Consider the following 225707-nt stretch of genomic DNA (forward strand, 5'->3'; position numbering starts at 1 on the left):
CCGCCAGGGTGGTCGACTTGCCCGAACCGGTAGGGCCGGTGACCAGCACCAGGCCGCGCGGCACGTCGGTGATCTTGCGGAACACCTCGCCCATGCCCAGGTCTTCCATGGTCAGCACCTTGGACGGAATGGTACGGAACACCGCACCGGCGCCACGGTTCTGGTTGAAGGCGTTGACCCGGAAACGCGCCACACCCGGCACTTCGAAGGAGAAGTCGGTCTCGAGGAACTCTTCGAAGTCCTTGCGCTGCTTGTCATTCATGATGTCGTAGATCAGCGCGTGTACCTGCTTGTGATCCAGCGGCGGCAGGTTGATGCGGCGTACATCGCCGTCGACGCGGATCATCGGCGGCAGACCCGCCGAGAGGTGCAAATCCGACGCGCCTTGCTTGGCGCTGAAGGCAAGCAGCTCAGTGATATCCATGGGACTCCCCAATTACAAGCAAGCAGGTAGAATGCCGCGAACGCAACGGCCAGGCTTATAGAGCGCAGGTAATGTCCACGATAGCAGAGAATATTGCAAAGGTCGGAGCGCGCATCCGTGAGGCGGCGCAAGCCTCACAGCGTAATTTGACGGATATCGGCCTGCTCGCGGTGAGCAAGACCAAACCGGCAGCGGCCATTCGTGAAGCTCATGCGGCTGGTTTGTGCGATTTTGGCGAGAACTACCTGCAGGAAGCGCTGGAAAAACAGGCCGAACTGAGTGATCTGCCCTTGATCTGGCACTTCATCGGCCCCATTCAGTCGAACAAGACCCGGCCTATCGCCGAGCATTTCGACTGGGTACATTCGGTGGATCGCCTGAAAATCGCCCAACGCCTCTCCGAGCAGCGCCCCGCCCACCTGCCGCCGCTGAATATCTGCCTGCAGGTCAACGTCAGCGGTGAGGACAGCAAATCCGGCTGCAGCCCGGAAGCGCTGCCAGAGCTGGCCAAGGCTGTAACCGCCCTGCCCAACGTGCGACTGCGTGGGCTGATGGCAATTCCCGAACCGACCGACGATATCGCGGCGCAACATGCTGCCTTCGCCCACTTGCGCCAATTGCGTGATGACCTGGCGCTGGACCTCGATACCTTGTCCATGGGCATGAGCCATGACCTGGAGGCCGCCATCGCCGAAGGTGCCACCTGGGTGCGCATCGGCACCGCCCTGTTCGGCGCCCGCGATTACGGCCAGCCCACTCACTGAATGAAGGATTTTCTGCAATGAGCAACCCGACCATCGCCTTCGTCGGCGCCGGCAACATGGCCGCCAGCCTGATTGGCGGCCTGCGCGCCCAGGGCGTGGCAGCCAGCGCCATCCGCGCCAGCGAGCCCGGCAGCGAACAGCGCGCCCGCCTGCAACAGGAACACGGCATCGCCACCTTCGCGGATAACGGTGAAGCCATAAAAGGCGCCGACCTGATCGTGCTGGCGGTCAAACCACAGATCATGAAAGTGGTGTGCCTGGATCTGGCGCCACACCTGGCTCCCAATCAGGTGATCATCTCCATCGCCGCCGGCATCAGCTGCGCCAGCCTGGAAAACTGGCTGGGCCAGCGCCCAGTGGTGCGTTGCATGCCCAACACGCCGGCGCTATTGCGTCAGGGCGTTTCCGGCCTGTTCGCCAACGCCCGCGTCAGCGCCGCACAGAAAGCCCAGGCCGAACAGGTGCTGAGCGCCGTAGGCCTGGCCCTGTGGCTGGACGACGAAGCACAGCTCGATGCGGTGACCGCCGTCTCCGGCAGCGGCCCGGCCTACTTCTTCCTGCTGATCGAGGCCATGACCGCGGCCGGCGAACAACTCGGCCTGCCGCGCGAAACCGCCGCCCGCCTGAGCATTCACACCGCCCTGGGCGCCGCGCGCATGGCCAGCGAGAGCGATGTGGAGGCCGCCGAACTGCGCCGCCGTGTGACCTCGCCGAACGGAACCACCGAAGCGGCGATCAAAACCTTCCAGACCGGCGGCTTCGAAACGCTGGTACAACAGGCACTGAATGCCGCCGCCAATCGCTCGGCCGAACTGGCCGAACAACTGGGTCAATAAAGGAAGCACACATGTCCGGACTCATCGAAGCCCTGATCTACATCATCCAGACCCTCGGCAGCCTGTATCTGCTGATCGTCCTGCTGCGTTTCATCCTGCAACTGGTGCGCGCCGACTTCTACAACCCGTTGAGCCAGTTCATCGTCAAGGCCACGCAACCGCTGCTGACGCCCCTGCGCCGCGTCATTCCGGGATTCGCCGGGCTGGATCTGGCCTCGCTGGTGCTGGCCATCCTGGTGCAGCTGCTGCTGATGGTCATCACCCTGACGCTGATGGGCTACAACGTCGGCGGCTTCATCCTGCAACTGCTGGTGTGGTCACTGATCGGCGTGACCTCGCTGTTTCTCAAGGTGTTCTTCTTCGCCCTGATCATCAGCGTGATCCTGTCGTGGGTCGCCCCGGGCAGCTACAACCCCGGCGCGCAGCTGGTCAATCAGATCTGCGAACCACTGCTGGCGCCGTTCCGCAAGCTGCTGCCAAACCTCGGCGGCCTGGATATCTCGCCGATCTTCGCCTTCATCACCATCAATCTGATCGATCGCTTCGTCATCGGCGGTCTTGCAGCCTCCACCGGCCTGCCACCGATGCTCAGCCCCTTCCTCTGAGAGCCTGTTCAAAGGCTCGCGAGCTAGCGCTATGCAAGGCAAAAACAGGTGAGGAAGCGGAGTTTACGAATGATAAATGAGCATTCCGAGCCTGTTTTTAACGCAGCAAAGCCGACGCGCAGCAGACTTTGAGCAGGTTCTCGGCATGAGTTTCTACCGCTGGGACGGCGAAGACCTGATCCTCGACTGCCACCTGCAGCCCAAGGCGAGCAAGGACGAGTTCGCCGGGCTGCATGGTGATCGGTTGAAGATCCGCCTCACCGCCCCACCGGTCGAGGGCAAGGCCAACGCCCATCTGCTGGCCTTTCTGGCCCAGGCGTTCGGCGTGGCCAAGAGCCAGGTGAGCCTGGAAAGCGGCGAACTCAATCGACACAAGCGCCTGCGCATCCGCACACCACGTAACCTGCCAGCGATTCCCGGCTTGCAGAACCCCTGATGACCATTCAGCCGCCATACCCGACCACAAGGCGGGACTGTATAAGCAGCCAATTGACGGCCGCCTTGTACCTCGCATAATGCAGGTTATTCCCGCGAATGCCGTGCTTCCTGGCGGCAACACCAACTGAACAATCACGCAGCCCCAGCAAGTGGATGAACTTGCCGAGAGGAGAGCCAGGATGAGCATGGAACGTCTCAGCCAGCAGGTTGACGCCTACGTCGCCTGGAAACGCGAACTGATGCGCGAGATCACGCGTTATCGCAGCTGGCTGGAACACAATCGGCTCAACTCCGAGGCCGTTCAGGCAAAACTCGAACGCGCGCTGAAAATCCTGCGTACCGATCACATCACCCTGGCCTTCGTCGGTGAGTTCTCACGCGGCAAGACCGAGCTGATCAACAGCCTGTTCTTCTCCGAATACGGCCAGCGCATGCTGCCTTCGCATGCCGGGCGTACCACCATGTGCCCCACCGAGCTGTTCTTCGACCCGCGCTCGGAACGCCCCTACATTCGTCTGTTGCCCATCGAGACGCGCACGGCCTCGGCCAGCGTCGCACAGTTCAAACGCATCCCGCGGCACTGGGTGAACATCCCGCTGGATACCAGCGACCCGGCCAATATGGCCCTGGCTTTCAGCCAGGTGGCCAAAACCAAATCCATGCCGGTGGAACAGGCGATCCAGCTCGGTTTCCACCCGGACATGCTCGAAGGCACCGGCAAACGTGGCCAGGTACTGGTGCCGGCCTGGCGCCATGCGATGGTCAATTTCGACCACCCGTTGCTGCGCCAGGGCCTGCGCATTCTCGATACCCCCGGGCTCAACGCCCTCGGTAGCGAGCCGGAGCTGACCCTGTCGATGCTGCCCAATGCCCAGGCGATCATCTTCCTGTTGGCCGCCGATACCGGCGTCACCGCCAGCGACATGAGCATCTGGCAGCAGCACATCCGGCAGCTCGACGAAGACGCCCAGACCAGCCTGTTCGCCGTGCTCAACAAGATCGACGTGCTGTGGGACGACCTGGCAGGCGAGACCTTCGTGCAGAACGCCATTGGCCAGATCCAGAGCGCCACCGCCAAGCAATTGGGCATCGCCAAGCAGGACGTACTGCCGCTGTCGGCCAAACAGGCGCTGCTGGCCAAGGTGCGCAGGGACGAAGAACTTCTGGCACGCAGCCAGATGGCTGGTCTGGAAAACCTGCTGTGCGAGCGAATCGTCGCGCAGAAGGAACGCCTGATCGAAGATAACGTGGTGCGTCAGGTGCTGGCGCTGGTGAACAACAGTCAACATGTGCTCAACCTGCGCCTGGAGAAAGTCAGTGAGCAGTTGGCCCTGCTCGGCAACCATCAACAGGACAACGGCCAGCTGCTGTTCGAGCTGACCGCCAAGACCAAGGAAGACCACAGCCTGCACCACAAACGCCTGCTCGGTCTGAAGACCAACCAGCGCCTGCTGCAGCGTCAGGGTCAGCTGCTGCGACACGCCGCACGCGCCGAACGCCTGGAGGAACACCTGAGCGAGGTGCGCCGCAATCTCACCGGCAGCTGGACCACCCTGGGCATCAACCAGGCCATCCTGCATTTCTTCCGCGCCGTCGAACAGGATCTGCACAACCTGCAGCACGAAGCCGACATGGCCAACAAGATGGTTGCAGCCATCTATCGTCGACACAACGAAGACAATCCGCTGGGTGGGGTCGACGCGCCGCAGTTCAAGATCCAGCGTTATCTGCGTGAGCTGAAGAAACTGCAGGAAAAGGGCGACCAGTTCCGCCTGCACCTGAAGACCCTGCTCACCGAGCAGCGCAGCCTGACCCGACGCTTCTTCGCCACCCTGGCCCAGGAAGTGATCGGCCTGCACCAGCGCCTGCGCCTGGACGCCGAGCAATGGGCCGCCGATGCGCTGATGCCGCTGATGCAGCACACCCTGGAACACAAGCAGATGCTGGAAAGCCACATGCTGCGCCTCAAGGCGCTGGCCCAGGAAACCCAGCAGACGCGCAAACGCAGCCTGCAACTGGCGCGCTACCGGGAAGAGCTGGAACAGCAGCTGGCCCTGGCCAGCGACATGCTGCGCGTGCTGCGTCGTCCGGCACCGGTGCAGCGCCAGGGCAAGGTGGTCAGCCTACCGACGGCAGCGCGCCCACAAAGCCTGTAGAGCGGAGCGGGCGCCCAGCTCGCTTGCCGCTCGGGTCGGTGCTCTTTAGACTGGCGCCCTCCTCCGATTCATTAGCAGCGCCTCAATGCCCACTGCATTTCCCGAAGATTCCGTCGGCCTGGTCAGTCCCCAGGTGTTCCGCTTCAGCGAACCCTTGGCGCTGGCCTGCGGTCGCAGCCTGGCCGAGTACGAACTGGTCGTCGAGACCTATGGCGAACTGAACGCCGCGCGCAGCAATGCGGTGCTGATCTGCCACGCCCTGTCCGGCCATCATCACGCCGCCGGCTACCACAGCCCGGATGATCGCAAGCCCGGCTGGTGGGACAGCTGCATCGGCCCCGGCAAGCCCATCGACACCAACAAGTTCTTCGTCGTCAGCCTCAACAACCTCGGCGGCTGCAACGGCTCCACAGGCCCGAGCAGCGCCAACCCGGCCACCGGCAAGCCCTACGGCGCAGACTTTCCGGTAATGACGGTCGAAGACTGGGTGCACAGTCAGGCGCGTCTGGCCGATGTGCTCGGCATCGAGCAATGGGCGGCGGTGATCGGCGGCAGTCTCGGCGGCATGCAGGCCATGCAGTGGACCATCAGCTACCCCGAGCGTGTGCGTCACTGCCTGGCCATCGCCTCGGCGCCCAAGCTGTCGGCGCAGAACATCGCCTTCAACGAGGTGGCGCGCCAGGCGATTCTCACCGATCCGGAATTTCACGGTGGGCATTTCCAGGAACAGGGTGTGATCCCCAAGCGCGGGCTGATGCTGGCGCGCATGGTCGGCCACATCACCTACCTGTCCGACGACGCCATGGGCGAGAAATTCGGTCGCGGTCTGAAGAGCGAGAAGCTCAACTACGACTTCCACAGCGTCGAGTTCCAGGTGGAAAGCTACCTGCGCTATCAGGGCGAGGAATTCTCCGGCCGTTTCGACGCCAACACCTATCTGCTGATGACCAAGGCGCTGGACTACTTCGACCCTGCCGCTGCGCACGATGGTGATCTGGCCAAGACTCTGGCCGTGGCCAAGGCGGACTTCTGCGTGATGTCCTTCACCACTGACTGGCGCTTCTCCCCCACCCGCTCGCGGGAGATTGTCGACGCCCTGACGGCGGCGAAGAAGAACGTCTGCTACCTGGAGATCGATGCGCCGCAGGGCCACGACGCCTTCCTCATGCCGATCCCGCGTTACCTGCAGGCATTCGGCAGTTACATGAAGCGAATCGAGGTATGAGCATGCGAGCGGATCTGGACATCATCCAGGAATGGATAGCCCCGGGCAGCCGTGTGCTCGACCTGGGCTGCGGCGACGGCGAGCTGCTCGCCTGGCTGCGCGACAACAAGCAGGTGGCCGGCTACGGCCTGGAGATCGACCCGGACAAGATCGCCCTGTGCATCGAACGCGGCGTCAACGTCATCGAGCAGAACCTCGACCTGGGCCTGGGCAACTTCGCCAGCAACAGCTTCGACGTGGTGGTCATGACCCAGTCGCTGCAAGCGCTACACTACCCGGACAAGGTGCTGGCCGAAATGCTGCGGGTCGGCAAGACCTGCATCATCACCTTCCCCAACTTCGGCCACTGGCGCTGTCGCTGGTACCTGACGACGAAAGGTCGCATGCCGGTGTCGGACTTCCTGCCCTATACCTGGTACAACACCCCGAATATCCACTTCTGCACTTTCGAAGACTTCGAGCGTCTCTGTCACGCTCAGGGTGCCCGTGTGGAAGAACGCCTGGCGGTGGACCGTGACCACCGCCATGGCCTGGCAAGCCGCATCTGGCCCAACCTGCTGGGCGAGATCGGCATCTACCGCATCAGCGGCGCGGACCTCTCCGCCCACCGCGTCGCGGTCTGAACGAGGAGAACATCATGCGCCGCATCATCCCCTTCCTGATCGCCCTGTGCCTAGCCCTGCCGGCCGCCGCCGAGCGCAAGCAGAGCTTCGGCGAGCTCGACGTGCACTACAGCGTGTTCAACTCCAGCTTCCTGCAACCGGACATCGCCAGCGCCGCCGGCCTGGTACGCAGCAAGACCCAGGGCGTGGTCAATATCGCCGTGCTCAAGGCAGGCAAGGCCAGCACCGCGCAGGTCAGCGGCCAGGTGAAGAACCTGCTGGGGCAGAGCACCGCGCTGACCTTCAGGCAGGTCACCGAGAGCGGCGCCATCTATTACCTGGCACAGTTCCCCTTCTCCAGCCGCGAGATTCTCAGCTTCACCCTCGACGTACGCCAGGGCGACAACACGCACCGCATCACCTTCAATCAGGAAATGTTCCCGGATGACTGACTTCAAGGAACTGGTGCTGGCCAGCCATAACGCCGGCAAGCTCAAGGAACTGCAGGCCATGCTCGGCGATGCGGTGCGCGTGCGTTCCATCGGTGAGTTCAGCCAGGTCGAACCGGAAGAGACCGGCCTGTCGTTCGTCGAGAACGCCATTCTCAAGGCGCGCAACGCCGCGCGCATCTCCGGCCTGCCGGCGCTGGCCGACGACTCCGGCCTGGCGGTGGATTTCCTCGGCGGCGCCCCTGGCATCTACTCGGCGCGCTATGCCGATGGCCAGGGCGATGCGGCGAACAATGCCAAGCTGCTCGCCGCCCTGAAAGACGTGCCGGACGCCGAGCGTGGCGCCCAGTTCGTCTGTGCCCTGGCGCTGGTGCGACATGCCGACGATCCGCTGCCGATCCTCTGTGAAGGCCTGTGGCACGGCAGCATCCTGCACGAAGCCCGTGGCGAGCAGGGTTTCGGCTACGACCCGCTGTTCTGGGTGCCGGAAACCGCCTGTTCCAGTGCCGAACTGCCGGCCGAGCAGAAGAACCGCCTCAGCCACCGTGCCCGCGCCATGGCCCTGCTCAAGCAGCGCCTGGGGCTGGCATGAGCGATACCACTGGCGGGAGTTTCCTGCTCCCGCCCCTCGCGCTCTATATCCATATCCCGTGGTGCGTGCGCAAATGCCCCTACTGCGACTTCAATTCCCATGCTGCCGGGCCGACGCTGCGTGAAGAAGAGTACGTAGACGCGCTGCTCGCCGACCTCGATGCCGACCTGCAGCACGTCCATGGCCGTCCACTGACCTCGATCTTCTTCGGCGGCGGCACCCCCAGCCTGTTTTCCGACCGCGCCCTGGGCCGTCTGCTGGAAGGCGTCGAACGGCGCGTGGCCTTCGCGCCGGATATCGAGATCACCCTGGAAGCCAACCCCGGCACCTTCGAGCAGGCCAAGTTCAAGGGCTACCGGGCATTGGGCATCAATCGCCTGTCCATCGGCGTGCAGAGCTTCCAGCAGGCCAAGCTCAAGGCGCTGGGGCGTATCCACGATGGCGACGAGGCCATTCGCGCCGCCGACATGGCGCGCGCTGCCGGCTTCGACAACTTCAACCTCGACCTGATGCACGGTCTGCCGCAGCAAAGCATCGAAGACGCCCTGTTCGACCTGCGCACCGCCATCGCCCAGGCTCCCACACACCTGTCCTGGTACCAGCTGACGATGGAGCCGAACACGGTGTTCTGGAGCCAGCCGCCCGAGCTGCCCGAGGACGATCTGCTGTGGGACATCCAGGAAGCCGGCCAGGCGCTGCTTGCCGCCGAGGGCTACGCGCAGTACGAGGTGTCCGCCTACGCCCAGCCCGGCAAACAGGCGCGGCACAACCTCAACTACTGGACCTTCGGCGACTTTCTCGGCATCGGCGCTGGCGCTCACGCCAAGCTGAGCACACCCGCAGGGCGCATCCAGCGCACCTGGAAAACCCGTCTGCCGAAGGACTACCTCGACCCGGCCAAGACATTTCAGGCCGGCGACCGCCCGCTGGAAGCCGACGAGTTGCCCTTCGAGTTTCTGATGAACGTGCTGCGCCTGACCGAAGGCGCGCCGGCCGAGCTGTTCAGCCAGCGCACCGGCCTGCCATTGCAGCAACTCGAACAGGCACGCCGCGAAGCCGAACGTCAGGGTCTGCTGCAAGCCGACGAAACTCGGCTGGTCGCAACGGCCAAGGGCCAGCTGTTTCTCAATGATCTGCTGCAGCAATTCCTGGCCTAGGGTCTGTACGAAAAGTCGCCGAGCCAAGGTCAGGCGATACCGATGGCGGCCCCGCAAAAACAGGTGAGGAACGGACTGGGCTCGCACTCGAGTTTACGAGCTGTAAATGAGCATTACTCACTTCGTTCGCCCTCCGGGCCGCGCTGAAGCGCGTTAGCTGCAAGCAGCTTGCCGAACCCGTTTTTAACGAAGCATCACCGAGCACAGGCACTTTTCGGACAGAGCCTAGATCACCCCACAGCGCAACAAGAATCCGTTAGGCTTAGGCGCTTCGCTCGCGCAGCCCTGATGCCGCTGCGCTGACCGTTATGCCTGCCAAGGAGCCTGAATGGATCTGCTACTGGACCTGATCGTCACCCTCTCGCGCTGGAGCCGCAGCCACCTCGGCGATATCTCCCTGGCCATCATGGCCACCCTGCTGGTGCTGTTCGGCCCAGCCATCAACGCCTGGGTTCAACGCACCATCGGCAACCTCAATTTCGTCCTGCGTACTCTGCTGTTCGTGGTGTTCTGCGCGGTCGGCTACGGCCTGGCGATCGTCTTCCTCACACCCTGGCTGGCCAAGGGCCTGGCGCACTTCAACAACTACACACTGGCGCCGGTGCTGATCCTGATCTTCGTGGTGATCGGCATATTGGCCGACAGGAACTAGGGTGACCGCGGAGCGCCATTGCAGTTGCGGCAAGAAGAACTGATTTCCCTTGTAGGAGCGGTGTCAGCCATGGACATTGGCTTTCGCGGCTGAAGCCGCTCCGTATGGCGAGGGGCGAACCGCTGTTTCTACAGCACGAACTTGGACACTTCGCTACCGATCTGCCGGCCTAGCGCCTGCAGGTTGGAGGCAGCTGCCGAGGCGGCATGGCTGCTCTGCGACATCTGATCGCCCATGGCGCGGATGTTCTCGGTGTTGCGGTTGACCTCCACGGTGACACAGGCCTGCTCTTCCGCCGCCGAGGCGATCTGCGCAGCCATGTCGTTGATCTGCCCGACCGCATCGGTGATCTGCTGCAACAGGTCACTGGCCGCCTGGGCATCCGTCACACTTTGCGAAGCCTTGGCTGCGGCGTTGTCCATCACCCCGACTGCCTGGCGGGTGGCGTCCTGCAGTACCTGGATCATCGCCTCGATCTCGCGGGTCGACTCATGGGTGCGCTTGGACAGCACGCGCACCTCGTCGGCCACTACCGAAAAACCGCGACCGTGCTCACCGGCACGCGCCGCCTCGATGGCCGCGTTGAGGGCCAGCAGGTTGGTCTGGTCAGCGATGCTGGCGATGGTAGAGAGAATCGAGCTGATCTCGTTGGAGTGGCGGTGCAATTCATCGATGATGCGCCCGGCCCCTTCGACTTCTTCAGCCAGCAGGGCGATGGACTGCTGGCTGCGCTCCACCTGGCGGCGCCCTTCCACACTCAGGCTGACCGAATCCACGGCCTGACCGGAGGCGGTCTCGGCATTGTGCGAGATTTCCTGTGTGGCGGAAGCCATCTGCGTCACCGCAGTGGCCACCAGGTGCAGCTCGGACTGGTGCTGCTGCACGTGCTGGTTCTGCGCTTCAGCATCCTGCGCGACCTGTCCGGACTCGTTGCTCAGCGCCACGGCAACCTCACGCAGGCGGGAGATGATGCCGTGCAACTGCTCGATGAAGCGGTTGAAGCTGCTCGATAGCTGGCCAATCTCGTCATTGGAGTTGACCGGCAGGCGCTGGGTCAGGTCACCATTGCCTTCGGCGATGGCGTTGAGGTTGTGACGGATCTGCTCGAGATCACGGAACAGCACACGGCCCAGCAGAGCCAGCACCAGAATGGCGACGGCCAGCATGCCGGTACCGATGATCAACTGCACAGCGAGCTGCTCACGCACCGGCGCGAGCACTTTTGCCTCATCCATGACCATCACGAAAGTCCATCGGGTATTGGGGATCTCGACGGCGTACAGCAGGCTATCGGTGCCCGCCACCTCAGCCTCAGTGAGACGACGCTGTTGCACCAGGGCGTTGAGCTGCTCGTCAGCCAGCGCTGGCGAAAAGTCGGCTGCCGACTTGGTGCGCCACTCCTTGTCGGGGTGCGCGATCATCTGCCCGCTTTGATCGATCAACAGCGCGTAGCCTTCGCCAGGGATGCTCAACTTGCCGATGGTCTCGGTCAACGTATCGAGCGTCAGGTTGGCGCCGACCACGCCAATCAGCGTGCCGTTACGACGTGCCGGGTAGGCGATGGTCACCACGTAGGCGCCATCGGTGAGCGATACGTAAGGGTCGCTGATGAACACATCGTTGTTCTTCTCGGCGCCCTGATACCAGCCGCGCTGGCGCGGATCGTAGTTCTGCAGGATCACCGTCGGGTCATTCTGCAGCATCTGTCCATCGACGGTGCCGATGTAGGTGATATTGAAGGCGAAGGTCGCCCAGGTCTGCTGCAGCAGAATGTGCGGGGCGATCTGCGGCTGCTGCACCAGGCTGCCCGCAGTGGTCTTCACGGCGTTGATGCGGTCGTTCATCCAGTTGCCCAGGTTGACCGATATCGACTGGGCGAAGCCGTCGATATCCCGCCGCAGGGTGTCATTGACGGTCCGGTCCAGGGAAGAAACGCTCTGCCAGATCAGCACAATGCTGACCAGCGATAACAGCGCCGCCGCCGTCAGGGTGATTTTCAGGCGCAGCGGCCAATCCTTGATATTCATGCACAGGACTCCATCGATGTCAGGCTCGAGCAGACACCTGTCGTTGAAAGCCAGATCCGTGAGCAAGCGACGCAGCGCGGAAGCGCGAGCCCCTGAGCAGGCTTTCAGCACAGAGCGCTATCACCGGGATCTGGGAAGCGGTTATGGGGTTGCCCGGGAACCTGGCCAGTTCTGACGGGCACACGCAGTTAATAAGCGACCGCACGACGGAAAACGTGAAGCCGAAAGCGTGCAAAACCGCTTAAAAGCACTGAGTTAGAGGGGTCTCTTAACTACGGCACTGGATCTACTGAGCACCTCGCTCAGGACTGCAGCCAGCTCAGCACGCGCTCAGCCAGTTGTTCGGGCGTGTGCCGGGTGGAGTCCAGCCGCAGCAGCGGGCAGCCCAGATGGCGGGCCATCCAGGTTTCGTGCATAAGCAGGCTGCGTGTGTGCAGGTCCCCCTGCTCGTAGCCGGCGGCCCATTGCAGGAAAGCCAGGCTCTGCCCGTGCATGTCACCTCCTGGCAGAATGCGTTCAGCGTAGCGCTGCGCTTCACGCTGCCGCAGTCGGCGCATGCGCTCCCGGTCGTCCAGGCGCAGGAACAGGGCATGGCTGAACGAAGGGATCAGCGCCTCGCCCCAGCTGCACAGCGAACCACTGAGCACCCAGCTGGGCGCCTGTGCGCTACGCTCGCGGATCAGCCTGACGCGCTCCTCGGGCGGCCGCTTGTGCTGATAGGGCGGCTCGCTCGGCAGCCAGTAGAAATCGTCGGTATCCAGGTGCAGCCAGCCATTGCGCTCGGCCAGCGTGCGGGCCAGCGTGGTGGTGCCCGAGCCGGATGCCCCGAAGATATGTAACCGAACCTCCATGGATGTCCCTCTCCTCGAACAGGATTTCATCATGATTCGCCCCTACCATCCCACAGACAGCGACGCGCTACTCGACCTCTGGCTGAGAACTTCCATTCTGGCCCACGACTTCGTGCCGGAGACGTTCTGGTACGAGCAGCTACCCGCCATGCGCGAGCTTTATCTGCCGCAGGCCGAAACCCTGGTGCTGGAGGAACAGGGTCAAGTGCTGGGCTTCGCGTCGCTGCATGAACAGCGCCTGGCTGCGCTGTTCGTCAGCCCGGACGCGCAAGGCCGCGGTCTGGGTAGTCAGCTGCTGGACGAAGCCAAACGCAGGCGCAACCGCCTGGAACTCGGCGTCTACCGGGCAGGCGGGTTCGTGACGCTGTACGAGACGCGCGACCCGCACACCGGCCAGCCGGAGCTGACGATGCGCTGGTCGCGCCAGTGAGGACGGTTCAGTTACCTTCGCGGCGCAGCGCCTGCGGGGTGAAGTCGCGCGGGCTCAGTCGGGCGTTGAAGTCGTACATCTTCTCGTTGTTATCCAGGCCGTCAGCGAAGTAGCGGCCACCCTTGAGGTCGTAAATGGTCTCCAGGGTCGAGCCGAACATCGGCACGTCGTAGTAGCTGATCGGGTGGGCCTCCTGCAGACCGATCAGGTTGCCGTTGCGGTCATACAGATCGACGGCAAGGATCTGCCAGCTGTCCTCATCCAGATAGAAACGGCGTTTGCCATAGGGATGGCTGAAACCGGTACGCAGATCCGCCTCGACCACCCAGACGCGGTGCAGCTCGTAACGCAACAGCTCGGGGTTGATGTGCTTGGCCTGCAGGATATCGGCGTAGGGAATGCCGCGCTGGTGCACGGCATAGCTGTTGTAGGGCACCAGCATCTCGCGCTTGCCCAACAACTGCCACTCGTAGCGATCCGGCGCACCATTGTAGGAATCCACCTGGTCGGCGGTGGCCATGCCATTGGTGTCAGGCTGCAGGGTGTCGTAGGCAAGCATCGGCAGGCGGCGCACACGGCGCTCGCCACGGTTGAAACGCCAGGCCTTGCGAATCGCCAGCACCTGATCGAGGGTCTCCTGCACCACCAGCGCCGAGCCAGCCAGCTTGGCTGGAGCTACCACCTTGTACTTGTAATAGAACAGGGTGTTGTCCAGGTCCTGCGGGGCGACGCCGTCACGACCGTAGACGAAGTAGATGTCGCGTTCGAGCTTGAGCAGGTTGTAACTACCGTTGCTGAGCACCGCCGCCTGATTGGTGGCCATGCTGATCTGGTCGCCGCGATACCGCATGACGTGGTTCCAGATCGCCTCCTGGCCGTTCGCCGGCAGCGGGAACGGCACGCCGGAAGCAGCGCCCTGAACGCCATTGCCACCGGCAATCAGCTCGGCATTGAGGGCGTTGAAGCGAGTGGCGTCGTAGATGCGTTGTGGCGCGGCCGCACTGCGCCGGGTCGGGAATACGCGCAGATAGAAACTGGGGTTCTGCTGCAGCAGGGTCTTGAGGCCGACCGGCAGCTGCTGTTCGTACTGCGCCAGGTTCTGGCTGTCGACCCGGTACAGCAGTTTGTCGTCAGCATAGGGATCAGGGTGATGCATGCCCGGCTGGTAATTGGCCGGCGGCGTGGCCAGGCCGCCCGTCCAGGCAGGGATGGTGCCACTGGCATTACCGGCACGCTCGCCACCAAGCGGTGTCAGCTCCTGCCCCAGACGCGCGGCCTGGCTGGCATCGACCTTGGCCTGGGCCTGAAACGCCAGGGCAGTCAGCAGAAGAAGGGAAACCGATCTCAACACAATGCTCTCCTCGCGGCGCCTGCAAGCGGTGCCGCTATTGTCCGCGCCCCTTGTAGGTGCGCTTGTCTTTGTTGTGTTCTGAGAGCCTGCTCACGGCCTCGCGAGCTAGAGCGATACAAGGCAAAAACAAGCGAGGAACGGCCGGGGTCGCGGGCGACTGTACTTTTGTACATGAGCATGACTCGCTTCGCTCTCCCCTTCGGGGCCGCACCAGAGGCGCGTTAGCCGCAAGCGGCTTTCCGAGCTTGTTTTTAACGCAGTAGCGCCGACGCGCAGCAGATCGTGAGCAGGTTCTGAGGTGAGGCGCCGTCCTGGCCGTCGGGTTATCCCGATCTAATCGTGCATCCTGCCGGTTCTAATCAAACGCTTGTCGCTGGGTGAGTCAGTCACTCCTGACGCTGGAACTTCAGATCCCACACGCCATGGCCGAGACGCTCGCCACGACGTTCGAACTTGGTCACCGGACGCTCTTCGGGACGCGGCACGTAGGTGCCATCGGCCGCCAGGTTGCGATAGCCCGGCGCGGCATTCATCACCTCGAGCATGTGCTCGGCGTAGTTCTCCCAGTCGGTGGCCATGTGCAGTACACCACCGACCTTCAGCTTGCTGCGCACCAGCTCGGCGAAAGCCGGCTGGACGATACGGCGCTTGTGGTGCCGCGATTTGTGCCAGGGGTCGGGGAAGAACAGCAGCACGCGATCGAGGCTGGCATCGGCTACGCAGTCACGCAGCACCTCCAGCGCATCGCAGCTGTACACGCGAATGTTGCTCAGATTCTGCGCCATCGCGCCGCTCAGCAACGCACCGACGCCGGGTTTGTGTACCTCGACGCCAATGAAATCCTGCTCGGGTGCGGCAGCAGCCATCTCCAGGGTGGAGTGGCCCATACCGAAGCCGATCTCGAAGGTGCGCGGCGCGCTGCGGCCGAACACCTGATCGAAGTCGCGCAGGCCATCTTCCAGTTCCAGGCCGAACAGCGGCCAGCCCTTGTCGATGCTGCGCTGCTGACCTTCAGTCATGCGCCCGGCGCGCATCACGAAGCTCTTGATGGTACGGCGCTGACGACCGTCTTCGGTCAGTTCGGGCTGTTGGGTATCGGTCATGCTGGGCTCTTGTCGAGTGTTTTACGACTCTGCGGGCTGAAGCCCTGCATTCAACGCAGCAGGGCCGACGCGCAGCAAATCGTCATCCTTAGTTGATCAGGCCAGTCAGCGGCGACGACGCACTGGCATAAAGTTTCTTCGGCATGCGACCGGCCAGGTAGGCCAGGCGGCCAGCCTCGACGGCATGCTGCATGGCCCGCGCCATCAGCACCGGATTCTGCGCTTCGGCAATGGCGCTGTTCATCAGCACGGCCTCGCAACCCAGCTCCATGGCGATGGTGGCGTCGGAGGCAGTGCCCACACCGGCATCGACCAGCACCGGCACTTTCGATTCCTCGAGAATGATGCGCAGGTTGTACGGGTTGCAGATACCCAGGCCCGAGCCGATCAGGCCGGCCAGCGGCATCACCGCGATGCAGCCGATCTCGGCCAGTTGGCGGGCGATGATCGGATCGTCGCTGGTGTACACCATGACGTCGAAGCCGTCCTTGACCAGCACTTCGGCGGCCTTGATGGTTTCGATGACGTTGGGAAACAAGGTTTTCTGGTCGGCCAGCACTTCCAGCTTGACCAGGTTGTGACCATCGAGCAGCTCACGGGCCAGCCGGCAGGTGCGCACGGCCTCGACGGCGTCATAGCAACCGGCGGTGTTGGGCAGGATGGTGTACTGGTCCGGGCTGATCACGTCGAGCAGGTTCGGCTCACCGGGATTCTGGCCGATATTGGTGCGGCGCACCGCCACAGTGACGATCTCGGCGCCGGAGGCGGCGATGGCGTCACGGGTCTCGTCCATATCCTTGTACTTGCCGGTACCGACCAGCAGGCGCGACTGGAACGTACGACCGGCCAGGGTGAAGGGCTTGTCGCTGCGAACTTGGCTCATGGAATACTCCTCGTGAGGTCAACCGCCGCCGATGGCGTGCACCACTTCCACCTGATCGCCCTCGGCGAGCTGGGTGCTGTCGTGCTGGCTGCGTGGAACGATGTCCTGATTGAGTTCGACCGCCACACGGCGCCCGGTCAGATCGAGGCGAACCAACAGGTCGGCGACGCTCTGGTTATCCGGCAGTTCGAAGGGTTCACCATTCAACTGGATACGCATGACGACTCGGTCACAACTGGAAAGAGGGCCGGCATTCTAGCCCGTTAACTGGCCACGACCAAGGCTAAAAGGCGCCATTCGTCCTCATTTCTGACGCCAGGGTCAGGTCAGCTTCCAGGCGCTCAGACCCAGGCACAGCCAACCAACGAGGAAGGCGACGCCGCCAAAAGGCGTGATCATGCCGAGCTTGCCGATGCCGCTGAGGGTCAGCAGATAGAGGCTGCCTGAAAATAGCAGGATACCCAGGGCGAAGGTGCCACCCGCCAGGTTCACCAGCCGTCCAGGCGCATGCATCGCCAGCAGCCCGACGCCGAACAGGGCCAGCGCGTGAATCAGCTGGTAATGCGTACCAGTCTGGAACACCGCCAGATATTCGGGCGTCAGCCTGTGCTTCAGGCCATGGGCCGCGAACGCGCCCAGAGCGACACCAGTGAAGCCGGTGAATGCGGACAACAGCAGCCAGAGACGGGCCATGGAAACTCCTGAATAAATCGACCTGTGCGCAGTTTAGCCATTGGGCCTGAAGACGAAATGGTCGTTATTGTCACACCTGCGCCCAACCCTGTGGTTCCGCAGGAACTGACTCGGCACTTTTTTGCTGCCCGCCATCCTTGGCGGCAATCCTTCGGGCCGTCGCAAAGCGACGTCAAAAAATTGCTCCCGGCATTTTTTTGTTTTAATAGCGCCTCATTTGATCGTTGCGAGACCCCATGCTCCGAGCCCTGACCCGCCGCCTGCTGAAACTGCTGCTCTGGCTGATCCTGGCCAGCGTGCTGCTGGTGCTTGCTCTGCGCTGGGTACCGCCGCCCGGTACAGCGCTGATGATCGAGCGCAAGATCGAATCCTGGAGCAGCGAACAACCCATTGAACTGAAGCGCCAGTGGCGCCCCTGGAAAGAACTGCCGGATCACCTGAAGATGGCGGTGATCGCCGCTGAAGACCAGAAATTCGCCGAGCATTGGGGCTTCGACGTCGGCGCGATTCAAGCGGCGCTGGCACACAACCAGAGCGGCGGCTCGCTCAGGGGCGCCAGCACCCTCAGCCAGCAGGTGGCGAAGAACCTGTTTCTCTGGTCCGGGCGCAGCTGGCTGCGCAAGGGCTTGGAAGCCTGGTTCACCGCGCTGATCGAGCTGCTTTGGCCGAAGGAGCGCATCCTCGAGGTGTACCTCAATAGCGTCGAGTGGGGTGATGGCATCTTCGGCGCCGAAGCGGCCGCACAGCATCACTTCGGTGTCGGCGCGCCCTACCTCAATCGCCAGCAGGCCAGCCAGTTGGCAGCGGTGCTACCCAACCCGCTGCGCTGGAGCGCCGGCCGACCGGACGCCTACGTCAATCGTCGCGCCGCCTGGATACGTCAGCAGATGACGCAGCTGGGTGGCAGCCACTACCTCAACCAGCTCAAACCGCAGCGCCCCGATTGGTGGCCGCGCTGGCTGTAGAAACCGCTAGCTGACGCTGCCGCAGTCGGTGCGCACGGCGCACCCTACGGTCGGAACGCCGGACGGCGTAGGGTACGCCGTGCGCACCAGGGATATTGATCAACGCGCTAGCGGTGAGGCGAGAACGCACGCTTGGGCACCGCATGCAACAACGCGACGTCGTCACCGCGCAGATGCACAGTGAGCCCCCATTGCGGATAGACCCAGGCCCGGCCTTCGGTCAGCTCCAATGTCAGGCGTGGCTGCCCGAGACTGGCGGCCAGGCGTTCGCTGGCCAGCGAATCGGGCGCTTGCAAACTGAGGCTGGAGATGGCAAACCCAGCCATCTGCTCGGCTAGCGACTCGCTCAGCGGCAAATCGGCATCACCCGCCTTCACCCCCTGCGCCGCCATCAGACTGTCGCGCTGCTCAAGGCTTAACCTCACCTCCGCCTCGAGCAACCACTCGCCCTCTTCCCCGTCGAGCGACGCACGATAGAAAAGCCGTGCGCCGTCCAGGCGCGGCGCCAGCCACAGCTCGCCTGGCGCCAACGCCCGTACCTCACGTAGCGTCAGCTCGTCTTCGGCCAACGGCTGCAGCAGCGCATCGCGCCACTGCTGCAGATTGGCCAGTGGATGCACCTCACCGCTGCGCATCAACCAGGCGCCCCAGGCGAAGAACAACACGGCCACAGCCACGAATACCAGCAAGTGCTGCGCTTTCAGAGGGGGTTTGTTCAAGGCTATTGCTCCAGACAGCAAAAAGCCGCACCAGGGTGCGGCTTTTCGGGGTAACGGCAGGCTCAGGCAGCAATACAGCCCTTGAGCTTGTTCATCGCGTTCTTCTCGAGCTGACGAATACGCTCGGCCGACACATTGTACTTGGCGGCCAGGTCGTGCAGCGTTGCCTTCTCCTCGGCCAGCCAGCGCTGGTAGAGGATGTCGCGGCTGCGCTCGTCCAGGCTTTCCAGCGCTTCGTGCAGGTTGCTGCTGGAACTGTCGCTCCAATCGGCATCCTCGAGCTGACGGGCCGGGTCGTAGCGGTGGTCTTCCAGGTAATGTGCAGGCGACTGGAAGGCGCTGTCGTCGTCAGCATCGGCTGCCGGGTCAAAGGCCATGTCCTGGCCGGTCAGACGACTTTCCATCTCGCGCACTTCGTGCGGCTCGACGCCCAGGCTTGCGGCCACAGCGGTGACTTCATCGTTGTTCAGCCAGGCCAGACGCTTCTTCTGGCTGCGCAGGTTGAAGAACAGTTTGCGCTGGGCCTTGGTGGTGGCCACTTTGACGATGCGCCAGTTCTTCAGGATGAACTCGTGGATCTCGGCACGGATCCAGTGCACGGCGAAGGACACCAGACGCACGCCCATTTCCGGGTTGAAGCGCTTGACTGCCTTCATCAGGCCGACGTTGCCTTCCTGGATCAGGTCGGCCTGGGCCAGACCATAACCGGAGTAGCTGCGCGCGATATGCACCACGAAACGCAGGTGAGCCAACACCATCTGGCGGGCGGCCTCGAGATCCTGCTGGTAGTAGAGATTTTCGGCCAGTTCACGCTCCTGCTCGGGCGTCAGCAGCGGAATGCTGTTGACCGCATGCACGTACGCTTCCAGGTTGGCGCCTGGAACCAGAGCATGAACAGGTTGCAAGGAAGTGGACATTCGAATCCTCCGATTCACGAAACTCGTGCAGTGTAGCACTGCGCTATCTGATGCAGGGCCTGTGGATAAGTTCCCTGAGAGATAGTCAATATCAACCAAAACAATGACTTGTCAGCTTGCGTTCAGCCTTGCCGAACAGCGCCCTAACGGGGTGCAAGTTCGTTCAGATGACGCGCCACTGCCAGCCAGGCGCCAATATAGCCCAACAGCACGGCGCCAAGCAGCAGCGAAAAACCGTCGGAAGAAGGTACGCCACCCAGCGCGAAATCGCTACCGTAAAGGCCGGCCAAACGTACTACAGCATCGTTCAACCAATCCAGCCCGAAGGCCAGCAGCAACCAGGCGAAGATGCCTGCGCCAAAACCGTACAACGCGCCCATATAAAGGAAGGGACGGCGTACATAGCCATCGGTTCCACCTACCAGCTTGATCACCTCGATCTCGGCACGGCGATTCTCGATGTGCAGGCGGATGGTATTCCCGATCACCAGCAGCAGCGCCAGGATCAGCAGCAGGCTGAGGCCGAAGACGAAACGATCGCCCAGTTTGAGGATGGCGGTCAGACGCTCGACCCAGACCAGATCGAGCTGCGCCTGCTCCACCTTGGGCAGCTCCGCCAGGCGCTGGCGCAGGGCCTCGAGCTTGGCCTTGTCGACTTCCTTCGGCGTCACCAGAACCACACCCGGCAGCGGATTCTCCGGCAGTTCCTTGAGCGCCTGACCCAGACCCGACAGCTGCTGAAACTCTTCCAGTGCCTGTTCGCGGCTGATCCACTCGGCATCGGAGACATCATCCATCGCTGCGATCTGCTCGCGCAGCGCCTGGCCATCACGCTCGCCGGCGGACATGTCGAGGAACAGGGAGATCTGCGCCGCACGCTGCCAGGAACCGCCGAGCTTCTCGACGTTGTCCAGGAGCAGCGACAGGCCCATGGGCAGGCTCAGCGCCACGGCCATCACCAGGCAGGTGAAGAAGCTGCCGATGGGCTGGCGCGCCAGGCGGCGCAGGCTATCGACCAGACTGGCACGATGGCTTTCCAGCCAGGCATGGAACAGCGTGCGGAAATCCGGTTCGTCGGCCGGGCCGTCGACCACCTTGTTGCGCGGCGCCGCGCCGACACGTTCGGCCGGTTGCGGCGTGGGCATCTTCGATGCGCTCATCAGGCAGCCTCCCCATCACCGATCAGGCGACCGCGTTGCAGGGTGAGCATGCGCTGGCGCATGCGCGCGATCAGCGCCAGGTCGTGGCTGGCGATCAGCACCGTGGTGCCCAGCTGGTTGATGTCTTCGAACACCCCCATGATCTCGGCGGCCAGCCGCGGGTCGAGGTTACCGGTGGGCTCGTCTGCCAGCAGCAGGGCCGGCCGGTGAACGATGGCGCGGGCGATGCCGACGCGCTGTTGCTGACCGGTGGACAGATCGCCGGGCGACTGCGCCGCCTTGTCGCTGAGGCTGACGCGCTCCAGTGCGGCACCGACGCGCTTGCCGATTTCCGGCTTGGACAGGCCGAGAATCTGCAGCGGCAGCGCGACGTTGTCGTACACGGTGCGGTCGAACAGCAACTGGTGGTTCTGGAACACCACGCCGATCTGCCGGCGCAGGAAAGGAATCTGCGCATTGGTGATGGTCGACAGGTCCTGCCCGGCCAGCAATAGCTTGCCGCTGGTGGGCCGCTCCATCGCCAGCAGCAGACGCAGCAGCGTGCTCTTGCCGGCTCCGGAGTGACCAGTGACGAAGAGAAATTCGCCAGGGCGAACGCGGAAACTCAGTTCGTGCAGCCCGACATGGCCATTGGGGTATCGCTTGGCGACCTGCTCGAATCGGATCATCCGCGCTCACGCTCCTCGAAGAGTGCCTGGACGAAGGCTTGCGCCTCGAACGGGCGCAGGTCATCGATACCCTCACCCACGCCGATATAGCGAATCGGCAAGCCGAACTGCTTGGCCAGGGCGAAGATGACGCCGCCTTTGGCGGTGCCATCGAGTTTGGTCAGTGCCAGACCGGTGAGGTTCACGGTCTGGTTGAACTGCTTGGCCTGGTTGATGGCGTTCTGCCCGGTGCCGGCATCGAGTACCAGCAGTACTTCATGCGGCGCGGTTTCGTCCAGCTTGCCAATCACCCGACGGACCTTCTTCAGCTCTTCCATCAGATTGTCTTTGGTGTGCAGGCGTCCGGCGGTGTCGGCGATCAGCACGTCGATGCCACGCGACTTGGCGGCCTGCACTGCATCGAAGATCACCGAGGCCGAATCGGCACCGGTGTGCTGAGCGATGACCGCGATGTTGTTGCGCTCACCCCAGACCTGCAGCTGCTCCACCGCAGCGGCGCGGAAGGTGTCGCCAGCGGCGAGCATGACCTTCTTGCCTTCGAGCTGCAGCTTCTTGGCCAGCTTGCCGATGGTGGTGGTCTTGCCCACGCCATTCACGCCTACGACGAGAATCACGTAAGGCTGTTTGGCAGTGTCGATGACCAGCGACTGCTCGACCGGCTTGAGCAGGGTCACCAGTTCTTCCTGCAGCGCCTTGTACAGGGCACCGCTGTCGGCCAGTTCCTTGCGCGCGACGCGCTTGGTCAGGTTGCCGATGATCGCGGTGGTCGCCTCGACGCCAACGTCGGCGGTCAGCAGGCGGGTTTCCAGATCGTCGAGCAGGTCATCGTCGATGGCCTTCTTGCCGAGGAACAGGCTGGCCATGCCTTCGCCGAGGCTGGCGCTGGTCTTCGATAGGCCTTGCTTGAGGCGGGCTAAGAAGCTCGGATTTTCCTGAGTGGCTGGAGCAGCAACAGGAGCTGACGCAGCAACCTCGGGCAGTGCTTCGACGACAGGTTCAGGCACCAGAGTCGGCTGTTCAACGACAACTGGGGCGGCAACCAGCGGCTCAGGCTGTGGTGCTGGAGCAGGCGCGACCTCGGCCACCTCCGGCTCGACTACCGGCAAGGCTTCCGGCGCAGGCTCAGGCGTCGAAGGCTCGGCAGGCGCCTGAGTAGCAGGTTGCTCAACGGGCGCGGGCTGAGCCGGCTCGGCAGCGGTCTCTGCCGGTTTCTTGCGCCACCAGCTGAACAGGGATTTCTTTTCTTCGGTCACAGGCGGGGTCTGCGCGCCAGCCTCGGCCGGCGACTTCTTGTCGTCATTGGAACCAAACATGGGTCGCTTGCATCTCAGGGGAGCGAACGCTAACAGGCTGTAAAGCCTTGCCGCGCCGCCCCGGAAAAGGATGGGGTATCCTAGCACCTCTTCGCCCGTCGGCGGTACGACCGCCCAGGCTATCCGACAGGTCAGACTTTCGATGAATGCCATTGCCCGCCGTTCCCTCGGCCTGCTGTTCGGCGCACTCTGCGTGCCACTCGCAGCCTTTGCTTCCCCCGCTCAACCCACCCACGAATTCAAACTGGACAACGGCCTCAAGGTCATCGTCCGTGAGGATCACCGCGCTCCGGTGGTAGTTTCGCAGATCTGGTACAAGGTCGGCTCCAGCTATGAGACGCCCGGTTCCACCGGCCTGTCCCACGCGCTGGAACACATGATGTTCAAGGGCAGCGGCAAGTTCGGCCCCGGCGAAGCCTCGCGCATCCTGCGCGAACTGGGCGCCGAGGAAAATGCCTTCACCAGCGACGACTACACCGCCTATTACCAGGTGCTGGCCAGCGACCGCCTGGGCGTGGCGCTGGAGCTGGAGGCCGACCGCCTGGCCAGCCTGAAGCTGCCAGCAGACGAGTTCGCCAAGGAAATCGAAGTGATCAAGGAAGAGCGCCGTCTGCGTACCGACGACCGCCCCTCTTCGCTGGCTTACGAGCGTTTCAAGGCCATGGCTTACCCTGCCAGCGGCTACAGCATCCCCACCATCGGCTGGATGGCCGACCTCGACCGCATGCACATCGACGAACTGCGTGCCTGGCACCAGAAGTGGTACGCACCGAACAATGCCACCCTGGTGGTGGTCGGTGACGTAACCGTGGATGAGGTCAAGAACCAGGTACAGCGTTACTTCGGCGACATCCCGCGCGGTGAGGTGCCCACTGCCAAACTGCCGCTGGAACTGGCTGCGCCGGGCGAACGCCGCACCACGCTGCACCTCAAGACACAGTTGCCGAGCCTGATCATGGGCTTCAACGTGCCGGGCCTGGCCACCGCCGAAACACCACGCCAGGTCTATGCCCTGCGCCTGGCCGCCGCGCTGCTCGACGGCGGCTACAGCGCTCGCCTGTCCACCCGCCTGGAACGTGGCGAAGAGCTCGTCTCCGGCGCCAGCGCCTGGTACAACGCCTTCACCCGTGGCGACAGCCTGTTCATCCTCTCGGCCACGCCCAACGTGCAGAAAGGCAAGACCCTGGAGCAGGCCGAAGCCGGTCTGTGGCGTGAGCTGGAAGAGCTGAAGAAAGCCCCGCCGTCCGCCGCCGAACTGGCCCGCGTACGCGCCCAGGTCATCGCCGGCCTGGTGTTCGAGCGCGACTCGATCACCAGCCAGGCCACCAGCATCGGCCAACTGGAAACCGTCGGCCTGTCCTGGCAACTGACCGATCAGGAGCTGGCCGAGCTGGAGGCCGTGACCCCAGCCGACATCCAGCAGGCTGCCCGTACTTTCTTCGTTCGCGACCGTCTGAGCGTCGCCCACGTACTGCCCGAAGAGTCCCGCAATGAGGAGTCCCGCCCATGAAGACTGAGCAACGCCGCCTGGGACTGCTCGGCCTGATCCTGTCCAGCGCCCTGGCACTGGGCGCCTGCGCCAACCTGTCCGACAGCACCCTGACTGGCGATGCCGCCAAGCTGCAGTCGCTGGCTGCACTCGACGGCAAGGCGCCAACGCGCCGCACCTTGGATATCCAGACCTGGCAGACCGCGCAAGGCGCCAAGGTGCTGTTCGTCGAAGCCCATGAGCTGCCGATGTTCGACCTGCGCCTGACCTTCGCCGCCGGCAGCAGCCAGGACGGCGGCGTGCCAGGCCTGGCCACCCTGACCAACGCCATGCTCAACGAAGGCGTACCGGGCAAGGACGTTGGCGCCATCGCCGCCGGATTCGAGGGGCTCGGTGCCGAGTTCGGCAACGGCGCCTACCGCGACATGGCGGTGGCCAGCCTGCGCAGCCTGAGCGCGCAGGAGCAACGTGAGCCGGCACTGGCGCTGTTCGCCGAGGTGCTGGGCAGACCCACCTTCCCCGCCGACTCACTGGCACGGATCAAGAACCAGCTGCTGGCCGGCTTCGAGTTCCAGAAGCAGAACCCGGGCAAGCTGGCTAGCCTCGAGTTGTTCGAGCGCCTTTATGGTCAGCATCCTTACGCTCACCCGAGCGACGGCACGGCGCAGTCGATCCCGGCCATCACCCGCCAGCAGTTGCAGGCTTTCCATGCCCGCGCCTATGCCGCCGGCAATGCGGTGATCGCGCTGGTTGGTGATCTGTCGCGCAGCGAAGCCGAGGCCATCGCCAATCAGGTATCCGCCGCCCTGCCGCAAGGTCCGGCCCTGGCCAAGATCGCCCAGCCGCAAGCGCCCAAGCCGGGCATCAGCCATATCGAGTATCCGTCCAACCAGACCCACCTGATGATCGCCCAGCTCGGCATCGATAGGCGCGACCCGGACTATGCCGCGCTGTACCTGGGCAACCAGATCTTCGGCGGCGGCGGTTTCGGCACGCGCCTGATGAGCGAAGTGCGCGAGAAGCGCGGCCTGACCTATGGCGTCTACTCCGGCTTCAGCGCCATGCAGGCGCGTGGCCCATTCATGATCAACCTGCAGACCCGCGCCGAACTGAGCGAAGGCACCCTGGCGCTGGTCAAGCAGCTGCTCGCCGACTACCTGCGTGACGGCCCCACCCAGCAGGAACTGGACAACGCCAAGCGCGAGCTGGCCGGTAGCTTCCCACTGTCCACCGCAAGCAATGCCGCCATCGTCGGCCAACTTGCCTCGATGGGCTTCTACGATCTGCCGCTGAGCTATCTGGACGACTTCATGCGTGACGTCCAGAGCCTGAGCACCGAGCAGGTCAAGGCGGCGATGGCCAAACACCTCGACCCTGAGGCGCTGGTAGTGGTCACCGCCGGCCCGACGGTAGCGCAGAAGGAGCTGCCGCCGCCCACCGACCGCCCGGCCGAACTGCCCAGCGCGGTGCCGCACTGATGCGTGGTCGCACACCACCAAAACCGGCCGCCAAGGCTCACGGCGGCCAGGGTCAATTGCGCATCATCGGCGGCGAGTGGCGGTCGCGGCGCTTTGCCTTCCCCGACGGGCCGGGCCTGCGCCCGACCCCGGACCGGGTGCGCGAGACGCTGTTCAACTGGTTGGCACCCTATGTCGAGGGCGCCCATGTGCTCGACCCTTTCGCCGGTAGCGGCGCGCTGCTGCTCGAAGCGCTGTCGCGTGGTGCTGCAAGCGGCCTGGCCTGCGACCTCAACCCCGCGTCGGTGGCCGCGCTGCGCGGGCATCTGACGACGCTGCAGTGCAGCGCCGGCGAGATTCAACTGGGCGACGCCCTGCAACTGCTGGCACGCCCGGCGCCGCGGCGCTTCGATATCGCCTTGCTCGACCCGCCGTTCCATAAGAATCTGCTGCAGGACGCCTGCAATCTACTGGAAGCGCAGGGTTGGCTGAGCGACGACGCCTGGATCTATACCGAAAGCGAAACCGCGCCTTCGACGCTGGGTCTGCCCGGCTACTGGCGTCTGCACCGTGAAAAACATACCGGCCAGGTGCATTACGCGCTGTGGCAAAGAAGTTCATCGCAGGAGCCAGCGTAGTCCGGATGCAATTGGGAGCGCTGTCCCTGAATTTCATCCAGGCTACGTTTTGGATAGACCATACCCATGACGCCATTCCAACCCGCCTGGTGGCTCCCCGGCCCACATCTACAGACGCTGTGGAACCCCTTCTGCCGCAAGCCGCCGCAACTCGAACGGCAGCGCGAGCGGCTGTGGCTGGACGATGGCGATTTCCTTGACCTCGACTGGCATGGCCCGCATGACGCCCATGCGCCGCTGGTGCTGGTGCTGCATGGCCTGACCGGCAGCTCCAGCTCGCTCTACGTGCTCGGCCTGCAACAGGCGCTGGCTGCACGCGGCTGGGCCAGCGTGGCGTTGAACTGGCGCGGCTGCTCCGGTGAACCCAACCTGCTGCCGCGTGGCTACCATTCCGGCGCCAGCGAAGATCTGGCATCGACCGTGGCGCATCTGCGCGCGCAACGACCGATGGCGCCGCTGTATGCCGTCGGCTATTCGCTGGGCGGCAATGTGCTGCTCAAGTACCTGGGTGAAAGCGGCGCGCAGAGCCAACTGCAAGGCGCAGTGGCGGTCTCGGTGCCCTTTCGTCTGGATCAGTGCGCCGACCGTATCGGCCTGGGATTCTCGCGGGTGTATCAAGCGCACTTCATGCGCGAGATGGTCGCCTACGTGAACAACAAGCAGCGCCTGTTCAGCGAACAGGGCCAGAGCGAGCGCCTGTCGGTGCTGGAGCGCCTCGGCCCGCTGGATGGCATGCGCACCTTCTGGGACTTCGACGGGCGCATCACTGCGCCGCTGCACGGTTTCGCCGATGCCCACGACTACTACCGGCGCGCCTCCAGCCGCTTCTACCTGGGCGATATTCGCACGCGCACGCTGATCATCCAGGCCGAGGACGATCCCTTCATCTTCCGCCACAGCCTACCCGACGCCAGCGAACTGGCCCCCGGCACCGAGTTCGAGCTGCATGCCAAGGGCGGGCATGTCGGCTTCGTCGAGGGTACTCCGCGCCGGCCAGGTTATTACCTGGAACGGCGTATTCCGCAGTGGTTGGCAAGCCTCGGATAATCGCGGCTAAAGCCGCTCCTACAAGGACTGCAAGAACCGTAGCCCAGAGAAATCCGAGAAGACGCGACAAAGGCCTTTCCGGATTGCAACCGGGCACGGCAGTCGCGGCGGATTGTGGGAGGCGCTTCAGCGGCGAGAAGCTCGCGGCTAAAGCCCCTCCCACGAATGCCGTGCGTGTGAGGTAATCAGCCCAGCACCTGCTTCACTGGCACGTGCAGGCGGTCGTACAGCGCCTCGACCGCCGCGCGCGCCGAAGGCGCGATATAGCCGCCCTCCAACGCCAGCACCTGGTAGATGCCACGGCGCAGCATGTCCTGGCTGAGGTTGTCCGGGCTGGCGCCAGCCGTGCAGAGAAAGCGCACCCAGGAGGTCATGATGATCCAGGCGTTGAGCGTCAGCGCCTCGATCTGTGCCGGTGTCATCAACAGGATGCCGGCCTCGACGAAGCCTTGGTAGATCGACTGCGCCCCCACCAGGCAGCGCTGGGCGAAGGCGCGGTAACGCTCGGCCAGCTCGGCGTCCGACTCCAGCAGGTGCTCCAGGTCGCGGTGCAGGAAACGGTAATGCCACATCGCCGCCAGCAGCGCCTCCAGATAGAAGGTCTTGTCCTCCACCGTCAGCGCGCGGCCCTCGGGCCGGCGCAGAAAGCTGTCGACCTGTGCTTCGTACTGGGCGAACAGCTCGGCGATGATCATCTGCTTGTTGCGGAAGTGGTAATACAGATTGCCCGGCGAAATGCCCAGGTGCGCGGCGATATGGTTGGTAGTGACGTTGCGCTCGCCCTGGCCGTTGAACAGGGCCAGGCTCTCGGCAACGATGCGGTCGCGGGTCTTGGGTGGCGCCATGACGCAGCTCGATCTCGACTTCAAAATTGGCAAAGGTACAGGCGAAACAGCCGAAGTGTTACCCCCCGATGCATCCCCCAGGCCCTGGCAGGCCTTTGGTTAGGGTGCGCCGGGGACGGCGTCGCGGCATCCTATTTGACACATTAGAGTAATTGCTCTAAAAATCCAGTTCAGCCCATGCAGCCCGCTGGAACGTCGAGGAGAAACCAATGGTCGCCGACATCGCCTACCTGCAGCAAAACCAACAGCAGATCAACCAGCTGGACGCCACCTTCGCCCTGCAGCGCACGGCCTTCGCCGCCAACCCGATGCCCTCGGCCGAACAACGCATCCAGTGGCTGAAATCCCTCAGCGAGCTGCTGACCGAGCAACAGGATGCGTTGATCACAGCGATCTCCGCCGACTTCAGCAATCGCTCGGCCGACGAGACCCTACTCGCCGAGCTGATGCCCAGCCTGCATGGCATCCATTACGCCAGCAAACGCATCAGAAAGTGGATGAAGCCTTCGCGGCGCAGCGTCGGCCTGCAGTTCATGCCCGCCGCAGCCAAGGTCATCTACCAGCCGCTGGGCGTGGTCGGCATCATCGTGCCGTGGAACTACCCGCTGTTTCTCGCCATCGGTCCTCTGACCGGCGCGCTGGCGGCCGGCAACCGGGTGATGATCAAGATGAGCGAGTCCACCCCGGCCACCTCGCAACTGATCAAGGATCTGCTGACCCGCGTATTCCCCGAAGATCTGGTCAGCGTCGCCCTGGGCGAGGCGGAAGTCGGCATGGCCTTCTCCAAGCTGCCGTTCGACCACCTGCTGTTCACCGGCGCCACCAGCATCGGTAAGCATGTGATGCGCGCCGCCGCGGAAAACCTCACCCCGGTGACCCTAGAACTGGGCGGCAAGTCGCCAGCCATCGTTGCCGCCGACGTGCCGCTGGAGCACGCCGCCGAGCGCATCGCCTTCGGCAAGACCCTCAACGCCGGGCAGACCTGCGTGGCACCGGACTATGTGCTGGTGCCGAGGGATCGGGTGGAGGGTTTCGTCGCCGCCTACCGCGAGGTGGTGCAGCGCTTCTACCCGCAGCTCAAGGACAACCCCGACTACACCGCGATCATCAACGAGCGCCAGCTGGCACGCCTCAATGGCTACCTGCAGGACGCCCAGGCCAAGGGCGCGCGTATCGTCCCGCTCTACCCTGAGGCCCAGGGCCGCCGCCTGCCGCAGAGCCTGGTGCTGGACGTCAACGACGACATGAAGTTGATGCAGGACGAAATCTTCGGCCCGCTGCTGCCGGTGGTGCCCTACGACCGCATCGAGGATGCCTTCGCCTACGTCAACGCGCGGCCCCGGCCGCTGGCGCTGTACTACTTCGGCTACGACAAGCGCGAGCAACAGCGCGTGCTGCACGAAACCCACTCCGGCGGCGTGTGCCTGAACGACACCCTGCTGCACGTGGCGCAGGACGACATGCCGTTCGGCGGCATCGGCCCCTCCGGCATGGGTCATTACCACGGCCACGAAGGCTTCCTGACCTTCAGCAAGGCCAAGGGCGTGTTCATCAAGCAGCGCTTCAACGCCGCGCGGCTGATATACCCGCCCTATGGCAAGGCGATCCAGAAGCTGGTCTACAAGCTGTTCGTACGCTGAACAACGCGGGCAGCGCCCGTTCTACGCCTGGTGATAAAAACAATGAACGACACCACCCTCAACGCGCCGCAGCTGTCGCGGCGCAACCTGCTCAAGGTCGGCCTGCTGGGCACGGCGCTGCTCGGCACCGCCGGGCTGACCGCCACCCTCAGCGGTTGCTCGGCCAGCACGCCGACCAACGGCTACCTGATCCTGCGCAGCAGTGACCTGCCCTTCCTGCGCGCACTGATCCCGGTGATGCTCGACGGCGCCGTCAGTGCCGAGCAGATGCCGCAGGCCATCGACGGCACGCTGAAGAGCCTCGACACCAGCCTGGCGCATCTGTCGCCGGAGATGCTGAAACTCACCGTGCAGCTGTTCGACGTCCTCGCCCTGCCCATCACCCGCGGCCCGCTGACCGGGGTTTGGGGCAGCTGGGACAACGCCAGCGCCGACGACGTGCGCAACTTCCTCACACGCTGGCAGCACAGCAGCCTGAGCCTGCTGCGCATGGGCCACGCCTCGTTACTGCAGTTGGTGATGATGGCCTGGTACAGCCGCCAGGAGGCCTGGGCCCATTGCGGCTATCCGGGGCCGCCTACGGTCTGAAGACGTGTCGCGGATCCCGTAGGGTGCGCCGTGCGCACCATAAAACAGGGTTGAGCCTCGGTGCGCGCAGCGCACCCTACCCACCCTGCCTCGCTCGCGGTGAATGACAAGAAGAGAGTCTGAAATGCCTGTACCCGATTTGTTCAAACAAGGCCTGGCCAGGGGCTGGAAGACATACGACGGTTCGCGTCTGGAAAACGACCTGACCCTGGAAGCCGATGTCGCCATCGTCGGCAGCGGCGCCGGTGGCGGCACCACGGCGGAAATCCTCAGCGCCGCCGGTTACAAGGTGCTGCTGATCGAGGAAGGTCCGCTCAAGACCAGTGACGACTTCAAGATGCGCGAGGCCGATGCCTACCCGACCCTCTATCAGGAAGGCATCGGCCGCATGAGCAAGGACGGCGCCATCACCATCCTGCAGGGCCGCGCCGTTGGTGGCACCACGCTGATCAACTGGACCAGCAGCTTCCGCACGCCACCACAGACCCTGGCACACTGGGCCGAGGTGCACAGGGTGAAAGGCCACGACGTCGAGTCCATGGCGCCCTGGTTCGAGAAGATGGAGCAGCGCCTGGGCGTGGCGCCCTGGGCGGTGCCACCGAATGCCAACAACGAGGTGCTGCGCAGCGGTTGCGACAAGCTCGGCTATCACTGGGCGCCGATCCCGCGCAACGTGCGCGGCTGCTGGAACCTCGGTTATTGCGGCATGGGCTGTCCGACCAACGCCAAGCAATCGATGCTGGTCACCACCATCCCCGCCACCCTCGACGCTGGCGGCGAGCTGCTCTACCTGGCGCGCGCCGACAAACTGCTGATCGAGGGCGACAAGGTGGTCGGCATCGACTGCCTGGGCATGGATGCACGCTGCGTAGCGCCCAATGGCCGGCGCATCCGGGCCAAGGCGCGGCATTATGTGCTGGCCGGCGGCGGCATCAATACGCCCGGCATCCTGCTGCGCTCCAATGCGCCAGACCCGCACCAGCGTGTCGGCCGGCGCACCTACCTGCACCTGGTGAACTTCTCCGCGGCGCAGTTCGAGCAGGTCATCAACCCCTTCTACGGCGCGCCGCAGTCGGTCTACTCGGATCATTTCCAGTGGGACGACGGCGCCAGCGGGCGCCTCTCCTACAAGCTGGAAGTGCCGCCGCTGCAACCAGCGATGACCGCCACTCTGCTCGGTGATTTCGGCCGCGAGAATGCCTTGCGCATGGAACAGTTACCGCACACCAACGTGATGCTTGCCCTGCTGCGCGACGGCTTCCATGAAGACAGCGCCGAAGGCTGCGTCGAGCTGCGCGGCGACGGCAGCCCGGTGCTCGACTACCAGATGACCGACTACACCTGGGACGGCGTGCGCCGCGCCTACCTGACCATGGCGGAAATCCAGTTCGCCGCCGGCGCCAAAGCGGTGATGCCAACCCATGCCGATGCACGTTATGTCGGCAGTTGGAAGGAGGCCCGGGACATGATCGAGAACCTCGACCTGGCGCTCTATCGCACACGTCTGGGCAGTGCTCACGTGATGGGCGGCTGCGCCATGGGCGAGGATACGCAGCAGGCGGTGGTCGACAGCCTGGGCCAGCACCATCACCTGGCCAACCTGTCGATCCATGACGGTTCGCTGTTCCCCACCAGCATCGGCGCCAACCCCCAACTGTCGATCTACGGCCTGACCGCCAAGCTTGCGACGCTGCTGGCCGAGCGCCTGAAAAGCCCGAGCTAGACGCCACTGTCCTGGCATGGCAGAACGCAACGCAGGCCGTGGCTTGGCCGCTGGCATGCGCTGCGCTACCATCCGACTCCTTTTCGACCCGCCAGGACGTCCCGATGAATCGAGTGTTATACCCCGGCACCTTCGACCCCATCACCAAGGGCCACGGTGATCTGGTCGAACGCGCCGCGCGCCTGTTCGATCACGTTATCATCGCCGTCGCCGCCAGCCCCAAGAAGAACCCTCTGTTTTCCCTGGAGCAACGCGTCGAGCTGGCCCGCGAGGTGACCAAGCACCTGCCCAACGTCGAAGTGGTGGGTTTTTCGTCGCTGCTGGCGCACTTCGTCAAGGAGCAGAACGCCAATGTCTTCCTGCGCGGACTGCGCGCAGTATCCGACTTCGAATATGAATTCCAGCTGGCCAACATGAACCGCCAACTGGCGCCGGATGTGGAAAGCCTGTTCCTCACGCCGTCGGAAAAGTATTCCTTCATTTCTTCGACCCTGGTGCGCGAGATTGCAGCCCTGGGCGGCGATATCACCAAGTTCGTCCACCCCGCCGTTGCCGACGCGCTGAACGAGCGCTTCCGCAAAAGCTGAGCAAGATCGACTTTTAGCAGGAGCCCCGCCCCGGGGCGAAGCTAGTCTGACGCGCCCAAGATACGCGGCGGGGCGCCGCTCCTACAGAGAGCGGCGCCTAACTGACCAGCCTCATGGCACAAGCCGCACCAATCCGGCACAATTTGCAGCATCAAAGCCCGTAAAGTGTCGAAGCCTGCGCTTCGACAGGAGTTGCCCATGTCCCTGATCATCACCGACGATTGCATCAACTGCGACGTCTGCGAACCCGAGTGCCCCAACGGCGCCATTTCCCAGGGTGAGGAGATCTACGTGATCGACCCCAACCTGTGCACCGAATGCGTTGGCCACTACGATGAGCCGCAATGCCAGCAGGTGTGCCCGGTGGACTGCATCCCGCTCGACGAGAACAACGTCGAGAGCAAGGATGAGCTGATGCAGAAGTACCGCATCATCACCGGCAAGGCCTGACGCTTCCGAGGGGGCCAGCGGCCTCCCGCTTTCTCCGCGCCCGTTGTGCCCCCCTCGCCCGAGCGAGGCTGTTAAGCTTCCAGCTTCCTTCAGCCGCCTCTGGTAGATCGCATGTTGCGCAAACTCCTGCTATCGACCCTGCTGCTCGGCGCCAGCCTGCTGGCCCATGCCGCCCCGCAACAACCCGCCATTGCCACCGCTCACCCCGCCGCCACAGCCGCTGCGCAGCAGATGCTCGACGCCGGCGGCAATGCCTTTGACGCCGCCGTCGCCGCCAGTGCGGCCCTGGCCGTGGTCGAGCCCTACGGCTCGGGCCTTGGCGGCGGCGGCTTCTTCCTGTTGCGCACTGCCGGCGATACACCAGGCTATGACTTCCTCGATGCCCGCGAACGCGCACCGCTGGAAGCCAAACCGAATCTCTATGTCCGCGATGGCAAGGTGCAGCGCGAGCTGTCGCTCAATGGCGCGCTGGCTGCCGCCATTCCGGGGTTGCCGGCAGCGTTGGTCGAGCTGGCCGAGAAGCACGGCCGCTTGCCGCTGAAAACCAGCCTGGCACCGGCGATTCGCCTGGCCAACGAGGGCTTCGCGGTCGATCGCGTCTACCGCGAGCGGGCGACCTGGCGCCTGGCTGCGCTGCGTGACGACGCCGAAAGCGCCAAGCTCTTTCTCGACCAGGGCGAAATCCCCGCCGAAGGCCATATGCTGCGCCAGCCCGACCTCGCCACCACCCTGCGGGCGCTGGCCGAACATGGCCGCGCGGGCTTCTATACCGGCCCGGTGGCCGAACGTCTGGTCACGGGAGTACGTCACGCCGGTGGCATCTGGACGCTCGATGATCTGCGCGAATACCGTATCGCCCGCCGTGAGCCGCTGCGCTTCGCCCTCGAAGACGGCCGCGAGCTGATCAGTGCCCCACCACCCTCGGCCGGTGGCATCGCGCTGGCGCAGAGCCTGGCGATGTTGCAGCAACTGCCTTGGCGCGAGGCCGAGCCGGTGCAGCGTGTGCACTATGTGGTCGAGGCGCTGCGCCGTGCCTACCGTGACCGTGGCCTGCTCGGCGACCCGGACTTCGTCAAAAATCCAGTAGAGCAACTACTCTCGCCTGGACACCTGGCTGTACTGGCCGGCAGCATCGACCCCGAACGCGCCACACCCAGCACCAGCCTGCCGCCGGCCGGCACCTGGCACGAGGGCGACCACACCACCCACTTTGCCGTGCTCGATGCCGAGGGCAACGCGGTGGCCGCCACCCTGTCGATCAACCTGCCGTTTGGAGCGGCTTTCACCGTGCCCGGCACCGGCGTACTGCTCAATGACGAGATGGACGACTTCGCCGCCGACGTACAGGGCGCCAACGCCTACGGTCTGACCGGCAGCCAGGCCAATTCGATTGCCGGAGGCAAGCGGCCGCTGTCGTCGATGAGCCCCAGCTTTATCGAGAGCAGCGACGAATTCACCGCCTTCGGCACTCCCGGCGGTAGCCGTATCCCCAGCATGGTGTTGCTGTCGATGCTCGAGTACCTGGACGATCAGCCCATCGCGCGCTGGCCGGCGGTGGCGCGCTACCACCACCAGTTCCTGCCCGACGTGATCGAGCATGAGCCGGATACCTTCAACGATGAGCAGATCGCCGAGCTGCAACGGCGCGGCCATGAACTCAAGCGCCTGGACCGGCAGTACGGCAATCAGCAGGTACTGTTCTGGGACAAGGTCAGCGGCGAGGTGAAGGCCGCAAGCGATCCTCGCGGGATTGGTACGGCGACGCCTTGAAGCGCAGCGCCCAAATGTGGCCATAGCCCGTCAGAAGAAAGCCGGGGGTATCGAGGCCCACAAGCCCCGGATTTCATCCGGGCTACGTCTTGTGTCAGGAGAGCCGGATCAGGCTCTCCTGCTCCTCACCGAACTTGCGCAATTCGCGGAACAGCGCCTGCTCGCTCCCCAGCATCAGCACGTTGCGCAGGCTCTGGAAGATGCGGCTGACATAGCCCAGGTCGTTCATCAGCGAGCTGGTCTGCAGGCCATCAAGGTGGCCGTCGCGTACCTCGGCGAACAGACGCTGACGAAACCGCGCATCGAAGCTCGCCGCCTGCTCATCCAACCAACGCAGGCGTGACTGCCACATTTCGTCAGGCATGTCCGAGCGTGCCAGCTCACGCACCTCATGCAAGGTGGCGAGCAAATGGCGACGCAGTTCCACATAGGCATCGCGCACCGCCGAGGGTGGTGCGTCCAGATAATGGCCAAGGTTCTTCTGCAGGTGCTTGGCGTCCTTGACCGCATCCACCAGTTGCAGCGCCGCCAACTGGCAACTGACCCAGAACTGCTGATGCGCTTCATCCATAGGCAGCTCCATGCGCCCCATGAAGCTCAGCAGATCGCCATACACCCCCTTGATATGGAATTGGTACAAGTGCTCCGCGTCGAAGCCGCCCTGCGTGGGCTTGGCCTGCAGCAGTTGCTCATCCGCGTGAGCGCGCGCCAACTGATCAACCGGCAGATAGAGTGCATGGCAGATCACCTCCAAGCTCAAGCGACCAAGGTGCCCCAACTCCTGCACCACCGCGCCGGAAGCGGCATCCACCGAATCCAAGGCGCGCTCATTGAGGTAGCGCGCACGAGTTCGCTCGGGCTCGGCGACTTTCTCGCTCGCCAGTTCGGTGATCAGTACCTGTGGCTCGCTACGTTCCGGCAGCCAGCGGATCAACAACAACGCCAGGCGCCCCTGCAGCGGCCAGAACAGCGCGACGCCCATGGCATTGAACAGGGTGTGGAACATCGCCAGCTGAATAAGGCTGTTCTCACCCAGGCCCATCGGTTCGGCCAAGGTGTGAACCAACCATGTCAGTGGGCCGAGCAGACAGAAGGCGAGCGTGCCGGTGGTGATATTGAACAGCACATGGGCCAGAGCCAGACGCTGACCGCTACGATTGCCGCCCAGCGAGCCGACGAAAGCGGTGGTCACGCTGCTGCCGATGTTTGAGCCAATGGCGATGGCCAGACTCTGACTCAGCTCCAACTGGCCGCCCGCCAGCGCCGCCAGGGTCAGCATCAGCGTGGCGTGGCTGGACTGCAACACTACGGTGATCGCCATGCCGATGGCGGTGAACAGCAGCGCCCCGCGCCAGCCGCCCTCCTGATAGCCGGTCATGTCCAAGCCGTCGCCGAAGCTGGCGAAGCCGTCCTTGATCTGATCGATGCCGAGGAAGATGAAGGCGATGCCCAGCACGATGCGTCCGGCCGCCTTGCTCCTGGGGCCGAAAAAGCCGGCCAGCACACCGAACACCAGCAATGGCAAGGCCAACGGGCTGAGGCTGAGATTCTGCCCCGCCAGCGCCAGCAACCAGATACCGCTGGTGGCGCCGAGGTTGGCGCCGAACAGAATGGCGATGCCGCCCGCCAGCTGAATCAGCCCGGTGCTGATGAAGGCGATGGTCAGCAGCGACACCAGGGTGCTGGACTGCAACAGCAAGGTGCCGCCAACGCCGAACAACAGACTCTTGAAGGCAGTGGACGTGCTGCGCCCGAGTATCTGCTCCAGCTTGCTGCCAGCCAGTTGGCGCAAGCCCTCTTCCAGGCACTGCATGCCGAACAGGAAGATCGCCAGCCCGGCGCAGAGTTGCAGCCAGCCCTGGCTGAACCAGAACGAGGCGATCAGCCCCATTACCACCAGCAGCACCATCACCCAGCGCAGGGACTTCATCACCACCGCTTCTTCCTTTTCTCGGCGTTCAAACGCAAACGGCCCCTCGCCTTCATGGAGAGGCGAGAGGCCGCGACAAACGGATTACAGCGAATCAGTCTTGCTTGTAGCCGCTGCTGGTGCAGCCCAGGCAGCGTACGAAGGCTTCTTTGCCCGGCGCTACCACGAGGGACTGCGCTGCCTCGCCGACGTTGCCACCCAGCGCGGTGAATGGCAGGCTGACGATGAAGGCTGCAGCACCGATCGCAGTGGCGCCGATCAGCAGGGGGCGGGCGATGACCAGATCACCAATCATGGCATAGCCCTTGGGCGCCTCGACGGTGTACAACGGATCACCGCTGGCGTTCTGCTGAACCACTTCCGCTTGCGCCGATAGCGCCAGCAGGCCAGAGGTCAGCGCCAGGACAACGGCGGAAGTGCGGAACGCTTTCATGGATCGATCCTTCAGATTATTCGGGAAAGTGCCAGTAACTATAACAGCGCATTGATAATTGTCAGCGTGACGGACGTCAATCGCCGTGAAAGGCATATTCCGGCTTTTTCGGCACGTATGGACGAAAGAATGCCAGCATGGCCGCCAGGTCGGCTTGCTCGTCACCAGTTGGCTGGAAGGTCGGACCGATCACCACCCGTCGATTCTGGTAATCCAGCGCACCCAGCACTATGGGTACACCCGCGCCCAGCGCGATATGGTAGAAGCCCATCTTCCAGCGCTCGACCTTCTTGCGCGTGCCTTCGGGCGACAGCACCAGAATGAACTCGTCATGCTCGCGAAAGGCCTGAATGGCCTGTTCGACGGTGTTCAACTTGCGGTCCCGGCGAATCGCGATGCCGCCCCAACTGCGCATGAGGCCGCCGAAGGGCCAGCGAAAGATGCTGTGCTTGCCGAACCAGCGGGCGTTGAGGCGCAGTACGAACTTCAGCGCAATGAAGATCACGAAGTCCCAATTGGACGTGTGGTGGGCGCCGATGGCGACGAACTTGTCGAGCTTGGGCAACTCGCCCTCGATACGCCAGCCCATGAGCTTCAGCACGCTGCGCCCCAGCCATTCGGCGGCCGGATTGCGTGGCAGGTAGTTACCGGACATCGATCAACCTCGGTGTTTCTTATTCTTTTGGCAGTGTGGTCTTGCTCAACGCTGGCACTTGGGACAGTAGACACTCGCGCGCTGTCCCAACTTCACCTCACGCAACGTAGTGCCGCAGACCTTGCAGAACTCGCCGCCGCGACCATAGGCGAACAGTTCCTGCTGGAAGTAGCCGGGCTGGCCATCCCCGCCGACGAAGTCGCGCAAGGTGGTGCCGCCACGCTCGATGGCATGAGCGAGGATGCGTTTGATCTCCTCGGCCAGGCGCAGGTAGCGCGCCCGCGAGATCGAACCGGCCTCACGGCGCGGATCGATACCGGCGGCGAACAGCGCTTCGGTGGCGTAGATATTGCCCACGCCGACGACCACGGCGTTATCCATGATGAAGGGTTTGACCGCCATGCTGCGCCCGCGCGACATCTGGAACAGGCGCTCACCCTCGAACAATCCGCCCAACGGCTCAGGGCCGAGCTTGCTGAGCAGTTCGTGGCGCAGCGGGTCTTCGCTCCATAGCAGCGCGCCGAAACGCCGAGGATCGGTGTAACGCAGGGCCAGGCCCGATTCCAGCTCGATATCCACATGCTCATGCTTGGCTGCGGCCAGGCCACACTCGACCAGACGCAGGCTGCCAGACATACCCAGATGACTGATCAGACTGCCGACTTCGGCCTTGATCAGCAGGTACTTGGCGCGGCGCTCGACGCACTCGATTCGCTGGCCGGACAGGCGCACGTCCAGGTCTTCTGGGATGGGCCAGCGCAGACGGCGCTCACGCACGATCACGCGGCTGACGCGCTGACCTTCAAGATAGGGGGCAATACCACGGCGGGTAGTTTCGACTTCGGGTAATTCAGGCATGGCAATACGACAGGAAAACGGCGGTGCGCCACCTTAGCAGGAGCTACGCAACAAGCGGTAGGGTAAGCCGCCTGCCCGCTCAGTTGCACGGCGGCGCATCCCCACGAAGACTCAAAGCACCGCTAGATCGCGGATGCTTTCGCGCAGGTTCTCGAAGTCATACTCCGACAACCCCAGATACTCGAGAATCGGCTGCGCGATGTGCTGCCACTCCATGTCGATGGCCTGCCCGCCCTGCACGCGATGCGTCTCGCAGATATGCTCGGCCATCTTGAGAATGCCCAGCAGCGTCTTCAACTGAGCGTCACGCCCCGAGTCATCGCTGAAGATCGACAAGGCGTTGTGGTGGTTGGCGATGACCTCGCAGAGGTGCTCCGGCAGGCGCCAGGAGCGCGCGGTGAAATAGCCGACCACGGCATGATTGGTGGTCAGCAGACGGTTCTCGGTATCGACCACGCGGCGCTCGTCACTGGCACTGGCATAGGCTTCCTCCAGCACCTGCATGTAGTTGGGAAAGCGCTTGAGCATCAGCGGAATGCCGCAGTCGTGGAACAGCCCAAGGCTGTAGGCTTCGTCGGGCGAGTGATAACCGAGGCGCTTGGCCAGGGTCAGGCAGGTCATCGCCACGTCCTGGGCACTGTCCCAGAAGCGGTTGAGCACCAGAATCGCTTCGTCGGTCAGTTCGCCTTTGATCGACTGCGCATTGATCAGGTTGATCACGGTGTTGCAGCCCATCAGATTGACCGCCTGCTGGATCGAAGCAATGCGGTTGACCAGGCCGAAGTGTGGCGAGTTGACGATCTTCAGCAGCGCGCCGGACAGCCCCGGGTCCTGACTGATCAGCTTGGCGATGCTGCGCAGATCGGGGTTGGGCATGATCTGTTCCATCTGCAGATCGACCATGATCTGTGGTTGCGGCGGTACGCTGATCCCCTGCAGGACTTGCTGGATCTGTTCGGCGGTAAGTTCGTAGGTCATGAAAGAGGGATCGTGCAGGGTGAGAAGTAGCGCACAGTCTAGCCAAAGCACAGGCCAGCCCGCAGTCGACTTTTGTAACCGCCGGCCCCGCGTGCAAACCGCTATAATCCCGCTCTTTTCCCCGCGGAGCCCGAACTCATGTCTTCCCTGCCCAGTCTGCGCCTGAAAGCCAACGCCGACCGACGCCTGCGCGCCGGCCACCTGTGGGTGTACAGCAACGAGATCGATGTCGCCGCCACCCCGCTGCATGGTTTTGCCGCCGGTGACCAGGCTGTTCTCGAAGCCGCCGGCGGCAAGCCGCTGGGCATCGTCGCCATGAGTCCGAACAACCTGATCTGCGCGCGCCTGCTGTCACGCGACGTCAAGCACGTGCTGGACAAATCCCTGCTGGTGCACCGCCTCAACGTCTGCCTGTCGTTGCGCGAACGCCTGTTCGACAAGTCCTGCTACCGCCTGGTGTATGGCGACTCCGATCTGCTGCCGGGGCTGGTGGTCGACCGCTTCTTCGACATTCTGGTGGTGCAGCTGGCTTCGGCCACCATGGAGGCGCACAAGGACGACGTGCTCGCCGCGCTGATCCAGGTGTGCAAGCCCAGCGGCATCCTGTTCAAGAACGACTCCAGCGCGCGCGACGCCGAAGGCCTCGAGCGCTATGTGGCGACCGCCTACGGCGAGGTGCCGGAGTGGGTAGCACTGGAAGAGAACGGGGTGAAATTCGAAGCCCCGGTGATCGAGGGGCAGAAGACCGGCTGGTTCTACGACCACCGCATGAACCGCGCACGCCTGGCGCCCTACGTCAAAGGCAAACGCGTGCTCGACCTGTTCAGCTACATCGGCGGCTGGGGTGTGCAGGCTGCAGCGTTCGGCGCCAGCGAAGTGTTTTGCGTGGACGCCTCCGGCTTCGCCCTCGACGGCGTGGAGCGCAACGCCACGCTCAACGGTTTCGCCGAAAAGGTCACCTGCGTGGAAGGTGACGTGTTCGCCGCCCTGCGCGAACTGAAGTCCGCCGAAGAGCGCTTTGACGTGGTGATCGCCGACCCACCCGCCTTCATCAAGCGCAAGAAGGACATCAAGAACGGCGAAGCGGCCTACCGACGCCTTAACGAAACCGCCATGCGCCTGCTGAACAAGGACGGCATCCTGGTCAGCGCCAGCTGCTCCATGCACCTGGAAGAGGACAACCTGCAGAACATTCTGCTGACCAGCGCCCGCCATCTGGATCGCAACATTCAACTACTCGAGCGCGGCGCCCAGGGCCCGGATCACCCGGTGCACCCGGCGATCAACGAGACCCGCTACATCAAAAGCCTGACCATGCGTCTGCTGCCCAACAGTTGAGCAACCTGCACCTGCCGAGTGCGTTTCGGCAGGTGCCTCTTTCCCCCTCTCGCTGTTACCTCCCCCCACACCCGCCTCGCATCTCGCCCAGCATCGACTAGGCTTCAACCTGCATAGCTGAGCGCTATCAGCCGACCACCGGTTAACTGGCTTGCTTATTGCTTTTGGCTATCAACATAACGAACGCTCCCCACGAAGGGGGCGAATCGACTCAGAAGTTGGAGCCTTGGCCACGAGCTGACTCCATATTGCCGATAGCGGGGAGGACTATGACTGCGCAAGCTGGGAACGACGCGTTCCTGCGATTCACCAACGTCAAGAAGACCTACGATCACAAGACCCTGGTGGTCAAGGACTTCAACCTCAACGTGGCCAAGGGCGAATTCATCACCCTGCTCGGCCCCTCAGGCTCAGGCAAGACCACCTGCCTGATGATGCTCGCCGGCTTCGAGGACGTGACCAGCGGCGAGATCCTGATCAACGGCCGCAACGTCACCAGCATCGCCCCCTACGCTCGCAACATCGGCATGGTCTTCCAGCAGTACGCGCTGTTCCCGCACATGACCATCCGCGAGAACCTGGCCTACCCACTGAAAATCCGCAAATTGCCCAAGGACGAGATTCGCGCCAAGGTCGAGGAGTATCTCGCCCTGGTCGAACTGCAGGCCTTCGGCGGCCGTTACCCCGCCCAGCTTTCCGGCGGCCAGCGCCAGCGCGTGGCCCTGGCCCGCGCGCTGATCTTCGCCCCGGACATCGTGCTGATGGACGAGCCGCTCGGCGCACTGGACAAGAAACTGCGCGAGCAGATGCAGTTCGAGATCAAGCGCCTGCACGAGCAGCTCGGCTTCACCGTGATCTACGTGACCCACGACCAGACTGAAGCGCTGACCATGAGCGACCGCATCGCCGTGTTCAACAACGGCGTGGTGCAGCAATGCGCCGCGCCGCACGTGCTCTACGAACGCCCAGCCAACATGTTCGTCGCCGACTTCATCGGCGAGAGCAACAAGCTGCCCGGCGTGATCGAGGCGGTCGAGGCTGATCGCGTCCAGGTGCGCCTCGACGATGGCGGCCTGGTCAGCACGCTGAAAGCCAATTGCACCGAAGTCGGCCAGGCCACCACGGTGTCGGTACGCCCGGAAAAGCTCAACTTCACCGACCGCCTTGGCGACGCCGGCAACCAGGTCAAGGCCCGCTTCGTCACCCGCCACTACGTCGGAGAATACATTCGCTACCACTTCGAAACCGCCAGCGGCAGCGAGCTGGTGGTGAAGAATCTGAACGACAGTTCAGCCCCGCAACTCAGCGCTCAGGAAGAGATCGCCCTCGCCTGGCTGCCGGAAGACAGCCAGGCCCTGGACCGATCAGAAGTGCCGAAGACGCTCTGACCCCACAACTAGTAGAAGCAAATGGAGCACAGCAATGGCTAGATCACTGACTACCAGCTTTTCCACCTTCGCCCTGGTGGCGGCATTGGGACTCACAGCGGGCAACGCCACAGCCCAGGACAGCCTCACCGTGGTGTCCTGGGGCGGCGCCTATGGCGCGGCGCAGAAAAAACACGTCATCGACCCCTACCAGGCAGAGTCCGGCGTCAAGGTATTGTTCGAGGATTACTCGGGCGGCGTCGCCGAGATCAAGGCCCAGGTCGAATCTGGCAACATTCAGTGGGACGTGGTCGACTTCGAAGTGATCGACCTCGAGCGCGCCTGCTCCGAAGGCCTGCTGGAAACCCTCGACCACAGCGTGCTGCCGGCCGGCATCGACGGCACCCCGGCCACCCAGGACTTCATCCCCGAAGCCCTGGCCAGCGAGTGCGCGGTGGGCAATATCGTCTGGTCGGTAGTATTCGCCTACAACCAGAACACCATCGGCGGTACCAAGGCTGCCAGCATTGGCGACTTTTTCGACACCGCCAAGATCCCTGGCAAGCGCGCCATGCGCAAACGCCCACAGGTGAACATGGAATGGGCACTGATGGCCGACGGCGTCGCGCCTGAGGAAGTCTACGAAGTACTGGCCACCCCGGAAGGCCAGCAACGCGCCTTCGACAAGCTGGCCAGCATCAAGAAGGACATCGTCTGGTTCGACTCCTGGTCGCAGGCGCCACAACTGCTCAATGACGGCGGCGCGGTGCTGGTGCAATCGGCCAACGGCCGCTTCTACGACGCCATCGTGCAGGAGAAGAAACCCTTCGAAATCGTCTGGGACGGCCACGTCTACGACCTCGACGCCTGGGCCATCGTCAAGGGCACCAAGAAGAAGGACCTGGCCATGGAGTTCATCAAGTACGCCACCGGCTCCAAGCCCCTGGCCGGCATGCCGGACGTGGCCTACGGCCCGACCCGCAAGTCGTCCATGCCGCTGGCTGACCAGAGCGCGACGCCGCACCTGCCGACCGCTCACCTGGACAAAGGCATCCAGGCCGGCTCCGAGTTCTGGGCTGACTATGGCGAGTCGCTGGGCGAGAAATTCAACGAGTGGCTGTTGAAGTAAACGCCATCAGCTCCCCTCTCCCACTTGTGGGAGAGGGGTTGGGGGAGAGGGTATCGGCCTCACCAGATCCCCTTGATTGCGCTCGGCGGGTTACGCCGCGCCCATCACTCGCATCGCCTATCTGGCCAGGCGTCATGCGCGGCTAACCCGCCTTACAACGGATCGGAGTCATACCTTGTCATCCCTGACCACCAGCGAAGCCGGCCAAGCCGCCAGCGCCCGTCGCAAGAAACGCCTCGCCGCCTTTCTCTTCGTGGTGCCGCTGCTGCTGTTCATCATCGTCACCTTCGTCGCCCCGATTGGCAGCATGCTGTGGCGCAGCGTGTATCACCCGACCGTGGCCGAGCTGATTCCGCAAACCCTGGCCGAGCTCGAACGCTGGGAAGATCACAAACAACTGCCGGACGAAAAGACCCTGCAGGTATTCGTCAGCGAACTGCACGCGCTCAACGAGCAGCGCCTGTCCGGCAAGCTGTCCGAAGAGTTCAACCGCGCCTATACCGGCATGTCCAGTGTGGTCAAAGCCACCGCGCGGCGCATCGGCCGGATGGATGCCGAAGCGCTGTCCTCCGAGGGGGTCGAAGCCCTGCTCGCCAGCCATCGCAACTGGAGCAAGCCCGAGCTGTGGTACGCCATCGAGCGCGCCGGCAAGGTCTACACCTACGACTACTACCTGACGGCCCTGGACCTGGAGATGCACCCCGACGATGGCATCCAGGTGCGCCAGGACACGCAGATCTACCTGCAGCTGTATTCCAAGACCCTGAACATGGCGCTGGTCATCACCCTGCTCTGCGCCCTGCTCGGCTACCCGCTGGCCTACTACCTCGCCGGCCTGCCATCGAACCGCGCCAACCTGCTGCTGGTGCTGGTGCTGCTGCCGTTCTGGACCTCGCTGCTGGTGCGCACCACCTCATGGATCGCGCTGCTGCAGACCAATGGCGTGATCAATTCCACGCTCATGGGCATCGGCCTGATCAGTCAGCCCTTCGAGATGCTCTACACCTCGTTCGCCACCGTGGTGGCGATGACCCACATCCTGCTGCCGTTCATGATTCTGCCGCTGTACAGCGTGATGCGCGGCATCGACCCCAGCTACATGCGTGCAGCACTCAGCCTCGGCGACAAACCGATCCCGGCGTTCGCCCGTATCTACTTCCCGATGACGTTGCCCGGGCTCAGCGCCGGGGCGCTGCTGGTGTTCATCATCTCCGTGGGCTACTACATCACCCCGGCACTGGTCGGAGGTACCGACGGACAGATGATCAGCAACATCATCGCCTTCCACATGCAGCGCTCGAACAACTGGGAGCTGGCCGCCGCGCTGGGCTCGCTGCTGCTCGGGCTGATCCTGTTGCTGTACTGGGTGTACGACCGCTTCGTCGGCGCCAGCAACATCAAGTTGGGATGACGAGACAATGAAGATCCCTGCCTACTACGGTTTCTGGCACCATCTCGGCAACTGGCTGCTCAAGGTCAGCTCCTGGCTGGTGCTGCTGTTCCTGATCCTGCCGATCCTGGTGATCGTACCGCTGTCGTTCAACGCCGAGCCCTTCTTCAGCTTCACCGAGGGCATGCTCACGCTGGACCCCGAGGCCTACTCGCTGCGCTGGTACCGGGAGATCTTCAACGATCCGAAGTGGATACTGGCGATCAAGAACAGCTTCTTCATCGGCATCCTCTCCACCATTCTGGCCACGATTCTGGGCACCTGCGCAGCCGTAGGCCTGGCGCGCGACGAGATGCCGCTTCGCCGCTTCATCACCGCCCTGCTGCTATCACCGATGATCGTGCCGCTGATCATCACCGCCGCTGGCATGTTCTTCTTCTACTCCAACCTCGGCCTGGCCGGCGGCTATCTGGGTGTGATCCTGGCCCACGCGGCGCTCGGTACGCCCTTCGTCATCATCACCGTCACCGCCACGCTCACCGGCTTCGACTACAGCCTGGCACGCGCAGCGCTGAATCTCGGCGCCACGCCAGTACGCGTATTCTTCGACGTGATCATGCCGCTGATCCGCCCCGGGGTGATTTCCGGCGCGCTGTTCGCCTTCATCACCTCCTTCGATGAGGTGGTGGTCATCCTGTTCATGGCTGGCCCACAGCAACGCACCATTCCGCGGCAGATGTTCTCGGGCCTGCGCGAGCAGATCAACCCGAGCATCCTGGCCATCGCCACCCTGCTGATTCTGGTGTCCATCGCTTTGCTGGTAACCATCGAACTGCTGCGCCGCCGCGCCGAGCGGATGCGAGGGATCGAGATACCGGACTGATACCCGCCCCGAAGGGCGAACATGACGCAGAACGCTTCCCCTGTTCGTCCGAAGCCCATCACCTTTATTATCGGCGGCCTGCCCTGCCTATCCACCAGCTTCGAGCACGACACGCCCTGACCATGGATGCAACCCGAGACGTACATGAGCAGCGCCTGGTGGAGCAGGAGCATGCTCTGCTGTTCGAACGCCCGCATGCGGGGTCGCGCAAACCCTACGAACGGGACAAGCCACCGCCCCATGTGCTGGAAGACCGGCGCATCCTGCGCGCCATTCGCTACATTGAAGCCCACTTGGACCGGCCGCTCTCGCTTGATCGTCTGGCGGCTCGCGCCAGCCTGAGCACCTTCCACTTTCAGCGCCATTTCCGCGAGGTAATGGGCGAAAGCCCAAGCGAATACATTCGTCGCACCCGCCTCGACCGCGCGGCGATTCACCTGTTGATCTACCCGGAGTCGGTGCTTTCCATCGCGCTGTCCGTTGGCTACTCCAGTCATGAGGCCTTCATCCGTGCCTTCCATCGCCAGTTCGCCCTGACGCCCACCCAGTACCGTCAGTTCGCGCGCCAGGCCAGCATCCCCGCCACAGCTGAGGAACATCGTCGGGCAAGCGAAGTACAGATCACTCACCTTCCCGATCTGGCGCTGCTGAGCATGCGTTTCTACGGCAGCTATGCACGAGTTGCGGAGCACTGGCGACACTTTGCCGAAGAACTGCAACGTATCGGCTATCCATTGGATAACGCCAGGGCCATCGGAGCCATCACCGACAACCCGGAGATCACCCCCAACGACCTGGTGCGCTACGACTGCGCTGTGGTCGATCTCGGACTCCCCATCGGTGACGCCCCACTGAGCCGAATGAGGCTGCCAGCCGGACGTTACGCCTGCCTTCAACACCGAGCACCCTACAACCAGGTATTCGCGGCCTATCGCACCCTCGCCGTGGCCTGGCCGGAAAGCTCCGGTGAGCGTTTTGTCCCCCAGGGCGGCTATGAACTCTATCGCCAGCCCCCCTGGTCAGGTGATGCCACGCAATGTCTGGATATCGCCATCGGCCTGGAGAGCTGAGGCAAACACCGCAAGTTCTATCAAGCTAAATCCAGGTCACACGACCTAGGCTTCCTCTTTGTCTTCGGCCTGATGCAGATCACTCAGGCCTGGGCAGCCGTCTCCCAGAAGGAAGCTGATCGCCATGCGTGTTGCCACGAGCCTGTTGTCCGTCGCCTTGCTGGCCGCCGGGAATATCCTCACCAACTCGGCTCTGGCAGCCGTAGCGCCGGATGCTGGTCAGACCCAACAAAGTCTCGACCAGAAGCCTCTGCAGTTACCCAAGCGTCAATCCATAGACATCAATCTGCCCGACTCACCCGGTGATCAGGAGCAAAGCGCTGGGCCGAGCCTGCAAGTCACAGGTTTCGTCCTCGAGGGCAACAGCGCCATCCCCAATGAGCAACTGCTGACGCTGCTCGATGACCTGAACAATCGCACCCTCACACTTGGCGATCTGCAGGGCGCCGCCAATCGCATCACCCGCTTCTACCGCGAACGCGGTTACCCGCTGGCACGCGCCTATCTGCCCGCCCAGGAGATCGATGGCGGCATGGTTCGGATCGCCGTGCTCGAAGGCCGCTACGGCCAGGTGCAGATCAACGACCAGGCCGGCCTGGGTGGCAGCGCCCTCGCGCCCCTGGCGGCACTGCAAGCCGGCGATGCGGTGCAGGCCAGGCCGCTCGAACGCAGCCTGTTGCTGCTGCAGGACACTCCCGGCGTCGAGGTGAAGTCCACCCTGCGCCCCGGCACCAGCACCGGCAGCACCGACCTGCTGGTGAATATCGAGCGCGCACCGCTGCTGTCCGGCTCCATCGACGCCGACAACTACGGCAACCGCTTCACCGGTCAGTACCGCCTTGGCGGCACACTCAACATCAACAGTCCACTGGGACTGGGTGACCGTTTGACCCTGCGCGCCATGGGTTCGGACGAAGAACAGAATTACGGCCGCATCGCCTATCAGCTACCTGTCGGCCCCTGGTCGACTCAGCTCGGCGTGGCCTATTCGGACATGGACTATGAGCTGGCCAAGGACTTCGAAGACCTCGATGCCCATGGCAATGCACGCATCGCCAGCGTCTTCGCCCTGCAACCACTGATGCGCTCGAGGGATTTCAACCTCTATGTGCAGGCCCAATTCGACGACAAGCGCCTGCAGGACGACATCGACCTGTTCGACCAGCAGAGCGAGAAACGCTCGCGCGTGGTCATCCTGACGCTCAACGGCAACAGCCGTGACACCCTGCTCGGCGGTGGCATCAACAGCTTCGCCCTGGCCTGGAGCCAGGGCAGCCTGAACCTCGACGATGCCACTGCGCAGCGTATCGACGACCTCACTGCCGGCACGGCCGGCCGCTTCCACAAGCTCAACCCCAGCCTGGTTCGCCTGCAACGCCTGAGCGAGCGCTTCAGCCTCTACACCCAGCTGCAAGGCCAATGGGCCGACGGCAACCTCGACAGTTCGGAAAAGCTCTACCTGGGCGGCGCCTACGGTGTACGCGCCTACCCGCAGGGCGAAGCCTCCGGCGACCAAGGCTGGCTGGCCAATCTCGAGCTGCGCTATGCGCTGACCGATGCCTGGCAGCTCAGCACCTTCGTCGACCATGGCCAGGTGCGCCTGAACAAGGACAGCTGGGCCTCCGGCGAGAACCATCGCAGCCTTTCCGGTGCCGGCCTGGGCGCACGCTGGGCGGCCCACGGCTGGCAGGTCAGCGCCGTGACCGCGTGGAAACTGGGCAACAGCGAGCCGCAGAGCGATGTCGACCGCAGCCCGCGCGTATGGGCACAGGTGGTGCGCTTCTTCTAACGCTGCAAACCCTTGATGGTTACACCGCAGGCCGAAACGCAGCACTCCGCAGCCAGACGATTGATAAGGGGACATCCATGAACCGCAGCTACGCTCTAATCTGGAACCACGCCCTGGGCGCCTGGGCCGTCGCCCATGAACACGCCCGCAAACGTGGCAAGGGCGCCGGTGCGGTATTGGCGACAAGCCTCGTACTGGCCGGCTCGACCTTCGCCGCCGACCTGCCCACTGGCGGTCAGGTGGTCTCCGGCAGCGGCAGCATCAGCCAGCCCAACGGCCAGCAGATGGTCATCGATCAAGCCAGCAACAAGCTGGCCATCGACTGGCAGAGCTTCGACATCGGCAGCGGTAACAAGGTGACCTTCAACCAGCCCGGAACCGACTCGATCGCCCTGAACCGGGTGCTCGGCGCCGACGGCTCGAAGATTATGGGCCAGCTCGATGCCAATGGCCGGGTGTTCATCATCAATCCCAACGGCGTGCTCTTCGGCGCCGGGGCGCAGGTCAACGTCGGCGGTCTGGTGGCTTCCACCCTGGATCTGTCAGTGAGCGATTTCGAAGCGGGCAACTACGCCTTCAAGGGCAACGGCAGCAACGCTTCGGTCATCAACAATGGGCGCATCAGCGCCGCCGATGGCGGCAGCGTCGCCCTGCTCGGCGGCACGGTCAGCAACAACGGCGTGATCGTCGCCAACCAGGGCACGGTGGCCCTGGCCGCTGGTAATTCGGTCACCCTCGACTTCGCGGGTGACGGCTTGCTCAGCGTACAGGTCGACGAGGCGGTGAAGGACGCGCTGGTGGAAAACCGTCAGTTGATCCAGGCCGACGGCGGCAACGTCATCCTCACCGCCAGCGCAGCCGATGCGCTGCTGCAGACGGTGGTCAACAACGAGGGCGTGATCCAGGCCCGCACCCTCGGCGAGAAGGAAGGCAGGATCGTCCTGCTCGGCGACTTCGACGGCGGCACAGTGCAGGTCGCCGGCACCCTGGATGCCAGCGCGGCGGATGGCGGCAATGGCGGTTTTATCGACACCAGCGGCGCCCATGTGCAGATCGCCGCGGGCACGACCGTCACCACCAAGGCCACGACCGGGCAAACCGGCACCTGGCTGATCGACCCGACCGACTTTACCGTCAGCGCCGGCAGTGCCAGCCAGACCCCCAGCGGCATCGGTGCCAGCACCCTCAGCGCCAACCTGCAGAACACCAGCATCACGCTACAGACCGTGGCGGGAGGCAGCGAAAACGGCGACATCAACGTCAATGCTGCCGTGAGCTGGAGCGCAGATACCACGCTGACGCTCGATGCCCACGGCCGCATAAACGTCAACAAGGACATCACCGCCAGCGGCGACAATGCAGCGCTGGTGCTGGCCTACGGCAACGGTTACAGCCTGAACCAGGGCGCCCGCGTCACCCTCTCAGGAGGCAATGCCGGACTGAGTCTCGGCGGCGTCGACTACACCCTGATTCGCGACCTCAGCGCCCTGCAAGGCATTTCGGGAAACGGTCACTACGCGCTCGCCATCGACCTCGATGCCGCTGCGACCAGTACCTGGAACGCAGGAGCCGGCTTCGCTCCCATCGATGGCTTCAACGGCACCTTTGCCGGCCTCGGGCACACGGTTGACGGTCTCTTCATCTATCGCCCCAATAACGGGGTTATCGGTATGTTCGGCCTCACGGCAGCCACCATCCGCGACCTGACCCTCTCCAATGTTTCCATCACTGGCATTGGCACGGTAGGAGGCCTAGTGGCAAGGCTGAGCGGTGGCACCATGACCAATACCCATGTCACCGGCCAGGTATCCTCGCTGGGTGATCAGGTCGGCGGCCTGGTGGGCCTGAACGATCAAGGCTTTGTTAGCCAGTCCTCCTCCACAGCGACGGTCAGCGGGGCGAGTGAGGTAGGCGGCTTGATCGGCCGTAATCGTGCGGCCTCGGTCACGGACGCCTATGCAACGGGAGCGGTAACCGGTACGGGTGATGCTATCGGCGGGCTGATCGGCAGCACCGTGCAGGGCACCACATTGACCAATACTTACGCCAGCGGCCGAGTGACCGGCACTGGCGGGCTGGTGGGGAACGTTGACGGCTCCGGCGCCACGGTCACCAACAGCTACTGGGACATGGACTCCACCGGCCAAGCAAGCAGTGCAGCCGGCACTGGTATCGACTCCACCAACGCCCGCACCCAAGCCACCTACGCCGGCTTCGACTTCACCAACACCTGGGTGATGTTCGAAGGCGATACACGACCCATGCTGCGCGGCGAGTACTCGACGACCCTGTTCACGCCCCACGCCCTGCAACTGATGGCGCTGGATCTGTCAGCCGACTATCGCCTGGGCACCGACCTGGATCTCGGTGCCGCGCTTGCAGCAGGCGGTAATGGCTACTACGGCGATGTCTGGGGAGTGGCTGGGTTCAAACCAGTGGGCAACTCCAGCACCCCCTTTACCGGCTCGCTGGATGGTCAAGGCCACCTGATTCGCGACCTCAGGATAAATCGCGCAAACGAAAGCGAAGTGGCATTGATCGGGCAGACAGCCGCCGGGGCGCAGATTCACGACCTGGGACTGGTCGGTGGCAGCGTTCATGGCGGATTCAATGCTGCCAGCCTGGTAGGCATCAACTACGGCGGCATACTGAGCGACCTTCATACCAACGTCACCGTCAGCTCCACTGCACGCGGTGCTGGTGGCTTGGTGGCACGCAACCGGGACAACGGCATCATTCGCAACAGCTATGCCACTGGCGATGTAAGCGGCGCGGAGAACGTCGTAGGTGGGCTGACCGGAGAAAACTGGGGCCTGGTAGAAAATTCCTACGCCACGGGAAACATCAGCGGTGTCGTAATGACCGGCGGCCTGGTGGGTGCCAACACCGGCACCATCCGCAATGCCTATGCCACCGGTCAGGTACAAGGCACAGAGTATGTAGGTGGTTTGGCCGGTTATAACGGCAGCCTGATCGAATACACCTACGCCACTGGCAGCGTGACCGGGGTGACGTCCGTAGGGGGGTTGGTAGGCAATATAGCAACCGGACGCGTAGCGGACTCGTTCTGGAACACCGACACCTTCACCGGTCCCGGCGCGGGCAGCATTGGTGGTGTTGCGACTGTGGAAAATCTACTCGGCCTGGACAGCACAGCGTTACGCGACGCCTCCAACTATGCCACCTGGAACCTGGCCACCAACGGCGGCAGTAATGCAGTCTGGAGGATCTATGAGGGGCATACTGCGCCACTGCTGCGCAGCTTCATGCAGAGCGTGACCGTCACGGCGACGGACATTGGCAATAAAACCTACGATGGCCAGAACAGCGGCACCAGCGGATACACAACGGACCTTGGCGATACCCTGAATGATGATCTACTGCTTGGTAGCCTGACCTACTCCAGCGCCTCGCAGAACGCTGGCAGCTACAGCACCACCGATGGTGGTCTCAGCCTGGACGGGCTGTATTCGGGTCAGCAGGGCTACGACATCAGCTACGCCGATACCACCCTGACCATCGACAAGGCCGCGCTCACCGTCACCGCCGCTGATGCCAGCAAGACTTACGATGGCCTCGCCTTCAGCGGCGGCAATGGCGTCAGCTACAGCGGCTTCGTCAATGGCGAGGATGCCAGCGTGCTCGGCGGCAATCTTACCTATGGTGGCAGTGCTCAGGGTGCAGTCAATAACGGCAGTTATGCTATCAGCGCCCATGGTCTGACCTCTGGTAACTACGCCCTTACTTTCGTAGACGGCACCCTGACCATCAGCGGCCAATCCCAGGGCCAGCCGAGCAACCCGGCGGTAGAAATACCTCAGGCCTATAGCGATATTCTCGCCGCCACTCAAAGCGACCCGGATAGCGAGGCGAGTGCTCCGTCATTCAGCCCAGACGAACTCTATCGAATCGCCGATAGCGGCATCCGGCTACCGGAGGGCCTTGACGGCGCGTCGCGAGGCAATTGATCACTGCATCACCCCACCACCCCGAATCTGACGGATCACCAGCGATGGTGACCGTCAGCAGCCTTTCCCCTGGCGCCTACTGCGGCGTAGAATCGAGGTATTTCCCGCCAGGCATCCTCCGGCGGGCCTGTGAGCCCTGGCCGCGCGAACGGTGATCCCGTCTCGTCATGCAGCCCACGACACGCGGTGACCTGCCGCCCACGACGCTCACCGCCTATATAACCGAATTAGCCGCAGGATCATCGTCATGCCTGACTACCGCTCGAAGACCTCTACCCACGGCCGCAACATGGCCGGCGCCCGCGCCCTGTGGCGCGCCACCGGGATGAAGGACGAAGACTTCAAGAAACCGATCATCGCCATCGCCAACTCCTTCACCCAGTTCGTGCCCGGCCACGTGCACCTGAAGGATCTGGGTCAACTGGTCGCCCGCGAGATCGAGAAGCACGGCGGCGTGGCCAAGGAATTCAACACCATCGCCGTCGACGACGGCATCGCCATGGGCCACGACGGCATGCTCTATTCGCTGCCGAGCCGCGAGATCATCGCCGACTCCGTGGAGTACATGGTCAACGCCCACTGCGCCGATGCCATCGTCTGCATCAGCAACTGCGACAAGATCACCCCCGGCATGCTGATGGCCGCCCTGCGCCTGAACATCCCGGTGGTGTTCGTTTCCGGCGGGCCGATGGAAGCCGGCAAGACCAAGCTGGCCAATCACGGCCTGGATCTGGTCGATGCCATGGTCATCGCTGCCGACTCCAGCGCCTCCGACGAGAAGGTCGCCGAGTACGAGCGCAGCGCCTGCCCGACCTGCGGCAGCTGCTCCGGCATGTTCACCGCCAACTCGATGAACTGCCTGGTCGAAGCCCTGGGTCTGGCACTGCCAGGCAACGGTTCGACCCTGGCCACCCACAGCGATCGTGAACAACTGTTCCTGCGCGCCGGTCGCCTGGCCGTCGAACTCTGCCAACGCTACTACGGCGAAGGCGACGAGTCGGTACTGCCACGCAACGTCGCCAGCTTCAAGGCGTTCGAAAACGCCATGACGCTGGACATCGCCATGGGCGGTTCGACCAACACCATCCTGCACCTGCTGGCTGCAGCCCAGGAAGCGGAGATCGCCTTCGACCTGCGCGACATCGATCGACTGTCGCGCAAGGTGCCGCAGCTGTGCAAAGTCGCGCCGAACATCCAGAAGTACCACATGGAAGACGTGCATCGCGCTGGCGGCATCTTCTCCATCCTCGGCGAGCTGGCGCGTGGCGGCCTGCTGCACACCGAAGTGCCCACCGTGCACACGCCGAACATGGCCGAAGCCATCGCCCAGTGGGACATCACCCAGACCCAGGACGAAGCGGTTCATCACTTCTTCAAGGCAGGCCCTGCTGGCATCCCCACCCAGACCGCGTTCAGTCAGAGCACCCGCTGGCCGAGTCTGGATGATGACCGCGAGAATGGTTGTATTCGTAGCGTCGAGCACGCTTATTCCCAAGAGGGTGGACTTGCGGTGCTGTACGGCAACATCGCCCTCGATGGCTGTGTGGTGAAGACGGCCGGCGTCGATGAGTCGATCCACGTCTTCGAAGGCAACGCCAAGGTCTTCGAAAGCCAGGACAGCGCGGTCAAGGGCATCCTCGCCGACGAAGTGAAGGAAGGTGACATCGTCATCATCCGCTACGAAGGCCCGAAAGGCGGCCCGGGCATGCAGGAAATGCTCTATCCGACCAGCTACCTGAAGTCCAAGGGGCTGGGCAAGGCCTGCGCCCTGCTCACCGACGGTCGTTTCTCCGGTGGTACCAGCGGTCTGTCCATCGGTCACGCCTCGCCGGAAGCTGCAGCAGGCGGTGCCATCGGCCTGGTCAACGATGGCGACAAAATCCTCATCGACATCCCCAACCGCAGCATCAACCTGCTGGTGAGCGATGAAGAACTGGCCGCCCGCCGCGCCGAGCAGGACAAGAAAGGCTGGAAGCCTGCCGCACCGCGCACCCGCAAGGTGACCACGGCACTCAAGGCCTATGCCCTGCTGGCCACCAGCGCCGACAAGGGCGCGGTGCGCAACAAGGCGATGCTGGACGGCTGATTCGTCAGCCCACACCAGAGAAAAGCCCGGCCTGGTTTGCCGGGCTTTTTGTTGACGGAAGGTTTTGCATCCGACGCTGATCGCCAGCAAGCTGGCTCTTACATCCATGCTCAGGAGCCCATCATGCGTATCGGCCTGATCGCTGACACCCACAATCTGCTGCGCCCCGAGGCGCTGGCAGCGCTGCAAGGCGTCGATCATCTGATCCATGCCGGTGATATCGGCGGGCCGCACATCCTGACCGAACTTGAGCGCGTCGCGCCGCTGTCGGTGGTACGCGGCAACAATGATCAGGACAGCTGGGCCGACGCCATCCCCGAGCGCCAGACGCTACGCTTCGGCGCCATCGCCCTGCATGTGCTGCACGACCTCAAGCAGCTGGATATCGACCCGGCAGCTCAGGGCATCGACGTGGTCATCGCCGGGCATTCACACAAGCCGTTGCACGAGGAACGCAACGGAGTGCTCTATCTCAATCCCGGCAGCGCCGGGCCGCGGCGCTTCAAGCTACCCATCGGCGTTGGCATTCTGCATATCGAGGATGACCAGACACGGGCCGAGCTGATCAGGCTGGAGGTCTAATGCGGGTGCTGGGATTGGTGGGCTGAAGCGGATCGCCGCCCCGCCCACCCTGCTCGATTGGGCATGGCTGTAGGGTGGGCTTCAGCCCACCATTCAAGACACCACGCCAGCAAGGCAGATGAAAGAGTCCCATCCACCCTGCTGTGACATTCGACCTTGAAAAACACCATGGGCGAAGCCATCTAGGCAGATACGGCCGCTCAGCGCCGACCCCATTCCGTACCTGATGGAGAACCCCATGACCCTCGACGAGCTCAACGCCATTGCTGGCGTGACCGCCAAGCCTGACGTCGCTACCGCCGACTTCGTCTACAACCACACGATGATCCGCGTGAAGGATCTGCAGAAATCCCTCGATTTCTACACCCGTGTGCTGGGCTTCACCCTGCTGGAGAAGAAGGACTTCCCCGATGCCGAGTTCAGCCTGTACTTCCTCGCGCTGATCAACGACAAGTCGCAGATCCCGGCTGACCCGGCAGCTCGCCATCAGTGGCGCAAGTCGATCCCAGGCGTGTTGGAGCTGACCTACAACTACGGCACCGAGAAAGACCCGGAATTCTCCTACCACAGCGGCAACAGCGACCCACGTGGCTTCGGTCACCTGTGCGTGTCGGTGCCGGACATCAAGGCGGCCTGCCAGCGCTTCGAAGACCTCGGTGTGGACTTCCAGAAACGCCTGACCGACGGCCGCATGCGCGACATCGCCTTCATCAAGGACCCGGACGGCTACTGGGTCGAGATCATCCAGTTCACCGAAGTGATCTGATTCTCGCGTCCGCGACAAACGAAACAACGAGGGGCTGCCTCCAGCGAGGCAGCCCCTCGTTCGTTGCGGGGTTCAGCTGACGCCAACGTAACGGTCCGCCCGGTGATTGATCGCCAGCACCAGATTGAGCATCACCGCCCCCAGCACCGAGAGCAGCACCTTGTCTGGCGACACGACGAAGATCGCCGCCAGCACGATGCTCGCATCGATGGCCATCTGCACGGTCCCCGCACGGAAACCGAAGCGCTCCTGCATGTACAGCGCGAGAATGTTCACCCCGCCCAGGCTGGCGCGGTGGCGGAACAGCATAAGCAAACCCAGCCCCATCGCAGCGCCACCGAACAGCGCGGCATACACGGCGCTTAGATGGGCGAAGGCGACCCACTGCGGCGTCAGCTCGGCCAGTAGCGAAACCAGCATCACCGCGCAGCCCGTGCGCAAGGTGAAAGCCCAGCCCATGCGCCAGATGCCCAGCAGGTAGAACGGCAGGTTGACCAGGCAGAACACCAGACCGAACGACCAACCAGCCTGGTAGTTGGCCAGAAAGGCGATGCCGACGGTTCCCCCCGTCAACAACCCCGCATGGGCGTAGAAGGCGATGCCCAATGCCACCAGAGCGGTACCGAACAGCAGGGCCAGCGCATCTTCCCAGAGTGGATGGCGCACGAAGAGTGCAGCGACGGCGCTCGGGCGCTCGTCGACGGGTGATTGCTCAGTCATGACAGAACCTGCATCAGGATGCACGAAAGAAAATTACGGCAGAGGCAAGGCAAGGCAAGGCAGTGGCCATCACGGCGCGCCAGGGAATCTGTCTGGCGGCAGAGATGGCCGGAAAGCTCGGTGAGGTTATGCGCCGCGGCGCTCCCACACTTCGAAGGCGTAGAACGGTGTCTCGGCCGAAGCCGGGTGCTCGAGGCTGGAGGTCATGCGCCAGGTAGCCTCGTCGACCTCAGGGAAGAAAGCATCGCCTTCAGGGTCGAGGCCGACACGCGTCAGGTACAGGCGATCAGCCTGGGCCAGGCCCAGCTCATAGAGCTGCGCGCCGCCGATCAGCATCAGTTCCTCGGCATTCTCTTCACGTGCCCAGGCGTCGGCTCGTTCGATGGCCTCTTCCAGCGTCGCGAATACCTCGGCACCTTCCAGGGTCAGGCCCGCCTGGCGACTGACCACGATGTTGAGCCTGCCCGGCAATGGCCGACCGAGTGAATCCCAGGTCTTGCGCCCCATGATGATCGGCTTGCCGAGCGTCAGCGCCTTGAAATGCTTGAGGTCCGCCGGCAGGTGCCAGGGCAGTTGGTTGTCGCGACCGATCACGCGGTTGTGCGCGAGCGCGGCGATCAGGGAAAGGGGTAGAGTCATTTTCATGAACGCGAGCATAGCAGAGCGTCCTGCGCACCCGCAGCCCACCTTTGGCTTGCCGAGTGGCGCACAGAACCGTCTAGGCTTGGACCTCTGTAGCAGAATCGTCACCCTTGTCGGTGCAGGCTTGGGTTTCCATCCCCGTGCAAGGAGGTACCACCATGTTGACCACACCGCTTCGCAGCTGGCTGCTCTGCGCCGGCCTGTTGCTACCGGCCCTCGGCCTCGCCGCGCCAGCCAAGCCCGACAGCGTGCAGGCCGCCATCGACTGGGCGCAACAACAGCCTTTGGCGCAGAAGGGCAAGCCCCATGCCGACGCCAGGCCACTGATCATCGCCCACCGTGGCGCCAGCGGCTACGCCCCCGAACACACCCTGGCCGCCTATGCCCTGGCGGTTCTGCAGGGCGCCGACTATGTCGAGCCGGACCTGGTGATGACCCGCGACGGGCAACTGGTGGCCCGCCACGACAATGAACTGGGCCTGACCACCGACGTGGCGCAGCGTCCGGAGTTCGCCAACCGCAAGCGCACCCAGACGGTGGATGGCGTCAGCCTGGAAGGTTGGTTCAGCGAGGACTTCAGCCTGGCCGAACTCAAGACCCTGCGCGCCATCGAGCGCATCCCGCAGGTGCGCCCGGCCAATACCCGTTTCGATGGCCAGTTCGAGATCCCAACCCTGCAGGAGATCATCGACCTGGTGAAAAGTCTGCAGCTCAGCCAGCAGCGGGTCATCGGCCTGTATCCGGAAACCAAGCACCCGACCCACTTCCAGCAGATCGGCCTGGCCATGGAGCAGCCACTGGTCAAGATCCTCAAGCGCAACGGCTACAACAGCGCCAAGGCGCCGGTTTACATCCAGTCCTTCGAAGTGGAGAACCTCAAGACCCTGAGCCGTCTGACCCAGGTACGACTGGTGCAACTGCTGTGGACCGAGGGCCAGCCCTATGACCAGCAGGTGCTCGGCACCGGCCTGGGCTACGCCCAGATGATCACGCCCAAGGGCCTGAAGGCCATCGCCCGCTACGCCAGCGGCATCGGCCCGGAGAAAGGCATGATCATCCCGCGCGACGCCGCCGGCAACCTGACCACGCCCACCAGCCTGGTGCGTGACGCCCATGCGGCCAAGCTCAAGGTCCATCCCTACACCTTCCGCGCCGAGAACGCCTTCCTGCCCACCAGCCTGCGCAACGGCAGCGAGCCGGCCGAACGTGGCGACATTGAGGCCGAACTGCGCGCCTTCCTCGCCACCGGCGTCGACGGCCTGTTCATCGACCAACCGGACATCGCCGTGCGCTTGCGCGAACAGCGCTGATTCGCACCGGGGCGGATCAGGGGTTATTCTCAACCCCTGATCCGAACGACGAGACGCCGCGTGACAGACGCCTCCTCCCCTACGCCCCTGCAACGCCTCTGGCTCAGCGAGACCATTCGCCTGCGTGAGGAACACGCCGGCCCGCTCGAAGATGCCGAGGCCAATCGCCTGGCCCGCGCCGAGCACGGTGACCTGGCCCAACGCATCCAGCATCGCGCCCTGCACCTGGCCCGTCGAGATGGTCAGTGGCAGGCGCTGTTGCACTGGCTGCAGGGCGCACGCCTGGCCGGTGGGCTGCTGGCACTGCTGGCCCTGCTCAGCGGCTTCGGTCTGGCTCTGGCCGCGTTGGGTGACGGGCGCCAACCCGTCAATGTGTTCTGGGCGCTGGGCAGCCTGCTCGGGCTCAACCTGCTGATGCTGCTTGGCTGGCTGCTGGGTCTGCTGCTGACCCGAGACCGCCCTGGCGCGCTCGGTCGCCTGTGGCTGTGGCTCAGCGAAAAGCTTGCGCGCGACGCCAGCGCCGCGCAGTTGGCCCCGGCCCTGCTGCTGATGCTGCAACGCCAACGCCTGACCCGCTGGGGCCTGGGTCTGATGGTCAACGGCCTGTGGACCCTGGCCATGCTCGCCGCGCTGACCACCCTGTTGCTGCTGCTCGCCACCCGCCGCTACGGTTTCGTCTGGGAAACCACCATCCTCGGCGGCGACACCTTCATCGCCCTAACCCAAGCCATAGGCGCCCTGCCTGCGCTGCTCGGCTTCAGCCTGCCGGATATCGACGTCATTCGTGCCAGCGGCGACGCCGCCATCGCCAGCGAAGCCGCCCGGCAGAGCTGGGCCGGCTGGCTGGTTGGCGTAGCGCTGGTCTATGGCCTGCTGCCACGCCTGCTGCTGGCGCTGCTGTGCCTGTGGCGCTGGCAGTCAGGCACGCGCAGGCTGCGTCTGGACCTCGACCTACCGGGCTACAGCCTGCTGCGCCAGCGCCTGCAACCGGACAGCGAACGCCTTGGCGTCTGCGACCTGGCGCCAGCCGCTCTGCACCAGCCGCAAGGCGGCGCCAGTGCCCAACCTGGTAGTGGCGCACTGCTGCTCGGCCTGGAACTAGACGAGCGCCGCCCCTGGCCACCGCTGCCGTTACCAAAGGGCGTGGCCGATGCCGGGGTGATCGACAGCCGCGAGCAGCGCCGCCAGTTGCTCGAACAACTGACCCGCTTCCCGCCCGAACGCCTGGCCATCGCCTGTGACCCACGCCGCTCGCCGGATCGCGGCACCCTGGCGCTGCTCGGCGAACTGGCGCGCTCGGCCTCTGCTACACGTATCTGGCTGCTGCCGCCTGCGCCCGGCGAATGCCTGGACAGCGCCCGCCTGGCGGACTGGCATCAAGCCCTCGGCACGCTGGGACTGCCCCATGGCGATACGGCGCCTCTAAGCTGGCTGGAGACAGGGCATGACTAGAAAGCCGCAGACACATGACCTTCATGTAGGAGCGAGCTCTGCTCGCGAACCATGGCAAGCGGCAAAAGCTTCGCGAGCAGAGCTCGCTCCTACCCCAATGCCCGCTCTGTTGCCTCCGAGCTACCCGACCGAGCCCGCGCCATGAACCAGCCGCTGAAACTCGCCCTGGTCGGCCATACCAACGTCGGCAAAACCTCGCTGCTGCGCACCCTGACCCGCGACGTGGAGTTCGGCGAAGTCTCGCCGCGCGCCAGCACTACTCGCCATGTCGAGGGTGCGCGACTGTCGGTAGACGGCCAGGCGTTGCTAGAGCTGTACGACACCCCCGGCCTGGAGGACGCCATTGCCCTGCTCGATTACCTGGAACGCCTCGACCGCCCCGGTGAACGCCTGGACGGCCCGGCGCGCCTGGCCCGCTTCCTCGACGGCAGCGAGGCGCGCCAGCGCTACGAACAGGAGGCCAAGGTGCTGCGCCAGCTGCTGGCCTCCGACGCCGGCCTGTATGTGATCGACGTGCGTGAGCCGGTGCTGGCCAAGTACCGCGACGAACTGGCGGTGCTGACCATGTGTGGCCGGCCGCTGCTGCCGGTGCTCAACTTCGTCGCCAGCGTCAGCCACCGCGAAGGTGAATGGCGCGAAGCCCTGGCTCGCCTCGGCCTGCATGCCCTGGTGGCGTTCGACAGCGTGGCACCACCGGAAGATGGCGAACGACGCCTGTACGAAAGCCTCGCCCTACTGCTGGAGCGTTCGCGCCCGCAGTTACAACGCCTGATCGAGGATCATGAAGCGCAGCGCCAAGCCCGTCGCCAGGCCGGCAACCGCCTGATCGCCGAGCTGCTGATCGACTGCGCCGCCTGCCGCCGCAGCGTCGCCGCTCAACCGGTGCTGGAACAGGGCGCCATTTCTGAGCTGCGTGATGCGATTCGTCAGCGCGAGCAGCGTTGCGTCGAGGCCCTGCTGCGCCTGTATGCCTTCCGTAGCAGCGATGCCAAGGCGGCCGACCTGCCTCTGCTCGATGGCCGCTGGGGCGACGACCTGTTCAATCCGGAAACGCTGAAGCAACTGGGCATCAAGGTCGGCGGCGGCATGGCAGCGGGCGCGGCCACCGGCGTTGGTGTCGACCTGCTGGTCGGCGGCCTCACCATGGGCGCAGCTGCCGCATTGGGCGCAGTGATCGGCGGCAGCGCGCAGACTCTGCGCAACTACGGGGAAAGGTTGAAGGGAAAGCTCAAAGGTCAGCGCGAACTGACCGTCGACGACGCCGTGCTGCGCTTGCTCGCCCTGCGTCAGCAGCAACTGCTGGCGGCACTGGATAAACGAGGCCACGCCGCCATGGACGCCATCACCCTCAGCGCCCCGCAGGATACCCTGTGGCGCCACGGCAAGCTGCCCGCCCCGCTGAACGTGGCACGCGCCCATCCCGAATGGTCGTCGCTCAACCCCAGCGCACGTCTGGAAGAGGCCGAGCGCGCCGAACAGGTGGAGCGTTTGTGCAGTGAAATCGCCATGCAAGCGGTGGGCTGAAGCCCACCCTACGTTTGGCGGCGATACACACCTGTAGGGTGGGCCGGGCGGCGCTCCGCTTCAGCCCACCAAAGCCCACCTTACGACCGCTCGCACTCGCCCGGTCTCAAACCGCCACCGGCGCCTTGATATGCGGGTGCGCTTCGTAGCCGACCAGTTCGAAGTCCTCGAATTTGAAGGCCAGCAGATCCTTCACCTCGGGGTTGAGCTTCATGGTCGGCAGCGGCAGTGGCTGGCGGGTCAGTTGCAGGTCGGTTTGTTCGATATGGTTGGCGTACAGGTGGCAGTCGCCGCCGGTCCAGATGAACTCGCCCGGCTGCAGGTTACACACCTGCGCCACCATCAGCGTCAGCAGCGCGTAGCTGGCGATGTTGAAAGGCACGCCGAGGAAGATGTCTGCCGAACGCTGATAGAGCTGGCAGGAGAGCTTGCCGTCAGCGACGTAGAACTGGAACAGCGCGTGACATGGCGGCAGCGCCATCTGCTCGACCAGCGCGGGGTTCCAGGCCGAGACGATCAGGCGACGGGAGTCCGGGTTCTTCTTGATCATCTCGATCAACTTGGCGATCTGGTCGATGGACTCGCCATTGGGCGCCGGCCAGCTGCGCCACTGGTAGCCGTAGACCGGGCCGAGGTCGCCGTTCTCGTCGGCCCACTCGTCCCAGATGCTGACGCCGTTTTCCTTCAGGTAACGGATGTTGGTGTCGCCCTGCAGAAACCACAGCAACTCGTGGATGATCGAGCGCAGGTGACACTTCTTGGTGGTGACGATGGGGAAGCCATCGGCCAGGTCGAAGCGCATCTGGTAGCCGAACACGCTGTAGGTGCCGGTACCGGTGCGGTCTTCCTTGAAGGTGCCGTGCTCGCGCACGTGGCGCATCAGGTCGAGGTACTGTTTCATCAGGCGGCTCCTTGTACGGGCTGGCGCTTGTAGGCGTAGGCGATCAGGCCGATGCCACCGAGGATCATCGGCAGGCAGAGGATCTGCCCCATGGTCAGCCAGCCCCAGGCCAGGTAGCCCAGCTGGGCATCCGGCACGCGGACGAACTCGACGATGAAGCGGAACACGCCGTAGCAGGCGGCGAACATGCCGGACACGGCCATGGTCGGCCGCGGTTTGCGCGAATAGAACCAGAGGATGGTGAACAGCGCCGCGCCCTCCAGGGCGAACTGGTACAGCTGCGACGGATGGCGCGCCAGTTGCTCAGGGTCGGTGGGGAAGACCATCGACCAGGGCACATCGGTGGCCTTGCCCCACAGCTCGGCGTTGATGAAGTTGCCGATGCGTCCGGCGCCGAGGCCGATGGGTACCAACGGGGCGATAAAGTCCATCAGCTCGAAGAAGCTCTTGCCGTTGCGCTTGCCGAACCACCAGGTCGCCAGCATCACCCCGATCAGGCCGCCATGGAAGGACATGCCGCCCTCCCAAACCCGCAGGATCTTCGCCGGTTCGGCGATATAGGCGGCAAAGTCATAGAAGAACACGTAGCCCAGACGGCCACCGAGAATCACCCCCATGGCCACCCAGAACACCAGGTCGGACAGCTTGTCCTTGGTCCAGGTCGCATCGAAACGCTCCAGACGGCGCGATGCCAGTAGCCATGCACCACCGATGCCGACCAGATACATCAGGCCGTACCAATGGATTTTCAGGGGACCAAGGGCGATGGCCACCGGGTCGATCTGCGGATAAGGCAGCATCCAGGACTCCTTAAATGAAAAAACTCAGACCCACGCTGAACAGCAGCAGGGCGAACAGACGCTTGAGTAACAGTGGCGACAGGCGATGAGCCAGACGCGCACCAAAACGGGCAAAGAACATGCTGGTCACGGCGATGCCCAGCAATGCCGGGAGATACACGAAACCGACGCTCCATGGCGGCAGATTCGGATTCCCCCAGCCGGTAAACATGAAACTCAGCGCGCCGGCGATGGCGATCGGCAAACCACAGGCCGCCGAGGTTGCCACCGCCTGCTGGATCGGCACGCTGCGCCAGACCAGAAAGGGCACGGTAAGCGAACCACCGCCAATGCCGAAAATCGCCGAGGCCCAACCGATCACCCCGCCGGCTACCGTCAGCGTCGGCTTGCCTGGGACACCGAGACTGGCCTTGGGTTTCAGGTCCAGCGCCATCTGCGCGGCAACGATGATGGCGAAGGTACCGATGATCTTCTGCAGCAACGGCCCCTGGATCAACGCCGCCGTCATGGCCCCCAGCGCAGCACCCAGTAGGATGCCAATGGTCAACCAGCGAAACAGCGGCCAGCGCACCGCGCCCTTGCGATGGTGCTCGAGCAGCGAATTGATCGAGGTAAAGACGATGGTCGCCAGGGACGTTCCCACTGCCAGGTGAGTGAGGATTTCCGTTGCCATACCCTGGGCGGTGAAGCTCAGCACCAGCACCGGCACGATGATCAGACCGCCGCCCACGCCGAACAGGCCAGCCAGCACACCGGCAGCCGAGCCCAGCACCAGGTAGAGCAGCAGCTCCATCGACACCCCCAAAAACAAAGCGGCATGGTAGCGGAAATGCCTCCTCAACGGCACACGGATCGACGGAACGGTTGCCGCCCTTGGCTGAGCTCGCTAGCCTGCCAGACTCCGCCATAGGAGGAATGCGCATGTGCCTGATCGTCTTCGCCTGGCAGCCCGAAAGCCCGACGGTGCTGCGCATGGCGGCCAATCGCGACGAGTTCTACGCGCGCCCCAGCGCCGCATTGAGTGAATGGCCGGATGCACCTGGCGTATTCGCCGGTCGCGATCTGCAAGCTGGGGGTACCTGGCTCGGCGTTACCGCGCAAGGCCGCTTCGCGGCGCTGACCAATATCCGCGACCCCAGGCAGAAAGCCGGCCCCCGTTCACGCGGCGTGCTGACAGCCGACTACCTGCTGGGTCAGGAGTCCGCGCCTGCCTATCTCGACAGGATCATGCGCGACGCACAAGAGCATGCCGGCTTCAACCTGCTGTTGGGCGACCGCCATCAGCTCTGGCATTTCAATTCTCAGGAAGGCCTGCCTCGGCAATTGCAGAGCGGCATTTATGGTATGTCCAACGCCGACCTAGACACGCCGTGGCCGAAGCTGCTGCGTGCCAGAAATGCCCTGAGCGATAGACTCGAAAGCGAGGATGAAGCGCTACTGGAGCTGCTGACCGATCGCAGCCAGCCGGCCGACCACCTGTTACCGGACACCGGCGTCGGGCTGGCGACGGAGCGCGTGCTGTCGAGTGTCTTCATTACCACGGCCACCTATGGCACCCGCGCCAGCACGGTGCTGAACGTCTGCCGAGACGGGCGTTGGAATATCACCGAGCGCAGCTTCGGCCCGCATGGTGCCTTGGTGGGCGAGGTCGCGTTACGCGGATAGCTCGGATGCGATCCGCGGCAACGCCGCTGATGGGATATATCCCCTGAGGTAGGAGCGAGCTCTGCTCGCGAATCAGGCCTGGATATTCGACGCCGGGTTGATCACCCGACCGAGCCCCAGATTGCGCAGCGCCAGGTGCAGGGTACTGTAGATCAGATGCGGGTTGTCCATGGTCATCACCTGGCCGAGCAGCTCCTTGGCCTTGCTCTGGGTCACCTGACGCAGCAGCCATTTCACCTTGGGCAGGTTGGTGGCGTTCATCGACAGCGAATCGAAGCCCATCGCCAGCAGCAACACGGCCGCCGCCGGGTCACCCGCCATCTCACCGCAGATGCTCACCGGCTTGCCTTCGAGGTGCGCGTCGTTGACCACTTTCTGCAAGGCCTGCAGCACCGCCGGGTGGAGGAAATCGTAGAGATCGGCCACACGCGGGTTGTTGCGGTCGACCGCCAGCAGGTACTGGGTCAGGTCGTTGGAGCCGACCGAAAGGAAATCCACCTGGCGCGCCAGTTCGCGGGTCTGATAAACGGCGGCCGGGATCTCGATCATCACGCCGATAGGCGGCAGTGGCACATCGGTACCCTCGTCACGCACCTCGCCCCAGGCGCGGTGGATCAGGTGCAGCGCCTCTTCCAGCTCCTGCGTGCCGGAAATCATCGGCAACAGGATGCGCAGGTTGTTCAGCCCCTCGCTGGCCTTGAGCATGGCGCGGGTCTGCACCAGGAAGATTTCCGGGTGATCGAGGGTAACGCGAATGCCGCGCCAACCCAGGAAGGGGTTCTCTTCCTTGATCGGGAAGTAAGACAGCGCCTTGTCGCCGCCGATATCCAGGGTGCGCATGGTCACCGGCAACGGGTGGAAGGCCTGCAACTGCTCGCGGTAGGTGGCGAGCTGCTCCTTCTCGCTGGGGAAGCGCTCGTTGATCATGAACGGCACTTCGGTGCGGTACAGACCGACACCCTCGGCGCCGCGCTGCTGGGCACGGGCAACATCGGCGAGCAGACCGGTGTTGACCCAAAGCGGCATGCGATGGCCGTCGAGGGTTTCGCAGGGCAGCGCGCGCAGAGCGTCGAGCCCTTCGGTGAGCTGGCGCTCCTCCTCGACCACATCGGCGTACTGCTTGCTCAGCAGCTCACTGGGGTTGGTGAAGACTTCGCCGTGATAGCCATCGACGATCAGCTTGATGCCGTCGATCTTCGAGTACGGCAGGTCGACCACACCCATGACCGTGGGAATACCCATGGCGCGGGCGAAAATCGCCACGTGGGAGTTGCCCGAGCCGGTCACCGAGATCAGACCGACCAGCTTGCCTTCCGGCACCTCGCCGAGCATCGCCGGCGACAGTTCCTCGCTGACCAGGATGGTGTTGTCCGGGTAGACCAGCGTGGTCTTGCGCTCTTCCTGCAGATAGGCGAGCAAGCGGCGGCCGAGGTCGCGCACATCGGAGGCACGCTCGCGCAGGTAAGCGTCATCCATCAGCTCGAAACGATTGACGTGGTCGAGCACCACCTGGCGCAAGGCGCCTTGCGCCCACTGGCCGGTACGAATGACCTTGCGCACCTCGTTACCCAGTGCGGCGTCCTCGAGCATCATCAGGTAGACGTCGAACAGCGCACGCTCTTCCTTGCGTAGCTGAGTGGCGAGTTTCTCGGACAGCTCCTGCATGTCCTCGCGCACCCAACCCAGCGCTTTGTCGAACAGCTCCAGCTCGGCAGCGATGTCATCGACACTGCGGTCTGGAACCACATTCAGATCAGCCGGGGGCAGCACCACGACAGCAGTACCGACCGCTGCCCCCGGCGCACCCGGCACGCCGACGAACTTGGCCTCCTGCACGCCCTTGCCCTGGCGCCCCAGGCCGCGAATCGAGCCGGTCGCCTCGGCATGGGCGATAACGCCGGCGAGCTGCGCGCTCATGGTGACCAGGAAAGCTTCCTCGCCTTCGTCGAACTGGCGGCGCTCCTTCTGCTGCACCACCAGCACGCCCATCACCCGGCGATGGTGGATGATCGGTGCACCGAGGAAGGAGGCATAACGCTCCTCGCCAGTTTCGGCGAAGTAGCGATAGCGCGGGTGGCTGGCGGCGTCTTCAAGGTTCAGCGGCTCTTCGCGGCTACCGACCAGGCCGACGAGGCCTTCGCTGGGCGCCATGCTGACCTTGCCGATGGAGCGCTTGTTGAGGCCGTCGGTGGCCATCAACACGAAGCGGTTGGTTTCCGGGTCGAGCAGGTAGACCGAGCAAACCTGGCTGCCCATCGCTTCCTTGACCCGCTGCACGATGATCGACAGCGCCGCCTTGAGATCCTTGGCAGCGTTTACTTCCTGGACGATCTTGCGCAGCGTATTGAGCATGCTCGATTGGGGTCCGTATCAGTCGCGCACTATCAGGCGCGGGGCGAGTTCCTTGAGCGCGCGGCGGTAGACCTCGCGCTTGAATGTGACCACCTGGCCCAGCGGGTACCAGTAGCTGACCCAGCGCCAGCCATCGAACTCGGGCTTGCCGGTCAGGTCCATGCGTACGCGGTCTTCAGCCCCCGTCAGGCGCAGCAGAAACCACTTTTGCTTCTGCCCGATGCACAGCGGCTGACTGTGCGTGCGCACCAGACGCTGCGGCAAACGATAACGCAACCAGCCGCGGGTGCAGGCGAGGATCTTCACATCCTGCTCTTCGAGCCCGACCTCTTCATTCAGTTCACGGTAAAGCGCCTCTTCCGGCGATTCACGATCATTGATGCCGCCCTGGGGAAACTGCCACGCATCCTGGTTGATACGCCTGGCCCAGAGCACCTGGCCGACATCATTGGTCAGGATGATGCCGACATTCGGGCGGAAACCATCAGAATCGATCACGGCAAGCAACCTCGTACACGCAAGTTCCGGCATTGTTCCACAAAGCCGGCGACAGCAGCAACGCGGGTTTAGGCGCTGTTTGAAAGCCCCGGCAAAGCGGCTATTCTGGCGCGCCTTCCCTTTCTACAGAACAGGTAACGAACCGTGCGCTTGGCCCTTTTCGATCTCGACAACACCCTGCTGGCTGGCGACAGCGATCACAGCTGGGGCGAATTCGTCTGCCAGCGCGGCCTGGTCGACGCGGCCGAGTACCTGGCGCGCAACGATGCCTTCTATGCCGATTACTGCGCCGGCAAGCTGGACGTGGTGGCTTATCAGAATTTCAGCCAGGCCATTCTCGGCCGCCACGACATGGCGCAACTGGCGCAGTGGCATCGCGAGTTCATGGCCGAGGTGATCGAGCCGATCATCCTGGCCAAGGGCGAGGCACTGCTGGCCGAACACCGCGCTGCGGGCGACAAACTGGTGATCATCACCGCCACTAACCGCTTCGTCACCGCGCCCATCGCCGAGCGCCTGGGTGTGGAGACGTTGATCGCCACCGAATGCGGTATGCAGGACGGCCGCTATACCGGGCAGATCACCGGCATGCCGTGCTACCAGGGCGGCAAAGTGACCCGCTTGAACGAATGGCTGGCGGAGACGGGGTACAACCTCGACGACGCTTACTTCTACAGCGACTCGCGCAATGACCTGCCGCTGCTTGAGGCCGTGGCCAACCCGGTGGCGGTCGACCCGGACGACGTGCTGCGCGCCACAGCTCTCGAACGCGGCTGGCCGGTGATTTCGCTGCGTTGAGAGGGATCGGCATACTGCTTCGCGACGACTGCATGGATGCAGGAGGTAGAGCGACGCAGGAAGCCAAAGCCGAGTACGCCCTACGCTGAGGCCGTGTACCAGAACCACGTGCGGTCGCCGGACGTAGGGCGGCCTCGCGAGCGAAGCGAGCAGCCCGCCGATCTGCTTAGACCGGCTTGGCGCCCATCAGCGCCATGATGGCGATCAAGAGCAGCAGAATCAGCCCGGCATAGATCAGGCACAGACGCTTGAGCGAAGTCGGCGCCGGTGTATCACCCAGCGCACGCCAGACCGCCAGGCGACCAGCCAGCAACAAACCGAGCAGCATCATCAGCACATAGAGGATGCTGCCCAGCAGCAGCCAGGTCTGTCCCAGCGGCCAGCCGGCGGTGTCCACCAGCCAGTAGCCGGTAACCGGCAGGCTCAGCGCCAGCACGGCGAATGCCGGGAAGCTGAACAGCAGGGTCACGCGCAGCTTGCGCGCCAGCACGGCTGCATCGCCACCGCGCTGCGCTTTGAGCAGCATGACGCCATGGGCGATCAGGCCGAGCAGCAGCAACACGCCTGGGGCGCTGTGGAGGATGCGAACCAGCAGGTAGTGTTCCATCAGGGGCTTCCTTGATTATCAGGCGATTACGCAGGGCGGCGTACACCCGCCCTAGGGTTCGAAGGTCGTGTTCAGCCCAGAAACAGGCGATAAGCCGGGTTGTCGCTTTCATCCCAGTAGGGATAACCGATGGCATCCAGCGCCGCCGGCACCAGATGACGTTCGTTCGCCGGCACCTGTAGCGCTGCCAGTACGCGACCATCGGCAGCGCCGTGATTGCGGTAATGGAACATCGAGATGTTCCAGCGCCCGCCCAGTTTCTGCAGGAAATTGAACAGCGCACCCGGCCGCTCGGGGAATTCGAAGCGCAGCACCATCTCGTCACCGACACCGGCGGCATGGCCACCTACCATATGGCGGATATGCAGCTTGGCCAGTTCGTTATCGGTCAGGTCCAGCACCGGAAAGCCCTGCGCGCGCAGGCCCTCGACCAACGCTTGGCGCGGGTCATTCTCCGGATGGGTCTGCACACCGACGAAGATGTGCGCTTCGCGGTCGGTGTGATAGCGATAGTTGAATTCGGTGATCTGACGCTTGCCCACCGCCTCGCAGAAGGCCTTGAAGCTGCCCGGCTGCTCGGGGATGGTCACGGCGATGATCGCTTCGCGCTTCTCGCCCAGCTCGGCGCGCTCGGCCACATGGCGCAGGCGGTCGAAGTTGACGTTGGCGCCGGAGTCGATGCCCACCAGCACTTCGCCATTGGCGCCCTGGCGCTCGACGTACTTCTTGATCCCGGCCACGGCCAGGGCGCCGGCCGGCTCGGTGATCGAGCGGGTATCGTCGTAGATATCCTTGATCGCCGCGCAGATTTCGTCGGTGCTGACGGTGATCACCTCATCGACGTGATGCTTGCAGAGATCGAAGGTGTGCTGGCCGATTTGCGCCACTGCCACGCCATCGGCGAACAACCCGACCGTCGGCAGCACCACACGCTCGCCAGCCGCCATCGCCTGCTGCAGGCAGTTGGAGTCGTCCGGCTCGACGCCGATCACCTTGATTTCCGGGCGCAGGTACTTCACATAGGCCGCGATGCCGGCGATCAGGCCGCCGCCACCGACCGGCACGAAGATGGCATCGATATGCCCCTGGTGCTGGCGCAGCACTTCCATGGCCACGGTGCCTTGGCCGGCGATCACCAGTGGGTCGTCGTAAGGGTGGATATAGGTGTAGCCCTTCTCTTCCACCAGCTTCAGCGAATGCGCCAACGCCTCGGGGAAGGCGTCGCCGTGCAGCACCACCTTGCCGCCCCGCGAACGCACGCCCTGCACTTTCAGCTCCGGCGTGGTGCGCGGCATGACGATGGTCGCTTTCACCCCCAGGTGCTTGGCGGCGAGAGCCAGGCCCTGTGCATGGTTGCCAGCCGAGGCGGTGACCACGCCGCGCGCCAGTTCTTCAGGGGACAGTTGCGCCAGCTTGTTGTAGGCGCCACGAATCTTGAACGAGTACACCGGCTGCAGATCTTCGCGCTTGAGCAAAATCTGGCTGCCCAGCCGCTCACTGAGCTGGCGGGCGGGTTGCAGCGGGGTTTCCACCGCGACGTCATAGACGCGCGAGGTGAGGATCTTCTTCACGTACTGTTCGAGCATGGCGATTTCGCAGGCGGTCGGGCTTTGAGAGGACTGCCGAGTCTACCCCAGCGCCGCGCCGGGCGACCATACGAAACGCACGGGTTTTAGGGGCAGACACCTCCCGTCAGCAAGCCATTTACGGCTATAGCAAGTCACTTGCGGCTATAATTCGCGCCTTGTCCTCCCACCTTCCCAGGCATTCCCCCGCGATGAACCAGGATCAGCTGAAACAGGCCGTGGCCCAGGCCGCCGTCGACCACATTCTCCCGCGCCTCGACAGCAAGAGCATCGTTGGCGTCGGTACCGGCTCCACCGCCAACTTCTTCATCGACGCACTGGCCAAGCACAAGATGGACTTCGATGGCGCCGTCGCCAGCTCCGAAGCCACCGCAGCCCGCCTGAAGGGCCATGGCATCCCGGTCTACGACCTCAACAGCACCGCCGAGCTGGAGTTCTACGTCGATGGCACCGACGAAAGCGACGAACACCTGCACCTGATCAAAGGCGGCGGCGCGGCGCTGACCCGCGAGAAGATCGTCGCCGCCGTGGCCAAGACCTTCATCTGCATCGCCGACGCCAGCAAGCTGGTGCCGGTGCTGGGCGCCTTCCCGCTGCCGGTGGAAGTCATTCCGATGGCGCGCAGCCATGTGGCGCGCGAGCTGGTGAAGCTGGGCGGTGACCCGGTGTACCGCGAAGGCGTGCTGACCGATAACGGCAACGTCATCCTCGATGTACATAACCTGTCGATCACCGACCCGGTGAAGCTGGAAGCGGACATCAACGCCATCGTCGGTGTGGTCACCAATGGCCTGTTCGCCGCCCGCCCGGCCGACCTGCTGCTGCTCGGCACCGCCGACGGCGTGAAAACGCTCAAGCGTTAAACCGTAGCCCGGATGAAATCCGGGGCAGACTCAGCGGAATGTCCCGGATTTCATCCGGGCTACGGAGCCTGTCAATGCACCGCCTACTCGAGCAGGCGGCGCAGTTCCTCGCTGATCGGCATGGGTTGAAAGGCACTGACCCGTGCCCGCCCGGTGTTGCCGATGGGCACCCAGATGCGCGAGAACAGCAGCGCCGCCAGGATGCGCGGCATTTGCCCAAGCACCTCACGCATATCCCCTTGTTGCCAGCCGGCCCACAGCATCAAGTAATGTGAACGTGCATGTAGCCATGGGCGACGCTGGGTAAGGATGTGCGCCCGCTCCAGCCAGACCAATGCTTCGGCGCTGCGGCGAGCACGCAGTTCTTGTTGCGCCTGAGCGAAAGCCTCGTCGATGGCGGCTTGCAGTTTCATGTTCATATCGCCCTCCTTCATTTGCGCAGCAGGCGCAGGCCGTTGAACACCACCATCAGGCTCACGCCCATATCGGCGAACACCGCCATCCACATGGTCGCCTCGCCCGCCAGGGTCAGGGCCAGGAAGGTCGCCTTGATGCCCAGGGCCAGGACGATGTTCTGTACCAGGATGGCGTGGGTCTGCCGCGACAGGCGAACGAAGGCCGGAATCTTGCGCAAATCGTCGTCCATCAGTGCGACATCTGCCGTCTCGATGGCCGTGTCGGTGCCGGCGGCGCCCATGGCAAAGCCGATCTCGGCCTTGGCCAGGGCTGGCGCATCGTTGATGCCGTCGCCGACCATGCCGACCACCCTGCCCTGTGCCTGACGCGCCTCGACCCAGGCCAGCTTGTCGGCTGGCAACAGGTCGCCGCGTGCCTCGTCGACACCGACCTGTTCGGCAATGGCCGCGGCGGTATGGGCGTTGTCACCGCTGAGCATGCAGGTGCGTACACCCAGTTCGTGAAGTTCGGCGACCGCCTCGCGACTGCTCTGGCGCACCGTGTCGGCCACGGCGAAGAGCATCAGCGCGCGCTGTTCGTCGCACAGCACCACCACGCTCTTGCCCTGGCGCTCCAGTGCCTCGAGGCGCTCTTCCAACTGCGCAGAGCACAGTCCGAGGTCTTCGACCAGGCGGTGGTTACCTATATAGAGAAGCGTGCCCTCGATCCGACCTTTGCTACCCCGCCCTGGCAGTGCCTCGAAATCCTCGACATCGTGCAACGCCTGCCCCTGCTCTTCGCCACGCTGGGCCAACGCCCTGGAAACCGGGTGATCCGAGCGCGCGGCCAGGCTCGCCGCCCAGGCGACGTGCAGCGGTTCATCCACTTCCAGCAAGTGAAGGCTGTCGGTCTGCACCGGTTTGCCATGGGTCAGCGTGCCGGTTTTGTCCAGCGCCAGCAGAGCCAGGTGCCGGCCGTTCTCCAGATAGACGCCGCCCTTGATCAGGATGCCCTTGCGTGCGGCGGCCGCCAGGCCGCTGACGATGGTCACCGGCGTGGAAATCACCAGCGCGCAGGGGCAGGCCACCACCAGCAGCACCAGGGCGCGGTAGACCCAGTCGAGCCAGGCGCCACCGATGACCAGCGGCGGCAGCACGGCGACCGCCAGGGCGAAGGCGAAGACCACCGGGGTATAGATGCGCGAGAACCGGTCGACGAAGCGCTGAGTCGGCGCGCGCGAGCCCTGCGCCTCCTCCACCGCATGGATGATGCGCGCCAGCGTGGTGTCACGTGCTGCCGCGCTTACGCGAAACTCCAGCGAGCCCGCCTCGTTGATAGTGCCAGCGAACACCGCGTCGCCCACACGTTTTTCCACCGGCAGGCTTTCCCCGGTGATCGGCGCCTGATTGACCGTCGAGCTGCCGCCGACCACCTCACCATCGAGGCTGATGCGCTCGCCAGGACGCACCCGCACCACCGCGCCCAGCCCGATAGCCTGCACGTCCAACTCCCGCCAACTGCCATCGACCTGCTGCACGGTGGCGCGCGGCGGCGCCAGATCCATCAGGCTGCGGATGGCATTGCGCGCCCGATCCAGCGAACGCGCCTCGATCAATTCGGCCAGGGTGAACAGGACCATCACCATCGCCGCTTCCGGCCACTGGCCGATCAGCACCGCGCCGGTCACGGCGATGCTCATCAGGGCATTGATATTGAGGTTGCGGTTCTTCAGGGCGATCCAGCCCTTCTTGTAGGTGTTCAGCCCGCACATCAGAATGGCGGCAACGGCGAGCAGTGCCACCAGCCAGTCGGGGCCAAGCCCGGCGAAATGCACGACTTCCGAAGCGGTTGCCACCCCACCAGCCAGTACCAGTGGCCACCAGGGCTTTTTCGCCGGTGCAGCAGCCGGCTGCTGCGCAGTGCGATCATCTTCGACCTGCGGGGTGAACCCCAGCGCGCGGATGGCCGGCAGCACCTGCGCCAGCATGCCTTCGTCATGGCTGACGGTGAGCACGCGCTGCAGCAGATTGAAATGCAGACCGGCCACGCCAGGCAGGCGACCCAGCGCGTCGCGAATCAGGCGCTCTTCCGTGGGGCAATCCATCTGCTCGATGCGTATACGGGTATTGCACGCGCCCGTCAGCGCAGCGTCCGCTGGCTGCGGCACGGCCTCGTGATTGTGTCCAGTGTGATCGTGGGCATGCTCAGGGTGAGCAGGTGGCTGTTGGTGCGAGTGATCGCAGCAGCGGCTCATGGCAAATCTCCGTCAGGTCTCTGTTGCCGAGTACACACCCTGTAGTCACTATAGGGTCAAGCACTCACGGAGCGATCCCATGAAAATCGGAGAATTGGCGAAAAAGGCCGGCTGCCAGGTAGAGACCGTACGCTACTACGAACGCGAAGGTCTGCTGCCGGCGCCCGCACGTAGCGAAGGCAACTACCGCCTGTACGGCGCCCAGCATCTGGAACGTCTGGTGTTCATCCGCAATTGCCGGACGCTGGACATGACCCTGGAAGAGATTCAACGACTGCTGGCCCTGCGCGACCTGCCCCACGAGAGCTGCGCCGGCATCAACAGCCTGGTGGACGAACATATCGAGCATGTTCAGGCGCGCATCGACAGTCTGCAGGCGCTACGTGATCAACTCACCGAGTTGCGCGACCGTTGCAACGGCCCCAAGGAGGCGGAAGACTGCGGCATCCTGCGCCAGCTCAACGTCAGCGGCGGTGTGCAACCGCTACCGGACGATGGCCATACCCATGTCGGCAAGAGCCACTCGCATTGATGAACTACGCTTGCTGAACATCGCTGCGGCATACCGCCGAGTGCTCGGGGAGAAATGAACATGTCTGGAAAGTTCGAGCTGAAGAAGGCCAAAGACGGCCAGTTCCACTTCAACCTGCTGGCGACCAATGGCCAGGTCATCCTCAGCAGTGAGATGTACAAAGCCAAGGACTCGGCGCTTAACGGCATCGAGTCGGTGAGGAAGAACTCACAACGCGAGGGCGCCTTCGAGACCAAGACCTCGAGCAACGACAAACACTACTTCCTGCTCATGGCCACCAACGGCCAGGTGGTCGGGCAAAGCCAGATGTATGCCAGCGCCGCCAGCTGCAAGAGCGGCATCGAGTCGGTGCAAAAAAATGCACCGAGCGCGGTGATCGACGACCAGACGAGTTAGTCGCCCTGCTTCCTGAACACATAGAACAGGTTCGGCTCACTGATCAGGTACAGGTTGCCGTCGTCATCCGTCGCCACCCCCTCGGCCTGCGGCACGCTGCGCTGCAGGCCATGCTGGCCACGTAACAGCGACAATGTACTGATCGGTTTGCCTTCGGCATTGAGTTCGATCACCAGGCGCGACTCATCCGACAACGCCAACAGATGGCCGGTCGCCGTATCGAAGTCGAGACTGGAAAGGTCGCGCACGAACAAGCGCGCATCGCGCTTTGGATCGGTATTGACCTGCAGCGCCAGTGGCTTGCTTTCGTCGACATGAGGGAAGCCGAGCACCTCGAAGATGCGCACCGGATCGCGCTCCTTGGCCACCAGCAGACGCTGATTCTTCGCATCGTAGGCCAAACCCTCAAAGCCCTTGTTACCGTTGCGCCCGATACCCAGGGAAAGTTGCTGGAAGTCGGCTGCATCAAGCGCGCGCGTGGCATCGTCGATGCGCACCTTGACCAGGCGCTGCTCGCGCTCATCGGCAATCACATAGGTGCCGGGCGCCACATATTCGATGGCCTCGGGATCACCAAAACCTTCGAGATCGATGGTGCGCTTGAGTTCGCCCTGCAGGCTGATCTCGATCACCTTGGCCGGCTTGTTGGTGACGCTGAACAGGCTGCGGCGATCCGGATCATAGGTCAGCGCCGACACATCGCTGATATCGGCAATGGGCTTGGCTTCGATCACCACGCGGTAGTCGCCCAGCCACAGCGACTGATCGCGCCACTGCGCACCATGCTGCCACTCCTGCACGGAGAACCAGGCTCGCTCGAACAGCCGATACTGCTGGCCCAACACGGCGCCAAGCAACAAGACGAAGAACAGCAGATAGAGCCAGGGGTTTATGGAGAGCAAACGACGCATGATGAATTTCTCTGACTACCACAGAAAAGCCCGCCACGGGCTTAGCGTGGCGGGCAGCGGTGAAATCGCGATCAGTTGATCAGCTCGACGCGATCGACATCGATCTCGCGGCTGTTGAAGTCCTTGTCGACTTCACCGGTCAGGCGCACCTTGGCGGTTTCAGAGACTTTCTGGCCCGGCCAGTCTTCGTCGTCGATTTCGACCTGGATGGTGCCGGTGGCGTCCTTGAACTCGTAGAGTTCGTCCTGCAGGCGCTTGACGATCTGACCTTCCAGAACAACATGGGTGTCGTCAGCAGCCTCCAGTGCAGCAGCCACGGTGGTGACCTGCGGGGTGGCGCCAGGGCCGGTGTAACCGGTGGCGAAAGCAGCGGAGCTGAGCAGCGGCAGAACCATCAGAGCGAGAGCGGTACGTTTCATGGTGTGAACCTCGTTGTTCGTAAGTGACGGGCTCAGATTAGTGCCGCTAGCTGAAGCCAGACTGAATCGCGGCTTAAGCCAAACTGAATCCGCCACTCCACTCAACTGGGATCCGGCTGCGCCTTGCTGAATACGTAAAAAAGATTGGGCTCGGCGACGATATAGATATTGCCTTCTTCGTCCATGGTCACGCCCTCGGCCTGCTTGATGCCTTGTTCCAGACCGTTGAGACCGCCGGTAAGGCTGAGAAAGCTGACCGGGTGACCGCTACGATCCAGCTCCAGCAGCATGCGCGACTCATCCGACAGCACCAGTGCGTGACCGGTACGCGAATCGATACTCAGCGAAGAAATATCGCGCATTCCCAGATTGCCGTAGTTGAAAGGCTGCATCACGCCAGCAGCACCATCCTCGCCAGGAAAAGGCAGGCTGAACAAGCCCATCGGGCTACGCTCCTTGCCTAGCATCAGGCTGCTGCTGCGCGCATCCCAGGCAACGGCTTCGAAGCCCTTGTTACCCGATTCGGCAAAGCCCAAGTCGAAGCCGGGGAAATCGGCCGCATCCAGCTCCAGGTCATCGTCATGCAGGGTAAAGGTGGTGAGCTGACGCCGACGCTCATCGACGATGGCCATGCGCCCGTTGTCCATCATCTCCACCGCTTCCGGATCAGAGAAGCCCTTCAACTGAATACGCCGCAACACCTCACCCTCACGCGAGAGTTCCACCAGCAGGGGATTCTTGCCCGTGACGGTGAAGAGAGTGCCGGTTACCGGGTTGTAGGTCAGCCCCGAGGTTTCATCTCGTTCCAGACCAGACAACGCCTTGGCCTGAATCACCGCACGGTAGCCAGGCAGCCAGACGCTGGACAGGCGCTCGACCAACGGCGTACGCCCCTCCTGCCACCAGAGCAGGGCGCGATCATCCAAATGCTGGGTTTTTACGACCGTGATCACGGCCAGCACGGCTATGCCGGACAACCAGTAACGGGGGCGAGAAAGGCGGGAACGGAGGGAGGGCATCGGCGACGGCTCGGCTGCTTGATGGCGATCCGACATCCGATGTCTGGAGGAGTTCCGCCGCCTGATGAGAGGCGGCGGTCAGAGCTTATAGCACGGTACTGGTGAAACTACTGTGACCGACCAACTCCAGCACCAACTCATCGCCCTTGCTCAGCGCACCAACACCGACGGGCGTGCCGGTGAGGATCACGTCCCCCGGCTGCAAGGCGAAGTGCCCGGCCATGTGCTGGATCATGCTGACGATGGGGTTGAGCATGTCGCGGCTGTTGCCGTCCTGGCGGGTTTCACCGTTGATCACCAGGCGAATGCCGATATCGGCCAGGTCCTCGATGGCATCGCCGGGCACGAAGGGCGCCAGCACGCAGGCGCCGTCGAAACTCTTGGCGATTTCCCAGGGATAGCCCTTCTCCTTGAGCTTGGCCTGCACGTCGCGCAGGGTCAGATCCAGCGCCGGGGCGAAGCCGCTGATGGCGTCACGCACTTCCTCAGCGTCCGGTTTCTTCGACAGCGGCTTGCCGATCAGCACGGCGATCTCCGCCTCGTAATGCACCGAGCCACGCTCTTCAGGAATGGCAAAACCGCCATCGAGCGGCACCACACAGGAACCCGGTTTGATGAACAGCAAGGGTTCGCTGGGCACCGGGTTATTCAGTTCCTTGGCATGCTCGGCGTAGTTGCGGCCAATGCAAACGACCTTGCCGAGGGGGAAGTGGACGGTGGTTCCGTCGACGTACTGGTGCTGATAGCTCATCGTTGCCTCTCCAAATCAGATTCACATTCGAAAGCGTCACGAGCGTAGGTCAGGCAAGGCGGCGGGGTCGGGAAAAAGCGGAGTTGGCTGGTGCCAATGAGCATTTTTCCCGACTTCGCCAACGCAGCATGGCCGAGCGCAGTAGCTTTCAGGCGAAGATCTTGCCGGGGTTCATGATGCCATTGGGATCGAACACCGCCTTGACCGCTTTCATGCAGGCGATCTCCGCCTCGCTGCGGCTGTAGTGCAGGTAGTCGCGCTTGGTCATGCCCACGCCATGCTCGGCGCTGATCGAGCCGTTGTACTTCTGCACGGTCTCGAACACCCACTGGTTGACCACCGCGCACTTGGCGAAGAACTCGTCCTTGGACAGGTTCTCGGGCTTCAAGATATTCAGATGCAGGTTGCCGTCACCGATATGGCCGAACCATACCACCTCGAAATCCGGGTAATTGGCTTCGACGATGGCATCGATATCCTTGAGGAAGGCCGGCACCTGGCTGACGGTGACCGAGATGTCGTTCTTGTACGGCGTCCAGTGGCTGATGGTTTCGGAGATGTATTCGCGCAGCTTCCACAGGTTCTGCAGCTGCTGCTCGCTCTGACTCATCACGCCGTCGACCACCCAGCCCTGCTCGACGCAGTACTCGAAGGTTTCCAGCGCCAAGTTGGCCACTTCCTCGGTACTGGCTTCGAATTCCAACAGAGCATAGAAGGGGCATTCGCTTTCGAACGGCGCCGGCACGTCGCCACGACCGAGCACCTTGGCCAGTGCCTTGTCGGAGAAGAACTCGAACGCGGTCAGGTCAAGCTTGCTCTGGAAGGCGTGCAACACCGGCATGATCGAGTCGAAATCAGCGGTGCCGAGCACCATCGCGGTGAGGTTCTTCGGCGCGCGATCCAGGCGCATGGTCGCTTCGACCACAAAGCCCAGGGTGCCTTCGGCGCCGATGAACAGCTGGCGCAGGTCGTAACCGGTGGCGTTCTTGATCAGGTCCTTGTTCAGCTCCAGCAATTCACCGGTACCGGTCACGACCTTCAGTCCGGCCACCCAGTTGCGGGTCATGCCGTAGCGAATCACCTTGATCCCGCCGGCATTGGTGCCGATGTTGCCGCCAATCTGGCTGGAGCCCGAGGAAGCGAAGTCAACCGGGTAATACAGGCCTTTCTCCTCGGCGAACAGCTGCAGCTGCTTGGTCACCACGCCGGGCTGGCATACCGCTGCACGGTCGTATTCGTTGAACGAGAGAATCTGGTTCATGTAGTCGAACGCCACCACCACTTCGCCGTTGGCCGCTACCGCTGCGGCCGAGAGGCCGGTACGGCCGCCGGACGGCACCAGGGCAATCTTGTGCGCGTTGGCCCAACGCACGATGGCCTGCACCTGCTCGATGCTCTTGGGGAAGACGATGGCCGAAGGCGCCGGGGCGAAATGCTTGGTCCAGTCCTTGCCATAGGCCTCGAGGGAATCGGCGTCGGTCAGTACCTTGCCGGGTTCAACCAGGGTCTTCAGCTCTTCGATCTGGGCAGGGGTGGTCATCTACGGAACTCTCAAAGGATTCATGGTCGCCCTGAGAACCATTCAGGTCGCAACCGAGCATTGAAAAAGGCGAACATGCTAGCATACGCACCCCGTGAATCGAGCCATGCAGCGATCTACGGGCGCTGGCTGAGTTTCTCGGCCCTTCCCTGCCAACATCCCTGGGACAACAGGTACTCCGATGAGCAAGACCTCTCTCGACAAGAGCAAGATCAAGTTCCTTCTTCTCGAAGGCGTCCACCAGAATGCCGTGGACACTCTGAAGGCCGCCGGCTACAGCAACATCGAGTACCTCAAGGGCGCGCTGTCAGGCGAAGAGCTGAAAGAAAAGATCGCCGATGCGCACTTCATCGGTATTCGCTCGCGCACCCAGCTGACCGCTGACGTGTTCGACTGCGCGAAGAAACTGGTCGCCGTCGGCTGCTTCTGCATCGGCACCAACCAGGTCGACCTGGACGCCGCCCGCGAGCGCGGTATCGCCGTGTTCAACGCGCCCTATTCCAATACCCGCTCGGTGGCCGAGCTGGTGCTGGCCCAGGCCATCCTGCTGCTGCGCGGCATCCCCGAGAAGAACGCCTCCTGCCACCGTGGCGGCTGGATCAAGTCGGCGGCCAACTCCTTCGAGATCCGCGGCAAGAAGCTGGGCATCGTCGGCTACGGCTCCATCGGCACCCAGCTCTCGGTACTGGCCGAGGCCCTCGGCATGCAGGTGTTCTTCTACGACACCGTGACCAAGCTGCCACTGGGCAACGCCACGCAGATCGGTGACCTCTACGAGCTGCTGGGCCTGTGCGACATCGTCTCCCTGCACGTGCCGGAGCTGCCGTCCACCCAGTGGATGATCGGTGAGAAGGAAATCCGCGCCATGAAGAAGGGCGGCATCCTGATTAACGCCGCGCGCGGTACCGTGGTCGAGCTGGATCACCTGGCCCAGGCGATCAAGGACGAGCACCTGATCGGCGCGGCCATCGACGTGTTTCCGGTCGAACCCAAGTCCAACGACGAAGAGTTCGAGAGCCCGCTGCGCGGCCTGGATCGCGTGATCCTGACCCCGCACATCGGTGGCTCCACCGCCGAAGCGCAGGCCAACATCGGCCTGGAAGTGGCCGAGAAGCTGGTCAAGTACAGCGACAACGGCACCTCGGTGTCCTCGGTCAACTTCCCTGAAGTGGCCCTGCCGGCGCATCCGGGCAAACACCGCCTGCTGCACATCCACGAGAACATTCCGGGCGTGATGAGCGAAATCAACAAGGTGTTCGCCGACAACGGCATTAACATCTCCGGCCAGTTCCTGCAGACCAACGACAAGGTCGGCTACGTGGTGATCGACGTCGACGCCGAGTACTCCGACCTGGCGCTGGAGAAGCTGCAGCACGTCAACGGCACCATTCGCAGCCGCGTCCTGTTCTAACGCAGCGCAGCAGCAAAAAAAGGGAGGCTTCGGCCTCCCTTTCTCATTCCGTAGGGTACACCGCGCGCACCACCGTGCCCCGGATTGCATCCGGGCTACCTCAATCCTGCTCCAAGCGCGCCAATTCGGCTGCTGCTTCGTCCAACTGCATTTCGTTGAACACCTTCACCCCGGCTCGTTTCAGCAGGGCAGCAGTGACCCCTTCGCCCGGCACTCGCACGCCACTGAAACTGCCGTCGTAGTTTTCCAGATTGCCACACGAAGGGCTGCGCGCCTTCAGCAGTGCCAGGCGGATGTCGTGCTCGCGCACCAGCGCCAGCGCCTGTTCGGCGCCTTCGACGAACGCAGCCGTGACATCCTCGCCCTCGATCGTCAGTACTGGCAGCCGACCATCCAACACCGCACCACCCTGTCCATCGCGAATTTCCGCAGGCGGACGTGGCGTCGGCAGGCCACCGGCCACCTCCGGGCACAGCGCCACCACTCGTCCTTCATCCAGCCACCTCTGCAGTTGATCGAAAGGGTCGTGAGCACCGCCGTCATAACGCACCCGATGCCCGAGCAGGCAGCGGCTGACCAATATCTTCTGCATCGTCCTCTCCATGACTGTCGCCAGACAGCCCGCAGGCCTCAGAGTACCGCGCCACCTCGACGCCTGAACCAGCCGGTCAATGACAGTCGCTCGCGGGTGGCCGGCAGCACTTCGTGAGGCATCTCGGAAGATAGAAACAGCGCCAGTGTGCCCGCCTGGGGCAGTACGTCATGCTCCCGGCCATCGGCCAGATACAGGCGCAACGCCCCGCCCTGCTCGGCCTTCCAGTCCTCGTTCAGATAGAACACCGCCGACACCGTGCGGCGGTCGTCATCGCGAAAGCGATCAAGATGACGCTGATAGAAGGCCCCCGGTGCATAGCAGGCGAAGTGGCATTCATAGTCTTCGAGCCCCAGATAGAGCGACTGGTTGAGCGCCTGACGCAAACCGTCCATCAATTGCAGATACTGGTCACAGGCTTGGCTCTGCCCAGGTTCCAGCCATTGGATGCGATCGCCGCGAATCCCTTCCTGCACCTGCTGCATGCCCCCACGACCAACGCTGGCGGCATTGAGTTCGCCGTTCTGTGCACGCATACGGCACTCGGCGGCCAGTTCGCGGGTCAGAACCTCTGGGGCGAACAACGCCCGTTGCGACCAGCCCTGGCTGGCAAGGTCGTCGATAAGGCCGGAAAAGAGGTCTTGCAGGCTGGATTCGGTCATGGCGGCGATTGTATCAGTGGCATGTCGTGACTCGACAAGCCTCCACCAGCCACCGAAAATAACCGGCCGCAGCACCCTGCGGCCGGCCAGGAAAGTTTGCCAAGGAGTTCTCGATGCGCGTTCTGTTTGCCCTGTTGCTGATTGGCCTGACCTTGCCGGCCCTGGCAGACGACCACCTGCGCCTGTATCAGGCTGCCGGCTGGCCGCAACAGCGCGAACATTTCAACCAGGCGCTCGACGCTGCTCAGCAACGCTACCGCAGCAGCCTGCCACCGGCGGTGTTTCAGGCTCTGGTGGATAACAGCAATCGCCGCTTCGCCGCTGCCGCCATCGACCAGCGCGCGCAGCACAGCCTGGGCATGGAGCTGGCCAACCCGCAGCCGGCGCTGGCCTTCTTCGAGTCCGCGCTGGGCCGCAAGATCGTCGCCGCCGAGACGCTGGCCACCCGTAGCGACCAATTGGCCAAATACGCCAACGGCCTGCCTCGCACCGATGCCGATGCCACTCGCCGCCTGCTGATTCGTCACCTGGCCCAGGCCATTCCGGCCAAGGAAGCGGGGGCTGAAGTCAGCCTGGCGCTGGCCGGCGTGGCGGCCGACAGCCTCAGCCAGATGATTCCCGGCCTGCTCGGCGGCAGCCAGGCTCAAGGGCTGCTCAATGGCCAGCGTGAGCGTCTGATGGCGCAGATCGAACAGGATCTCGACAACACCCTGCTGCACGTCTATCGCGAGCTGAGCGACCCCGAGCTGGAGCAATTCGTCGAATTCGCCCAGTCGGAGGCGGGTAAAGCCTATTACCAGGCCGCCCTGCAGGCGCTACGCGCAGGCCTTGCAGTAGGCATGAGCAGCAACGAGCTGGCGCCGGCACCGCAGGGCATCTGAGGCACCTACCGAGTCCTGGCACAAACCTGCGCGTAGGGCGGTGCTCAGGAGCGAAGCGAAAAGCCCGCCTAACGTTCAACGTCCCGGCGTACTGCTTCGCGACGACTGCATGGATGCAGGAAGTAGAGCGACGCAGGAGGCCAAAGCCGAGTACGCCCTATGCCAATCGCTCGCGCAGAAAGTCGAAATAGTGCTTACGCAACGTCTCGTTCTCGTTCGCCAGGTGATGGCGGGCGTCTGCCAATCGCAGAATCTGCGGCTGATGGAACTTGTCCTGCAGCACCTCGAGGTTGTAGCGCCAGTCCACGGTCATGTCCGCCTCACCCTGAATGATCAGCGGGCTGTGCGTGCTGCGCCCGGCCGCTTCGATATGCGGCACCCATTTGGCCAATGCCCCCACCCAGGCAGTCGGCAAGCTGCGCGGCTGCAGGGGATCGAGGTTGTGCACGAAATCGATGAAGGTGGCGTCGCTGGAGTTCTCGCTGAAGCGCCGCGGAATTTCCCGAACGAAGGGGCTGAGCATTCGATAGCTGAGCTTCGACCAGGCCCAGGCGCGCGGCCGCACCAGTGGCGCCAGGAGAATGCTCTGCCCGAGCTCCGGGCGCTTGCCGTCGGCGAGCAGATAATCCAGCAGAATCGCCCCCCCCGTACTCTGCCCACAGAGATGCCAGGGCTGCGGCAGCCCCAGCTCGCTGGCCTGCTCGAACAACCCAGCCAGCACCTGCTGATACTCGGCAAAATCACCGATGCTGGCGCGCGCACCGCTGGACAGGCCGTGCCCCGGCAGGTCGCAGGCGAGCACGGCAAAATTCATGCTCAGTGCCCAGTCGACCACATGTCGGTACAGGCCCATATGGTCGTAATAGCCGTGCAGCAACAGCAGGGTGCCCTGCGGCTCGGCCGGCGCCCACAGCTGCACGGCGATCTGGTAGCCGGCGGCATTGAAGCTGCCGAGGCGGTTGTCCAGCCCGGCGAAACGCGCTGCCTGATCGAAGCCGTAGAAGCTTCGATAGGCCTGCAGCGCCGGCAATTCCAGGTGCGCTGCGGCCAAGGGTCGCAGCAGCGGGCGCAAGTGATCGGGCTGAAACGGCTCTGACATAGGGCTTTCCATAGGTTGCAGGATGCGCGCGGACGATCCCGACGACATCTCCTCGAATGCTGCGATATTCAGCTGCCCGGCGCATCGTGGCAAGCTACACGCCCTTTTTCGCCCGGCCCTCCCCATGCTCCGCCTGTCCCGCAAGAACCTGCTCATCGCCCTGCTCGCCCTGTCCTGGCTGGCCGGCATGGCGCTGGCCTACCGCTGGTTCGAAACACGCTACCTGCGCACCTTCGACGAGCGCGCAGCGGTGTTCTCCGGCGCCGAACTGCAGCTACCCACTGAACTGAGCGGCCCCGGCGCGATCCGCCTGGTGCATTTCTGGGACCCGGCCTGCCCATGCAATGTCGGCAACCAGCAGCACCTTGCCGAACTGATCGAACACTACACGCCACAAGGTGTGCAATTTCACGTCGTGCAGAAGCCCGGCAGCCAGGGCCGCCTGCCCGCCGAACTGGCCGCACTGCAACCCATCGATGAGCTGCCCGGCAGCACCAACCTGCCAGCCAGCCCCGCGGTGGCAATCTGGGACAAACAGGGCCAGCTGGCCTACTTCGGGCCTTACAGCGAAGGCCTGGTCTGCAACTCGAGCAACAGCTTCATCGAGCCGATTCTCGAAGCCCTGGCCGCAGGGCGCCGGGTCGACGCCAGCAACACCCTGGCGGTGGGCTGCTTCTGTGAATGGTCCGCGCCGACCAGCAACTGACGAGGCCCGAGCAACCCTAGGGTGGGTTAGCCGCCTGTCGCGCTTACCGGTCGATTAGCCCTGTTTGACGCGGCGTAACCCACCATCGGCGCAATACGAGCCACCGCCTGGTGGGTTACGCGACGCACCACCTCCGCGGCGTTTGTCGATCCTCCTCCAGCGTCGCTAACCCACCCTACGAACGCTCTTCAATCGCCAGTCGATCCGTGGCGCGATACCAGACCGCGCGGCGTCCCGCCCTGCCAGCGACGAAAGGCGCGGTAGAACGGTGACAGCTCGGCGAAACCGCAGGCCCGCGCCACCTCGCGTACGCCCACGCCCTGATCCAGCAGGCGTAGCGCGCGCAGGCGCCGCACCTCGTCGTGCAGTGCGCGAAAGCTGCTGCCCTGCTCGCTCAGCGAACGCTGCAAGGCACCGCGATTGCTGCCCAGCGCCAGTGCGCAGGCCTCCAGACTGCAGGTCGTACCCCCCAGGTTGACCTCCAGCCAGTAGCGCACCCGCGCCAGCAACTGGTTCTCCACCAACCCTGCCAACTGCTTCTCGGCTTCTTCGCTGAGCACCTCGAACAATCGCGGGCTGGCGCTGCGCGAAGGCCGCGAGAGCAGCGCACGCGGCAGGATCAGCACGTCGTGGGGGCGCGAGAAGCGCGGCTCGACGCCGAGCAGGCGGCGATGCTCGGCAAGCTTGCGCGGCGCTCGGTGGCGAAACTCGACGCCTATCAATGGCAACTCGCCGCCAGCGGCCGACGCCAGCATCTTGCTCAGCAGCACGGCCAGGCACTCCATCTGCTGACGTAGCGAGCCAACCTGGCGATAGTTGAGATCGATCACCAGGTGCGCCTCGTCTCCCTGCTCCTGCAGTCGCGCGGCAAAACCGCCGGAGAGGATGTGCTGGAAGCGCACGAAGGCTTGCAAGCCCTGACGCAGATCCCGAGCCGCCAGCAGCAGGTAGCTGACTACATCCATCGGCCGTGGCTGCATGACCTCGCCCAGGTGCAGGCCGATATCGGCGTCACCGCTGATGCCCTCCAGCGCCTGCCAGAAGCGCGGGGCGTTGTCGTGTTCCTCACGTGCTTCCAGCAGCGGCGCAGCCAGCGGTACGCCGGCGTAGGCGCGGCGATAGGTGTCGGTAGGATCGAGCCCCAGCGCCGCCAGGGCCTCGTAGAGCAGCCGACGCAGGGTCGAGGAGTGAGTGAGGGCGACGAAGGCGTTATCGACCATGGCGATTTCTGGCAACTATTGACCATAGACTTTCAGTATTGAGGCATATGGTCAATGCCGCCACCCACGCGTCTGAGCAAAATGCGCGCACGCTTGCCCCACAACAATAAGGATCGCTGGATGAAACGTTCCCTGACCGCCCTTGCGCTGGTGATTGCAGCCGCTGCTGGCGGCCTGACCTGGTATCTGCATGACAAGCAACCGCAACGCGATGGCGAGTTGGTACTCGGCGCGCTGCAGGCGCCGGTCACGGTCGATTACGACGAACGCGGCGTGCCGCACATCCGCGCCGAGAATGAAGCGGACATGTACCGCGCCCTCGGTTTCGTCTACGCCCAGGATCGCCTGTTCCAGATGGAGCTGCTGCGGCGCCTGGCGCGCGGCGAACTGGCCGAAGTGCTCGGAGAAAAGCTGGTGCCCACCGACCGCCTGTTCCGCACCCTGGAAATAGGCCGCCACGCCGATGCCTACGCCGCCAGCCTGGAAGCCAACAGTCCGTCCACCCAGGCGCTGCAGCACTATCTCGAGGGGGTCAACCAGTACCAGGCCAGCCGCCCAGGTCCGCTGGAGTTCGACCTGCTGGGCATCGAGCCACGCCCTTTCACCATGGCCGATACGCTCAGCATCGCTGGCTACATGGCCTACAGCTTCGCCGCGGCCCTGCGCACCGAACCGGTGATGACCCATATCCGTGACGCCCTGGGTGCGGACTATCTCGAGTTGTTCGATCTCGACTGGCATCCGCAGGGCGTGCTCGGCACCTCCCTGGCCGCAGGCGACTGGCAGGATCTTTCCGCCCTCGCTCAACTCAGCAACAACGCCCTGGAGGGCACCGGCCTGCCACAGTTCGAGGGCAGCAACGCCTGGGCTGTTTCCGGCAGCCGCACCGCCAGCGGCAAGCCACTGCTGGCCGGTGACCCGCATATTCGCTTCTCGCTGCCGGCGGTCTGGTACGAGGCGCACCTGCAGGCGCCCGGCTATGAACTGTATGGCTACCACCACGCGTTGATCCCCAGCGCCATGCTCGGCCACAATCGCGACTTCGCCTGGAGCCTGACCATGTTCCAGAACGACGACCTCGACCTGATCGCCGAGCGCGTCAATCCGGATAACGCCAACCAGGTCTGGTACCAGGGCAACTGGGTCGACCTCGAACAGCGTACGGAAACCATCCGGGTCAAAGGTGCCAAGCCGGTGCAGATTACCCTGCGCCGCTCGCCGCACGGGCCGATCATCAACGATGCCCTGGGCCAGACCAGCGGCAACACGCCGATCGCCATGTGGTGGGCCTTCCTCGAAACCGACAACCCGATGCTCGACGCCTTCTACCAACTGGGCCGCGCCGACAGCCTGGACAAGGCCCGCGCCGCCGTCGAGAAGATCGAAGCGCCCGGCCTCAATGTGCTCTGGGCCAGTGCCAGCGGCGATATTGGCTGGTGGGCCGCCGCCAAGCTGCCGCTGCGCCCGGCCGGGGTCAATCCGACCTTCATTCTCGATGGCGCCAGCGATGAAGCGGACAAGCTCGGCTATCACCCCTTCAGCGCCAACCCGCAGGAAGAGAACCCGGAGCGCGGCTACATCCTCTCGGCCAACTACCAGCCCGTGCCGGCCAGCGGCATCGAAATTCCCGGTTACTACAACCTGCCTGATCGCGGTCAGCGCCTGAACCAGCGCCTGAGCGACGCCTCGGTGAAGTGGGATACGCAGAACAGCCAGGCGCTGCAGCTCGACCCCGGTACTGGCTATGGCCCGCGCCTGCTGGCGCCGATCCTCGACGAGCTGCGAGCGGCGGCGACGACCGATGAGGAGCGCGCACTGGCGGAACAACTGGCCAAGTGGAATGGCGACCACACACTCGATTCCGTGGCCGCCACCCTGTTCAATCAGCTGACCTATCAGCTTGCCCGCGAAGCCATGGCCGACGAGCTGGGTGAGGTGTTCTTCGACAGCCTGCTGCAAACCCGCGTGCTCGACACTGCCCTGCCACGCCTGACCGCCAATGCCGACTCGCCTTGGTGGAATCGCCAGGGCAGCGAGCAACGCGAAAGCCGCGCACAGATCGTCGCCGACGCCTGGCGCGCCAGCCTGACGCATCTACTCAGCGTGCTCGGCAATGATGTCGATGCCTGGAACTGGGGCCGCGGTCATACCCTCACGCATCAGCACGCACTTGGTCAGCAGCAGCCGCTGACCTGGCTGCTGAACGTCGGCCCGTTTGCCGCACCAGGCGGCCATGAAACACCGAACAACCTCTCGCACAAGGTTGGCCCGGCGCCCTGGCCCGTGGTCTATGGCCCATCGACCCGACGACTGGTCGATCTGGCCGATGCCGACAAGGCGCTGGGCGGCATTCCCGTCGGCCAGAGCGGCGTGCCGTTCGACGCGCATTACGGCGATCAGGCGGCGCCCCATGTGGCCGGCAAGTATCAGCCACAGCACCTGAGCGATGCCGACGTCAAAGCCAACAGCCAGGGCACGCTGAAACTGCTGCCACGCTGAGCAACCATCCAGCGTCCTAGAACAGCGTGGTGCGTCATCGGTGCATCACGCTGCACGCTGGTGCACCGTGGCGCCGCAACTGGCGCCGCAGCCCTCGCCCACGGGCCTCAAACCCAGCGAAATAGCGCCTTCCCGCTCCGGTAATAAAATTGGCACACGCCCTGCATATGCTAAGGCAATCCCAGTTTCGGGGACCTTGGTACAGGCAGGCCGGGGAATCCCCTTCTTTATTCGACGCCACCGCGCGTCATGTGTAACGCGCCGCTGCTCTGCCAATGAGCACGGCGCCACCCGTTTCGGGGACCTTGGTACAGGCAGGCCGGGGAATCCCCTTCTTTATTTGGGACGCAGCGTCAGGCGCGCCCGCCAACGTCCATCCTCTTGCGCACCGCGCCACTCCCCGTCCAGCGGGCGGGGTGACACCAGCACCAGCAGCAGATCCCGTCCGTCGCGCTCCACGCGCCAGTTCACCAGCCCCAGCGGCAGTTTCAATTGTCCCTCACGCACACGCCCGTAGGCATCCTCGTAGCGATACACCAGGGCGCCGTCGATATGTTCGGCCTGCGCCTGTGGCTCGCGGTTGAACCAGAGCTGCACCCCCTGTTCCCAGGCCTCGGCATCCTCGATACGCAGACGTGGTGGATCGAACACCCGGCCGATCATCATGCCGACGAGAAAGGCGATCAGCATCACCGATGCCACGAAACGCCAGCGCAAACGCGGCCGCGGATCTTCTGGCGGCGTAGAATGGCGCTCGTCCCAGCGCTCGGAGTGTTGCATGTTCCACGTCATCCTCTTTCAACCGGAAATTCCGCCCAATACCGGCAACATTATCAGGCTGTGCGCCAACAGCGGCTGCCAGCTGCACCTGATCGAGCCGCTGGGCTTCGAACTGGACGACAAGCGCCTGCGCCGGGCCGGCCTGGATTATCACGAATACGCCACCCTCAAGCGCCACCCAGACCTGCAGAGCTGCCTCGACAGCCTTGGCCAGCCGCGCCTGTTCGCCTTCACCACCAAGGGCTCGCAGCCGTTCCACGAGATCGCCTACCAGCCCGGCGACGCGTTTCTGTTCGGCCCGGAAAGCCGTGGCCTGCCCGAGGACGTACGTAACGCGCTGCCGCCGGAGCAGCGCGTACGCCTGCCGATGCGCGCCGGTTGCCGCAGCCTGAACCTGTCCAATACCGTGGCCGTCACCGTGTACGAGGCCTGGCGGCAGAACGGCTTCGCTGGCGCCGACTAAGGCCGCGAGCGGACACAAAAAAGCGCCCCTTGGGGCGCTTTTTCATGCAACCGAGCCGCTCTTAATGAGCAGTGGTTTCGCCAGACTGCTGCATGCGCTGTAGCTCCTGGGCGTACAGCGCGTCGAAGTTCACCGGCGACAGCATCAGGGCCGGGAACGAGCCACGGATCACCAGGCTGTCCAGCGCTTCACGGGCGTACGGGAACAGGATGTTCGGGCAGAAGGCACCGAGGGTGTGGCTCATCGAGGCAGCGTCCAGGCCCTTGATCAGGAAGATGCCGGCCTGCTGCACTTCAGCGATGAAGGCGACTTCTTCGCCGTTCTTCACTGTCACCGACAGGGTCAGCACCACCTCGTGGAAGTCACCTTCCAGGGCCTTCTGGCGGGTGTTCAGATCCAGACCGACGCTCGGCGTCCACTCCTGACGGAAGATTTCCGGGCTCTTCGGCGCTTCGAAGGACAGGTCCTTGACGTAGATGCGCTGCAGGGAAAATTGCGGATTCTGCGAATCGGCAGCGGCTGCGCCGCTGTTGGCTTGCTCGGTCATGGCGTTTGCCTTCCTTAACGTTGAGGTTTCAAGCGGGGCTCTGCAGCAGGGCGTCGAGCTTGCCGGCGCGCTCCAGGGCATAGAGGTCGTCACAGCCACCCACATGGGTGCTGCCGATCCAGATTTGCGGCACCGAGGTGCGGCCGGCCTTGCGGGTCATCTCCGCGCGGATGGCCGGCTGACCGTCAACGCGAATTTCCTCGAAGTCCACCCCTTTGCTGGCCAGCAGTTGCTTGGCGCGCATACAGTAGGGGCACCAGTCGCTGGAGTAGACGACCACACTGGTCATGTCACTTCACCAGCGGCAGGTTGTCGCCGCGCCAGGTGGCGATGCCACCGGACAGCTTGGCGGCGGTAAAACCGGCTTTCTTCAGCTCGCGGGCGACGCTGCCGGCATGCTGACCCATGGCGTCGACGACGACGATGGTCTTGGCCTTGTGCTTTTCCAGCTCGGCGACACGTGCCACCACCTTGTCGTAAGGGATGTGCAGCGAATCGACGATATGTCCGGCGGAGAAGTCCTTCTGCGCGCGCACGTCGAGCACAACGCCCTTGTCGCTGTTGACCAGCGCGGTGAGCTCGCGGCTCGACAGGCTCTGCCCGCCCTTGCGCATTTCGGTGACGATCAGCAACACCAGCAGAACGGCGAACATTCCACTCAGTACGTAGTGGTTGATGATGAATTCAATCAGGTTGGCGAACATCTATATGGCCCAGGACGGTAAAATGCCGGCCAGTATACACAGCCCCACAGGTCGGCCAAACCCCGTCTGGCAGTGACGCGCCAGGCGCTTGGCCCTAAAATGCCGGGCTGTTTCATTGCCCCCTCAGACGCAGAGCGAGCCAGTTCAATGAGTGCCACGCCAAAACCCTTGGTTCTGATCATCCTCGACGGCTTCGGTCACAGCGACAACCCCGAGTACAACGCCATCCACGCCGCCAGCACGCCGGTCTACGACCGCCTGCGTGCCACCTACCCGCACGGCCTGATCTCCGGCAGCGGCATGGACGTCGGCCTGCCGGACGGGCAGATGGGCAACTCCGAAGTCGGCCATATGAACCTCGGTGCCGGCCGCGTGGTGTACCAGGACTTCACCCGCGTGACCAAGGCGATTCGCGACGGCGAATTCTTCGATAACGCCACCATCAACCAGGCCGTCGACAAGGCCGTGGCCGCCGGCAAGGCCGTGCACATCCTCGGTCTGCTCTCCGATGGTGGCGTACACAGCCACCAGGATCACATCGTCGCCATGGCCGAACTGGCCGCCAAACGCGGCGCCGAGAAGATCTACCTGCACGCCTTCCTCGACGGTCGCGACACACCGCCGAAAAGCGCGCAGCCGTCCATCGAACTGCTCGACGCCGCCTTCGCCCGCCTTGGCAAGGGCCGCATCGCCAGCCTCACCGGCCGCTACTTCGCCATGGACCGCGACAACCGCTGGGACCGCGTCGAGCAGGCCTATAACCTGATCGTCGACGGAGCCGGCCAGTTCAACGCCGCCAGCGCCGTGGAAGGCCTGCAGGCCGCCTACGAACGCGGCGAGAGCGACGAATTCGTCAAGGCCACCACCATCGGTACGCCGGTGCAGGTCGAGGACGGTGACGCCGTGGTGTTCATGAACTTCCGCGCCGACCGCGCCCGCGAACTGACCCGCGCCTTCGTCGAGCCTGGTTTCAAGGAATTCGAGCGCAAGCGTGCACCGCAGGTCGGCTTCGTCATGCTCACCCAGTACGCGGCGAGCATCCCGGCCCCCAGTGCCTTCGCTCCGGAAGCTCTGACCAACGTGCTCGGCGAATACCTGGCGAAGAACGGCAAGACCCAGCTGCGCATCGCCGAAACCGAGAAATATGCTCACGTCACCTTCTTCTTCTCCGGCGGCCGCGAAGAGCCGTTCGAGGGCGAAGAACGCATCCTCATCCCCTCGCCGAACGTCGCCACCTACGACCTCAAGCCGGAAATGAGCGCGCCAGAGGTGACCGACAAGATCGTCGATGCCATCGAGAACCAGCGCTATGACGTGATCATCGTCAACTACGCCAACGGCGACATGGTTGGCCATACCGGCGTGTTCGAGGCAGCAGTCAAGGCCGTGGAAACCCTCGACAGCTGCGTCGGTCGCATCACCGAGGCGCTTGAGAAGGTCGGCGGCGAAGCGCTGATCACCGCCGACCACGGCAACGTCGAGCAGATGGAAGACGAGTGCACCGGCCAGGCGCACACTGCCCACACCTGCGAGCCGGTGCCGTTCATCTATGTCGGCAAACGCCCAGCGCGCATTCGCGAAGGTGGCGTGCTGGCCGACGTGGCACCGACCCTGCTCAAGCTGATGGGCCTGGAACAGCCGGCCGAGATGACCGGCAAGACCATCGTCGAGCTGCAGTAATCGGCAGAAAACAAGAAACGCCCCGCGCCGTGAGGCCCGGGGCGTTTTTTTTGCCCGGCGGCGCGGGCATACTAGGCCTCAATTCGCCCTCCGGTGTCGCCTCGCCCATGCTTCGCATCCTTGCCCTGATTCTGCTCAGCAGCCTGATCGCTCCGGCCATCGCCGATCAGCGCGCCGATACCCAGCGCCAGCTGGAAGCCGCGCGCCAGGACGTCGCCGAGCTGAAGAAGCTGCTGGAGAAACTGCAGCAGGAGAAATCCGGCGTGCAGCAGCAGCTGAAGAAGACCGAGACCGAGATGGGCGACCTGGAAAACCAGGTCAAGGAACTGCAGCGCGAGCTCAAGGGCAGCGAGCAGGAAATCCAGCGCCTGGATCAGGAGAAAAAAAAACTCCAGGGCGCACGCGCTGAACAGCAAAGGCTGATCGCAATCCAGGCCCGCGCCGCCTATCAGAGCGGCCGCCAGGAATACGTCAAGCTGCTGCTCAACCAGCAGAACCCGGAAAAATTCTCACGCACCCTCACCTACTACGATTACCTCAGCCAGGCGCGTCTCGAACAACTCGCCGCGTTCAACGAGACCCTGCGCCAATTGGCCAATGTCGAGCAGGAAATCAACAGCCACCAGGCCCAGTTACAGGCGCAGAAAGCGGGCCTGGATGAGCGCCACGCCCGGCTCGCCGAAGCGCGCAAGGAACGCCAGCAGGCACTGGCCAAGCTCAACCGCGACTTCGCCACCCGTGATCAGCGGCTCAAGGCGCGCCAGCAGGAACAGGCCGAGCTGGGTCGTGTACTGAAGACCATCGAAGAAACCCTGGCCCGCCAGGCGCGCGAGGCCGAAGAGGCGCGCAAGCGCGCCCTGGCCGCGCAGCAGGCAGAGCAGGCTCGGCCAGGCCAGCAGCCCAGCCAGCCAAGCGGCCCGTTGGTGACATCCGGAGCCGTCTACGGCGGGCCTTTCGCAAGCGCACGCGGCAAGTTGCCGTGGCCGGTCGATGGCCGATTGGTAGCACGCTACGGAACCCCTCGCGGCGGCGACGCTCGTACTAAGTGGGATGGCGTACTGATTGGTGCGCCCGCTGGCAGTCAGGTACGCGCCGTGCATGGTGGTCGCGTGGTATTCGCCGACTGGTTGCGTGGCGCCGGTCTGTTGGTCATTCTCGACCATGGCAACGGTTATCTGAGCCTGTATGGCCACAATCAGAACCTGCTCAAGAGTGCCGGAGACGTGGTAAAGGCCGGCGATCCCATCGCCACCGTAGGTAGCAGCGGTGGCCAGGAAACATCGGCACTGTACTTCGCCATTCGCCAGAACGGTCGCCCGAGTGATCCGGCACAGTGGTGCCGCGCGCAGGGATAACCAAGTTTTTGAAAAACGTAAGCGAGGCCGGCAAGACAAGGCAAAAACGGTCGAAGAAGCGGAATTTACGAGCTGTAAATGAGCATTCTGAGGCCGTTTTTAACGCAGTATTGCCAACGCAGGTAGTTTTTCAGCAGCCTGGTGGCGCCTAATTTAACTAGGAGTTGTCTTCATGTCTCATCGCTTCCGCCCCACCTGCCTGGCCCTGGCCCTCGGGCTGCTGCTCGGCGCTCCAGCCCTGCATGCCGCCGAGCCTGCCCCCGCGCCAGTAGCAGCGGCGAGCGGCAAGGCTCCACTGCCGTTGGATGATCTGCGCACCTTCGCCGAGGTGATGGACCGCATCAAGGCAGCCTACGTCGAGCCGGTAAGCGACAAGACCCTGCTGGAGAATGCCATCAAGGGCATGCTCAGCAACCTCGATCCGCACTCGGCTTACCTCGAACCGGAAGCCTTCGCCGAGCTGCAGGAAAGCACCAGCGGCGAGTTCGGCGGTCTGGGCATCGAGGTCGGCATGGAGGATGGCTTCGTCAAGGTGGTCTCGCCCATCGACGACACTCCAGCATCGAAGGCCGGCATCCAGCCCGGCGACCTGATCGTCAAGATCGACGGCCAGCCGACCAAAGGCCTGTCGATGATGGAAGCCGTGGACAAGATGCGCGGCAAGGCTGGTAGCAAGATCGAGCTGACACTGGTGCGTGATGGCGGTCGCCCGTTCGACCTGACCCTGACCCGCGCGGTGATCAAGGTGCGCAGCGTCAAGAGCCAGATGCTCGAAGACGGCTACGGCTATCTGCGTATCTCGCAATTCCAGGTCAATACCGGCGAAGAGGTCGGCAAGGCGCTGACCAAACTGCGCCAGGACAACGGCAACAAGAAACTGCGCGGCCTGGTCATGGACCTGCGCAACAACCCGGGCGGCGTGCTGCAGGCAGCCGTGGAAGTCACCGACCACTTCCTCAAGAGCGGCCTGATCGTCTACACCGAAGGCCGCCTGGCCAATTCCGAACTGCGTTTCAACGCCGACCCGGCCGACGCCAGCGAAGGCGTACCGCTGGTGGTGCTGATCAATGGCGGCAGCGCCTCTGCTTCGGAGATCGTCGCCGGTGCGCTGCAGGATCACAAACGCGCGGTACTGATGGGCACTGACAGCTTCGGCAAGGGCTCGGTACAGACCGTGCTGCCGCTGAACAACGACCGCGCGCTGAAGCTGACCACCGCCCTGTATTTCACGCCCAACGGCCGCTCGATCCAAGCTCAGGGCATCGTTCCCGACATCGAAGTGGCGCGTGCCAAGCTCACCCGCGAGCAGGACAGTGAAGGCATCAAGGAAGCCGACCTGCAGGGCCACCTGGGCAATGGCAACGGCGGTGCTGATCGCCCGAGCAAGGCTGCCCAGGCAGCACGCGCCGAACGCCCGCAGGACGACGACTACCAGCTAAGCCAGGCCCTCAACCTGCTCAAGGGCCTGAGCGTCACGCGCGGCAACTGAGCCAGCAGGCCATACGAAAAGCCCGGACAAATGTCCGGGCTTTTTCATATCAACGCGCTTTGCGGTGACTTACACACCTCGTAGGGTGCGCCATGCGCACCGAGCCCGACACTCGCGCCAGGGTCGGAGCTCAAGGCCCCGAGAGCCACAGAGGTTACAGATAGTTCTCGGTAATGTCGTCGATGAAGCCTTCGCTGCGCAGCTCATCCAGCGCCTTCTGCAGACGCTGCACCACCTCGTCCGGGGTATCCTTGTTCAGCGCCAGGTACAGCTCGGCTTCCCTGAAACGCAGCACGGTGTTGAGACCGGTAACGTCTTCCTGCTTGGCCAGATAACGACCCACCGGGTCGGTGGTGGCCCACAGGTCGATTTGCCCGCGCACCAGCTTCTTCACGTTCTCCTGATCGCGCAGGGCGTTGATCGGCTCCAGGCCCTGGCTCTCCAGATTCTGGCTGACCGCATCGTTCTTGTAGGCACCGATACGATATTTGGCAGCATCCTGCAGACTCGACACCTTGATGTCGTTACCCGGCGCGGCGAGCAACACCCAGCCGGTCTTGGCGATCGGGCCAACCCATTTGAACAGCGGCTTGCGCTCCTCGGTATAGGTGGTGGAGAACAGCCCGTAGTTGGGTTTGTCCAGTGTCAGGCGATAGAGGCGATCCCATGGAAAACGCAGGGTCAGGGTGTAGTCGATGCCGGCACGCTTGAACATCTCGCGCACGATGTCGGCACTGATGCCATCGATACCGTCGTCACGGGCGAAGTTCTTGTCGTCCACCGCCATGTTGAAGGGCGGGAAATTCTCGGTCAGCAGCACCACCTTGTAATCCTGCGGCAACTCCGCGTACGCGGAACCGCAGAGCATGAACAAGGTGACAAACAGGCTTTTCTTCAGAGTATTCAGCATAAGACGTACCGCTCGCATGATTTTGGTTATGGCTAGCGACATCCTTGCATGGGCCTGAGCCCGGTCATTGGCACTCAGTGGCTTTGCCATCCATGGCAAGCGACCGGCTCGTGGCCGGTCGCGTGTTCGGTGCTTACAGGTAGTTGTTCAGCGTCTCGTCGACAAAGCCTTCGGCGCGCATCTGATCCAGCGCGGCCTGCAGCTTGGCGACGATCTCGTCAGGCATTTCCTTGTTCAGTGCCAGGTAAAGCTCGGCACTGTCGAAGCGCAACACGGTGCGCAGACCGGAGATCCCCTCCTGCTTGGCCAGGTAGCGGCCGGCAGGATCACCGGTGGCCCATAGATCGATCTGCCCGGCCATCAGCTTGCGGGCATTTTCCTGGTCACGCAACGAGGTGCTGTGCTCCACCCCCTTGTCGACCAGATATTCGGAGATGGCGTCGCCCTTGTAGGCACCAATGCGATACTGCTTGGCCTCATCCAGATTGGCCAGGTTGATCGAACTGTCGCCCTTGGCCAGCAGTACCCAGTCATCAGGACCGATCGGGCCAACCCACTTGAACAGTTGCTCACGCTCCGGCAGGCGCGCGGTGACGAAAACACCGTAGCTCGGTTTTTCCAGCGCCAGCTTGTAGATACGATCCCAGGGGAAACGCAGGGTCAGGCTGTACTTGACCCCGGCACGCTTGAACATCTCTCTGACCACATCGACGGCGATGCCATCGATATTGTCTTCCTGAGCGAAGTTCTTGCCGTTGATCGCCATGTTGTAGGGCGGGAAATTCTCGGTCAGCAGGACCACGCTGTAGTTCGGGTCCACTTCGGCGCGCACCGCGCCAGCGAGCACCACAAGGGTGCCAGCGAACGCGATTAGCAGACGTTTGAACATGACATTTCTCTTTCTATGAAAAGGCAGACCACCTCAGGATAACCGCCACGCCCTCCCCGGCCCAGCGATTACTGGCAGTGTGCCTCAGTAGCGCGCCTCGATACTCCTCAACGCCCCCTCGGCCCGCAGCGAGTCCAGTGCACTTTGCAACTTCTGCACCAGCTCGTCAGGAGTCTGCAGGTTGAGCGCCAGGTAGAGATCAGCGGTGTGCAGATTCTGCACCACCTTGAGGTTATCCAGGCCCTCCTGGCGCGCGACGAAACGCCCCGCCTGATTGGAGGTAACCCACAAGTCGATCTGGCCCCTTTCCAGCTTCTTGACGTTCTCGCTGTCACGCAACGCCGTCTGCACTTCCAACCCGCGATCGAGCAGGAACTGGGTCTTGGCGTCACCTCTATAGCCGCCGATACGGTAACGCCGTGCGTCGTCGAGACTGTTCAACTGGATCGAACTGTCACCCTTGCTGAACAGCACCCATTCGTTCCTGGCGATCGGCCCCACCCACTTGAACAGCCCTTCGCGCTCTGCGGTACGCGCGGTGGAAAACAGCCCGTAGCCCGCATCGTCCAGCGTCTGCTGGTAAACACGCTGCCAGGGGAAGCGCAAGATCTGCTGGCACTGGACCTGAGCACGCTCGCACACCGCACGCAGGATGTCCGAGCTGATGCCGGTCACGCCATCGTCACGGGCATAGTTGGTGCCGGCGACCGACATGTTGAAGGGAGGCAGATTCTCCGTGAGCAGCACCAGTGGTTCGGCGCGCGCGAGGCTGAGGCCACACGCCAGGGCCAGTATGGTCACGAATCGAAGAAGGAACATGGGGACTCCGTGTCGGAAAGTTCGGCAAGGGAATGCCATCCGCCAGAAGCAGAGGCATAGGATTCAGGAATGGTGGGAGATTTTAGCCGCATCGCTGGCACTTTGCCGTCGACTCGCCCGCAGCTTTCGTTACCGGCTCTGTCGAGCTATCAACGGGCCACGAGCGTGACCCGAACAGGCCGGAGCCTTAGCGCACCACGATACCGCGACTGGCCAGGTAGGCCTTGGCTTCCGGCACGGTGTACTCGCCGAAGTGGAAGATGCTCGCGGCCAGCACGGCATCAGCCTTGCCTTCGAGGATGCCGTCGGCCAGGTGCTGCAGGTTGCCGACGCCACCGGAGGCGATCACCGGCACGCGCACGGCCTCGCTGATGGCGCGAGTCACACCGAGGTCGTAGCCACTCTTCACCCCGTCCTGATCCATGCTGGTCAGCAGGATCTCACCGGCGCCCAGCTCTTCCATCTTGCGCGCCCACGCCACGGCATCCAGGCCGGTCGGCTTGCGCCCGCCATGGGTGAAGATCTCCCAGCGGCCCGGCTCACCCGGCGCAGACACACGCTTGGCGTCGATGGCGACGACGATGCATTGCGAGCCGAAACGCGCGGCAGCTTCGCCGACGAACTCAGGGTTGAACACCGCGGCGGTGTTGATCGACACCTTGTCGGCACCAGCATTGAGCAGGTTGCGAATGTCCTGCACGGTACGCACGCCGCCACCGACGGTGAGCGGGATGAACACCTGGCTGGCCATGCGCTCGACGGTGTGCAGGGTGGTGTCGCGGCCGTCGACGCTGGCGGTGATGTCGAGAAAGGTGATCTCGTCGGCGCCCTGCTCATCGTAGCGGCGAGCGATCTCCACCGGATCACCGGCGTCGCGGATGTTCTCGAACTTGACGCCCTTGACCACGCGGCCGTTGTCCACGTCGAGGCAAGGAATGATGCGTTTGGCCAGTGCCATGTCGACTTCTCTCGTAGGGTGCGCCGCGCGCACCAATAAACCGTCAGCGGTGCGCACCGCGCACCCTACCCATTAACCCTTGAAGCTGTCGCAGAAGGCCTGCGCCTCGGCCACATCCAGGGTGCCTTCGTAGATGGCGCGGCCGGTGATGGCGCCGATGATGCCGGGCGAACGCGCCAGCAGCAGCTTCTCGATATCACCCAGGTTGTGGATGCCGCCGGAGGCGATCACCGGAATGCGGCTGGCGGCAGCCAGCGCAGCGGTGGCTTCGACGTTGCAGCCCTGCATCATGCCGTCTTTGGCAATGTCGGTATAAACGATGGCCGAGACGCCGTCAGCCTCGAAGCGCTTGGCCAGATCGGTAGCCTGCACACTGGACACTTCCGCCCAGCCGTCGGTGGCGACGAAGCCGTCCTTGGCGTCCAGGCCGACGATGACCTTGCCGGGGAAGGCCTTGCACGCCTCGGTGACGAACTCGGGCTCTTTCACGGCCTTGGTGCCGATGATCACGTAGCTGACGCCAGCGCGAACGTAGTGCTCGATGGTCTCCAGAGTACGGATACCGCCGCCGATCTGGATCGGCAGGGTCGGGTAGCGCTTGGCGATGGCGGTGACCACTTCACCATTGACCGGCTGCCCTTCGAAGGCGCCGTTCAGGTCGACCAGATGCAGACGACGGCAGCCACCCTCGACCCACTTGGCAGCCATGCTCACCGGGTCATCGGAGAACACCGTGGAGTCTTCCATGCGGCCCTGACGCAGACGCACGCAGGCGCCGTCCTTCAGATCGATAGCGGGGATAATCAGCATCGGTTGAACCTGCTCAAGTTTGAATTCGGTAAGGCGCTCAGCTCTTTTCGAGCGCCCAGAGGTCGCTCTCGATGCTTTCGAACCTGTCTTTCAGGTGTGCCTGCACATCGAGAATCGCCTTGTTGTAGTAGTGCGGCGCCAGCTCGCGGGTGATCTGGTCGAGGACTTCCTGCACTTCGAAGGTGCCCAGCTGCAGCTCGAAACGCTCATCGAGAAAGCGCTTCAGCATCAGCAGCGCGGCCTGCTCCTGGGCAGGCTCGAGCGCCAGACTGGGGACCTTGCTGCGGGCCATTACCAGCGACCATCCCAGGCGGCGAAGTTCTGCAGCAACTGCAGGCCGTGGGTATGGCTCTTCTCCGGGTGGAACTGCACGGCGAAGCGCGAGCCTTCGGCCAATGCCGCAGCGAAGTCCTTGCCGTAGTGGCCACGACCGACCACCTGCTGCGGCTTGCCGGCCTCGATGTAATAGCTGTGCACGAAGTAGAAGCGTGCGCTGTCCGGGATGTCGTGCCACAGCGGGTGCTTGACCGCCTGCGCCACTTCGTTCCAGCCCATGTGCGGCACCTTGAGGCGCTCGCCATCCTCACTCAGGTCCTTGCCGAAGAAGCGCACCTGACCGGGGAACAGGCCGATGCAGTCGACGCCATCGTTCTCCTCGCTGCGCTCGAGCAGCGCCTGCATGCCGACGCAGATGCCGAGGAACGGACGATCGGCGCTGACTTCACGCACCAGCTCGTCGAAACCCAGACGCCTGATCTCGGCCATGCAGTCGCGGATCGCGCCGACACCGGGGAACACCACACGATCAGCCTCGCGAATCACCTTGGCGTCCGAGGTCACCAGCACGCGGCCAGCGCCAACATGCTCCAGCGCCTTGGCCACTGAGTGCAGGTTGCCCATGCCATAGTCGATTACGGCTACCGTCTGCATTTACAGGCAGCCCTTGGTCGACGGCATCTGCCCGGCCATGCGCGGGTCCAGTTCCACGGCCATGCGCAGCGCGCGGCCGAAGGCCTTGAACACGGTCTCGATCTGGTGGTGGGTGTTGTGCCCACGCAGGTTGTCGATGTGCAGGCTGACCAGTGCATGGTTGACGAAGCCCTGGAAGAATTCCTGGAACAGGTCAACGTCGAAGTTGCCAACCACCGCGCGGGTGAACGGCACGTGCATCTGCAGGCCGGGACGGCCGGAGAAGTCGATCACCACGCGCGACAGCGCTTCGTCCAGCGGCACGTAGGAATGGCCGTAACGAGTCATGCCCTTCTTGTCGCCAATGGCCTTGGTAAAGGCCTGGCCGAGAGTAATGCCGACGTCCTCGACGGTATGGTGGTCGTCGATATGCAGATCGCCCTTGCACTCGATATCGAGGTCGATCAGACCATGACGGGCGATCTGGTCGAGCATGTGCTCGAGAAAGGGCACACCGATATCGAAGCGCGCCTTACCGGTGCCATCCAGGTTGATCGAGACCTTGACCTGGGTCTCCAGGGTGTTGCGCTCGACGAATGCCGTACGTTCGGCCATCACCAGCTCCACGAATTACTAACGGAAAAAGGCCAGCATTATAGGCGTGCCGGGGCGGCAACGGCTACCGGCGATGGTCGGACGGGCAGAAACGAAAAAGCCCGCGCAGGCGCGAGGCCTGAGCGGGCTTTTCCACAAGCACGGCGTTACTGGAACAGCACGACGGTCTTCTGCAGGGTGATCCACACACCCCAGGCCAGCGGGATACCCACCACCAGCCAGGCGGCGACTGCCACCGGCTTGCTCGACGGATCAGCCGACCACTCCAGCTCGCTCGCTGCCGGCGCCGACTTCTCGCCATGGGCGCGCTCGGCGGCCAGCTCGGCCTCGGTCATGAAGTACTTCGGCGCCACCGGACGCACCAGGGAGTTGCAGATGAAGCCCAGCACCAGCAGACCGGCAAGGATGTACAGAGTGATGTCGTAGGCCGCAGCCTTCTCCACTCCGATGCTCAACTGGTACTCGCGCAGGTAGTTGACCAGCACCGGGCCAAGCACACCAGCCACCGCCCAGGCAGTCAGCAGGCGACCGTGGATCGCGCCGACCATCTGCGTGCCGAACAAATCGGCCAGGTAGGCGGGCACGGTGGCGAAGCCGCCGCCGTACATCGACAGGATGATGCAGAACGCCAGCACGAACAGCGCCAGGCTGCCCAGGTGACCGAGCATCGGCACCGAAGCGTAGAGCGCGAAGCCCAGCCCGAAGAACACGAAGTAGGTGCCCTTGCGACCGATGAAGTCCGAGCAGGAGGCCCAGAAGAAGCGGCCACCGATGTTGAACAGGCTGAGCAGACCGGTGAAGCCCGCAGCGATGGCGGCGATCTCGACCAGTTGCGCGGAGCTGAGCTCGTTGAAGGCCAGGTCGACACCGATCAGCTTGCCGGCGAAGACTTCCTGCAGCAGCGGCGAAGCCATGCCGATGATGCCGATACCCGCCGACACATTCAGGCACAGCACGGCCCAGACCAGCCAGAACTGCGGGGTCTTCCACGCGGTGTTCACGTGTACGTGACCCTTGGTGATCATCGCGTTGTTGGCCTTGGCTGTCGGCGCGGTCCAGCCTGCCGGTTTCCAGCCGGTCGGCGGTACGCGGTAGGACAGCGCACCACCCATCATGAAGATGAAGTAGATCACCGCCATGACCACGAAGCTCTGCCACACGCCCACGCCTTCAGCCGACGCGAAGTGATTCATCAGGATTGCCGCCAGCGGCGCACCGACCATCGCACCACCGCCGAAGCCCATGATCGCCATGCCGGTGGCCATGCCGCGCTTGTCCGGGAACCACTTGATCAAGGTCGAAACCGGCGAGATGTAACCCAGGCCGAGACCGATACCACCGATGACCCCCGAGCCCAGCCATAGCAGCCAGATCTGGTGGGTATAGATACCCAGCGCGGAAATCAGCAGACCGCCGCACCAGCACAGCGCGGAGACCACGCCCGCCTTACGCGGGCCAGCATGTTCCAACCAGCCACCCCAGATGGCAGCCGAGCAGCCGAGGAAAACGAAGAACAGGGTATAGATCCAGCCGAGCATGGAGATCTGCCAGTCGCAGTTGCTGGCGAAGATCTGCTCGAAGAAGCCCATTTCCGGGGCACAGGCCGTGGCAGCGGTGATACCGACCGCCTTCGACAGCGGCAACCAGAATACCGAGAAGCCGTAGGCCATGCCGATACACAGGTGAATGGCGAGAGCGGCTGGCGGAACCAACCAACGGTTGAAACCGGGGCGCGCGATGATGCGCTCCTTGGACAGAAATGCAGGCTTCGCCACATCGCCGTCCAATACAAAGGCGTCAGTCATAGAGTAGGTCTCTTCTTATGGTTACGAGCAAGCAAGGGCAATCGCATAGACTCGCCGAGGTAAAAGCTTGCGGAGAGTAGCACCAGGGCGCGACAAATCGCCGCGCAAGAAGTCAATTTTTATCAATTTATGCAGATTTTTTGCTTTTTACGCAAAAACCCAAAAGACCTCATCTATTGCGTGATAGACGGCGTCGATACAACTGCCAATCCACTGCCCGGCGCAGCTGCGGGGAACCGCTCGAACCTATTCCGATCCAAGCTCGAGCCGATCACCTGCTCAGCGCCTCAAGCGGGCGCCTGGACATGGCGCCATGACGCTATAATCGGCAGTCTTCTGCACACCGCCATTCCAGCTCTCGAAACCAAGGACCCGTTCATGAAAGCGTTAGGCAAGATCCTGGGCCTTTTCTTTCTCGGCTTGCTGCTGATCGTAGTGGCGCTGCTGTTCGCCCTGACTCATCTGTTCGACCCCAACGATTACAAGGACGAGATCCGCCAGATCGCCCGCGACAAGGCCAACCTCGAGCTGCAGCTCAGGGGCGACATCGGCTGGAGCCTGTTCCCCTGGCTGGGTCTGGAGCTGACCGACGCCACCCTGGCCAGCGCCGATACCCCGGACAAACCTTTCGCCGACCTGCGCATGATCGGCCTTTCCGTCCGCGTGATGCCGCTGCTGCGTAAGGAAGTGCAGATGAGCGACATCCGCGTTGACGGACTCAACCTCAACCTCCAGCGTGACGACAAAGGCCATGGCAACTGGGAAGGCGTTGGCCGCCCGGCCCAGGCCAGTGCGCCACAGCAAACACCCAGCGAGCCGGCGCCGAGCGAAGAAACGCCGCCGAGCCAGCCGAGTGACAAACCGGCCGGCCAGCCGGTCAAACTGGATATCGACAGCCTGACCCTGAGCAACTCGCGCATCGACTACAGCGATGCGCAGAAAGGTCAACAACTCACCGTCGAGAATATCGAGCTGAAAACCGGCGCCATCCGCGAGGGTGCCAGTATCCCGGTCAAGCTCAGCGCCTTCTTCGGCACCAATCAGCCAGTGCTGCGTGCACGCAGCGAGATTGAAGGCCAGCTACGCTTCGACCGCGCGCTCAAGCGCTATCAGTTCGAAGACCTGAAACTGGCCGGTGAAGCCTCGGGCGAGCCACTTAAGGGCAAGACCCTCAACTTCTCTGCCCAAGGCCAACTGCTGGTGGACCTGGCTGCCAACGTAGCCGAGTGGAATGGCCTCAAGCTATCGGCCAACCAATTGCGCGCCCTCGGCGAGATCAAGGCGCGCGAACTGGGCGAGGACGCCAAGATCTCCGGCGGGCTGTCCATCGCCTCGCTCAACCTGCGCGAGTTCCTCGACGGCATCGGCGTCGAATTGCCGGCCATGCAGGCTGGCGATGCGCTTAACCAGTTCGAGCTGGTCAGCCGCCTGAACGGTTCGAGCAAGGGCATGATGTTCGAAGAGCTCAACCTCAAACTCGACGGCAGCACCTTCACCGGTAAGCTGGGCGTGGCCGATGTCAGCAAGCAGGAACTGCGCGTCGACCTCAAGGGCGACAAGCTCGACCTGAACCGCTACCTGCCGCCCAAAACCCAGGATAGCGCCGCTGCCGCGCGCAAGGCGGAGGTCAAGGACAGTATCGCCGGCGCCGGCAAGGACGGCTCCACCCCACTGCCTAACAAACCCACCCAGCAGGCCTGGAGTGATGAGAAAGTGCTGCCGGTGGACCAATTGCGCAAACTCGACCTGCAACTGGCGCTGAGCCTCGGCCAGCTCACCTACGACAAGCAGCCCTTCACCGACGTCAATCTCAAGGCCAATGGCCGGGGCGGTCTGATCACGGTGGAAGAGGCGCGCGGCAAACTGCAGGGCGGCAGCTTCGTCGGTAGCGGGCGCATCGACATGCGCCAGGCCGAGCCGATGCTCAGCGTGGAAAAGCGCGTCAGCCGTATGCCACTGGAACCGCTGCTGAAGAAGGACGATCAGCCGTCGCCGATCAAGGGCCTGCTCGACCTGGATGCCAAATTCAACACCCGCGGCAACAGCCAGAAGGCCTGGATCGAAGCGCTCAACGGCAACGCCAGCTTCGTGCTCAACGACGGCGTGCTGGTCGACGCCAACCTCGAACAGCAACTGTGCCGCGGCATCGCCACCCTCAACCGCAAGGCGCTGAGTAACCCGCCAACCGGCAAGGACACCCCCTTCCGCGAACTAAAGGGCAGCCTCAGCGTGCGCGATGGCGTCGCCCATAACCCGGACCTCAAGGCCCAGGTGCCGGGCCTGGCAGTCAGCGGCAACGGCGACCTCGACCTGCGCGTGCTCGGCCTCGACTACAAGGTCGGTATCACCCTGGAAGGCGACCAGCGCGAAATGCCGGACCCGGCCTGCCAGGTCAACGAGCGCTACGTCGGCATCGAATGGCCGCTGCGCTGTCGCGGCCCGCTGGAGCTCGGCGCCAAGGCCTGCCGCCTGGATCAGGACGGCCTGGGCAAGATCGCTGCGCGCCTGGCCGGCAACAAACTGACCGAGAAGCTGGAAGAGAAGCTCGGCGACAAGGTCAGCCCGGATCTGAAAGACGCACTCAAGGGCCTGTTCAATCGATGAGCCCCGAGCAGTTCAACAGCGCCGTGCTGGCCTGGTACGACCAGCACGGACGCAAGGATCTGCCCTGGCAGCAGAACATCACGCCGTATCGTGTCTGGGTTTCGGAAATCATGCTGCAGCAGACCCAGGTCAGCACCGTGCTCGGCTACTTCGACCGTTTTATGGCCGCATTACCCACGGTACGCGACCTAGCCGAAGCTCCCGAGGATGAAGTACTGCACCTGTGGACCGGCCTGGGTTACTACACCCGCGCGCGCAACCTGCAGAAGACCGCACAGATCGTCATGCGTGAGCACGGTGGCGAGTTCCCGCGCAGCGTCGAGGCGCTGGCCGAACTGCCCGGCATTGGTCGCTCCACCGCCGGCGCCATCGCCAGTCTGAGCATGGGCGTACGAGCGCCGATCCTCGACGGCAACGTCAAGCGTGTGCTGGCGCGCTACGTGGCGCAGGAGGGCTACCCAGGCGAGCCGAAAGTGGCCAAACAGCTGTGGGACGTGGCCGAGCGCTTCACCCCGCATGAACGCGTCAACCACTACACCCAGGCGATGATGGACCTCGGCGCCACCCTCTGCACACGAAGCAAACCCACCTGCCTGCTGTGCCCGGTGCGCAGCGGCTGCCAGGCGCATCTGCTCGGCCTGGAAATCCGCTACCCGGCGCCCAAGCCGCGCAAGACACTGCCGCAGAAACGCACGCTGATGCCGCTGCTGGTCAATCACGCCGGTGACATCCTGCTCTATCGCCGCCCCTCAACCGGGCTATGGGGCGGACTGTGGAGCCTGCCGGAGCTGGACGACCTCTCCCAGCTCGATGATCTCGGCAGACAAAAACAGCTCCAACTCGGCGAGCGCCGCGAGCTGGAAGGCCTGACCCACACCTTCAGCCACTTCCAGCTAGCCATCGAACCCTGGCTGATCGAGGTAACCGAACAGCCAGGTCGCGTGGCCGAGGCCGACTGGCTCTGGTATAACCTCGCCACCCCGCCGCGCCTGGGCCTCGCCGCCCCGGTGAAGAAGCTGCTCAAACGCGCGGCGCAAGCCATTACCGCTGGAGAACCGACATGACCCGCACCGTACAGTGCCGCAAATACAAACAGGAACTGCCCGGCCTGGATCGCGCGCCCTACCCCGGCCCCAAGGGCGAAGACATCTTCGCCAACGTTTCCAAGCAAGCCTGGGACGAGTGGCAGAAACACCAGACCATGCTGATCAACGAGCGTCGCCTGAACATGATGAACGCCGAAGACCGCAAGTTCCTGCAAGCCGAGATGGACAAGTTCCTCTCCGGCGAGGAATACGCCCAGGCCGAAGGCTATGTACCGCCAAGCGAATAAGACGTAGGGTGCGCCGCGCGCACCAGGGCATCTACAGGGCGGTGCGCACGACGCACCCTACCCTCACGAACCTAAGCGCCCGAAATAATTAAATATTTTTCAAACCCGCGCTTGACACTGATCCTTCAAATCCGTCTAATAGCGCCCCGTTGGCCCAGGTAGCTCAGTTGGTAGAGCAGGGGATTGAAAATCCCCGTGTCGGCGGTTCGATTCCGTCCCTGGGCACCATGAATAGCAAACGAAGAGCCTCAGCCATGTGCTGGGGCTTTTTGCTTTCTGTCTCCGGCAATTTTCGTGTGCCATTGTTTCGCCTGCGCGACAAGCAACTGTAACCAGGCGACACCTGCAACCCGGCGACCCTCTATCGCCCAGCAAACGGCTTGGCGGTCACGGAAACGCTATGCTAGCTTGGCCGCCAGCCAGGACGGCCCGCCGTACGCCGGAGTGCATTCGAAGAAGAAGAGGACACCACCCCATGGCCGAGGCGACGCCCGCGCTGGAAATCCGCAACCTGCACAAACGCTACGGCGATCTCGAAGTGCTCAAGGGTATTTCACTGACGGCCAAAGACGGCGACGTCATCTCCATTCTCGGCTCTTCCGGCTCCGGCAAGTCCACTTTTCTGCGCTGCATCAATCTGCTGGAAAACCCGCATCAGGGTCAGATTTTCGTCGCTGGCGAGGAGCTCAAGCTCAAGGCCGCGAAGAATGGCGATCTGGTTGCTGCCGACAACAGGCAGATCAATCGCCTGCGCAGCGAGATCGGTTTCGTCTTCCAGAACTTCAACCTGTGGCCGCACATGAGCGTGCTTGACAACATCATCGAGGCGCCGCGCCGCGTGCTTGGCCAGAGCAAGGCCGAAGCCATCGAGGTGGCCGAGGCGCTGCTGGCCAAGGTCGGCATCGCCGACAAGCGTCATGTGTATCCCAACCAGCTTTCCGGCGGCCAGCAGCAACGCGCAGCCATCGCCCGCACCCTGGCCATGCAGCCGAAGGTGATCCTGTTCGACGAGCCGACTTCGGCGCTCGACCCGGAGATGGTACAAGAAGTGCTTAATGTGATTCGCGCGCTTGCCGATGAGGGTCGCACCATGCTGCTGGTGACCCATGAAATGAGTTTCGCTCGCCAGGTTTCCAGTGAGGTGGTGTTCCTCCACCAAGGCCTGGTCGAGGAACAGGGGCCACCCGCCCAGGTGTTTGACAACCCCAACTCGGCACGCTGTAAACAATTCATGTCCAGCAATCGCTAACACGGAGCAACATGCATGCAGAACTATAAGAAGATCCTGCTGGCCGCAGCCGCTACCCTGGCTTTCGGCACCAGCGCTGTCGCAGCTGACAAACTGAAACTCGGCACCGAAGGCGCCTACCCACCCTTCAACCTGATCGACGCCAGTGGCAAGGTCACCGGCTTCGACGTGGAAATCGGCCAGGCGCTGTGCGCCAAGATGCAGGCCGAGTGCGAAGTGGTCACCTCTGACTGGGATGGCATTATCCCGGCCCTAAACGCCAAGAAATTCGACTTCCTGATCGCTTCGATGTCGATCACCGAAGAGCGTCAGGCAGCGGTCGACTTTACCGAGCCCTACTACACCAACAAGCTACAGTTCATCGCACCGAAATCGGCCGACTTCAAGACCGATGCCGGCAGCCTCAAAGGCAAGGTGATCGGTGCGCAGCGCGCCACCATTGCCGGCACCTGGCTGGAAGACAACCTGGACAAGGTGGTCGACATCAAGCTGTATGACACCCAGGAAAACGCCTACCTCGACCTGGCTTCCGGTCGTCTCGACGGCGTACTGGCTGACACCTTCGTCAACTGGGAATGGCTCAAGAGCGACGCTGGCAAGGACTTCGAGTTCAAGGGCGACCCGGTATTCGACAACGACAAGATCGGCATCGCCGTGCGCAAGGGCGACCCGCTGCGCGAGAAGCTGAACACCGCTCTGCAGGCCATCATCGAAGACGGCACCTACAAGCAGATCAACGACAAGTACTTCCCGTTCAGCATCTATTGATGACCTGAAGGCATTGCGCCGCCCAATGGGCGGCGCAGTTGCCCGAGCCCTCCGATGATTTTCGAACTCCACGGATTCGGCCCCGCCCTGGCCGCCGGCACCCTGATGACCATCCAACTGGCGCTGTCCGCGCTGGCAGTGGGTCTGGTGCTTGGCCTGCTCGGTGCGCTGGCCAAGACTTCGCCGTACAAGCCGCTGCAGTGGCTCGGCGGCAGCTATTCCACCATCGTGCGCGGCGTACCCGAATTGCTCTGGGTGCTGCTGATCTATTTCGGCACGGTTGGCCTGATGCGCAGCCTGGCCGACCTGCTTGGCGTCGAGAGCCTCGAACTCTCCGCCTTCGCCGCGGGCACCATTGCTCTCGGCCTGTGTTTCGGCGCGTATGCCACCGAAGTGTTCCGTGGCGCCATCCTGGCGATCCCCAAGGGCCACCGCGAAGCCGGCATGGCACTGGGTATGTCCAAGGCGCGCATTCTCTGGAAGTTGATCCTGCCGCAGATGTGGCGCATCGCCCTGCCCGGCCTGGGCAACCTGTTCATGATTCTGATGAAGGACACCGCACTGGTGTCGGTGATCGGCCTGGAAGAGATCATGCGCCGTTCGCAGATCGCCGTGACCGCCAGCAAGGAGCCCTTCACCTTCTACATGGTCGCCGCCTTCATTTATCTGGGCCTGACCGTTCTCGCCATGATCGGCCTGCATTTCCTCGAGAAGCGCGCTAGCCGCGGCTTCGTCCGGAGCGCCTCATGAACTGGGAAGTCATCATCAAGTGGCTGCCGCGCCTGTCCGAAGGTGCGCTGCTGACCCTGGAGCTGGTGGCCATCGCGGTCGTCGCCGGCCTGATCCTCGCACTGCCGATGGGCATCGCCCGCGCGTCCAAACACTGGTACGTGCGCGCCCTGCCCTATGGCTACATCTTCTTCTTCCGCGGCACGCCGCTGCTGGTACAGCTGTTTTTGGTCTACTACGGCCTGGCGCAATTCGACGCCGTGCGCCAGGGCCCACTCTGGCCCTACCTGCGCTCGCCTTACTGGTGCGCGATCATCACCATGACCCTGCACACCGCCGCCTATATCGCCGAGATCCTGCGCGGTGCCATTCAGGCCGTGCCGCCTGGTGAAGTGGAAGCGGCGCGCGCACTGGGCATGTCGCGGGCCAAGACCATGTTCTACATCGTTCTGCCGCGCGCTGCGCGCATCGGCCTGCCGGCCTACAGCAACGAGGTGATCCTGATGCTCAAGGCCAGCGCCCTGGCCAGCACCGTGACGCTGCTGGAGCTGACCGGCATGGCGCGCACCATCATCGCGCGCACCTATTTGCCGGTGGAGATATTCTTTGCCGCAGGCCTGTTCTACCTGGTCATCGCCTTCGTTCTGGTGCGCGCCTTCCGCCTGCTGGAGCGCTGGCTGCGCGTCGACGCCTGCCAGGGTCGCTAAGCCAATCGGGCGGCCTACTTGGCAGCCCGGTTCAACCAGACGCATGAGCGCCATGTCCGAGCCCATCCTTACCTCTGGCGATCTGCTCGCTCGCTTCCAGGCCTTGGACAGCTTTCTTCTGCAACATCAGGCGCTCTGGCGACCTCGGCCGTTTCATCACCTGCAACTGCCTTGGGAAACGGAGCTGGCGGAACTCGCTACCTGGCTGCGCGGCCGCTCCCTGGAACAGGCTGAGGCCAGCGACAACAGCCCCTTCGCCCTCTCTGCACCAGCCCCCTTTCCTGAGCTGGCCCACCAAGCGCAAGCACTTAGCCAGCTGGGCGAGATTCCATACCTGGACAGTCCTCCGCGTGCGCACACCTTCAGCGTCGATGTACCTGGCAGAAAGCTGGCGCAGATCCAGGCCTTCGCAAACCATCTGCAGTTTCGCCAGCGCCCCACGCACTGGCTCGACTGGTGCTCCGGCAAAGGCCACCTCGGTCGCTGGCTGACTCAGGATGACCAGCACCTGACCTGCCTGGAGTACGACCCGGCGCTGATCGAGTCCGGCAGCGCACTGAGCAAACGCCTGGGACTGGACGCCGCACACCTACAGCAGGATGTGCTTGCCGATGATTGCGATGAGCGCCTGACGCAAGAACATACCCCGGTGGCCCTGCACGCCTGTGGCGACCTGCATGTCCGCCTGCTGCAACTGGCCAGCCGCAACGGATGCCCACAACTGGCGGTTGCGCCCTGCTGCTACAACCGCATCGCCGGCCTGCAATACCAAGCGCTCTCGAATGCCGCACAAGCCTCCGCCTTGCGGCTTTCACGCGACGACCTCGGCCTGCCGCTGAGCGAGACCGTTACCGCTGGCGCGCGCGTGCGCAGACAACGCAATCAGTCGATGGCCTGGCGCCTGGCTTTCGATCTGCTGCAACGCCAGCTACGCGGCATCGATGAATACCTGCCAACGCCATCGCTGCCCAGCGACTGGTTGAGCAAACCGTTCCCCAGCTTCTGTCATGACCTCACCGAACTGCGTGAAGTGCCAGCGCCTGGCGAGCAGGACTGGCCGGCACTGGAAGCTCGCGGCTGGCAACGCCTGGCCGAAGTGCGCAATCTGGAGTTGCTGCGCAACCTGTTCCGCCGGCCATTGGAACTCTGGCTGCTGCTCGACCGCGCCCTGTATCTGCAGGACCAGGGCTACGAAGTGAAGCTGGGCACCTTCTGCGATTACCAGCTGAGCCCGCGCAACCTGCTACTACTGGCCGAACGCGCCTGAGTTGCACACAGAAGCTGTGGATAACTCTGTTGATCCTTTCTGGGCAAATGCGCCAAAGCCACTTGGGAATTGCCTCGTAGACGTCTGATCATTTTTCGAACAGTCCTCGAAGCCCTAGCAAAAACAACAACTTGCGAAAAATCGTGATCGAATGCACAGAGCCGGTGCGCCACCATCGCACGCGCCTTCTCTTTGTGCATAAGCCAGATGCTGCTGATAGCCGAGCCCGGAAAAACCTGGCTCGAAGGTGGCTTTACTCAGGCTTACGAATGGATATAATGGCGCCCCCACAATGCCGGTATAGCTCAGCTGGTAGAGCAACTGACTTGTAATCAGTAGGTCCCGGGTTCGACTCCTGGTGCCGGCACCATATTTCAAAGCCTCGCTCAAGCGGGGCTTTGTCTTTTCTGCTTCATCGCCCCGTACGGGTGTAGTTGGCGTCCCGGTCATAGACCTGGGTCACCTCACAGATCACCCCAGACCGGAACACCAACTTGTTCTCCAAGCCATAGGGTTCGAAAACCAGCAGCGCGCTGTCCGCGTAGGCGATCTCATCGCAATAGCGGGTATGGATGTGCATGCTTTCTTCGATGGTTTGGTAGTGATTTCTTTCGACGCTTTTTATATTGATGGGAATTCGTTCCACCGCGTCGACACTCGCAGCCGAAATAGCAGTAACGACCGTCAGGGCACAGATAAACACTCGCACTTACCACCTCCGTGGACCAGCGCCACTTTCAAGAAACGCAGACATTACCCCAGACCTCTTGGCATTAACCATCCCCTTGCATTGAACCACCCATAAAGGCATGCTGCCATCATCGCCAGTTCACCAGCCCTTGCGCGGATAGACCGTCATCCTGTGATGAAATAAATCCGGCTAGACATTCATGCTGCTTATACCACCCACGCCAGCATGCCGGCGCCAATATTACAGCGAAACCACGAGACTCAGCCGGCAATGGGAAAACTGCACTCACTTCAAGCTCTCCGTGGAATAGCCGTACTAGCGGTTCTGCTCTTTCATATGATTGCGGTGGAAGGCAAATACAGCGCTGGAGCCACATTGCTCGCGCATGAGGCGCTCTGGCTGCAACTTGGAGTCGACCTGTTCTTCGTTATAAGCGGCTTCGTCATGGTGCTGGTAACCCGCAATCGCTTTCAACAGCCAAGAGAACTGGGGCGCTTTCTTTTTCATCGCTTGGCGCGCATCTATCCCAATTACTGGATCTATTTTCTGCTCACCCTATCCGTGCTGCTGTTCCAGCCTCGCTTGGTCAATTCATCGCATGGCGGCTCTAATATCTGGCTGTCTCTTTTTCTTATACCCAACGAGCAAGTGCAACTGGTCATGGTTGCATGGTCACTGATATTTGAACTCTGGTTCTATCTCGTTTTCAGTGCCTTTCTCTTGTGTCGCGAAAAATGGTTACCTACTCTGCTCGCAAGTTGGGCCCTGGGGCTGATCATATTCAACGTATCTGCCGATCTCGAAGCGTTCTCTCCCCTGATGAAAATAGTGCTACACCCCTACGCCCTCGAGTTCATTTTAGGCAGCACGACAGCCCTGATATTTTTCAGCCGCCACGCCAGTCGTATACCTCTGGCTCCGGTGTGCCTGCTCGCCGCGCTGACCATGATTGCGCTGCCCTGGTTTTTCAGCGCACAAGTTTCAGGCACCCAGGGCGTACTGCGCATGCTGCTGTGCGGTGGCAGCTTCGCTCTGCTACTGCTTGCTCTGGCGTTACTGGAACAGCGCCAACACTGGGCGCCACCGGCCATGCTCAGTGCAATAGGTGACATGTCTTACACCGTCTATCTCTCACACATACTGGTGTTGGGTGTAATCGGGAAGCTCTGGCAATGGTATGGGCCTGACCCGAGCACTCTGCTCGATAACGCCCTGTTTGTTTCGCTCATGTTCGGCGCCGCACTCAGTTATGGCTGGCTCGCCTACAGAACACTGGAAAAGCCCTTGGTGAATTTGCTGAATCAGTATGGAAATCGCTGGTTCAGGCAGAAGGATCCGACGATTCTGGACTCCGCCCCCCGCTAAGGAAAGTCGAGCATGGCCAAGGTTATCAATGGCGGGCTGGATGCCCTGAAAGTTGCACTTTCCTGCATGGTACTGGCGGTACATTGCGGTTTTCTCGGTGGCAATGGCACCCTACTGGGCTACCAGTTGAACAGTGGTATTTTCAGAATTACCGTGCCGGTCTTCTTCCTAATAAGTGGCTACTACCTGTACCACAGCCTGCAGCGCGACCCACACAGCATCAAGTTGTGGTTGCGCCGAGCCGTTACACTCTATGTTTTCTGGATGATACTTTACGCGCCCTTCTATGTAACACCTGCCACATTCGAGGATTTAAGAGGCGTCATAGCGCTCATCAAACATTGGCTGATCGGCTTTTTCCATTTGTGGTATGTCATCGCCATGATTGGCGGTGGCGTCATGATCTACCTTCTTCGCCACAAGAGTAACCGCACGCTCCTGTGCCTGACCCTTCTGCTCTACTGCACCGGAGCGGTCCTTCAGTACATGCGCGCTTATTATGAAATCCCAAACCCCTTACTTCAGCACATCAACAATAACGATTATGTAGGCAGAAACTTCCTGTTTGTCGCCTTTCCGTTGATGACTCTGGGTTTTTTGATTGCCCGCAACCGGCTTCCGGAAAAAATAACCACCAGCCAAACCCTGGCACTCTTACTGCTTGGCTGCGCGCTGGTTCTGGCAGAGGCAACGCTGCACTATCAGTTGCAACAGGACTCGCTACGCAAGCTGAACTTCGATTGCATGTTGTCGATTCTGATCGCAGCGCCAGCACTGTTTTTGCTGCCTCTGCGCCACATCATCGAAGGACGCAGCTTGATACCCGCCAAGCTATCTGCGGCAATCTACTATCTTCACCCGTTGCTGCTGATATTGCTGGTGGGCGTCGGGCTCGAAGAGAGCACGTCAACCACTTTGATCGTATTGGCGCTTTCTCTGCCGGCCTCGGCGTTGCTGATACTTGCCAGTCGCCGATTGCGTTTCGTGCTCTGAGAAGGCTATTCCTGCCAGGGCTTCAATCTCACCGCCAGAAACAGCATCAGAATCAGGGCCGCAGCCGCACTGCTGAACAACTGCGCCAGGTGCCCGCGGCCCAGCGGCAGCAGGTAAGCGGCCAGGGCCATTGCGAGCAGCGCCACGCTTGCCTGACTACGCCAGGCAAGCGTGGTCCACAACCCCTGTCGCCGTAGCAGCAGCAAGCCTGTCAGCGTCACTCCGGCACAGGCAGCCAAGGAGATACCCGGCAGACCTAGATAGAAAGGAATGACACCGAGCAGGCAGGCGTTGAGCAGGCTTCCGCTGAGCTCACAGCGCAGCGGCAATACGGTGTTGCCACCTGCGTAGGCATAGCGTGCAAACAGTGCATTCCAGGCGCTGAACAACAGCGGAACAGCGAACCACGCAACCAGTTCGACCAAGGCGGAATCATGGGCCTGCGACGGCATCAGCAAGGCAACCAGCACAGCTGCTCCGCCGATCAGCCCGACGACGGCAGGCAAGCTGAGCAAAGTGGTGCAGGCCAGACCACGACGCAGCAAGGCCAATCGCTCTTCTCCATGGCGCCCGCTCATCAGACCGAGCAATACCTGGTTGAGACTCATCAGAGCCACTAGCGGCAGATTGATCAACTTACGCGCCAGGTTCAGCCAGGTAACCGCGCCTTCGCCAAGCAGCGACGCAACCATCCGCTCCAGCAACGCCAGGCCATGGCTGGCCAGATTGCTGCCGAACAGCGGCGCCATGCGCGCCAGCAGCTCACGCCCTGCGCCGGAGTCCCGCCCCAGCTTCCACGGGCGCCAGCCCAGGCTCCAGGTTGACCGCAATAGCAGCAGCGGCATGCACAGGCTGCCAACCAGGCAGGCCAACGCCAATCCAGCCGAGCTGCTGTCAGCCCCCCAGGTCAGCAGATACAGCACCGGCGGAAGGTTGAAGGTCAGCGAGCCAAGGCCGGCCAAGACGAAGCGCGACTGCGCCTGCAGCGGCACACAAAGCAAGGCGTGCAGAAGGATTCCCGGCGCGCTCCAGGCAAGCAGCATCAGACTCTCGCGCGCCGTTGCCGCTGCCTCGCCTGAAAGCCCCGGCCCGACCACAGCCACCCAGAGCGGCGCACCGACACTCATCAGCAACGCCAGCACCAAGCCCACCAGCACTGTCCTGGGTAACAGGCCGCAGAGCCAGGCTTCGCGCTGTTCGGCATCACGCTGTTGAAACAAAGGCAAAGCCGCTGCGCTGAGCAGGCCGGCAGCGAAGGCCATGCGCAGAGCCTCGGGCAGAAACAGAGCGACGATGAAAGCGTCACTGCGCGAGCCGACACCCCAAGCCGCCACCAGCAACCACTCACGGGCAAAGCCTGCCACCAGGCCGAGCAGGGTGGCCAGGGTCAACCAGAGCGTCGAGCCGAGCACGAAGCGTCAGTGCAGCAGGGTGAAGAGGCCCTTGCCCCCCACCTTGTAATTGAGGTTGCGGCAACGCTCGCCCATGGGTTTGGCGGGGCTTCCGCCCACGATCTTGTAGGGCTCGACCCGCTTGGCGACCACCGCCTGGCCGGTAACCACCGCCCCTTCGCCAATGTCCGCGCCGAAGGAAAGCAGTGCCCGACTGCAGATCCAGGCATAGTTGCCGATCTTCACCGGCCCGCCGACGGCCCAGAACTCGGGGGCCTCCAGATCGTGCCCGCCGGCAATCAGCAGAACGTAGGAAGCGATGGTCACATGGTCGCCAATGGTCAGGCCGCCCCGTGCATCCAGCAGACAGTGCCAACCCACCACGCTGTCTTCACCTATGACCAGGCTGTCCATCCCCAGCACTTCCGTATTGCGCCAGACACTCGAGCCCTTGCCGATCTTCGCGCCGCCCAGACGTAACCAGAACAAACGCAGAGTGTGGCTGGGAATCTTGCAGATGAAGATGTTGTAGATCTGCTCCCAGGTGCGCAGCATGCGATCACGCAACGTTGGCCAGTTGAGCCCGTAGAGCGGCACCAGCGCACCCTGCAGTTCTTTGCCCAGCATGGCGTAGAAACGCCTTGCCAGAGGATGCTCGATACGCGACTCGATGTTCACGTAGGAAATCGAGCAAAGCATGTCATCCTTGATCTGGCGCTCAAAGCAGACGTCGTTCTGCAGCATCCAGTCGTAGGCGCTTTCCAGCTCCTCGACGCTACAACCCAGGCGCTGAGCATACTCGGGCAAGGCCTGGCGCAGATTGTTCGAGTGGTACATGCGATGTTTCATCGCCGCCTCCATTGCTTATCCGGGGAATCCTGATTCGGCCCTGCCTCATCCACGTCAGCCCCCCGCGCCTCGGCCCCGTACAAGCGCCGGGCTTCATGCAGATTGAGCCCCATGAACAACCAGAACAGCGCGACCAGCACCATGGTGAAACTGAAATAGTGGTCAAACAAACCGCTCAACAGCGCCGCCAGCAGGCCGCCCAGCGTACCCAGCCAAATGGCGTTGTCGGCCGTCAGCGGGATGACTCTGGAGCGCGGCCGGACAACCCGCCACCAGCTCCAGGTCACCGCGATGAACAGCAGCATGCCGGGCAGGCCGATCTTGTAGATGTAGTTGAGCCAGAGATTGGAGATACCCCATAGACCGCTGCCCGGGACCGGGGGATCGACCTTGAACCCCACACCGAAGGGGTAAGCCGCCATGGCAGCAGGGAAGTTGGCGTATTCGTCGAATCGTACCGAGGTGCTCTCGTTGCTGGTCAGGAACATGGTCAGCAGACGCTCCTGCAATGGCGGGTACGCCAAGGTCAGCAGCACGCCCAGGAAGCTGCCGATCAACAGCAGGCGACCGGCATAGGGCACGCGTCGCCCCGCCATCCAGACCAGTATCAGCACCAGGCTCAGCAAGGCGCCTCGCGATCCGGTGAGCAGCAAACCCATGCTGCCGAGCAGGGTGACGGCCAAACCGAGCGCTCGCGGCCAGCCACGACGAGCCAGGCCGTAACAGAGCGCCAGCGGGAGCAGGAGAGCCAGTGCCCCGCCCGTGGCGTTGGGATGCATCCAGGGCGAGCCCATTCTCGGTGCGAGGGCCATCAGGCTGTCACCGAGAACCTCCAGCGAACCGTAACCAAGGGCCGCCAGGATGGGCGTCATGCTGGTCGCCGAGCGCTCACGCAGAAAGGTCGGGATCGACAACAAGAGCATGAACAGGGTGCCCAGTAAGAGCGCTATCACCACCTGCTCTCGGGCCTTCTGCTCGGCCAACAGCCGCCCCACCAGAAACAGCGCGGACAGGTTGAACAGCCAGCGTATCCAGTTGATCGGCCCATTGCCTTCGGCATCCACCATGACCTGCCCGATGGCCAACGGAAACAGGCTATACACGGCAAGGGCCACGGCCAGGCGCTCTGGAAGCCCGGTGGACTCGGGGGCACGCGGCAGGCTACCCAGCAGGGTCTGGAACCAGATGCCGACCCAGACCAGCATCAGCAGTGCCTCGGACACCGTGGTGCGAATGCCCAGACTGACCGTCGAATATGGCAGAAAGGTGCCCACAACAGCGAACAGCAACAAGCCCAGCAAAGGTTTACGCAAAATGGTCAGCCCCAGCGCGGCGCCGGCCAGCAGCACCAGCAGTTTGCCGGCCGGCAGCACCCAGAGCAGCGCGCCGAAAAGGCCGCCACAGAGCAATGCCAGAGGGACGCCAAGCGGCATGCTCATGGCCTCAGCTCCTCCAGCAGCCGCGCCACATTGGCCCGGTACGGTGCTTCAGCGAAACGTGCGGCCCACTCCTTCGATGCGCTCCCCGGTCCCTTTGCGTCCTGAGCCAGGTTTTCCATCAGACGACTCAGAGCCGCGCCATCGCGCGGATCAAAACGCGGCGCCTCAGGGGGGGCGACTTCGTCCAGCGCCGACCCACGCGCAACGGCCACCGGCGTGCCCTGGCCAAGCGCTTCCACCACGGGCAGACCAAAGCCCTCGGCATATGCCGGCTGCCAGAGACGCTCGGCACGCTGGTACAGAGCCCGCAGCTGTCCATCACTCAAGCCGTGCACGACATGCAGCCCGGCCAGTTGTCGCTGCTCCTGGGGAAGCTCCTCGCGCGCGCCCACCAGCACCAGCTCGGGCACGGCCGCGCATTGCTGGCGGGCCGCCTGCCAGGCCTCGATGAACCAGGGAATGTTCTTGCGCGGCTCGCGAATGCCTACGGCCAACCAGTACCGCAGCGGCAGACCGAGAGCCTCGATGGACTCCAGCGAGTCCGCCAGATCGGAAACCAGATTCGGCAGAACCCGAACCTTGTCGCGCACAGCGGGGAAATAGCGCGCCACCTCGTCGGCGGTGAACTGCGAAGGTGTCCAGATGCGGTCCGCGACCCTTACGGAATAGCCAATCGACAGACGATCGCTCACCCCATAGACCATGGCCCTGAGTGATGAGGCGTGACGGTTACGATGGGTCAGCTGAAACAGGTCGTGCAGTTGCAATACATAGCGCACGCCAGGCGGGCGCGGCGGCAACGGCAAGCCCATGTTGAAATTGCAGACATGCACGTCGGTGCGTTGCTCACGCAGCGCGCGCGGCAGGAACCCCGCCTCGAAGCGCAGGCGCAAGGGCAACCGGTGCACCCCCTGCAAAGGGCTTGCCCAATCGGGACAGCGGGCCCGCTGACGCAGTGGGTGGTCGGCGGGCGCGGTGGAGAACAACTGCAGCTCCACGCCGGGCAGCGCCGCGATGGCGGCTTCCAGCGCCAGCGTCTGGCGGCCTATGCCGCTATGGGGAAAGCTGATCGCCGGGCGATAATCCAGAGCTACACGCATGCCGCTATGCCGTCCTTTTCCTGCTTGATGGTGGTGTAGACCTGTTCCAGCTGGCGAGCTGCCTTGGACCAGTCGTGCTCGGCGACGACATAGCCGCGTCCGGCCTCGCCGACGGCCCGCGCTTCGCTCGGCGAATTCAACAGCGCAACCAGCGCCGCCGTCAGGCTTTGCGGATCCTCGCCCCTGCGGTAATGCACGCCGTCGCGTACCGCCAGGCCGGACACCCCCTGCGTCGTGGTCACCACGGGCAAAGCCGCGGCCATCGCCTCGAGGACCTTGAGCTTGGAACCGCCGCCCTGCCGCAAGGGCGCGAAGAAGATGCTGGCGCTGCGCTGCAGCTCTCGCAGATCGGGGACGAAACCATGCCACTCGATCCGCGGATCGTTCCAGCGCTCGGGCCAATGTGCGGGCATGGCGAAACCCGCGATCACGAAGCGGACGTCGGGGCATTGCTGCCAAAGCAGCGGCATTACCGCGTCGAGCGCCCATTCAACGGCATCCACGTTAGGCGGATACTCGTAGTTGCCGACGAAGAGCAAGCGCCGGGAATGGTAGTCCGAGCTGACCGAGGCGTAGTGACCACAGTCGACACCATTGACCACCACCTGGCTCGGGTGACGTGACAATGCTGACAGCACTTGCGCGTCGGCCTCGGTCACGCTGACCACCTGTTCGGCCTGCGCAAGCACGCGGCGCTCCCATCTGCGGTAACGCCATTGGTCCAGACGAACGAACCACCTCAACCACGACGGGAAACGGTCGTAGGTGGCGGCGCCAAGCTCCGACTCGACATTGTGCTCCGTCAGGATGAATGGCTGGCCCGACTGCCGTAGCAGACGTTCGTACGGCTGGAAGCTGTAGCTGTGCTCGATCTGAATGACATCCCAGCGCTCCTGCAGCAAGTCGCTGAAAACCGCCTGCAAACGGGGCGCCAGGCCATTGATGCTGACCAATAGCGGATAAGGCGCGAACAGGGCAGCCAGTAGCGTCACCGGGCTGCGCAACGGGCGGCGCGGCAGCACGACAAGGCGCTCCAACCAGGGCGACAGCGCCTCGCGCTGCTGATCATCGATCGGGGTCTTGCTCTGTACCAGCAGCGTAATTCGATGGCCGGCCTGTGCCAGGCTGCGGATCAGCTGATATTGACGCGTCTTGCCGCCACTGCTGGTCGGCCAGGGCATGTAAGGCAATATCCAGAGGATGCGCATGCTCGCTCCTACCGCCAGACCAGCAGTTGCAGGCTGGACTTGAGCGGCACGACCACGCCCTCGTCACCTTGCAGCTCGAGTTGCTTACCGGTGAGCGGATCATGCAGGGTGGCACGCTGTACCGACGGAAGGCGGAGCTGCTTGCCGCTGGCGCTCCAGAACATCCAGACGTGGCTGCCGTCCTGGCGAGTCCAGGTGACGTTGTACAGGCCCTTTGGCGCCTGCTCGAAACGCGGGGCGTCGCTCGGCTCCAGACGCGGACCGGTAACCTTGAGCAGGTTCGCCAGGGCGTCGTACACCGGCTTGGGGCGAGCCTGCAGATCCAGCAGGCCGTAGCCCTGATCACGCGGGCCGGCGCGGCTATCGAGATCGCTGAGATTGAACAGGAATATGCGGTCGAAATCCTGCGCGCTCATCAGTGCCAACCGACGCAAGGTATAGTCCGCCTGCCCGTCGACCCCGATGATGGCCTGCATCTCCTTGGGCCCGCTATAGCTGGACCAGCCCCACTCGGTCGCCCAAATCTGCTTCACCCCATGGGCACGCAGGGCGCCGTTGATGAAGTTGGAGTGCTGCAGATAATCCTGTTGCTTGGGCGAGGCGCCCTCGGGTTGCTCGGTGTAGGGGTGGTAGGCCATCACCAGATTCTTCTGCGCCACCCCCATCTGCAACAGGGACTGCAGCATGAGCGCGCCGCCATGCGAGGGCATGTTGCTGTAGTAGGCCATGCCACCCGCCACCACCGTCTTGCCGGGAACTTGGGCGCGCAGGGCATCGGCGCTCTGGTACAGCAGCTTGGCGTAGGCCTGCGGGTCTTCCTTGGGACGCCAGAAAGGAAAGATGTTCGGTTCGTTCCAGATCTGCCAGGCCTCGAAAGAGTCGTAGTGCTTGGCCAAGCGCACCAGGCTCTCGCCGTACAGGGCATTGTCCTTGGGCGGGAAGGAATCCTGATAGGGGGAATCGGCCGGAGCGGTGGTGGCGAAAGGCGCCGACCCGACCAGAAATCCAACCGCTTTGAGCTGATGCTGCTGCATGGCCTCGACCATGGGGTCGAAGGCGGTCAGGTTGAACTGCCCGCGCTGCGGCTCCAGGTACGCCCAGTGCATGGCGATTCGCACCCACTCCAGGCCCAGCTCGTTCAACTGCTGCATCTGCGCCTGATAGATGGCGGGCTCGAAGAAGTGGAACTGCGCGTTAACGCCAAGGAAGTCGCGCCATACCAGCGGCCCCGGCGCCTTCAGCGTGGTCACCTCGGCCTCGGCCTGGCGGCTCCAGGGCAGGATCAGAAGGACGACGCCAAGCACGAGCACCGCGGGGAGCAGGAAAACAGTTCTACGCCACATGCGGCATCACCTCGCGCAGGGTTTCAAAGTGCCGGACGAAGCGTTCGGCGGTGATGTCCCAGGCCCGCTCGGCGGCAATCAGCCGGGCGCGCTCGGCCCACTGCGCGGCCAAACCCGGCTCGGCCAGAAGGCGCGCCAGCTGCTCGGCCAGGGCGTCGGCTCGCCCCTGCGGATACATCGCGCCATTGCCGCTGGCTACTTCTTCGGCGAAGGATCGCGCATCCGAGGTGATCACCCCGCGCCCACAGGCCACCGCCCACGACAGGGCGCCGCTGGTCCCGCGCATGGAGCCGAGAAGCCGCAGCTTCTTCGACTCACGATACGGCAGAACCATGACGTGATGACGCTGAATCAAGGCCGGTATGGCGGCCGCCGGCACGTCGAGATCCCACTCGATGACCGCCTCCAGCCCCTCGAGCCGGATACGCCTGCGCAGTTCATCGAGATAGGAAGCGCCGGGCGCAAAGGCGGTCTCCGGCTCACTGCCGCCCGCCAGCGTCAGACGCAGACGTTCACGCAGAGAGGGCTGCCGATGTAGCAGCAACGCCAGGGCGTCGAGCAGATCTTCGATGCCCTTGCCGCGGTAGATGAAACCGAAGTAGAGCAGACGCAGGGGCTCTGTGGGCGGCAGCGGTACCTCAGCGATACGCTGATTGCCATGGGCGATGACCCGCACCTGCTCTGCCGGCAAGCGCATGCGACGGCGCAGGTAGCCGGCCCCGGTCTGGGTCAGCGTCACCAGACGATCGATGCTTTGCGCCAGCTTGCGCTCTTCGCTCAGGCACAGCGGATCCGCCATCACCGTCGCCATCTGCGGCAGCGGCGATGGCATGCCCTGCACCAGAGACAGCGGCCAGGGTAGCTGTGCACGTCGCCACACCAGGCGCTCGGGATCATGCACCGTCGCGCTCAGGGGCAGCTCCGGCCGCAACTGACGCAGCGTGCGCAGGGCATGAAACTCGGCCAGGCGCCCGCCACCCAGCTCACCGTGCGCCAGGTCGATACCCTGCCAATCGAAGGCCGCGATACGTGCCTCGGCATCTCGCGGCTCGTTGCCACAGCCTGCCAGGGGCGTCATCACCTCGACCCCCTTGGCCTCCAGCGCCTGCTTGAGATGCGCGGCATAGTCGGCTATGCCGGTCTGCTCGGGCGGCAGCGGTGCAAGCAGGGCGATGCGCATCAAACGGCGCCTCTGGCTGTGGCGATCAGTTGCAGCACCCGCGTCGGTACTTCGAAGCGGCGGCGATTGATGATCACGCCATCGACCTTTCCAAACGCCGTGGAGAGCACACCCAGCGCATGCTCGACGGTCGGAACCGTGCTCTTCTGCGCTTCCACCACCAGGGCAATCAGGTCGGCGCGGCGCAACTGCACGAAGGCTTGCGGGTTGGACAGCAGGCCGGAGGCATCGAGCAGCACGACTTCGCCAGCCTGGCATGGCTGCTCACCGTCGACGCGCACCGTCAGCCCGCGCTCGGCCAGCAGCTTGGCCAGATGCTCGACGATGAAGCTGACGCCTTCGCCGCGGCGAGCGGACGTCAGACCAAAGGTCAGCCCCTGCTGCTCGATACGCTCCAGCGGCAACTGACCATACAAACGATACAGGGCCGCAAGGAAGGCGGTGTTCTGCCCCGGCTTGCCCTCTTCTATCTCGGGCAGGGTGGTCCACAACGGGACGGAGAAGCGCTCTTCGATGCGCCCCCCATCATGAATGCGCTGATCGAGCAGGTAGCAGAGATAGAGCGCCAGCAAGCCGACCAGCACACTCAGCGGCAAGGCCAGGAAAATCATCAACAGGCTCTTGGGGAAAACCCGGCTCGGGTTGAGCGTCGCATGCTCGATGATGGCGATGTTGCTGATGCGGCTGTCGTCCAGTTCCCGATCGATGCGGGCTTTCTCCAGGCTCTCGTTGTAGAGCGCGAAGTTTCGCTCCGCGGCGGTCAGTACGCGCTGCAAGCGCGCCAGCTCGGGTTCGGCCGCCAGCGCCCTGGCACGGTCCTGCTCGAGCTTTTGCAGATGACCGTCCTGGCGCAGCAGCTGCGCCTTGAGACGGGCGAGGTCGGCCTGTTGATCCATGAGATTGCTGCGCAGACGCTCGGCGATGGGGTTCGGAGCGAGGTTCTGCGAAGCCTGCACGGTCGCGGCCTCGGCCTTGACCATCTGCTCCAGGTAGAGAATGTTCTCGTCGATGCTCTTCACCGGCGGCGCATTCTCGGTGAAGGTGCGAAGCAGGTCCTGACGCTCGGCACGCTTGTCGTTGAGCATGCGCACCAGGTTCTGGTGCACGGGGTTGAGCGACAGTTCGCGAACCGTACTGACTTCCTTTGGCAGCCCCTGGATCTGCTGGGCGAGGGTGGCGAGGCTGCCCTCGGTGGAGGAGATCAGGCGCGATGTGTAGAAGCGGTCGCTGCGCAGCTGGTTGATGCGTTCGGCCAGGTCCTGCAGGTGTTCGTCGATGCTCACCGCCCCCAGCTCGTTGAGCTTGTCGGCCAGTTGCTGCTTGTAGCCGAGAATCTCCTTCTCGCTGGCCTGGCTCTGGGTCAGATAGAAGTCATACAGGCTCTTGCGGCCCAGGGCTCGGGTACGCTCCTGCATGTACAGCTCGATCCAGCTCTGCACCACCGCCTGCGCCACGACCGGATCGCTCCAGCGAAAGCTGATCTCCATCACCGAAGAGCCACTGGCGTGCGTCACGCTGAAGTTCTTTTCCAGCTTGGTGGCCAGACGATCGACCGGAGTCTGCTTCTCCGCCAGTCCGATCAGCTGCAGGAAACTGCGCACCAGCTCCACCGCGCCATTGGCCACCTGACCCACGCCGTACTTGATGGCGGCAAAGAAACCCTCGGGTCTCGGTGCGTTGGCCAACTGTTCGAGGTAGCGCTCGGCCACCTGCCGACTGATCGGTCGGCCGGTCAGCATGCGCTCTTCATCGAGAATGGGATCTCTCATGGCTCCGGGCATGACGATCGCCTGGCGGTCGGCCATCTCGATGGGCAGGGTGCTGGTTTCCCGTCCCGGCTTGATCAACAGGCGCGCACTGGATTCATAGGAGGTGGGCAGCAGAAAAGCGCCCAGGAGAACCACCACCAGGGTTGCGATCACCGCCAGCTTGAACTCCCGAAAGAAGATAAAGAACAGGCGCAACAGATCACGGAATGTACGAATTTCGATCATGAGAAGCTGTTCCCTAGCGACTAGTTGCGGCGGATATCGTAATTGGCACCGATGCCAATGGATTTCACGAAGGGGATTAACTGATTGAGATAGAGGTCGACGCCCTCGATGCGATTGCCCACACCGGACTTGGGTACGAACACCACGTCACCGCGCTGCAAGGCCACGGCCTGACGCCCCTGCGCGCCGCCTTGCAGCAACTGGCTGTAATCCACGAAATAGGCCTTATAACGGCCGTCCGGGTCGGATCGCAGCAGGGCGACGTGCCGGCTGTCGGCGTTGGGTTCCACTCCGCCGGCTGCGACGATCGCCTGCTCCAGCGTGGTGACGACATTGGTGGAATAGGATTGAGGGTTGCGCACGGAGCCGCCCACGAACACGGTATTGCCGGGCGCCTGGTTGATGTTCACGGTTACGCCGGGCTCGCGGTAAAAGGGTGTCAGCCGCTCCTTGAGCTCGGCCGACAATTGCTCCGGCGTTTTGCCACCGGCCTGCACCTTGCCGATGAATGGGTAGGAAAAGGTGCCGTCATTGAGCACGGTATACAGTGTCAGCTCGTAGATGGAGTTGGCGGTAAAGGCTGAGATAGTCGGGGTTTCCCCGCTGTCGCGCACGATACGCAAGGTATCGCCAGGGTAAATGCGCTCCTGCACCGGCGGCAGATCGGCCAGCGTCAACGCGGCGCGGTGCCCGGCGTCGAGCGTATCGGAGTCGGGTAGGCCGATCCGGGCCGGAGTGGTGCAGGCCGTGAGGCCCAGCGTCACGATGAGCGGCAACAACGCTTTCATAAGGGAATTTTCCTTGCAGACCCCAATATTCACTTCCAGTACCCCGGAAACATGCTAAGGCGGCGTTTCAAGCCAACATCAAGATAGCGCTCGCCCTGTCCAATCCTGTAGCCAAGCAGTTTCGCCGCGCTGCGCAGCAGCACTTCCGGCACGCGCCAGAGTGCGCCCGCAGCCAGCACAGCCTGCAGCTCGGCCTTGACGTAGCGAAGGCCCTCGCCGCTGGCCGCGCCGAACGCCTCGCCAATCCAGCGTTCACGCCCGTAGAACACGCCGATATCGAAATAGCGGCGAAACTCTTCGAGCAGACGGTAATCATGCGAGTGATGCACCTCGGCGTCCGCCGCATAGCGCACCGCATAACCGGCCAGCAGCATGCGCGCCGCCACGTAGGCGTCCTCGCTGCCGATCACGTCCTCGGGAAAACCGCCGACCGCCTCCAGCGCATCACGTCGGTAGGCCGAGAAGGAGTCGGAACTGAAGCAGGTCTTGATGCCCAGTTCGCCTGCATCGGCAAGGCGCTTGGTCCGGCTGACCGGCGGATAATTGAAACGACGCGCCTGCGCGCCCAGCAAACCGGCGTCCGCATGGGGCAACTGACGGCCATAGGCAACGCCGATATCCGGTTCGCCATGCAGGGCGCCGACAATGCGGGCAAAGGTGTCCGGCGTTGCCGGAATGGCATCCTGGGTCAGGTAGATCAGCACATCCGCTGCAACCTGCTGGCTGGCCCAGCGCCGCGTACCGCCATGGTTGAACTGGCCCGGTTCGATCACTTCGACCCGCGCACCGGCGTCGCGCAGACGCGCCACGCTGTCGTCGCGCGAACTGCTGTCGACCACCAGGAATTCGTCGGGCTGCAAGGTCTGACGGGCGAGCGCAGGCAGCAGGCGCTCGAGGTGAGCACCGGCATTGCGCGTGGGAATGATCAGGGCAACGGACATCAGTTGAACGTCTCGGCCACCGGCACACGGCCATAGATATCGGTGAAGCGCACGATGTCATCTTCGCCGAGGTACTCGCCGCTCTGCACTTCGATCATCACCAGGTCGATCACCCCAGGATTGACCAGGCGGTGACTGTGGCCAGCGGGAATGAAGGTCGACTCATTGGTGTTGAGCAAAAAGTCGCGCTCGCCGTTCATCACCCGGGCCATACCGCTGACCACTACCCAGTGCTCGCTGCGATGGTGATGCATCTGCAGCGACAGGGATTCGCCGGGCCGGACCATGATGCGCTTGATCTTGAAGCGCGCACCCTCCTCCAGCACGGTGTAGGTGCCCCACGGGCGAGTCACCGTACGGTGCAGGCGATAGGCCTCGTGGCCACGCTTCTTCAACTCCTGGGCGATGAACTTGACGTCCTGGGTGCTGCGCGCGTCGGCGATCAACAGAGCATCCGGCGTGTCCACCACCACCAGATCACGCACACCCACGGCGCCCACCAGCCGCTTGGGCGAATCGATGTAACAGTTCTGTACGTTGTGCAGCACCGCCTCACCTATGATCTGGTTGCCATTGGCATCCGTCGGCGTCAGCTCGCGCAGCGCCTGCCACGAGCCGATGTCGCTCCAGCCCAGGTCGCAAGGCACGACAGCCACCTTCGAGGAACGCTCCATGAGGGCATAGTCGATGGAGATATCCGTTACCTCGGCGAAACTGGCCGCATCCAGCTCACACTGCTTGCCCTGCTTGCCTTCGACGGCTCCACTCAGCGCCAGGCATCTCTCCACGCCCTCGACGACCTGCGGCGCATGTTCGCGAAGTTCGCGCAGCAGCACGTCGGCGCGGAAACAGAACATGCCGGCGTTCCACAGATGTTCGCCGCCCTCCAGGTAAGTCTGCGCGGTCTGCAGGTCGGGCTTCTCGACGAAACTGGCTACGCGATACCCACCGGCCTCCAGCGCTTCACCCTGCTGGATATAGCCATAACCGGTCTCCGCATGGCCGGGGCGGATGCCGAAAGTGACCAGCCAGCCCGCCTCGGCCAGAGCACGCGCCCGCGCCACCGCGGCAACGAAAGCCGCCTGATCACGGATCAGGTGATCGGCCGGCAGCACCAGCAGCTGCGCATCCTCGCCGTAGTGACGCACGGCGTGCAGCGCTGCCGCGGCAATCGCCGGTGCCGTGTTGCGCCCCATCGGTTCGAGAAGAAAATCCAGCCCCAGGCGCCCACGATTCAGCGGCCGGTAGTCGTCCAGGGTACGAAACAGCAGCTCCCGATTGATCACGGTCAGTAGCCTGATCACATCATCGAGACCCGCTACACGCTCGAAGGTCTTCTGCAGCAGGCTGAAGCCGTCGCTCAGCCGCATGAAGGGCTTGGGCATGGCCTCGCGCGATACCGGCCACAGACGGGTGCCGGCACCACCGGCAACGATGCAGGGAATCAGCGTGCTCATCAGTAGGCCTCGCGGGTGAAGATGACCGCAGGCAAGGTGCGGAAGAGGATGTACAGGTCGAACCAGACCGACCAGTTCTCGATGTACTGCAGGTCGTACTCGACACGTTTCTCGATCTTTTCCAGCGTGTCGGTTTCGCCGCGATAGCCATTGATCTGCGCCCAACCGGTGATACCGGGCTTCACACGATGCCGCGCGGTGTACTCCTTGACCGCCTCCTCGAAGAGGATTCCGGCCGCCTTGGTCGCCGTGGCATGGGGGCGCGGCCCGACCATGGACATGCTGCCGAGCAGCACGTTGAACAGTTGCGGCAGCTCGTCGAGGCTGGTCTTGCGAATGAAGCGGCCGACCCGGGTGATGCGATCATCGCCACGGGTGGTCTGCCGCTCGGCGTTGGCATCGGCACGGTCGCAGTACATCGAGCGGAACTTGAACACCTCGATCAGGCGATTGTTGTAGCCGTAGCGCTTCTGCCGGAACAGGACCGGGCCGGGTGAATCGAGCTTGATGGCCAATGCCACCAGCAGCATCACCGGCAATGCCGGTATCAGCGCCAGGCTCGCCAGCACCAGATCCTCGAGGCGCTTGATCAGAGGCGACCAGCCATCCAGCGGACGCTCCGACACATTGAACATGGGCAGCCCGCCCACCTCGGTGATGCGGTTGCGTGCATGGCGAAAGGCAAGCATGTCCGGTACCAGCAAAACGTTGACTGGCAGCTTGCGCAGCTCGCGCACGATCTGGCCGATGCGGTTCTCGGCCGACCAGGGCAGCGCCACCAGCACCTGAGTGACCCGCTCGCGACGGATCAGACTCTCCAGATCCCGGCTGTCACCCAGCAGCGGCAAGCCTGCCAAGTTGTCTGGCATTCGGCCGATGCGATCATCGATGAAACCGATCAAGCCGGAGCGGATATCGCAATGACGGGACATGTGCTCGGCCAAACGCACACCGTTTTCGGTGCCGCCGAGAATGACGGCGCTCTGCAGGAACTGCCCAGCACCTATCCATCGCCTGAATAACGACAGGATCAGCAGACGCTCCACCCCGAACGCCAACAAACTGACGCAAAACCAGAGCGCAAGCAGATGGGTTTCCATGAAACCGAAGATTTCCAGCGCCTGATGCATGAACAACAACAGGCAGAACGCCGCCGACCAGGCGAAGAACATGACACGAAAACGCAGCAGATTGCTGAAGATGTCCTCCGAATAGACATCCAGAGCCTGAAACATGAGCACCGTCAGCACCGCGAAAAATAGCAACACGGCGCTGTAGCTCTGCGTCAGACCGCGCTCTTCCGACAACCACAGCAGAAGCAACAAGCCCGGCAGCGCGGCGGTAAAGCCGTGCACAACGCGCATTGCCGCCAGGAAGTACTGAACAAAGCCAGGACGTGCCAGCAATGAGCTACCTTGCAAAAGCTGACGCATATCTGTTTACCCCCGCCAATTCTTCTGAGCAGGCTCCGCCTAGTGGCGACAGAAAAAAGGCAGTAGAAATAATTTCTTACGCGGCGCGACAGAATGTCGTCGCTTTGTTATGGTGCGACTTAACCACTTTTATGGTGGCATTTCAACATCTATCCGATATTAGGATGCAGTTAAAAATTGGCGTCACATATACGTCGCAAGCGCGCGAAATAGGTGGCGTCAGGGCAAATGCCTGGCAGGTGGATGGCAGGAAAGGCATGGCAGCTTTCCTCCCCTATTTTTACGTGACTGCCTTATCATCCGCCGCCGACGACCAGCGTTCATGTTCCATAGGAAAAGGGCATCATCCATGCGCATCCTGATCACCGGCGGTGCCGGCTTCATCGGTTCGGCTCTGATCCGTCATCTGATCCGTCACACCGAGCATGAAGTGCTCAACCTCGACAAACTGACCTATGCCGGCAACCTGGAATCGCTCGCCGAAGTAGCGGGCAACCACCGTTACCGCTTCGTCCATGCCGATATCGCCGACAGCGCGTTGGTGGCACGGACACTGGCCGAGTTTCAGCCCGACGCCATCATGCACCTGGCCGCCGAATCCCACGTCGACCGCTCCATCGATGGCCCAGCCGCCTTTATCCAGACCAACATCGTCGGCACCTACGCCCTGCTGGAAAGCACACGCGCCTACTGGCAGCAGCTGGACGCCGAACGCAAGGCGGCCTTCCGCTTCCACCATATCTCCACCGACGAGGTCTACGGCGACCTGCACGGGGTAGATGACCTCTTCACCGAAACCACTCCCTACGCGCCCAGCTCGCCCTATTCGGCGAGCAAGGCGGCGTCCGACCATCTGGTGCGAGCCTGGCAGCGTACGTACGGCCTGCCGGTGCTGATCACCAACTGCTCGAACAATTACGGTCCGTACCATTTCCCCGAGAAGCTGATCCCGCTGATGATCCTCAACGCCCTGGCGGGCAAGCCGCTGCCGGTGTATGGCAACGGCCAGCAGGTACGCGACTGGCTCTATGTCGAGGATCACGCGCGGGCGCTGCTCAAGGTGGTCTGCGAAGGCAAGGTGGGCGAGACCTACAATATCGGCGGGCACAACGAGCAGAAGAATCTCGATGTGGTACGCGCCATCTGCGCACTGCTGGAGGAACTGGCGCCGCACAAGCCGTCCGGCGTGGCGCGCTATGAAGACCTGATCACCTATGTGCAGGATCGCCCGGGCCATGACCTGCGCTATGCCATCGACGCCGGCAAGATCGAACGCGAGCTGGGCTGGGTACCACAGGAAACCTTCGACAGCGGGCTGCGCAAGACGGTGCAGTGGTACCTGGACAACCTCGACTGGTGCCGCCGCGTGCAGGATGGCAGTTATCAGGGCGAGCGGCTCGGCGCACTCTAGAGCTCAAGACGTAGGGCGGGTGCAACCCGCCAGCCAGGCAGCGGCGGGTTGCACCCGCCCTACGCATCGACTAAACAGGCTCCAAGGAGCAGGAACAATGAAAGGCATCATCCTTGCCGGCGGCTCCGGCACCCGGCTGCACCCCATCACCCTCGGCGTGTCCAAGCAATTGCTGCCGATCTACGACAAGCCGATGATCTATTACCCGCTATCGGTGCTGATGCTGGCCGGCATTCGCGAGATCCTGATCATCTCCACACCGCAGGACCTGCCCAACTTCCAGAAGATGCTCGGCAATGGCAGCCAGTTCGGCATCGAACTGCAGTATGCCGAGCAACCTTCTCCCGATGGCCTGGCTCAGGCCTTCCTGATCGGCGAGTCGTTCATCGGCGACGACTCGGTATGCCTGATCCTCGGCGACAACATCTTCCACGGCCAGCACTTCACCGAGAAGCTGCTGCGCGCTGCCAGCCAGCCGAGCGGCGCCACGGTATTCGGTTACTGGGTGAGCGATCCCGAGCGCTTCGGCGTGGTGGAGTTCGACGCCGCCGGCAACGCCTTGTCGATCGAGGAGAAGCCGGCCAATCCCAAATCCAGCTTTGCCGTGACCGGCCTGTACTTCTACGACAACGACGTGGTGCAGATCGCCAAGGCTGTGAAACCGTCCGCCCGCGGCGAACTGGAAATCACCGACGTCAACAATGCCTACCTGGCGCGTGGCGACCTGCGCGTGGAGCGCTTCGGCCGCGGCTTCGCCTGGCTCGACACCGGCACTCACGACAGCCTGCTCGAGGCCTCGCACTACGTGCAGACGGTGGAAAAGCGCCAGGGCCTGAAGGTCGCCTGCCTGGAGGAAATCGCCTACCAGCAGGGCTGGATCGATCGCGAAAAGCTGCTGTCGTGCGCCAAGGCGCTGGGCAAGACCGGCTATGGTCAGTACCTGTACAAACTGGCGGAGGAGTCGTTGTGAAAGTCATCGCAACCGCACTACCGGAAGTGCTGATTCTCGAACCCCAGGTATTCGGCGATGAACGCGGCTTCTTCTACGAAAGCTTCAACGCGCGGCGCTTTGCCGAGGCCACCGGGGTGAGCCGCGAATTCGTTCAGGACAACCACTCGCGCTCGGCGCGCGGCGTACTGCGCGGCCTGCACTATCAGCTGCAGCAGGCCCAGGGCAAGCTGGTGCGGGTCAGTGCCGGCGAGGTCTACGACGTGGCGGTGGATGTACGCCGCAGCTCGCCGAACTTCGGCAAATGGGTCGGCGTGCATCTGTCGGCCGAGAACAAGCGCCAGCTGTGGGTGCCGGAAGGTTTCGCCCATGGTTTCCTGGTGCTCAGCGAGTATGCCGAGTTCCTCTACAAGACCACCGACTACTACGCCCCCGCCCATGAGCGCTGCATCCGCTGGGACGATGCGAGCCTGGCCATCGACTGGCCGCTGCACGGGCTGACACCGCAACTGTCGGCCAAGGACCAGCAGGGCCTGAGCCTGCAGGACGCCGAGACATTCGCATGAAGATCCTTATCAGCGGCCATACCGGCCAGGTCGCCCGCGAACTGCAACTGGCCCTGCACCAGCACGAACTGATCAGTCTCGGCAGGCAGGCATTCGACCTGTCCCGCCCGGACAGCCTGCGCGAAATCATCCTGCGCGAGCGGCCGGCGCTAGTGATCAATGCCGCCGCGTACACCGCCGTCGATCAGGCCGAACAGGAGCGCGAACTCGCCTTCGCCATCAATGCCGAAGCGCCGGGCGCCATGGCCGATGCCTGCTTCGAGCTGGACATCCCGCTGATCCACTACTCCACCGACTACGTCTTCGACGGCAGCAAGGCCACCCCCTACCGTGAGGCCGATACGCCACACCCCTTGAGCATCTACGGTGCCAGCAAGGCGGCCGGCGAACAGGCGCTGCGCATCAGCGGCTGCGACCACCTGATCCTGCGCACCAGTTGGGTCTACTCGCAGCACGGGCGCAACTTCCTGCTGACCATGCAGCGCCTGCTGCAGGAGCGCGAAGAGCTCAGCGTGGTCAACGACCAGATCGGCGCGCCGACCTGGGCCGGCAGCATCGCCAGCGCCACCGCCGAGCTGATCGACAAGTGGCAGCAGGGGCGCCATCACTGGGGCACCTACCACCTGACCTGTCAGGGCGAGACCAGTTGGTTCGGCTTCGCCAGCGCCATCGCCGAGCGCCTGCGTGCAGCCGGCAAACCCTGCGCCAGGCTACGCCCCATTCCCAGCAGCGAGTACCCGACACCGGCGCAGCGCCCACTCAATTCGCGCCTGGATGGCGAGCGCCTGGAGCAAGACTGGCAGGTTCGCATGCCGGACTGGCGCACAGCACTGGATGCCTGCCTGCAACGCATGAACTGAAGGCCCTGCGTTTCATCCGCGCGGCCAGTGCGCATCACCGGCCACGCGCTTAACGTGCATAATGCGCCGATCATTTCTGCACGGTTTGCCATGAGCACGAACACTGCCACTCCCCGTCGCCTGCGCTGGCGCAGCCTCGTGCTGTTGGCGCTGCTGCTTGCGCCACTGCTATGGCCCGTTCACTTCCTGGCCGAGCGCTACTACCGCGAAGTGCTGATCGAACAGAACCGGCAAACCCTCGATCTGTATGTGGCCAACCTGCTCGGCACGCTGCGCCGCTACGAAGTACTGCCGCAGATTCTTGGCGATCTGCCGGGCCTGCGCGCGGCCCTGCATGCGCCTGAAGATCCGACCGCGCTGGACAACGCCAACCGACTGCTGGCCCGCGTGAAGAGCCAGACCGGCGCCGACGTGATCTACCTGATGAACCCGCGCGGCGTCACCCTGGCTGCCTCCAACTGGGACAAGCCCGACAGCTTCGTCGCCGGCAATTTCGCCTTTCGCCCGTATTTTCGTGAAGCATTGGCCGGGCGCCTGGGGCGCTTCTTCGGCCTGGGTACAACGTCCGGCAAGCGCGGTTACTACTTCGCCTATCCGGTGCGCGAGGACGACCACAATATCGGCGCACTGGTGGTCAAGGTCGACCTCGATCACACCGAAACCCTATGGGGCAACACCCCGGAGCAACTGCTGGTCACCGACACCAATGGCGTCGTCATTCTCACTTCACGCCCGGACTGGCGCTTCCACGCCAGCCGTCCGCTGGACCGGGTCGAGCAATCGGCCATCGCCGCCAACCAGCCCTACCCGACCCAGGCGCCGCCCCTGCTCGATATCGATCCCAACGCCTGGCTGACACAAAGCCGCTCCCTGGAAGAAACCGGCTGGACGGTGAGCATTCTCGCCCCACGCATCCTCCTCGACCGCCCCGTGCGCAGCGCCGTGGCCGTCGGGGCAGCCGCCCTGCTGGCACTGCTGTTGCTGCTCGGCCTGCTGATCCTCCGTCGCCGTCATTACTTGGAACGCATTGCCCTCGACGCACGCGCCAAAGCCGAACTGGAGCAACGCGTGACTGAACGCACGCAGGACCTGGAACTGCTCAACAGCCGCCTCAAGCAGGAAGTGCTCGAGCGTGAACAGGCTCAGCAGGAGCTGGTGCGCGCTCAGGACGAGCTGGTCCAGGCCGGTAAACTGTCGGCGCTCGGCACCATGAGTGCCAGCATCAGCCACGAACTCAACCAGCCGCTGGGGGCGATCCGCAGTTATGCGGAGAACGCCAGTACCCTGCTCGATCACCAGCGCAGCGACGATGCCCGCGCCAACCTCAAGCTGATCAGCGAGCTGACCGAGCGCATGGCCTCGATCATCACCCATTTGCGCGCCTTTGCCCGCCGCGACCGCCACGCGCCGGAGCGGGTTGCCCTGCAGCCAGCGCTGGACGATGCCCTGGCGCTGTTGGCCAAGCGCCGCCGGGCCATGGACGTGGAACTGATTCGCGATCTGCCGGACGCCACCCTCTGGGTCCAAGCTGGCGAGACGCGGTTGCGTCAGGTGCTGGGCAATCTGCTCGGCAATGCGCTCGATGCGTTGATCGATAAAGCACCGCCACGGCGCATCTGGATCAGCATCGAGCATCAAGCCGAGCACCTTCACCTGCTGCTGCGTGACAATGGCCCCGGCTTCTCCGCCGAATCGCTCGCCCGTGCGCGCGAACCCTTCTTCACCACCAAGACCAGCGCCCAGGGCCTGGGGCTAGGGCTGGCCATCTGCGACAGCCTGGTTCGCGCGCTGGACGGCGAACTGCTGCTGGCCAATCATCCATCCGGTGGTGCGCTGATCACCCTGCGCCTGCGCCTGGCCACCCCCGGCGTCAACCTGCAACCCTCAGAGGACCCTTCGCCATGACCAGCGACAGCGCCATCGACAGCCACATTCAGGTACTGCTGATCGACGACGACGCCCATCTGCGCCAGGCACTCAGCCAGACGCTCGACCTGGCCGGGCTCAAGGTCCTCAGCCTGGGCAATGCGCAGGGTCTGGCCGCGCGCATTCCCGCTGGCTGGCCAGGCGTGGTGGTCAGCGATATCCGCATGCCCGGCATCGATGGCCTGCAACTGCTGCAGCAATTGCGCGAGCGTGATGCCGAGCTACCCGTGCTGCTGATCACTGGCCATGGTGACGTGCCGCTGGCCGTACAGGCGATGCGCGCCGGCGCCTACGACTTTCTGGAAAAACCCTTCGCCAATGATGATCTGCTCGACAGCGTACGCCGCGCGCTGGAACTGCGCCGCCTGGTGCTGGACAACCGCAGCCTGCGTACGGCGCTCAACGACCGCCAGCAACTGTCCAGCCGCCTGGTTGGCCAGTCACCGGCCATGCAACGCCTGCGCGAACAGATCGGTGCGCTTGCCAGCATCGCCACCGATGTACTGATTCTCGGCGAGACCGGCGCCGGTAAAGAGGTGGTCGCACGCGCCCTGCACGATCTGTCCAACCGCCGCGAAGGGCCCTTCGTCGCCATCAACGCCGGCGCACTGGCCGAGTCGGTGGTGGAAAGCGAGCTGTTCGGCCACGAGGCCGGCGCCTTTACCGGCGCGCAGAAACGGCGCATCGGCAAGTTCGAGTTCGCCAACGGCGGCACCCTGTTCCTCGACGAGATCGAGAGCATGAGCATGGATGTGCAGGTCAAGCTGCTGCGCCTGCTGCAGGAACGCGTGGTCGAGCGCCTCGGTGGTAATCAGCTGATCCCACTGGATATCCGCGTGATCGCCGCGACCAAGGAAGACCTGCGCCAGGCCGCCGATGCCGGGCGCTTCCGCGCCGACCTTTACTACCGCCTCAACGTTGCGCCGCTGTCCATCCCGCCGCTGCGCGAGCGCGGCGAGGACGCCCTGCTGCTGTTCCAGCATTTCGCCGAAGGGGCGGCCGCCCGCCACGCCCTGGCGCCACGTGAACTGCAACCGGGGCAGCGTGCGCTGCTGCTGCGTCATCCCTGGCCAGGCAACGTACGTGAGCTGCAGAACGCCGCCGAGCGCTTCGCGCTGGGCCTGGAGCTGGCGCTCGACAGTAATGCGCCGAACCTGCCACCCGTCAATGGCGGCCTCAGCGAACAGGTCGAAGCCTTCGAGCGCGCCCTCATCGCCGCCGAGCTGAGCCGCCCGCACGGCTCGCTACGCAGCCTGGCCGAAGCCCTGGGCGTGCCGCGCAAGACCCTGCACGACAAACTGCGTAAGCATGGGCTGAATTTCTCCGGCGCTGGCGGAAGCTCGCCAGAGGACTTCGACTGACTGGCGGCAAACCGCCAAATCCGAACGTAACGATAGGCCGGGGAGCGCTTCGAAAGGCCCGCGCCGCGATTGGCCAGAAGCCATCAAGACCTCTGGCCAAGGGCTTTTGCGCACTTGTCATGCGCATGCCACAGAGGTCTGGCACAAGGGTTGCTCTAGATTTGCCCCAAGCGAACCCACAAGTACAAGTCCAGGCCTCGCTAATGCCTTCGGCGTTTTTCTCCAAGCCGCCTAGACTTGCTCTTGTCCGTTCGTCAGCTGCGCCCCGGCGCAAATGCGATAAACACAACAAGAGGAAGCATCCGCATGTTCAAACTGACTGCCAAGGCGCTGGCTTGCGCCCTGTCCCTGTCCATCGCTGGCGTGGTTCACGCTGCCGACCCGATCGTCATCAAGTTCTCCCACGTGGTTGCCGAGCACACCCCGAAAGGTCAGGGTGCCGTGCTGTTCAAGCAACTGGCTGAAGAGCGTCTGGGCGACAAGGTCAAGGTCGAGGTCTACCCGAACTCCTCGCTGTTCGGTGACGGCAAGGAAATGGAAGCGCTGCTGCTCGGCGACGTCCAGATCATCGCCCCGTCCCTGGCCAAGTTCGAGCATTACACCAAGCAGCTGCAGGTATTCGACCTGCCGTTCCTGTTCGACGACATGGCTGCAGTCGATCGCTTCCAGAAAGGTCCGGAAGGCCAGAAACTGCTGACCTCCATGACCGACAAGGGCATCACCGGTCTGGCCTACTGGCACAACGGTCTGAAGCAGCTGTCGGCCAACAAGGCGCTGCTGGAGCCGAAAGACGCCCGTGGCCTGAAGTTCCGCGTACAGGCTTCCGCCGTACTGGAAGAGCAGTTCAAGGCCGTGCGCGCCAACCCGCGCAAGATGAGCTTCGCCGAGGTATATCAGGGCCTGCAGACTGGTGTAGTCAACGGTGCCGAGAACCCCTACTCGAACATCTACAGCCAGAAGATGCACGAAGTTCAGAAGTACATCACCGAGTCCAACCATGGTCTGCTGGACTACATGCTGATCACCAACACCAAGTTCTGGGAAGGTCTGCCGGCTGACGTACGCGACGAGCTGAACAAGATCATCGCCGAGGTCACCGTCGAGGTGAACAAGCAGGCTGACGCCCTCAACGAAGGCGACAAGCAGCGCATCGTCGAAGCAGGCACCACCGAGATCCTGACCCTGACTCCTGAGCAGCGCGGCCAATGGCGCGATGCCATGCAGCCGGTATGGAAGAAGTTCGAAGGCGAGATCGGCGCTGACCTGATCAAGGCCGCGCAAGCTGCCAACCAGTAATAAGGCCGGAGAGCCGTAGGGTGGGCAGAGCGTCGATGCTCTGACCCACCACGACGCCCGCGACGGGCGTCGATCAACGCTGTAACCGGTGGGCCGGCTACCGTCCCACCCTACGCCCTTTCCATTCGGGAGAACCGACCATGAACGCCTTGCGGCGCGTCTGGGAGCACTTCGAGGAAGGCTTCATTGCTTTCCTCCTGGCGGCCATGACGCTGATCACTTTCGTCTACGTGATCCTCAACAACTTCTACACCCTGTTCTATTGGCTGGGTGATGCCTTCGGCGGCAACGAGTTTCTGCTCGCTATCGGCGACTCCATTCTCGACATGGCCCAGGCGATGACCTGGAGCAATGCCCTGACCAAGGCCCTGTTCGGCTGGCTGATCTTCTTCGGCCTGGCCTACGGCGTGCGTACTGCCGGCCACATCGGTGTCGATGCCCTGGTCAAACTCGCCCCGCGCGGCGTGCAGCGCGTGATCGGTGTGATCGCCTGCTCGGCCTGCCTGGGCTATGCCGGCCTGATCGCGGTCGGCAGCTTCGACTGGGTACGCACCCTGTTCATCGCCGGTATTGGTGCCGAAGACCTCGGCCACTACGGCGTGCAGCAATGGCATATCGGCATGATCGTGCCGTTCGGCTACGCCATGGTGTTCATCCGCTTCCTGGAAATCCTCGTCCGTATCCTGCGCAACGAGCAGACCGGCCTCGGCCTGGCTGACGAAGCCGCCGATGCGCTGAAAATCAATGAGCACGAGGAGCCCAAGCAATGACCGTTCTGTTCCTCTTCCTGCTGCTGTTCTTGCTGATGTTCATCGGCGTACCGATCGCCGCGTCGCTCGGCCTGGCCGGTTCGATCACCATCATGCTGTTCAGCCCCGACTCGGTGCGCTCGCTGGCGATCAAGCTGTTCGAGACTTCCGAGCACTACACCCTGCTGGCCATTCCGTTCTTCCTGCTCTCCGGTGCCTTCATGACCACCGGTGGCGTGGCGCGTCGCCTGATCGACTTCGCCAACGCCTGCGTCGGCCACATTCGTGGCGGCCTGGCCATCGGTGCGGTGCTCGCGTGCATGCTGTTCGCCGCGCTGTCCGGCTCCTCGCCCGCGACCGTAGCCGCAGTGGGCTCCATCGCCATCGCCGGCATGGTGCGCTCCGGTTACCCGCAGGCGTTCGGCGCCGGCATCGTGTGTAACGCCGGTACCCTGGGCATCCTGATTCCGCCGTCGATCGTGATGGTGGTGTACGCCGCCGCCACCGAGCAGTCGGTGGGCAAGCTGTTCATGGCCGGGGTGATCCCGGGCGTGATGCTCGGCCTGGTGCTGATGACCGCGATCTACATCGTCGCGCGCATCAAGAAGCTGCCGGCCCTGCCGCGTGCCAGCTTCCGCGAGTGGCTGCGTGCTGCACGTGAGGCGTTCTGGGGCCTGCTGCTGATGGTGATCATCCTCGGCGGTATCTACACCGGCATGTTCACCCCGACCGAGGCTGCGGCCGTGGCAGCGGTGTACGCCGGCTTCGTCGCCCTGTTCGTGTACAAGGACCTGACCATTCGCGAGTGCCCGAAGGTGCTGCTGGAGTCCGGCAAGCTGACCATCATGCTGATGTTCATCATTGCCAACGCCATGCTCTTCGCCCACGTGCTGACCACCGAGCAGATCCCGCAACAGATCACCGCCTGGGTGGTGGATCTGGGCCTGCAGCCGTGGCAGTTCCTGCTGGTGGTGAACATCGTGCTGCTGGTGGCCGGTGCCTTCATGGAGCCGTCGGCGATCATCCTGATCCTGGCGCCGATCCTCTTCCCGATCGCCATGCAACTGGGCATCGACCCGATCCACCTGGGCATCATCATGGTGGTGAACATGGAGATCGGTCTGATCACGCCACCGGTGGGGCTGAACCTGTTCGTCACCTCGGCGGTGACGGGCATGCCACTGACGGCCGTGATCCGCGCCGCGCTGCCATGGCTGATGCTGCTGATCAGCTTCCTGATGGTGATTACCTACATCCCGGCCGTTTCCATGGCGCTGCCGAACATGCTCGGCATGTAAGGGTTCAACCGAACGATGCTACTTCGGTACCTCGTGTACCCACTCCGCCCGGCCTTAGTGCCGGGCTTTTTTTGCACGAAACAATCTGACGAAAAGTGCTGTAGCCATTTCGCCAACCCAGCACACACATGGCTGCGCAGAATTGCCGGGCCTGGCGTAAAGTCACCGCCACGATCGTCAAGGAAATCGTTACATGCTCAGACGCAGCCTGAAATCCGTCGTTACCACCTGGCTGACTGGTCTACTCGCGCTACTACCGCTGGCGCTGACCCTGGCACTGCTCGCCTGGATATTCAGCCTGCTCAATCGCCTGGTCGGCCCCTCGACCCTCATCGGCCAGGTGTTCGCCGCCCTCGGCCAACCTTTCTCCAGCAACGGCTACATGGCCTATCTGCTGGGCAGTCTGGTGCTGCTGGCCAGCCTCTACCCACTGGGTCTGGCCGTGCAACTGGGCCTGCGTCGTCCGCTGTCCTGGCTGATCGATCGCACCCTGCGGCGCACCCCGCTGATCGGTAATTTCTACAACCTGGCCGATCGCTTCGTTGGCCTGCTGGACAAGAACAAGAACCCGGATATCACCACCATGGCCCCGGTCTGGTGCTTCTTCGGCGGCGACGGCGCAGCGGTGCTAGCCTTGCGCCCGAGTTCCGAAACAGTCGAGCTGGAAGGCCGCGCCTACTGCGCCATCCTCATTCCCACCGCGCCGATTCCAGTCGGTGGCGGCCTGCTCTACGTACCGGAGACATGGATACGCCCGGCCGACATGGGCGTGGATCAACTGACCAGCATCTACGTCTCCATGGGCCTCACGCCACCCGACAAACGCAACGTGGAGCAGACCAAACCCGTGGTGATCAAGCCTTAGCAGGTCGTTGAAAAACTACCTGCGTTGCCATTGCTGCGGCTGTTCTTGCCTTGCACTGGCTGCCTCGCCTACGTTTTTCAACGGCCTGCTAGGCGAGCGGCAAGCTGGTGGTGGACTTGATCTCCGATAACGCAACGATCGAGTTCACCTCCTGGATACCGGGCACCAGTGACAGCTTCTCGAAAAAGAAGCGCTCATAGGCTTCGATATCGCGGGTGACGATGCGCAGCATGAAATCCACCGCGCCCATCAGCACATGACACTCCAGCACCTCGGGAAACTCGCGCATGGCTTCGGCGAACTCGGTCAGGTTGGAGCGACCATGGGCGTTGAGTTTGACCTGAGCGAATACCTGCGTATGCAGGCCGATGCGCTTGCGATCGAGCAGGGTAACCTGCTTGCGAATCACCCCCTCCTCCTTCAGACGCTGGATACGTCGCCAGCACGGCGACTGCGACAGACCTATACGCTCGGCGATCTCCGCCGTGGAGAGACCCGCATCCTCCTGTAGCAGAGCAAGAATGCGTTGATCGTAGGCATCCAGGGAAACTGACATAAAAAATCCCTACTAACGACGAAATTGGGAAATTCTATCCATCAAACACCCATAAACACAGAAAAACAGGCAGAACTTTTGCCGATAGAAGGCGGAAACTTAGGCAAAACCTGCCCGAGCTGCCGCCATGCCTGATACCACTCCGTTCCCCGCCGCCCACAACCGCCGCGATCCCTGGCAGGATCGTCCCGATGCCTACGTCGAATACCAACTGCGCACCGACGCCGAAGCCGACGTGCTGTGCCGACTGCTCGGTCTGTTCGCCCAATTGCAGCTGCTACCCGAAGCCTTGCACATGGAACGCCTGCACGATGACCTGCACATCAGCCTGCACTTGCCCGGCATCTCGCTGCATCGAGCCGGGGTGCTGGCGCAGAAACTGCGAGGCCTGGTCTGCGTATGGGAGGTGACCTGGCAACACCTGGATCACGGCCTGGTGACGGAGGTGGCCTGAAGCGGCTACTCGGTCACGTATGAGCCTTCGCCCTTGTGCCGCTTTTCGGGCATCCTAGCCAGGCTGAAAGGTCGTTGAAAAACGGCCTGCTAACCTTGTTCAGGCCGACCCCGAGGAGCCCGCATGTCCGCCTTCACCGCTACCGCCCCTGACCGTGTACTGGATCTTGGCGATCTGCTGCGTGAGCTGGTGGCCCAGGGCCGGGTCGATCAGGATGTGGCTGAGCAGTGCCTGGCGATCCGTCGCAGCTCGCTGAACAATAGCCAGCACCCGCTGGAGTTTCTCGCCGCACAGCAGGTGGACGATCAGAAAAGGCCGGGCAAGAAACTCGACCTAGAAACCCTCACCACCTGGCTGGCCAACTTCGCCGGGCAACCTTACTTGCGCATCGACCCGCTGAAGATCGACGTGCCGTCCATCACCCCGCTGATGTCCTACGCCTTCGCCCAGCGTCACAAGATTCTCGCCGTGGCCGTGGACAGCGAGAGCGTGACCATCGCCAGCAGCCAGCCACTGGTGCACAGCTGGGAAGCCAACCTGATCCACGTGCTCAAGCGTCCGATCAAGCGCGTGGTAGCCAACCCCAGCGATATTCAGCGCTTCACCACCGAGTTCTATCGACTGGCCCGCTCGGTCAGCGGCGCCAATGCCACCGACCAGAAGATCAGCGGTGTCGGCAACTTCGAACAACTGCTCAGCCTCGGCGCCCAGGATCAGGAACCGGACGCCAACGATGCGCACATCGTCAATATCGTCGACTGGCTGTTCCAGTACGCCTTCCAGCAACGCGCCAGCGATATTCATATCGAGCCACGCCGCGAGCAGGGCACGGTGCGCTTTCGCATCGACGGCGTGCTGCACACCGTCTACCAGTTCCCTGCCCAGGTCACCATGGCGGTGGTCAGCCGCCTGAAGAACCTCGGCCGCATGAACATCGCCGAGAAGCGCAAGCCGCAAGATGGCCGGGTCAAGACCAAGACTCCGGATGGCAACGAAGTGGAGTTGCGCCTGTCCACCCTGCCGACCGCCTTCGGCGAGAAGATGGTGATGCGTATCTTCGACCCGGAAGTGCTGCTGAAAAGCCCGGATCAGCTTGGCTTCTCTCCTGACGACCTGCGCCGCTGGGAGAGCATGACCTGCCAACCCAACGGCATCATCCTGGTTACCGGCCCTACCGGCTCGGGCAAGACCACCACGCTCTACACCACGCTCAAACAGCTGGCGACCGAGGAGGTGAACGTCTGCACCATCGAAGACCCCATCGAGATGATCGAAGGAGCCTTCAACCAGATGCAGGTGCAACACAACATCGACCTGAACTTCGCCAGCGGCATACGCGCACTGATGCGCCAGGACCCGGACATCATCATGATCGGTGAGATCCGCGACCTGGAAACCGCCGAAATGGCCATCCAGGCGGCGCTGACCGGCCACCTGGTGCTGTCCACCCTGCATACCAACGACGCCCCCAGCGCCATCACCCGCCTGCTCGAACTGGGCGTGCCGCACTACCTGCTCAAGGCCACTATCCTCGGCGTCATGGCGCAACGCCTGGTGCGTACCCTGTGCCCACACTGCAAGGCACCGGTGCAACTGGACGAAGACACCTGGAACGGCCTGACCCGGCCCTGGAGCTCACCATTGCCGACCCAGGCGCACCATGCCGTCGGCTGCCTCGAATGCCGTGAAACCGGCTACCGAGGCCGTGCCGGCGTCTACGAGATCATGCTGATCAACGATGCCATCAAGCCGCTGATCAACGCCGACACCGACCTTACCGCCCTGCGCCGCGCAGCCTTCAAGGACGGCATGCGCAGCCTGCGCTTGTCCGGCGCGCAGAAAGTCGCAGCTGGGCTGACCACCATCGAGGAAGTGTTGCGCGTCACTCCGCAGAGCGAGCAACGCTGATGCTCGCGCAGTCGCGATAGCGGTCGTCGGCCAACTGTGGGTGCCAGGCAAACAGGTACTGGCCATCCCTGAGTTGATCCACCAGCACCCGGATCACCTCCTGCTGCACAGCCGGACAGCCCAGGCTGCGCCCCATGCGGCCATATTTCTGCGCCCATATCGGCGCAACGTAATCAGCCCCATGGATTACCAGCGCCCGAGCACGCGCCTGGTCATTGAAGCCGGGCTCCAGACCATCGAGGCGCAGCGAATGCCCATGCCGGCCGCTGTAGCTTTCACCACCGCGAAACAGACCCAGGCTGGACTGATGGCTACCGGGCAGATTGGAAAAGCGCTCGGCGAACAGCTCACCGGACTGGCGACCATGAGCCACGAACTCGCGCTGCAACAGACGCCTGTGCGTCAGATCGAAAACCCATAGGCGCCGCTCCAGCGAGGAATACGAGTAATCGATCACCGCCAACCGCCTGGCCCCACCCGCGCCTTCACGCTCGGCACATCGCAGCGCCTGTAGCGCACCTTGCAACGCTCGCATTTCCAACTGCGGCGCTGCACGGTGCAGGGCATTCAGCAGCTCATCGGCCACGGTGCCCTGCCCTGCCAGCAACAGGGCGGTAAGCAAAAACGCCATCAACGAACGCGCAAACATGCCCTGGCTCCCACGGATGGCCCGGCATCTGCCCGCCTTGCGAAGGGGTCGGCGGCAGAGCCCAGGCGACTGTGCTTAGATTGATTGATCTGGCAATGGAGTCTATGCGATGTACAGCGAAGGGCGATCAGCTAACAGTCTGAGTATGGGTAGCCGCGTCTTCCCATGATCACCTACCTGCAAAACTTGTCGTTCTGGGATTGGTTGGCCCTGGCCACCCTGCTGCTGATTCTCGAGGTATTCGGCGCCGGAGGCTACCTGCTGTGGATCGGCCTGGTGGCCGTCGCCGTCGGTGCACTGACCTACCTGTTCCCGGACCTGCCCTGGGTCTGGCAATTCCTGCTGTTCGGCGCCCTGGCAATGCTCTCGGCACTGCTTTGGTGGCGTCATCAGCAGAGGGCGCGCAAGCTCAGCAACTGACCGGCCTGGCAACCGGCCATCGCCCGCAAGGAACCACCAGCAGTTTGCGCGACTCCTAGGAGAGGAACCACCCTAAAGGAGTTTCATCATGCGTGTAACGAGCCGTGCCGCACTGGCGTTCAGTGCCTGCCTGATCGCCCAGACTGCAGCAGCCGATGGCCTGCTGCGCGACATTCTTTCCTCGGGCGCAACCACCGCCTCGACCTATCTGACCTTCAAGGATCGCAAGCTGGTTGCGGCGGCAGAAGAGGATGCCAGCAGCTTCGTCGCCAGTAATGGCGAAATCCGCGGCCCGCATCTGGAAGCGGCAATGCAGCAACTGCGTAGCGCCAACCCGCAACTGCAGGACGCCGACGATATGGCACTGGCCAGCGCCATTCTTGCCACCTCGGCAGCGCCAGCTGACAACTTACGCTGAGCCGCCACCAGTCGCCCATAAAAAATGCCCGCATCCAAAGGGAGCGGGCATTTTCAGTCAGTTTTTCGAGACATCAGGCCTTGGCAAGCCTCCCGAAAACCTTTGGTCTTACATCAGCGGCAGGGTGTAGCTGACGATCAGACGGTTCTGGTCGGTATCGGCCTGACCAGGAGCGTTACCGCGCAGAACACCGTAGCGCCAGCCAAGGCCCAGACCTTTGAGAGCGCCATCTTGGAATGCATAGTCCAGAGCGATGTCACGCTCCCACTCTTTGGCATCATTGCCACCGGCAACCTTGATGTTGGTGCCCTTCAGGTAAGCAACCGAAGCTTTCAGACCCGGAACCCCGAGAGTCGCGAAGTCATAGCTGTATTGGCCGAAGGTAGTACGCTCACCGGCACGGGTGAAGCTGGTCACCAAGCGGTCAGTCAGCAGGTAGACGCTGGCGCCCGAAGAGCCTTCGATGCCGCCCTGGTTCAGCTGGACGAAGTTGCTGTCTTCGGAAACACGCTGATGGCCGAGCATTACGGCATGACTACCCAGGCTGTAAGTGAAGGCGGCGCTCCAGGTGTTGTTGTCGATCTCGCCGTCACCGTTGCGGGTGTAACCACCTACGGAGTAACCCGCTTCCTTGCCGTTCTTGCCATCGGAACTGGTACGGAAATAACGCAGGTCGGTCTTCAGGCTACCCTCGCCCAGTGCCAGATTGTGGCCCAGACCAGCGAAATGCTGCTTGTAGTAGTCTTCGAGGTTGGCGTAGTAGTACTGAGCAGTCAGGTCGCTGTTGACCTTCCAGTCACCGCCAGCGAAGTAGAACTTGTTGGAGGCTTCGCTACCGCCAGCGACGGACAGGCCGGTGCTGTTGCTCGAAGCACGGCTTACAGCGTGCTCGATCTGGCCAGCGGTCAGGGTCAGGTTGTCGATTTCGTTGGAGGTGATCATGCCACCTTCGAACATCTGCGGCAGCAGACGGCCGTCGTTCGAAACCAGGATCGGCAGTTTCGGCATCAGGGTACCGACACGACCCTCGGTCTTGGAGATGCGGACCTTGGCGGTCGCGCCAGCCTTGCTGAAATCATCCACGGCACTACCATCGCTTTCCAGCGGGAACAGCTGGCCCGGAGTACGGTCACGGCCAGCCTTGGTGTTGCGACCACCACCATCCAGACGCACGCCCAGCATGCCAACAGCATCGACACCAAAGCCAACGGTGCCTTCAGTGAAACCGGACTGATAGTTCAGAATGAAGCCCTGGCCCCACTCGCTGGCCTCACCATTGTTGTTGGTGGTGTTCACGGTGTTCTGATCAAAGTAGAAGTTGCGCATGGTCAGGCTGGCTTTGCTGTCACCGATGAAATCGGCGAAGGCGACTTGGCTCATGCCCAGGGTGCTGGCGGCTACGGCCAGTGCCAGGGAGGTCTTTCTCATTATGTTTCTCTCCAGTGTGTTTAAGGTGACGCATCGTCCGGCGCAGACTTCGGCACGAAGAGGCTGGCCGGCACGAATGGGGCATACGCACCCACAAGCCGGGACAGGGTATGAACCAGGCTCGAATGGATGTGTGAAAAACTCAGGAAGAACAGAACAACGGCGAACGCAGGGCGGTGACCGAAATAAGGCGGGCAGAGTGGTGCATGGTGAATACTCTCTCGTCGTTGTTATTGTGCGCCGACATCCTGACCGGCATCTGCCGGATGCCTATGCAGATAACGCGCCAGTTCCTTATAGCAGGCCTGCGGGGCCTCTAGAACAACAGGTTACATTTTTCCTGCAGCGCAGTGACCATGTAGTGACAATCAAGATAGGCAAATTTCCGCTTATGAGAACCTGTTCCCAGGCGGAAAATCGCCAGGACCTCAGCCCAGGACGATCTGATTCTTGCCTTGGCGCTTAGCCATGTACATCGCTGCATCGGCACGTGCATAGAGCGCATCGAGGCTTACATCAGTGGCCAGCAGACTGGTCAGCCCCTGACTGACGGTGATGCCGAAGCTGGTGCCCTCGTGGCGAAAGCTGAGGCGTTGCACCTCACGCTGCAGTCGTTCAGCCACCTGCAAAGCCACATCCTGCTCACAGCCCGGGAACAGCGCCGCGAACTCCTCACCACCTATACGCCCGAACAGATCGCCGCGCCTGAGGGCATTGCTGCCGCAATGCGCCAGACGCCGCAACACTTCATCGCCGACCTGGTGGCCGTACTGGTCATTGATCTTCTTGAAGTCATCGAGATCGAGCAACAGGAAGGCCAGCGGGCTGCCAAACTTGCGCGCATGTTCGAACTCGCGACGGGCACACTCGAAGAAGTGCCGCCGGTTGCTGCTCTGAGTCAGTACATCGGTGGTAGCCAGGCGATGCAGCTCGCCCTCCAGGCGCTTCTTCTCGGTGATGTCTTCAGCGATACCGACGATCACACTGCCGGGCTCAGTGCCCAGCCGTGGGCTGACGAAACACTTGTCGCTGAGCCAGCGCAATTGGCCATCAGCGCGAATAATGCGGTACTCGCGAGACTCCACCGCGCCGGTTTCCAGCACCTTGGCCAGGCTTTCGGCGGCGTAGTCGATATCGTCCGGATAGATGCTGTTGCGCCACTCGCCATAATCGGCCAAAAGCAGCGCGGCGGAACGACCGAAGATGCGCTCATAGGCAGGGCTGACATAAATCATCCGCTGCTCGTTCCAATCGAAAGCCCAGAGCACGGCATTGACGCTACCAAGCAGGCTACTGAACAGTTGTTCGCGCGCACCCAGGCGCTCTACTTCGGCACGGCTGTGCAGTAGAGCCAAGGTCAGTTCTTCCAACTCGGAAACAGCGTTGCCTTGATCGTCCATTACAGCAGCCATCCGTCCTTCGCCTCGCATTGAAATGAGCATAGTGCGAGCTGTTGGACAAATACAAAGGCCCGCCAGTTCGGCGGGCCTTTGCTTGTAACGAGCGGCGGTCAGGCAGTCGCGCTGGATGGTCGCAGCGAATAGGTCTTGAGCTGCTCGGCAAACTCACGCAGCGACTGGATACCGCTGGCCTCGGCCTCGTGTACCCACTGCTTCATGGCTTCGAGCATGTCGTGGCCGTTGCTGCTGGTCTTGACCCAGATCTGCTGCAACGCCAGGCGCTTCTCGTAGATCACCTTGAGTGCCTGACTTTGCGCCAACATGTCGGCGATGTGCGCGTGATGCTGCTCTTCCAGCAGGCTCGGTTCACGTGACAGCAGGCGTTTTGCACGGCGGAAAAGGTGACGAACGGACTCGTCGGCCTTGGCCACTTCCTGCTTGACCAACGGCACGATCACCAACTTGCGGTACTGCGCCATGATCTGGAAACGGTTGTTGAGGATGGCCATGGCAGTGTCCATATCCAGGCTGGCTTTGCCCTCGACCCGATGGGCGATGGGGGCGACACGCTGCACCTGAGCCAGACCGAAGAAGCTGAACAGCTTGATCCAGGCCCAGCCCATGTCGAACTCCCACTTCTTCACCGACAGCTTGGCGCTGTTGGGATAGGTGTGGTGGTTGTTGTGCAGCTCCTCACCGCCGATCAGGATACCCCAGGGCACCAGGTTGGTGGCGGCGTCGCGGCATTCGAAGTTGCGATAGCCGACAGCGTGGCCAAGACCGTTGATGACACCTGCGGCCCATACCGGAATCCACATCATCTGGATCGCCCAGACGGTCATGCCAAGCACGCCGAACAGCGCCAGATCGATGATCGCCATCAGCGTCACGCCGCCAATCGGGTAGCGGCTGTAGACATTGCGCTCGATCCAGTCATCCGGGCAGTTCTTGCCGTAGATACGCAGGGTTTCCTGGTTCTTCGCCTCTTCCTGATAGAGTTCGGCACCTTTGCGCAGCACGGTGCTCAGCCCCTTGATGACCGGACTGTGCGGGTCATCCACGGTTTCGCACTTGGCGTGATGCTTGCGGTGAATCGCGGTCCACTCGCGAGTGTTCTGACCCGTGGTCAACCACAGCCAGAAACGGAAGAAATGCTTGAGCGCGGGGTGCAGTTCCAGTGCACGGTGCGCAGAGTAGCGGTGCAGATAGACAGTCACGCTGACGATGGTCACGTGTGTCATCAGCAAGGTCGCAGCCACCAGCTGCCAGACCGACAGGTCGAGTAAACCGTTGTACCACATGGGCGCTGTTGCCTCTTGAAGGGGGAACGCGGCTTGTCCTACAAGGACGAACCTGATCACATTATCCCTGACCCATGCCAGAAAACCAGTTGGTCTTTTAGATGAGAATGTTTCAGCAGTGAAGCATCTATACTGGCCAGCATTTACAGGGAGCGCTGCCGCTTGCCCATGCGTATCGACATCGCCGCCTTGCGTCTGACCCTGGTCTACCTCCTGCTCGCCGCTCTGTGGATACTTCTCAGCGACCATCTGTTGACCGCCCTGGGCCTGTCCGTGGCGCAGCAGGAGCGCGTGCAGTCCCTCAAGGGCCTGCTCTTCGTCGTGCTTACCAGCTCACTGCTCTACTTGGTGCTGCACCGCCATGCCCTGCTGTACCGCCGCGCCCGCCTGGAACTGGCCGGTAACGAGGAGCGTCTGCGCCTGGCGCTGGATGCCACGCGCGATGGCCTGTGGGACTGGGACGTGTCCAGACGCCGCGTGTTCTTCTCCGAAGGCTACGCCAGGCTCCTCGGCCTCACGCCACAAACCCTGGGCGATACCCGCGAAGACTGGGCCGCGCGCCTGCATCCGGATGACATGGAGCGCGCGCTGCATGCACTCAACGCCGAGCTGAGCGAACAGCACTACGAAAACATCTATCGCCTGCGCCATGCCGATGGCAGCTATCGCTGGATTCACTCGCGCGGCCGCCTGCTGCGTGACGAAAACGGCCAACCGCAGCGCTTCATCGGCATCGCCAGCGACATCACCCAGCAACGCGCCACCGACGACAGCCTGCGCCAGGCCGCAGCGGTGTTCGATGCCACCCAGGAAGGGGTACTGGTTACCGATGCCGAGCAAAGCATCGTGCACGTCAACCCTGCCTTCAGCCGCATCACCGGTTACAGCAGCGAGGAAATCCTCGGCCAGCACCCCAACCTGCTCAAATCCGGCCGCCATGACACCGCTTTCTACCAGAGCCTGTGGCACGCCCTGCAGAACCGTGGCGCATGGAGCGGTGAAGTGTGGAACCGGCGCAAGAGCGGCGAAATCTACCCGCAATGGCAATGCATCCGCGTCATCCACGACGAGCAGGGGCGCGTCAGCCATTACGTGGCGGTGTTCTCCGACATCACTGCGCTCAAGCGTTCGCAGCGTGAGCTGGATTACCTGGCCCACCACGACCCGCTGAGCAACCTGCCCAATCGCCTGCTGTTCACCGAGCGCGTCGCCCATGCACTGGAGCGCAGCAAGATCGAGGAACTGCGCGGCGCAGTGCTGCTGATCGACCTGGACCATTTCAAGCACATCAACGAGAGCCTCGGCCACAACGTCGGCGACCTGCTGCTCAAGGGTGTTGGTGAGCGCCTGCAGCAGGGCCTGCCCAGTGGCTGCACGCTGGCCCGGCTGGGCGGCGATGAGTTCGGTCTGCTCAGCGAAAACTGCGCCGACGCTGCTCAGGCAGCCGAGCTTGCACAACGCCTGCTGCGCAGCCTGGAAACGTTCTTTCGCCTTGACGACCACGAGCTCTACATCGGCGCCAGCATCGGCATCAGCCTGTTCCCCGAAGATGCCGATAGCGTCGAACAGATCCTGCGCAACGCCGACTCGGCGCTGTTCAAGGCCAAGAGCAGCGGCCGCGAGGGCTACGCCTTCTATGTGCAGGAGCTGACCGACTACGCCCGCCAGCGCGTGGAACTGGCCAGCAGCCTGCGCCATGCCCTGGACAACCATGAGCTGCGCGTCTACTACCAGCCGCTGCATGACCTAGGTGACGGTAGCCAGGTGGGCATGGAGGCACTGGTGCGCTGGCAGCACCCGCAACGTGGGCTGATTGCGCCTGGCGAATTCATTCCGATTGCCGAGGACAACGGCATGATCGGCGCCATCGATACCTGGGTACTGGAACAGGCCTGCCGCCAGATGGTGCGCTGGAACGCCGAAGGTTGTGGGTTGAGTTTCGTTGCGGTGAACGTCTCCAGCCGCCTGTTCAGCCGCGGTGAACTCGATATGAAAGTGGCGCAGGTACTGGCAGAAACAGGCCTGCCGCCCGAGCAGCTGGAGCTGGAAGTTACCGAGAGCGCGATCATGGAAGACCCGGATGCAGCGCAGAAACTGCTCATCAGCCTGCGCGCCCTGGGCGTGCGCCTGGCCATTGACGACTTCGGCACCGGCTACAGCTCCCTGGCGCGCCTCAAGCGTCTACCAGTGGACAAGCTCAAGCTCGACCAGAGCTTCGTGCGCGGCCTGCCTGACGACCCGGAGGATGCCGCCATCGCCCGCGCAGTGATCGCCCTGGGCAAGAGCCTGGGCCTCAAGGTTCTCGCCGAAGGTATCGAACAACCCGCTCAAGCCGCCTTTCTGCGCGAGCTAGGCTGCAATTATGGCCAGGGCTACCACTTCGGCCGTCCGCAACCTGTAACCAGAGCCGTCGACGCCACTGCACTGAGCGAAGCGAAGGATAGTCAGTCAAGCACCAGGAGCTGAACATGCGCGTGCTGATTCTCGAAGACGATCCCTGGATCGCCGATCTGCTCAAGCAGATCGTACTGAGCCTGCGCCCCGGTGCTCGCGTCGACTGCCAGGTGCGCGTGGCAGACGCCATCTCGGCCTGGCAGCGCGAACCGGCGCAATTGGTGATCGCCGACTGGAACCTGCCGGACGGCAGCGGCACTCTTCTATTGCAGGCGGTACGCAGCCAGGACCGTGACGTGGCGCTGGTGATGATCACCGCGCGCGCCGATCGCAACAGCGTACTCGAGGTGCGCCCCCTGGGCATCAACGCTTTTATCAGCAAACCCTTCCAGGTGCCCAAGGTTCTGGACTGCCTGCGCAGCCTGTTACCCGAATATGATGAGCCTCACGTGGCGGCAGCCAACGACGAGAATTTTCTTCACCATCTCGGCGCCTTGCCCGACGAGGAGATCGATCTGCCACTGCGCGACGAACTCTTTCAGCAACTGCGCGACACCACGGCAGCACCCAGCACCTTGGAGCAACTCGGCGAACACTGGCAGCAGGACCCAGCCGTACAGGCGCGACTGATCGCTGCGGCCAACAGCAGCCTCTACAACAGCACTGGACAGCCTTGCGTCAGCCTACCCGATGCCGTGCGCCGACTGGGCTCGGCCACCGCTCTGAATCTGATTCAGGGCCTGGCGCTACGCCCGGCAGCCAGCCTGCAGGACGCCGACCTGAGAACCCTGGGCCAGAACCTGCTACAGGCGCAGTTGGACCTGCAGCACAGGGTCGATGCACTGGCCAAAGCCTGCCAGCTGGACCCGCCCCCCCTGCACAGCGCCGCCCTGCTGCAACGCATGGGCGAGCTGGCCGTGCTGCAACAGGCGCAGATCTGGCGCAACCGCGGTCTGCCGTTGAGCGAGGAACAAGTGCAACAAGCGCTGCGCCAATACAGCGGCGAACTGGCCAGCCGCCTCAAGGCAGATTGGCGTTTGCCCATCGGGCTACGTGAACTGATCGGCGCCTGTTACGGCCTGGCTCCCGGCAACACGCGCCGCGAGCCGATTCTCATGCGCCTTGCCAGCGCTGAACTGCAGAGCGCCGACAGCCAGGAAGTACAACGCCTGCGCCGCCTGGCCGGGCTCAGCTGAGGCGCGCCGAATGAGTAAACCGAGGCTGGGTAATCGCTGGTTCGGTCAATTCAACGCCAGTGGCCGGGACGCCGGTGACCGCGACGCCGGCCGCCGGGACGCCGGCCGCTGGATAGTCATCGGTGGCAGCCTGTGCCTGGCGCTGTTCTTCGCCTTTCTCGGGAACCAGGCGCTGAACGAGCGCGAAGCGCTCTGGCAACTGCAGATCAGCAAACAGGCAGACATCCAGCGCATGGCCCTGAACAGCACCCAGCATGGGCTGCAGGAACGCACACAACTGCTGGCGGAAGCCATCGCAGCCGACGCCTGGGTGACAGAGTTGGTGCGCCAGGCTCACGCCCTGCCGGCGAGCGATCTACAAAGCCTGGCCAGCATCCGCAGCCAGCTCTACACCCGCCTGGCGCCGCGCTGGCGCAGCCTGCAAGCGCACCAGCCGTTTCGGCTGTACGTGCACCTGGCGCCAGACGTGAAGGTGCTGCTGCGCGTGCACGAACCCGAGCACTTTGGCGATCTACAGATTGGCTGGCGTCCGATGGTGCTGGAAGCGCTGCGCAGCGCCAGGAGCCAGGCCGGTCTGGGCCTGACCCGCGGCAGCGTCGGCATGCGCGCCATCGCCCCGTTGCTGGCCGAAGGCAACAACGGGCCCCAACAGGTCGGCGCCATCGAAGTGGCCATGGGCGTGCTCGAGGATCTCGCCCAACTGGACCGTGAGTTCGACAGCGGTGTGGCCCTGCTGCTGCGCGAAGACCTGCTGCTGAGTTCGGACAGCGGCGAAGAACTTCGCGGCCTGGCCGGCGATGCCCAGCGCTGGCAGTTGATGGATCATTCGCGGCCCCAGGTCCTGGCCTGGCAACAGCAACAGCGACTGCCCGCCCCGAGCGAGGGCGATAGCGTGCGCCTGCTGGACGATGGCGAACGCCATTATCTGGTCAATCAGGTGGCACTGAGCAGCTACCGGCAACGTCACGACCCCAGCGCAGCGCCTCTGGCGGTCGCACTGATCTGGCACGACGTCAGCGATCAGTTCAACCTGCACCGCAGCGACAAGCGCTGGCTGGTGATCAAATGGCTGCTCGCCTGGTGCGGCGCCGAGGCCCTGCTGCTGGTTCTGCTACGCAGCACCCGGCGCAGCACGCAGCGCCTGATGCAGCGCCAGCAGGCGGCGCTGCGTGCGCTCAACGAAATCGCCGCGCTGCCCAACCTGAGCCGCACCGAGCAACTGCGCCAGGCGCTGCGCCTGGGCGCGGAGCATTTCGGCATGCCGCTGGGCATCATCAGCCGTATCGAAGGCGAGCAGTACCAGGTGCTGGTGCAGGTATCTCCCGACGGCGCCCTCGCCGACGGCCAGCAGTTCGAACTGGGTGACACCTATTGCAGCCTGGCCTTGCAGCAGAACGATGTACTGGCCATCCCCCATATGGCCAACTCGCCGCACAGGCGCCACCCCTGTTATCGCCAATTCGCCCTGGAAAGCTATATCGGCACCGCCGTGCGCGTGGGCGGCAAGCCTTTCGGTACCCTGGCCTTCGCCAACCCCGAGCGACGCAGGCAGCCATTCGATGACGCCGACCGCGACTTCCTCGGTCTGTTCGCCCGCTGGGTTGGCGCCATTCTGGAACGCCAGCAGCAGGAACGCGCCGTGCGCGCGGCACGCGCCTATCTGCAAGCGGTGCTGGACTCGGCCACCGGGGTATCGATCATCGCCACCGATACCAGCGGCACCATCAGCCTGTTCAATTCCGGCGCCGAACGCCTGCTAGGATTCAGCGCCGAGGAGATGATCGGACACCAGACTCCGGCGATGTTTCATCTCGCGGACGAAATCCAGACCCGCGCCGCCGAGCTGAGCGAGACGGCAGGTCAGCCTATTCAAGGCTTCGAAGTCTTAGTACACAACGCCCGCGGCGGCGACCCGGAAACCCGCCAGTGGACCTACCGCCACAAGGACGGCAGCCTGCGCCAGGTCAACCTCACGGTCAGCGCCATGTTCGACGAGAACGGGCAGATCACCGGTTTTCTCGGCATCGCCAGCGATATCAGCGAGTTGCAACAGGCCACCCGCGCCTTGCAGAAGAGCGAGAGCCGCTTCCGCGGCCTGGTGGCCAACCTGCCTGGCGTGGTGTATCGCTGCGCCAACGACGCCGACTGGAGCATGCGCTATGTCAGCGATGAAATTGCCAACCTCAGCGGCTATCCAGCCAGCGACTTCATCGACAACCAGGTGCGCAGCTTTTCCAGCATCGTGCACCCCGACGACCTGGCCATCACCTACCGCGCCGGCGAAGCCATCGAACGCCAGGAAAGCTTCGAGCTCACCTACCGCCTGCGCCATGCCGATGGCCATAACGTCTGGGTGCGCGAGAAGGGCCGTGGCGAATACGACAGCCACGGCAGGCTGCTGTGGATCGACGGCTTCATCTGGGACATCAGCGAGCGCCAGGCCATGGAGGACGAACTGCGCCTGAGCCAGCAACGTTTTCTCAATGCCTTCAATACCGCACCACAGGGCATGGCCCTGGTCGGCCCCGACGGCCGCTGGCTGGAGGCCAACGACGAGCTGTGCCGCATGCTCGGCTACGAACGCGAGGAGCTGCTGGCATGCACCTACCAACAGCTCACCCATCCGGACGATCTCGATGCCGATCGGCAGAACGTCGCCGATCTGCTGGCCGGGCGGATCAACGCCTATCAGATGGAGAAACGCTACCTGGACAAGCAGGGACGCACGCTCTGGGTACTGCTCAGCGTGTCGCTGGTGCGTGACGGCGAGGGGCAGCCCGTGCATTTCGTCTCGCAGATCCAGGACTTCAGTGACCGCGTCGCTGCCGAGCGCGCGGTGCGTGAGCGCGAGCACTACCTGCGCACCCTGCTCGACAACGTGGTCGACGCCATCGTCACCATCGATGAGCAGGGCCGTATCGAGACCTTCAACCATGCGGCCGAAGCGATATTCGGCTACAGGCAAAGCGAAGTGGCCGGGCGCAACGTCAGCATGCTGATGCCCGCCCCCTACCGCGATGCCCATGACGGCTACATCCAACGCTACCTGCGCACCGGCGAAGCATGGGTAGTGGGCAAGGTCCGCGAGCTGGAGGGCCTGCGCCAGAGCGGCGAGCGCTTCGCCATGGAGCTGGCGGTGTCGCAGATCAGCCACCAGGGGCAGCGCCGCTTTATCGCGGTGATCCGCGACATCGCCGAGCGCAAGCGCACCGAACAGATGAAGAACGAATTCGTATCCACCGTCAGCCACGAGCTGCGCACCCCGCTCACCGCCATCGCCGGCTCGCTCGGCCTGATCAATGGCGGCGCCCTCGGCACCGTACCGGAGAGCATGCGCCAGATGCTGAGCATCGCCCACAGCAACAGCCAGCGCCTCAGCGCCCTGATCAACGACCTGCTGGACATGGATAAACTGGTGGCCGGCAAGATGCATTTCGACCTGCAGGCACGCACACTGCAGCCACTGCTGGAACAGGCGCTGCTGCACAACCAGCCCTATGCCGAGCAGCACCAGGTAGCGTTGCGCCTGCAGGTCGAGGGCGATGCCCAGGTGCGGGTCGACGCTCAGCGCCTGGCCCAGGTGATGGCCAACCTGCTGTCCAATGCCGCCAAGTTCTCGCCAGCGGGTGCCAGCGTCGAGGTGCGTCTGCAGCACTGCGGCGAGGTCCTGCACGTCAGCGTGTCGGACAGCGGTCCCGGCATACCGGAAGCCTTCAGATCGCGCATCTTCAGCAAGTTCTCCCAGGCCGACTCCGGTGACACCCGGCAACAGGGCGGCACCGGGCTCGGGCTGGCCATCTGCAAGGAAATCATCGAACGCATGGGCGGCCATATCGGCTTCGACTCGCCCCCAGGCCAAGGTGCTACCTTCTGGTTCGAACTACCGATCACAGGGAACGCGTCATGAGCCAAGCCCCGATCCCCGCCAACGAGCAGGAACGCCTGGCCGCCCTGCACGCCCTGGAACTGCTCGACAGCCCGGCCGAAGCGATGTTCGACCACATCACCGCGCTGGCAGCGCAGATCTGCGACACCCCTATCGCCCTGATTTCGCTGGTCGATGCCCAGCGCCAGTGGTTCAAGAGTCGGGTTGGCCTGGATGCCGAGCAAACCGCGCGCGAGCTGGCCTTCTGCGCCCATGCGGTGGCCGCCGACGCGCCACTGGAAGTGGACAATGCCCTGGATGACGCCCGTTTTCGCGACAACCCGCTGGTCACTTCCGACCCGCACATCCGCTTCTACGCCGGCATGCCGCTGCGCGACGGCCGGGGCCTGGCGCTCGGCACCCTGTGCGTGATCGACCGCCAGCCGCGCCACCTCGACAACCACCAACGCGCTCAGTTGCAGCACCTGGCACAACTGACCGCCGAGTTGTTCGAGCTGCGCCTGCAGGCGCGTCGCCAGGCCGAACAGAGCGCCATGCACCAGGCCATGCTGGACAACGCCGGCAGCGCAGTGCTGGTGCTTGACCCACAGGGCCGTGTACTGCGCAGCAACCACGAAGCGCAGCAGCTACTGGGCTATTCGCCCGCTGAGCTGGAGAACAAGTACCTGCCGCAGCTGCTGCTCGAACCAGGCCAGTACGAGCGCCTGTGCATTGCCTGCAGCAGCGGGCCGCAGAGCACCGAGGGGCAGCTGCGCGCACGCAACGGACAGCACCTGCCGGTGCGCCTGAATCTCTCGCCGGTCCGCGCTGAAGGCCAGCCGCTCCAAGGCTACCTGCTGGTGGCCAACGATCTCAGCCAGCGCGAAGAGGCACGCCTGCGCCTGCAGCGCATCGCCGCACAGCTGCCGGGCATGGTCTACCAGTATCTGCTGCGCGCCGATGGCAGCAGTTGCTTCCCCTATGCCAGCGCCGGTATCCGCGACGTTTACGGCTGCACGCCTGAAGAAGTCAGCGAGGATGCCGGCCCACTCCTCGCCCGCCTGCATCCGGATGACGCGCCACAGGTGCAAGCCGCCATAGCCCGCTCGGCCGCAAACCTGAGCACCTGGCATCAGGAATACCGTGTCCTGCATCCGCTGCACGGTCCGCTCTGGGTCGAGGGGCGTGCCGCACCGCAGCGCCTGCCCGGCGGCGAAACGCTCTGGCACGGCTTCATCAGCGATATCAGCGAACGCAAGCGCGGCGAGCAATTGCAGAACGAGTTCGTCTCCACCGTCAGCCATGAACTGCGCACGCCGCTGACCGCCATCGCCGGCTCACTCGGCCTGATCAACGGCGGCGCCCTGGGCGCGGTGCCGGAGCAGATGCAGCAGATGCTGGAAATCGCCCAGAGCAACAGCCAGCGCCTGCGCAAGCTGATCGACGACCTGCTGGACATCGACAAGCTGGTCGCCGGCAAGATGCGCTTCGATCTGCAGCCGCTGGCCCTGCGCCCGCTGCTGGAGCAGGCGCTGCGCAGCAACCAGCCCTATGCCGAGCACCACCGGGTGCAACTGCTGCTACTGCCGGGCATCGACTGCCAGGTAAACGCCGATGCCCAGCGCCTGGAGCAGGTGCTGGCCAACCTGCTGGCCAATGCCGCCAAGTTTTCCGCCGCCGGGCAGAGTGTGGAGCTGGCGGCCGTGCCCACGGACGGCTGGGTACGCATCAGCGTACGTGACCAGGGCCTGGGTATCGCGCAGGACTTCAAGCCGCGCATCTTCAGCAAATTTGCCCAGGCCGATGCCGGCGACACCCGCCGCCAGGGCGGCACAGGCCTGGGCCTGGCGATCAGCAAGGAGATCATCGAACACATGGGTGGACGCATCGGCTTCGACTCCGTAGAGGGACAAGGCAGCACCTTCTGGCTGGACCTGCCGCAGGTCGGAGGGTAACCATGAGAACTACTCGCGCATTACTGACTTCACTGTTCAGCCGCATCAATCTGCTGGCCTGGGCCGTGCTGGCACTCGCTCTGGGGGCTACGCTGCTGGTCTGGCACAATCTGCGCCAGAGCCAGACGGAGTCTGCCACCCGCCAGTTCCAGCTGCTCACCGAAGAGCTGAGCCGGGCCATCATCAAGCGCATGGAAGAGCATGAGAGCATTCTGCTCGGCGCCGCCGGCCTGTTCGATGCCAGCGAAGAGGTCAGCCGTGCCGACTGGCGCACCTATGCCGAACGCCTGCGCCTGGACGAACGCTACCCCGGCATCCAGGGCATCGGCTTTACCCAGATGCTCGAGGCGCAGGAGCTACCGGCCTTCGAAAGCGAAATACGCGCGGAGGGTTTTCCCGAGTTTCGCACGCACCCGCCCGGCCAGCGCGAACGCTACGGCGTGACCCGCCTCATCGAACCTTTCGCCGGGCGCAACCTTGCCGCCTTTGGCTTCGACATGCTGTCGGAACCGGTGCGCCGCGCCGCCATGCTGGACGCTGCACGCAGCGGCCAAAGCCGCCTGTCCGGCCGCGTCAAACTGCTTCAGGAAACCCACGGCAAGGTGCAACCCGGCCTGCTACTGTACGTCCCGGTGTACTGGCCGCAGCGACCGCTGGATACCCCAGAACAGCGCCTGGCGGCGCTGCGCGGCTTCGTCTACAGCCCGTTCCGGGTGCACGATCTGGTGCATGGCATCCTTGGCGAACGCAAGCGCGAGCTGGACTTCGAGTTGTACGCAGGCGCCATCGCCGACACCTCGGAAAAGCTATACAGTAGCCGCGGCGAAGCACCGATCAATGTTCCAGCCGACAGCCAGCACCAGCTCGAACTGTTTGGCCAGACCTGGCACCTGGACTTTCACTACGCGCCAGGCTACCTCGCACGCGAACACCGCGGCGAAATGGCGCTGCTGATACTTGGCGGCTGTATCAGCTTGTTGCTGTTCTGCCTGGTCAGCAGTCTCAGCCTGCGCCGCGCCCAGGTACAGGAACTGGCTGCTGGCATCACCGAACAGTTGCACCGCAGCGAGCAACGCCTGGCCCTGGCGCTGAGGGGCAGCAACGACGGTTGGTGGGATATCGACGTCAAGGCCGGCAGCTTCTTCGCCTCGGCCAACGGCTGGCAAATGCTCGGCTACCCGGAACAGGGGCCACCGGGCTTTACCGACGATCCACGGGCCTGGGAAAGTCTGGTGCACCCGGACGACCTGCCCACGGCACACAATCGCCTGAAACAGGCCCTAAAAGAGGGCGAGAGCAACTTCACCATCGACTGTCGTCTGCTGCGTGTCGACGGCAGCGAATTGCCGGTGCTGCTGCGCGGTTACATCCAGCGTGACGACAACGGCTACCCGCTGCGCATCACCGGCACCACCATGGACCAGAGCGAGGCCAAGCGTATCGAGCGCCTCAAGAGCGAGTTCGTCTCCACCGTCAGCCACGAGTTGCGCACCCCGCTGACCGCCATCGCCGGCTCCCTGGGACTGATCAATGGCGGCGCACTGGGCACGGTACCGGAAAGCATGCGCACCATGCTGAGCATCGCCCAAGCCAACAGCCAGCGCCTCAGCCACCTGATCAACGATCTGCTGGACATGGACAAGCTGGAGGCCGGCAAGATGCAGTTCGACCTGCAACCCTACACGCTTGCCGCCCAGCTCCAGGAAGCGCTGGACAGCAACCAGGCCTATGCCGACCGCCACCAGGTCAAGCTGCGCCTGCTCGACTGCGTGCCGGCCCGCGTACGGGTCGACGCCATGCGTCTGCAACAGGTGCTGGCCAACTTCATCTCCAACGCCGTGAAGTACTCACCGCCCGGCGCCGAGGTGTGTCTGCGCGCCGAAGACCGTGGTGCTCGCGTGCGCGTCGAGGTCAGCGACCAGGGCCCAGGTATCGCCGCCGAATTTCGCCAGCGCATCTTCAGCAAGTTCTCCCAGGCCGACGCCAGTGACAGCCGCAGCAAGGGCGGCACCGGCCTGGGCCTGGCGATCAGCAAGGAGCTGATCGAACGCATGGGCGGGCAGATCGGCTTCGACTCGGTAGAGGGCCAGGGCACCTGCTTCTGGTTCGAGCTGCCCGCCTTGGCCGAAGCCGCCCTGCCCGCGGCCAGCGACGGCCGACGCGGCCTGCTGGTGGTCGAGGACGAACCGGACATCGCCAACCTGCTGCGCCAGTTGCTGGAAAACGCCGGTTATCGCGTACGTCTGGCTCACAGCCTGGATGAAGCACGCGCCCGCCTGCGCGAGGAAATACCCGCCGCCATCAGCCTCGACCTGCGCCTGCCGGACGGTGACGGCATGCAACTGGTACAAGAACTGCGCGCCGACGCGCGCTATCGCGAGCTGCCGATCCTGGTGGTATCGGCCGCCTGCGAAGAAGGCCGTCTGGCCCTCGATGGGGTGCCCGCGCTGGACTGGCTGAGCAAGCCGATCGACCCGCAGCGCCTGCTCGGCAGCCTCGCCCAGGCCCTGCAGCACTTGCCGCAGAGTCCGCGCGTGCTACACGTGGAGGACGATCACGATCTGCGTCTGGTGGTCGCTGAACAGGGCCGTGAGCTGGCCGAATTCGTTCCTGCCGACAGCCTCGCCGAAGCGCGTCGCCTGCTCGCCGAGCAGCCTTTCGATCTGGTTCTGCTCGATCTCGGCCTGCCCGACGGCAACGGCCTGGAGCTGCTCGACGAACTGCAGAACCAGCGGCCGGGGCTACCGGTGGCCGTGCTCTCGGCCAGCGAGATGGATGGCCATGAATTGGCTGGGGTGAGCGCGGCACTGGCCAAATCGCGCAATGATGGACAACACTTCCTGCACATGCTCAACCGCCTGTTACCCGCCAAGGAGACCCGCCATGACTGAGCTCAAGCGCATCCTTCACGTCGAGGACGACCCCTCGATCCAGGCCGTGGCCAAGGTCGCTCTGGAAGCCGTCGGCGGCTTCCAGGTGCTGAGCTGCGCCAGCGGCCAGGAAGCGCTCGATCAGGTACAAGGCTTCGCGCCCGACTTCATCCTGCTCGACGTGATGATGCCCGGCATGGACGGCCCGCAAACGCTGGAGAGGCTGCGCGAACTGGTGGATATCGGTGAGGTGCCGGTAGCCTTCATGACGGCCAAGGTCCAGCCCGGCGAAGTGGCCCATTACCGCAGTCTGGGCGCGCTCGACGTGATCGTGAAACCCTTCGATCCCATGCAACTCGCCGCCCAGATCCGGCAGATCTGGAGCCAACGCCATGGATAAACACGACGGCAACGCCATTCCTCAGACTTTGCAAGAGCGCCTGCAGCAGCTCGGCCAGCAATTCGCCGAACGCCTGCGCCAGGAGCTGCCGCAACTGACGCAACAGGGCGAACAATTGCTCGAGGCCGGCGACGAGCAGCGCAGGCATCTTTTGCAGGCGCTACGCGACCAGTTGCATCGCCTGGCCGGCAGTGCCGGCACCTTCGGTTTCGAACAGCTCGGCCAGCAAGCCCGGGAGCTGGAACAACAGGCCGAACGCTGGCTGGAACACCAGCAACGTCTGCAGCACGAACTCGGCGAATTCATCGTGGCGCTGCAACGCCTGGGCAACCAGACCTCCAGCAACGAGGCACCCGGCGCAGTGCAGCAGCAGATACCACAGGCGCTACGTGGAGACACCGAGTCCCGGCTCATCTATATCCTCGAGGATGAAATAGCCGTAGGCGAAAACATGCGCCTGACGCTGAACAACTTCGGCTATCAGGCCGAGCACTTCAACTCCATCGCCGGTCTCGATGCGGCCCTGGAGCAGCAGATACCGGACGCGCTGATCGTCGACGTCAACCTGGCCAACGAAGACTGCAGCGGCCTGGACTACGCTGCACGCTTGCAGCAGCGCCTTGAGGTGCCCCTGCCGCTGCTGGTGCTGACCCACCAGGATGACTTCGCCACCCAGTTGCAGGCAGTGCGGGCCGGGGCATTGGGTTTCTTCGCCAAACCGGTGGACATTCCGCAACTGGAAAGCCGCCTGGAACGCTGCTTCGCCCAGCAAAGCGGCGAGCCCTACCGGGTGCTGATCGTCGACGACGACCGCGATCTGGCCAGCCGCTACAGCCTGGTGCTGCGCGATGCCGGCATGCTGGTGGAATTTCTTCAGGACCCGGCGCAGATCTTCGAGCACCTGCGCGACTTCAATCCCGAGGTGGTGCTGCTCGACGTCAACATGCCGGACTGCACTGGCCCTGAGCTGGCGCAGATCATCCGCTGCAACGACGACTGGCTGCGCATCCCGATCATCTACCTGTCGGCGGAAACCGATATCGGCAAGCAGATGAATGCGCTGATCAAGGCCGGCGACGACTTCGTCACCAAACCGATTTCCGACAACGCCCTGGTCGCCACCGTGTTCTCCCGCGCTCAGCGCGCCCGTCTGCTGTCCAATGCCCTGGCGCGCGACAGCCTCACCGGCCTGCTCAAGCATGGCGATATCAAGGAGCAGGTGGCGATCGAACTGGAGCGCGCGCTACGCAGCGGCGACCGCGCCAGTGTGGTGATGCTGGATATCGATCACTTCAAACGGGTCAACGACGAACATGGTCACGCCGCCGGCGACAACGTCATCCGCGCCCTGGCCAACCTGCTGCGCCAGCGCTTGCGTCGGGTCGACAGTCTGGGGCGCTATGGCGGCGAGGAGTTTCTCGCGGTGCTGCCGGACTGCACCCCGCAACAGGCCAAGCAGATCGTCGACGAGATTCGCGAACGCTTCGCCGAGTTGCGCTTCATCGCCGATGGCGGCGAATTCTCCTGCACCCTGAGTGCCGGTATCGCCGGCACCGATGTGCACAGTGAAGCCGAGCAACTGCGCGAGCGCGCCGACAAGGCACTGTATGCGGCCAAGCATGGTGGTCGCAATCAGGTGCAGGTCGCAGACGACTGAACGCGACAGACATCGTAGGAGCCCGCTTGCGGACGATTAACCAGGGACGTTGAGCGCCCGCAAGCGGACTCCTACATAACGGCGATCAGGCCTCGGCGCGTTGCATCAGCTGGCGCTGACGCCACTCCATGAAGGTTTTCAGGAACAAGGTGAGCAGCGCCATGCATGCCAGTAGGCCAGCGGCGGTGAAGGCAGCCGCAGGCTTGTAGTCGTTGTTGAGCTGGTCAACCAACAGCGGCAGGGTCAGGGTCTGGTTGATGATGCTGCCGGACACCACCGACACCGCGCCGAACTCACCAACCGCACGGGCGTTGGTCACCACCACGCCATACAGCAGCGCCCATTTGATCTTCGGCAGGCTGATACGGCGGAAGATCTGCCAGCCGCTGGCGCCCAGGCACATGGCGGCGGTTTCTTCGTCCTGCCCCTGGGTCTGCATCACCGGAATCAGGATGCGCGCCACATAGGGCGCGGTGACGAACACGGTGACCATGACGATGCCCGGCCAGGCAAACATCAGTTGCATGCCGTTATCGTAGAACCAGCGGCCGATGAAGCTTTCCAGGCCGTAGACCACCAGGTAACAGAGGCCAGCGACCACCGGTGAAACCGCATAGGGAATGTCGATCAGGGTGGTCAGCAGCTTGCGTCCGCGAAAGTCGTAATGGGTCACGCACCAGGCCAGGCAGATGCCGAAGCACAGATTCAGCGGCACAGTGAGCACCGCCACCAGCAAGGTCAGGCCGATGGCGTGGAGCATGTAGTCTTCGTTCAGATTGCTCCACAGCAGGTCGAGCCCGCCGGCCAGCGCCTTGCTGAAAATCAATGCCAGCGGCACCAGCAGGATCAGCGCCACCACCAACAGACCGAGGGTTACCAGCGCCCACTGGCGCCAATCCTGAGGTTTTTTCATCGACCTTGCCGTTGCCATGCGAACAGACGCCCCTGCACGACCTGCAGGAGGAACAGAAGAGTCAGCGAGGCAAGCAGGATCACCGAAGCAATGGCCGCCGCCGCCGGGTAATTGAATTCCTGCAGACGGACGAAAATCATCAGCGAGCTGACCTCCGTCTGGTAGGGAATGTTGCCGGCGATCATGATCACCGCGCCGAACTCACCGAGGCTGCGAATGAATGCCTGCGAACCACCGGTGACCAGGGCTGGTGCCAGGGTCGGCAGGATCACCTTGCGGAAAGTCTGCACGCGGCTGGCGCCAAGGGTGCGCGCGGCCTCCTCGTATTCCGAGCCGAGATCCTGCAGCACCGGCTGCACGGTACGCACCACGAAGGGAATGCTGGTGAACACCATCGCCACCACGATACCGGCATAGGCGTAGGCCACCTTGAAGCCCAGCCACTGGCCGATCCAGCCGTTGGGCACCAGCAGCGCGGCGAGGGTCAGGCCGGCAACCGAGGTTGGCAGGGCGAACGGCAGGTCGACCAGCGCATCGACGATGCGCCGGCCGGGGAAGTCGTAGCGGGTGATGATCCAGGCCAGCAGCAGGCCCAGTACCAGCACCGCCAGGGTCGAGTAGAACGCCGCCGAGATGGTCACCTTGTAGGTCTGCACCACGCGCGGATCGCTGATGGCGAACCAGTACTGCGCCCAGGTCATGTCGCTGACGTACAGCAGCAGCGCCGACAGCGGCAGCAGGATCACCAGGGACAGGTACAGCACACTGACGCCGAAGCTCAGGCCGAAACCAGGCAGCAGCGGGGTCTGCAGGAAGAACAGCGTCGGTTTACTCACGAAAAAGCTCGGCTCTACAAATGCAGTTGGCCGCCAATAAGGCGGCCAACGGACCATTACGATGCTCGCGTAGGACGCGATCAGCGCCCAGTCGCAAGAAGCTGGTCGAGGATACCACCGTTGTCGAAATGCTTGGCGGTGATCTCGTCCCAGCTGCCCAGCACCTCGGTCGGGTTGATCAGGCGTACCTGAGCGAACTGCGCCTTGGTCGCCTCGACCACTTCCGGGTTGTGCACGCGATAGTTGTAGCGGGTCAGCAGCTGCTGGATGTCCTTGCTGTACTGGAAGTCGAGGAAGGCCTTGGCCTGCTCGCGGGTGCCGCGCTCGTCAGCCACCTTGTCTACGATGGCTACCGGGAATTCGGCCAGCACGCTGACTTCAGGCACCACGATTTCCAGGTTGGCAGACTTGAATTCATCACCCTTGGCGATGTTGATCACTTCCGATTCGAAGGTCAGCAGCACGTCGCCCTGGCCGTTCTGGGCGAAGGCCACGGTGGCGCCACGGCCGCCGGTGGGGAAGTTCTCGACGTTCTTCAGCAGCTTGCCGACGAAGGCCTTTACCTTCTCCTGGTCGCCGTTGAATTTCTCGTTGGCGAACAGCCAGGCGCCCAGGTAGCTGTAGCGGGCGTTGCCGGAAGTCTTGGGGTTAGGGAATACCAGTTTCACGTCATCGCGAATCAGGTCGTCCCAGCTCTTGATGTTCTTCGGGTTGCCTTCGCGCACCAGGAAGGCGGTGGTGCTGTAATACGGCGAGCTGTTGTTGGGGAACTGCTGAGCCCAGTCCTCGCGCAGCAGCTTGCGCTTGGCCAGGATGTCCACATCGGTCACCTGGTTGAAGGTCACCACGTCGACCTTCTTGCCCTGGATGATGTCCTGCGCCTGACGCGAGGTGCCGGCGAACGACTGGATGATCTTCACTTCCTTGCCGCTCTGCTGCTTCCAGTGCTCGACGAACAGCGGATTGATCTCGCCGAACAGCTCGCGGGCGATGTCGTAGGAGGCATTATGGAATGGGGTATCGGCGGCGGCATGACTCAGCGAGCCAGTCAGCAGGGTGGCGCTGGCCACGGTGGCCAGAACGATCTTCTTCAGCATCTAAGGCATCCTTATCGACAGAGAAACCTGCACGCAGGCGTTTTGATGGCTCGATTCTGCAGAAAAGATATATAGCCGAAAAATATCTTTTTCTTATCTGCTTATAACGGATATCGCAGACGCTGATCGGCCGTGGGGCCGCAAGGATAAGGCATGTCGCCCGGCCAGGCGAACCGAAAGGCGCAAGGCAGCTTGCCCCGGCCATTGCGGCCGGGGCCATGCGAGAGCGTCAGAGCTTGGCGATGGACACCTCGGTGGATTTGACGAAGGCGATCACCTCGCTGCCGACCTGCAGTTCCAGCTCGCGCACGGAGCGGGTGGTGATCACCGACGTGACGATGCCGGCGGCAGTCTGCACATCGATTTCCGACAGCACGTCGCCGATGACGATCTCCTTGATGCTGCCCTTGAACTGGTTACGCACGTTGATGGCTTTGATGGTCATGGTGTTTCTCCTGATGGTCCACTGATGTAGCCCGGATGCAATCCGGGGAATTCTTGAGCCGCCCCGGATTACATCCGGGCTACGGCCTCACAGCGCCCAACGCAATTGCGTGGGCAGAGGTGATACGGGCTCCGGTGGCGTCGGCAATTCCGGCTGCGCCAGCACCCGGTCGAGCACCCGCGCTTCCAACGCAGCCAGCAGCGGCGAGCCATGCGGACGCGGGCGCAGCAGTTGCACATCGAGGTCGAGGCCGATCTGACCGTCCTCGATGAGGATTACCCGATCCGCCACGGCCACCGCCTCGGCCACGTCGTGGGTGACCAGCAGCACGGTGAAGCCATGCTGCTGCCACAGGCGTTCGATCAGCTGCTGCATCTCGATGCGGGTCAGCGCATCCAGCGCACCCAGCGGCTCGTCGAGCAGCAGCAGGCGCGGCCGATGGATCAATGCACGGGCCAACGCCACACGCTGCTTCTGCCCGCCGGAAAGGGCCGCCGGCCACTCATTGGCACGATCCGCCAGGCCGACCGCCGCCAGGGCGTCCTCGGCCTGCTTGCGCCAGTCGCCGGAAAGACCCAGGCCGACGTTGTCGATCACTCGCTTCCAAGGCAGCAGGCGTGAGTCCTGGAACATCAGGCGAATGTCTTCGCGCACGGCATTGAGCGAGCCGCTGCCGGCCAGCAGTTGACCGCCGGTGGGTTGATCCAGACCGGCCAGCAGGCGCAGCAAGGTGCTCTTGCCGCAGCCGCTGCGGCCGACCACGGCGACAAACTGGCCGGCCGGGATATGCAGGTCGATGCCCTTGAGCACTTGACGCTCACCGAAGGATTTCTCGATCTTCTCGATCGCCAGGGGCACGCCCTGGCGAATGCTGTGCAATGCGGTCATTGGCCACCTGCCTTGGTCTGATAGGCCGGATGCCAGCGCAGCCACACGCGCTCAAGACCTCTGGCTGCGACGTCGGCCAGCTTGCCGAGCACCGCATAGAGCAGGATCGCCAGCACCACAACATCGGTCTGCAGGAACTCGCGGGCGTTCATCGCCAGGTAGCCAATGCCGGCGCTCGCCGAGATGGTTTCCGCCACGATCAAGGTCAGCCACATGAAGCCGAGGGCGAAACGTACGCCAACCAGGATCGACGGCAGCGCGCCGGGCAGGATCACCTGACGGAACAGCGAGAAACCAGACAGGCCATAGCTGCGCGCCATCTCCACCAACGCCGGGTCGACGTTGCGGATGCCGTGGTAGGTGTTGAGGTAGATCGGGAACAGCGTGCCGAGCGCGACCAGGAACACCTTGGCCGCCTCGTCGATGCCGAACCAGAGGATCACCAGCGGGATCAGCGCCAGGTGCGGCACGTTGCGGATCATCTGCACCGAACTGTCGAGAAAGCGCTCGCCCCATTTCGACAGGCCGGTGATGAAGCCCAGCAGCAGGCCGATACCGCCGCCGATGGCGAAGCCGATGCCGGCGCGCTGGCCGCTGATCGCCAGGTGCTGCCAGATTTCGCCGGAGGCCAGCAGCGCCCAGCCGGCGGCGAGCACCGCACTGGGCGCCGGCAGAATGCGGCTGGACAACCAGCCGCTGGCCACCGCCAGCCGCCAGGCGGCCAGCAGCCCCAACGGCAAAGCCCAGGGCGCCGCGCGCAAGGCCAGTTTGTGAAGGGTCGTGTTGCTCATGGTTGCCTCGAAACCTTGTGTAGCGTCTGTGTTCCCCCGGATTGCATCCGGGCTACATATGCCCTCTCCCCAACCCTCTCCCATAAATGGGAGAGGGGGCTGATCGGCGCCGCTGGTTCGTCCGGAGTCCGGTTCGGCTCCCCTCTCCCGCTTGCGGGAGAGGGGCTGGGGGAGAGGGCGCTTTTCAACTCGCCGAAGCCGCCTTCGGTAAAATATCGCTGGAGATCATTTCGCCGAACGGGCTGACATAGCCACGACTCTCCGGGCGCTGCGGCTGGGCCACGTCCAGATGCGGGAACAGCAGTTCGGCAACCCGGTATGACTCCTCCAGGTGCGGGTAGCCGGAGAAGATGAAGGTGTCGATGCCCAGCTCCGCATACTCCTTGACCCGCGCCGCCACGGTCGGGCCATCGCCGACCAGTGCGGTGCCAGCGCCGCCGCGCACCAGGCCGACACCAGCCCAGAGGTTCGGCGACACTTCCAGGTTGTCGGTCTTGCCGCCGTGCAGGGCGGCCATGCGCTGTTGGCCGACGGAGTCGAAACGCGCCAGCGACGCCTGGGCGCGGTCGATGGTGTCCTGATCCAGGTGGCTGATCAGGCGATCTGCCGCCGCCCAGGCTTCCTCATTGGTCTCGCGTACGATCACGTGCAGGCGAATGCCGAAGCGCACTTCACGGCCCTGCGCAGCAGCCTTCGCGCGCACCTGAGCGATCTTCTCGGCCACAGCAGCAGGCGGCTCGCCCCAGGTCAGGTACAGCTCGACCTGCTCGGCGGCCAAGTCCTGCGCCGCGTCGGATGAGCCACCGAAATACAGCGGCGGACGCGGCTGCTGGATCGGCGGGTAGAGCAACTTGGCGCCCTTCACCTGGATGTGCTTGCCGGCATAGTCGACAGTTTCGCCTTCCAGCACACGGCGCCAGATACGGGTGAATTCGACGGACGCCTCGTAGCGTTCGGCATGGGATAGATGCAGGCCATCGCCGGCCAGCTCGTCCGGGTCGCCGCCGGTCACCAGGTTGAACAGCGCACGGCCGTTGGACAGGCGATCCAGGGTCGCCGCCTGGCGCGCGGCCACGGTCGGCGAAATGATCCCCGGACGCAGCGCGACCAGGAACTTCAGGTTTTGCGTGACCGGGATCAGCGAAGCGGCCACCAGCCAGGAATCCTCGCAGGAACGTCCTGTTGGAATCAGCACGCCGCCGAAACCGAGGCGATCAGCCGCCTGGGCAATCTGCGCCAGATAACCATGGTCGACGGCACGTGCGCCTTCGGCGGTGCCCAGGTATTTGCCATCGCCATGGGTAGGCAGGAACCAGAAGATATTGAGGCTCATGGAGTTGTCTCCTTTCAGGAAATCGTCGGCATGGCCCGGACGCATCCGGGCCTGGGAACTACTGGGCCTGGGCCACCTTGGCCAGCGGTGTCCAGATCACATCCTTGATGTTCAGCTGCTTGGGGATCAGCTTCAGCTCGGTAAAGGTGTCGGCGATCTTCTGCTGCGCCGCGACCACCTCCGGGCTGATGAACTGCGCGCCGTAACCCTGGCGCTCGACGGCCTGACGGGTGATCTCCGGGGACAGGCCGATCAGCGGCGCGACCTGGCTTGTAGCCTCGTCGAGGTTGCCCTTGACCCACTCGCCGACGCCGCGGATTTCCTCGACCAGCGCGCCGATCACCTCTGGGTGCTGCTCGGCATAGGTGCGGGTTGCCAGGTAGAACTGGTGGTTGTCCACCAGGCCACTGCCATCACGCAGGCTGCGGGCCTGCAGTTGTTTCTCGGCGGCGGACTGGAAGGGATCCCAGATCACCCAGGCATCGACGCTGCCACGCTCGAAGGCGGCGCGGGCATCGGCCGGCGGCAGGTAGACCGGGGTGATGTCGCTGTACTTGAGACCGGCGTCTTCCAGCGCGCGCACCAGCAGGTAATGCACGTTGGAACCCTTGTTAAGGACGACCTTCTTGCCCTTGAGCTCGGCCACCGATTTGATCGGCGAATCCTTGGGTACAAGGATCGCCTCACCACTCGGTGCCGGCGGCTCATGGGCAACGTAGAGCAGGTCGGCGCCAGCCGCCTGAGCGAATACCGGCGGGGTTTCACCGGTGACGCCAAAATCCACGGAACCAACGTTGAGGCCTTCGAGCAACTGCGGGCCACCCGGGAACTCCGTCCACTTGACCTCCACGCCCTGCTCGGCCAGGCGTTTTTCCAGGGTGCCCTTGGCCTTCAGCAGTACCAGGGTGCCGTATTTCTGATAGCCGATACGCAATGTCTCGGCTTGAGCGTGAGTGATGGCGCCGAAAGAAATGGCCGCGGCAAACAGGGCGACCAGGCTTCGACGCAAAGTAATGGTGCGCATGGCGCTCTCCCTTTGCGGTGATGTCTTGGTTGGCTACCTGCTTGCCCGTTGGCGGGCGAGTAAGGCGGGGTATTACGGGGCTTACAGTCGGGCAAAGCCCGTGTCAGATACTCCAGCGGGCGTTCACCAGCCGGTCATTGAGCAGGTTCGGGTCGATCGGCTTCGGCCGTCGCGCCAGGGCTGCGTCCAGTTGTTCCAGTGCCTCGTCGAGGCGTTCGCGCAACTCGTCGTCGATCTGCGCGGGCCTGTCGCCTTCCGGGTAGGCGATCTGCTTGTCCACGGCGAACACGCCGGAGAGCATTTCCTGCGCCTTCAGCGCGGCCAGCACCGGCTTGAGGGCGTAGTCCACCGCCAGCAGATGCGCCGGGCTGCCGCCACTGGCCAGGGGCAGTACCACCTTGTGCGCCAGGGCACGTTCGGGCAGCAGGTCCAGCAGCACTTTCAGCGCGCCAGTGAACGACGCCTTGTACACCGGCGTACCGACCACCAGGCCATCGGCGCTGGCCACCACGGCCTGCAGCTGCTGCACTGCCGGGCTGTCGAAGTGCGCATGTAGCAGATCCTCGGCCGGGAAGTCGCGCACCTTGAGCAGGCTCACTTCCACCTGCTGCGCCTCGAGGCGCTGGCGGACGTAATCCAGCAGCACCTCGGTGCGCGAACGCGCCGCAGGGCTGCCGGACAGCAACACGACATGCATGCTGGTTCCTTATTTATTCGGCTGCGGGGTCAGGCGCAGATAGGGTTTGACGGCGCGATAGCCTTTCGGGAAGCGCTGGGCGATTTCAGCTTCGTCCTTCAGCGACGGCACGATCACCACTTCTTCACCGTCCTGCCAGTTGGCCGGCGTGGCCACCTTGTAGTTGTCGGTCAGTTGCAGCGAGTCGACGACGCGCAGGATTTCGTTGAAGTTGCGCCCGGTACTGGCCGGATAGGTGATGGTCAGGCGCACCTTCTTGTTCGGGTCGATGACGAACAGCGAACGCACGGTCAGGGTGTCGTTGGCATTCGGGTGGATCAAATCGTAGAGGTCGGACACCTTGCGGTCGGCATCGGCGATGATCGGGAAGTTGACCGCCGTGTTCTGCGTCTCGTTGATGTCATCGATCCATTTGATGTGCGAATCCACCGGGTCGACCGACAGGGCGATGGCCTTGACGCCGCGCTTGGTGAATTCGTCCTTGAGCTTGGCGGTAAAACCCAGTTCGGTGGTGCACACCGGCGTGAAGTCAGCCGGGTGGGAGAAGAGGATGCCCCAGCTGTCGCCCAGCCACTCGTGGAAGCGAATGCGGCCTTCACTGGAATCCTGTTCGAAGTCAGGGGCGATGTCGCCCAGACGGATGCTCATGATCGTGCTCCTTGGCAGTAGCTTGCGTGGCGCTCACTATGCTCAGGAACCAATCGAAATAAAAAGAATAAATAATGATTTATTTATAACCAAAAGTTATTAACGGAAGGTTCGTCATGTCCACCCCAAACCTGCACAAGGTTCCCAGCGAACAGGTACCGATGGCGCTGCTGCTGGAGGCCGACCCCAGCCCCAGCGTCATCGCCCGCTATCTGCAGGAGGGTCATTGCGTGGTCGCATGCCTGGATGACGCGATCATAGGCGTCTACGTGATCAAGGCCCTGACCGCCGCTGCCTGGGAACTGATGAACATCGCCGTGGCGCCCGAATGCCAGGGTCAGGGTATCGGCGCCCTGCTGCTGCACCACGCCATCGACCAGGCCCGACAACTAGGGGCGAAGCGCCTGGAACTGGGCACCGGCAGCTTCGGCCACCAGCTGACGTTCTACCAGCGCGCTGGCTTTCGCGTGGTAGCAGTCGAGCCGGACTACTTCCTGCAGCATTACCCCGAGCCGCTGTTCGAGAATGGCTTGCAGCATCGGGATCGCTTGCGTCTGGCGCTGGAGCTTTAGACAGGCTCGCGCAGGCGATAGCCAACACCGGCCTCGGTAATCAGGTAGCGCGGCGCAGCCGGGTCATCGCCGAGCTTCTGCCGCAGGTGGCCGACCACCACACGCAGGTAGTGGCTGTCGCCGACGTGGCTGGGGCCCCAGATATCGCGCAGCAGTTGCTGCTGGGTCACCACCCGCCCGAGATGCTGGGCGAGCAGCGCCAGCACCGCGAATTCCTTGGGTGTCAGGGCGATTTCGGTGCCGTCGAGGCTGACCCGACGGTAGGCCAGATCGATGCTCAGTGCGCCACAGGCGATGCTCGCCGGCAACGCTTCGCGACCCTGGCCCTGGCGCAGCAGCACGCGCACGCGGGCGAGAAATTCCTGGATACCGAACGGCTTGGTCACGTAGTCGTTGGCGCCGCCGTCCAGCGCCAGCACCTTCTCGCCCTCGCTGGCACGCACCGAGAGCACCAGCACCGGCACCTGGCTCCATTCGCGCAGGCCGCGCAGCACCTGCTGGCCATCGAGGTCGGGCAGGCCGAGGTCGAGCACCACCACATCCGGGTTGTGCAGCGCCGCCTGGGCCAGGCCGTCTTCACCGTTGACCGCCTCCAGCACCCGGTAGTCCTGGGCGCTGAGGGCGATGCGCAGGAACTTGCGGATCTGCGCCTCATCGTCGATCAGCAGAATGCTCGGCCCCTGGCTCATCAGTCTTCCTCGGCGGCTTGCGGTTGCGTGGTCAACGGCAGATGCAGGGTCAGGCTGGCGCCACGGCCATCGAGGCCCTCGCCGACCGTGACGCGGCCACCATGGGCGCCGACCATGCCCTGGCAGATCGCCAGGCCCAGGCCGGTGCCCTGGCCGCCGCGATCCCCGCGCGCTGCGGTGTAGAACATGTCGAAGATCTTCGCCCGTTCCGCCTCGGGAATGCCAGGGCCCTGATCGGCGACGACGAAGCGCAGTTCCTGTTCGTCGTACTCCAGCGCCACCCGCAGACGCCCGCCGGGCGGCGAGAAGCGCGCGGCATTCTCCAACACGTTGACCAACGCCTGCTCGATCAACGCCGCATGCACACGCAGCAGCGGTGGCTCCGGCGGTAGCAGGCACTCGACCTGCAGCGGCGCGAGCACCGCGCGCAGGCGTTGCAGGGCGCTGGCGACGATGTCGCTGGGTGCCACCCAGTCGCGCGCCAGCTTGAGTCCGCCGTGGCCGAGGCGGGTCATGTCGAGCAGGTTCTGGATATAGCGATCGAGGCGCTCGGCCTCGTCGCGGGTGCCCTCCAGCAGCTCGGTACGATCCGCCGCGGGGATCGCATCACCCAACGCCAACAGGCTGTCGATGGAGCCGCGCATGGCGGTCAGCGGCGTGCGCAGGTCGTGCGACACCGAAGCCAGCAACGCGCTGCGCAGCTCCTCGGTCTGCCCGTGCAGGCGCGCCGCCTCCAGCTCCTCGGCCAGTTGCGCACGGGCCAGCGCCTGCGCCAGCGGCTGGCCTAGAGCAGCGATCAGGCGTCGGCGCCCATCCGCCAGCGGCGCGCCGTCGACGCGCTGCAAGCCGATCAGCAGTAGCGGCCCCTCCTCGCCGCACAGCGGCCACCACCACCAGCGGCTGCTGGGCAGGGTGTCGGTGCCAAGTCCCGCTGGCTGCTCGTGCTGCCAGGCCCAGTCGGCGGCGGCACGCTCAGCATCGGGCAACTCGGCGTGCAGCCCGCCCTCATGCTGCCACTGGCCATCCGCCGAACGCGACAACAGGGTCAGCTGCATCTCGGCCCAGCCGCCCAGTTGTTGCTCGGCCACCACCAGCACGGCCTGGCGGTCGGCAGCGACGGTGAGCTTGCGCGACAGCTCCAGCAGCGCCGTGGTTTCACTCTGCGCCTGACGCAGCGCCTGCACCTGGCGCCGCTGGAGGCTGGCCAGGTTGCCGGTCAGCCCGGCCATGAGCAGGAAGAACAGCAGGGTCAGCACGTCCTCCTGACGCTGGATCTGCATGGTCAGGGTCGGCGGAATGAACAGGAAGTTGTAGGCCAGGAACGACAATCCCGAGCACGCCAGTGCCGGTCCCAGGCTGCTGCGCACCGCCACCAGCAGTACGGCGGCGAGAAACACCAGGGAGATGTTCGGCAACTCCAGCACCCGCGCCAGGCCGAGGGAGATCAGCGTGGCGCAGGCAGTCGCCAGTGCGGCCAGCAGGTAGTCGCGCCAGCGCGGGGCGATGCGCGCACGGCGGCCAGCCCGTGGCTGATCACCCGCCGCATCCAGCACGCTCACTTCCAGCCCGGCACCGGCGGCCAACAGACGCTCGCCGAGGCCACGCCCGAACCAGCGCCGACGCAGGCGCCGTGTGCTGCTGCCGACCAGGATCAGGCTGGCGCGGCGCTCGCGGGCGTGGTCGAGCAGCGTGCGTGCCACCGAGTCGCCGTGCAGCGTCACCACCTCGCCACCGAGGCGCTCGGCCAGGCGCAGCGCGGCTTGCAGACGGCCGCGCTGGTCCTCGTCCATGGCGTGGCGGCCGTCCACATGCACCACCGACCAGGGCAGATGACGCCGCTCGGCCACCCGGCAGGCATGGCGCACCAGGCGCTCGGCCTCGCCGTCGCCATCCACTCCCACCAGCAGGCGCCCGAGCACGCTGGGCGCGGCCTGGCCGAGCTGGCGGTAGCGTTGGTCGAGGTCGGCATCGACCCGCGCGGCAGCAGTCTGCATGGCCAGCTCGCGCAGCGCGGTGAGGTTGGTCGGCGAGAAGAAGGCGTCGATGGCCGCCCGCGCCTGCTCGGGCATGTACACCTTGCCGTCACGTAGACGCTCGAGCAGCTCGCGCGGCGGCAGATCGACCAGCTGGATCTCGTCGGCTTCCTGCAGCACCCAGTCCGGCACGGTTTCGCGCACCTGCACGCCGGTGATATCGCGGACGCGGTCGTTGAGGCTTTCCAGGTGCTGGACGTTGACCGTGGTGTAGACGTCGATGCCGGCTGCAAGCAGCTCCTGCACGTCCTGCCAGCGCTTGGCGTGGCGGCTGCCGGGCGCGTTGCTGTGTGCCAGCTCATCCACCAGCGCCAGCTTGGGTGGGTCGGCCAGCAGGCCGTCGAGATCCATCTCGCTCAGCTCCAGGCCGCGATACGGCAGGCGCAATGGCGGCTGTTGCGGCAGGCCCAGCAGCAGCGCCTCGGTCTCGCTGCGGCCGTGGCTTTCCACCACCCCGGCGCGCAGCGCCACGCCCTGGCGCAGTTGCGCATGGGCGGCCTGGAGCATGGCGTAGGTCTTGCCCACGCCCGGCGCCGCGCCGAGAAACACCTTGAGCCGGCCACGGCCTTCGCGGGGCAGGTCGGCGAGCAGCGCTTCGGCGCGCAGGCTGTCGTTCATCGAGCACTCGTCACTGGGAAGAAGTGGATGGATTGTCGACCAGCGCCAGGTTCAGAGCCAGCACATTGACCACAGCCGGGCCGAACAGCGGGCGCTCGGTGTATGCCTCGACCAGGCGCAGCAGCTCGGCCTCGGCCAGGCCACGGGCCTGGGCGATGCGCGGAATCTGCCAGGCGGCGGCCTCGGGCGACAGCTGTGGGTCGAGGCCGCTGCCCGAGGTGGTCACCAGTTGCATCGGCACTGGCGTGTCACCTGCAAGGCCGGCACTGGCCTGCTCGATGCGGGCAAACAGCTTCGGATTGCCGGCCGACAGGTTGCTGGCGCCGCTGGCCACGGTGGCGTAGCTACCTGCCGAGGGGCGCGGCTGGAACCATTGATCGCCGTCGAAGGACTGGGCGATCAGGCGGCTGCCGCGTACCTGGCCGGCGTCGTCACGCACCAGACTGCCGGCGGCCTGATCGGGGAAGGCCAGGTGCGCCACGCCGGTGACGGTCAAGGGATAGGCAACCCCGACCAGCAAGGTCATGAAAGCCAGTGTGGTGATGGCGGGACGAAAATGTTCGAGCATGATGAATCTCCGATATCGATTCGTTGCTTGTAGGAGCGAATTCATTCGCGATTGTCTTGGCATCATGCCCGGCCATTTCGCGGATGAATCCGCTCCTACAGCACCTTCAAACAACACTGTTAAACCCAGCCCAACCCCGCCAGCAGCAGGTCGAGCAGCTTGATGCCGACGAAGGGCGCGATCAGCCCGCCGAGGCCGTAGATCAGCAGGTTGCGCCGCAGCAGTTGGCCGGCATCCAGCGCGGGGATACGCACGCCGCGCAGCGCCAGCGGGATCAGCGCGACGATGATCAGCGCGTTGAACACGATGGCCGAGAGGATCGCGCTCTGCGGGCTGTGCAACTGCATCAGGTTGAGCGCGCCAAGCTGCGGGTAGATGCCGGCGAACAGCGCCGGGAGGATGGCGAAGTACTTGGCCACGTCGTTGGCCACCGAGAAGGTGGTCAGCGCACCACGCGTCACCAGCAGCTCCTTGCCCACCTGCACGACGTCGATCAGCTTGGTCGGGTCGCTGTCCAGATCCACCAGGTTGGCGGCCTCACGAGCGGCCTGGGTGCCGTCGTTCATGGCCAGGCCGACGTCGGCCTGGGCCAATGCCGGGGCGTCGTTGGCGCCGTCGCCACACATCGCCACCAGCTTGCCTTCGGCCTGCTCGGCGCGGATACGCGACAGTTTCTTCTCCGGCGTGGCCTCGGCGATCACGTCGTCGACACCGGCCTCGGCAGCGATGGCGGCGGCGGTCAGCGGGTTGTCGCCCGTCACCATGACGGTGCGGATGCCCATGGCGCGCAGCTCGGCGAAACGCTCGCGGATGCCTGGCTTGACCACGTCCTTGAGGTGGATGGCGCCGAGCAGGCGCCCAGCCCCGGCAACCAGCAGCGGTGTACCACCACTCTGGGCGATCTTCTCCACCTCGCGCGCCAGCGGCGCCGGCAGTTCGTCACGGCCCAGACCGAGGTAGGCCAGCACGGCGTCCACCGCCCCCTTGCGATAAGCCACGCCACCCACGTCAGCACCGGACAGGCGCGTCTCGGCGCTGAAAGCGATCAGTGCCATGCCGCTACGGTCGGGCATGTCCATCGGGTGCAGTGTCGTCAGGTACTCGACGATGGACTTGCCCTCCGGGGTGTCGTCGCCCTGCGAGGCCAGCAGCGCCGCCTCGGCCAGCTCCGGCGTGGCGACGCCTGGCGCCTTGACCATGGCGCTGCAACGGCGGTTGCCGAAGGTGATGGTGCCGGTCTTGTCCAGCAGCAGGGTGTGCACGTCGCCGGCGGCCTCTACGGCGCGGCCGGACTTGGCAATGACGTTGAGGCGCACCAGGCGATCCATGCCGGCGATGCCAATGGCCGAGAGCAGGCCGCCGATGGTGGTGGGGATCAGCGTCACCAGCAGCGCCGCCAGGTATATGAGCGGCAGGTCGCCGTCGGCGAAACGGGCGAACGGCTGCAGCGTGGCCACCACCAGCAGGAAGATCAGGGTCAGGCCGATCAGCAGGATATCCAGCGCCACCTCGTTGGGCGTCTTCTGCCGGCGTGCGCCTTCGACCAGAGCGATCATGCGGTCGAGGGTGGACTCGCCGGGGTTGGCGCTGATTTTCACCAGCAACCAGTCCGACACCAGCCGGGTGTTACCCGTTACCGCCGAGCGGTCGCCACCGGATTCGCGGATCACCGGCGCGGATTCGCCGGTAATCGCCGCTTCGTTGACTGCCGCGACACCTTCGATCACCTCGCCGTCGCCGGGGATCAGCTCACCGGCCTCGACTCGCACCACATCGCCCTTGCGCAGGCTGCTGGCCGGTACGGACTGGAACTGCCCGCCGATTTGCTTGTTGGCCATAAGGCCCTGGCTGCCGGACTTGAGGCTGTCGGCGCGCGCCTTGCCACGGCCCTCGGCCAAGGCCTCGGCGAAGTTGGCGAAGAGCACGGTGAACCACAGCCACAGAGCGATCTGCACGCCCAGGGCAGTGCTTACCGCAGGGTTGGGAACGAAGCACAGCACGCTGGTGACCAGCGCGGTCAGCTCCACCACCAGCATCACTGGCGAACGCACCAGTTGGCGCGGGTCGAGCTTGACGAAGGCCTGCTTGAGGGCCGGGCGCCACAGCGCGCCAAGGCCGGTCTGCGGCTGACTGCTGGACGATTTGACGCTGCGTTGCGCCGTTACGGGGGCATTCATCACGGTTTCTCCTTCAGAACGCCAGGTGTTCGGCCAGCGGGCCCAGGGCCAGCGCCGGCATGAAGGTCAAGCCACCCACCAGGAGGATGGTCAACGACAGCAGCACGACGAACAGCGGCCCATGGGTGGGGAAGCTGTTCTGCCCCTGCGGCGCAGCGCGCTTGGCCGCCAGACTGCCGGCAATCGCCAGCACCGGCAGGATGTAGCCGAAGCGCCCGAGCAGCATGGCCAGGCCGAGCATCAGGTTGTGGTAGGGGGTGTCGGCGGTGAAGCCGGCGAAAGCCGAGCCGTTGTTGCCGGTGGCCGAGCCGTAGGCATACAGCGCCTGACTGAAGCCATGCGGGCCGGGGTTGCCGATGGAGGCTGCCGGGCCGGCGAAACTGACCGCCAGGGCGCCGAATATCAGCACGCCGACCGGCATCACCAGCAGCGTGGCGACCATCAGGCGCACTTCACGTGCTTCCAGCTTCTTGCCCAGGTAGGCCGGAGTTCGACCGATCATCAGGCCGGCGAGGAACACCGCGATCAACACGAACAACAACATACCGTAAAGGCCCGCGCCGACACCGCCAAAGACGATCTCGCCCAGCAGCATGTTCACTAGCGGCACCAGCCCGCCGAGGGCGCTGAAGCTGTCGTGCATCGCGTTCACCGAACCGTTGGACGCTGCCGTGGTGGTGGTCGCCCAGAGCGCCGAGGCGAAGCTGCCGAAGCGCGCCTCCTTGCCCTCCAGCGAGCCGACCTGTTCGATGGGCAGCCCCGCCAGCGCCGGGTTCGGCTGCAACTCCGCCCAGGCGCAAACAGCCAGGCCAATGACGAACAGCACCAGCATGCTGGCCAGGATCGCCCGGCTCTGGCGCAGGTCACGCACGTAATGGCCGAAGGTGAACACCAGCGCCGCCGGGATCAGCAGGATCGACGCCAGCTCCAGCAGGTTGCTCAGCGCCGTGGGATTCTCGAACGGATGCGCCGAGTTGACGCCGAAGAAGCCGCCGCCGTTGGTACCCAATTGCTTGATGGCAATCTGGCTGGCCGCCGGTCCCATCGGCAGGGTCTGCTCGCTACCTTGCAGGGTAGTGGCCGAGACGTAGTCGCTGAAGTTTTGCGGCACGCCCTGCCACACCAGCAGCACCGCCAGCACCAGGCACAGCGGCAGCAGGCCGTAGAGCACCGCGCGAGTGATATCGACCCAGAAATTGCCCAGGCGGTCGCTGGACTGCCGCGCCAGGCCCCGGCACAGCACCACCAGCACCGCCAGGCCCACCGCCGGGCTGACGAAGTTCTGCACGCCGAGGCCGAGCATCTGGCTGAAATAGCTCAGCTGCGCCTCGCCGCTGTAGGCCTGCCAGTTGGTGTTGGTGACGAAGCTCACCGCCGTGTTGAACGCCAGTGGCAGGCTCAGTCCGGCGAGCTGCTGCGGGTTGAACGGCAGAGCGCCCTGCAACAGCAGAATGCTCATCAGCACCAGCAGGCAGACCAGGGTAAAGGCCAGCAGCGCCAGGGCGTAGCCGCGCCAGCTTTGCTCACGCTCCGGGTCAACGCCGGCCACGCGGTAGCACAGGCGCTCCACCGGCTGCAGCACCGGGCTGAGCCAGGTGCGCTGGCCCTCCATCACGCGGTAGAAGTAGCGTCCGAGAAAAGGTGCCGGCGCCAGCACCAGCAGGAAGAAGGCCGCCAGCAGCAGCCAGTCGTAGTCGTGCATGGCCGTCTCCTCAGCCACGCCCGGCGGTCAGCAGGGCCGACAGCAGGTAGGCGAAGAGGCCGACCACCAGGATCAGCGACACACCATCGATTGCGTTCATGTCCAAAGCTCCACGATGCGGGGAATCCGCTCGCGAGCATTGTCGAAAGGCTGGCCGTAAAAATTCGATTGGCGCCCCGCCGCCGGGGCGTAAAGAAATCGTATTGATGCGGTGGGATCAGCCCTGTGGGAGGCGCTTCAGCGGCGACTTATCCAGGCCTCACGGCTGCGACTGCATGGATGCAGGAGGTAGAGCGAAGCAGGATGCCCGAGCCGAAAGCCCCTCCCACAAGAGCACCGGCAGCGCTCCCGTAGGGTGGTTTAGCGGCGCAGAACACCGCTACCACAGCCACGTACCCACTCCACGCGCCGCGTAACCCACCAAGCGATGCCAAACCCACCCATCAAACCAACAAATGCGCCACCAGCCCGACTACAGCGCAACCAGCAATGGTCTCGATCACCCCGCGCTTGAAAGCGAACAGAGCCAACGCCGCGCCAAGGGTAATCAACGCCGACACCCAGTCGAACGCCCCGGCAAAGCCCTGCGGCCAGAGCACGTGATAACCGAAGAACAGCGCCAGATTGAGGATCACACCAACCACCGCAGCGGTGATCCCGGTCAGCGGCGCGGTGAACTTCAACTGCCCGTGGGTCGATTCCACCAGCGGCCCGCCGGCAAGGATGAACAAAAACGACGGCAGGAAGGTGAACCAGGTGACCAGCACCGCCGCCAGCGCACCGCTGGCAAAGGTCGAATCGCCACCGAACACCGGCTGGCCAAAGGCACCAACGAACGCGACGAAAGCCACCACCATGATCAGCGGCCCCGGCGTGGTTTCACCCAGCGCCAGGCCATCGATCATCTGCGTCGGCGTCAGCCAGCCGTAGTGACCCACCGCGCCCTGATACACATAAGGCAGCACGGCGTAGGCGCCGCCGAAGGTGAGCAACGCCGCCTTGGTGAAAAACCAGCCCATCTGCGTCAACGTGCCCTGCCAGCCGAACGCCAGGGTCAGCAGGCCCATCGGCAGCAACCACAGCACAACGCCGACCAGCAGGATCAGCGCCAGGCGGCTGGAACGAAAGTGTGTGTGCGCCAGGCGCGTATCGTCATCGATCAAGGCTGGCGCATGCGCGCCGCCCTTTTCGCCATGGCCACCGCCGACCGCGAAGTGCTGCGGCGCCAGGCGCCCTCCGATGTAACCAACCAACGCGGCGCCCAGCACGATCAGCGGGAACGGCAGGTGCAGCACGAAGATGGCGACGAAAGCCGCCGCGGCGATCGCCCACAGCCAGCGATTCTTCAGCGCCCGACCGCCAATGCGCCAGGCCGCCTGCACGACGATGGCCGTCACCGCCGGCTTGATACCGTAGAAGATTCCGGCCACCAGCGGCACGTCGCCGAACGCCAGATAGACCCAGGACAGCGCGACCAGAATCAGCAGCGACGGCAGCACGAACAGCGCCCCGGCGATCACCCCGCCCCAGGTGCGGTGCATCAGCCAACCGATATAAGTCGCCAACTGCTGCGCCTCCGGCCCGGGCAGCAACATGCAGTAGTTCAGCGCATGCAGAAAGCGTCGCTCGGACAACCAGCGGCGCTTCTCCACCAACTCCTGATGCATGATCGAAATCTGCCCCGCCGGCCCGCCGAAACTGATCAACCCCAGCTTTAGCCAGAACCAGAAAGCCTGCAGCAGACTGACCGGGGCGAGACGCTCAGGGGACTCGGACATCGAAGGGCTCCATGGTGGACAAAATCGACCGGCCACTATAGCCGCAGAACATGACCGCCGCGCGACAGCGCACGAAAAATCACCATCGCCGCGCAGCCCTTGTCCCACCTGGCCTGGGCGAGTTTTCCCGCATCTTATCCACAGCACTTTCCCCAGATTCTGTGCACGACGCCCGGTAACCCGCCCCCACCCTGCCCTGCTGTTGAAAACCCCAGCCAAGTGATTGATTAAAAGCGATATTCCGCCTGGCGATAACGCCAGCAAAGCGTCATTGGGCAAAAACTGAACGGCCTGCTACGGCCCGCTTGAATGCTAGGCGCGGAGGGCTTTTGCAAAGGTTATCCACAGCGCTGTTCACAGAAATTGTGGGTGGGTTTGGGAGGGTCTGGATCACCGTCTCTCCAACGGCAAATCACATACATGGCATTTTGCCCACGAAGCATGGACAGCCTCACGGTGGATGGACTAGGTTCTGGGTTGGTTCTGCTGGTGCAGTGATCCAACAGATTGGGCTTGCCATTATCTATGTCGCGTTTCTCCCCGGAGACTGTCGCGTTTCACGCGACCGCCCTCAATCGAAACAAAGACTTGCAGGACGACAAGGAAGGTTGTGCGACAGGTGTCGTGGGTAAACGCGACAGCTATGTCGTCTAGTTAATATTTATGCGCAAGGTCAATCACAGTGTAGTAACTCAAAAACAGGGAGAGTCAAATGAGAGAAATACTAGCTCAAGCAATTAATGAGCGCAGGTATATTGCCTTCACATACAGTGGATTGCAGCGCGAAGCACAACCAGCAGCTGTTGGTATTTCACACGCAGGAAATCCAGTTCTTCGTTGTTATCAAACCGCTGGTGGCCACATCACACCAGGGCATGAATGGGATTTTTGCGAATTAAGCAAAATTGTAGGCCTGAAGGTTCTAGATAAGACATTTTCATCAAACCCTCCCAGCTACAAAAAAGGTGACAAAGGCATGTCTCAAATATTCGCCGAGCTTTAATCGAGTGCATCTTCGTATAACAAGTCGATCTAGCCTACCCGCCAAAGCGGGCGGCTAATCTCCAACGTTACGGTTCAATCAAAGACAGACTCTCCAATACCAATGAATGCTGAAAACGCCATAGAGAGCCACTACAGAAAGCTCTCTGATATTTTGAATAATGAATTCGAAGATCTTTACGAACCAATAAATAATGACAAGTTAAGAATTTTATTCTCTACTCTTCACTCTAGCATAACTAGTCTTTTTGATTCGATGAACAATAGACTTCCAACAGATGAAGATTCGGCTCACTTCTGGGCAGAACCGAGTAGAGAGCTCATTAGATCCATAGAAACGATTGAAGCTTTAGAGAGATCTTTGAAAAACTCTGAATATGCATTCTATATTGAGGAGTATCATCGAGATAAACTTAACTTTTGCAAGAGTTTTCTAAGCAAGAGTGGCGGAAGTGCAATCCCCCCTTATACTGAAAAGCTGGAGCTTTATTACACCATCCCAATATTTTTTCCGCAAAGCTCAATAAAAATTGAAAATAAAAATAATACCGCTGACCTAAAGGCACTCGGCAGCGGATCTTATGCAAACGTCTATAAATATTTCGACAGCTTTTATCTTAAAAACTTTGCTTTAAAACGAGCAAAGAAAGATCTAAATGCAAAGGAGATTCAAAGGTTTAGGCGAGAGTATGAACAGATGAGCATGCTAAGCTCACCATACGTCCTCGAAGTTTATGGCTACAATGAAAAAAACAATGAATATATCATGGAATTTATGGACAACTCTTTGGATAAATACATATTAAAAAATAATTCCAAGCTGTCATTTCATGATCGCGTTAAATTGGGACTACAAATCCTCAAAGCTTTCTCGTACATACACTCCAAAAATATTTTACATAGAGATATTAGCCCCAAGAATATCCTGCTCAAAGAATATGACGACGTAGTGGTAGTCAAAGTAGCAGATTTTGGACTGGTAAAAATCGTTGATAGCGAATTAACTTCGTGCAATACAAACTTTAAGGGCTACTACAATGACCCAAGCCTAGTTACTGAAGGCTTTGATAACTACAGTATCCTGCATGAAACATACGCTTTGACTCGCATTTTATATTACGTGCTAACCGGAAAGAGCAAGACTGAAAAACCACCAGAGAATGTGAGTGCCTTTATTTACAAAGGTCTTAGTAGCGATAAGACTGTTAGGTTTAAGAATATTGATGAGTTACGCAAAGCTTTTCAAGCTATCGCGCCAATTTGATTTGGCCGAAACAACCGGGGGACAGACCACGATTAATTAATCGCTTAAATTTTTGTCTATCCCCAGCAAGTAGCACAGACAACCTCACCCAACGGCGGATGAAAAAAGCGTCATCCACCCTACACTGAAATACCCGCCGCGTAGGGTGGACAACGCGGAGCTTGTCCACCATGCCAAGGGTAGGAACAGCGCGTAGGGCGTACCGGGACGCCGGCCGCTCGGAAGCAGTACGCCGATGATGTGTTGGACGCAGGCTACTGTCCCCGTACGGCCTGGCGGGCTGCTCGCTTCGCGAGCGAGGCCGCCCTACGTCAGCAAGTAGTCTGGGTAGAGCGTCTTCATGCGAATGAACCGCTCGGTTTCATACCCGCAATAACCTCTGAGCCTCGCCCTGACAAAGCCCCCGGATTTCATCCGGGCTACAAAAGCATGCGCGGGCGACACGGGCAAAAAAATCGGGCCTTACGGCCCGAAAAAGTACTCCACCTTGAAGAGTTCGTTTACAGCACCTGCGACTGGTACAGCTCGGTCAGGGCCTCGCCGCGCAGATAGGCCAGTTCGGCCGAGCGGCGGTCGCGCGGGCGGGCCAGGGGCACGGCCAGTTCGCGTTGCAGGCGGCTGGGCGTGCCGCCAAGGATCAGCACGCGGTCGCTGAGGTAGAAGGCTTCGTCGAGGTCATGGGTGACCAGCAGCACGGCAATCTCGTAGCGGGCGGCCAGCTCTACCACCAGATCCTGCAGTTTCATGCGGGTGAAGGCGTCCACCGCGCTGAAGGGTTCATCGAGCAGCAGCACCTGCGGTTTGCCGTACAGGGCGCGGGCGATGGCCACGCGCTGGGCCTGGCCGCCGGAGAGGTGTTTGGGTAGCGCCTCGCCACGCCCATGCAGGCCGACGTCACGCAGCAGTTGTTCAACCCACTGGTCGTCGGCCACCCAACCATCGGCGAGGCCGACGTTCTGCGCCACGCTCAGCCAGGGCATCAGCCGGGGTTCCTGGAACACGACGCCGATGCCGCTGCCACGACCGAAGTTGAGGAGCGGGTTGAGTTCCAGCCCGCCTTGGTAGTCCTGATCCAGCCCGGCGGCGATGCGCAGCAGGGTGCTTTTGCCGCAGCCGGAGGGGCCGAGCAGGCTGACCACTTCGCCAGCGGCCAGGCTCAGGCTGACGTCTTCGAGCACACGCACGTCAGCGAAGGCCTTGTGGATATTCTGCAGTTTCAGCAGCGCACTCATGCTCCGTCCTCCCCGCCCTGATAACTGTCGCGCCAGCGCAGGGCGCGGGTTTCCCAGGCCTTGAGCAGGCTGTCGCTGAGTTTGCCGAGCAGCGCCAGCAGCAGGATCGCGGCGATCACCAGATCCGGCCGCGAGGTTTCCCGGCCATCGCTGAGCAGGTAGCCAAGGCCACGGGTGGCGGCGATCAGTTCGGCGGCGACGAGGAACATCCAGCTCAGGCTGAGCGCGCCGCGCAAGCCGGTGAACAGACTCGGCAGCGCAGCGGGCAGGAGGATACGGCGCACCAGCGCCAGCGGCGACAGGCCATAGAGCCGGCCCACTTCCACAAGTTTGCGGTCGATGTTGCGGATACCGGCGAGCAGCGCCAGGTACACCGGGAAGAAGGCGCCGAGGGCGATCAGCACGATCTTCGGCGTTTCGTCGATGCCTAACCAGAGCAGCAGCAAAGGCACCCAGGCCAGACTGGGAATCGCCCGCAACGCCTGGAAGGTCGGCTCCAGATAGGCTTCGGCGCGGCGGCTGAGGCCCACCCAGGTGCCGATGACGATGGCCAGCGCGGCGCCGATGGCAAAACCGGCGCCGACGCGCAGCAGGCTGGCGTTCAGGTGCCGCCACAGCTCGCCGCTCTGCGCCAGCAGGTACAGCGTTTGCGCCACCTGGCTCGGCGCAGGCATCTGGTGCGTGGGCAATAAGCCGCTGCGCACCAGGGTTTCCAGCAGAGCCAGAATCAGCAGGGGCACCACCCAACCGCGCAGGTCGGTCAGTGCCGGCCGCCAGCCTGGAAGCCGTTCAGTCCAGCGACCGATGACGAGATTGAGCGCGCCCATCGGTCAGTTCCCCGCCTTGGCCACGTTGCTGCCGATCACCTGAGCGGCCAGTTGCGGCTGGATCAGTTGGTCGACCACCTGAGCGACGTCGGTACCCGGACGCACCAGTTGCTCGTCGAGCAGGATGGGCGCGGCGGCTTTCAGCGCCTTGATGTGTTCGGCGCCCGGCTGCGGGTTGCTGAAGTCGGTGCGCGACAGTTGCAGCTTGGCCACTTCCAGCGGCAGCTTGGCTTCGTCGGTGAGCAACTGGGCCAGGGCATCGGGGTTGGCGATGGCCCACTGACGCGCCTGCTCGTAGGCGGCGATCACCTGCTGGATCAGCTCGGGCTGCTCCTTGGCGAACTTCTCGGTGACGCTGAGCACGCTGTAGCTGTTGAAATCACGGTTGCGGTACAGCAGGCGCGAGCCGGCCTGCAGCTCGCTGGCCGCCATCAGCGGGTCGAGCCCGGCCCAGGCCTGCACGTCGCCGCGCTCCAGAGCGACGCGACCGTCGGGGTGTTGCAGGTGGACGATTTCCACGTCGTTCTTGTCCAGCCCGGCCTTCTGCAGGCTTTGCAGGAGGAACAGGAAAGGGTCGGTGCCCTTGGTGGCGGCGACCTTCTTGCCCTTGAGGTCGGCCAGCGACTGGACGGGCGAGTCCTTGGGCACCACCAGCGCTGTCCATTCCGGTCGGCTGGCGACGTAGACGGTGTTGATCGGCGCGCCGTTGGCGCGGCTGAGCACGGCAGCCAATCCGGCGGTGGAGGCGAAATCGGTGCTGCCGCCGTTGAGGTATTCCAGCGAGCGGTTGCTGCCCTGGCTGAACACCCATTTGACAGCGATGCCCTGCGGCGCGAGGGCTTTTTCCAGCAAGCCCTGCTGCTTGAGCACCAGGCTGGTGGGGGCGTAGTAGGCGTAGTCCAGGCGGACTTCTTTCGGTGGCGCGGCATGTACGGCGGCTGGCAACCAGGCGGCGAACAGCGCCGCCAGGCCAACGCGCAAAGCATTCTTCTTCATGGTCATCTCCTCACTTGGATGAAATACCTTCCGGCCCGTTGGCGGGCCGGTCAGGAGATGTCACAACTGGGTTAGTGGATCAGAGCAACGTCAGGGTGTAGCTCAGGATCAAACGGTTCTCGTCGGAGTCGGTGGTGAAATTGCCGCGCTGGGTCGCATTGCGCCAGGACACGCCCAGGCCTTTCAGCGGGCCGCCCTGCAGGGTGTAGTCGAGGCGGAAATCACGTTCCCATTCCTTCAGATCACCATTGGCGGAATCGATATTGTCGCCCTTGAGGTAAGCAACGCTGGCCTTCAGGCCCGGTACACCGAGCTTGGCGAAGTCATAGCCGTACTCGGCCAGCCAGGTGCGCTCACCAGCGTTCTGGAACTTGCCGATCTGGCGGTCGGTGATCAGGTAGGACGAGCTGCCGCCGCCCTGGTTGAGGAACGGGAAGGCGCTGTCGCCTTCGACCTGCTGGTAGCCCAGGCTGGCGAAGTGGCTGCCCAGGGTGTAGGTGAACAGCGCGCTCCAGGTCTGGTTGTCGACCTCGCCAGTGCTGCTGTCGCCGGCACGCCAGTAGCCCGCGCTGCGGTAGCCATCGGCACGGCCGGAGGCGCTGCCATTCTTGCCGTCGGAGTTGCTGTCGAAGTAACGCAGGTCGGTCTTCAGCGAGCCCGGACCGATCGCCCAGTTGTGCACCAGGCCGAGGAAGTGCTGTTTGTAGAAGTCTTCCAGATTGCCGTAGTAGTACTGCAGCGTCAGATCCTTGGTCAGCTTGTAGTCGCCGCCGGCGAAGTAGAACTTGTTGGTGTCGGCGTCACCGCTGGCGCCGGCGATACGCAGGGCGATGTCGTCGGTGGAACTGCGGGTCTTGGTGCTTTCCAGCTGGCCGGCAGTCAGGGTCAGGTCGTCGATCTCGTTGGAGGTGATCTGCCCGCCCTCGAAGGTCTGCGGCAGCAGGCGGCCGTCGTTGAAGGTCACCACCGGCAGCTTCGGCAGCAGGGTGCCGATGCGCGCCTCGGTCTTGGACAGGCGTACCTTGGCGGTCACACCGGCCTTGCTGTAGTCGTCCACGGCGCTGCCGTCGCTATCGAGCGGGAACAGCTGGCCGGGAGTGCGATCACGGCCGGCCTTGCTCGCGGTGCCGCCGGAGTCCAGTTTGACGCCAAGCAGGCCGATAGCGTCGAGGCCGAAACCGACGGTGCCCTGGGTGAAACCGGAGCTGTAATTGAAGATGAAGCCCTGCCCCCACTCCTGCGCCTCGCCGTTGTTGTTGGCGGTGTTCTTGTTGTTGAGGTCGTAATAGAAATTGCGCAGGCCGATGCTGGCCTTGCTGTCTTCGATGAAACCAGCGGCGGTCGCTTCGGTGGCCAGTGCGGCCAGGGCGACGGCCAGCGCCAGATTGGACTTGTTCATGCTCGATGCTCCAGGTGCTGTATGTGCTGTTTTAGGTTTTGGCACTGCACAGGGGCTCGGCAGGACAGCGGACATGGCGCTGGTCTCGGCGGATTGGCATAAGAGCCCCTGATTCGGGCCCGATGCGGTGGTCCGCTGTCGGCTGGTGACTAATCTACGAGACGAGCGTTAATCCCTAAAAAGAATTATTTTTCACTTTGTAGTAACAAAAAAGAATATATGGAAATGGATTGAGGCTCGTAGGGCGTACCGGGCCGCCCTACACAATAACGAGCAGCCGACGTCCCGGGCTTCACTACGTTCGCTCGAATGGCCGATGTTTCGGGCCGATATGCGCCTAAGCTAATTCCCAAAAATTATTTGTTGGCTATTTTTTAGATCGTCTAGCTTCTCTCCACCGGATCACCGGACTTCTTTCCCTCAACACTGAAGTACGCGTGATCCGCCGCAATCTCATGGCCGGCACGTGTTCGTATCGAGAGCCGCCATGTCCAAGACCCATTCCAAACGCAGCACACTGATCGCCGCCTCTCTTGCCATCGGCCTGCTCGTCGCCCCGCTCACCGAGGCCGCCGAGCAACTGCGCATCGGCTACCAGAAATCCTCCACGCTGATCAGCCTGCTGAAGAGCCAGGGCACCCTGGAGAAGGCACTGTCCGACCAGGACATCACCATCAGTTGGCACGAATTCCCCAACGGTCAGCCGCTGCTAGAAGCGCTCAACGTCGGCAACATCGACCTGTCTGCCGACGTCGCCGACACCGTGCCTGTGTTCGCCCAGGCCGCCGGCGCCGACCTCGCCTACTTCGCCCAGGAAGCGCCCTCGCCCAGCGCGCAGGCGATCATCGTGCGCGAGGATTCACCGATCAAAACCCTGGCCGACCTCAAGGGCAAAAAGGTTGCTGTGACCAAGGCGGCCGGCGTGCACTACCTGTTGATCGCTGCGCTGCAGCAGGCCGGCCTGAAGTTCAGCGATATCGAACCGGCCTACCTGACCCCGGCCGACGGCCGCGCCGCCTTCGAGAACCGCAAGGTGGACGCCTGGGTCACTTGGGAACCCTTCCTCAGCGGCGCCCAGCAACAGTTGCCGACGCGCATCCTTGCCGACGGCAAGGGACTGGCCGACTACCAGCGCTATTACCTGACCAGCGCCAAGTTTGCCAAGAGCCACCCGCAGGTGCTGCAGACCGTGTTCGCCGAGCTGGTGAAGACCGGCGACTGGCTGCGCGCCAACCCGCGCCAGGCGGCTGAAATCCTCGGCCCGCTGTGGGGCAACCTCGACCCGGCCATCGTCGAGAAAGCCAACGCCAAGCGCAGCTACCAGGTGCGCCTGGTGCAGCCGGACAGCCTCGCCGAGCAGCAGAAGATCGCCGATGCCTTCTACGGCGCCAGCCTGTTGCCGACCTCGGTGGATGCCCGCGAAGTCAGCATCTGGAGCCCGCAATGAGTGCCGAAGCCCGTCTGCACCCCAGCCTGCGCGACGAACCATTGTTCGCCGCGCACCTGTTCCCCGTGGACTTCGGCAGCCGCACGGCCAAGGTCGAACGCCTGGCCCGGCGCCTGGCAGCCAGCGCGGTGGAACGTGATCGTGCTGGGGGCAGCGCCCAGGCCGAACGCGAACTGCTGCGCGACAGTGGCCTGCTGACCCTGGCCGTGCCGCAGCAGTACGGTGGCCAGGGCGTGGCCTGGCCGGAGATCTATCGCATCACCCGTTACCTGGCGGCAGTGGACAGCTCGCTGGCCCACCTGTTCGCCTTCCAGCACCTGCAGGTGGCGACCATCCTGCTGTTCGGCAACCCCGATCAGCAGCGCCACTGGCTGAGCCGCACAGTGCAGGAGCGCTGGTTCTGGGGCAACGCCACCAACGGCCGCGACACCGGCCTCAAACTCAGCCCACGCGAGGAACATTACGAGCTCAATGGCAGCAAGTCGTTCTGCTCCGGCGCACTCGGCGCCGACGCGCTGGTGATCAGCGCACCGCGCGGCAAGAACCCGGAAGATCGGGTGTTCATCGTCCTGCCCAGCCAGCGCGAGGGCCTGGCGGTGAACAGCGACTGGGACGGCTTCGGCCAACGCCAAACCGACAGCGGCACGGTGCAGTTCGAGCAGGTGTTCGTCGACGCCAGCGAGCTACTCGGCCCGGTCGGCCCCAGCCCGCGTACCACCCTGCGTGCCTGCCTATCTCAGCTGATCCTCACCCAGCTCTACCTGGGCAATGCCCAGGGCGCGCTGGACGCAGCGCTGCGCTACACCCGCGAGCAGAGTCGTGCCTGGCCGGCATCAGGCGTGGCCACTGCCAGTGACGATCCGTTTATCCAGCAACGTTACGGCGAGCTTTGGCTGCGCTACCGCAGCGCCCTGCCCCTGGCCGAGCACGCCGCCCAGCGCCTGCAGAGCGCCTGGGAAAAACCGGCGCTGACCGCCGCCGAACGCGCCGAGGTGGCGCTGGCCATCAGCGAGGCCAAGGTGGTGGCGGTACGTGCCGCGCTGGAGATCACCAGCCAGATCTTCGAAGCCATGGGCGCCCGCGCCACCAGCTCGCGTTACGGCTTCGACCGCTTCTGGCGCAACGTGCGGGTGCACAGCCTGCACGACCCCATCGACTACAAGGTGCGCGACCTCGGTCACTGGCTGCTCAGCGGCCAGGGGCCGCAGCCGTCGCTGTATGGCTGAGGGAGGTGCGTTCAACCGGGAATATGCATAGAAAAAAGCGGTATCTCGCTTCGATAAAGGCTGACTAGCCTGAAATCTGCCAACCTTCGAGAGGTCGTCGACAATGACTATCAAGACCCTGTTCGGCGGCGGCCTGCTGGCCGCCGCCACCCTGCTGCACACGCTGACGGCGCAGGCCGCCAGCGACTATCTGGTCAGTACCGAGTGGCTGGAAAAGAACCTGAAAGATCCCAAGGTACGCATCATCGAAGTCAGCGTGGTGCCCGGCGTCTACGAGCGCGGGCATATCCCCGGCGCGGTGAACTTCGCCTGGCACAGCGACCTGGTCGACCCGGTACGCCGCGACATCGCCAGCCAGGAAGCCTTCCAGCAACTGCTGCGCAAGGCCGGGGTGAATGACGACAGCACCACCATCCTCTACGGCGACAACAACAACTGGTTCGCCGCCTGGGGCGCCTGGGTGTTCGACGTGTACGGCGTGGATAACGTCAAGCTGCTCGACGGCGGCCGCGCCAAGTGGGAGGCCGAAGGCCGTCAGCTGGACAGCCGCGCTAGCACGCCGAAGGCCGGCAACGTCACGGTTAAGGCCGCCAACAAGGAGCTGCGCGCCTTCCTGCCGGACGTGCTGGCCGCCGCCGAGAAGCGCAGCGACGTGCAGCTGGTGGATATCCGCTCGCCAGACGAATACAACGGCAAGGTCTTCGCCCCGCAGGGCGTGCAGGAACTGGCCGTGCGCGCCGGCCATGTACCGGGTGCAGTGAACGTGCCCTGGGGCCAGGCGGTCGCTGCTGACGGCACCTTCAAATCGGCCGAGGAACTGAAGAAGGTCTACGGCGCAGTTGGCATCGACGGCAGCAAGCCGATCATCACCTACTGCCGCATCGGCGAGCGCTCCAGCCACACCTGGTTCGCCCTGAAGAAGATCCTCGGCTACGACGTGCGCAACTACGACGGTTCCTGGACCGAATACGGCAATGCCGTGGGCGTACCGGTGGTGAACGTGGCGGGCACCGTCTGGGGCGGCAAGTAGGCTTGAACCGATCCAGGCGTAGGGTGGATCACGCCTCACCGATCCATCGCTATGAAGGCTGATGCCTCCTGTAGGAGCGGATTTATCCGCGAGTTTCGCGGCCGCAGCCGCTCCTGCAAAACAAACGTCAGTCACGCAAAACACAGCCCCGGCCTAAACACCGGGGGCGCTTTCGTCGGGCAAGGACAACCCATGACCGCCAGCATTGCCTCCCCTCGCGCAACGCTACCCATCGCCACAGCTGGCGTGATCGCCATAGCCCTGCTCGCCTTCATCTGGCAGCTGGCCGACGGCAGCAACGAAGGCCGCGCCTTCAGCTACTCGCTGGCCAGCGGCGCGCTGTTCGGCCTGCTGCTGCAGCGTTCGCGCTTCTGCTTCTTCTGCGTGACCCGCGACTTCGTCGAACGCCGCATACCGGACGGCCTGCTCGGCCTGCTCGCCGCCCTGGCGGTGGGCACCCTCGGCTATCACGCGGTGTTCGGCGCCTTCCTGCCCGACCCCAGCGGCGGGCGCCTGCCCCCGGATGCCCATATCGGTCCGCTGAGCTGGGTGCTGGCTCTGGCCGCCACGGTGTTCGGCCTCGGCATGGCGATTTCCGGCTCGTGCATCAGCGCGCACCTGTATCGCCTCGGCGAGGGCAATTTCGCCTCGCTGGCCGCGCTGGGCGGCGCGCTGCTCGGCTTCGCCCTGGGCTTTTTAAGCTGGAACCCGCTGTATCTGGCCGCCCTGCAGGAAGCACCGGTGCTCTGGCTGCCCGGCCGGCTCGGTTACGGCGGCTCGCTGCTGCTGCAACTGGCGCTGCTGGGGGCGCTGGCCGCCTGGCTGCTGCGTTATCGCCAGGCGGGCACACCTTCCGAAACACAGAGGCTATGGTCGCTGCTGTTCGGCGCACGCTGGCCGGCCTGGGTCGGCGGCGTGCTGATCGGTGGGCTGGCGGTGCTGGCCTACTTTCGCATCGCACCGCTGGGGGTGACCGCCGAACTGGGCAGCCTGGCGCGCACCGGCGCGGACAGCCTGGGCTGGCTGCCACAGCGCCTGGAGGGACTGGACGGCTTTTCCGGCTGCGCCACGGCGGTCAAGGAGGCGCTGCTGTCGAACAACGGCCTGTTCGTCATCGGCCTGGTGATCGCGGCCTGGGCCAGCGCCCTGGCCGCCGGCGACTTCCGTCCCAGCAGCGGCGCACCCCGCGACTGGCTGCGCGGCCTGCTCGGCGGCGTGCTGCTGGGGTGGGGCAGCCTGCTGGCGTTGGGCTGCACCGTGGGCACGCTGCTGTCCGGCGTGATGGCCGGCGCGGCGTCGGGCTGGGTGTTCGGGCTGTTCTGCCTACTCGGCATAGTGCTTGGGCTGAAGCTGCGGCCGCTGTTGCGCTTGGGCTGATGCACCTTCGTAGCCCGGATGAAATCCGGGGTCTTCTGCTGCAGGTTTCCCCGGATTTCATCCGGGCTACGGTTGCATCCGATCTGGCGCTGGGTGGGGGCGGTGCGCGCGGCGCACCCTACACGATTACCCCGTAGGGTGCGCTGTGCGCACCACGTCAAGCTGCGACACCAGCGCTCAGGCCGCCTTGCTCGGCGACGCATCCTCGAAGCGGTCGACCCTGCGCAGGCTCTTGAAGCCGAGCATCCAGCCGCCGGTCACGGTCAGGGTGCAGGCGCAGCCGATCAGCGCCGCCGGCACCACGCCGAACCAGGCGGCACTCGTGCCGGCGCGGAATTCGCCCAGTTCGTTGGAAGAGCCGATGAACAGCATGTTCACCGCATTGACCCGGCCGCGCATGGCGTCCGGGGTGGAGAACTGCACCAGCGAGGAGCGGATGTACATGCTCACCATGTCCGCGCCGCCGGCCACCACCAGCGCGGCGAAGGACAGCCAGAACAGGCTGGACAGCGCGAACACCAAGTTGGCCACACCGAACAGCGCCACCGCACCGAACATCACCAGGCCGACATGGCGGTTGAACGGCTTCATGCTCAGATACAGACCGACCGACACTTCGCCGATGGCCATGGCGCTGCGCAGCAGGCCGAGCCCCGTCGGCCCGACTTCCAGCACTTCCTGGGCGTAGATCGGCAGCAGCGCGATCACGCCGCCGAGCAGCACGGCGAACAGGTCCAGCGAGATGGTGCCGAGGATGATCGGCCGCGTGCGAATGAAGTGGATGCCCGCGGTAAAACGCGCCCACGCGGTGGCTTCCAGCGCCTGCATCTTTTCCGCGTAGCGCACCGGCACCAGCGGCAGCAGTGCGGAGCCAGCGAGGAAGCAGACCAGGCAGACCGAATAGGTCAGCCCGCCACCGCCGATGGCGTACAGGCCGCCGCCGATCACCGGGCCGGAAATGGTCGCGCCACGCATGATCATGCTGTTGGCGGCGATGGCCGCGGCCAGGCGCTCGCGCGGCACGATCTGCGGCAGCAGACTGGACAACGCCGGCCCGGTGAAGGCGCGGCCACAGCCGTAGAGCACCAGCACCGCGTAATACCAACTGACGGCCGCTTCGCTCAGCGACAACCACAGCAGCGCCGCCGCACACAGGCCTTCGACCAGCCAGCTGAGCATGAGGATCAGCTTGCGGTCGTAGCGGTCGATGAGGTCGCCGGCCGGCATCAGCAGCACCAGCATGGGGATGAACTGGGCTAGGCCGACATAGGCCAGCGACAGCGGGTCGCGCGTCAGGTCGTAGACCTGCCAGGCCACCACGATAGCCTGGATCTGAACGGCGAACACCACCACGATGCGGGCGATGAGAAACGGCAGGAAACCGGGAAGTCGGTAAACGGAAACGGGAGCAGCGGACACGGCGAAAATCTCGAGGCAGAACCGGCCAGTGCCGGACGAGGTAAGCCGGCCAATCTACGGGAAAGCTCCGCCACGGGGCAAACCCGGGAACAGGCTGTTGCGCAGATCGCGCCCTAGACCGTGCCAGGCGTCAGACGCACACGAGCGCCTTACTGGACAACGCTGGGTGCCGCGCCTGGTTCGGTCACTGTAGAAGCGCCGCCCCGGCGCGAAGACGGATGCGGCCGTATCGCAATATAGAGTTGCCGGTTCCATTCGCCGCGGTGCGCGGCTCCTACAGGTCTTGGCAGAGCGGGCGGATGCGGGAGGTCGTTCCTCCCGCCAATATCCAGGCTAGACGAATGCCTGGTCGCCGAAACCACGCGGCAGACGCTGCGGGCCTGGCAAGGCAGCCAGACGCGCCTCCCAGGAAGTGCGCCAGTCGTTGACGGCGCGGGCAGCCTTTTCGCGGCGGGCGGCACGGCGCGCGGCATTGCGTGCGTTACGTCGAGCTTCGGTGAACACTTCGGTCTTGCGGCAATTGCGGCATTTGACCTTGGCCAACTCGGTGGTGGCGGGCAGCTTTTCACCATGAGAGCCACAGGCGAGGTGGCCAGAGACTTTGTAGTGCGTAACCATCGCGTTATCTCCTTGATTGTGGGCGCCCGGCTGCTGACAGCCGGTCTACACCCCTCAGGAAATGGGACTGTGCAAGCGGTACGCAGGTTCATTGGCTACCGACCAAGGACCACGCCGCCTCTGGCCGTGCGCCCCGCCAAACGGTTTTAATGCGCTCTTTTGCCGGAACCTCACCATGCCCCTGAGCCCCGATGAACTCGCGCAGATCAGCGCCCTCACCCTGGCCCATTACCAGAGCAGCGCCGAGGATTTTCGCGAGGGCACACGCGACCATGACGTGAGCCAGAATATCGCCGCGCTGCTGCGCCATATCGAGGGCGAGAAGCCCTGGCGCATCCTCGATTTCGGCTGCGGGCCGGGGCGGGATCTACGTACGTTCAGCAGCCTCGGCCATACCGCCGTCGGCCTCGATGGCTGCGCCGAGTTCGTCGCCATGGCGCGTGCCGATAGCGGCTGCGAGGTGTGGCAGCAGAGCTTTCTCGAACTGGACCTGCCGGCCGGACATTTCGACGGCATCTTCGCCAACGCCAGCCTGTTCCATGTGCCCGATCAGGAGCTGCCGCGCGTGCTCGGCGAGCTGCATGCGGCGCTCAAGACCGGTGGCGTACTGTTCAGCTCCAACCCGCGCGGCGAGAACCAGGAAGGCTGGAACGGCCCGCGCTACGGCAGCTACCACGACCTCGAACGCTGGCGCGCGCGGCTCACGGCGGCCGGTTTCGTCGAGCTGGAGCACTACTACCGCCCCGCCGGCCTACCACGCGACCAGCAACCCTGGCTGGCCAGCGTATGGCGGCGAGTCGCTTAGCTCACCACCACAGGCATGCGTAGCCCTAGTCGAATACGGGCCGGAAAAAGCTGCGCTCGTAGCTGAGGATGCAACGTGTCTCTTCGGCGTAGCGAAAGGCCGCCTGACACTCGGCGTCGGCGAAGGAATCCTGACGATAGCGTTCGTATTCGGCGAGGCTGGGGAAGCTGAACAGCGCCAACGCCACGTTATTGGCCCCCTCGGACGGCAGGAAGTAACCGTGGTGCGTGCCGCCGAAGCGCTCTACCAACGGAATCCACAGCTTCGCGTAGTGCTCGAAATCCTTGAGTTTGTAGGGGTCGACGATATAGCGCAGGTAGCAGGTGATCATGGCTGTCCTTCCTTGCGAGTGGTAAGCGGCTAATGTTTTTTGAGCGACGGCAACAGCGCGGTGAGGATACCCAGCAACGGCAAGAAGGAGCAGATCAGGAACACTTCCTCGATGCCGTGGATGTCCGCCAGATAACCGAGCAGCGCCCCGCCGATGCCACCGAAGCCAAACATCAGGCCGAAGAACAGCCCGGCGATCATGCCGACGTTGCCCGGCATCAGCTCCTGGGCGAAGACCACGATGGCGGAGAATGCCGAGGCCAGGATGAAGCCGATCACCATGCTCAGCACGCCCGTCCAGAACAGGCCGACGTGCGGCAGCAGCAGGGAGAACGGCGCCACGCCGAGGATGGAGAACCAGATCACCTGCTTGCGCCCGATACGGTCGCCGATCGGCCCGCCGAAGAAGGTGCCGGCCGCCACCGCGCCGAGAAACAGGAACAGGTAGAGCTGCGAGCTGGCCACCGACAGGTCGAACTTCTCGATCAGGAAGAAGGTGAAGTAGCTGGTGAAGCTGGCCATATAGAAGTACTTGGAGAACACCAACAGAGCCAGGATCAGCAGGGCGAACTTCACCCGACAGGCCGACAGGCCGTGGGTGGCCACGCCGCCCTGCTTGAGCTTGAACAGCGTCAGGTGGTGGCGGTACCAGCGGCTCAAGCCGTACAGCACGACGATGGCGAAGGCGGCGAACAGGCCGAACCAGGCGACGTTGCCCTGGCCGTAGGGAATGATGATGGCCGCCGCCAGCAGCGGGCCGAAGGCGGTGCCGGCATTGCCGCCGACCTGGAAGGTGGACTGTGCCAGGCCGTAGCGCCCACCCGAGGCCAGGCGGGCGATGCGCGACGCCTCGGGGTGAAAGGTCGAGGAGCCGATACCCACCAGCGCCGAGGCCAGCAGGATCGCCGAGAAGCTGCCGACGAAGGCCAGCATGAGGATGCCGACCAGGGTGCACAACGAGCCGGCGGGCAGCAGCCAGGGCTTGGGATGGCGGTCCGTGTGGTAGCCCACCCAGGGCTGCAGCAGCGAGGCGGTGAGCTGGAAGGTCAGGGTGATCAGACCGATCTGGGCGAAGCTCAGGCCGTAGTTGAGCTTGAGCATCGGGTAGATGGCGGGCAACACCGCCTGGATCAGGTCGTTGATCAGGTGCGCCAGGGCGCAGGCGCCGATCACGCGCATCACCAGAGGGCTGGCCTGACTGATGGGCGAGGCGCCGGCCAGGGTCGTAGCGGCAGGACTGCTGGACATGCTTGAAGCTTCCGGACGAGGTGAGGGACGGCGCTATGCTAGGCTGCGCCCAATCGCCTGTCTCACGAAGACAGGGCAGCAACCCTCGCAAAAAAGGCACATTCATGCGCTTAGCTGACAAGCTGCTGGCCGAGATCGACGCTTCCCCTTGGCTGGTCAGCAGCAGCGCCACCGATTACCCGATCAACGCCATCATCGAGCCGCACTCGCACCGCAACAAGCACCAGCTGATCTACGCCATTTCCGGGGTGATGGTGGTGACCTCGGCGCTGAACCAGTGGACGGTGCCACCGAGCCGCGGTATCTGGATGCCTTGCGGCCAGGTGCACGCGATCCGCTGCATCGGCAGCGTGCGAATGCGCAGCGTCTTCGTGCGCCCCGACAGCCTGGCGGACATGCCCGCCGAGTGCCGCGCCGTGGCCATCTCGCCGCTGCTCAGTGAACTGATCCGCGCCGCCGTGGCGATCACCCAGCCCTATGCCGACGACTCGCGCGAGGCACGGGTGATGCGCCTGATCCTCGATGAACTGCGCATCCTGCCGACCCTGCCGCTGCACCTGCCGCAGCCGGCCGACCCGCGCCTGCAGCCGATTTGCACCACGCTACAGAACGACCCTGGCGACGCCTCCACGCTGGCCGACTGGAGCATCCGCCTGGGCCTGGACGAGAAGACCATCCAGCGCCTGTTTCAGAAAGGCACCGGCATGACCTTCGGCCAGTGGCGCCAGCAGGCGCGCCTGCTGCTGGCGCTGGAGCGTATCGCCCTGGGCGAGAAGATCATCGACATCGCCGGAGAGCTGGGCTACGACAGCCCCAGCGCCTTCGCCACCATGTTCAAGAAGCAGTTCGGCACCACGCCCAGCCAGTTCTTCAAGTGATGCCCGGTGGAGGTGCTTGCGCGGCAACTGTCGCGGCTACGACTGCATGGATGCAGGAGGTAGAGCGAAGCAGGATGCCAGAGCCGAAAGCCCCTCCCACCTCGTCACGCACCCATGCTGTCGCCAGCTGGCCGCTCGGGCGAGAGATAGCTGACCAGCTGCCGTGCATGGGACGACAGCGACTCCCAACTGCGCACGCACAGGCGCAGTTCGCGGGTGGCCCAGACATCTTCCAGCATCACCACCGCCACCGGCAGTTCCTGGGCGAAGCGGGTCGCGGCTACCTCGGGCAGCATGGACACGCCAACGCCCTGCGCCACCAGTTGGGCGATGGCATCGAAGCTCGGCGCGCGTACTCGCACCTTGAGCGGCAAGGCATTGCGCACCGCCATGTATTCGATGAAACGCTGCATCGCGCGCTCGGCCGGCAGGCAGACGAAGGGGTAGTTGAGTGCATTGCGCAGCGAGGCCGGGCGTTGCTCAATCAGCGCATGGCCATGGGGCACCAACAGCACCAGGCGGTCGTTGCGAAACGGCAGCGACAGCAGGTCATCGGTGGCCAGGTTGCCGTCGTAAACGCCGATGTCGATGCTGCCTTCCCTGACGATTTTCAGCACGTCCTTGCTGTTGTACTCGGCCAGTTGCAGATCCACCTCGGGGTAGTCGGCCAGGAACGGCCCGAGCGCCGCCGGCAGGAAGGTGCTGTTGGCCACCGTGGAGGCCGCCAGGCGCAGGGTGATGCGCCGCTCGCCGTTGAGTTCCTGCAGGGTGTCGCTGAGCTGGCGGGCCTCCTTCAGCACGCCCTGGCAGGCCTCCAGTACCAAGCGGCCGGCGGGGGTCAGGCTCATGCCGTCACTGCTGCGCACGAACAGCGTCAGCCCGCAGCGCTCCTCGAACAGACGCAGGCGGGTGCTGGCCGCCGACACGGCGACGGGGAAGGTCGCCGCCGCCTTGCTCAGGCTGCCGGTGGCGGCAATCGCCGCGATCAGGCGCAGGTCGGGCAGGTCGAAATGCATAAAGCCTTCTCCAAATCAGAAAGCCATCTTCGTGAAATTGCGATTCTGGCCGTGTAGCTTTCCGCTCAGAATAACAGCTCACTCCCCTGCCGCAGCCCCGCTCATGAATGCTCTGACCGCCTCGTACCGGCGCAGCCTGGACAACGGCGTGCTGTTCGCCGTGCTCTCGGCCACCGGTTTCAGCCTGAAAGCCATCTTCGTCAAACTCAGCTATGCCGCCGCGCCGGTGGATGCCATCACCGTGCTGAGCCTGCGCATGGGCCTGGCCCTGCCGCTGTTCGCCTGGCTGCTGTGGCTGAGCCGGGGCATCGGGCAAGCGCGCTTGTCGGCGAAGGACTGGGCGCACGTCCTGCTGCTGGGGATGCTCGGCTACTACCTGTCGAGCCTGTTCGACTTCTACGGCTTGCAGTACATCAGCGCCGGGCTGGAACGGCTGATCCTGTTCACCTACCCGACGCTGGTGCTGCTGTTGCAGATGCTGGCGCTGGGCGAGCGGCCGGGCCCGCGCACCTTCCTCGCCCTGGGCCTGTGCTACCTGGGCCTGAGCATCGCCCTAGTACATGACATCCGCGTGGAGGGCGACAGCGAGCAGATCCTGCTGGGTGCCGCCTGGGTGTTCGCCAGCGCGGTGACCTACGCCCTGTACTACCTGGGCACCGGCGTGGTGATTCGCCGGGTCGGCTCGATGCGCCTGGCGGGACTGGCCGGCGGTTCCTCGGCGATCATGGTGTTGATCCACTACGCCATTAGCGGTGACCCGACGCAACTGGCGAACCTGCCGAGCGAGGTATGGCTGTACGGCGCACTGATGGCGCTGCTGTCGACGGTGCTGCCGATCTACTGGCTGGCCCTGGCCGTGCAGCGCATGGGCGCCAGCCATGCCGCCATGTTCGGCAACCTGGGCCCGGTGCTGACACTGTTTGCCGCCTGGGTGCTGCTCGGCGAGGCCATCACCCTGTACCAGATCGCCGGCCTGGCACTGGTCCTGCTGGGTGTCTCGCGCCTGTCTTCAGGCAAGCGCAAGACGAGCTGAGCCGGGCTCAGCCCTGGCGAATCAGATCGGCCGCCTTCTCGCCAATCATGATGCACGGCACGCCGGCATAGAGGATGGTCTCGCGAGTGCACCGCTAGGTGCGCCACTGGCCGTTCTGACGCAGCTCCAGACCAGTGACGCGCTAGCCATCGAGCAGCAGGCGCTCAACTTCGCAGATGGTGCGCACGAAGATCGTGCATGGAAACAGTCCGCAATAGCGCTATATACAAAAAAACATAACGAGGTAGGATTGCCCAACCCACACTGGCCCTACACCTGCACTCGACAGGAATCTCCATGCTCAAGCCTCTCAAGCACAGCTTGCTCGCCCTCAGCCTGATCTTCACCAGCGGCGCCATCGCCGACGAGGTCAAGGTCGCCGTAGCCGCCAACTTCACCGCACCGATGCAGGCCATCGCGCCCGCGTTCGAGAAGGCCACCGGGCACAAGCTGGTGGCGTCCTTCGGCGCCACCGGGCAGTTCTATGCGCAGATCAGCAATGGCGCGCCCTTCGATGTGCTGCTCGCCGCCGACGACACGACGCCGGCCAGACTGGAGCGCGAGGTCGCGACCGTGCCCGGCTCGCGCTTCACCTACGCCATCGGCAGCCTGGTGCTGTGGTCAGCCGATGCCAGCTACCTCGACGGCACGGACGCGGTGCTGAAAGCCGGCCAGTTCAGGCACCTGTCCATCGCCAATCCCAAGGCCGCGCCCTACGGCCTGGCCGCTATGCAGGTGCTGGACAAGCTGGGCCTGAGCGAGGCGGTGAAAGCCAAGCTGGTGGAGGGACAGAACATCACCCAGGCGCACCAGTTTGTCTCAACCGGCAATGCCGAGCTGGGTTTCGTCGCGCTGTCGCAGGTGTACAAGGACGGCAAGCTCGGCAGCGGCTCGGCCTGGATCGTGCCGGACACCATGTACGACCCGATCAAGCAGGACGCGGTGATCCTCAAGCAGGGCGCGGACAATCCGGCCGCTGCGGCACTGGTCGAGTACCTGCAGAGCGCGGAAGCGACCAGGGTGATCGAATCGTTCGGCTATAAACTGCCGTAGTCGGATTGCATCCGGGCTACGTTCGCCACTTCCGGAATCCCTGCATGCCGCTGTCCAAGAATGACCTCGACGCCATCCTCCTGACCCTGGAGCTGGCCACGCTGACCACCGTGCTGCTGCTGATCATCGGCACCCCCATCGCGCTGTGGCTGGCGCGCACCGAGTCCTGGCTCAAGCGCCCGGTCGGTGCCATTGTCGCGCTGCCGCTGGTGCTGCCGCCGACGGTGATCGGCTTCTACCTGCTGGTGAGCATGGGGCCCAATGGGTTCTTCGGCCAACTGACGCAGAGCCTTGGTCTCGGTACCTTCACTTTCACCTTTACCGGTCTGGTGATCGGTTCGATCTTCTATTCCCTGCCCTTCGTCGTGCAGCCGCTGCAGAACGCCTTCGAGGCCATCGGTCGCGGCCCGCTGGAGGCCGCCGCCACCCTGCGCGCCAATCCCTGGGATACCTTCTTCAGCGTGGTGCTGCCGCTGGCCCGCCCTGGTTTCATCACCGCCGCCATTCTCAGCTTCGCCCATACCATCGGTGAGTTCGGCGTGGTGCTGATGATCGGCGGCAATATCCCCGGCAAGACCCAGGTGGTGTCGGTACAGATCTACAACCACGTGGAAACCATGAACTACACCCAGGCGCACTGGCTGGCCGGCGGCATGGTGGCGTTCTCCTTCATCGTTCTGCTGGCGTTGTACGGCGGGCGCAATGCTCGGATGAGGGCGCTGTGAGGTTCGGTTTCGGCAAGGCGCCGATACCTGCCATCCACGACGATGGACGCATTCGCGCGCGCTTTCTGGTCAAGCATCCGGGCTTCACCCTGGATGTCGACCTCGACCTGCCCGGACGCGGCGTCAGTGCGCTGTTCGGCCATTCCGGTTCAGGCAAGACCAGTTGCCTGCGCTGCTTCGCCGGGCTGGATCGCCCGCAGCAGGGCTACCTGCAGGTCGCTGGAGAGCTCTGGCAAGACAGTGAGCGCGGTGTCTTCCTGCCGGCGCACAAGCGCGCCATCGGCTACGTGTTCCAGGACGCCAACCTGTTCCCGCACCTGAGCGTGCGCAAGAATCTGGAGTACGGCCAGCGGCGCATCCCCGCGTCGCAACGCAAGGTGGCGCTGGATCAGGCGCTGGAGCTACTGGGCATCGCTCATCTGCTCGAACGCATGCCCTCGGCGCTGTCCGGCGGCGAACGCCAGCGCGTCGGTATTGCCCGCGCGCTGGTGACCAGCCCGCGCCTGCTGCTGATGGACGAACCGCTGGCTTCGCTGGACCTCAAGCGCAAACAGGAAGTGCTGCCGTATCTACAGCGTCTGCACGAGGAGCTGGACATCCCCATGCTCTACGTCAGCCATGCGCCGGACGAGGTGGCGCGCCTGGCCGATCATCTGGTGCTGCTCGACGAAGGCCAGGTACGCGCCAGCGGCCCGCTCAAGGAAATCCTGCTGCGCGCAGACCTGCCCTTTGCCAGCGACGAGGATGCCGAGGCGGTGATTGACGGCCAGGTCTGCGGTCACGATACCGCCTACGATCTGCTGGAGCTTCAGCTGCCCGGCAGCGAAGCGCGCCTGCGCCTGCCTCACGCAGCATTGCCCGACGGCCACTCGGTGCGAGTGAAGATCAAGGCGCGCGATGTCAGCCTGGCGCTCAAGCGCGCCGAGGATTGCAGCCTGCTCAACCTACTGCCGGCACGGGTAGAAAGCTGGCAGGAGCTGGACGCACAGATGCTGCTGACCCTGCGCATCGGTGATCAACGCCTACTAGCGCGAATCACCCGCTACTCCTTCGATCAGTTGAGCATTCATGCCGGCCAGGCGCTCTGGGCGCAGATCAAGTCGGTGTCGCTGCTCGCGCCGTAGGGTGCGCCGCGCGCACCGAGCACACGCAGATGCCGCAGGTTCGTAGCCCGGATGCAATCCGGGGCGATCAAACGCCCCCGGGCAACTCCAGATGCTCCGGCCCGATCTCGGCGTTGCCGGCCAGCAGCAGGGCGAAGTGGATGACGTTCTCCAGCTCGCGGGTGTTGCCCGGCCAACGGTGCGCCTCCAGCACGGCCTGCGCCGCCGGGCTGATCGGCGGGATGGCCAGGCCCAGACGCGAGGCGTGGATGCCGAGGAAGTATTCGGCCAGCGGCAGAATATCGCCGACCCGCTGACGCAGTGCCGGGAACAGCAACTGGCCGTCGCACAGGTAGACGTACAAGCGCTCATCGAAAGTGCCGGCGGCCACCGCACGAGCCAGGTCGATGCTGCTCGCCGCCACCAGACGCACATCCACCGGCAGCGCCTGGCTGGCGCCGACGCGATACACCTCGCGGGTTTCCAGCGCGGCCAGCAGCTTGCTCTGCAGAGGCCGCGAGAGATTGGCGATTTCATCCAGGTAGAGCGTGCCGCCATTGGCCGAACCGAACCAGCCGGCGCGGCTGCTGCCGGTGCCAACATGGGCACCGGCGGCATGGCCGAACAACTCGGCCTCGCCCCACTGCGGGCTTATCGCTGCGCAGCTTACCGCCACGAACAGGCCAGCGCGCTCACTGTGGCGATGGATATAGCGCGCCAGCAATTCCTTGCCGGTGCCGGTTTCACCGAGGATCAGCAGCGGCTGGCCATTGCCCGCCAGGGCCTCAGCACGCTCGCGCAGCTGGCGTGAACGCGCGTCGACGAATACCAGCGCCTTGGCCCGAATGCTCAGCGGGCTCTTGTCCGAATCAGCGAAGGTCAGCGGCGCCGGGAAGTCGGGTGGAAAACTCATGACGTGCAGCTCCATGGCTGCCCCTCACTGGGCGTAGCCTGTACGTGAACAAAAAAGAGCGGGCGGCTGCCTGGCCCGACCCCGCTCCGAAAAGGTTGTCCCGCAATGACGGGCTCAGGCGCGCAAGCGCGACTGCTGTTCGATGCGGCTCTGCAGGCGATAGAGATAGCCGAAGCCCTGCTCCCAATAGCGATGCCCGGACTTCACGTTGATATGCCCGGCACCGCTCAGAATCGCCGCCTCGCTACCCCAAACTCGCGCCAGCTCCAAGGCGCGCAGGGCACTAGCCGCTGCGTCGTTGTCGGAACCCACCAGCAGGCTAGGAAAGGGCAGCAGATCACGCGGCATCGGTGCGAAATTCTGCAGCGGTTCGGGGCAGCCCGGCCGCTCGACATCGGCCGGCGCCACCAGCAGCGCGCCGCGCACACGGCGCAGCAGTTCGACCGGTGCCTGCGCGGCCCAATGCGCCACCGTCACGCAGCCCAGGCTATGGGCGATGAGGATGAGCGGACGCGGATCGTCGGCGACTGCCTGGTTCAACGCGGTGACCCAGTCGCTACGTTGCGGGTTGAGCCAGTCCTTCTGCTCCACACGCGCACTGTTCGGCAGGCTGCGCTGCCAATGGCTTTGCCAGTGCTCTTCGGGGGAGCCCTGCCAACCCGGCAGGATCAGATAACGGATTGCTTCGCTGCCCATCACGGCGCCTCCTTCAATCGAATGGCGTCAGTCTAGGCAACACGAATTAATTACAAAAAGAATAAGAGCTTATTTGCTTATTCCAAAAATTCAAGGCAAACACACGACGCCTTATATTTCCAAAAAGCATATAAATGTTCTTAAACAATATTTTTAAGAATATTTCCGCCTCTCTACTATCCGCTTCACGCCAGCGTCGGTACTCCATACCGCCGCCGTGGCGACCTATTCACAAGGAGCCTGGAAATGACCGCGACGCTGAGAAACCTCGAAGGCCAGGATGAAGCCAGCATCCTGCGCGAGATTCAGACCGCCCTGCATGGCCTGAAATTCGGCTCGGTAGAAATCACCGTGCACAACGGCCAGGTCGTGCAGATCGAGCGCAAGGAAAAGATTCGCCTGCAACAACCGAGCACCAAGAACAGCTGAAACATGATGCGGCCCGACTGGACCACCAGAGGGCTCGAGAAAGATCGCCCCGCCTGACACCCCATACGCCAACACAAGAATTTCACAGTTAGGAGCTGCACCATGTCCCTTCGTCGTTTTGCCCTGGCCGCGCTGGCCAGCAGTCTGATCGCCGGCCCGGTGGCCGCCGCACAAACCCTGCTCAACGTGTCGTACGACCCGACCCGTGAGCTGTACACCGAATTCAACGCCGCCTTCAACAAGCACTGGCAGGCCCAGGGCAACGAAGCGGTGACCATCCAGCAATCCCACGGTGGTTCGGGCAAGCAGGCCCGCGCGGTTATCGACGGCCTGCGCGCCGACGTGGTGACCCTGGCTCTGGCCGGCGATATCGACGAGCTGTACAAGCTCGGTAAGCTGATCCCGGAAAACTGGCAGGAGCGTCTGCCGGACGCCAGCACCCCCTACACCTCGACCATCGTGTTCCTGGTGCGCAAGGGCAACCCGAAAGGCCTGAAGGACTGGGATGACCTGGTCAAACCGGGCGTGGAAGTGATCACCCCGAACCCGAAAACCTCCGGTGGTGCACGCTGGAACTTCCTCGCTGCCTGGGCCTATGCCCAGCAGAAGTACGGCAGCGAAGCCGAGGCCAAGGCCTTCACCGAGAAGCTCTACAAGAACGTCCCGGTGCTCGATACCGGCGCCCGCGGCTCGACCATCACCTTCGTCAACAACGGCATCGGCGACGTGCTGCTGGCCTGGGAGAACGAGGCCTTCCTGGCGCTCAAGGAAGAAGGCGGAGAGAACTTCGAGATCGTCGCGCCTTCGCTGTCGATCCTCGCCGAACCGCCGGTGAGCGTGGTCGATCAGAACGTCGACAAGAAAGGCACCCGCAAGGTCGCCGAGGCCTACCTCAACTACCTGTACAGCGAGGAAGGCCAGCGTATCGCCGCCAAGCACTTCTACCGCCCACGCAACCAGGCGGTGGCGGCCGAGTTCGCCAAGCAGTTCCCGCAGCTCAAGCTGGTAACCATCGACGCTGACTTCGACGGCTGGAAGAGCGCGCAACCGAAGTTTTTCAACGATGGCGGCATCTTCGACCAGATCTACCAGGCGCAGTAGCCCTTAGGGTGCGCCGTGCGCACCAGTGCACGGCCCACCAGATCGTCGCAGCCAGTGGCGGGTTCCACCCGCCCTACCAAGGAGCTTGCATGTCTCGCCGCACTTCCCCCGTCATACCCGGCTTCGGGCTGACGCTGGGTTACACCCTGGTGTACCTCAGCCTGTTGGTGCTGATTCCCCTGGGTGCCATGTTCGTCCACGCTGCCCAGCTCACCTGGGATCAGTTCTGGGCAATCATTTCCTCACCGCGCGTGCTGGCCGCCCTGAAGCTGAGCTTCGGCACCGCCTTTCTCGCTGCCATCATCAACGGCGTGATCGGCACGCTGCTGGCCTGGGTGCTGGTGCGCTACACCTTCCCCGGTCGCAAGGTCATCGAAGCGATGATCGACCTGCCGTTCGCCCTGCCCACAGCCGTTGCCGGTATCGCCCTGACCGCGCTCTACGCGCCCAACGGTTTGATCGGCCAGTTCGCCACGGCCCTGGGCTTCAAGATCGCCTACACCCCGCTGGGCATCACCCTGGCGCTGACCTTCGTCACCCTGCCCTTCGTCGTGCGCACCCTGCAGCCGGTGCTGGCCGACATCCCCCGCGAGGTCGAGGAAGCCGCCGCCTGCCTCGGTGCCAAGCCGTTGCAGGTGGCTCGCCATGTGCTGCTGCCGGCGTTACTGCCGGCCTGGCTGACCGGCTTTGCCCTGGCTTTCGCCCGTGGCGTTGGCGAATACGGCTCGGTGATCTTCATCGCCGGCAACATGCCGATGAAGACCGAGATCCTGCCGCTGCTGATCATGGTGCAGCTGGACCAGTACAACTATGCCGGCGCCACCGCCATCGGTGTGCTGATGCTGGTGGTGTCGTTCATTCTGCTGCTGCTGATCAACCTGCTGCAGCGTCGCATCAGCCGTTCTTGAGGAGCCAGGCATGTCATCTGCAACCCTGACGGCCAGTGCCGCCAACAATGCCGCACGCCGTGGCAACGCCCTGGGCCGCCGCCTGCTGATCGTTTCGGCCTGGCTGGTGTTCGCCTTCTTCCTGCTGCTGCCCTTGTTCGTGGTGGCGACCGAGGCGCTCAAACAGGGCGTCGGCGTGTTCGTCACTTCGATCCTCGAACCTGACGCCATCAGCGCGCTGAAACTGACCCTGCTCGCCGTGGGCATCGCCGTGCCGCTCAACCTGGTGTTCGGCGTGGCCGCCGCCTGGTGCGTGAGCAAGTACGAGTTTCGCGGCAAGAGCATTCTGGTGACCCTGATCGACCTGCCGTTCTCGGTGTCACCGGTAATCGCCGGTCTGATCTATGTGCTGCTGTTCGGCGCCCAGGGCTTCTTCGGCCCCTGGTTGCGCGAGCACGACATCCAGATCATCTTCGCCCTGCCCGGCATCGTCCTGGCCACCGTGTTCGTCACCGTGCCCTTCGTCGCCCGCGAGCTGATCCCACTGATGCAGGAGCAGGGCACGCAGGAGGAAGAGGCCGCGCGCCTGCTCGGTGCCAACGGCTGGCAGATGTTCTGGCACGTGACCCTGCCCAATATCAAATGGGGCCTGATCTACGGCGTGGTGCTGTGTACCGCGCGGGCGATGGGCGAGTTTGGCGCGGTATCGGTGGTCTCCGGGCACATCCGCGGCTACACCAACACGCTGCCGCTGCATGTCGAGATTCTCTATAACGAATACAATCACGTCGCCGCCTTCAGCGTTGCCAGCCTGCTGCTGCTTCTGGCGCTGTTCATCCTGCTGCTCAAGCAGTGGAGCGAATCCCGTATCAACCGCCGCAAAGCCAGTGCTGGCGAGGAATAAACATGAGTATCGAAATCCGTAACGTCAGCAAGAACTTCAACGCGTTCAAGGCGCTGAACGAGATCAACCTGAACATCCAGAGCGGCGAACTGGTCGCCCTGCTCGGCCCATCCGGCTGCGGCAAGACCACCCTGCTGCGCATCATCGCCGGCCTGGAAACCCCGGACAGCGGCACCATCGAGTTCCACGGCGAGGACGTCTCCAACCACGACGTGCGTGATCGCAACGTCGGCTTCGTGTTCCAGCACTACGCGCTGTTCCGCCACATGACGGTGTTCGACAATGTCGCCTTCGGCCTGCGAATGAAGCCCAAGGGCCAGCGCCCGAGTGAAGAGGTGATCCAGCAGAAGGTGCACGAACTGCTCAACCTGGTGCAGCTCGACTGGCTTGGCGATCGCTACCCCGAACAGCTCTCCGGCGGTCAGCGCCAGCGTATCGCCCTGGCCCGCGCCCTGGCGGTGGAGCCGAAAGTGCTGCTGCTAGACGAACCCTTCGGCGCGCTGGATGCCAAGGTGCGCAAGGAGCTGCGCCGCTGGCTGGCGCGCCTGCACGAAGACGTGCACCTGACCAGCGTATTCGTCACCCACGATCAGGAAGAAGCCATGGAAGTGGCCGACCGCATCGTGGTGATGAACAAGGGCGTGATCGAGCAGATCGGCACGCCGGCCGAAGTCTACGAGTATCCGGCCAGCGATTTCGTCTACCACTTCCTCGGTGACGCCAACCGCCTCTACGTCGGCAACGATCACCACGTGCTGTTCCGCCCGCACGAGGTTGACCTGTCCAGCGAACCGAGCCCGGAGCACAAGGCCGGCGAGGTACGCGACATTCGTCTGCTCGGCGCGATCACCCGCATCACCCTCAAGGTCGAAGGTCAGGACGAGCTGATCGAAGCCGAGGTGGCCAAGGATCACGTCAGCCTGGACAACCTCGCCCGCGGCACCACCCTGTACTTCAAACCCAAGGGCGGCAAGCCGGTCAGCGCCCAGGTGTAGCTCTTCGTAAGGTGGGCCGGGCGGCAGTACGTAGGGTGGGCTTCAGCCCACCGCTCAGAGCTCAACCTTTGTTTGGTGGGCTGAAACGAATCGTCGCTCAGCCCACTCTACGGAGCCGCGATCGCCATGATCGCCCTACGCCCTTGGGGTGAGACCTGCAGCGCACGCGAACCCGTGCTGCGCCGCAACCAGCCCTCGCCTTCGCACAGACCCAGCAACGCCGCGCCCAGCGCACCACCGAGATGCGGCTTGCGCTCGCTCCAGTCCGGGCAGGCACAGAGTCGCTGGCGGCGCTGACGGTTGACCTGGTGCAGATCAATCCCCAACGCCTGCAGCCCCTGCTCGCCGCCTGCCGTCAGTTGCAGCGCACCGCCCTCCTCGCTCAGCCAGTCAGCCGCGCGCATGCGCGCGAACACACCGACCGCCAACTCGCCGGCCAGATGGTCATAGCAGGTGCGCGCCTCGCGCATGGTCTGCGGAGTACCGCGTGAAGCCGGCACCGCGCGTGGTTGCCGTGGCTGCGCGGCCAGCGCGGCACTGGCCAGGGCCTCGACCAGTTGCCCGACTTCCGGCCCGGCCAGGCGGTAATAGCGATTGCGCCCATGGCGCTGCTGCTCCAGCAGGCCGCCTTCCACCAGCTTGGCCAGGTGCGCGCTGGTCGATGACGGCGACAAGCCCGCGAGCAAGGCCAGCTCACCGGCCGGTCGCGCGCTGCCATCCATCAGTGCCCAGACCATGCTGGCGCGCCCGGCATCGGCGAGCAGCGCGGCAATCGAGCTGAAACCCGGTGCGTATTCCATAGTTCACCTCATGACGAAACATGGCGTGCAACAAATATGGATACTGGCAGGCAATTTCAGTCAGAGCCAGCCAGGGAGAAACCGATGCTCGCCGTGATCTTCGAAGTTCAGGCCAAGCCAGGCCTGCAGCAGGACTATCTCGACCTCGCCGGTGAGTTGCGCCCGCTGCTCGCCGAGCAGCCGGGTTTCATCTCCATCGAGCGCTTCCAGAGCCTGACCCAGCCGGGGAAGATCCTGTCGCTGTCGTTCTGGCAGGACGAAGCCGCAATCCAGGCCTGGCGCCAGCGCGAAGAACACCGCCGCGCGCAGTCGGCGGGACGCGAGGAGGTCTTCAGTCACTATCGGTTGCGCGTGGCCCAGGTACTGCGCGACTACGGCATGCACGAGCGCGAACAGGCGCCGGCCGACAGCCGCGCGATCCACGAGCAGGGGGCAGCGCGATGACTGAGCACCTGCTCCTGATCCTCGCCACCTTCCTGCTCGCCGGCATGGTCAAGGGTGTGGTCGGCCTTGGCCTGCCGACCATCGCCGTCGGTCTGCTCGGCCTGGTGATGGCGCCATTGCAGGCCGCCGCGCTGCTGATCATCCCGTCGATGGTGACCAACATCTGGCAGCTGTGCGACGGTCGCAGCCCGCTGCCGATGCTGCGCCGGCTGTGGCCGATGCTGCTGGGCATCCTGTGCGGCACGCTGCTGGTCGCTGCTCTGCTGCAGAGCCTCGACCTGCCCGGCGCCACCCGCTGGCTGGGCGTTGCACTGGTGGTCTATGCACTGCTTGGCCTGGCCAAGGTGCACTTTCGCGTGGAGCGAACAAAGGAAGGCTGGCTGAGCCCGGCGATCGGTGCGCTCACCGGCGCGATCACCGCGGTTACCGGTGTATTCGTGATTCCTGCCGTGCCTTACCTGCAGGCCATCGGCCTGGAGAAGGACGATCTGGTTCAGGCCCTGGGGTTGTCCTTCAGCGTCTCCACCCTGGCTCTGGCGGCATCGCTCGGTCACAGCGGTGAACTGCTGCAACCGGCGGTGCTGGGTGTATCGGCCCTCGCCCTAGTACCCGCACTGCTGGGCATGGCCGGCGGCCAGTGGCTGCGCAAACGTATCAGCGCGGAGCGCTTCAAGCGCTGGTTCTTCATCGGCCTGTTGCTGCTTGGGGCAGAACTGGCGCTGCGCGGCCTCTGAACCTGACCATCAAACGGCGGCAGCCTGCGAGTGCTTGAGGCCGAACCATTGCAACTCGGCCAGCAGCGCCACCGCCAGCGCCTGAGCGATAACGAAGGCGTAGCCGAACAGGTTCGGCGACACCCAGCCGATCACCAGTACCAGCAGGCTGTCGATCACCCACAGCGCGTTGACCGCGATCACCGCCCAGATCGCCTGGCGGCTGATTTCGGCGCGGTTGGACAACCACACCAGCAGCGCTGCGAACGGCAGCAGGGCGCTACCGGCGACCAGCAACAGCATGCGCGGTAGTTCGAGGAAGGCGCCCAGCCAGCCGGCCGCCAAGACCAGTAGCAGACCGGTGACACCGCTGAGCAGGCCATCGAGCAAGAGGGCGTTGCGCAGCATCGGGGTGGGTTGCAGTGCGTTCATGGCGAATCCTCCGTAGGGGCACCGGAGTGGTGCCTGGCCTACAGATTTCGCCGAAAACAGCAGCGCGTCGATTACCTGCCAGGTAATGGCCGACATGACCTGACTGAACTATCGTGCTGGCCATGAATAATACCCAGACCGCCGGCGCCCTTTTGCGCCAATGGCGCCAAAGGCGCCGCCTGAGCCAACTTGACCTCGCCTGCGAGGCGGAGATATCCACCCGCCACCTGAGCTTCGTCGAGACCGGACGTGCGCAGCCCAGCCGCGAGATGCTGCTGCATCTCGCCGAGCAGTTGGAGATTCCCCTGCGCGAGCGCAATCGGCTGCTCAGCGCAGCCGGTTTCGCCCCGCTGTACAGCCAGCACGAGCTGAGCGACCCGGCGCTGGCTCCAGCCCGCCAGGCGATCGAACAGTTGCTCAAGGCCCATGAACCCTATCCGGCGCTGGCCATCGACCGACAGTGGAACCTGCTGGCAGCCAACGCCTCGGTCGGCCCCTTCCTCGCCGGCATGCCGGACTTTCTGCTCGGTCCGCCGCTCAATGTGATGCGCCTGTCGCTACACCCCGAAGGCCTGGCACCGCGTATCGCCAACCTCGCGCTATGGCGCGCACACCTGCTGATGCGCCTGCAGCGTGACGCCGAAATCAGCGGCGACGAAGCCCTGTTCAGCCTGCTCGATGAGCTGCGCGGTTATCCGGCGCCGGCTGAAGTCCCTGCGCCACCGAGCGACGCCGTGCTGGTGCCGCTGCAACTGCACAGCGAACAAGGTGTGCTCAGCCTGATCAGCACCATCACGGTGTTCGGCACCCCGAATGACGTGACCCTCGCCGAACTAGCACTGGAAACCTTCTTCCCCGCCGACGCTTTCACCGCCGAGTACCTGCGCAATCTGGCGAACAGCACCTGAACAGTAACGATTTCCGACGAAATCACTCTTTCGGGTCATGCTCTGCAGCGCGTCACGCAGTAGTCTTGGCGCTGCGTCATTGACGCTGCCTACTGCATACCTGCTCAAAACAATAACAAGGAGCACCCCGGATGCGCTGTAAAGCACTATTGCGCCATGCTTTTTTCTGGTCGCTCGGACTCTTCGTCGGGCTATCGCCAATGGCCTTCGCCGAGGCCGTCAGCCCGCAGGAGCAAATTCAGATACACGCCAGCCGCGCCACCAGCAGCCTCATGCTGTTACGTGGCGAAGGGTTCCAGAAGACTCATCAGCAGCGCCTGGAAGCCGACCTGGCCGCTCTGGCCGGCGCCGTGCAGAGCCTGCCGCAAGGCAGCGCAGAACTCACCAGCGCCCATCAAGCCCTCGTTACCCAATTGCGCAACGGTGTTTCCTATGGCCCCGGTGACGAGAACGTACCCTGGCGTTTTCCCGAAGACCTCAGCCGCGCCCTGCGCGACTTCCTCAGCACGGCCCGTGCACTACCGGGCGCCGAAGGCCAGAGCGAGCTGGCGGCGAAGGTCGAGTACCTCAGCGTGCAATACCTCAGCCGCTCCTACCTGGGCACCTTCGAGATCGCCCGCGAGCAGCCCGGCACCTACCTCGGTCAGGACGAACGCCTGCTGCTGCCGGCCATCGACAGCGAATTGCAGGCGCTCAAGGATCAATCCGACCCGCAGGTGACCAAGCTACAGACGCGCTGGAGCTATCTGCGTGCGGCGCTGGCCGACATGAACAGCCAGAGCAACACCCTGCAGAGCGTCTCCGGCCGCCCCTTTGCCCCCATCACCGTGGATCGCCACGCACGTTCGATGACGGCGCAGTGGATGGCGATGTTCTAGAAAGGTTCGCGGCTGAAGCCCCTCCGACAGCCTCTCGAGCTTGTGGGGGGCTTCAGCCGCGCTCCGGTGACTTCGTAGGAGCCGCGCCCCGCGGCGAATCGTGCCGACAACTATGGCAGAGTCAGGCCAGCGCCTTCTTCTCGCGGATGCAGGTCGGGCCGGCGATCTCCACCACGGCATGCTCGACTTCCTTGCGCAGGCCGAGCAGAAAGGCCAGTTCAGCGACCACGAACAGCGGGCCGATCACCAGCCCCATGACGTCATCGACGAAGGCCGGCTTGCGTCCTTCGTAGTAATGACCGATGAACTGGATGACCCAGCCGACCACGAACAGGCCAATGCCTGCCGTCAACCACAGGGCAGTGGAAGCGACCGCCAGGCTGGCACCGGCCCACAGGCATAGCCCCAGCAGCACGGCCATGAGCAGGCCGAAACGGGTGTCCAGGCGCAGGTAGAACCATGCCGACGCCAGCGCCACCAGCGTGGCAGGCGCCAGCCACAGGCCGGCGAGATGGAAGCCTGGCCGCGACAGCAGCACGGCGACGGCCAGCACGATCATCGGGATGCCGATGAAATGACTGGCGATATTGCGCCGGTCGCGATGGTAGGCGGCATATTGCGCCAGGTGATCGACGAGGGTTTTCATTATTATCGTCCTCAGGTGTGAAACGGGCCCGTACATGATCCCTCCACCTTGGCTAGTCGCACTGTCGGCTAGCCGACAATGGCAGGGAAGGCCGCACCGCCGTGCAACCTCACAGGAGCCGCCATGCCCGATCCCCGTCATTACTTCAGCCAGCTGAACCAAGGCCACTGGTTCGCCGCATTGCCCCCAGCGCTGAGCCAGAACCTGCTGGACATGGCCCAGGTGCAACGCCTGGATGCCGGCCAGCGGCTGTTTCGCCGTGGCGACAAACCCAGCGGGCTGTATGCGGTGGTCGAAGGTGCAGTGCGCATCGGCGCGGTCAGCGAAAACGGCAAGGAGGCATTGCTGACCCTGGTCGAACCGCCTTACTGGTTCGGCGAAATTTCCCTGTTCGATGGCCTGCCGCGCACCCACGATGCCTTCGCCGAAAGCGCCAGCATCCTGCTGCTGCTACCCCAGCATGACCTGCTCGCGCTGCTTGAACGCGAGCCGCAGTACTGGCGCGACTTCGCCCTGTTGATGAGCCACAAGCTGCGTCTGGCCTTCGTCGCGCTGGAAGACATGAGCCTGCTGCCGGCCGCGCCGCGCCTGGCCCGACGCCTGCTGCTGATCGCCGAGAACTACGGTGAAAGCGAACCGCGCCGAGTGCTGCACCTGGCTCAGGAGCAGCTGGCGCTGATGCTCTCGCTGTCACGCCAGACCACCAACCAGATTCTCAAGGAGCTGCAGGCGCAGGGCGTGGTGCAGCTCACCTACGGCGAGATCGAAATTCTCGACTTCGAGCGTCTGCGCCAGCTGGCCTCCTGAACTGCTGGCGTCCTGCCAGTGTCCAATCCCTGTCGTTTTTCATGCAGGAAGTACCGCACCGATGCCAGACAATGCCCCCGCTCCGCTGCCCGATGTGCTCGCCGGCCCGCTGCTGCGCCGCCTGGAGCCCGGCCGCCTGGTGCTGTGGCTGGTGGCCAGCCGCGAACTGAGCCTGCAACTGTGGCTGCAACCCGAGGGCCAGGCGCAGCAGACGCATGCGCTGAACGAACACTGCCAGCAACTGCCGCTGGGCCGACAGGCCGTGCTGCACCTGATCGACCTGCCGCTCGAACAGGCACTGCCACAGGACCAACGCATCGCCTACGACCTGCAGATCATCGACAGCGCGGGCGCGAAAGGCATGCGCGACTGGGCGCCGCACCTGCTCTACGACGGCGCTGAGCAGGCTGATTTCGTCCTGCGCTCGCGCGTCGACCACCTGCTCCACGGCTCCTGCCGCAAGCCGCACCACGCCGCTGCTGACGGCCTGCTCTGCGCCGACCGCCTGCTGGCAAGTCAGCCCGAGGCCGAGCAGCGTCCGGCACTGCTGCTGATGAGCGGCGACCAGGTCTACGTCGACGATGTCGCCGGCCCATTGCTGTGCGCCATTCACCAACTGATCGCTCGCCTCGGCCTGTTCGACGAGTTTCTCGAAGGTGCCGTGGTCGAGGACAGCCAGGCGCTGTATGGCCACCCGGTCGGCTACTACCAACGCGCCGAGCTGCTGCCGGCGGTGAAGAGCAACCAGACCCTGCGCGACAAGTTCTTCGGCGGCGTGGAGAAGCCGGTCTTCACCAGCAGCAGTGCCGACAATCATCTGGTGACCTTCGCCGAGATGATCGCCATGTACCTGCTGGTCTGGTCGCCGCTGCCCTGGACGCTGATCAGCGAAGAGCAGCCAGCGCTGGACGAGGAACAGCAGCAGCGTTACGCCCGTGAGCGCGAACGCATCGACGCCTTCCGCCAGACCCTCGGCCAGGCCGCGCGGGCGTTCGCCCATCTGCCGACACTGATGATCTTCGACGACCACGACGTCACCGATGACTGGAACCTCTCCGCGCGCTGGGAGCAGACCGCTTATGGCCATCCGTTCTCCAAGCGCATCATCGGCAACGCCCTGCTCGCCTATATGCTTTGCCAGGGCTGGGGCAACAACCCGGATGTATTCGATGAGCCGCTGCAGGCCTTTGCCGACCTGCTGCAGCAGCGTCAGAACCATCACCTGCAGGCCGCAGCGCAGGACGCACTGATCGACCAGTTGCTGCATTTCGAGCAGTGGCACTACGTGCTGCCGACCACGCCCGCGCTGCTGGTGCTGGACACCCGTACACGCCGCTGGCGCAGCGAAGGGCACCTGTCGAAACCCTCGGGGCTGATGGACTGGGAAGCGCTGTGCGACTTTCAGCAGGCGCTGCTCGATCACCCCAGCTGCATCATCGTCTCGCCGGCGCCGATGTTCGGCGTCAAGCTGATCGAGGGCATCCAGAAACTGTTCACCTATGCCGGCCATCCGCTGATGGTCGATGCGGAAAACTGGATGGCGCATCGCGGCGCGGCCAGCGTGATGATGAACATCTTTCGCCACTCGCGTACGCCGGGTGATTTCGTCATCCTCTCCGGCGACGTGCACTACTCCTTCGTCTACCGCGTGAGCATCCGCCACCGGCGCGCCAGCCCGACCATCTGGCAAATCACCAGCAGCGGCATCAAGAACGAATTTCCGGCCGAGCTGCTGGACTGGTTCGATCGCCTCAACCGCTGGCTCTACGCACCCTGGTCACCGCTCAACTGGCTGACCAAGCGCCGCCGTATGCGCGTCACCCCGCTGATCCCCGACCGCAGCCGCTCGGGCGAACGCCTATGGAACAGCGCCGGCCTCGGCCAGGTGTTCTTCGACGAACAGGGCCGGCCCAAGCGCATCCTCCAGCTCAACGCCGATGGCTCACCGCCGGCGACCTTCGTTGCCGAGCGTGAATCAGGCACAGCGACGGCACCACTGCTCGGGCATCCTGATCGCAGTGCAGCACCGCGGGACAGCGGCGCAAGCCACCCTTGAGCCGAGCGCATACGTCAAATAGCACCAGGCCAAGCGCCCGAGGCAGATGGCCGGCGAGTTGGCGATAGTCTGTCGGAGTGAAAAAAGCAGGCGTTACTGGAGTGATCCGATTTGCTCCATGAACCTCCTGCACTCTCTAATTGGGTTCAAACTGGCACCACAAGAATTCTTCTGATTCGGAGATTCCATTGAGCATTTACTCTTGCCTGTTAGAAACGCCATCCGCTCAGGTCTATCAAGCGCTTCGAGTTGGCTCTGGCCTTAGCGCAAAGACCGATGAGGCCGCCGTACGGGGCTTACCTAACAGCCTCTTTGCCGTGCAAATCCTGCATGGCGCCCAACCCGTGGGAATGGGCCGCGTGATCGGTGACGGAGGCTGTTTCTTTCAAGTAGTGGACATCGCCGTTCTCAGGGAACATCAGGGCAAGGGCCTCGGCAAGCGCATCATGGGCGAAATCCTGCGGTTCATCGAAACCCATGTGCCGGAAAGCGGCTACGTGAGCCTTATTGCGGATGGGCCAGCACAAGACCTGTACGCGCAGTTTGGCTTCGTTCATACCGCGCCGCGCTCTGTTGGTATGGCTTACAAACGCCCGAGGCCTGCAGATACCTGATGTAAGAGTCAGGCCGCTTTAGAAATGACTCCAATCATCTCTACGTCGATGACCTGAACGGAGCACGACTGCCGCCAATCGCTACCACCCAGGTCATCCCCTGCGCTTCAGCGCAGCTTTTCCAGCATCTGGTAGTACCACATGCCCGCCGCCAGCATCGGGTTGCCGAGCTGGTCGCCCAGCGGCACCTTGATGTGCTTGCAGGCGGCAAAGGTGTCGTATTGCTCCAGATCGCCAGTGATCGCCTTGGCCATGATCTCGCCCATGATGTGGGTGGTGGCGATGCCATGACCGGAGTAGCCCTGGCAGTACCAGACATTGGACGAGAGCTTGCCCAGCTGCGGGATGCGGTTCATCACGATGCCCATTGCGCAGCTCCACTGGTAGTCGATCTGTACGCCCTTGAGCTGCGGGAAGGTGCTCTCGATGCACGGGCGCAGCTCGCCGGCGATATCGCGCGAATCACGCCCGGAATAGTTGCAACCACCGCCGAACAGCAGGCGGCCATCGGCGGTCAGGCGGTAGTAGTCGAGCACGAAGCGGCAGTCGTACACCGCCAGGTCCTGCGGGTTGATTTCCTTCGCCAGGTCGCCCAGCGGCGCGGTGGTGACGATGCCGCCCATGGCCGGAAAGATCAGGCCCTTGAGCTTGCGCCGTTCGAGCTTGTGATAGACGTCGCCGGCCAGCAGCACCTGCTTGGCCTCGATGCGCCCGCCCGTGGTGACTACTGCCGGACGCGGGCCTTGGACGATATCCAGCACCTCGGAATGTTCGAAGATCAGCGCGCCCAGGCTCTCGGCGGCCTTGGCCTCACCGATGCACAGGTTGAGTGGATGCAGGTGCATGTTGCGGGTGTTCTTCAGGGCACCGCAATACAGATCGCTGCTTAGCTGGGCACGTACACCGGCCGCATCGAGCAGGGTGACATCGTCGCCCATGCCACGGCGCAATGCCTCGTCATAAGTCGCCTTGAGCTCGTCCATATGGCTGGCTTTCATCGCGGTATGCAGATGGCCGTGCTTGAGATCGCAGTCGATGCCGTATTTGGCCACACGGTTCTTGATGATCTCGTGGCCGCGCCAGCGCAGGTGCCAGATGAAGTCATCCACTTCATCGCCCAGCGTGTTGCGCATCTGCTTGCGCATGGCCTCGTCGCCGGACAGGCTGCCGGTGACCTGGCCACCGTTGCGCCCGCTGGCACCCCAGCCGACCTTGTTGGTTTCCACCACGGCGACCTTGAGGCCGCGCTCGGCCAGCTCCACGGCGGTGGCGATGCCGGTGAAACCGCCGCCGATGATGGCCACGTCGACGGTGACGCTGCCCTGCAGCGTCGGGTAGTCGGTCTCGAAATTGAGCGAGGCCGAGTAGTAGGAAGGCGCGCGCTCGGCGGCGGGTTTGACGGGTTGCTTGATTGTGTTCATTGCAAAATCCTTGTGGCGGTTTCCGCCGTAGGGTGCGCCGTGCGCACCAGTAAATCCGGAGAATTCGCGGCTAAAGCCGCTCCTACATGGGGTGCACACTTCGTAGGAACGGCTGGGCGGCACTCCGCTTTAGCCGCGATGCTGTTCAGTCAGGCGTTGCTCAGGTACCAGCGCCAATCTTGCTCGCCAACCTCGCCCATGAACTGGCGATACTCGGCACGCTTGACCGCGAGAAAGACCTTGAGAAAGTCCGCGCCAAAGGCGTCGCGCGCCCAGTCGGAGCGCTCCAGCGCCTGGATCGAAGCCAGCCACTCGGTCGGCAACAAGGTCTTGGCTTGGGCATAGCCATTGCCTTCCACCGGTGCGCCAGGATCGAGGCGATCAGCAATGCCACGGTGAATCCCGGCGAGAATCGCCGCCGCCGCCAGATAGGGGTTGGCATCAGCACCGCAAATGCGGTGTTCCACATGCCGAGTGGGGGCCGGGCCACCGGGCACGCGCAGGCTCACAGTGCGGTTGTCCACGCCCCAGGTCGGCGCCAGCGGCGCGTAACTGTTGGCCTGGAAACGTCGGTAGGAGTTGGCGTTGGGGCAGAACAGCAGCAGCGAGTCGAGCAGGCTGGCGAGCATGCCGCCGACCGCCTGGCGCAGCAGCGGTGTGCCGGCACCCTGCCTGATATCAGAAAGCTCGCTGGCGAACAGGTTGTTGCCCTGCGCATCGGCCAGACTGACGTGCATATGCATGCCGGTGCCGGCCAGGTGGTCGAACGGTTTGGCCATGAAACAGGCCTGCATCCCGTGACGGTGCGCCACGCCCTTGACCAGCCGCTTGTAGCGCACCGCCTGATCCATCGCCGCCAGTACCGGGCCATGTTCCAGGGTGATCTCCACCTGGCCGGGGGCATATTCGGAAATCGCCGTGCGCGCGGGAATGCCCTGTGCCTTGCAGGCGGCATAGAGGTCGCGCAGGAAGGGTTCGATCTGCTCCAGCTCGCGCAGACCGTAGACCTGGGTCTGCCGCGGGCGGCCACCGTCGGCATCCAGTGCCGGCTGCGGGCGACCCTCGGCATCAGGCTTCTGGTCGAGCAGGTAGAACTCCAGCTCGCAGGCCATCACCGGGTAATAGCCCTCGGCTTCGAGCTGCTCGATCACCCGGATCAGCAACTGGCGCGGATCGGCCGGTGTGGCCGGCAGGCCTTCGGTGGGGTGCATCGACACCTGCACGGCAGCGGTGGGCATCTGCCGCCAGGGCAGGCGCACCAGGCTGCCGGGCAGCGGATAGGCGCGGCAATCGATATCGCCCACCTCCCAGACCAGGCCGGAGTCCTCGACATCCTCGCCCTGGATGGACAGGCCGAGCATGGTGCTCGGCAGCGGCCGGCCACTCTGGTACAACGCCAGCAGTTCTTCGCGGTGCAGCAACTTGCCGCGCGGCACGCCATTGGCATCGAGAATGAACAGCTCGATCAGCTCGATATCGGGATTGTTCGCCAGGAAGTCCTGAGCTTCCTGCACGGGGGCGAAAGTCGTCATGTTGCGCTCGCTTGCGCCAGTTGGGCGCTCGGTGTCCGCACGGCCCGTTCGATTCTTGAACAGGTTGCACAGGCAGACAAGGTGATAGCAGCGGCTGCGGGCATGGCGCAGCCATCGGTATTCAGCGGGCGGGGACGGCGTCCGGCGGGCGGGCGTGGCGGCAATGCCACAGCGCCCAGAAGGCGAGAATGATCGTCAGCAGCGGGTTGAGCCGCTCCAACAAGCGCCGCCGCGCGGGAGCGCGGTATAGCAGAACATGGACTTGGCAGGCCAGGGAGATCATGGCTTGGCAGCGTCGCACAGGGTTTGAGGTGCGTTAAATCGGGTTTTTCATACGCTTGGTTGTGCACCCACTAAACAATCCACCGCTCACGCTTAGCCATGGCTCAGGCCAGATCGTAGGGTGCGCGATGCGCACCAGCTTTCAAGCGGCGCTCAGCCAGAACGCAAACAACTCAAGGCTCCGGCCGATAGCCCAGACGCAAACCGCCCCAATGCTTGCCCTGCACCATGATCGGCACCGACAGGTCGTGCATCAGCTCGCCGGTATCGCGCATGTAGGTCTGTAGCAGCAGTGCCTGCCTGTGGCTACCGCAGCGGATGCCGGTGCGGTCGTTGAACAGGCGCTTGCCACGGCTCTTCGTCGCATCTATCGCCGGGTCACCGCTGGGCGGGTGATTGAACGCGGCGTTATGGGTCGGCACGTAGCCTTCCGGGGTGGTGGAAATGGCGAACACCAGCCCTTCATGGCGCTTGAGCAAGGGCTCTTGCAACGCCGGCAGCACCTGGTCGGCGTACTGATCGAAGCGGGTGCGGTACTTCTGCGGCTGGGTGCCGGCGATTGGTTGGTAGCGACGGTCGAACAGGTCGTCGAGGCCGATGCGCCCGGCCTGCAGATCCTGCTCGAACTGCGCTGCGATGGCAGCGGCGCCTTCACGGGCCAGGTCATAGGCACGCTGGTGGTAATCATCCAGACCCACTTCGGCGAGCTGCTCACTGACGGTCTCGGCCTGGCCGACCAGTTGCTCGGCAGCATCAGCCAATTGCCGCGTCTGCCCTTCGCTGCCTTGCACGTCGTCCTGCAATTGCAGGGCGGCAGCCGAGAGGCTGGCGAGGCGCTGGTGGTTGTCCGCCGTGCCGGCGCTGATCTGCGCCACCTGCTGCTCGACCTCCTCGGCCTGGTCAGCGATACCGTGCAAGCGGCTGCCGGCCGTCTCGATCTGCTGCGCCGCCTGCTCCAGCTCGACGCTCTGGCGCTGGATATGGGTAACCACCGCCGTGCTCTGCTGGCGGATATCGGCGACCATCTGGCTGACTTCCTCGGTGGCGCTGGCGGTGCGCGCGGCAAGGTTGCGCACCTCGTCGGCGACCACGGCAAAACCGCGGCCCATCTCACCGGCACGCGCCGCCTCGATGGCCGCGTTGAGCGCCAGCAGGTTGGTCTGGCTGGCGATGGACTGGATCACCTGGGTGACCTGCTCGATCTGTTCGGTACGACTGCCCAGACCATCGATCAACTCACGGCTGGCCAGGGTCTGGGCGCTGAGTTGCTGCATGCGTTCGATGGCCTGATTGAGTTCGGCCTGACCGTTGGCGCTGGCATCACGCACATGGCGGGCCGCGGCCAGGGTCTGCTCGGCACGGGCGGCGCTGTCCTGCTCGGTGTGGGTGATGGCCTCGGCGGCCTGGCTGACCTGTTGCACCGCCGTCAGCTGCGATTGCAGGCGACCGGCCAGGTGCTTGACCGCATGGGCCACCTTGGCTGCGGACAGCGCGTTGTGGCAGGTGTGTCGCGACAGCCCGCGGCTGAGCTCGACGAAGTCACCAGTCGCTCTTTGCTGGACGGCCTGCGCCGGCTCGTCGCGGCGTTGCCAAGGGCCGAGCCAGGGCCACAACGCCAGCAGCAGGAAGGACAGCACGCTGACATAGGGCGGTAGCTGCACCTGCTGGTAGACCAGCATCAATGCAGCCAGCCCCAGGGCGTGAAGGAGACAGGCAACAGGTGAACGGACAAAGGCAGCTTGCATGACCGACCTCAGAGTTCTTGTTCTGGTGCGCGGCGAGGCGCTGTAGGCGGACGGGGTCACGGCGGGTTCTCTCCTTGAATATCCCACGCAACCTGGGCAGCAGGCTACGTGTACGACAGGCCCGACGAAAAATAAGCGTATGCAGGCCGGGCACCATGACCGGGATTCGAGCAGCTTGGAAGCGCCAGCACCATAAAACTTTGGTAGCAACCTGCCATGAACTTAGGCAGTGCCAAATCAGGTTCAACAAGGCTTCCATAGCTGCCTTTGGCAGAAAATCCGCACCGGGGCGCAGCGCCTACACACTCGCTGTATCGACACTTAACTCAGTGGCATTAGCAGGCTGTTGAAAAACCACCTCGGCTTTGGCCTCCGGCATCCGTGCAGCCGTAGCCGAGGTTTTCAGGCCTGCTACCCCACCATGCGATGGCGTTTGACGAAGCGCCGGTCCAGCCAGTCCTTGCAATGCCCGTACAACTGCCCGCCCGCGCTCCAGTCGTGCCAACCGAGC

Annotated in this window: 212 protein-coding genes and 2 tRNA genes (2 of these 214 only partly in view); 109 read left to right on the top strand and 105 right to left on the bottom strand. The window is 63.6% G+C overall.

Going from position 1 to position 225707, the window contains the following annotated elements; genetic code table 11:
- Positions 1–424, bottom strand: partial view of a type IV pilus twitching motility protein PilT gene (pilT, locus tag JWV26_RS07775; RefSeq protein ID WP_003463935.1) — the beginning only. It extends 611 nt beyond the left edge of the window; only the first 424 of its 1035 coding nucleotides appear in the window; its start codon is at positions 422–424; its stop codon lies off the left edge, out of view.
- A gap of 71 nt (positions 425–495) precedes the next feature.
- Here pilT and JWV26_RS07780 point away from each other — a divergent pair, with 71 nt between their 5' ends.
- The 11 genes from JWV26_RS07780 (at position 496) to JWV26_RS07830 (ending at position 9900) form a co-directional block, all read left to right on the top strand.
- Positions 496–1188, top strand: a complete 693-nt coding sequence (locus JWV26_RS07780; protein ID WP_206418756.1) for a YggS family pyridoxal phosphate-dependent enzyme — start codon at positions 496–498, stop codon at positions 1186–1188.
- A 17-nt stretch (positions 1189–1205) separates the two neighbouring features.
- Positions 1206–2024 (top strand): pyrroline-5-carboxylate reductase, encoded by an 819-nt coding sequence (gene proC, locus JWV26_RS07785; protein ID WP_072424917.1) that lies wholly within the window; start codon positions 1206–1208, stop codon positions 2022–2024.
- 11 nt (positions 2025–2035) lie between these two features.
- Entirely contained in the window at positions 2036–2629 is a 594-nt protein-coding gene (locus JWV26_RS07790) for a YggT family protein (protein WP_074917427.1), read from the top strand.
- A 145-nt stretch (positions 2630–2774) separates the two neighbouring features.
- Positions 2775–3065 (top strand): DUF167 domain-containing protein, encoded by a 291-nt coding sequence (locus tag JWV26_RS07795; RefSeq protein WP_072425066.1) that lies wholly within the window; start codon positions 2775–2777, stop codon positions 3063–3065.
- A 181-nt stretch (positions 3066–3246) separates the two neighbouring features.
- Complete coding sequence (locus tag JWV26_RS07800) at positions 3247–5223, top strand: dynamin-like GTPase family protein (protein ID WP_072424915.1); 1977 nt, start codon at positions 3247–3249, stop codon at positions 5221–5223.
- Between the two features lie 85 nt (positions 5224–5308).
- The gene (gene metX / locus JWV26_RS07805; RefSeq protein ID WP_079782574.1) at positions 5309–6448 is read left to right on the top strand and encodes a homoserine O-succinyltransferase MetX; all 1140 of its coding nucleotides are present in this window, start codon (positions 5309–5311) and stop codon (positions 6446–6448) included.
- A 2-nt stretch (positions 6449–6450) separates the two neighbouring features.
- Positions 6451–7071 carry a methionine biosynthesis protein MetW gene (gene metW / locus JWV26_RS07810; RefSeq protein WP_026088470.1) on the top strand — a complete coding sequence of 207 codons (621 nt, stop codon included), beginning with the start codon at positions 6451–6453 and terminating at the stop codon, positions 7069–7071.
- 14 nt (positions 7072–7085) lie between these two features.
- Complete coding sequence (locus tag JWV26_RS07815) at positions 7086–7502, top strand: DUF4426 domain-containing protein (protein ID WP_206418757.1); 417 nt, start codon at positions 7086–7088, stop codon at positions 7500–7502.
- A complete protein-coding gene (gene rdgB / locus JWV26_RS07820; protein ID WP_072424911.1) occupies positions 7495–8091 on the top strand; it encodes an RdgB/HAM1 family non-canonical purine NTP pyrophosphatase in 597 nt (198 codons plus the stop codon). The genes JWV26_RS07815 and rdgB overlap by 8 nt, the downstream gene beginning before the upstream one ends.
- Positions 8088–9248, top strand: coding sequence for a radical SAM family heme chaperone HemW (gene hemW, locus JWV26_RS07825; RefSeq protein WP_206418758.1), 1161 nt, complete (start codon positions 8088–8090; stop codon positions 9246–9248). The genes rdgB and hemW overlap by 4 nt, the downstream gene beginning before the upstream one ends.
- Positions 9249–9576: 328 nt before the next feature.
- Positions 9577–9900 carry a DUF3392 domain-containing protein gene (locus JWV26_RS07830; RefSeq protein ID WP_017675845.1) on the top strand — a complete coding sequence of 108 codons (324 nt, stop codon included), beginning with the start codon at positions 9577–9579 and terminating at the stop codon, positions 9898–9900.
- Positions 9901–10028: 128 nt separating this feature from the next.
- Here JWV26_RS07830 and JWV26_RS07835 read toward each other — a convergent pair whose 3' ends face one another.
- Both JWV26_RS07835 and JWV26_RS07840 read right to left on the bottom strand, forming a co-directional pair.
- On the bottom strand, positions 10029–11927 hold the full coding sequence (locus JWV26_RS07835; protein WP_206418759.1) for a methyl-accepting chemotaxis protein: 1899 nt from the start codon (positions 11925–11927) through the stop codon (positions 10029–10031).
- A gap of 302 nt (positions 11928–12229) precedes the next feature.
- Positions 12230–12778, bottom strand: coding sequence for an AAA family ATPase (locus JWV26_RS07840; RefSeq protein ID WP_074917441.1), 549 nt, complete (start codon positions 12776–12778; stop codon positions 12230–12232).
- Between the two features lie 31 nt (positions 12779–12809).
- On the opposite strand from JWV26_RS07840, the gene JWV26_RS07845 reads away from it, so the two are divergent.
- Positions 12810–13208 carry a GNAT family N-acetyltransferase gene (locus JWV26_RS07845; RefSeq protein WP_241201282.1) on the top strand — a complete coding sequence of 133 codons (399 nt, stop codon included), beginning with the start codon at positions 12810–12812 and terminating at the stop codon, positions 13206–13208.
- 7 nt (positions 13209–13215) lie between these two features.
- Here the strand turns inward: JWV26_RS07845 and JWV26_RS07850 are convergent, their stop codons facing one another.
- From JWV26_RS07850 to JWV26_RS07870, 5 genes are all read right to left on the bottom strand, one after another.
- Positions 13216–14559, bottom strand: coding sequence for a DUF1329 domain-containing protein (locus JWV26_RS07850; protein WP_021490414.1), 1344 nt, complete (start codon positions 14557–14559; stop codon positions 13216–13218).
- A 386-nt stretch (positions 14560–14945) separates the two neighbouring features.
- The gene (gene trmB, locus JWV26_RS07855) at positions 14946–15662 is read right to left on the bottom strand and encodes a tRNA (guanosine(46)-N7)-methyltransferase TrmB (RefSeq protein WP_206418761.1); all 717 of its coding nucleotides are present in this window, start codon (positions 15660–15662) and stop codon (positions 14946–14948) included.
- A gap of 88 nt (positions 15663–15750) precedes the next feature.
- Entirely contained in the window at positions 15751–16545 is a 795-nt protein-coding gene (locus JWV26_RS07860; RefSeq protein ID WP_017675851.1) for a thiazole synthase, read from the bottom strand.
- An 18-nt stretch (positions 16546–16563) separates the two neighbouring features.
- The gene (gene thiS, locus JWV26_RS07865) at positions 16564–16764 is read right to left on the bottom strand and encodes a sulfur carrier protein ThiS (protein ID WP_061240208.1); all 201 of its coding nucleotides are present in this window, start codon (positions 16762–16764) and stop codon (positions 16564–16566) included.
- A gap of 102 nt (positions 16765–16866) precedes the next feature.
- Positions 16867–17238 (bottom strand): DUF423 domain-containing protein, encoded by a 372-nt coding sequence (locus JWV26_RS07870; protein ID WP_206418762.1) that lies wholly within the window; start codon positions 17236–17238, stop codon positions 16867–16869.
- A gap of 236 nt (positions 17239–17474) precedes the next feature.
- Between JWV26_RS07870 and mtgA the strand changes: the two genes are divergently transcribed.
- Complete coding sequence (mtgA, locus tag JWV26_RS07875; RefSeq protein WP_074917449.1) at positions 17475–18203, top strand: monofunctional biosynthetic peptidoglycan transglycosylase; 729 nt, start codon at positions 17475–17477, stop codon at positions 18201–18203.
- A gap of 107 nt (positions 18204–18310) precedes the next feature.
- Here mtgA and JWV26_RS07880 read toward each other — a convergent pair whose 3' ends face one another.
- The 5 genes from JWV26_RS07880 to ftsY form a co-directional block, all read right to left on the bottom strand.
- Positions 18311–18922 carry a hypothetical protein gene (locus JWV26_RS07880; protein WP_206418763.1) on the bottom strand — a complete coding sequence of 204 codons (612 nt, stop codon included), beginning with the start codon at positions 18920–18922 and terminating at the stop codon, positions 18311–18313.
- Between the two features lie 62 nt (positions 18923–18984).
- Complete coding sequence (gene rpoH / locus JWV26_RS07885) at positions 18985–19839, bottom strand: RNA polymerase sigma factor RpoH (protein ID WP_072424901.1); 855 nt, start codon at positions 19837–19839, stop codon at positions 18985–18987.
- A gap of 143 nt (positions 19840–19982) precedes the next feature.
- Positions 19983–20999, bottom strand: coding sequence for a permease-like cell division protein FtsX (gene ftsX, locus JWV26_RS07890; protein ID WP_017675857.1), 1017 nt, complete (start codon positions 20997–20999; stop codon positions 19983–19985).
- Positions 20999–21667 carry a cell division ATP-binding protein FtsE gene (gene ftsE, locus JWV26_RS07895; RefSeq protein ID WP_017675858.1) on the bottom strand — a complete coding sequence of 223 codons (669 nt, stop codon included), beginning with the start codon at positions 21665–21667 and terminating at the stop codon, positions 20999–21001. The genes ftsX and ftsE overlap by 1 nt, the downstream gene beginning before the upstream one ends.
- Positions 21664–22980: a signal recognition particle-docking protein FtsY gene (gene ftsY, locus JWV26_RS07900; protein ID WP_206418764.1), complete on the bottom strand. Its 1317-nt coding sequence runs from the start codon at positions 22978–22980 to the stop codon at positions 21664–21666. The genes ftsE and ftsY overlap by 4 nt, the downstream gene beginning before the upstream one ends.
- Before the next feature lie 142 nt (positions 22981–23122).
- On the opposite strand from ftsY, the gene JWV26_RS07905 reads away from it, so the two are divergent.
- The 4 genes from JWV26_RS07905 to JWV26_RS07920 all read left to right on the top strand — a co-directional run bounded on the left by JWV26_RS07905 (position 23123) and on the right by JWV26_RS07920 (position 27611).
- Positions 23123–24490, top strand: coding sequence for a M16 family metallopeptidase (locus JWV26_RS07905; RefSeq protein ID WP_079782565.1), 1368 nt, complete (start codon positions 23123–23125; stop codon positions 24488–24490).
- On the top strand, positions 24487–25947 hold the full coding sequence (locus tag JWV26_RS07910; RefSeq protein WP_206418765.1) for a M16 family metallopeptidase: 1461 nt from the start codon (positions 24487–24489) through the stop codon (positions 25945–25947). Before JWV26_RS07905 ends, JWV26_RS07910 begins: the two co-directional genes overlap by 4 nt.
- On the top strand, positions 25947–26564 hold the full coding sequence (gene rsmD / locus JWV26_RS07915; RefSeq protein WP_206418766.1) for a 16S rRNA (guanine(966)-N(2))-methyltransferase RsmD: 618 nt from the start codon (positions 25947–25949) through the stop codon (positions 26562–26564). The genes JWV26_RS07910 and rsmD overlap by 1 nt, the downstream gene beginning before the upstream one ends.
- Positions 26565–26630: 66 nt before the next feature.
- Positions 26631–27611: a hydrolase gene (locus JWV26_RS07920; protein WP_206418767.1), complete on the top strand. Its 981-nt coding sequence runs from the start codon at positions 26631–26633 to the stop codon at positions 27609–27611.
- A 185-nt stretch (positions 27612–27796) separates the two neighbouring features.
- Here JWV26_RS07920 and JWV26_RS07925 read toward each other — a convergent pair whose 3' ends face one another.
- Positions 27797–28456 carry a TetR/AcrR family transcriptional regulator gene (locus JWV26_RS07925; protein WP_072424894.1) on the bottom strand — a complete coding sequence of 220 codons (660 nt, stop codon included), beginning with the start codon at positions 28454–28456 and terminating at the stop codon, positions 27797–27799.
- Positions 28457–28665: 209 nt separating this feature from the next.
- On the opposite strand from JWV26_RS07925, the gene JWV26_RS07930 reads away from it, so the two are divergent.
- The 6 genes from JWV26_RS07930 (at position 28666) to ggt (ending at position 35214) form a co-directional block, all read left to right on the top strand.
- Entirely contained in the window at positions 28666–30096 is a 1431-nt protein-coding gene (locus JWV26_RS07930) for a coniferyl aldehyde dehydrogenase (RefSeq protein WP_206418768.1), read from the top strand.
- Between the two features lie 42 nt (positions 30097–30138).
- Positions 30139–30684 (top strand): twin-arginine translocation pathway signal protein, encoded by a 546-nt coding sequence (locus tag JWV26_RS07935; RefSeq protein ID WP_206418769.1) that lies wholly within the window; start codon positions 30139–30141, stop codon positions 30682–30684.
- A gap of 124 nt (positions 30685–30808) precedes the next feature.
- Positions 30809–32407, top strand: a complete 1599-nt coding sequence (locus JWV26_RS07940; protein ID WP_206418770.1) for a GMC family oxidoreductase — start codon at positions 30809–30811, stop codon at positions 32405–32407.
- Positions 32408–32511: 104 nt separating this feature from the next.
- Complete coding sequence (gene coaD / locus JWV26_RS07945; protein WP_017675875.1) at positions 32512–32994, top strand: pantetheine-phosphate adenylyltransferase; 483 nt, start codon at positions 32512–32514, stop codon at positions 32992–32994.
- Between the two features lie 198 nt (positions 32995–33192).
- Complete coding sequence (locus JWV26_RS07950; RefSeq protein WP_004373873.1) at positions 33193–33444, top strand: YfhL family 4Fe-4S dicluster ferredoxin; 252 nt, start codon at positions 33193–33195, stop codon at positions 33442–33444.
- A 111-nt stretch (positions 33445–33555) separates the two neighbouring features.
- Positions 33556–35214 (top strand): gamma-glutamyltransferase, encoded by a 1659-nt coding sequence (ggt, locus tag JWV26_RS07955; protein ID WP_206418771.1) that lies wholly within the window; start codon positions 33556–33558, stop codon positions 35212–35214.
- 94 nt (positions 35215–35308) lie between these two features.
- Here the strand turns inward: ggt and JWV26_RS07960 are convergent, their stop codons facing one another.
- From JWV26_RS07960 to JWV26_RS07980, 5 genes are all read right to left on the bottom strand, one after another.
- Entirely contained in the window at positions 35309–37144 is a 1836-nt protein-coding gene (locus JWV26_RS07960) for a Na/Pi cotransporter family protein (RefSeq protein ID WP_206419187.1), read from the bottom strand.
- 94 nt (positions 37145–37238) lie between these two features.
- Complete coding sequence (locus tag JWV26_RS07965; RefSeq protein ID WP_072424888.1) at positions 37239–37577, bottom strand: multidrug transporter; 339 nt, start codon at positions 37575–37577, stop codon at positions 37239–37241.
- Positions 37578–37653: 76 nt separating this feature from the next.
- Positions 37654–38232, bottom strand: coding sequence for a lysophospholipid acyltransferase family protein (locus JWV26_RS07970; protein ID WP_074917474.1), 579 nt, complete (start codon positions 38230–38232; stop codon positions 37654–37656).
- 45 nt (positions 38233–38277) lie between these two features.
- Positions 38278–39090 carry a bifunctional DNA-formamidopyrimidine glycosylase/DNA-(apurinic or apyrimidinic site) lyase gene (gene mutM, locus JWV26_RS07975; protein ID WP_072424886.1) on the bottom strand — a complete coding sequence of 271 codons (813 nt, stop codon included), beginning with the start codon at positions 39088–39090 and terminating at the stop codon, positions 38278–38280.
- Between the two features lie 111 nt (positions 39091–39201).
- Positions 39202–40068, bottom strand: a complete 867-nt coding sequence (locus tag JWV26_RS07980) for an HDOD domain-containing protein (RefSeq protein WP_072424885.1) — start codon at positions 40066–40068, stop codon at positions 39202–39204.
- A gap of 138 nt (positions 40069–40206) precedes the next feature.
- Between JWV26_RS07980 and JWV26_RS07985 the strand changes: the two genes are divergently transcribed.
- The 11 genes from JWV26_RS07985 (at position 40207) to gloA (ending at position 56436) form a co-directional block, all read left to right on the top strand.
- Positions 40207–41406 (top strand): class I SAM-dependent rRNA methyltransferase, encoded by a 1200-nt coding sequence (locus JWV26_RS07985; protein WP_074917476.1) that lies wholly within the window; start codon positions 40207–40209, stop codon positions 41404–41406.
- 269 nt (positions 41407–41675) lie between these two features.
- Entirely contained in the window at positions 41676–42794 is a 1119-nt protein-coding gene (locus JWV26_RS07990) for an ABC transporter ATP-binding protein (RefSeq protein ID WP_072424883.1), read from the top strand.
- A 34-nt stretch (positions 42795–42828) separates the two neighbouring features.
- Complete coding sequence (locus JWV26_RS07995; protein WP_206418772.1) at positions 42829–43902, top strand: ABC transporter substrate-binding protein; 1074 nt, start codon at positions 42829–42831, stop codon at positions 43900–43902.
- Positions 43903–44077: 175 nt separating this feature from the next.
- Entirely contained in the window at positions 44078–45313 is a 1236-nt protein-coding gene (locus JWV26_RS08000; protein ID WP_074917480.1) for an ABC transporter permease, read from the top strand.
- A 7-nt stretch (positions 45314–45320) separates the two neighbouring features.
- Positions 45321–46175, top strand: a complete 855-nt coding sequence (locus JWV26_RS08005; RefSeq protein ID WP_074917482.1) for an ABC transporter permease — start codon at positions 45321–45323, stop codon at positions 46173–46175.
- Between the two features lie 122 nt (positions 46176–46297).
- The gene (locus JWV26_RS08010) at positions 46298–47245 is read left to right on the top strand and encodes an AraC family transcriptional regulator (RefSeq protein WP_003464047.1); all 948 of its coding nucleotides are present in this window, start codon (positions 46298–46300) and stop codon (positions 47243–47245) included.
- A gap of 124 nt (positions 47246–47369) precedes the next feature.
- Complete coding sequence (locus JWV26_RS08015) at positions 47370–49034, top strand: ShlB/FhaC/HecB family hemolysin secretion/activation protein (RefSeq protein ID WP_206418773.1); 1665 nt, start codon at positions 47370–47372, stop codon at positions 49032–49034.
- Between the two features lie 77 nt (positions 49035–49111).
- Positions 49112–53002 carry a two-partner secretion domain-containing protein gene (locus JWV26_RS08020; protein WP_206418774.1) on the top strand — a complete coding sequence of 1297 codons (3891 nt, stop codon included), beginning with the start codon at positions 49112–49114 and terminating at the stop codon, positions 53000–53002.
- 247 nt (positions 53003–53249) lie between these two features.
- On the top strand, positions 53250–55088 hold the full coding sequence (gene ilvD / locus JWV26_RS08025) for a dihydroxy-acid dehydratase (RefSeq protein WP_074917488.1): 1839 nt from the start codon (positions 53250–53252) through the stop codon (positions 55086–55088).
- 123 nt (positions 55089–55211) lie between these two features.
- Positions 55212–55670 carry a metallophosphoesterase family protein gene (locus JWV26_RS08030; protein WP_206418775.1) on the top strand — a complete coding sequence of 153 codons (459 nt, stop codon included), beginning with the start codon at positions 55212–55214 and terminating at the stop codon, positions 55668–55670.
- Between the two features lie 238 nt (positions 55671–55908).
- A complete protein-coding gene (gene gloA / locus JWV26_RS08035) occupies positions 55909–56436 on the top strand; it encodes a lactoylglutathione lyase (RefSeq protein ID WP_017675905.1) in 528 nt (175 codons plus the stop codon).
- Between the two features lie 72 nt (positions 56437–56508).
- Here the strand turns inward: gloA and JWV26_RS08040 are convergent, their stop codons facing one another.
- Both JWV26_RS08040 and JWV26_RS08045 read right to left on the bottom strand, forming a co-directional pair.
- A complete protein-coding gene (locus JWV26_RS08040; RefSeq protein WP_072424864.1) occupies positions 56509–57156 on the bottom strand; it encodes a YitT family protein in 648 nt (215 codons plus the stop codon).
- Positions 57157–57282: 126 nt separating this feature from the next.
- Entirely contained in the window at positions 57283–57813 is a 531-nt protein-coding gene (locus tag JWV26_RS08045; protein WP_074917491.1) for a dihydrofolate reductase, read from the bottom strand.
- A 143-nt stretch (positions 57814–57956) separates the two neighbouring features.
- Here JWV26_RS08045 and JWV26_RS08050 point away from each other — a divergent pair, with 143 nt between their 5' ends.
- The 3 genes from JWV26_RS08050 to JWV26_RS08060 all read left to right on the top strand — a co-directional run bounded on the left by JWV26_RS08050 (position 57957) and on the right by JWV26_RS08060 (position 62084).
- Entirely contained in the window at positions 57957–59108 is a 1152-nt protein-coding gene (locus JWV26_RS08050; protein WP_206418776.1) for a glycerophosphodiester phosphodiesterase, read from the top strand.
- Positions 59109–59168: 60 nt separating this feature from the next.
- The gene (locus tag JWV26_RS08055) at positions 59169–60560 is read left to right on the top strand and encodes a DUF2868 domain-containing protein (protein ID WP_206418777.1); all 1392 of its coding nucleotides are present in this window, start codon (positions 59169–59171) and stop codon (positions 60558–60560) included.
- Positions 60561–60701: 141 nt separating this feature from the next.
- A complete protein-coding gene (locus tag JWV26_RS08060; RefSeq protein ID WP_206418778.1) occupies positions 60702–62084 on the top strand; it encodes a GTPase/DUF3482 domain-containing protein in 1383 nt (460 codons plus the stop codon).
- 106 nt (positions 62085–62190) lie between these two features.
- On the opposite strand, the gene JWV26_RS08065 is transcribed toward JWV26_RS08060, so the two are convergent.
- Genes JWV26_RS08065 through JWV26_RS08075 form a run of 3 tightly spaced genes read right to left on the bottom strand, consistent with a single transcriptional unit; the run spans position 62191 to position 64578 of the window.
- The gene (locus JWV26_RS08065; RefSeq protein WP_074917499.1) at positions 62191–62985 is read right to left on the bottom strand and encodes a thymidylate synthase; all 795 of its coding nucleotides are present in this window, start codon (positions 62983–62985) and stop codon (positions 62191–62193) included.
- Complete coding sequence (gene lgt / locus JWV26_RS08070) at positions 62985–63785, bottom strand: prolipoprotein diacylglyceryl transferase (protein ID WP_074917500.1); 801 nt, start codon at positions 63783–63785, stop codon at positions 62985–62987. Before lgt ends, JWV26_RS08065 begins: the two co-directional genes overlap by 1 nt.
- Before the next feature lie 10 nt (positions 63786–63795).
- The gene (locus tag JWV26_RS08075) at positions 63796–64578 is read right to left on the bottom strand and encodes a sulfite exporter TauE/SafE family protein (protein ID WP_072425065.1); all 783 of its coding nucleotides are present in this window, start codon (positions 64576–64578) and stop codon (positions 63796–63798) included.
- A gap of 128 nt (positions 64579–64706) precedes the next feature.
- On the opposite strand from JWV26_RS08075, the gene JWV26_RS08080 reads away from it, so the two are divergent.
- Complete coding sequence (locus tag JWV26_RS08080; protein ID WP_074917502.1) at positions 64707–65450, top strand: NRDE family protein; 744 nt, start codon at positions 64707–64709, stop codon at positions 65448–65450.
- 72 nt (positions 65451–65522) lie between these two features.
- Here the strand turns inward: JWV26_RS08080 and ptsP are convergent, their stop codons facing one another.
- A complete protein-coding gene (ptsP, locus tag JWV26_RS08085; RefSeq protein ID WP_074917504.1) occupies positions 65523–67802 on the bottom strand; it encodes a phosphoenolpyruvate--protein phosphotransferase in 2280 nt (759 codons plus the stop codon).
- A gap of 18 nt (positions 67803–67820) precedes the next feature.
- Complete coding sequence (locus JWV26_RS08090) at positions 67821–68300, bottom strand: RNA pyrophosphohydrolase (RefSeq protein ID WP_004373919.1); 480 nt, start codon at positions 68298–68300, stop codon at positions 67821–67823.
- A 144-nt stretch (positions 68301–68444) separates the two neighbouring features.
- Here JWV26_RS08090 and JWV26_RS08095 point away from each other — a divergent pair, with 144 nt between their 5' ends.
- A complete protein-coding gene (locus JWV26_RS08095) occupies positions 68445–69098 on the top strand; it encodes a histidinol-phosphatase (RefSeq protein WP_074917506.1) in 654 nt (217 codons plus the stop codon).
- 166 nt (positions 69099–69264) lie between these two features.
- Here JWV26_RS08095 and JWV26_RS08100 read toward each other — a convergent pair whose 3' ends face one another.
- Both JWV26_RS08100 and ilvA read right to left on the bottom strand, forming a co-directional pair.
- Complete coding sequence (locus JWV26_RS08100; protein ID WP_074917508.1) at positions 69265–69705, bottom strand: DUF2269 family protein; 441 nt, start codon at positions 69703–69705, stop codon at positions 69265–69267.
- Between the two features lie 71 nt (positions 69706–69776).
- Positions 69777–71291, bottom strand: a complete 1515-nt coding sequence (gene ilvA / locus JWV26_RS08105; RefSeq protein ID WP_072424853.1) for a threonine ammonia-lyase, biosynthetic — start codon at positions 71289–71291, stop codon at positions 69777–69779.
- Between the two features lie 191 nt (positions 71292–71482).
- Here ilvA and rpiA point away from each other — a divergent pair, with 191 nt between their 5' ends.
- Entirely contained in the window at positions 71483–72154 is a 672-nt protein-coding gene (rpiA, locus tag JWV26_RS08110) for a ribose-5-phosphate isomerase RpiA (RefSeq protein ID WP_206418779.1), read from the top strand.
- An 83-nt stretch (positions 72155–72237) separates the two neighbouring features.
- Here rpiA and JWV26_RS08115 read toward each other — a convergent pair whose 3' ends face one another.
- Positions 72238–72573 carry a DUF3703 domain-containing protein gene (locus JWV26_RS08115; RefSeq protein WP_074917510.1) on the bottom strand — a complete coding sequence of 112 codons (336 nt, stop codon included), beginning with the start codon at positions 72571–72573 and terminating at the stop codon, positions 72238–72240.
- Between the two features lie 11 nt (positions 72574–72584).
- Positions 72585–74804 (bottom strand): heavy metal translocating P-type ATPase, encoded by a 2220-nt coding sequence (locus JWV26_RS08120; RefSeq protein ID WP_206418780.1) that lies wholly within the window; start codon positions 74802–74804, stop codon positions 72585–72587.
- Positions 74805–74883: 79 nt separating this feature from the next.
- Between JWV26_RS08120 and cadR the strand changes: the two genes are divergently transcribed.
- The gene (gene cadR, locus JWV26_RS08125; RefSeq protein WP_072424849.1) at positions 74884–75336 is read left to right on the top strand and encodes a Cd(II)/Pb(II)-responsive transcriptional regulator; all 453 of its coding nucleotides are present in this window, start codon (positions 74884–74886) and stop codon (positions 75334–75336) included.
- Positions 75337–75396: 60 nt separating this feature from the next.
- Complete coding sequence (locus tag JWV26_RS08130) at positions 75397–75732, top strand: YegP family protein (protein ID WP_072424848.1); 336 nt, start codon at positions 75397–75399, stop codon at positions 75730–75732.
- Here JWV26_RS08130 and JWV26_RS08135 read toward each other — a convergent pair.
- The 5 genes from JWV26_RS08135 to JWV26_RS08155 all read right to left on the bottom strand — a co-directional run bounded on the left by JWV26_RS08135 (position 75729) and on the right by JWV26_RS08155 (position 80372).
- Positions 75729–76643, bottom strand: coding sequence for an SdiA-regulated domain-containing protein (locus tag JWV26_RS08135; protein ID WP_074917515.1), 915 nt, complete (start codon positions 76641–76643; stop codon positions 75729–75731). The two genes, JWV26_RS08130 and JWV26_RS08135, sit on opposite strands and share 4 nt — an antisense overlap.
- A 71-nt stretch (positions 76644–76714) precedes the next feature.
- On the bottom strand, positions 76715–77062 hold the full coding sequence (locus tag JWV26_RS08140) for a NirD/YgiW/YdeI family stress tolerance protein (protein ID WP_072424846.1): 348 nt from the start codon (positions 77060–77062) through the stop codon (positions 76715–76717).
- 101 nt (positions 77063–77163) lie between these two features.
- Positions 77164–78081, bottom strand: coding sequence for an SdiA-regulated domain-containing protein (locus JWV26_RS08145; RefSeq protein ID WP_241201283.1), 918 nt, complete (start codon positions 78079–78081; stop codon positions 77164–77166).
- Between the two features lie 85 nt (positions 78082–78166).
- A complete protein-coding gene (locus tag JWV26_RS08150) occupies positions 78167–78832 on the bottom strand; it encodes a fumarylacetoacetate hydrolase family protein (RefSeq protein ID WP_074917518.1) in 666 nt (221 codons plus the stop codon).
- Between the two features lie 148 nt (positions 78833–78980).
- Positions 78981–80372 (bottom strand): FAD-binding oxidoreductase, encoded by a 1392-nt coding sequence (locus JWV26_RS08155; protein WP_072424844.1) that lies wholly within the window; start codon positions 80370–80372, stop codon positions 78981–78983.
- 181 nt (positions 80373–80553) lie between these two features.
- Between JWV26_RS08155 and serA the strand changes: the two genes are divergently transcribed.
- Positions 80554–81783 (top strand): phosphoglycerate dehydrogenase, encoded by a 1230-nt coding sequence (gene serA / locus JWV26_RS08160; RefSeq protein ID WP_206418782.1) that lies wholly within the window; start codon positions 80554–80556, stop codon positions 81781–81783.
- A 100-nt stretch (positions 81784–81883) separates the two neighbouring features.
- On the opposite strand, the gene JWV26_RS08165 is transcribed toward serA, so the two are convergent.
- Positions 81884–82375: a 2-thiouracil desulfurase family protein gene (locus tag JWV26_RS08165; protein ID WP_206418783.1), complete on the bottom strand. Its 492-nt coding sequence runs from the start codon at positions 82373–82375 to the stop codon at positions 81884–81886.
- A 38-nt stretch (positions 82376–82413) separates the two neighbouring features.
- Complete coding sequence (locus tag JWV26_RS08170; RefSeq protein WP_206418784.1) at positions 82414–83037, bottom strand: 2OG-Fe(II) oxygenase; 624 nt, start codon at positions 83035–83037, stop codon at positions 82414–82416.
- A 113-nt stretch (positions 83038–83150) separates the two neighbouring features.
- Between JWV26_RS08170 and JWV26_RS08175 the strand changes: the two genes are divergently transcribed.
- On the top strand, positions 83151–83918 hold the full coding sequence (locus tag JWV26_RS08175; protein ID WP_206418785.1) for a hypothetical protein: 768 nt from the start codon (positions 83151–83153) through the stop codon (positions 83916–83918).
- A 157-nt stretch (positions 83919–84075) separates the two neighbouring features.
- On the opposite strand, the gene bipL is transcribed toward JWV26_RS08175, so the two are convergent.
- Positions 84076–85017: a phospholipase BipL gene (gene bipL / locus JWV26_RS08180; protein WP_206418786.1), complete on the bottom strand. Its 942-nt coding sequence runs from the start codon at positions 85015–85017 to the stop codon at positions 84076–84078.
- Positions 85018–85141: 124 nt separating this feature from the next.
- On the opposite strand from bipL, the gene JWV26_RS08185 reads away from it, so the two are divergent.
- Positions 85142–85723, top strand: a complete 582-nt coding sequence (locus tag JWV26_RS08185; protein WP_072425063.1) for a DUF6436 domain-containing protein — start codon at positions 85142–85144, stop codon at positions 85721–85723.
- Positions 85724–85911: 188 nt separating this feature from the next.
- Here the strand turns inward: JWV26_RS08185 and JWV26_RS08190 are convergent, their stop codons facing one another.
- Positions 85912–86943, bottom strand: coding sequence for an AraC family transcriptional regulator (locus tag JWV26_RS08190; protein WP_206418787.1), 1032 nt, complete (start codon positions 86941–86943; stop codon positions 85912–85914).
- A 120-nt stretch (positions 86944–87063) separates the two neighbouring features.
- Here JWV26_RS08190 and JWV26_RS08195 point away from each other — a divergent pair, with 120 nt between their 5' ends.
- Positions 87064–89442 (top strand): penicillin acylase family protein, encoded by a 2379-nt coding sequence (locus JWV26_RS08195; protein ID WP_206418788.1) that lies wholly within the window; start codon positions 87064–87066, stop codon positions 89440–89442.
- Between the two features lie 336 nt (positions 89443–89778).
- On the opposite strand, the gene JWV26_RS08200 is transcribed toward JWV26_RS08195, so the two are convergent.
- Complete coding sequence (locus tag JWV26_RS08200) at positions 89779–90222, bottom strand: hypothetical protein (RefSeq protein ID WP_196460013.1); 444 nt, start codon at positions 90220–90222, stop codon at positions 89779–89781.
- On the opposite strand from JWV26_RS08200, the gene trmL reads away from it, so the two are divergent.
- Positions 90221–90685, top strand: coding sequence for a tRNA (uridine(34)/cytosine(34)/5-carboxymethylaminomethyluridine(34)-2'-O)-methyltransferase TrmL (gene trmL / locus JWV26_RS08205; RefSeq protein ID WP_059392386.1), 465 nt, complete (start codon positions 90221–90223; stop codon positions 90683–90685). The two genes, JWV26_RS08200 and trmL, sit on opposite strands and share 2 nt — an antisense overlap.
- 61 nt (positions 90686–90746) lie before the next feature.
- Here the strand turns inward: trmL and secB are convergent, their stop codons facing one another.
- Genes secB through JWV26_RS08220 form a run of 3 tightly spaced genes read right to left on the bottom strand, consistent with a single transcriptional unit; the run spans position 90747 to position 91936 of the window.
- On the bottom strand, positions 90747–91232 hold the full coding sequence (gene secB / locus JWV26_RS08210) for a protein-export chaperone SecB (RefSeq protein WP_206418789.1): 486 nt from the start codon (positions 91230–91232) through the stop codon (positions 90747–90749).
- Between the two features lie 28 nt (positions 91233–91260).
- Positions 91261–91521 carry a glutaredoxin 3 gene (gene grxC, locus JWV26_RS08215; protein ID WP_003464145.1) on the bottom strand — a complete coding sequence of 87 codons (261 nt, stop codon included), beginning with the start codon at positions 91519–91521 and terminating at the stop codon, positions 91261–91263.
- 1 nt (position 91522) lies between these two features.
- A complete protein-coding gene (locus tag JWV26_RS08220; RefSeq protein WP_064495066.1) occupies positions 91523–91936 on the bottom strand; it encodes a rhodanese-like domain-containing protein in 414 nt (137 codons plus the stop codon).
- Positions 91937–92083: 147 nt separating this feature from the next.
- Between JWV26_RS08220 and gpmI the strand changes: the two genes are divergently transcribed.
- The 3 genes from gpmI to JWV26_RS08235 all read left to right on the top strand — a co-directional run bounded on the left by gpmI (position 92084) and on the right by JWV26_RS08235 (position 96460).
- Complete coding sequence (gpmI, locus tag JWV26_RS08225; protein ID WP_206418790.1) at positions 92084–93616, top strand: 2,3-bisphosphoglycerate-independent phosphoglycerate mutase; 1533 nt, start codon at positions 92084–92086, stop codon at positions 93614–93616.
- A gap of 107 nt (positions 93617–93723) precedes the next feature.
- Complete coding sequence (locus tag JWV26_RS08230; protein WP_206418791.1) at positions 93724–94971, top strand: murein hydrolase activator EnvC family protein; 1248 nt, start codon at positions 93724–93726, stop codon at positions 94969–94971.
- A 172-nt stretch (positions 94972–95143) separates the two neighbouring features.
- Entirely contained in the window at positions 95144–96460 is a 1317-nt protein-coding gene (locus JWV26_RS08235; RefSeq protein WP_072424833.1) for a S41 family peptidase, read from the top strand.
- 154 nt (positions 96461–96614) lie between these two features.
- Here the strand turns inward: JWV26_RS08235 and JWV26_RS08240 are convergent, their stop codons facing one another.
- The 9 genes from JWV26_RS08240 to JWV26_RS08280 all read right to left on the bottom strand — a co-directional run bounded on the left by JWV26_RS08240 (position 96615) and on the right by JWV26_RS08280 (position 104175).
- Complete coding sequence (locus JWV26_RS08240) at positions 96615–97370, bottom strand: substrate-binding periplasmic protein (RefSeq protein ID WP_072424832.1); 756 nt, start codon at positions 97368–97370, stop codon at positions 96615–96617.
- 133 nt (positions 97371–97503) lie between these two features.
- Complete coding sequence (locus JWV26_RS08245) at positions 97504–98259, bottom strand: substrate-binding periplasmic protein (protein ID WP_206418792.1); 756 nt, start codon at positions 98257–98259, stop codon at positions 97504–97506.
- Positions 98260–98343: 84 nt separating this feature from the next.
- Positions 98344–99078, bottom strand: a complete 735-nt coding sequence (locus tag JWV26_RS08250; RefSeq protein ID WP_206418793.1) for a substrate-binding periplasmic protein — start codon at positions 99076–99078, stop codon at positions 98344–98346.
- A 187-nt stretch (positions 99079–99265) separates the two neighbouring features.
- On the bottom strand, positions 99266–100036 hold the full coding sequence (gene hisF, locus JWV26_RS08255) for an imidazole glycerol phosphate synthase subunit HisF (protein WP_064495061.1): 771 nt from the start codon (positions 100034–100036) through the stop codon (positions 99266–99268).
- Between the two features lie 72 nt (positions 100037–100108).
- The gene (gene hisA / locus JWV26_RS08260) at positions 100109–100846 is read right to left on the bottom strand and encodes a 1-(5-phosphoribosyl)-5-[(5-phosphoribosylamino)methylideneamino]imidazole-4-carboxamide isomerase (RefSeq protein ID WP_017675946.1); all 738 of its coding nucleotides are present in this window, start codon (positions 100844–100846) and stop codon (positions 100109–100111) included.
- 37 nt (positions 100847–100883) lie between these two features.
- Positions 100884–101138, bottom strand: coding sequence for a DUF2164 domain-containing protein (locus tag JWV26_RS08265; protein WP_017675947.1), 255 nt, complete (start codon positions 101136–101138; stop codon positions 100884–100886).
- Complete coding sequence (hisH, locus tag JWV26_RS08270; RefSeq protein WP_196460001.1) at positions 101138–101776, bottom strand: imidazole glycerol phosphate synthase subunit HisH; 639 nt, start codon at positions 101774–101776, stop codon at positions 101138–101140. The genes JWV26_RS08265 and hisH overlap by 1 nt, the downstream gene beginning before the upstream one ends.
- Complete coding sequence (gene hisB / locus JWV26_RS08275) at positions 101777–102370, bottom strand: imidazoleglycerol-phosphate dehydratase HisB (protein WP_017675949.1); 594 nt, start codon at positions 102368–102370, stop codon at positions 101777–101779.
- A gap of 146 nt (positions 102371–102516) precedes the next feature.
- A complete protein-coding gene (locus tag JWV26_RS08280; protein ID WP_072424827.1) occupies positions 102517–104175 on the bottom strand; it encodes an OFA family MFS transporter in 1659 nt (552 codons plus the stop codon).
- Positions 104176–104553: 378 nt separating this feature from the next.
- Between JWV26_RS08280 and JWV26_RS08285 the strand changes: the two genes are divergently transcribed.
- The 10 genes from JWV26_RS08285 to JWV26_RS08330 all read left to right on the top strand — a co-directional run bounded on the left by JWV26_RS08285 (position 104554) and on the right by JWV26_RS08330 (position 113202).
- Complete coding sequence (locus JWV26_RS08285; protein WP_206418794.1) at positions 104554–106779, top strand: AsmA family protein; 2226 nt, start codon at positions 104554–104556, stop codon at positions 106777–106779.
- Positions 106776–107843 (top strand): A/G-specific adenine glycosylase, encoded by a 1068-nt coding sequence (gene mutY / locus JWV26_RS08290; RefSeq protein ID WP_206418795.1) that lies wholly within the window; start codon positions 106776–106778, stop codon positions 107841–107843. The genes JWV26_RS08285 and mutY overlap by 4 nt, the downstream gene beginning before the upstream one ends.
- A complete protein-coding gene (locus tag JWV26_RS08295) occupies positions 107840–108112 on the top strand; it encodes an oxidative damage protection protein (RefSeq protein WP_013717633.1) in 273 nt (90 codons plus the stop codon). Before mutY ends, JWV26_RS08295 begins: the two co-directional genes overlap by 4 nt.
- 152 nt (positions 108113–108264) lie before the next feature.
- Positions 108265–108340 (top strand) — tRNA-Phe (locus tag JWV26_RS08300).
- A 247-nt stretch (positions 108341–108587) separates the two neighbouring features.
- The gene (locus JWV26_RS08305) at positions 108588–109361 is read left to right on the top strand and encodes an ABC transporter ATP-binding protein (protein ID WP_072424824.1); all 774 of its coding nucleotides are present in this window, start codon (positions 108588–108590) and stop codon (positions 109359–109361) included.
- A 15-nt stretch (positions 109362–109376) separates the two neighbouring features.
- A complete protein-coding gene (locus tag JWV26_RS08310; protein WP_045735743.1) occupies positions 109377–110129 on the top strand; it encodes an ABC transporter substrate-binding protein in 753 nt (250 codons plus the stop codon).
- Positions 110130–110183: 54 nt separating this feature from the next.
- Positions 110184–110879: an ABC transporter permease gene (locus JWV26_RS08315; protein ID WP_072424823.1), complete on the top strand. Its 696-nt coding sequence runs from the start codon at positions 110184–110186 to the stop codon at positions 110877–110879.
- Positions 110876–111565, top strand: a complete 690-nt coding sequence (locus JWV26_RS08320; RefSeq protein ID WP_017675959.1) for an ABC transporter permease — start codon at positions 110876–110878, stop codon at positions 111563–111565. Before JWV26_RS08315 ends, JWV26_RS08320 begins: the two co-directional genes overlap by 4 nt.
- A 52-nt stretch (positions 111566–111617) precedes the next feature.
- Entirely contained in the window at positions 111618–112832 is a 1215-nt protein-coding gene (locus JWV26_RS08325) for a methyltransferase (protein WP_206418796.1), read from the top strand.
- Positions 112833–113126: 294 nt separating this feature from the next.
- A tRNA-Thr gene (locus JWV26_RS08330) sits at positions 113127–113202 on the top strand.
- Between the two features lie 42 nt (positions 113203–113244).
- Here the strand turns inward: JWV26_RS08330 and JWV26_RS08335 are convergent.
- Entirely contained in the window at positions 113245–113541 is a 297-nt protein-coding gene (locus JWV26_RS08335; RefSeq protein ID WP_241201284.1) for a hypothetical protein, read from the bottom strand.
- Between the two features lie 252 nt (positions 113542–113793).
- Between JWV26_RS08335 and JWV26_RS08340 the strand changes: the two genes are divergently transcribed.
- Complete coding sequence (locus JWV26_RS08340; RefSeq protein WP_206418797.1) at positions 113794–114888, top strand: acyltransferase family protein; 1095 nt, start codon at positions 113794–113796, stop codon at positions 114886–114888.
- 12 nt (positions 114889–114900) lie between these two features.
- The gene (locus JWV26_RS08345) at positions 114901–115881 is read left to right on the top strand and encodes an acyltransferase family protein (protein WP_206418798.1); all 981 of its coding nucleotides are present in this window, start codon (positions 114901–114903) and stop codon (positions 115879–115881) included.
- Between the two features lie 5 nt (positions 115882–115886).
- Here JWV26_RS08345 and JWV26_RS08350 read toward each other — a convergent pair whose 3' ends face one another.
- Genes JWV26_RS08350 through JWV26_RS08405 form a run of 12 tightly spaced genes read right to left on the bottom strand, consistent with a single transcriptional unit; the run spans position 115887 to position 131004 of the window.
- Positions 115887–117293 (bottom strand): lipid II flippase MurJ, encoded by a 1407-nt coding sequence (locus JWV26_RS08350; RefSeq protein WP_206418799.1) that lies wholly within the window; start codon positions 117291–117293, stop codon positions 115887–115889.
- Between the two features lie 6 nt (positions 117294–117299).
- Positions 117300–118121 carry an acyltransferase gene (locus JWV26_RS08355; RefSeq protein ID WP_206418800.1) on the bottom strand — a complete coding sequence of 274 codons (822 nt, stop codon included), beginning with the start codon at positions 118119–118121 and terminating at the stop codon, positions 117300–117302.
- Positions 118118–119554, bottom strand: a complete 1437-nt coding sequence (locus tag JWV26_RS08360) for an O-antigen ligase family protein (protein ID WP_420890296.1) — start codon at positions 119552–119554, stop codon at positions 118118–118120. The genes JWV26_RS08355 and JWV26_RS08360 overlap by 4 nt, the downstream gene beginning before the upstream one ends.
- Positions 119555–119556: 2 nt before the next feature.
- On the bottom strand, positions 119557–120660 hold the full coding sequence (locus JWV26_RS08365) for a glycosyltransferase family 4 protein (RefSeq protein WP_206418802.1): 1104 nt from the start codon (positions 120658–120660) through the stop codon (positions 119557–119559).
- On the bottom strand, positions 120651–121868 hold the full coding sequence (locus tag JWV26_RS08370) for a glycosyltransferase family 4 protein (RefSeq protein WP_206418803.1): 1218 nt from the start codon (positions 121866–121868) through the stop codon (positions 120651–120653). The genes JWV26_RS08365 and JWV26_RS08370 overlap by 10 nt, the downstream gene beginning before the upstream one ends.
- A gap of 8 nt (positions 121869–121876) precedes the next feature.
- Positions 121877–123211, bottom strand: coding sequence for a cellulase family glycosylhydrolase (locus JWV26_RS08375; RefSeq protein WP_206418804.1), 1335 nt, complete (start codon positions 123209–123211; stop codon positions 121877–121879).
- Positions 123201–124391 (bottom strand): glycosyltransferase, encoded by a 1191-nt coding sequence (locus JWV26_RS08380; protein ID WP_206418805.1) that lies wholly within the window; start codon positions 124389–124391, stop codon positions 123201–123203. The genes JWV26_RS08375 and JWV26_RS08380 overlap by 11 nt, the downstream gene beginning before the upstream one ends.
- A complete protein-coding gene (locus tag JWV26_RS08385) occupies positions 124391–126385 on the bottom strand; it encodes a GumC family protein (RefSeq protein WP_206418806.1) in 1995 nt (664 codons plus the stop codon). The genes JWV26_RS08380 and JWV26_RS08385 overlap by 1 nt, the downstream gene beginning before the upstream one ends.
- Positions 126386–126405: 20 nt before the next feature.
- The gene (locus JWV26_RS08390; RefSeq protein WP_206418807.1) at positions 126406–127173 is read right to left on the bottom strand and encodes a polysaccharide biosynthesis/export family protein; all 768 of its coding nucleotides are present in this window, start codon (positions 127171–127173) and stop codon (positions 126406–126408) included.
- A gap of 29 nt (positions 127174–127202) precedes the next feature.
- Entirely contained in the window at positions 127203–128114 is a 912-nt protein-coding gene (locus JWV26_RS08395) for a glycosyltransferase family 2 protein (protein WP_206418808.1), read from the bottom strand.
- On the bottom strand, positions 128114–129571 hold the full coding sequence (locus JWV26_RS08400; protein ID WP_206418809.1) for a mannose-1-phosphate guanylyltransferase/mannose-6-phosphate isomerase: 1458 nt from the start codon (positions 129569–129571) through the stop codon (positions 128114–128116). Before JWV26_RS08400 ends, JWV26_RS08395 begins: the two co-directional genes overlap by 1 nt.
- A complete protein-coding gene (locus JWV26_RS08405; RefSeq protein ID WP_206418810.1) occupies positions 129571–131004 on the bottom strand; it encodes an undecaprenyl-phosphate glucose phosphotransferase in 1434 nt (477 codons plus the stop codon). The genes JWV26_RS08400 and JWV26_RS08405 overlap by 1 nt, the downstream gene beginning before the upstream one ends.
- Between JWV26_RS08405 and JWV26_RS08410 the strand changes: the two genes are divergently transcribed.
- The 11 genes from JWV26_RS08410 (at position 130977) to JWV26_RS08460 (ending at position 142285) form a co-directional block, all read left to right on the top strand.
- Positions 130977–131366 (top strand): hypothetical protein, encoded by a 390-nt coding sequence (locus tag JWV26_RS08410; RefSeq protein WP_206418811.1) that lies wholly within the window; start codon positions 130977–130979, stop codon positions 131364–131366. The genes JWV26_RS08405 and JWV26_RS08410 overlap by 28 nt on opposite strands.
- Entirely contained in the window at positions 131354–132415 is a 1062-nt protein-coding gene (rfbB, locus tag JWV26_RS08415; protein ID WP_206418812.1) for a dTDP-glucose 4,6-dehydratase, read from the top strand. The genes JWV26_RS08410 and rfbB overlap by 13 nt, the downstream gene beginning before the upstream one ends.
- A gap of 97 nt (positions 132416–132512) precedes the next feature.
- A complete protein-coding gene (gene rfbA / locus JWV26_RS08420) occupies positions 132513–133385 on the top strand; it encodes a glucose-1-phosphate thymidylyltransferase RfbA (protein ID WP_206418813.1) in 873 nt (290 codons plus the stop codon).
- A complete protein-coding gene (gene rfbC / locus JWV26_RS08425) occupies positions 133382–133930 on the top strand; it encodes a dTDP-4-dehydrorhamnose 3,5-epimerase (RefSeq protein ID WP_206418814.1) in 549 nt (182 codons plus the stop codon). The genes rfbA and rfbC overlap by 4 nt, the downstream gene beginning before the upstream one ends.
- Entirely contained in the window at positions 133927–134790 is an 864-nt protein-coding gene (gene rfbD / locus JWV26_RS08430) for a dTDP-4-dehydrorhamnose reductase (RefSeq protein WP_074919104.1), read from the top strand. The genes rfbC and rfbD overlap by 4 nt, the downstream gene beginning before the upstream one ends.
- A 90-nt stretch (positions 134791–134880) precedes the next feature.
- On the top strand, positions 134881–136695 hold the full coding sequence (locus JWV26_RS08435) for a sensor histidine kinase (RefSeq protein ID WP_206418815.1): 1815 nt from the start codon (positions 134881–134883) through the stop codon (positions 136693–136695).
- On the top strand, positions 136692–138077 hold the full coding sequence (locus JWV26_RS08440; RefSeq protein WP_206418816.1) for a sigma-54-dependent transcriptional regulator: 1386 nt from the start codon (positions 136692–136694) through the stop codon (positions 138075–138077). The genes JWV26_RS08435 and JWV26_RS08440 overlap by 4 nt, the downstream gene beginning before the upstream one ends.
- Before the next feature lie 306 nt (positions 138078–138383).
- A complete protein-coding gene (gene dctP, locus JWV26_RS08445) occupies positions 138384–139373 on the top strand; it encodes a C4-dicarboxylate TRAP substrate-binding protein DctP (protein WP_072424815.1) in 990 nt (329 codons plus the stop codon).
- Positions 139374–139513: 140 nt separating this feature from the next.
- On the top strand, positions 139514–140143 hold the full coding sequence (locus JWV26_RS08450) for a TRAP transporter small permease (RefSeq protein WP_206418323.1): 630 nt from the start codon (positions 139514–139516) through the stop codon (positions 140141–140143).
- Positions 140140–141420 (top strand): C4-dicarboxylate TRAP transporter large permease protein DctM, encoded by a 1281-nt coding sequence (gene dctM, locus JWV26_RS08455; RefSeq protein WP_206418817.1) that lies wholly within the window; start codon positions 140140–140142, stop codon positions 141418–141420. The genes JWV26_RS08450 and dctM overlap by 4 nt, the downstream gene beginning before the upstream one ends.
- A 193-nt stretch (positions 141421–141613) precedes the next feature.
- On the top strand, positions 141614–142285 hold the full coding sequence (locus JWV26_RS08460) for a DUF502 domain-containing protein (protein ID WP_196460431.1): 672 nt from the start codon (positions 141614–141616) through the stop codon (positions 142283–142285).
- Between the two features lie 88 nt (positions 142286–142373).
- Here the strand turns inward: JWV26_RS08460 and JWV26_RS08465 are convergent, their stop codons facing one another.
- The gene (locus JWV26_RS08465; protein ID WP_074918878.1) at positions 142374–142841 is read right to left on the bottom strand and encodes an Lrp/AsnC family transcriptional regulator; all 468 of its coding nucleotides are present in this window, start codon (positions 142839–142841) and stop codon (positions 142374–142376) included.
- Positions 142842–142968: 127 nt separating this feature from the next.
- On the opposite strand from JWV26_RS08465, the gene JWV26_RS08470 reads away from it, so the two are divergent.
- Together JWV26_RS08470 and tfpB are read left to right on the top strand one after the other, a co-directional pair.
- On the top strand, positions 142969–143295 hold the full coding sequence (locus JWV26_RS08470) for a hypothetical protein (RefSeq protein ID WP_074918876.1): 327 nt from the start codon (positions 142969–142971) through the stop codon (positions 143293–143295).
- A 123-nt stretch (positions 143296–143418) separates the two neighbouring features.
- Positions 143419–145203: a type IV pilus assembly ATPase TfpB gene (gene tfpB, locus JWV26_RS08475; protein ID WP_072426246.1), complete on the top strand. Its 1785-nt coding sequence runs from the start codon at positions 143419–143421 to the stop codon at positions 145201–145203.
- Here the strand turns inward: tfpB and JWV26_RS08480 are convergent.
- Entirely contained in the window at positions 145178–145852 is a 675-nt protein-coding gene (locus tag JWV26_RS08480; protein WP_206418818.1) for a murein L,D-transpeptidase catalytic domain family protein, read from the bottom strand. The two genes, tfpB and JWV26_RS08480, sit on opposite strands and share 26 nt — an antisense overlap.
- A 165-nt stretch (positions 145853–146017) precedes the next feature.
- On the opposite strand from JWV26_RS08480, the gene JWV26_RS08485 reads away from it, so the two are divergent.
- Entirely contained in the window at positions 146018–146272 is a 255-nt protein-coding gene (locus JWV26_RS08485) for an NfeD family protein (RefSeq protein WP_017675985.1), read from the top strand.
- 88 nt (positions 146273–146360) lie between these two features.
- A complete protein-coding gene (locus tag JWV26_RS08490; protein ID WP_017675986.1) occupies positions 146361–146690 on the top strand; it encodes a DUF2388 domain-containing protein in 330 nt (109 codons plus the stop codon).
- Between the two features lie 108 nt (positions 146691–146798).
- On the opposite strand, the gene JWV26_RS08495 is transcribed toward JWV26_RS08490, so the two are convergent.
- The 3 genes from JWV26_RS08495 to desA form a co-directional block, all read right to left on the bottom strand.
- The gene (locus tag JWV26_RS08495; protein ID WP_079782494.1) at positions 146799–148118 is read right to left on the bottom strand and encodes an OprD family porin; all 1320 of its coding nucleotides are present in this window, start codon (positions 148116–148118) and stop codon (positions 146799–146801) included.
- Between the two features lie 428 nt (positions 148119–148546).
- Positions 148547–149518 (bottom strand): GGDEF domain-containing protein, encoded by a 972-nt coding sequence (locus JWV26_RS08500; protein WP_074918868.1) that lies wholly within the window; start codon positions 149516–149518, stop codon positions 148547–148549.
- 110 nt (positions 149519–149628) lie between these two features.
- Positions 149629–150819 (bottom strand): delta-9 fatty acid desaturase DesA, encoded by a 1191-nt coding sequence (desA, locus tag JWV26_RS08505; protein ID WP_045735759.1) that lies wholly within the window; start codon positions 150817–150819, stop codon positions 149629–149631.
- Between the two features lie 168 nt (positions 150820–150987).
- Between desA and JWV26_RS08510 the strand changes: the two genes are divergently transcribed.
- The 7 genes from JWV26_RS08510 to JWV26_RS08540 are packed head-to-tail and all read left to right on the top strand — an operon-like array spanning position 150988 to position 165156.
- Positions 150988–153285, top strand: a complete 2298-nt coding sequence (locus tag JWV26_RS08510) for a putative bifunctional diguanylate cyclase/phosphodiesterase (protein WP_206419189.1) — start codon at positions 150988–150990, stop codon at positions 153283–153285.
- A 2-nt stretch (positions 153286–153287) separates the two neighbouring features.
- A complete protein-coding gene (locus tag JWV26_RS08515; RefSeq protein WP_206418819.1) occupies positions 153288–154409 on the top strand; it encodes an HDOD domain-containing protein in 1122 nt (373 codons plus the stop codon).
- A gap of 10 nt (positions 154410–154419) precedes the next feature.
- Positions 154420–158316: a PAS domain S-box protein gene (locus tag JWV26_RS24590; RefSeq protein WP_206418820.1), complete on the top strand. Its 3897-nt coding sequence runs from the start codon at positions 154420–154422 to the stop codon at positions 158314–158316.
- The gene (locus JWV26_RS08525; RefSeq protein WP_206418821.1) at positions 158313–160229 is read left to right on the top strand and encodes an ATP-binding protein; all 1917 of its coding nucleotides are present in this window, start codon (positions 158313–158315) and stop codon (positions 160227–160229) included. Before JWV26_RS24590 ends, JWV26_RS08525 begins: the two co-directional genes overlap by 4 nt.
- 2 nt (positions 160230–160231) lie before the next feature.
- Entirely contained in the window at positions 160232–163120 is a 2889-nt protein-coding gene (locus tag JWV26_RS08530) for a CHASE domain-containing protein (RefSeq protein ID WP_206418822.1), read from the top strand.
- On the top strand, positions 163113–163499 hold the full coding sequence (locus JWV26_RS08535) for a response regulator (RefSeq protein ID WP_021490645.1): 387 nt from the start codon (positions 163113–163115) through the stop codon (positions 163497–163499). The genes JWV26_RS08530 and JWV26_RS08535 overlap by 8 nt, the downstream gene beginning before the upstream one ends.
- Complete coding sequence (locus JWV26_RS08540; protein WP_074918856.1) at positions 163492–165156, top strand: diguanylate cyclase; 1665 nt, start codon at positions 163492–163494, stop codon at positions 165154–165156. Before JWV26_RS08535 ends, JWV26_RS08540 begins: the two co-directional genes overlap by 8 nt.
- Before the next feature lie 85 nt (positions 165157–165241).
- Here the strand turns inward: JWV26_RS08540 and cysW (JWV26_RS08545) are convergent, their stop codons facing one another.
- The 10 genes from cysW (JWV26_RS08545) to JWV26_RS08590 all read right to left on the bottom strand — a co-directional run bounded on the left by cysW (JWV26_RS08545) (position 165242) and on the right by JWV26_RS08590 (position 173828).
- Positions 165242–166069, bottom strand: coding sequence for a sulfate ABC transporter permease subunit CysW (cysW, locus tag JWV26_RS08545; RefSeq protein WP_072426234.1), 828 nt, complete (start codon positions 166067–166069; stop codon positions 165242–165244).
- The gene (cysT, locus tag JWV26_RS08550) at positions 166066–166905 is read right to left on the bottom strand and encodes a sulfate ABC transporter permease subunit CysT (RefSeq protein WP_021490648.1); all 840 of its coding nucleotides are present in this window, start codon (positions 166903–166905) and stop codon (positions 166066–166068) included. Before cysT (JWV26_RS08550) ends, cysW (JWV26_RS08545) begins: the two co-directional genes overlap by 4 nt.
- A gap of 80 nt (positions 166906–166985) precedes the next feature.
- Complete coding sequence (gene cysP, locus JWV26_RS08555) at positions 166986–168002, bottom strand: thiosulfate ABC transporter substrate-binding protein CysP (RefSeq protein WP_093051589.1); 1017 nt, start codon at positions 168000–168002, stop codon at positions 166986–166988.
- A 229-nt stretch (positions 168003–168231) separates the two neighbouring features.
- Entirely contained in the window at positions 168232–168447 is a 216-nt protein-coding gene (locus JWV26_RS08560) for a TOBE domain-containing protein (RefSeq protein ID WP_003242436.1), read from the bottom strand.
- A gap of 87 nt (positions 168448–168534) precedes the next feature.
- Complete coding sequence (gene ssuB / locus JWV26_RS08565) at positions 168535–169335, bottom strand: aliphatic sulfonates ABC transporter ATP-binding protein (RefSeq protein ID WP_074918852.1); 801 nt, start codon at positions 169333–169335, stop codon at positions 168535–168537.
- Positions 169332–170126 carry an aliphatic sulfonate ABC transporter permease SsuC gene (gene ssuC, locus JWV26_RS08570; RefSeq protein WP_206418823.1) on the bottom strand — a complete coding sequence of 265 codons (795 nt, stop codon included), beginning with the start codon at positions 170124–170126 and terminating at the stop codon, positions 169332–169334. The genes ssuB and ssuC overlap by 4 nt, the downstream gene beginning before the upstream one ends.
- A 184-nt stretch (positions 170127–170310) precedes the next feature.
- Positions 170311–171459, bottom strand: coding sequence for an FMNH2-dependent alkanesulfonate monooxygenase (gene ssuD, locus JWV26_RS08575; protein WP_206418824.1), 1149 nt, complete (start codon positions 171457–171459; stop codon positions 170311–170313).
- Between the two features lie 58 nt (positions 171460–171517).
- Positions 171518–172483 carry a sulfonate ABC transporter substrate-binding protein gene (locus JWV26_RS08580; RefSeq protein ID WP_206418825.1) on the bottom strand — a complete coding sequence of 322 codons (966 nt, stop codon included), beginning with the start codon at positions 172481–172483 and terminating at the stop codon, positions 171518–171520.
- 103 nt (positions 172484–172586) lie between these two features.
- The gene (gene ssuE, locus JWV26_RS08585; protein ID WP_206418826.1) at positions 172587–173180 is read right to left on the bottom strand and encodes an NADPH-dependent FMN reductase; all 594 of its coding nucleotides are present in this window, start codon (positions 173178–173180) and stop codon (positions 172587–172589) included.
- 9 nt (positions 173181–173189) lie between these two features.
- Positions 173190–173828 carry a peroxiredoxin gene (locus tag JWV26_RS08590; protein WP_079782481.1) on the bottom strand — a complete coding sequence of 213 codons (639 nt, stop codon included), beginning with the start codon at positions 173826–173828 and terminating at the stop codon, positions 173190–173192.
- Positions 173829–173944: 116 nt separating this feature from the next.
- Here JWV26_RS08590 and JWV26_RS08595 point away from each other — a divergent pair, with 116 nt between their 5' ends.
- Complete coding sequence (locus tag JWV26_RS08595; RefSeq protein WP_206418827.1) at positions 173945–174400, top strand: GNAT family N-acetyltransferase; 456 nt, start codon at positions 173945–173947, stop codon at positions 174398–174400.
- Here JWV26_RS08595 and JWV26_RS08600 read toward each other — a convergent pair.
- The 7 genes from JWV26_RS08600 to chrA form a co-directional block, all read right to left on the bottom strand.
- A complete protein-coding gene (locus tag JWV26_RS08600) occupies positions 174397–175089 on the bottom strand; it encodes a winged helix-turn-helix domain-containing protein (RefSeq protein ID WP_206418828.1) in 693 nt (230 codons plus the stop codon). The two genes, JWV26_RS08595 and JWV26_RS08600, sit on opposite strands and share 4 nt — an antisense overlap.
- Complete coding sequence (locus JWV26_RS08605) at positions 175089–177740, bottom strand: sensor histidine kinase (RefSeq protein WP_206418829.1); 2652 nt, start codon at positions 177738–177740, stop codon at positions 175089–175091. The genes JWV26_RS08600 and JWV26_RS08605 overlap by 1 nt, the downstream gene beginning before the upstream one ends.
- 10 nt (positions 177741–177750) lie before the next feature.
- Positions 177751–178308, bottom strand: coding sequence for a potassium-transporting ATPase subunit KdpC (gene kdpC, locus JWV26_RS08610; protein ID WP_206418830.1), 558 nt, complete (start codon positions 178306–178308; stop codon positions 177751–177753).
- 119 nt (positions 178309–178427) lie between these two features.
- The gene (gene kdpB, locus JWV26_RS08615; RefSeq protein WP_206418831.1) at positions 178428–180485 is read right to left on the bottom strand and encodes a potassium-transporting ATPase subunit KdpB; all 2058 of its coding nucleotides are present in this window, start codon (positions 180483–180485) and stop codon (positions 178428–178430) included.
- Positions 180486–180498: 13 nt separating this feature from the next.
- On the bottom strand, positions 180499–182187 hold the full coding sequence (gene kdpA, locus JWV26_RS08620) for a potassium-transporting ATPase subunit KdpA (protein ID WP_206418832.1): 1689 nt from the start codon (positions 182185–182187) through the stop codon (positions 180499–180501).
- Positions 182188–182197: 10 nt separating this feature from the next.
- Entirely contained in the window at positions 182198–182287 is a 90-nt protein-coding gene (locus tag JWV26_RS08625) for a hypothetical protein (RefSeq protein ID WP_021490657.1), read from the bottom strand.
- 343 nt (positions 182288–182630) lie between these two features.
- Positions 182631–183965, bottom strand: a complete 1335-nt coding sequence (gene chrA / locus JWV26_RS08630) for a chromate efflux transporter (RefSeq protein ID WP_206418833.1) — start codon at positions 183963–183965, stop codon at positions 182631–182633.
- Between the two features lie 712 nt (positions 183966–184677).
- On the opposite strand from chrA, the gene JWV26_RS08635 reads away from it, so the two are divergent.
- Entirely contained in the window at positions 184678–184968 is a 291-nt protein-coding gene (locus JWV26_RS08635) for a WYL domain-containing protein (protein ID WP_125881319.1), read from the top strand.
- A gap of 102 nt (positions 184969–185070) precedes the next feature.
- Positions 185071–186231, top strand: coding sequence for a protein kinase family protein (locus JWV26_RS08640; protein ID WP_125881318.1), 1161 nt, complete (start codon positions 185071–185073; stop codon positions 186229–186231).
- Between the two features lie 500 nt (positions 186232–186731).
- Here JWV26_RS08640 and JWV26_RS08645 read toward each other — a convergent pair whose 3' ends face one another.
- From JWV26_RS08645 to JWV26_RS08660, 4 genes are all read right to left on the bottom strand, one after another.
- Positions 186732–187463 (bottom strand): ABC transporter ATP-binding protein, encoded by a 732-nt coding sequence (locus JWV26_RS08645; RefSeq protein ID WP_206418834.1) that lies wholly within the window; start codon positions 187461–187463, stop codon positions 186732–186734.
- A complete protein-coding gene (locus JWV26_RS08650; protein WP_206418835.1) occupies positions 187460–188290 on the bottom strand; it encodes an ABC transporter permease in 831 nt (276 codons plus the stop codon). Before JWV26_RS08650 ends, JWV26_RS08645 begins: the two co-directional genes overlap by 4 nt.
- A 3-nt stretch (positions 188291–188293) precedes the next feature.
- Positions 188294–189286, bottom strand: coding sequence for an aliphatic sulfonate ABC transporter substrate-binding protein (locus tag JWV26_RS08655; protein ID WP_206418836.1), 993 nt, complete (start codon positions 189284–189286; stop codon positions 188294–188296).
- 79 nt (positions 189287–189365) lie between these two features.
- Complete coding sequence (locus tag JWV26_RS08660) at positions 189366–190685, bottom strand: OprD family porin (RefSeq protein ID WP_206418837.1); 1320 nt, start codon at positions 190683–190685, stop codon at positions 189366–189368.
- A gap of 487 nt (positions 190686–191172) precedes the next feature.
- On the opposite strand from JWV26_RS08660, the gene JWV26_RS08665 reads away from it, so the two are divergent.
- The 4 genes from JWV26_RS08665 to JWV26_RS08680 all read left to right on the top strand — a co-directional run bounded on the left by JWV26_RS08665 (position 191173) and on the right by JWV26_RS08680 (position 195765).
- Positions 191173–192132, top strand: coding sequence for an aliphatic sulfonate ABC transporter substrate-binding protein (locus JWV26_RS08665; RefSeq protein WP_196460376.1), 960 nt, complete (start codon positions 191173–191175; stop codon positions 192130–192132).
- On the top strand, positions 192129–193358 hold the full coding sequence (locus JWV26_RS08670) for an acyl-CoA dehydrogenase family protein (RefSeq protein WP_196460375.1): 1230 nt from the start codon (positions 192129–192131) through the stop codon (positions 193356–193358). The genes JWV26_RS08665 and JWV26_RS08670 overlap by 4 nt, the downstream gene beginning before the upstream one ends.
- Positions 193359–193461: 103 nt before the next feature.
- Positions 193462–194388, top strand: a complete 927-nt coding sequence (locus tag JWV26_RS08675) for a sulfurtransferase (RefSeq protein WP_206418838.1) — start codon at positions 193462–193464, stop codon at positions 194386–194388.
- Between the two features lie 192 nt (positions 194389–194580).
- Positions 194581–195765 (top strand): YeeE/YedE thiosulfate transporter family protein, encoded by a 1185-nt coding sequence (locus JWV26_RS08680; protein ID WP_206418839.1) that lies wholly within the window; start codon positions 194581–194583, stop codon positions 195763–195765.
- Between the two features lie 177 nt (positions 195766–195942).
- Here the strand turns inward: JWV26_RS08680 and JWV26_RS08685 are convergent, their stop codons facing one another.
- Complete coding sequence (locus JWV26_RS08685; protein WP_093051527.1) at positions 195943–197184, bottom strand: MFS transporter; 1242 nt, start codon at positions 197182–197184, stop codon at positions 195943–195945.
- 333 nt (positions 197185–197517) lie between these two features.
- Complete coding sequence (locus JWV26_RS08690) at positions 197518–197802, bottom strand: hypothetical protein (RefSeq protein WP_074918799.1); 285 nt, start codon at positions 197800–197802, stop codon at positions 197518–197520.
- A 175-nt stretch (positions 197803–197977) separates the two neighbouring features.
- On the opposite strand from JWV26_RS08690, the gene JWV26_RS08695 reads away from it, so the two are divergent.
- On the top strand, positions 197978–198607 hold the full coding sequence (locus JWV26_RS08695; RefSeq protein WP_079782461.1) for a class I SAM-dependent methyltransferase: 630 nt from the start codon (positions 197978–197980) through the stop codon (positions 198605–198607).
- A 25-nt stretch (positions 198608–198632) separates the two neighbouring features.
- Here JWV26_RS08695 and JWV26_RS08700 read toward each other — a convergent pair whose 3' ends face one another.
- Together JWV26_RS08700 and JWV26_RS08705 are read right to left on the bottom strand one after the other, a co-directional pair.
- Complete coding sequence (locus tag JWV26_RS08700; protein ID WP_017676026.1) at positions 198633–198938, bottom strand: NIPSNAP family protein; 306 nt, start codon at positions 198936–198938, stop codon at positions 198633–198635.
- A gap of 29 nt (positions 198939–198967) precedes the next feature.
- On the bottom strand, positions 198968–200185 hold the full coding sequence (locus tag JWV26_RS08705) for an MFS transporter (protein WP_206418840.1): 1218 nt from the start codon (positions 200183–200185) through the stop codon (positions 198968–198970).
- A gap of 104 nt (positions 200186–200289) precedes the next feature.
- Here JWV26_RS08705 and JWV26_RS08710 point away from each other — a divergent pair, with 104 nt between their 5' ends.
- Positions 200290–201063 carry an AraC family transcriptional regulator gene (locus JWV26_RS08710; protein WP_206418841.1) on the top strand — a complete coding sequence of 258 codons (774 nt, stop codon included), beginning with the start codon at positions 200290–200292 and terminating at the stop codon, positions 201061–201063.
- Positions 201064–201167: 104 nt separating this feature from the next.
- Here the strand turns inward: JWV26_RS08710 and JWV26_RS08715 are convergent, their stop codons facing one another.
- A complete protein-coding gene (locus JWV26_RS08715) occupies positions 201168–202079 on the bottom strand; it encodes a LysR family transcriptional regulator (protein ID WP_206418842.1) in 912 nt (303 codons plus the stop codon).
- Between the two features lie 103 nt (positions 202080–202182).
- Between JWV26_RS08715 and JWV26_RS08720 the strand changes: the two genes are divergently transcribed.
- From JWV26_RS08720 to modC, 4 genes are all read left to right on the top strand, one after another.
- Positions 202183–203112: a DMT family transporter gene (locus tag JWV26_RS08720; RefSeq protein ID WP_074918787.1), complete on the top strand. Its 930-nt coding sequence runs from the start codon at positions 202183–202185 to the stop codon at positions 203110–203112.
- 297 nt (positions 203113–203409) lie between these two features.
- Positions 203410–204165 carry a molybdate ABC transporter substrate-binding protein gene (gene modA, locus JWV26_RS08725; protein WP_206418843.1) on the top strand — a complete coding sequence of 252 codons (756 nt, stop codon included), beginning with the start codon at positions 203410–203412 and terminating at the stop codon, positions 204163–204165.
- Between the two features lie 44 nt (positions 204166–204209).
- Entirely contained in the window at positions 204210–204890 is a 681-nt protein-coding gene (gene modB / locus JWV26_RS08730) for a molybdate ABC transporter permease subunit (protein WP_072426204.1), read from the top strand.
- Entirely contained in the window at positions 204887–206014 is a 1128-nt protein-coding gene (modC, locus tag JWV26_RS08735) for a molybdenum ABC transporter ATP-binding protein (protein ID WP_206418844.1), read from the top strand. Before modB ends, modC begins: the two co-directional genes overlap by 4 nt.
- A gap of 67 nt (positions 206015–206081) precedes the next feature.
- Here modC and JWV26_RS08740 read toward each other — a convergent pair whose 3' ends face one another.
- Positions 206082–206906 carry a sigma 54-interacting transcriptional regulator gene (locus JWV26_RS08740; RefSeq protein ID WP_206418845.1) on the bottom strand — a complete coding sequence of 275 codons (825 nt, stop codon included), beginning with the start codon at positions 206904–206906 and terminating at the stop codon, positions 206082–206084.
- Positions 206907–207020: 114 nt separating this feature from the next.
- Positions 207021–207602: an RBBP9/YdeN family alpha/beta hydrolase gene (locus JWV26_RS08745; protein ID WP_072426202.1), complete on the bottom strand. Its 582-nt coding sequence runs from the start codon at positions 207600–207602 to the stop codon at positions 207021–207023.
- Positions 207603–207848: 246 nt separating this feature from the next.
- Here JWV26_RS08745 and oscA point away from each other — a divergent pair, with 246 nt between their 5' ends.
- The 5 genes from oscA to JWV26_RS08770 all read left to right on the top strand — a co-directional run bounded on the left by oscA (position 207849) and on the right by JWV26_RS08770 (position 211918).
- On the top strand, positions 207849–208031 hold the full coding sequence (gene oscA, locus JWV26_RS08750; protein ID WP_003464528.1) for a sulfur starvation response protein OscA: 183 nt from the start codon (positions 207849–207851) through the stop codon (positions 208029–208031).
- A 102-nt stretch (positions 208032–208133) separates the two neighbouring features.
- Positions 208134–209132, top strand: a complete 999-nt coding sequence (locus tag JWV26_RS08755) for a sulfate ABC transporter substrate-binding protein (RefSeq protein ID WP_072426201.1) — start codon at positions 208134–208136, stop codon at positions 209130–209132.
- A gap of 89 nt (positions 209133–209221) precedes the next feature.
- Complete coding sequence (gene cysT / locus JWV26_RS08760) at positions 209222–210040, top strand: sulfate ABC transporter permease subunit CysT (RefSeq protein ID WP_074918778.1); 819 nt, start codon at positions 209222–209224, stop codon at positions 210038–210040.
- Positions 210041–210050: 10 nt separating this feature from the next.
- On the top strand, positions 210051–210923 hold the full coding sequence (cysW, locus tag JWV26_RS08765) for a sulfate ABC transporter permease subunit CysW (RefSeq protein ID WP_093051494.1): 873 nt from the start codon (positions 210051–210053) through the stop codon (positions 210921–210923).
- Positions 210924–210925: 2 nt separating this feature from the next.
- Positions 210926–211918: a sulfate/molybdate ABC transporter ATP-binding protein gene (locus JWV26_RS08770; RefSeq protein ID WP_072426198.1), complete on the top strand. Its 993-nt coding sequence runs from the start codon at positions 210926–210928 to the stop codon at positions 211916–211918.
- A gap of 107 nt (positions 211919–212025) precedes the next feature.
- Here the strand turns inward: JWV26_RS08770 and JWV26_RS08775 are convergent, their stop codons facing one another.
- The gene (locus JWV26_RS08775) at positions 212026–212718 is read right to left on the bottom strand and encodes an ArsR/SmtB family transcription factor (protein WP_206418846.1); all 693 of its coding nucleotides are present in this window, start codon (positions 212716–212718) and stop codon (positions 212026–212028) included.
- A gap of 84 nt (positions 212719–212802) precedes the next feature.
- Here JWV26_RS08775 and JWV26_RS08780 point away from each other — a divergent pair, with 84 nt between their 5' ends.
- Complete coding sequence (locus tag JWV26_RS08780) at positions 212803–213162, top strand: antibiotic biosynthesis monooxygenase family protein (RefSeq protein ID WP_064495762.1); 360 nt, start codon at positions 212803–212805, stop codon at positions 213160–213162.
- Complete coding sequence (locus JWV26_RS08785; RefSeq protein WP_206418847.1) at positions 213159–213896, top strand: sulfite exporter TauE/SafE family protein; 738 nt, start codon at positions 213159–213161, stop codon at positions 213894–213896. The genes JWV26_RS08780 and JWV26_RS08785 overlap by 4 nt, the downstream gene beginning before the upstream one ends.
- A 9-nt stretch (positions 213897–213905) precedes the next feature.
- On the opposite strand, the gene JWV26_RS08790 is transcribed toward JWV26_RS08785, so the two are convergent.
- Positions 213906–214307 (bottom strand): hypothetical protein, encoded by a 402-nt coding sequence (locus JWV26_RS08790; RefSeq protein WP_072426194.1) that lies wholly within the window; start codon positions 214305–214307, stop codon positions 213906–213908.
- Positions 214308–214429: 122 nt separating this feature from the next.
- Between JWV26_RS08790 and JWV26_RS08795 the strand changes: the two genes are divergently transcribed.
- Both JWV26_RS08795 and JWV26_RS08800 read left to right on the top strand, forming a co-directional pair.
- Positions 214430–215215 (top strand): MmyB family transcriptional regulator, encoded by a 786-nt coding sequence (locus JWV26_RS08795; RefSeq protein WP_072426251.1) that lies wholly within the window; start codon positions 214430–214432, stop codon positions 215213–215215.
- Between the two features lie 131 nt (positions 215216–215346).
- A complete protein-coding gene (locus JWV26_RS08800; protein ID WP_093051482.1) occupies positions 215347–216093 on the top strand; it encodes a hypothetical protein in 747 nt (248 codons plus the stop codon).
- Between the two features lie 121 nt (positions 216094–216214).
- On the opposite strand, the gene JWV26_RS08805 is transcribed toward JWV26_RS08800, so the two are convergent.
- Positions 216215–216739, bottom strand: a complete 525-nt coding sequence (locus JWV26_RS08805) for an Mpo1 family 2-hydroxy fatty acid dioxygenase (RefSeq protein ID WP_059392856.1) — start codon at positions 216737–216739, stop codon at positions 216215–216217.
- Between the two features lie 123 nt (positions 216740–216862).
- On the opposite strand from JWV26_RS08805, the gene JWV26_RS08810 reads away from it, so the two are divergent.
- From JWV26_RS08810 to JWV26_RS08820, 3 genes are all read left to right on the top strand, one after another.
- Positions 216863–217546, top strand: a complete 684-nt coding sequence (locus JWV26_RS08810; protein WP_206418848.1) for a Crp/Fnr family transcriptional regulator — start codon at positions 216863–216865, stop codon at positions 217544–217546.
- A gap of 61 nt (positions 217547–217607) precedes the next feature.
- Positions 217608–219602: a metallophosphoesterase family protein gene (locus tag JWV26_RS08815; RefSeq protein ID WP_206418849.1), complete on the top strand. Its 1995-nt coding sequence runs from the start codon at positions 217608–217610 to the stop codon at positions 219600–219602.
- A gap of 188 nt (positions 219603–219790) precedes the next feature.
- The gene (locus JWV26_RS08820; RefSeq protein WP_072426189.1) at positions 219791–220216 is read left to right on the top strand and encodes a GNAT family N-acetyltransferase; all 426 of its coding nucleotides are present in this window, start codon (positions 219791–219793) and stop codon (positions 220214–220216) included.
- Positions 220217–220323: 107 nt separating this feature from the next.
- Here JWV26_RS08820 and JWV26_RS08825 read toward each other — a convergent pair whose 3' ends face one another.
- From JWV26_RS08825 to JWV26_RS08840, 4 genes are all read right to left on the bottom strand, one after another.
- Positions 220324–221637 carry an NAD(P)/FAD-dependent oxidoreductase gene (locus JWV26_RS08825; RefSeq protein ID WP_072426188.1) on the bottom strand — a complete coding sequence of 438 codons (1314 nt, stop codon included), beginning with the start codon at positions 221635–221637 and terminating at the stop codon, positions 220324–220326.
- Positions 221638–221786: 149 nt separating this feature from the next.
- Positions 221787–223169, bottom strand: a complete 1383-nt coding sequence (locus JWV26_RS08830; protein ID WP_206418850.1) for a glutamine synthetase family protein — start codon at positions 223167–223169, stop codon at positions 221787–221789.
- Between the two features lie 455 nt (positions 223170–223624).
- A complete protein-coding gene (locus JWV26_RS08835) occupies positions 223625–225196 on the bottom strand; it encodes a methyl-accepting chemotaxis protein (RefSeq protein ID WP_206418851.1) in 1572 nt (523 codons plus the stop codon).
- A 411-nt stretch (positions 225197–225607) separates the two neighbouring features.
- Positions 225608–225707 carry the final stretch of an FAD-dependent oxidoreductase gene (locus tag JWV26_RS08840; protein WP_072426185.1) on the bottom strand. It continues 977 nt past the right edge of the window, so only the last 100 of its 1077 coding nucleotides appear in the window; the start codon falls outside the window, past its right edge; the stop codon is at positions 225608–225610.

The sequence above is a fragment of the Ectopseudomonas toyotomiensis genome (genome assembly GCF_017167985.1).
Lineage (GTDB): Bacteria > Pseudomonadota > Gammaproteobacteria > Pseudomonadales > Pseudomonadaceae > Aquipseudomonas > Aquipseudomonas toyotomiensis.

Excerpts from the sequence above, each read along its gene's own strand:
- JWV26_RS07780 (WP_206418756.1), top strand. The coding sequence starts at position 496 with ATGTCCACGATAGCAGAGAATATTGCAAAGGTCGGAGCGCGCATCCGT.
- proC (WP_072424917.1), top strand. The coding sequence starts at position 1,206 with ATGAGCAACCCGACCATCGCCTTCGTCGGCGCCGGCAACATGGCCGCC.
- JWV26_RS07790 (WP_074917427.1), top strand. The coding sequence starts at position 2,036 with ATGTCCGGACTCATCGAAGCCCTGATCTACATCATCCAGACCCTCGGC.
- JWV26_RS07795 (WP_072425066.1), top strand. The coding sequence starts at position 2,775 with ATGAGTTTCTACCGCTGGGACGGCGAAGACCTGATCCTCGACTGCCAC.
- JWV26_RS07800 (WP_072424915.1), top strand. The coding sequence starts at position 3,247 with ATGAGCATGGAACGTCTCAGCCAGCAGGTTGACGCCTACGTCGCCTGG.
- metX (WP_079782574.1), top strand. The coding sequence starts at position 5,309 with ATGCCCACTGCATTTCCCGAAGATTCCGTCGGCCTGGTCAGTCCCCAG.
- metW (WP_026088470.1), top strand. The coding sequence starts at position 6,451 with ATGCGAGCGGATCTGGACATCATCCAGGAATGGATAGCCCCGGGCAGC.
- JWV26_RS07815 (WP_206418757.1), top strand. The coding sequence starts at position 7,086 with ATGCGCCGCATCATCCCCTTCCTGATCGCCCTGTGCCTAGCCCTGCCG.
- rdgB (WP_072424911.1), top strand. The coding sequence starts at position 7,495 with ATGACTGACTTCAAGGAACTGGTGCTGGCCAGCCATAACGCCGGCAAG.
- hemW (WP_206418758.1), top strand. The coding sequence starts at position 8,088 with ATGAGCGATACCACTGGCGGGAGTTTCCTGCTCCCGCCCCTCGCGCTC.
- JWV26_RS07830 (WP_017675845.1), top strand. The coding sequence starts at position 9,577 with ATGGATCTGCTACTGGACCTGATCGTCACCCTCTCGCGCTGGAGCCGC.
- JWV26_RS07835 (WP_206418759.1), bottom strand. The coding sequence starts at position 11,927 with ATGAATATCAAGGATTGGCCGCTGCGCCTGAAAATCACCCTGACGGCG.
- JWV26_RS07840 (WP_074917441.1), bottom strand. The coding sequence starts at position 12,778 with ATGGAGGTTCGGTTACATATCTTCGGGGCATCCGGCTCGGGCACCACC.
- JWV26_RS07845 (WP_241201282.1), top strand. The coding sequence starts at position 12,810 with ATGATTCGCCCCTACCATCCCACAGACAGCGACGCGCTACTCGACCTC.
- trmB (WP_206418761.1), bottom strand. The coding sequence starts at position 15,662 with ATGACCGATACCCAACAGCCCGAACTGACCGAAGACGGTCGTCAGCGC.
- JWV26_RS07860 (WP_017675851.1), bottom strand. The coding sequence starts at position 16,545 with ATGAGCCAAGTTCGCAGCGACAAGCCCTTCACCCTGGCCGGTCGTACG.
- thiS (WP_061240208.1), bottom strand. The coding sequence starts at position 16,764 with ATGCGTATCCAGTTGAATGGTGAACCCTTCGAACTGCCGGATAACCAG.
- JWV26_RS07870 (WP_206418762.1), bottom strand. The coding sequence starts at position 17,238 with ATGGCCCGTCTCTGGCTGCTGTTGTCCGCATTCACCGGCTTCACTGGT.
- mtgA (WP_074917449.1), top strand. The coding sequence starts at position 17,475 with ATGCTCCGAGCCCTGACCCGCCGCCTGCTGAAACTGCTGCTCTGGCTG.
- rpoH (WP_072424901.1), bottom strand. The coding sequence starts at position 19,839 with ATGTCCACTTCCTTGCAACCTGTTCATGCTCTGGTTCCAGGCGCCAAC.
- ftsX (WP_017675857.1), bottom strand. The coding sequence starts at position 20,999 with ATGAGCGCATCGAAGATGCCCACGCCGCAACCGGCCGAACGTGTCGGC.
- ftsE (WP_017675858.1), bottom strand. The coding sequence starts at position 21,667 with ATGATCCGATTCGAGCAGGTCGCCAAGCGATACCCCAATGGCCATGTC.
- ftsY (WP_206418764.1), bottom strand. The coding sequence starts at position 22,980 with ATGTTTGGTTCCAATGACGACAAGAAGTCGCCGGCCGAGGCTGGCGCG.
- JWV26_RS07905 (WP_079782565.1), top strand. The coding sequence starts at position 23,123 with ATGAATGCCATTGCCCGCCGTTCCCTCGGCCTGCTGTTCGGCGCACTC.
- JWV26_RS07910 (WP_206418765.1), top strand. The coding sequence starts at position 24,487 with ATGAAGACTGAGCAACGCCGCCTGGGACTGCTCGGCCTGATCCTGTCC.
- rsmD (WP_206418766.1), top strand. The coding sequence starts at position 25,947 with ATGCGTGGTCGCACACCACCAAAACCGGCCGCCAAGGCTCACGGCGGC.
- JWV26_RS07920 (WP_206418767.1), top strand. The coding sequence starts at position 26,631 with ATGACGCCATTCCAACCCGCCTGGTGGCTCCCCGGCCCACATCTACAG.
- JWV26_RS07925 (WP_072424894.1), bottom strand. The coding sequence starts at position 28,456 with ATGGCGCCACCCAAGACCCGCGACCGCATCGTTGCCGAGAGCCTGGCC.
- JWV26_RS07930 (WP_206418768.1), top strand. The coding sequence starts at position 28,666 with ATGGTCGCCGACATCGCCTACCTGCAGCAAAACCAACAGCAGATCAAC.
- JWV26_RS07935 (WP_206418769.1), top strand. The coding sequence starts at position 30,139 with ATGAACGACACCACCCTCAACGCGCCGCAGCTGTCGCGGCGCAACCTG.
- JWV26_RS07940 (WP_206418770.1), top strand. The coding sequence starts at position 30,809 with ATGCCTGTACCCGATTTGTTCAAACAAGGCCTGGCCAGGGGCTGGAAG.
- coaD (WP_017675875.1), top strand. The coding sequence starts at position 32,512 with ATGAATCGAGTGTTATACCCCGGCACCTTCGACCCCATCACCAAGGGC.
- JWV26_RS07950 (WP_004373873.1), top strand. The coding sequence starts at position 33,193 with ATGTCCCTGATCATCACCGACGATTGCATCAACTGCGACGTCTGCGAA.
- ggt (WP_206418771.1), top strand. The coding sequence starts at position 33,556 with ATGTTGCGCAAACTCCTGCTATCGACCCTGCTGCTCGGCGCCAGCCTG.
- JWV26_RS07960 (WP_206419187.1), bottom strand. The coding sequence starts at position 37,144 with ATGAAGTCCCTGCGCTGGGTGATGGTGCTGCTGGTGGTAATGGGGCTG.
- JWV26_RS07965 (WP_072424888.1), bottom strand. The coding sequence starts at position 37,577 with ATGAAAGCGTTCCGCACTTCCGCCGTTGTCCTGGCGCTGACCTCTGGC.
- JWV26_RS07970 (WP_074917474.1), bottom strand. The coding sequence starts at position 38,232 with ATGTCCGGTAACTACCTGCCACGCAATCCGGCCGCCGAATGGCTGGGG.
- mutM (WP_072424886.1), bottom strand. The coding sequence starts at position 39,090 with ATGCCTGAATTACCCGAAGTCGAAACTACCCGCCGTGGTATTGCCCCC.
- JWV26_RS07980 (WP_072424885.1), bottom strand. The coding sequence starts at position 40,068 with ATGACCTACGAACTTACCGCCGAACAGATCCAGCAAGTCCTGCAGGGG.
- JWV26_RS07985 (WP_074917476.1), top strand. The coding sequence starts at position 40,207 with ATGTCTTCCCTGCCCAGTCTGCGCCTGAAAGCCAACGCCGACCGACGC.
- JWV26_RS07990 (WP_072424883.1), top strand. The coding sequence starts at position 41,676 with ATGACTGCGCAAGCTGGGAACGACGCGTTCCTGCGATTCACCAACGTC.
- JWV26_RS07995 (WP_206418772.1), top strand. The coding sequence starts at position 42,829 with ATGGCTAGATCACTGACTACCAGCTTTTCCACCTTCGCCCTGGTGGCG.
- JWV26_RS08005 (WP_074917482.1), top strand. The coding sequence starts at position 45,321 with ATGAAGATCCCTGCCTACTACGGTTTCTGGCACCATCTCGGCAACTGG.
- JWV26_RS08010 (WP_003464047.1), top strand. The coding sequence starts at position 46,298 with ATGGATGCAACCCGAGACGTACATGAGCAGCGCCTGGTGGAGCAGGAG.
- JWV26_RS08015 (WP_206418773.1), top strand. The coding sequence starts at position 47,370 with ATGCGTGTTGCCACGAGCCTGTTGTCCGTCGCCTTGCTGGCCGCCGGG.
- JWV26_RS08020 (WP_206418774.1), top strand. The coding sequence starts at position 49,112 with ATGAACCGCAGCTACGCTCTAATCTGGAACCACGCCCTGGGCGCCTGG.
- ilvD (WP_074917488.1), top strand. The coding sequence starts at position 53,250 with ATGCCTGACTACCGCTCGAAGACCTCTACCCACGGCCGCAACATGGCC.
- JWV26_RS08030 (WP_206418775.1), top strand. The coding sequence starts at position 55,212 with ATGCGTATCGGCCTGATCGCTGACACCCACAATCTGCTGCGCCCCGAG.
- gloA (WP_017675905.1), top strand. The coding sequence starts at position 55,909 with ATGACCCTCGACGAGCTCAACGCCATTGCTGGCGTGACCGCCAAGCCT.
- JWV26_RS08040 (WP_072424864.1), bottom strand. The coding sequence starts at position 57,156 with ATGACTGAGCAATCACCCGTCGACGAGCGCCCGAGCGCCGTCGCTGCA.
- JWV26_RS08045 (WP_074917491.1), bottom strand. The coding sequence starts at position 57,813 with ATGCTCGCGTTCATGAAAATGACTCTACCCCTTTCCCTGATCGCCGCG.
- JWV26_RS08050 (WP_206418776.1), top strand. The coding sequence starts at position 57,957 with ATGTTGACCACACCGCTTCGCAGCTGGCTGCTCTGCGCCGGCCTGTTG.
- JWV26_RS08060 (WP_206418778.1), top strand. The coding sequence starts at position 60,702 with ATGAACCAGCCGCTGAAACTCGCCCTGGTCGGCCATACCAACGTCGGC.
- JWV26_RS08065 (WP_074917499.1), bottom strand. The coding sequence starts at position 62,985 with ATGAAACAGTACCTCGACCTGATGCGCCACGTGCGCGAGCACGGCACC.
- lgt (WP_074917500.1), bottom strand. The coding sequence starts at position 63,785 with ATGCTGCCTTATCCGCAGATCGACCCGGTGGCCATCGCCCTTGGTCCC.
- JWV26_RS08075 (WP_072425065.1), bottom strand. The coding sequence starts at position 64,578 with ATGGAGCTGCTGCTCTACCTGGTGCTGGGCTCGGCTGCCGGTGTGCTG.
- JWV26_RS08080 (WP_074917502.1), top strand. The coding sequence starts at position 64,707 with ATGTGCCTGATCGTCTTCGCCTGGCAGCCCGAAAGCCCGACGGTGCTG.
- ptsP (WP_074917504.1), bottom strand. The coding sequence starts at position 67,802 with ATGCTCAATACGCTGCGCAAGATCGTCCAGGAAGTAAACGCTGCCAAG.
- JWV26_RS08100 (WP_074917508.1), bottom strand. The coding sequence starts at position 69,705 with ATGGAACACTACCTGCTGGTTCGCATCCTCCACAGCGCCCCAGGCGTG.
- ilvA (WP_072424853.1), bottom strand. The coding sequence starts at position 71,291 with ATGCTCGAACAGTACGTGAAGAAGATCCTCACCTCGCGCGTCTATGAC.
- rpiA (WP_206418779.1), top strand. The coding sequence starts at position 71,483 with ATGAACCAGGATCAGCTGAAACAGGCCGTGGCCCAGGCCGCCGTCGAC.
- JWV26_RS08115 (WP_074917510.1), bottom strand. The coding sequence starts at position 72,573 with ATGAACATGAAACTGCAAGCCGCCATCGACGAGGCTTTCGCTCAGGCG.
- JWV26_RS08120 (WP_206418780.1), bottom strand. The coding sequence starts at position 74,804 with ATGAGCCGCTGCTGCGATCACTCGCACCAACAGCCACCTGCTCACCCT.
- cadR (WP_072424849.1), top strand. The coding sequence starts at position 74,884 with ATGAAAATCGGAGAATTGGCGAAAAAGGCCGGCTGCCAGGTAGAGACC.
- JWV26_RS08130 (WP_072424848.1), top strand. The coding sequence starts at position 75,397 with ATGTCTGGAAAGTTCGAGCTGAAGAAGGCCAAAGACGGCCAGTTCCAC.
- JWV26_RS08135 (WP_074917515.1), bottom strand. The coding sequence starts at position 76,643 with ATGCGTCGTTTGCTCTCCATAAACCCCTGGCTCTATCTGCTGTTCTTC.
- JWV26_RS08140 (WP_072424846.1), bottom strand. The coding sequence starts at position 77,062 with ATGAAACGTACCGCTCTCGCTCTGATGGTTCTGCCGCTGCTCAGCTCC.
- JWV26_RS08145 (WP_241201283.1), bottom strand. The coding sequence starts at position 78,081 with ATGCCCTCCCTCCGTTCCCGCCTTTCTCGCCCCCGTTACTGGTTGTCC.
- JWV26_RS08150 (WP_074917518.1), bottom strand. The coding sequence starts at position 78,832 with ATGAGCTATCAGCACCAGTACGTCGACGGAACCACCGTCCACTTCCCC.
- JWV26_RS08155 (WP_072424844.1), bottom strand. The coding sequence starts at position 80,372 with ATGACCACCCCTGCCCAGATCGAAGAGCTGAAGACCCTGGTTGAACCC.
- serA (WP_206418782.1), top strand. The coding sequence starts at position 80,554 with ATGAGCAAGACCTCTCTCGACAAGAGCAAGATCAAGTTCCTTCTTCTC.
- JWV26_RS08165 (WP_206418783.1), bottom strand. The coding sequence starts at position 82,375 with ATGCAGAAGATATTGGTCAGCCGCTGCCTGCTCGGGCATCGGGTGCGT.
- JWV26_RS08170 (WP_206418784.1), bottom strand. The coding sequence starts at position 83,037 with ATGACCGAATCCAGCCTGCAAGACCTCTTTTCCGGCCTTATCGACGAC.
- JWV26_RS08175 (WP_206418785.1), top strand. The coding sequence starts at position 83,151 with ATGCGCGTTCTGTTTGCCCTGTTGCTGATTGGCCTGACCTTGCCGGCC.
- bipL (WP_206418786.1), bottom strand. The coding sequence starts at position 85,017 with ATGTCAGAGCCGTTTCAGCCCGATCACTTGCGCCCGCTGCTGCGACCC.
- JWV26_RS08185 (WP_072425063.1), top strand. The coding sequence starts at position 85,142 with ATGCTCCGCCTGTCCCGCAAGAACCTGCTCATCGCCCTGCTCGCCCTG.
- JWV26_RS08190 (WP_206418787.1), bottom strand. The coding sequence starts at position 86,943 with ATGGTCGATAACGCCTTCGTCGCCCTCACTCACTCCTCGACCCTGCGT.
- JWV26_RS08195 (WP_206418788.1), top strand. The coding sequence starts at position 87,064 with ATGAAACGTTCCCTGACCGCCCTTGCGCTGGTGATTGCAGCCGCTGCT.
- trmL (WP_059392386.1), top strand. The coding sequence starts at position 90,221 with ATGTTCCACGTCATCCTCTTTCAACCGGAAATTCCGCCCAATACCGGC.
- JWV26_RS08200 (WP_196460013.1), bottom strand. The coding sequence starts at position 90,222 with ATGCAACACTCCGAGCGCTGGGACGAGCGCCATTCTACGCCGCCAGAA.
- secB (WP_206418789.1), bottom strand. The coding sequence starts at position 91,232 with ATGACCGAGCAAGCCAACAGCGGCGCAGCCGCTGCCGATTCGCAGAAT.
- grxC (WP_003464145.1), bottom strand. The coding sequence starts at position 91,521 with ATGACCAGTGTGGTCGTCTACTCCAGCGACTGGTGCCCCTACTGTATG.
- JWV26_RS08220 (WP_064495066.1), bottom strand. The coding sequence starts at position 91,936 with ATGTTCGCCAACCTGATTGAATTCATCATCAACCACTACGTACTGAGT.
- gpmI (WP_206418790.1), top strand. The coding sequence starts at position 92,084 with ATGAGTGCCACGCCAAAACCCTTGGTTCTGATCATCCTCGACGGCTTC.
- JWV26_RS08230 (WP_206418791.1), top strand. The coding sequence starts at position 93,724 with ATGCTTCGCATCCTTGCCCTGATTCTGCTCAGCAGCCTGATCGCTCCG.
- JWV26_RS08235 (WP_072424833.1), top strand. The coding sequence starts at position 95,144 with ATGTCTCATCGCTTCCGCCCCACCTGCCTGGCCCTGGCCCTCGGGCTG.
- JWV26_RS08240 (WP_072424832.1), bottom strand. The coding sequence starts at position 97,370 with ATGCTGAATACTCTGAAGAAAAGCCTGTTTGTCACCTTGTTCATGCTC.
- JWV26_RS08245 (WP_206418792.1), bottom strand. The coding sequence starts at position 98,259 with ATGTTCAAACGTCTGCTAATCGCGTTCGCTGGCACCCTTGTGGTGCTC.
- JWV26_RS08250 (WP_206418793.1), bottom strand. The coding sequence starts at position 99,078 with ATGTTCCTTCTTCGATTCGTGACCATACTGGCCCTGGCGTGTGGCCTC.
- hisF (WP_064495061.1), bottom strand. The coding sequence starts at position 100,036 with ATGGCACTGGCCAAACGCATCATTCCTTGCCTCGACGTGGACAACGGC.
- hisA (WP_017675946.1), bottom strand. The coding sequence starts at position 100,846 with ATGCTGATTATCCCCGCTATCGATCTGAAGGACGGCGCCTGCGTGCGT.
- JWV26_RS08265 (WP_017675947.1), bottom strand. The coding sequence starts at position 101,138 with ATGGCCCGCAGCAAGGTCCCCAGTCTGGCGCTCGAGCCTGCCCAGGAG.
- hisH (WP_196460001.1), bottom strand. The coding sequence starts at position 101,776 with ATGCAGACGGTAGCCGTAATCGACTATGGCATGGGCAACCTGCACTCA.
- hisB (WP_017675949.1), bottom strand. The coding sequence starts at position 102,370 with ATGGCCGAACGTACGGCATTCGTCGAGCGCAACACCCTGGAGACCCAG.
- JWV26_RS08280 (WP_072424827.1), bottom strand. The coding sequence starts at position 104,175 with ATGACTGACGCCTTTGTATTGGACGGCGATGTGGCGAAGCCTGCATTT.
- JWV26_RS08285 (WP_206418794.1), top strand. The coding sequence starts at position 104,554 with ATGAAAGCGTTAGGCAAGATCCTGGGCCTTTTCTTTCTCGGCTTGCTG.
- mutY (WP_206418795.1), top strand. The coding sequence starts at position 106,776 with ATGAGCCCCGAGCAGTTCAACAGCGCCGTGCTGGCCTGGTACGACCAG.
- JWV26_RS08295 (WP_013717633.1), top strand. The coding sequence starts at position 107,840 with ATGACCCGCACCGTACAGTGCCGCAAATACAAACAGGAACTGCCCGGC.
- JWV26_RS08305 (WP_072424824.1), top strand. The coding sequence starts at position 108,588 with ATGGCCGAGGCGACGCCCGCGCTGGAAATCCGCAACCTGCACAAACGC.
- JWV26_RS08310 (WP_045735743.1), top strand. The coding sequence starts at position 109,377 with ATGCAGAACTATAAGAAGATCCTGCTGGCCGCAGCCGCTACCCTGGCT.
- JWV26_RS08315 (WP_072424823.1), top strand. The coding sequence starts at position 110,184 with ATGATTTTCGAACTCCACGGATTCGGCCCCGCCCTGGCCGCCGGCACC.
- JWV26_RS08320 (WP_017675959.1), top strand. The coding sequence starts at position 110,876 with ATGAACTGGGAAGTCATCATCAAGTGGCTGCCGCGCCTGTCCGAAGGT.
- JWV26_RS08325 (WP_206418796.1), top strand. The coding sequence starts at position 111,618 with ATGTCCGAGCCCATCCTTACCTCTGGCGATCTGCTCGCTCGCTTCCAG.
- JWV26_RS08340 (WP_206418797.1), top strand. The coding sequence starts at position 113,794 with ATGGGAAAACTGCACTCACTTCAAGCTCTCCGTGGAATAGCCGTACTA.
- JWV26_RS08345 (WP_206418798.1), top strand. The coding sequence starts at position 114,901 with ATGGCCAAGGTTATCAATGGCGGGCTGGATGCCCTGAAAGTTGCACTT.
- JWV26_RS08355 (WP_206418800.1), bottom strand. The coding sequence starts at position 118,121 with ATGAAACATCGCATGTACCACTCGAACAATCTGCGCCAGGCCTTGCCC.
- JWV26_RS08360 (WP_420890296.1), bottom strand. The coding sequence starts at position 119,554 with ATGCCGCTTGGCGTCCCTCTGGCATTGCTCTGTGGCGGCCTTTTCGGC.
- JWV26_RS08365 (WP_206418802.1), bottom strand. The coding sequence starts at position 120,660 with ATGCGTGTAGCTCTGGATTATCGCCCGGCGATCAGCTTTCCCCATAGC.
- JWV26_RS08370 (WP_206418803.1), bottom strand. The coding sequence starts at position 121,868 with ATGCGCATCCTCTGGATATTGCCTTACATGCCCTGGCCGACCAGCAGT.
- JWV26_RS08375 (WP_206418804.1), bottom strand. The coding sequence starts at position 123,211 with ATGTGGCGTAGAACTGTTTTCCTGCTCCCCGCGGTGCTCGTGCTTGGC.
- JWV26_RS08380 (WP_206418805.1), bottom strand. The coding sequence starts at position 124,391 with ATGCGCATCGCCCTGCTTGCACCGCTGCCGCCCGAGCAGACCGGCATA.
- JWV26_RS08385 (WP_206418806.1), bottom strand. The coding sequence starts at position 126,385 with ATGATCGAAATTCGTACATTCCGTGATCTGTTGCGCCTGTTCTTTATC.
- JWV26_RS08390 (WP_206418807.1), bottom strand. The coding sequence starts at position 127,173 with ATGAAAGCGTTGTTGCCGCTCATCGTGACGCTGGGCCTCACGGCCTGC.
- JWV26_RS08395 (WP_206418808.1), bottom strand. The coding sequence starts at position 128,114 with ATGTCCGTTGCCCTGATCATTCCCACGCGCAATGCCGGTGCTCACCTC.
- JWV26_RS08400 (WP_206418809.1), bottom strand. The coding sequence starts at position 129,571 with ATGAGCACGCTGATTCCCTGCATCGTTGCCGGTGGTGCCGGCACCCGT.
- JWV26_RS08410 (WP_206418811.1), top strand. The coding sequence starts at position 130,977 with ATGAGCTACCTTGCAAAAGCTGACGCATATCTGTTTACCCCCGCCAAT.
- JWV26_RS08405 (WP_206418810.1), bottom strand. The coding sequence starts at position 131,004 with ATGCGTCAGCTTTTGCAAGGTAGCTCATTGCTGGCACGTCCTGGCTTT.
- rfbB (WP_206418812.1), top strand. The coding sequence starts at position 131,354 with ATGCGCATCCTGATCACCGGCGGTGCCGGCTTCATCGGTTCGGCTCTG.
- rfbA (WP_206418813.1), top strand. The coding sequence starts at position 132,513 with ATGAAAGGCATCATCCTTGCCGGCGGCTCCGGCACCCGGCTGCACCCC.
- rfbD (WP_074919104.1), top strand. The coding sequence starts at position 133,927 with ATGAAGATCCTTATCAGCGGCCATACCGGCCAGGTCGCCCGCGAACTG.
- JWV26_RS08435 (WP_206418815.1), top strand. The coding sequence starts at position 134,881 with ATGAGCACGAACACTGCCACTCCCCGTCGCCTGCGCTGGCGCAGCCTC.
- JWV26_RS08440 (WP_206418816.1), top strand. The coding sequence starts at position 136,692 with ATGACCAGCGACAGCGCCATCGACAGCCACATTCAGGTACTGCTGATC.
- dctP (WP_072424815.1), top strand. The coding sequence starts at position 138,384 with ATGTTCAAACTGACTGCCAAGGCGCTGGCTTGCGCCCTGTCCCTGTCC.
- JWV26_RS08450 (WP_206418323.1), top strand. The coding sequence starts at position 139,514 with ATGAACGCCTTGCGGCGCGTCTGGGAGCACTTCGAGGAAGGCTTCATT.
- dctM (WP_206418817.1), top strand. The coding sequence starts at position 140,140 with ATGACCGTTCTGTTCCTCTTCCTGCTGCTGTTCTTGCTGATGTTCATC.
- JWV26_RS08460 (WP_196460431.1), top strand. The coding sequence starts at position 141,614 with ATGCTCAGACGCAGCCTGAAATCCGTCGTTACCACCTGGCTGACTGGT.
- JWV26_RS08465 (WP_074918878.1), bottom strand. The coding sequence starts at position 142,841 with ATGTCAGTTTCCCTGGATGCCTACGATCAACGCATTCTTGCTCTGCTA.
- JWV26_RS08470 (WP_074918876.1), top strand. The coding sequence starts at position 142,969 with ATGCCTGATACCACTCCGTTCCCCGCCGCCCACAACCGCCGCGATCCC.
- tfpB (WP_072426246.1), top strand. The coding sequence starts at position 143,419 with ATGTCCGCCTTCACCGCTACCGCCCCTGACCGTGTACTGGATCTTGGC.
- JWV26_RS08480 (WP_206418818.1), bottom strand. The coding sequence starts at position 145,852 with ATGTTTGCGCGTTCGTTGATGGCGTTTTTGCTTACCGCCCTGTTGCTG.
- JWV26_RS08485 (WP_017675985.1), top strand. The coding sequence starts at position 146,018 with ATGATCACCTACCTGCAAAACTTGTCGTTCTGGGATTGGTTGGCCCTG.
- JWV26_RS08490 (WP_017675986.1), top strand. The coding sequence starts at position 146,361 with ATGCGTGTAACGAGCCGTGCCGCACTGGCGTTCAGTGCCTGCCTGATC.
- JWV26_RS08495 (WP_079782494.1), bottom strand. The coding sequence starts at position 148,118 with ATGAGAAAGACCTCCCTGGCACTGGCCGTAGCCGCCAGCACCCTGGGC.
- JWV26_RS08500 (WP_074918868.1), bottom strand. The coding sequence starts at position 149,518 with ATGGACGATCAAGGCAACGCTGTTTCCGAGTTGGAAGAACTGACCTTG.
- desA (WP_045735759.1), bottom strand. The coding sequence starts at position 150,819 with ATGTGGTACAACGGTTTACTCGACCTGTCGGTCTGGCAGCTGGTGGCT.
- JWV26_RS08510 (WP_206419189.1), top strand. The coding sequence starts at position 150,988 with ATGCGTATCGACATCGCCGCCTTGCGTCTGACCCTGGTCTACCTCCTG.
- JWV26_RS08515 (WP_206418819.1), top strand. The coding sequence starts at position 153,288 with ATGCGCGTGCTGATTCTCGAAGACGATCCCTGGATCGCCGATCTGCTC.
- JWV26_RS24590 (WP_206418820.1), top strand. The coding sequence starts at position 154,420 with ATGAGTAAACCGAGGCTGGGTAATCGCTGGTTCGGTCAATTCAACGCC.
- JWV26_RS08525 (WP_206418821.1), top strand. The coding sequence starts at position 158,313 with ATGAGCCAAGCCCCGATCCCCGCCAACGAGCAGGAACGCCTGGCCGCC.
- JWV26_RS08530 (WP_206418822.1), top strand. The coding sequence starts at position 160,232 with ATGAGAACTACTCGCGCATTACTGACTTCACTGTTCAGCCGCATCAAT.
- JWV26_RS08535 (WP_021490645.1), top strand. The coding sequence starts at position 163,113 with ATGACTGAGCTCAAGCGCATCCTTCACGTCGAGGACGACCCCTCGATC.
- JWV26_RS08540 (WP_074918856.1), top strand. The coding sequence starts at position 163,492 with ATGGATAAACACGACGGCAACGCCATTCCTCAGACTTTGCAAGAGCGC.
- cysW (WP_072426234.1), bottom strand. The coding sequence starts at position 166,069 with ATGAAAAAACCTCAGGATTGGCGCCAGTGGGCGCTGGTAACCCTCGGT.
- cysP (WP_093051589.1), bottom strand. The coding sequence starts at position 168,002 with ATGCTGAAGAAGATCGTTCTGGCCACCGTGGCCAGCGCCACCCTGCTG.
- JWV26_RS08560 (WP_003242436.1), bottom strand. The coding sequence starts at position 168,447 with ATGACCATCAAAGCCATCAACGTGCGTAACCAGTTCAAGGGCAGCATC.
- ssuB (WP_074918852.1), bottom strand. The coding sequence starts at position 169,335 with ATGACCGCATTGCACAGCATTCGCCAGGGCGTGCCCCTGGCGATCGAG.
- ssuC (WP_206418823.1), bottom strand. The coding sequence starts at position 170,126 with ATGAGCAACACGACCCTTCACAAACTGGCCTTGCGCGCGGCGCCCTGG.
- ssuD (WP_206418824.1), bottom strand. The coding sequence starts at position 171,459 with ATGAGCCTCAATATCTTCTGGTTCCTGCCTACCCATGGCGATGGCAAA.
- JWV26_RS08580 (WP_206418825.1), bottom strand. The coding sequence starts at position 172,483 with ATGCGCACCATTACTTTGCGTCGAAGCCTGGTCGCCCTGTTTGCCGCG.
- ssuE (WP_206418826.1), bottom strand. The coding sequence starts at position 173,180 with ATGCATGTCGTGTTGCTGTCCGGCAGCCCTGCGGCGCGTTCGCGCACC.
- JWV26_RS08590 (WP_079782481.1), bottom strand. The coding sequence starts at position 173,828 with ATGAGCATCCGTCTGGGCGACATCGCCCCTGACTTCGAACAGGATTCC.
- JWV26_RS08595 (WP_206418827.1), top strand. The coding sequence starts at position 173,945 with ATGTCCACCCCAAACCTGCACAAGGTTCCCAGCGAACAGGTACCGATG.
- JWV26_RS08600 (WP_206418828.1), bottom strand. The coding sequence starts at position 175,089 with ATGAGCCAGGGGCCGAGCATTCTGCTGATCGACGATGAGGCGCAGATC.
- JWV26_RS08605 (WP_206418829.1), bottom strand. The coding sequence starts at position 177,740 with ATGAACGACAGCCTGCGCGCCGAAGCGCTGCTCGCCGACCTGCCCCGC.
- kdpC (WP_206418830.1), bottom strand. The coding sequence starts at position 178,308 with ATGCTCGAACATTTTCGTCCCGCCATCACCACACTGGCTTTCATGACC.
- kdpB (WP_206418831.1), bottom strand. The coding sequence starts at position 180,485 with ATGAATGCCCCCGTAACGGCGCAACGCAGCGTCAAATCGTCCAGCAGT.
- kdpA (WP_206418832.1), bottom strand. The coding sequence starts at position 182,187 with ATGCACGACTACGACTGGCTGCTGCTGGCGGCCTTCTTCCTGCTGGTG.
- JWV26_RS08625 (WP_021490657.1), bottom strand. The coding sequence starts at position 182,287 with ATGAACGCAATCGATGGTGTGTCGCTGATCCTGGTGGTCGGCCTCTTC.
- chrA (WP_206418833.1), bottom strand. The coding sequence starts at position 183,965 with ATGTCCGAGTCCCCTGAGCGTCTCGCCCCGGTCAGTCTGCTGCAGGCT.
- JWV26_RS08635 (WP_125881319.1), top strand. The coding sequence starts at position 184,678 with ATGAGAGAAATACTAGCTCAAGCAATTAATGAGCGCAGGTATATTGCC.
- JWV26_RS08640 (WP_125881318.1), top strand. The coding sequence starts at position 185,071 with ATGAATGCTGAAAACGCCATAGAGAGCCACTACAGAAAGCTCTCTGAT.
- JWV26_RS08645 (WP_206418834.1), bottom strand. The coding sequence starts at position 187,463 with ATGAGTGCGCTGCTGAAACTGCAGAATATCCACAAGGCCTTCGCTGAC.
- JWV26_RS08650 (WP_206418835.1), bottom strand. The coding sequence starts at position 188,290 with ATGGGCGCGCTCAATCTCGTCATCGGTCGCTGGACTGAACGGCTTCCA.
- JWV26_RS08655 (WP_206418836.1), bottom strand. The coding sequence starts at position 189,286 with ATGAAGAAGAATGCTTTGCGCGTTGGCCTGGCGGCGCTGTTCGCCGCC.
- JWV26_RS08660 (WP_206418837.1), bottom strand. The coding sequence starts at position 190,685 with ATGAACAAGTCCAATCTGGCGCTGGCCGTCGCCCTGGCCGCACTGGCC.
- JWV26_RS08665 (WP_196460376.1), top strand. The coding sequence starts at position 191,173 with ATGTCCAAGACCCATTCCAAACGCAGCACACTGATCGCCGCCTCTCTT.
- JWV26_RS08670 (WP_196460375.1), top strand. The coding sequence starts at position 192,129 with ATGAGTGCCGAAGCCCGTCTGCACCCCAGCCTGCGCGACGAACCATTG.
- JWV26_RS08675 (WP_206418838.1), top strand. The coding sequence starts at position 193,462 with ATGACTATCAAGACCCTGTTCGGCGGCGGCCTGCTGGCCGCCGCCACC.
- JWV26_RS08680 (WP_206418839.1), top strand. The coding sequence starts at position 194,581 with ATGACCGCCAGCATTGCCTCCCCTCGCGCAACGCTACCCATCGCCACA.
- JWV26_RS08690 (WP_074918799.1), bottom strand. The coding sequence starts at position 197,802 with ATGGTTACGCACTACAAAGTCTCTGGCCACCTCGCCTGTGGCTCTCAT.
- JWV26_RS08695 (WP_079782461.1), top strand. The coding sequence starts at position 197,978 with ATGCCCCTGAGCCCCGATGAACTCGCGCAGATCAGCGCCCTCACCCTG.
- JWV26_RS08700 (WP_017676026.1), bottom strand. The coding sequence starts at position 198,938 with ATGATCACCTGCTACCTGCGCTATATCGTCGACCCCTACAAACTCAAG.
- JWV26_RS08705 (WP_206418840.1), bottom strand. The coding sequence starts at position 200,185 with ATGTCCAGCAGTCCTGCCGCTACGACCCTGGCCGGCGCCTCGCCCATC.
- JWV26_RS08710 (WP_206418841.1), top strand. The coding sequence starts at position 200,290 with ATGCGCTTAGCTGACAAGCTGCTGGCCGAGATCGACGCTTCCCCTTGG.
- JWV26_RS08715 (WP_206418842.1), bottom strand. The coding sequence starts at position 202,079 with ATGCATTTCGACCTGCCCGACCTGCGCCTGATCGCGGCGATTGCCGCC.
- JWV26_RS08720 (WP_074918787.1), top strand. The coding sequence starts at position 202,183 with ATGAATGCTCTGACCGCCTCGTACCGGCGCAGCCTGGACAACGGCGTG.
- modA (WP_206418843.1), top strand. The coding sequence starts at position 203,410 with ATGCTCAAGCCTCTCAAGCACAGCTTGCTCGCCCTCAGCCTGATCTTC.
- modB (WP_072426204.1), top strand. The coding sequence starts at position 204,210 with ATGCCGCTGTCCAAGAATGACCTCGACGCCATCCTCCTGACCCTGGAG.
- JWV26_RS08740 (WP_206418845.1), bottom strand. The coding sequence starts at position 206,906 with ATGAGTTTTCCACCCGACTTCCCGGCGCCGCTGACCTTCGCTGATTCG.
- JWV26_RS08745 (WP_072426202.1), bottom strand. The coding sequence starts at position 207,602 with ATGGGCAGCGAAGCAATCCGTTATCTGATCCTGCCGGGTTGGCAGGGC.
- oscA (WP_003464528.1), top strand. The coding sequence starts at position 207,849 with ATGACCGCGACGCTGAGAAACCTCGAAGGCCAGGATGAAGCCAGCATC.
- JWV26_RS08755 (WP_072426201.1), top strand. The coding sequence starts at position 208,134 with ATGTCCCTTCGTCGTTTTGCCCTGGCCGCGCTGGCCAGCAGTCTGATC.
- cysT (WP_074918778.1), top strand. The coding sequence starts at position 209,222 with ATGTCTCGCCGCACTTCCCCCGTCATACCCGGCTTCGGGCTGACGCTG.
- cysW (WP_093051494.1), top strand. The coding sequence starts at position 210,051 with ATGTCATCTGCAACCCTGACGGCCAGTGCCGCCAACAATGCCGCACGC.
- JWV26_RS08770 (WP_072426198.1), top strand. The coding sequence starts at position 210,926 with ATGAGTATCGAAATCCGTAACGTCAGCAAGAACTTCAACGCGTTCAAG.
- JWV26_RS08775 (WP_206418846.1), bottom strand. The coding sequence starts at position 212,718 with ATGGAATACGCACCGGGTTTCAGCTCGATTGCCGCGCTGCTCGCCGAT.
- JWV26_RS08780 (WP_064495762.1), top strand. The coding sequence starts at position 212,803 with ATGCTCGCCGTGATCTTCGAAGTTCAGGCCAAGCCAGGCCTGCAGCAG.
- JWV26_RS08785 (WP_206418847.1), top strand. The coding sequence starts at position 213,159 with ATGACTGAGCACCTGCTCCTGATCCTCGCCACCTTCCTGCTCGCCGGC.
- JWV26_RS08790 (WP_072426194.1), bottom strand. The coding sequence starts at position 214,307 with ATGAACGCACTGCAACCCACCCCGATGCTGCGCAACGCCCTCTTGCTC.
- JWV26_RS08795 (WP_072426251.1), top strand. The coding sequence starts at position 214,430 with ATGAATAATACCCAGACCGCCGGCGCCCTTTTGCGCCAATGGCGCCAA.
- JWV26_RS08800 (WP_093051482.1), top strand. The coding sequence starts at position 215,347 with ATGCGCTGTAAAGCACTATTGCGCCATGCTTTTTTCTGGTCGCTCGGA.
- JWV26_RS08805 (WP_059392856.1), bottom strand. The coding sequence starts at position 216,739 with ATGAAAACCCTCGTCGATCACCTGGCGCAATATGCCGCCTACCATCGC.
- JWV26_RS08810 (WP_206418848.1), top strand. The coding sequence starts at position 216,863 with ATGCCCGATCCCCGTCATTACTTCAGCCAGCTGAACCAAGGCCACTGG.
- JWV26_RS08815 (WP_206418849.1), top strand. The coding sequence starts at position 217,608 with ATGCCAGACAATGCCCCCGCTCCGCTGCCCGATGTGCTCGCCGGCCCG.
- JWV26_RS08825 (WP_072426188.1), bottom strand. The coding sequence starts at position 221,637 with ATGAACACAATCAAGCAACCCGTCAAACCCGCCGCCGAGCGCGCGCCT.
- JWV26_RS08830 (WP_206418850.1), bottom strand. The coding sequence starts at position 223,169 with ATGACGACTTTCGCCCCCGTGCAGGAAGCTCAGGACTTCCTGGCGAAC.
- JWV26_RS08835 (WP_206418851.1), bottom strand. The coding sequence starts at position 225,196 with ATGCAAGCTGCCTTTGTCCGTTCACCTGTTGCCTGTCTCCTTCACGCC.